The sequence below is a fragment of the Alistipes indistinctus YIT 12060 genome (assembly GCF_025144995.1).
Lineage (GTDB): Bacteria > Bacteroidota > Bacteroidia > Bacteroidales > Rikenellaceae > Alistipes_A > Alistipes_A indistinctus.
In genome coordinates, this window is record NZ_CP102250.1 from 284,326 (window position 1) to 515,011 (window position 230,686).

Here is a 230,686-nt window from a genome sequence, read left to right on the forward strand (position 1 = left end):
GGTCGGGTCCGCATCGGTGCTGAACTTGCCTCCGATCACCGCGCGGACACGGTTGTTGAAGAGGTTTTTCGAGACTTTGTACGAGTAGTCCGTGCGCTGCGTTCCTCCGTTGGCGGTCTGGTCGTATGTATCCACGCCGAAGCTCAGGTCTACGCCTTTGAGGTTGTTCTGCGCCCACTGGTTCAGCTCTTTGGCGATGAAAGTGTTCAGCGGGTTCGACGAATTGACCTTCGCGGTGGTGCCGGGTCCCGTGTAAGTGTTGTAGATTAGCAGGCTCATCGCCTGGCTGGCCCGTTGTTCGGCGGTCAGCGACGAGAGCTGGTTCTGCATGGTCAGGTCTTCGGGAGCCGAAAGGTCGAACGTGACAGCCAGATCGCTCAGCGTATTACGAAGGTTGATGCTGATGTCAAACGTAACGGGACGCCCACTGTCGCTGCCGTCGCTGGTGACGTTCGTCCGCACTTTGTCGACGGCGGTCAGGTTGAAGGCCGGGTCGAGCATCTCCCCGCTCCATTCGACGTAACTGCCCGCGACGATGTCGAACGATTTTTCAGAAATTACGGGCGGTTTATAGCGCACGAACCCGCCGGAGACTTCGTATTTACCTGAAAAACGGCTGTCTCCCAATTGGTTCATCGTATAGGTGAGGTTACCCCCTCCCTGCAACTGGACCCTGTTTTCTGCATCTTCCGACAGATCGACGCCCAGTTTGACAGAGTTGTTTACGTTGACATTTACCTGGATATCCAGCCCGTTGATCTTCATCGGGCGGATCGAATCGAACTGTTCGAACTCGGTGGTATCGTTGAACGAGACGAATGTAACGATATTCTGGTTCTGTTGTTTCACCTCCAACGGGGAGTCCTGCATGACGTAGTTCACCTCCGTGCCGCCCAGCAGCGAGACGTCTCCCCGGACGAACAGATTGTCGAGCCTGCCTTTGACTTTCGTATTCAGATCCATATAAGCTTGTCCGTACACCATCGACTTGCGGCTTTTAGCCACGTTGACCACCTGGAAATCGGATGCGGTGAGGAGCAGGTCGGCCGTGATGGCGCGAAAGTCCCGCAGGTTTATTTGTCCGTCGATCGTCAGCGGCTTCTTGTTTGGTGCGATAATCTGGAAGTTGCCGAACCGGACGAGACTGTTGTCGATCGAGATCGGGCTGGGCGACAATGTGAACGTAGTCCCGATCATACCCACTTCCACGGCTGTTTCCGCAAAGGCAAGGCTGCCGTCGACCGATAAATTCTGGAAGGAGCCTGTTGCGGCGATCTTCCCTTTCAGGGCGCCCGACAGCTGTGCCATGCCCGGTGTTAACAGTGCATTGACGGGGGTGAGCGGCAGTCCCGGCAATTCAACCTTCAATTCGAGCGGCCGCTCCGGCAGCGTGTCGGTATAGCTGCCTCGGGCGGATAACACCTCCGTGCTGTCCAGCGAGAGTTTTGCGGCGAACTGCTGACGGCTTCCCTTCTCCATCCGGTAATCGAAGCCGAGTCCGATGGTCCCGATACGCCGTTTGTCATATTGCAGGTCGGTGACGTTGACGTTGCCTCCGGCCTCCAGCGAAGTACCCGTCGTATCCTGCTGCTGCAAAACGATGTGCGTATCGAAGCGACCGTCTATGGGGGGAGGGGTCGGGAATAATGCCAGGGTCTTACCGATATCGATCCCGGCGATGTCCAGCGCCAGCGGGCCGTGCTCGGTGTGGTCAGTCGTGCGCAGTGAAACGCGTTGATTGTCGTGTGTGAGCAGGAAATCCGCATGGATGTCCTTGCCGATGTGATACACGATGTGGTTGTCCGGATTGACGCTCCATTGCCGGGAGCCGAATGTCGGATTTTCGGGGAACATGCTTACCGTAACCGTGCTGTCCGAGAGTACGCCTTGTAGTCCGAACCGGAAGCCTTCTTCGCCGGAACGGCTTTTTTGCAGGCAGTTCAGGATGGCCCGGTCGCCCGCAATATTGCCGTAGAGGGCGATCATACCCACATTATCCAGGTTACCCGGATGGTTTGCCAGCCGGAGCAGGTAGTTGAGTTGCTTGCGCTGTTGGTGCAGGCTGAAAGTCAACGTGTCGAGCCTGATACTGCCCGAGGTCAACTGGTAGACGACCATCCGGGCGGAAAACGGTGTCGAATCTTTGAGCAGCGCGTCAAACGAAAATGTTTTAAAGCTGATTCCCTGTAATTTTAGGTAGTTGTTCAGGATGTTTTTCCTCCCTGCCGTTGCCTGCAACCGGAATGGCGGTAGCTGGCTACTGATGGTATCCATGTTGAAATCTTCATTGCGCAGTTGTTCGGAGAACAGCTTTACGCCGCGGGCGAAACGGGCTCCAAGGGAATCGGCTCCGACGCGTGTTTCGAAGTCCAGCTGCAGGTCTCCCGAGCGGATTCCGGCTTCTACCCGTTCGGGAGCTGACAGCAATGTGAGCGACGTCGGCCGGATTGTATTGGTTTCCCATTTGTTCCAAAGAACGATTTTGTCGAGGGCCAGTGTCGCGGTGTAACTCTTATCCGCAGTTGCCGAAGCGGTCAGGTCGATTGTGAGGGTACCCCCGATCCGCTCCCGGGTCAGGTGCATGCGCTCCAGGTGGCAGCTGTCTACGACTCCCCGGATTTCGGCCTTTTGTATGGTTTCTGTCAGGTGGCCTTGTAATCCGAGATCGAGTTGCAGCGCTTCGTTTTGGCTGGTCAGCCGCCCGGACAGGTTTTGTTCCTTTAATACCGCTTCCAGTGCGATCCCGTTGTACGGGAAACCGAGGTAATCGAACCGGTCGATTTGCAGCTTCAGCTCGCTTTGTGTCTTTGCTACAAGCGGATCGAATCCTTTTCCCCGGGTTTCCAACTGCAACGTAATGCGCCCCAACGAATCGGCCGGCAGGAAATCCTTTGCCGGGAAACTATCGCAAGCGAGCGTCAGGTCGTATTGCTGGCTTTTGGGCGTTAGGTGTCCTTTCAGTGTAAGCGTGCCGGAATCTACAGCCAATGCGAGTACCGGTGCGAACGCTCCGTTGTGCATTTCGATGCGTCCGTGGAGTCCGATGTGGCCGGGAATGCGGAGCCGGTTGCGTAAGGTCGAATCGGGCAATAATTCCCTCAAGAAGTCCGTTCGGCTGAATACGCCTTTGATCCGGGCCTGGCCGTTGAGTTTTGCGGGGTCGGTTGCCGAAGCGAGAAGACCGTTCACGGAAAGATTGAGATGATGCGGAATCGCTAGGGCGATTTCGGAGGAGAACCTGCCGACGGTACCTGAAAAATTGCTGTTGAGCGTAACCGTTTTTCCATTCAGGGCTTTTCGTATGGCCGGGTCGTCCCTGAAGGGCGTCAGCGGCATGATCTCTTTCAGGTCGATGTCTGCCGCCAGATTCATTTGCAACGTACTGGCCGGATCGAGTTTAAGTGCCGAGGCGGCGGCTTGCAAGTCGATCCGGATCGAAGAGAACGGAGTCTGCACATTGAAATCCGACAAAAAAATCCGGCTGCTATCCATTCCGAAACTTCCGCTGAGCCGGTCGACCGCCAATCCGCTACGTTCTCTCAAAGAGAGGGAGGCAATTCGGCCGCGAATCTCACTGCCCCGGTTGTAGAGCGAGTCCGCTACGAAATTCAGGCCGGAAACCGCGATGTGCGATGGATCGAATCCCGGGGCGGGTATTCCGTCAATGCGGCCGTACTCGGCCGCATTGTTTTGGAGTTCAATGCGGTTTACGGCAATCGTCCACGGTTGTGAAGCAACATTTGAGGACGCATCTTGTACGGTTTCCGTGTCCGTTCTCTTTTGAGATGTGGTGTCCGTCAGGTAGGAGTAGTTGCCCTGTTTCAGCAGAATCCGATTGACACGGACCTCTTGCTTACCCAGATCGATTTCTGCATCTGCGATGTCACCCGCTGCCAGGCGTACAGCCAATCGCGTCACTTGCGGCCGGGTTTCCATCCTGAAATTGATCTGATTGAGCCGCAGTCGTTTGGCTTGAATGGTCCAGGGGATTGTTGCCGTATCTTTGGCGGTGGTGTCGGCCGGGCTCTCCCCGGTCGAAAGGCTTACGTCGCCTTGCGACAGTTCGACAGAGGTGATTCCGGCCACACGACGCTTCAGGTCGATGTCGTCGGCTTTGAGGATCAGCTTACCGATCCGGGCCCGCAGCCCGAACTGGGCCGCCGTGTCGAGGTAGTTCGCTGTGGTTTGGCTCAGCGTGAATTTCCGCACGGTGACTTGTTTGCGCAGTAACGGCAACAACGCCACATCAGCCTGCAACCTGCCGCAGTAGAGCAATGTATCGTTGCCCGATTGGCTGACCAGTGCCTGTTCAATCACGAGGTTTAACGGGAATGCCAGCCGGATGCGTCGCACGGACAGGTTGAATTCTGTCTGTGCGGAGACGTAATCTTCCGCTTTGGTGCGGATGAAGTTTTGGATGGCCGGGATATACAGCAATGCAGGCAGTACAATCAATACAGCCAGCGTGCAGAGCAGCCCCCGCAACAGGTATTTGACAATCTTTTTAGCCATCGATCTCGGACACGTCGATTAGTGCGGTGATCACCAGCCAATTTCGCGCCAAAGTTATAACCTCCGCCGGTTTTAAACAAAAAAAACAGGCCCTTTTGTAAGGGCCTGTCCTGTGACGCTGGAAGCGGGATTTTAGAATCTCCAACCTGCCGTTACGGCGAACACGCTGTTGCGTATTTTGCTGTCGTCGCTGTATTCAGCCTTGGCCACCTTGGTTACTCCAATGTTGTAGCGGGCATCGAGGATCAGGCCGCAGTTGAAGTCGTATGACACACCTACCGGAACTGCGAGGTCGAATGTTTTGAAGGCATCTTTCATGCCGTCGTTGGCGCCCAGCAGGAACCCGGGCTGTACGCCGGCTTTCACGGCCAGGCCTTTAACCAGGTAGAAGTTCGCGAGGATAGGAATGTTCAGGTTGTCCGTTTTAATTTTCGCATCATCGCCTTTTGCACCCTGACGCGAGTAGAGTACGTCTGCCGAAAGGGCGAACAGGTTGCTGAAACGGTAATCGGCGAAAATACCTCCGGTGAATCCGACTTTGTAATTGCCGTCGCTGTTGGTCAGATTGGCGATATTGATACCGGCTTTAACACCATAACCGAATCCGGTGTCTTGGGCCGAAGCTGTGAATGCGAAAGCGGCCACGGCGAGGATAGAGAACAAAATCTTTTTCATAGTTCTTTTAATGTTTTTTAGTTTGTAAAGCGCAATCAATTTTGTCTTTGAACCAGTTCGATCATATAACGCCGGGTCGGATGTTTTGTTACAGCTTTTTTTGCGTGCAAATATGTCTTATGTGGTTATGTGTTTTGTAATAAGTGTTTTGTGGTGTTGTGAATTACCGTTTTAGAACAGGAGAACTGTCACGGTAAAATAAAAACAGGCGCTAAAAGCGCCTGTTTTTATCAGATAAGCAGGTACCGACACTTAAAATCTCCATCCGGCCATAATCGAAAACACCCCGTTACGGTATTTATCCTGTTCCTTGAATACGTTGGAAAGCCCGATTTGATAACGTACGTCGAAAAGCAAACCGCATGAAAACGTATAGGACAGGCCGACAGGAACGGCGAAAGTGACCGTGTTACATCCGTCGGTTACCGGAGTATCGTCGATTTTGGCTCCCATTACGAATCCGGGCTGCAGGCCGGTTTTGAAAGCCAGTCCCTTCGCGAGGTATAAGTTTGCCAGAATCGGGATGTTCAAATTGTCTGTTTTAAGTTTTTCACGGGTATCGTCTCCTCCCTGTCCGGAATAAAGTATATCCGCAGACAGTGCAAAAACTTTGCTGAACCGGTAATCCACGAAGATACCTCCAGTAAAACCGACTTTTGAGTCGACACCCATGTTGGTCACTTTGGCGATGTTTACACCGGCTTTAATTCCGTAGCCAAATCCTCTTTCCTGTGCATATGCACTCGTTACGAAAAGTGTACAAACCACCACTAATAACAGATTCTTTTTCATAAATCAATTTTTGAGGTTTAGTATTGTCAGGTTAATAGTGTTCGGAAGATTAATATAGATGATCGTCGCTTTCGATTTCCTGGCGAGTGATCGGTTTGCGGTTCATCGCACGCCACGAATACCAGATATAAGCCACGACGAACGGAATGAAGATCGATACGATACTCATCGCTTCAAGCGTGAAGAGGCTCGAGGAGCTGTTGTAGATGGTCAGTGAGCTCTGCATGTCAGAGAGGGAAGGATAGTAAGCCGTATTGTTGAATCCGGCCAGCAGTAGGAGCGAAAGCACGGTCAGCACGGCCCCGCCGCCGCTGAACCAGATGCTTTTGCGCGAGCCTTTGAAGATGCCGGTGCCGATTCCCCATAATACAGCCAGGACACCGACTAACAACATTGCCGCTATCACAGGGATTGCCAGCAGATTGTGCAGGTACTTGAACGGTTCGACGGAGATAACCCCTGTCGTGGGATCGACGGCCCAACCGTTGGCGAAGAGCAGGCTGATGAGGAACGTCAGGAAGCAGGCCAGGAAAGGAATGGTATTGTATACCAGGTGTTTCCTTGAACGCGAAGCGATCGTGGTGTCATCGATGTCGTTCATGAAATATTGCAGGCCCAGGATTCGTGACAGGAAGAGCACCGAGAACCCCAATGCCCAGTTTCGGTAGTCTGCCAACGCATCCAGCCCGCGCCATGAGTTGGTCCATTGCGAAATAGTGTTCACTCCGTCGTAATTGCCCAGATTCATGCGGTCGACCGTAAAATTGGCGCCGGTAAAAAGCGTCCCTACGGCAGCGCCGAGCAGGAATGCGCCTGCTACTCCGTTGATGATCAGGAATGCGTTGTAGCTCTTTTCCCCGAGGAAATTATCCGGTTTCCGCCGAAATTCGTATGCGACCGCCTGAATAACGAATACGAACAGGATCAGCATCCATACGTAGAATGCACCGCCGAAACTGGTGCTGTAAAAAAGCGGGAACGAGGCGAAAAAAGCACCGCCGAACGTGACCAGCGTGGTGAACGTGAGTTCCCATTTCCGGCCGAGCGAGTTGACGATCATGTTACGTTCCTCTTCGGTCTTGCCGATCGTGTAGAGCAGCCCCTGCCCTCCCTGGACGAAGAGCAGGAAAACCAGCAGTGCGCCCAGCAGGCTGATCAGGAACCACCAATAGTGCTGTAACAGAATATATGTATCCATAGCCGTGCAGTCTTATTTATTCGGTTTGTCGGCCGGGGCCGTTTCGTCTTTCGGGCCGATCTTGATCTGTTTGGTGACGATCATCAGTTCGGCGATGAGCAGTGTCGTAAAGAGCGCAACGAAGATGAAGAAGGTAACCATCACCGACGAAGCATTGATGCGCGATACGGATGCGACCGTGGGGAGCAGGTCCTGGATTGTCCAGGGTTGGCGGCCCACTTCGGCTACGATCCAACCCGAAACGGATGCGATATACGCCAGCGGGATCGACCATACCAGTGCGAGCAGCAGCCAGCGGCGCTTGTCGATTGTATCCCGGTAAACCAGCGCCAATACCACTGCGAACAGGAGGATGAAGTAGCATCCCAGGGCAACCATGATCCGGAAGGTGTAGAATACCAGCGGGACGTTCGGGATCGTGTCGGTCGGGGCGTTCAGGTAGCCGTAGCCGAAATATTTGAAGTTTTCGGCCAGGAAGGCCTTGCCCTGCGGCGTGTCCGGGTTGAACAACGCCGTTACGCGCGCGATTTCGGCAGAATCTTTTTCTTTGAGCGCCTTGTGGTAGATGGCGAGTTGTTCGATGGCTACCCTGCCCCGTTCGATTTTCTCTTGCGTCGAAAGGATGCCTTCGGCCTCGTTGCCGTCGATCAGGTCGTTGATTCCGGCTACATAGGCTTTGCTGTCTTTGAAACTGAGGATCGAAAGCAATTTGGGAATGTCTATTTTGAAATAGTAGGCATTCTCGTTGTCGGTTCGTTCGTTTTCGGGCTTGAGTATGCCGATGACCGTCAGTCCCGCACCGCGGCTGCCGTCGTATAAGGCTTCCATCGCAGCCAGTTTCATCGGTTGGGTTTTGGCCACCTGCTCACCCGAGCCATCGCCGGAATAGAGCAAGGCCAGCGAACTGACCAGCCCGAAGATGCCGGCCACCTTGATACTGTCTTTGGCCATCTGCCCTTCCCGTTTGCGCAGCAGGAACCATGCGCTGATTCCCACGACTACCACAGCGGCCAGTACGTAGCCGGAAGTTACCGTGTGGAAGAATTTGTTCAGTGCGACGGGTGACAGGAGTACGTCCCAGAACGAGGTCATTTCGTTACGGGCTGTAGCGATGTTGAAGGTCATCCCTATCGGATACTGCATCCATGCGTTGGCCACCAGTATCCACAGGGCCGAAAGGTTCGCGCCGATGGCTGTCAGCCACGTCGCCGTGAGGTGGAATCCTTTGGAAACTTTGTTCCAGCCGAAGAACATTACGGCGATGAAGGTGCTTTCCAGAAAGAAAGCCATAATGCCCTCGATGGCCAGCGGGGCCCCGAAAATATCGCCTACGAAGTGCGAATAGTTCGACCAGTTGGTGCCGAATTCGAATTCGAGAATGATTCCCGTTGCTACGCCGATCGCGAAATTGATCCCGAAAATCCGCATCCAGAACTTCGTCGTCCGTTTCCAAAACTCGTTGCCGGTACGGTAATAGATGCTCTCCATGATCGCGCAGATGATGCCGAGACCGAGGGTCAGCGGCACGAACAGCCAATGGTAAATGGCTGTCATCGCAAATTGCGCGCGCGACCAGTCGACCACTTGCATCCAGTCGGTAGTAGATAGTATCATAAGCAGTCCGTTTTTAAATTGGTCATAATCAGGTTAAGTGTGTGAAATGAGCAAGGATTCCGACGACCGATCCAAGGATCAGTGCATTGGTCGCGATAATGGGTACAGGCTTGCGGTCGTCATGCCCGACCTGAATTAACATCGGAACGGTCAGGGCCAGTGCGACAATGCCCCCTTGAAGCCACCACGGTACTTGGGGCAGGTCGAGATGGATAATGACGATCGTAATGAAAAAATAGTGTATGAAAGCCGATACGGTAGAATATTTAGGTAGTTTTTGCACCATCATCGGGATGATGTCAATCAGGCCGATGAGTAGTCCCAATAATATGGAAAATAATAATTTATCCATTTTACGTTGAAGTTATGGTTTTACTTCGATAAAGCGTTCCCGGACATACTCCCCCTTCTGAATGTCGTTTTGGAACCGGCCGAGGATGTCGGGAAAAAAGAAAAGCCGCAGGATGGCGAACATGATGAACAGCTTGATCAGGATCACGGCCCAGAGCGTGCGCCCCAGCGTCATGCTGCGAAATCCGTCCGCATAGAAGCGGTAAACCCGGTATGCCCAGTTCGTATGTGCCATTAAAGTAAAACTTCTCTTAATCAAAGATAGAAAATCCGGGGGGAATCCCAAACAAAACCCTCTTCAAATTGGCGGATTGTTGTATATTTGTCCGGTAATCCCCTCCCCGCAATTATGACACCAATCCGGAATATAGTATTCGATTTGGGCGGAGTGCTGATCGATTATGATCTTCAGCGCTCCATCGACGCGTTTCGTGCATTAGGTTTTATGCAAATCGATCAGTACATTAACCCCTACCGCCAATCCGGCGTTTTCCTGCAACTCGAAGAGGGCAAGGTCGAACCTCGGGCCGTTTACGATCTGGTCGATCGCGAGGTCGGCCATCATGTCGATGAGCGGAAGATCGATGCCGCCTGGTGCAGTTTTCTGATCGACATTCCCGACTACAAACTCGATATGCTGCTTGATTTGCGCAGGAAAGGATACCGGGTTTTCATGCTGAGCAATACGAACACGATCATGTTCGAATGGATGAAAAAAAATGTTTTCACCAAACAGGGCTTGACGGTGGATGCCTATTTCGACCGCTTATTCCTCTCCTATGAGATGAAATTGGCCAAACCCGGGGAGGCCATCTTCCGGACCATGCTCGCCGATGGAGATATGCGACCCGGCGAAACCCTGTTGATCGATGACGGCGAAGCCAATGTGGAAGCGGCGTCCCGGTTGGGGCTACAGGCCTATTTGGCACGTCCGCGGGAGGATTTTCGTCCGATTTTTGCCGAATATCCCTTAGATCCACACTTTAAAAATATCGAGCTATGAGAATTACAACGAACCTGTTTGCAGCAGTTGGAGCCGTGCTGACGATGGCTTCCTGCGGGCAGAACCGGCCGGCGTCCGTTCCCCAAGTGGAGATTTTGACAAACGATAGCATAGCCTATTGCGAAAGCGTGTTGGCTGACGGAGACCGCTTATTGGTATGCAACTTCGGTACCGACGAACTCAATCCACTCAATACCGAAGGCAAAGGCTATGTGCTCGAATGGAAGGACGGTACTTTCCGTACGCTGATTCCTGCCGACGGTAATCTTTCAGGTCCCAAAGGGACGCTGATTAAAGATGCCCATCTGTTTATCGCCGATGTGGGTAAAATGGTGGTCTATAACCTGGACACCCTCTCTCAGGCACCCCAGGTCGTTCCGTTCCCGGAGGGCGAACTTTTCGTCAACGACATGGCGTTGGCCGGCGATACGCTTTATGTGACGGTGACCAATACGGGTAACATTTATTCTCTGGATGTATCCGCCCCTTCGAAGCTGGATCCGCAGGCGCTTACGCTGTATACGAATGTGCCGGGGGCGAACGGGATTGTCTTGCGTGACGATGTGATGTATGTAGCTTCTTACCCGCCCGACGGCGTGACGACCGATAAGAACGTAATTTATGAGATCGGGGATATTCGCATGCCTCACCCCGCTCCGCTGACCGACCGGGCCGGGCAGTACGACGGTCTGGCACTGAGCGGCGACGGCCAGCGGCTCTATTTTACCAGTTGGGTCAATGGCGAGGTCGGTTATTGGGATTTCCAGAACCGAAGCGTACAATTGCTTGATTTGGCCGATGTTGAATTGTCCGGTCCTGCGCGGATCGCGTTGCGTGACGGCGTACTCTATATTCCGGATCTTCCCGCCAGCCGAATCGTTATCGTGCGCTAAACTCGTTTTTTTGTTTGTAAATACAAAAAAATAGTTTACATTTGCGTCGTCTTTGGGGAACCGATAGACAGACGGGGTGTAGCGCAGTCCGGTTAGCGCACCTGCTTTGGGAGCAGGGGGTCCCAGGTTCGAATCCTGGTACCCCGACCAAAGACTTCAACCGGCATCCAAATCTATACGGGGTGTAGCGCAGTCCGGTTAGCGCGCCAGCTTCGGGAGTTGGAGGTCCCGGGTTCGAATCCCGGTACCCCGACAAATTAAAGTTTTGATTATAAGGTTCTTGCATCCCGAGCAAGAACCTTTTTTTTTGGCGATTTTAAAATTTGCCCCAAAATTTGCCCCAAAACCTGAAACAGCATAGACCTTCGCACTTTTCACACCAAAGATACTAATACTATACTATCCAAACAAATAGGATAAAATTGCCGATCATGATCGGCAATTTCATTTATATGCTCCATCATCAAGTTCCGGCCATTTGTGTATTATTTTATCGTCTAATGCAACGATATAAATTCCATTGCGATCCTCAAAATCCAGAATAATCGGGTATTTTTTCAGGACAGACTTATACTCGTCCCGGAATGAGAGTCGGATAATTCGTGCAAAGTCGATGATCGGCAACGGCATGGGTAACGGTCTGTCGTATTCTCGATAACAGTGCATGATCTCCAACCTGCATTTTTCTACCTCATCAGGTGTAAAAGCTTTGTTTTCTACTATCTTGATTGCGCGTACACACAAAGAACGCTCGTCGATAATCCGGCAAAGTTTTTCTCGATGTTTGTTGCGATAGCGGTAAGAAGATTTGGAAAGATTGCCCGCCGAGACAAAACAAATATTTCGGAACCGGCTATCGTTTACTGCCGACTCATATTCAGCGTCTAATCCGGTCTTTTTTATCCGTAGTCTTTCAATGGTTTTCATACTTGGAAGTTTAAAAATTTAAAAAAGGTCGCCATTCCCACAGTGAATGACGACCTTCTGAAACAGATTTTACTATCGGCTGTCAGTGATTTTCATCAAGTCTTTTTAGCTGATCTTTAATAACGTCAATTCTTTTCTGCAATTCGTCCTCTTTTTGGAAGGAAGGCGTGCATTTGACGCGGCGCATTCCGGTACCCCATCCCATGTCGTCAATCACTCGGTGCAGTCTCAGTTTTTCATTGTAAAGGCGCTCTTCCAATCTTTTCAGACGTTTTTGGAGCGTTTCTTTCGAAAATTTTCTCATCTCTGATATTTTTAGACATTCTCGAGTTTGTCAGAGAGTAATAGTTCTGCGAGGGCCGCGTTTTGAGGGATCACCACCGGAATATCCGTACTCCCGGGTTTATAAAGTTCCGTCGCCACGTTGTAGAGATCCCATGCCGTAAGTTGTTTTTTGTCGATGGCCAGTTTTAACAGTTTCTCGGTGAAGTCGGAGATTTGCGATTGGTTGAGAGGGTAAATATCAACCCGTGAAGAAAGGCGCTTGTCGGAACTGTCGTGCGAGACACGCAAGGTCGTGAGCAGACCGATGTAAGCGTAAACCTCCACTGGCGTGAGTATTTTTGCCTTGAGGCCGGCGATTCGTTTACGATCCTCCGCCAAATGGTTGTCGAAACTGCCCAACCATTCGTCCACCCGTTCGAAAAGTTGCTCTATCGATACTTTCTCTTTTCCGTAGTTCGATACGATGCGCTCCGGCGAGAGGATGCATTGGTTGTGGCATATTTTCACGCATGGGCCGATGGCCACCTGAATACCGCTTTGATGGAAGGCAACCACAAGCGAGGTCGTGAGTTCGTCCGTCTCCTGTTCCTTGATGCGGATTGTGGTGTAGATGCGACGCAGGATATGTGCCTCAACGGCACGTTCTCCGAATTTTTCCTCGACCTGCGGCAGTACCACCACCCCGGGCTCGTTCCGGTTCCGGTTCTGGGCGGCGAAAATTTCTTCGACCTCGTAGTTCAGATTGTTGTGGCGGCAGATTTCCTCCATTTGCTCGATGACCTGATAATGGTATATGCCTTTGAGCGGCGCGCCGTAAATGTCGTTTTCTTTGAAAGTTCGACGCAATGTGTCGAGTGTAACCACTTCGATGGAGTTGGTCGTAAAATCGAACTGTGCTTGTGCGGTCGTTGCTACTGAATTTTCCATAATAATTTGTTTTTAAGGTTATTAAAACACAAAAGCGACGAGCTGTTTGCTTGTCGCTTTCTATTGTCATGTTTAATAATGAAGTCCGTCGTGGTTCAGAGAGACAGCGACGGAGGTGATCGTTCGAATGTTATATCGTTTGCAGTCTTCATATTTCCCTGATTAACTTGACCAATCGACTCATATCGGGTTGTTGGCTGAATGTCGTCCGCTGGAACCGAGGTGTACGGATAATTTCGCTCCCGTCGATCAGCAGTCCCGGCAGAAAATATTCATCATGGACAACGATAAAGAACAGTTTGAGATCCCCTATTGCGGCCACATAGGAGACGCACTTTTCCGTAGTCCCGTTTCCCGAATCGATCTGGAATACTTGAGGGGACTCGAATACGATCTTGTGCAGGGATTGCAGCATTTTTCCGTCCAAGCCGATGTATTCGAGGCATTCCCTTGCGATCTTCACTTGACCGGCCGGTCCGGCAAGCTTTATTTCAGTCGGTATTGTCAATGGAATGGCTTGCATTGGGATATTTGATTGAAGTATAATGCGGAAATCATCAAATGAGAGGTAAATATTTGTGTCGAATCATCTCTGCGATCTCACAGCACATTTGATAGGAGGCTCTGTTGCGATCGTCGATTATGACGTTCCCGGGCGTGGACATAAATAGAATGCATTCCCTGATCATGCGGAAAAAGTTTTGCTGAAGCGTCCGGTGCATATTGGGAATGCAGGCAGCGAATCTTGCAGGATTGGAGCAGCTGTTAAGTATTTTTTCCAGTTCCTTGAGAGCGATGTACTCCTGCGATCGCTCCAACTCTTTCTGTGAAAATTGTTCAGACATAATTTTTACATTTTTAGAAATTAGGTTGGTAATTATGAGGATAATGTTTTCCCGTCGGAATACTATACCGAAATCGGATTGACCCGCAATGTATCGAGGTTCAGATAGAGTCCGTGATAGAGGATCAGGCCCTCGCGGAACAATTTCCACAAAAGGCTGCAACCGAGATGAGCGAGCGTCGAATTGACGAATAAGTCCTGCTTGTTAAGAGCCTCAGCCAACGAGCAGCTCGGCCCGGAATCTTCATCCTTGATCGTGCCGTAGCTTTTCACGTAATCGGTTACGCACGGCAGCCGTTGTATGGTCTGAAACTTTTTCGACTTTGGTTGTTCGATATTTTCCCGGATCGTTCCGAGTATGATTTGCCCCGTTTTCTGGGCATTCCCGAAATCACACCAGTACAGGGGGGTGGCATAGTCCGTATAACTGTTGCCTCGGCCTGTCGATTTGAGAAGCCGGGCAAGATTGACCCTCGATGATACACTGTCCGTACAAGTGATAAAAAGATTTGCGCTTGTGTTATCTTCCTCTTGTGGATAATGGGTTGTTTCGGCTTGCCAATCACTGCCGAAAAATCGGTTGATCCGCGTAATAATACACTGAGCTTTGTTGAGTCCGAGATCGGCTTCTCCGAAAAGCTGTCGTCCGATATTGGATTCGCTGACGAGATCTGGGTCGTACACCCTGACGGACAGACCGCAATGGCCGAGCGTTCGCAGGGCCTGATCCATTCGTGCGAGTGACGTAACGACCTGCGATCCCGTGCCTCCCGCGCCGATCACATTGATCGTGACGGGGTGCTGCGGGTTCAGCAAATACGAATCTGAAAAGTGTGCGCGTGTCATTTGAGTAGTTGGTTAAGGGTTTTACGGTAAGGTTTAAGTTCGTTCGGATCGAACGGCTGTTCTTTGGCCGCTTTCGTGACCAGCACCAAATTATGCTCGGTGGGATTGCCTTCGGAACTCAGGTGTGAGAATTCCGATTGCCAGAAGCGTTTTTCCCAGTAATCTGTCAGTTCGTCGTAAGTCGGGTTAAGGGGCTTATTCAGTCGCGCCGTACCGAGGCAGACATCGTTCGACGAGGTATTGAAAAACGGCGCAAGAAACAATTCTGCATTTTTGGCAGGACGCTTGCCTTTGTAGGCAAAAATTCGCAGCGTTTCGTTTGTGGCAATGTATATCACACCCGGCATATGGTATTCGGCATTTTCCATGCATAAGTCTTTTCGGAAATACATCATGCGTTTCGCCGGTGGGTTATACCATATATACTTTTCCCGTCCTTTTCTGACGTCGCAGTAGAGCATGGTTTCGGGTATGGGGCCGAACGGCGTACCCGAATGCGATTCGCAGTATGCGGACGTGAGGCGGTTCATGAATTCGCAGGATACGGGCTGTGCCGCTCCCATTTTTCCGTCGGGCGTGATCGGACGCGTTTCGAGATAGAACATTTTTTCCGGTTCTTCGCAATGGTAAACGATCAGTGCCGCCTCGGGCCGGAGCAGCATATTGATTTTTTCCGTAAGGCAATTCATTTTGTCAGGGATTATGGGTTGTTATGAATTCCACGAAACGCTCGATCCATTTGGAGAAACGCTCCGGATAATCGTCCATTGAAAACGGTTTTTTTAGATCGGGTGTAAGGTATAGTGTCGTCGCAGGAGTGATGATGTAATCGCAGTTTTGCAACTCCGTGTTAACCATTTCGGAAAGATTCTCGTTCAATACGTCATCCACGTCGTAAACCACCCGTATCATCCGGTCGGGATCGACCCTTATCATATCTGATTCTTGCGTTTCGTCATACGGATCGTAGAGATAATGCATAATGGATGGTTTGTCATGGCCGACGAACTGGAAACCCTCTTTGAATAACTTTGCCAGCAGTTCCTCGTATTCGTTGACGGGCTGATAACGATCGAGTACCTGCGGCAACCGTTTGTAGTAACATCGCCTTTCCACCCGCTCCAACAGATGTCGGGCGTGTCCGTTTATATAAGAGCGAATCGCGCCTCGGTATTCCCTGCGTTCTTTTTTATCGAATTCTCCGCTTGCAGCGTTTTCGGCCATCCAGTCAATCGTCCAGTCTAAATCGTCATTATCGGTCAGATAGGTCATCCCGTTATGGAGGGCGAATTCATGAATAAACGAAATGGCTATGCGCTTGAGTTTTCCCGTCAAGATGTCGATAAACGAGACGGGCAGCCAGTGAAACGTCCAGTCCGGCCACCTGTGGTATCGATATAAACAAAAGGTCAGCCTGTTCTGGTCGACCTCGAAATTGACTTCCTCGGCTGTCAATTTATCCAGTTCCTTATATAATTTGGCGATGCTTTCGCAAAGGGAATGTCCCGGAATATGCACCAATTTCCGGCCGATCAGTCCGGCATAGTTGCAGGCGCTGTCGAGCAGATAGCGGTAGTTTTCCTCGGTGATGAGATCGACGGTTCCTGCGCTCGTTTCCCACTCGATTTTTTTAGGAGCGATGGCATTTATTGTTGATTTCAAAAAATCATGACCGCAGCGCATGGCGGTAAGATCCGCTTCTTGTGTTCGGCTCCCCGTTCGAGATTGTGATTCCCCGCCTCCTCGATAATAAGGCGGGATAGTGTATCTATTTGTCGGTCGTCCAATAGCTGTTTGCATGGTCCCTTTAATTTTTTGGTTTTCATCTTCATGCTTTTATCCCTTTGTTCCGAGTGTCGTTTTAAAAGTATAAATGCTTTGGTCGTTTTTGATTTCGGGTCCTTGTGCCGTGGCCGTAGTTAACTCGGGATATGTATTCGAGTAGAAATTCATCACTTGATCTACCGTCATGGACGGATTGGGATCGGAAAGCGCGATCAGTTCGTTTCCTTTCTGGAAGGTAAAGGCCCTGTCGAGTCCGTTGATTGCGAGTGCCATTGTTATCGGTTTTTAGTTTTAGAATAATGTCTGATTCGTCATGTTCTGGCAAATGTCTTTTGCCCTGCATTCTTCTGGAAAATCGATGATTTCGTTGTACGGATCTTCTTCTTCATTCTCATCATCATCATCATCTTCATTGTTATCAGTATCATCGATTGAGGCTGGAGGCCGGACAGCCTGTTGTGTTACAGATGACCCAGTTGCGGTTTTGCCGAAAAGCGATCCCTGACACATTTTTGCTTGCACATCTTCGAGTAGCAAAGTGATCTTTTTCTTATTTAGGTCGTTTGCGTATAATCGTGCCTGACGAAGATTGACCATTGCGTCGCCCAGCTTCCCTGCGGCTATTTGTTCTTCTGCTTTTTTCTTGAATTTGTCGCTTTTTTCTTTCCGCTCTTTTTCCTCTTTTTCCTTTTTATCTTTTTCCGCTTTCGCCGCCTTACTGTTGGCTTCGGCTACTTCTAACTGGTGTTCGAACTGTTTCATGTTAGTCAGAAGCCCTTGCGCTTTGGGAACGGGCTGCGCCAATGCTGATGTGAAACCCTGATCCAGTTCTTCCGGAATGCCGGTTGCCGTAAAAGGAGTAATGTAGTGTTGCGCTTGATCCTGAAGTCCGTTCATTTTAGTAATGACAGCTACCGTCAGGACGTTTTCATCCGTTTTGCGAATGGTGAGGATCAGGTCCGTATCCTGTCCCATCATTTGATTGATTTGTTGGAAAAACATAGTGATTGGTTTTAGTGTACAACAATATGATTCGGCCTTAATAGGTCATTAACAAATAGATGATACCGCCTGTAATGCACAATGGCAAGAGTCGGTATAACAACCGAAGAATCCAACGAACGATCCAGAATGCGATAGCCAGCAGAATCAGGTTGTGCAGGATCAGCTTCCAATAAAATGCGATAACCGCGATTAGGGTAATAATTCCCACTGTCTTAAAAATTCTTTTCGTTTTCATTTTATTTCTTCATTACAAGTTTCTACTTTGGGGATAACCGTTTCCGGATGGATGTCGAAATTCCAGTCTGTCAGATCGTCCCCCAATGTAGAGTGAATAGTCCCTCCCATCACGAGTCCGCATTCTTCGAGAACGGCTCGCCGAGCCTCCCGTTCATTTTCGGCCACCACAAAATATTGACCTGTAAAGACGTACTGTACATGTACGGCATAATGTTCACTCATATGCTTCAAAATTAAAGGGATGGCCGATTGTAGGCCATCCCTGTTTATTGGCATCTGGCTTTAGCGCCGTATGCCTTCAATTTTTCCTTGTCAAGCTCGTAAATTTCCAATGGGAGCAGATAACTTTTGGATTTACTCTTTAGAGATGCCGCGCCTAAATAGTTGGCTTCAGGATATTCCTGCACAAATCGTTTGCAGATCCGGTTAGAGGGTTTCACGTTGAAAATGATACATTTCTCCATTTCGATGAGATTCAAAAAATCATCAGCGCCGGAAAACCATGTCGGTTTTCCGGCGCTGAAAGTTTAATTGTGAGTGATTATTTGTGGTCGTATTTATTGTCCGCCAAGCGGCAAAACGTTTCGTAATTTTTATTTTCCCATGTCAAGTTTAATCTTATTTCATTACTGATGCCGGTCTTTCGAATCTCGAAAGTGAAGCGAATACCGTTGCGGTCGATATAGCCTTCATTTGCGTTTTCCCAGATCGAATCAGGGTCCGAAAGAACGGTCTGTTTAAATGCCCTGATTTTTTCGTGGTTTTCGGCATTCTGCTTTTGGAGTTTTAAAAAGACGAGCGTACCGAAATTAATCCAGTCTTCGATTTTTTTCAGGGTAAAGACCCCAATGTTTTGCGGAGGTTCAATTCCTCTTTTGGCATGGTCGATCGCTGATCGATCGATATTTTCTAACAAGGAAAAATCGGGTGATATTTCGTAGTGACGTCTCGGATACCGATATTTCCAAACATGAAATACGATGTTGTTTCTGAATATGGCCACCAGTGCCCGTTCAATCGTCCAACTATTGTCATCATTGCACCAGACTTGATAAACGATCTCCGCATCAGGCACGAAAGTTTTGACGGCATCGTAAATGTGGGTGACTTCGCTATCGAACTGACATCGTGAGCTCAGGTTGTTGATTTTAATTTTTGCCAGTTCCTTTTTTCTAACCGTTTTCATAGGTACTGTATTAATTATTAAATTTTATTGATTTTTGTTTTATTAAATATTTAAGTGTCGGTTGACAAGGGCAAAAGCAAGCCGCCACAGGGGTTCCGGCCCAAAATTTCACGCAGGGAAATTTTGAGAGGAAGCCCGGCGGCTTAACTTGCCCGGCAACCGATATTAAAACAATGATTATATGCTTATAAAAACGCCCTGCATGCGATGCAAAGCGTTTAAATTGAGATTAAAAAGGCTACAATCCTCTGCCCCGTGATTGTCGTTTGGGATATTCGGGGATTATTTTCTCTTTCAGGACTTGACTGTTCTCGTATTCTGGGAAATCACGCCCGATAATATCGTTTGCGATTTTTCCGCGCTCCCTGTAAAGCGTTGCTTTTTGATTCATATCCCCACAACGGCTGATATTGCGATTGATCGTCTTGAATTGTTCGTCGTAGGAAAATCTCTGTTTTTCCGAGCATTGGAAAGACTCCATCGCATGAGACCCGGCCAAAGTGAGGGATGCATAGTCATATGCTCTGCGGGGCATATATATGGCCTCAGGTGCAAAACTCCTGACAAACGACTGAAGGCTGGCAGGATCGGCTTTTAGGATTTGCTCGTGAGACAAGATTCCATCGCTCTCCAGATTCCCTTTTGCAAGGTAACACCCCTTGTTTTTCAGATAGGTGAATTGATCCCAGCGATTGATCAGATTGGCCGGAATATCGAACACGCGTAAAGTCTGTCCCTCTCTGCTGCCGGAGAGCATGGAGGCCGCAATTTCTTGCAGGTAGTTCCGGTAGGCATTCTTCCCTTCGGGACTTTGGGTGAAAAGCAGTGCATCCGTTTCCGTTTTCACATGCTTATAAATAGGAAATCTGGGATTGTTACCGTAGCTGTCAGACAGGCTTCATGCTTCACCGTTCATCCCGGCACGGATATACTTGCGTTCCGCATCCGGGGACAGCAAGGGAATGCCGTGCTTCATACAATGGATGGCGTCTCTGAGCGAAACGATGTGGGTGGGATGAATATCCAATGGTTTCGTAACGGAAAGCAGCCTATTGAAATAGTCGCTGTTATTTTCTTTCGGAACGATCGGCGGCACTTTATCAACGTCCAACACATAACGGAACAGCATATTATCGCTCGCTTTTTCTAAGTCAGGGCCGGAATCGGCTATACACTCCATGATAAACATTTTAAATTTTTCTACGGAGCCTGCAAGCGGTGAGGCAACATATATCGTTTTCTGTTCGGGCGATACCATGACGTTTACCGCTCTTTTCGAGAAATCTACCATAATTTTTTAATAGATAAGTTACAACAATCCTTTGCGTTGTAATTGACATTTTGCTTCCAGTAGTCGTAGTGTCCGGTCACGTCGTCGCAGACGGACAGTTGGCTGAAACCGTTGATTCGAGCGACATAACCGATTTTCTTTTCGAGAGGCAACTGCCTGTACCCGCTTTGCTTAACGGTATACTCCGAGTAATCGAGCGGCAACCAACGCTCTATTCAAGCGTTGACCCTCAAGAATTCGATCAGGACTTTCTCGCACTGAATGTGGTTTATCCTGTCAGTGGCGGTACCAATAAGATTCGGTATGAAAGGCGACAATCGGACGCATACGTCGAAACCGAGGCGTTGCAACTTTTCGACGGCCTTGATGCGTTGGGATGGTGGGGAGGCCATTTCATATTGCGATGCAACATGGTCGTCGCAGGATGTTATGGATATTTGAATATGGGCAAGATCCGGATTCATAATTCCCACATATCGGTCGTCTGCGACTAATGAGGATTTGGTTACGATCAGATAATGAACGGAACGATCGTTGAGCGCCTTAATGGCTTCGTAAGTTTCTTTGTAGTCGAGTTCTGCCGGTTGTAAGCAGTCGGTCATCCCGCCGAGCCGGACTACGCTTCCCGGTAAAAGTTTGCCTATGGCGCGGGATACTTTCTCCCGGTCCGCAACAGCCGGGAAACCGGGGTTTCATAATCCCCGGAAACTCAGCAGGGATTTAGCATAACAGTATGAGCAGTCGTGGGCGCATCCGCGACCGTAAAGGTCCAGACGGGTCGGATAGTTACACTTGCTCCCTTCATTTCCTCCGACCGTTTTCAGAAAAGATTTAAATTCGTTATTCATTTTTTCAAAAATTATTTTCCGATAATCGGTAATTGAATCGCCCCATCGTCCCAGTCATTCACAGTGATGGTTATTCCGGTCGTCGTAACGTCGATGTCGATAGGAAGCACGACGTCTCGGTCGTTTCTCAGGTCGATGCCCAAATCGTGTCGGGCGATGTACTCTCCCAGATTGACCTGGCCGACCGTTTCCGACCCGGCTTGGACGATCATCCGCACGGGATCGGGCATGTCGAAACTATATACTGCGAATGTCGCTGAAAATCCTTGCTGGGTTTGCTGCAATCGCGGGCTGAATGCGGTCTGTGCGAATACCGGATCGCCTTTGTAGTCTGTTCCAGACGGAATTCCGGTAAAAAGTACAGCCATTTTATCGGGAGTTACAACCAGTTTTTCGGCTCCGTTTACGGTTAAATCGACCAGAAAATAATGCTTGTCCAAATCGACTGTTCTTACATGCGGTTCGCCCCGCCGCACCTCGAAGCGAGTGAGGCTGTGAAAAAGCCTGTCGGCATCCGGGCATGTATCGCCCTGTTTTTCTACTGCAAATAAGTCGGCTGTGGTCGATTCTCCCGGCACGAGTTTCGGTATCGTGATTCGCTTTACGTTCCCGAAACACACTACGGTATATTCTCCTGCGGGTACGCCGTCCAAAAGCCGCAGGCCGCTTGTGTCTTCGGCTGCCCGCCTATCGGCTTCCACCTTTTTGATAAAATGTCCCATCGGGTCGAAAATATATAGATCAAGAGAATGGATTTCATCTTGCGTAGCATCGATTCCGTCTTTATTCAGATAATGATAGCTAACTGTAAGTGAGGGTCTTGCATCAACCTCTATGTCAGTTGTTTCAGAAAGAGAGCAACCGCTCAGCAGCAGTCCACTCCATATCATATATACTATTTTTCTCATTTCATTCTGTTTTATCGTTTTTCACCGTTTCTGCGGTTGGCTTCAGATTATCATTTTTTAAAATGGATTATTAACGGTTTGGTTGGGGGCACGTTTACAAATTTTCGACCAGTCCGGACAGCTCCGGGTCCAGCTTAGCTCGGAATCGGTACCGGGGTTCGGTTTCAGCGGCGCGGCGGTAATACACGAGTGCTTCGTCTCGGGCTCCGAGCCGGGCGCAGACGATGGCGAGCATATAATCCCTTTCAGGGTCTTGGGGCAGCGGTTCGAGGACTTCACGGGCCAATGCGTCGTAACCGAGTGAAAGGAGTGCAAGGGCATAATTCCGGTCGTGATAGCTTTCGAGCAAGTACATCGCCGGAGCGTAGTCCCGATGCTTGAGCATCTCCACCGCACGGGAGTAGAGCGTGTCGGGTTCGGCTGTAACAACTGTATCCTGCACCATGTCCCGCCGCCGCAGGCTGTACCGGAAGTCGACCGCCCGAAGCCGGGGATAAAGTTTGCGGCGCAGGAGTGCATAATCTTCCGGATAGCACCGCCTGATCTCGCTCTCCAGCCCATCGTCGTGGGTTCGTTGTGCGATCAGCTTCAGTATTTCGCTGCGGTGCGCGATGCCTTCCTCGCCAGCGATCAGTTTTCGTAGTCCGTCCCAATCCTCACCCACCCAACGTACCGCGATCAGCGTGTCGATTTCCCGTCCGAAGCGATCCGTCAGATAGCCTTTCAGCGAACGTGCCCGGCGTTCGGCCAGCAGCGCATTGTGGGCATAGGAGCCTTCGGGTGACGATGATGCCGTGAGCGTTACTGAATCCACATAAAACTCGCTGTGATTAATCAGGCTGTCCATTGTCGCGGTGATCCGGGCCAACTGTGGTCCATTGTCGTCCAACGTGTCGATAATTGCCGTGCCGTTCACCGGAAAATTCAGGTAACTCCGGTCTCGTACTTCTGCGTATTTCTTGACGATGCGTTTTACGAACCGTTGCGTCGTATCCACGAAAGACAGCATCGACGAGACGGTGTAGCGCATCGTGTCCGAGGGTGGCAGGCCGTATATGCTCCCGTCGAGCGCCCGCACCCGGCCCTGTAAGGTCACGAACAACTGCCCGGAGTTTCCCGTAGCTGGCACATCTTGGGAATAGAAATAGTCGATTTGCCGGGGTCGCTCGGCCACCGAGTCGAGCCGTGCCGCGCCCGTCTGCGGAAAGCGGACGAGCAGCCTGCGGGCCCGGTCGAGACGTGCGGCGGTATCCTGTGCACCGAGACCCGTCAGCCAATGCCGGTACTTGTCGTAGCGCCATTCACTCCGGCACTGTACCCCAGCGAACAGCCCGCCCCGAATCACAAGCGGGGCAAGCGTGAGGGACGTGTCCTGCCGGTGCAATACCGGCATGAGCTCGATCCCGAAGCAGCGGCTTTGGAGCTCGCGCGGAACACTTACCCGGAATCCGATCATAACCCGGCCGAGCCGTTCGATAATCACTTTGCGTTTGGCAACCACTTCGACTGGCTGTAAACGGACAAGCATCCGGCGGTTTCCGGCGCTGTCGAATACGGCCTCGCCGAAATAGAGGGAATCGCCGCTGAACGGCTTTTTCACCTTTGTCCAATTTGGCTGATAGGGCTCCGTTTCCTGTTTCGCTTGCCGCTCGGTAACGAGCGCGAGCGAGGCTCCTACCTCCCGACGCTCCAGTCGGCGCGTCTGGACACAAGAGCAGAGCAACGCGCAAAGAACTGCTATCTGTATTGTTTTCATCTATATCCGGATTAGAACAGGTAGGAGAAGCTGATCTCGGCTTTCGAGGGTCCCAGTGCGAACCGGCGGCTGTGGCGGATCAGCTCGTCCTCGCTCCACGGCGTCCGGTAGTCGTACTTGTCGTCGCGGAGATAGTACAGGCCGAGGCCGATTTCGGCCACGAGGCTCCACCGCTTCGAGAGCAGTCAGCCGTAGCCGTATGAGGCTCCCGCTCCTACCGCGTGACCCTTGTAGTGATGGCGGCGTGTGCCCACGTCGAACGTTCCTCCGGCAGCGTAGATGCCCCAGAACGGTCCGGTATGGGGCTCGAAGCGCCACAGCCGGATACCCGCCTGAGCGATCAGGAGCTGAGTCCGCAGGCCCCGTGTCCGTATCGGGTTCCAGTACCCCGACACGTCGAGCGAGAGCTTGGGGGCGATCTGGAAGTCCATCCCCGCGTGGAGTGTCCCGGTGGCGAGGGCGAGCGCGTCGATCCGCACGGCATAGAACTGGGCCGAGGCCCGGTGGATTCCTGCCGGGTACAGCAGCAGGCCCAACAATGCGATTTTAAAGAAAGCTTTCATATCGGAAGCACGTTAATAAGTGATGTCGATATTGGGATCGGAACAGGAAGCCGATACGATTCTGGTCATATCCTCGCCCGACGCAGGCTCGATGCGGTCCCCCTCGATCACGAGCACATGGGGATAGCTCTCGTTGTCGATGTAGCAGTATTCGCAGTATTGCCGGGCGACGGCGCTCCCCGAACTTTGTCCGGCGGGAATCGACACGGATACCTTGTCTGTTACCTGTCGCGTGTAGGTGTCGCCGTAAAATCCCCGATGATCTACCGTGTAATGCAATTCTACGGTGACGGTGGTCGAGGCGCTCACCGATTTGGACAGTTCGGCGTAGACGTTCAAATAGCACGGGTCACGGTAGGTCGTGCGCTCGGTCGAATCGAGCATCGTATGTTGCTCGTAGCCGGTAATATCCCAGCTTGCATACGCGCGGACGGATTTTCCGGATATGCGGATAGTCTGCTCAACGGTCTTGCTTTGCCCGTTTTGCTCGCTGACGGTGAAACGCAGGCGAACCGCTCCTTTTTCGGATGCGAAAAATCCGAGTCTCACCTGTTCGCCCTTATCGAACACGACCGTCGTACCGCTCGACCAACGGCTGATTACGGTTGACGTGAGGCTGCCCGTTCCCTCCAGTAATTCGTACTTCACATTGAACGGTCCCGCATAATTCGGTTCTGAAAACGAAAGATAGAATACGCAGGGCACGCCGACGGTCGCCGTCCCCGGATCGGACAGGGATGCCTCGATGGGCTGATACGGTATCTTGTACGTTGTGCCTATTTCTTTATCTATCGTGAATCCGTAAGTATCGGTCAGGGAAAATGTGATCCGGGCCGGACCCTCGCCCTGCTGCGTGTAGGCTATTTGTGCGTTTTTCCCGCCGCCTTGTGCGAACAGAAACGGCACGCCCGGCGTATGCGCCGCGCCGTCGATCAGCAGCGTGCCCCCGCCCTGCGGAATCGAGTATGTGAGGTAAAACAATCCGTCGGGGTTGTGCGTCGAGCGGGTCGAGAGCGTGGAAAAGGCCGTTTCGCCGGGCGCATAGGACGTTGCCGGGAAAGGAGTCACGCTCAGTTCGGTGGTCGATACGCGCGTATCGACCTCGCTGATGCCGAGGATATTCACCTGAAGCGAGTATGTCGTATTGCGCCGGATATTGAAATCGCTCGTCGCATTCGCTCCGGGGTAAATGTAGTAATCGGCCTTGCGTCCGTCGTAACTCGCCTCAATATGCAGACAGGTCGCCGCCGCCGGAGCATTCACGCGGTTTTTCTGTTTTTGGTCGGCGATTGAACTGTTCACGCCCTGCATGTTTTCCCACAGGTAATAAGAGCCGTTGAACGAATCGCCGGACAGGGTTTGTTTCGGGTAGTCGAGCCGGTTTGTTTCGGACGGCGCGTTGTCGCTGAAAAACGAGCAGGAACGCGCGGCGCCGCACAACTGTACGGAATGCAGGAGCAGATGCCCCTTGAGGGCTTCGGTGACGTTGAGCGACAGTTCGAGCCGGGCCACGCAGCGGACGAGGCTGACCGGGAGCGAGGTATTTCCCGTGATGCGTACCTCCTGACGGGCGGACATCGGCAGGCGGTCGTTCCGGGTCAACTCCTGCTCCGTGCCGACCGTTGCGGAGTATGCCGCAACCTTCTCGCGCGAGATTTCCCCCATATCGCGCCCGGCATTGGCGATGACATAGAGATCGTAGTTCGTCGGGAACAGGCTGACCTTAACGCGCGAGGTGTTGCCGTCCGAGAAAACGTGCTCGGCAATGTCGTCGGGAAATTGCTTGCTGAAAAAGTACACATTCAGATCGTGCACCGCCTTTTCCTGCGACGGGTCGAGCGCGCGGGTGACTGGCTCCATGCCGGGACAGTCGATTTCGAGTGTGACGCTCGCCGGATCATAGGTCGCACCGTCGGGAGTTTCGGCTTCCGGAGTCCGGGACAGACAGGCATGGCTCAACGGTAGCAGCGCGGCCACAGCGAGCAAAACGATAAGATATTTTTTCATTGGTCGAAATTGGTTTAACGGATTAAATCTCTGTCACGTCGATTGTGCTCAGGGTTTTTGAAACGTAAATGCGGAAGCTACGGGAGTTGCCTTTCATGTCGGAAACCGTGAAATCTCCCGAGAAATCGCCGGACGGGGTAATGTTGACCGGACATTTGACTCCTAACGGGGCAGTATTGGCGGCCGTTGTCTTGCTGCCGCCGGAGACGATTTTCGAGCCGTCGATCGTCACCTCGCCCGAACCGGATACGGACCGGTAGGAAACCGTGAAGCGACCTGAATAGCCGGACTCGTTTATCGTAAAGGCAACGGTGGCTACCATGCCCACTTTGCTTGTCATGGTGAGCACGGAAACAGGATTGGCATCCCGGTAGGTCGTACTGGCGTCATTCGTAACGCAGTTCCCGTAAGCGTCCGTCAGCGTAAACAGAATCTCCACCTCGCCCGCATCGTCCTGAATATACCGGCAGGCGAGTTCCGTGTCGGAATAAACGCGCCGTTTTTCATTGGCAGATATGGGCATACCGTCGAGAGTGATAAAGCCCGTTCCTTTGTTGAGCGCGTAGGAGAACCAGAGCGGAGCTTCGGGATCGTTCGTGCAGACCGGCATCAGGGTGATTGTCGCGGGTTTCGAGAGGTCGTAAGCAGCATCCGGCCCCTGAGTGAGCATCAGCGTGGTCATCGAGACGCGCATATCGTCGTTGTTCACGCCGAGGATATTCACGTTGACCGTATAATGTCTGTTACGACGGAGATTGAAGTCGGTGGTCGTGTTGTCGCCCAAAAACACGAAGTAGCTGATGTTCATCCCGCAGAATGTGGCGTAGATATGGATGTAAGTAGCTCCGGCGGGAGCGTTGGCCACATTCCTGTACTGCTGATCGGTGATCGCAGGATTCTCCCCGCACAGATTTTCGGGAATATAGTATGTGCGTTGAATCCGGTTGTCCGTCACGCCGACAGTCGAATACGGCGAGATCATTTCGTCGGCGGGCGGGCGGTTGTCGCCGAACATGGCGATGCTTCCCGCCACATTGCGTAAGGAAACCGTATGAACCGTAAGATTCTCCGGACAGGACGGATCGACCGTTACGGTCAGATCGACCCGTGCGACGGTTCGCCTGAGCAGGATCGGAATTTCGGCATCGCCCCCGATCGTGACGGTCTGCCGTGCGGACATGGGGATGAGCCCGCCGTCGATCGGATCGTCCCCGGAGCCGAGCGTGCAGATATATTTCTCCACTTGGTCGCGGGTCATGTCGCCGGGATCCTCGCCGATGTTGGCAAGGGTGAACAATTCGTACCGGCCTTTGGGAAGAGTGACTTGAATGTTGCTCTCGGAATCAGCATAGACGTGCCGCAAGTCGCCGGGGATCGTTTCGGAAAAAAAGTAGAGGCTCGCGTCGCCCACTTGCGACTCTTGGGACGGCTTGGTGAGCTTCCCTGACATCACGGCGCTTTGTGTGGCGACAGGCGATGCGTGCAGTCGGAATATGACGCGGGCCCCGGCATCCGGACTGTCCGGCGCGGGCACGTCGTGTTTGGACAGGCAGCCGACCGATAGAAGCGTAAACAGCAGCATTACAAGCTGACATTTGCAGGTTTTCATAGCGTGTGGGGGTTAAGGCGGGGGCGCAAGGCCCCCGCCGGATGAAATGAACACAGATGATACATAGAAGGCGTTTACGCGCCGATGTTGATTGTTTGGGTTACGGGACTTTCCCAGTCGGCGACGGTGATTGTGGCCGACGCCTCGGCTCCGGTGAGGCCGTCGATTGTGACCTGAACACGGTAATAGCCGTTGCGGACGAATTGCCCTGCGCCGCCGCCGGTCAGCTCTATCGCGTATGTGACGGGAACCTGATCGGCGGTTGTGGCAAAGTTTCCGTCCCGGTCATACGTGGCGCTGAGCGTCAGCAGCAGGCGTGTCCCGGCAGCGAGATTGCCGTTCTCGAACGTATAGAACAGATTATTGAATTTGCCGGATGCGTCGGTGATCTGTTGGGTAAATGTATAGCTCATTGCTCCGGTGTTGGCAGAGCCTTGTGAGATTACATTGCCGCGAGACGCCGCCCGTGACAGTACGGCCGAATTGATACGCACCTTGCCCAGATACCGGTTGGCAAATTCCGCGCTCAGGGCCGTTTGTACGGCGATCTTGGCTACCGTGCGCTTCAACGTCAGCGCCACATCGGTGCGGGTTCCTGCCGCTGCAATGGTTTTAGTTGCCGATCCCGTCATTACGAAACCACCCGAACGTTTGGCCGAGGTAGATACCTGTGCGAAAGTCGAGTTGTATTCTCCCGGATCAGACTCAACAAGAGCGAGCAGTTCGGCTTTGGTCGATACGCCGGTTATGGGACGATTAGCGGCTGCATAAAACTCGCATGAGGTTCCGGCAGCAGTATTCGGCACGGCAAATGTCGCGGTTTTGGCCGAAAGCTCCGAGGCGTTGAATTTCCGCTGTACGATCAGGTTGCCGTCGGCGGAGAATACAAGCACGTCGATGGACGAGAGGGATTTTTCCCAGGTCTCTGCCGTTGCCGTCGGATCGAAAAACGATTTCGTCGTTTCGGCCTCGAAGCTCAGGCTTATGAGCGGTTCGGTCGCAGGAGTGTCCGGCACATCGGGAATCGAAGAGTCGATCTTGCCGCATGAACAGATAAGCGACAAGGCGAGGATCGGAACAAAAAATAATTTTCTCATAATGCTAAGTGATTGTTTATTATATTAAAATGTGATTTGTTTTTCGCCGAGATAGTGACGAATGGCTCCGATCAGTTCCACAATCAGATGATTGTAGGCCGATTCGTTGACGAGTTTGTCCGTGAGATCGTAGCGGGCGAAGATGTCCTCACAGAAATGCAGCAGCTCAAAAGTGAGAGTCCGGAGTCAGGTGGCAGGGATCGTTGGGAACTCCGTGGCGAGAATGCAGCGGACGGTATCGAATTTCGAGAAAATCAGTCCTTCGTACAGGACGGTATCCGCACGTTTTCTTGCTTCAGAGGCCGAATATCCGGCCTCTATCATTCGAAGGTAGGTAAACATGGCTTTCTCACTGCGGGTATGTATCAGCTTCTTCGCTCCGACAAGTCCCGGATGTCGGTCGGCCAGATAGGATTCGAGCCGGCGCATGTATGCCGATTGGGTCGGGATGCTTCGTTTCTTTTCCATGTGAAGAAATAATATTTAGAAACTCCTACCCCGTGAGCGACGGATGGTTTTTTCCCCCTCCGGTTGCGGTTCTTGTTCTTTCTGCTGTGTTTTCTCTTGCGATTTTTCATAAATGTAATGCTCCCGCTTCATCTTTTCGAGAGTGCCGTATGACGGCTTGTTTATATTGGGATCGATCCAGATATAGGAGCATGTCATTGGTGTTCCGTCCGATTTCATGAGTCCTGCGGCCGGTATTGCCTCGTAATTTTTCAGCGCTTCGAGTTGTTTCCCGTCGAGTTGTTTTTCGAGATGCGGGTAAATATAAATTTTCTCGTATTTGTCAACAATTTTCTTGGGAGCTTGACTCACGGCATCGTATTGCAGGACGCAGTCATATTTTTTACCGTCTAAATCCGTACAACCTTTCAATGAAATTCGACCGGCATGTTCGTAAATGTCTTTCTGCGTATAATCGAGTTTCACGTTATCCCAGTAGCCGGGCGCTTTGATACCGCTTGCCGGAGCGGTAACGAGTCTGCCGAGTTCTTTGCAATAGCTAACGGCACACCATTGGATTTCTCCTGTTTCCTTGTCCGGTATCGGGAACAGGCGCTCAGGCTGCATCCCCCGAAAAAACAGCGTTTTGTCCTCTTTGGTAAAAATCTGTTTATACTGCGGTTCCTCGAATTCGGGAACGGATTTTGGAGCGATCAGGTTTACTTTCACTTCCCCATCCTTATCTGTTTTCACTTCAAAGCCCATCGGGGTATTGATCGCAATGCCGTCCGGAGTTTTCACATCGACTAAATACAACTGGGGCAACTGGAGTCCCTGCATAACGTTCTCCATTTCGTTTTGCTTCAATTCGATACCGACCTTCCTGAGCCCATCCCACGGAATATTGTGCCGTTCGATCTTTCGTTTCTCCAGTTCTGCTGGTTTGATACGGAATGATTTAAGATAGTCGTTGATATCGGGATTCTCGTCCCCCTCGAATTTCCGTTGGATAGCCGTCGCAATGTTAGCTACCTCGCTTTTGGGAACTTCATAGAAAGAGTAGCGGTCCTGTTCGTCCTGTCTGCCCTGTGCTTTGGCCGCAGCTTTAAAAGCCGCTATAAAAGACTGCAGGATTTTTCCCAACTTCAGGCTGTCCGTTCAGTTGAGAAAGGCCGCCTTGTTTTCGGGTTTGGGAGCAACGTAAGAAAAGGGATTGTCCGGTTTTTTTTCGTCCATGCCGCTCACGACCCGGGCTTCTTTTTCAAGGTGATCGACCACGACGAGCGTTCGTGCTTCCTTCGACGCGATCAGTTCTCCAAGATTCTCAAAAGGTGTTTGCGCGTTTTGGGAATCGCTTTGATTTTTCTTTGCCATAACGGTTAATTTTAAGTGGTTGAAATAAGATTACGCTGCTAAAATAGCTTATGAATTAATAAAAAATACCGTTTTTCAAATGAGGCCGTTCCAGACCGTCCCAGACCGTCCATCCTCTCCAAAATCGGATAGGCAACAACCTCGGAAGGCTATTTTTTTTGTTTCGCCGCTTCTTCATCCTTAATGCGTTTTATTTCCATTCGAACCAGTTCTGCCGCCTCCGATTTGATACGGTCGTAATTGGCTTGTATGATTTGATCCATCCGGTCCTTGCCCGTAGCATCCCGAAAGTCGGCCATATCGGGCATGGGGACATAGTGCTCGGTTTCGGCTTTGACTTTCGCATGATCCACGACGATCTCCGCATGAAAGATTTTCTGTTGAATCTTATTGTCGTAGTTGTCGGCAACGGCACCGACGAACCAACCCTGAGAGAGTGTGCCGATTTTACTGGCCGGAATCAGTTCGTCCATCTGTGTATTTATCGATGTCGACCTGCTATCCGGATTGATGCTGACACTTTTGCGCTCTTGCAGGATTTTCCCGAACCGTTCGCTCAGTTCTTTGGCCGAAGGGCCCAAAACTTGTCCGGATATCATGTTGCCGACCGTGTTGCGGATCACTTGGCTTTCCTTCTCCCCGTAATCGCGGGTAAGCTGTGAAAAATCTTGGATGCCGAGGCATACGGCGACTTTGTTGCTGCGGGCTGTGGCGATCAGGCCGTCGAGGCCCTTTATATAAAGGGTCGGCAACTCGTCGAGAACGACGGAGCATTTTAACCTGTTTTTCCGGTTGATCAGCTTGATGATCCGTTGGCAGTAAAGACCGAGTGCACAGGAGTAAATATTCTGCCGGTTCGGATTACTGCCGATGCACAGTACGGTCGGATGATCCGGGTCGTTGATCGTCAACGGAAAATCGTTGCCGCTCATGACCCAGTACAGTTGCGGCGAAATAATACGCAGTAAGGGAATCTTCACGCTGCTCAATTGTCCCTGCAACTGGTCCTGTGCTCCGCTTTTCATCGCATCGATGAACGGTGACATATAACTGGCGAGTTCCGGATACGAGGCCAAAATCGTGAAAACATCGGTATACGGTTGGCAAAGCAGTTCGATGCAATGCGGGAACGTGCAATAGCGTCCACCTTTGTAAATTTTCAGAAACCAGATGATACTGCTCAGGAGTGTAAATGCGGATTCCGTAAAAAAATCCCCCTGCTTTTCCGCCCACGTCTTATTCAGGTTCAGCAGGATCACATAACTCGATTCATAGGCATCGCTGATGTCCTCCAGATATTGATGATATATGGGGTTGCACCGGTTGCTTTTGCGTGGGTCGTCGAAATCGAGCACATGAAATTTCGGGGGTTTATCGTAGCTGCCCAGATGAGTCCGCAGATGATTGTACGCTATCAGGCTCAGGTCCGGGTGCTTATAGTCGTAGAGCAGCATGGAAAATCCCTTTTCGATTTGTTGCTTGATGACGTTGTTGATGACGGCGAAAGATTTCCCGGAGCCGGGCACGCCGCAGACTATAACCGATCGGTATATTGCAGTGATATTCAGTCATCCGTCGTGCCATTTCTTCTGATAGTAGAAGCGCGTTGGCAGGTTGATCGAGTCCTCGTTTGTCACAAGACGGGTTTCCTGCTGAAAACTTTCGTTCTCCGTGTTATACCGGTCGTCCATCAGAGAAACAGACCATAACCGTCCGATCCAGATCCCGGCCAAGAGCAGCCACAGATATCCGAACAAAAGGCAAGCAGTGTACAGGAAATATTTGGTGAAAGAAGGAGAGGGTAACTCGAGAATTCAGCCGTTAGGCACGAACAGCACAAGGCCGACAGTCAAGGCCGCAAAAATATGTTTCCGATTGATCTTTTCGCTCGGTACGCTACGGGTTCCGATGCAGGAAAGCCCGAGCAACAGCAGGCAGAATATTTTAGTGACGTATCCGGATGAGAATAGCGAACATGTGCGCTGGAAGTTGGCGAGGATCTTATCGACGATGCCGATATTCCAACCGAGCGAGTGGATTCATGGGAAACAGTACCAATAGACATGGATAACGATCATCAGAATGCTGATCGACCGCATAAATTGCATGACTTTGGCCAGTCCGCGCAAATCATCTTCGTGTTGCATAGGGCGGGATTAATTCGGTTGCAAAAACAAAATTACTGTATTTCTCTTTACTCTGAACAGTCGGCCAGTGAAAAACGAACCATACGGAACCATACAAAATTTGCATAAATTATTGATATATATTGTTTTATACAAATTCATGGAAGTGCCATCTACAAGATTTTGAGCGTAATATTTTCATTCTTAATAAATTATGGTGTGGTCATAAATCGGTTCATCATGGAGCTCCGGGATATTTCCGAATTTTTATATGGCCGGGACCGGGTGAGCGGGTCCCGGCCATATCGGACAGCTTACGAATCACCCAAACTCATAGCTTTCCGTTTCCAACACCTATACATCCTTACCTATTCGATAAATGCGATTCGATAGATTATAAACATAAACTGTACTCAGCGTTGCAAAAAAAGGGCGCAGCGCGTTCGCTGATACGTAAGCGGCGTTTCATCGGTGCACGAACGCCTGCGCCCACCCCGGCGTCCTATGGGCCTCATGACGGGGTATTCCGTGGCATCGCCGACAAAGGCGACGGCAAAACAATATGTTCAAAGGATTCGACGTCGACGGTACGTCTCAGACAAAACGAGCGCGGGCGTTTGCAACTCATTTCACAGAGGTTCCGCTAAGACCCAGAAGTAATAAGCACAAACAGCCCACGCCGTTAGACATGGTATATAATATCCCCTTTGCCGCAGGCGTGAGCCTCGATCAACGGAGCGTTTGTGCTTTACTACTTCAACAAAAATTTAGCGGATTTCCGTGAAGTAAAGCGACAATTCGCCAATCCCGACGAATCTTGAACAAATGTATATACAAAATTCGGTAATCGGTGCGTGCCTGGATCGACTATTTTTTCGTCGGCCCGAAAATTTTTAACGTCCTGGTTTTTCAGAATATGACCTCGAAAAGTAATTTCCGGCTAAGGTAAAGAAAAATGGCGGTACCCGGTTAAAAAAATACGGAAAATCAGTTCAATTCTTCATCCGCATTGTCCGCAGCTATTTCCCGGACGATTCGCTCGTAATCGCCGTAGTCGAAAATGTTGATGTGCGACGAGTAGACCGCTGTGCCGTGCTCCCGGTCGTAACGGAGCGTTTGTAAGATAATTGGATTCGCTCAGCGGATATCCCAAACAATGTCGGCACAGGGCGGGACTGCTTGCCGTCTATATCTAACGTCCTTAAAATAAACAATAAATATTGTAAAATATACAAAGCTTCATGTGAAAGCTGATGAACTATACAATTTTTTATTATATCTATTTAAGACCATGGCGACAAAATCCTCAATCGATATTATACCATCGTACGTTGCAGGAATTTCTTTATACGTCTCTCTTGTACCGCGAATTGAAGGATGAATAGTAGGAAAATTCATAAGCTCTGGACTTATTGGAATTACTCGTAACATAGTTTGAGAATTATCTTTTCTCTCAATTACATGAATAATAAAATGACCTTTCCCAATTCCTTTCTCCATCTTTTTTAAAGCATTTTGTATTTTATCTGGTCGGATCCATAATGCATCAGAAGGATTAACTTTGATATTTGGGCCTGTTACTTCAATAAAAAAATCGGAATCTTCTATATGTAGATCAGCATCGCCTTTGGTGAAATTGTAATCAGAAGCTGACCCAGAAAGATAATCGTTAGAACCAGCACCCAGTCCACATAATTCTACTTTTTGGCCTGTTCTGCTTTCAATCAGTTCAATGACCATTTTTTCTTTCTTTGCAGCTTTATTCCAGCTGTCTTTGTATCTGTCTTTCCAAAAATTATAATCCATTGTTCAGATTATGCTTGAATTTTTATTTTCCTGATTTTCTCCTATTGTGGTCCTTACATAACATCTGGCAATTTATTTCTTCCGTTTTTCCCCCTTCATGCCAAGGTTTTATGTGGTCTCCCTCCATTTCATGAAATTCATAATGCCGATTATTACCACATCGCGGACAAATACCCTTTTGTCTTTCGTAAACTTTACGCTTGGTCTTATCATCGAATACGCGGAGATTCAAATATTTCTCTTCCCTAGTCAGGATATATGGATATATACCCTTTATATTTTGAATCTCATCGTCATCGATCAGTTTTAAAATCTCTTTCTCAATAGCATCAGTATCGTACACTTCATCTTTATAAGTGTTATATAACGGTCCCCATGGTACACCTTTCATTTCCTTTCTATAAACAGTAAATGTAGTTTTTACCCATGAAATGACATCTTGAAAATATCGCCATAAAGCACTTGCATTTGGATCATGTTGGTGAGCTGACATATAATCTTCTATTTTTCCACATGATATCCAATTAATAGCCGTCTCTAAATACTCTTGCCGTATTGCTGTTCCATTAAGATAATCGCCTCCTATTTTTACCGCTACACAGCCATTTTTACTGAAATACCGTTTGGCATCAGACACCCAACTACCAGAATAAACAGCATTTCTTAATTCTTGATCGGTAAGTTTTTCTCCTGCGATATTTATAGTTCTAAACCAATCAAGTTTTTCACTATCTGCACCCGAACAGAAATAAACCATCAATTCGTAATTTAATATCTGCTCCTTTTTATCATTGGGCAGATTATGGAAAGCCAACCCGTTCACAGAAAAATCACTATGCACATACTGACAAATTGAAATTGTTCGCTGTTGACCATCAATGATCTCAAAATTCCCATCCTCGCGAACTGCCCAATACATGACATTTAAAGGAAAACCTTTTGTTATGGTATCGATTACGGCATTGCGCTGTTTATCCTTATAAATAAATTCACGTTGATACGGTGGCCGAATATCAAGTTTACCATAATATCCCATAACGCCACATTCAGCATTGTCAATATAACCGTCAGATAATTCTCTAACAGGAATTTTCTTCAACTCAATTTTCATTCTTTTGAACCTTTTTATTACGAATGAATAATCGTTTAAATGTTTCTTTGCCATTTAAATATGAGCCGCGTCCGTATATTCCATTCGGATCTTGATCAATGCCCCTATTGCTCCCAACTATCTCAAACTGATCTGGATTGTATTTATCGAGAAAGGTGATAGGCACTCCCATTATACCCTCGTAATCCACTGGAATATCTGAAACCTTAGAAACATCGATCGCATCATAATTATCATATTTTGGATACTCTTTTTCCGAGTACCTTTTATATAATATCAAATCTTCATGGCGTTTTGCGGTTTCCATATTCGTGTACCACACTACACTACCCATACTAAAATATTTCTTCCCGTTTTCAATCTTTTTGCGTGATTCGGTAGTTATATCATAGTGATCTTTCACCTCAAACCACTTTGTTCCGCCATTGTTGATCCCCAACCAAATTTTATTATCTTTTATAAATTTGAATACTTCCTTGTATATGATTGCATTTTGATGCCCTAAAATGAGAAAACTTTTATTGTATTTCATTAATTGCGTGATGTACTCCCTAAATAATGAAAAAGGCGGGTTTGTTACAATAATATCGGCTTGTTTTAATAATTCGATACATTCTTGACTACGAAAATCGCCATCACCTTTTAATGAAATTACGCCAATTTCTTCGGGATTAGGAATGTTATCTCCATTCTTATCGCCCGTATACTCCAGATAAATTGCTTCCTCACATTGATTATCAGTGAATAGCTCTGCATTTTTATTCTTATAGCAGGTTGCAATCAATTTTTTTAGACCTAATTGTTCAAAATTATAGGAAAAATAATGAAAGAAATTGCTTATGCGGGGATCATCACAATTACATAAAACAACTTTATCTTTAAAATAAGGTTTATAATGCCTTACTTCTTTTTCGATGTCTGATAATTGAGTGTAAAATTCATCTTTTTTAGATGATTTAGCATTGTTTAAGTTTTGATTTAAAATTTTCCTTCCCATAAAATTAACAACAATTTTTTACAACTTTTGCATTATAATTTGAAAGTTACATCAAAGATATATAAATATTCCCTGAGACGGTATCGTGTATTGAGCCATTTTGAACTTATCTGCGATCTTCTCACTTAATACATCCATATCTTTGCCTATCTTGCCGTTGGTGATTTTGGCATATATCTGTGTAGTCGCAGCAGAATACGAAAATATCCCGCTCGATCGCAGTTTTGTAGTAGGGAGTTGTGCATTCATGACTGATCTCAGTTCCGATTCCGAAAGAAAACGGCACGCGGTACTTGCACGCTACCCAGAACCACGCAAATAGGTCGGATGATTACCATCCGTTCTTAAAAACCGTATTAATGTACATGCGCGTTTCGGAAACGGGTGGCCAGTTGTGTTCTGCCGTAAAGGGAATAAATGAATACGACGATCAGTTCGATTCTTCATCCGTATCGTCCTCAGCTATTTCCCTCACGATTCGCTCGTAATCGCCGTAGTCGAAAATGTCGATGTGCGACGAGTAGACCGCTGTGCCGTGCTCCCGGTCGTAACGGAGCGTTTGCAGGATAAACTGAAATTGCAGGTAGCGCCTCTCGGCCGACGGGTCGAGCCAGCGTTCCGGCCCGCGCTCCCGGTAGCTTTCGCTGCAATACCGGTCGTAGGTGTACACGAACACCTTGAGCGGGATCGATTGATCGTCGGGCGTTGCCGTGTAAATCCGGGTCGGGGACAACCGCGCGATTGCGATATGGCCCATGCTATCGTCCGCTTCCGGGTCGATCCACGCTTCGAGCAGCTCGTCGGGAAGATCGTCCGGATAGACGATCCGGTCGTGCGTCTGAATAAAAGCGAGGCTTCGGCAAAAGGTTTCGGTCGGTCGGAACATGGCGGTATCGGTTGAAGGAGTTATAAGACAGTATCGTAAATCAGTCGTTCATGCGGTGGAATGTCCCGCAGACGTGAAAGAGGGAGAGAATGTCCGTGCGGGCGATGACGAGCTCGCCGTATTCTTCGGGGTTCGTCGAAAGGAGCCGCAACCGGTCCGTCGCTTCGTCCTGCCGGACGATACGGCAAAGCTGATACGACCGGGTCGAAACGAAATAGATGCCGCCGTAGAGAATGTCGTCGCTTGCGACCCGGTGCAGCAGGATATACGCTCCGGGCAGGATGCGCGGGGCCAAAGCGTCGGTCCGGCACAGGGTCGCCAATTCCGCTTCCGGGCAAAGGCAAACGGGGAACGGCAGTATTCTGTCCGGCTCATCATCCCCGTCGGCGAGAAAGCGCAAGTCCGTATACAGCGGTATTTCGTTCCGCTCCGTCCGCATGCTCAGGCCCATGCACATATTCGGCTCGGACAGCGACGGGGGCAGCGGACTCCCGCAGCCCGATTTCAGCCAGCCGATACCGATGTCGGGAAACGCGCTGTTGATCCGAAATGCCAGATCGCCGCTGATTCCGTTGTTGCCCTTGAGTATCTGGTACAGGTTTTCAGCCCGCTTGAGGCCGAGTCGCTTCGCCAGCGCATTGTACGACGGTATGCCGGAATAGTCCAGCACGAACTGCAACCGCTCGCGGCAGGACTGCACACATTTTCGATGATCTGCAATGGCGTTGTCGTTCATACGTTCGATGTCGAAATTATTGCATCAATTAAAGAAAGGGAACAAGCCGGAAGTTTATTTCCTTTCGTCCAAACTTAATAAGTGGGAAAAGCACAGGGGACACCCCGGACTCGCCGCCTTTGACTGTACCGGTAGGTTCCGGCGAGCCGGGATGCCGCCCTGTGCGGGAGTGCGAAAGCTGCTGAGGCGGAAGACACGGAACGCCCGGCAACACAAACACTAACCCTGTTGCCACATGGATATCGCCGGGACGCTCCGGTCTTACAACTAACCTAAAATGATTATGAAAAAATTGCACGAAGTGCCGTAACAGAATCCGGTTGACCTGAGAAAAAAGGGGGCATCTCCTTTGAGCGCGTGACCGCTGCCCGGCTATCGCTTTGCGGGAAATGCCCCCGGCCATGAAAGAATCGGGACGTAATTTATAATTGGTATGATTCGGGAATTCGGTGAGGGAGCGCGACGGCAAAGGTTTCTCCGTCTGCAAGCCCTTACACGAACAAGCGGACGCCGCGCACTCCCTCGTGGGACGGGCTGAAACAGGATAAAGGGGCGCAGTCCGGGAGTTGTTCGTCTCGCCCGATGGGAGAAACGAATGACCGCACCCCTCTATATTTATATAGGGTAAAGATCGGTTTGGGATAAGATTGCCGCAAAGCGGAACGCGCCGCCGGACGAATCCCGCGACGGACGATAAGCTGAACAATAAGCGACAAGTGTGGGATTGGAACCGTAACATATCGACCGGGGTGAAGTGAGTGCTTCGTGAATGTTCCCGGCGTCCTCTGGCAGTGTGCTGCTCGACGGATCAGTCCGTTGCGGCAGGGTATAAAAAAGGGCGAGGACGCAGGTACAGTCCCGTTCAGTCGGCCTCGCGAGCCTTCTCTGGTAACTGCCCTTACGCCCAAGCCCGCCCCGGCAACACGTGCCGGGGCATAGCTCAGGTTTCGGACAAGATTTACACCAGAGAAAACCTGCTATCTTCGATAGCAGTCGCGAGTTTACTGAACGGCGTAAAGGTTGTCTTAACCTTTAACTGAATATGTTACGGCAATGCCGTGTCGTTACTCCGCAAAGATAGCATAACTTTTTATTTTAAGTTATGATCCGTCGGAAAATGAGAAAGCGTGGGCCGTTGTAACTTATATTGGTTAAGGTTCTGGTAAGACCCTGAAGCATAGAAGCACAAGAAGGCCCACGCCTGTGACGTGGAATGAGAATACCCCGCAAGGCGTGAGCCGATGCGTAAGGGCTTGTCTTGTGCTTTGCTGCTTCAAAATTTACCAGATTTTAACCATGCAAAGCTAACAACCGCCTTGTTCCGGCGAATCGTTGAATCAAATATACGAACTTAATCGCAATTCGCAACGCCGGGGTACTCGATTATTTCAGTTTTTGTCAAATTAAACCCGTTCCTGCTAAAACCCTGACCGATTGTATCAGGACGCGCCTGGCGGCTCTCCCTGAGAATGCAATTTTGTCCTGGCAAGCCGGGATCGTTCGTTTTTTATGTAAGCGGGTGAAAAGGCACGGAACAGAAAAGTCCATGCCGCGAGGGGGATGAACTATTTACCGTCCGCATGCCTGTCGGCACACCTGTCGCTGTCAGTAAATCGATCGTTCATAATCATTACTATAATCGTGTCGGGGGCGAATATAGGGATATTTTATATATCCGCAATAACAACGCTCGAAAATTACAGTTTGTTGTACGTGCGTTTTTTTGTCGCCATCCCCCTTTGGTTCTCAATTCAATGGATCGCAGGACCTGCGTTGCAGGAAGCACAGAGACAACATCGGGTATATTCCGGGCGTTTTATTGCAGGGTATAATTCCCGATAGAAATTATATAAGAGACTATACAAGATTATTATTTATCACCCATGTCAAAGGAAGAAGTGAAGATTACGCTCCTGCGGGCGCAAACAGATACCCATGTGGATTTGCCGTTGGTCGGCAGCGGCGTGTCGGCGGGCTTCCCGTCGCCTGCCGACGATTTTATCGAGGGCTCGATCGATCTGAACAAGCTGCTGATCCGCGATCCGGCCGCTACGTTTTTCGCGCGGGTGGCAGGAGACAGCATGCGCGACGACGGGATATACGACGGAAATCTCCTTGTCGTTGAAAAGAAAATGAAGCCTTGCGAGGGTGATATTGTCGTGTGTTATCTGAACGGCGAATTTACGCTGAAACGCTTGGAGCATCACGACGATAAAATTTTCCTGATGCCCGCCAATCCGAAATACCAGCCTATCGAGGTCAGCCCGGACGACGAGCTGATCGTCTGGGGAACGGTTATCGCGTCGATCAATCTTTTTTAGCGGAGGCTATTCGTGTACGGTTTAGCGGACTGCAACAATTTCTATGCAAGTTGCGAGCGGGTATTCGATCCGGCCCTGATCGGCCGCCCTGTCGTTGTGCTCAGTAACAACGACGGTTGTGTTATTGCCCGTTCCAACGAAGCGAAAGCCCTTGGGATCGGCATGGGCGATCCTTTCTACAAGCTCCGAGAGGTAGTTGAAAAGAACCGTGTCGCGGTGTTTTCGTCTAATTTCACATTATACGGCGACATGTCCGCGAGAGTGATGTCCGTGCTCCGGCGATTCGTTCCGGCCACGGAGGTTTATTCAATCGATGAAGCGTTTCTCGACCTCAGCGGCATGGACGAAACGAAGCTCGACGAACTCGGCCACACGATCAGCCGGACGGTTCGGCGGTTGACGGGCATTCCGGTCAGTCTCGGGATCGCTCCGACGAAAACGCTTGCAAAAATAGCGAGTAAGCTATGCAAGAAATACCCGAAGCTGCAAGGCTGCTGTCTGATGTACCGGCCCGATGATATTGAAAAAGTCCTGCGGAAATACCCGATCGGGGATGTTTGGGGAATCGGTCGGCGGTACGAAAAAATGCTGACCGCGCGGGGGATCAACACGGCTTATGATTTCACCCGACTACCTGCCGAATGGGTCCGCAAGTACATGACCGTCGTGGGACTACGCACGTGGAAAGAGTTGCGCGGCGAGCCGTGCATCGGATTCGAGGAAGTGCCGCCCAAGAAGAAGCAGATATGTACCTCTCGCAGTTTTCCGCATGATGTGACGGATTACGACGAGATCCGGCGCGACCTGAGCCTGTTCGCCTCGTCCTGTGCTGAGAAGCTCCGGCGGCAGAAAAGCGTCTGTGGCGAAATCATCGTGTTCCTGCTAACCAACCGATTCAAGCCGGATCAGCCGCAAAGCTATGAAAGCGTCCTGATGAAACTACCCGTCCCGACCGACAGCACGCTCGATCTGGTGAAATGTGCCGGGAAAATGTTGCGGCAGATTTACGCGAAAGGATATGCCTACAAAAAAGGCGGCGTGATTTTATCGGACATCCAACCCCGCGAGGGCGTGCAGCGGCATTTGTTTATTCCGGCCGACGAGCGGCACTCGCGGATCATGGACGCGCTCGACCGCATCAACACCCGCTATGGACGGTATACTCTCGGCGTGGCGGCTGAAGGACTGCAAGCATTCAGGATGAATCAGGAACACCTTTCCCAACGATATACGACCGATCTGCGCGATATTATCGTAGTGAAAACCGATTAGCAGCTTAATTACGAAAGAGCCGCCGAAATTAATATTTCGGCGGCTCTTTTATTCAATTCCAAATCAAAAATACCGCCAAATTACAAACCGGGATTCATCACATACACATATTCATCTACATAATCAGTATTCCCATAATCATTTTGTCCCCAATGCCACGACCGTCCTAAAGAATATTGTGTCGTTCCGGCAGGAATAATTATACCGTAATCACTGCTGTTAACGGAAACCTGCGGAGACCCTTGTTTTACATATCGGCTTTCTTGGATAGTCACCAAGCGAGACGAGGTAGTCGTGATTCGGTTTTTACGCTCCTGATCGGAGAAGAAATAAAGGGTGTTGGCGTCGTAATAATCCCAATAATCCGTATACTGGTATCCCTCGTCCAATTCTGTCTGAAGCGAAACATAGGGAGGACCGTATAGAAATTTCACTCCTGCGACGTCTCCTGCCGACAAAGAGGAATTGTCCAACAACCACGCGCCACCATCTTTTTTCGTCATGGTAAAATTATACAGCGGGTTTAATCCTTCTTTCAGAAAGGCAGATGAAGTATAGATCATCACTGATTCGAAGTCGAACGGTCCTACATCGTATCCTGCTAACCCGTGGTAAATATCGAAATTATATTCTTTCTTAGGTTCGATATTGTCCCAATGAATCGTTACATATTGATCCCTGTCCGAGCGGCATTGTTCATGGAAAAGCCCGATCGCGTGGCCTAATTCATGGACTACTGCACCCGCGCCGCTTCCCGGCCATATCAGCAAGTTCTGGACACCTCCTTTCATGCCCAAATACGACGAACTGGTGTATCGTTCGGTCGAATTTCCAAAAACGATATAGTCTTTGGTCGAACTCGTTTTGGGATAAAACCTGATCCCTGTTTTTGATTCCCACTCACGAAAGGCAGCCTGCGCGTCATTGACAGAAGAAAAACCGGGAGCAAACTCATAATAGACTTTCCCGGCATTCCAATACCGAACCCAGGCATTGACAACTGCCGAACGGGGCTGAGGTTGACTCAACAGGTCTATTTGTTCCTGACTGAGTAGCATATCCCCGCCCAGAATATACAGGCTGTCCCTTTTTTCGACAGTCATCCCGCAGGGCAGCGTGATAAACTCGGAATTCCCCGATACGGATCGTGTCACCGGCTGGCTAAGGGACTTTGTGAGTACAACGTCCGGCTGAACATCTTCATTGTTATTACAGCTTATCATGCCGCAATACAAACACACCACTAACAAAATCTTTTTCATAAGGCTATAATTTAAGTTATGAGGGTGCAATGTGACGGACGTATAGTTCGACCTCCTACGGATTTTCCCAACGAATCGGCGGTAAGTTCTCGGAATCTTTCAGCGTTTTGGAAATAATATACAACAAATGATATTCGATCGGGGAGGCATCTTGCATCGGTTCTTTGACATGTATTTTTGCGACTGCCACTCGATACTCATAGCCCCGTTCATAGTCGAAAAACCCCTGGATGTCATTCCTTAAGACTTTCCAGTCGTTGTCATTTTTCTCTTTAACGACATAGTACGGAACCTCGCCGAAAGCTCCGTAACGATAAACCTTTTCCGACGCTACCGTGTAAAATATGACCTTATCATTTTCGTCCTTTTTGCAAGAGCAAAAAAGAATTATCGCCCCGAAGATTAGGATTAGTTTTCTCGGATTCATAGCTTTAAGGGTGATTGGTGAAATAAAAGTTTTGTCGTTGACCGGCACTCCCCGAAAGAATACCCGGTTTATTCCGTTTCTAATCTAAATTATTTGTATATAATTGTTTATGCAATAAAGACAGTGATTGTCATAATCACATTTTTACGTTTTGCACGAGAGGCTTGGTCTGAAGAACGTGCTATATATATTCTATAAACAATATACCTAAAATATATTATAGTTTTTTGTGTAATATATTAAAAATTGCGAATAAACCTATTTGTTATATAAATAGATTCTTTGAGCGCACAATCGCAATTGAACATAGCAAAACAATATTTTACATCAGCTATAAACCAGACCATTAACTGAACAAGCAAGCTTTTCATGAACGTATGTTCAATTCCATGTCGAATTTTATGCACAAAAAAGGGCGTACAAATGTACGCCCCGATTGTTCCAGTATATTCCGCCTTATACTGCGTTCAGAAAGATTCAAAGGTCATTCCCCTTGCTCCCGACTGATTCTTCCGCAAATTTATCGAATTTCCTGAATTATGCAATGATCGTTTGGAAAGACACGGGTGAAATTACTCAGTGATTATTGTCGTCTATAAGAATGGCTACTGGTATCCTTTTGTAAAACGACATTACAGGGTTGGAAAGGGTACATTTGTCGAATGGCGGCTAAATCACTTTCTGACAAATAAGAGCGTTGGGCATTCCATGTACTGCCGTTCTTTTTTTTCATGGTCGGTTTCGACTCATCCACGGCAAATGAATTATAGGAGCCGTAGAGCATGACTGAATTAAAATCGAAATTGGAAGACACCTGATGTTTTTTGGATGATTTGTCGAAATTATGCTGTTTGTTTCCCTGTATATTATTGTATATAATATCAATGTAGTTGTCCCGATCCCACCTGCACTGTTCATGCAGTAGTCCGATCGCATGTCCCAACTCGTGAATAGCCGTCCCGACGGTAGCCCAACTGGGATCGAGACAGAGAGTTTGCACACCTCCCTGACAACCGAGCGCAGAATAAGACCCTTCGCCATCGATCAATTCTATTCGGTTCTGTTCCAAAATCCCCTGACCAACTCGTCCGAGTGAGACCTTTGTGCATAGACGGAACTGTACGCCAGTAAGTTTATGGTAATAGTTCATCGCTGCATATATCTTGTCAGTCTGCGTGAATGTATTGGTTGATACTATACCTCCTTGGGGATTCACAAAATTCGGCCAACAAAAATATACAATGCCATCGGGCCAACGATAATCGTTCAGATAGGCCCCTTTCGTATCAACTGCACCGAATTCTTCCGCTTGTTTCTGTGATAAAAGAATATCGCCCTCGATCACATACACGGAATCAATTTTTTCAATTACAGCTCCTTTCGTGTTGACAAATGATTCTCTGGGAACTCCTGGCCTATATTCCTCTAATCTTTGAATTTCCGGTGATTTTAGATCCTGACCCTCTTTTTCTTTTGCACATCCCATAATACAGGAAGCCAAAAGCAACATTAGCAGCTTTTTTTCCATAATCTAAGCGAGTTTGCCCGAACTACATAAGCGCCCGGTCACCATTCGGGATCTGGTGGCAGGTTCCCGGAGTCTTTCTTTTCTTTGGAGACGATTTCTTTTAGGATATATTCTCCTCTGTAATCTTCGGGGGGATTATTGATTTGTTTCCTTTGGACTTTGATAACATACTCGAATCCCGGTTCATACTCGAATCCATTTATATTATCGGTGATTTTCATCCAATCCGGGCTATTGCCGATCCGAACGATATAGCAGCTGAATTTCTCAACGACATAACAACTGCCTTTTCTGGATGCTACGGTCATCATAATGTCATCGTCGTTTTTTTTGCAATAACAAAAAACGACTGCACAAACAGCCATAATCACAAAAGATTTAATGGCTTTGGAATTTTGAAGATAACTTTTCATGGTTGGCTAATATTTTCATATCGAAGTTATGATAAAATTTACTATTGTATTATACAATATCCCACACAATGCAAAATAAATATATTTAATAATGAGGCATCTGGCGCATGGGTTTCACTGTTTATTCGGCATTCTGGAAAATAAGGTCTTTCCTATAATTTAACCTTTTGTTTCTTTTTGCGTTTCTTTCGATTCAGAATCTCGTTTTGAATATCATCCCATTCTTCAACAGGTATCGGTTGGTTTTCCAGACCTGTCGAAAGAATATTGACCGCTTCCGCTGCCGATTGCAGTAACTCGGGCAAAATGTGTTTTTCCCTGCCGCTGTGTTCCGGTATTCCGATAGCCTGCGAATGTATGCCAGCTTCCATATTTTCTAAGAGGGCTTTTTTGTCGGTCGCCGGATCGTTGAACAATTTTTCGAACACGTTGGATGAATATGCCTTGCCGAGCCGGGAGCCGTTCAATACGATTCCCGATTCGTTGTCAACAAAGGTGGTTCCGTAGATTCTGCACTTGTCCGTTTCTCTGAAAACGACACTGATATTTCGTTTCTTGAGTTGGACGATAAATTCATCCTTCGTTTCCGATGCCCGTGCCGCCTCGATGATACACTCTTTTATTCTGCGTGGAATAACCGGTTTTTCGTGGAGCATTCGTAGCCCCTCTGCGGCTTTATTTTGTAAGACCGCTCAGCCTACATCTTTGCCAATCTTGCTCGATTTGATTGGAATGCCTACCCTTTCTCCTTTGTCACTTATCGCTCCGTAAACAATGCCTTGATAGGATCTACCATCTTGTTCCCCCTTGATCTCGTCCACATATATGTTATAGGTGTTGAGTAGCGTATTGAACTCCTTTATCGACGGGAACCGGTACCTGCTTAAAGCCGCCCGAACAATCGAAGATACCTGCTGCTTGAGATTGCTTGCAGTATAGTCCAGCTTGCGGAGTTCGTGAAAATCTTTCACGGATTGCCCTTTTACTGCTGGATGCAAATGATATTTTTTTTCGATTTCACGCAGTATTTTCATCGAGCGCCGGGCTTCGAAGCCGGATTTGATTTTCTTCCCTTCGCGGTCCACACGAACCGAGACGATATGGATGTGGCTGCGCTTGATGTCGTCATGCCGGTAAACGATATAAGGCTGATCGGCATAGCCCATTTGTTCCATGTACTCGCGGGCGATTGCCGTCAATTCGTCCTCGGACAGCTTGTCGCGCGGATCGGGATTGAGTGAGACGTGGAAGATCGGTACCTTTGTCCGGCGGTTTGCCTCCAGATAAGGTTCGATTTCTTGCATGACTTGAGGTATTCCCAGCTTCGAAGGGTCGCCGCCGGGAAGCAGGATCTGGTTGCTGCCGATTATCCGTGCCTGGCCTTCGTCTATTTTCAGCTTATTGTAAGCCAATGCTCCGTAGAGCGAGGTACCGGAGGTTATTTTTGCGACCATTCGCGTAGGTATTTGTCGTTGAATCGACCGATCAGGACGCGTATCTGCTCGCTGACCGCTTTCAGTTCTCTTGTGTGCCGTACAAGTTCGGACAGGAATCGGGATGCGGAACGTTCGCTGAATCCCCGATGAATGGCATGAACGACCTGATTATAGTTGTTCGCTATGGCCCGGAACTGATAAAAAAGATCGTTCAAACGGTTGTAAAACTCTACGGCGGACCGATCGATTTTAACCACTTTCAGTTCCTTGCCGAGTAGTCTCGATACGATAAATCGGGATTTCGTGCCCGTTCATTCGGCTTCCTGAATCATTTTCAGGAGAAGGTTTTGCTGTTCGAAATCGAGTTTGAAATTGTAGCGGTAAATCTTGCGGTCGGTCATTTTCGGTCGCCCGGCTTTTCTTGTTCCCATAAATTATTTTTTAAGGTGAAACGACTATGGAGTTTCACACCGCCGCTGAGGCGGCGAACACGTTTGTATGCCAAAAATATTTTTGGCATACAAACGTACAGCTCGCTGTTGTCTGACGACAACAAAATCCGGTCTGCGACCGGATTTGCTCTTTGCCGGGGCGCTTTGCCCGGCGCATCGCGGAAGCGGTGCGCCTGACAGCGCAATGTTAGATATAATTTATGAAGCATCATAACCGTGTGGACGGTCTGGAACGGTCTGGGACGGACATCCCTGAAACAGAGGTTTAAGATACGGATTTTACTGCTTATTTTGTCTCTCGGCATGTGCAGTGAGTGTGTACAGTGAGTGTGTACAGTGAGTGTTGCAGTGAGTGTGTGCAGTGAGTGTATACAGTGAGTGTGTGCAGTGAGTGTGTGCAGTGAGTGTGTACAGTGAGTGTGTACAGTGAGTGTGTACAGTGAGTGTGTGCAGTGAGTGTACACGGCTAATTAATACGAAATTGTTTAACCTAATCCGGATAGACCAATGGAAAAAGAATCGTTATTTATCGCAGTCGGCAATCAAAAGGGCGGCGTAGGAAAAACCACCTATACCGTATTGCTATCGAGTTATCTGCATTATCAAATGGGCCTGCGCGTGCTTGTGGTGGATTGCGACGCCCCGCAATGAAGTATCCATCAGCAGCGGCAACGGGAAATAGAACTCGTTTCCCAGTCTGACGTTTTGAAAAGGCTGCTTGTACAGCAACACCGGCAAATAGGCCGGAAGGCCTATTCCGTTCTGAAAAGCGATCCTGAACGCGCCCACGCCGATACGCTCGGATTTCTCGAAAATGATCCGGAGGGAACCGATGTCGTCCTGTTCGATATGCCGGGCACGCTGAACACGCACGGAGTATTCCGGACGCTTTCCATGCTGGACTATTTGTTTGTCCCGATCCTCGCCGATCGGATGGTCGTCGAGAGTTCGATCATGTATTCTAAAATCCTTCAGGAACAGTTGATCGGGAAAAAAGGTTGTAACCTCAAAGGCATTTTCCACTTCTGGGCATCGGTCGACAAGCGGGTTCGCACCGATTTGTACGACCGTTACGACCATGTACTCGAAAAGCTCGGCTTGTCGAGCATGAAAACCCGTATTCCGGCTCGTAGTAAATTCAGCAAGGAGATTTCCCTGAATGGCGGTCCGATTTACCGTTCCACCCTTTTTGCCTCTGACAACCGATTCGTGCGGGACGCTCGTCTCGATGCGCTGGCATCTGAAATTTGCGCCGTCACCAAACTCGATCCGCCATGCCTCGAAAAATAATTCCGCCGGAAGATATAAATGAGGAATACCTGCGCGATTTGGTCGGCAACGTTTCGCCGGTACTGAGGAATCCGGATGCCGCACCTGTTTTGGAAACGAAACCTTTACCGGAAGCCGTACAGCTGCCCGGCGAATCCGGTGACCCGATTCCGGCAACGGCATCCAAACGCCGCAGAATCTCCTTGCCGGATTATACGGATACTTTTCTTCATAGAGTAACACACAAGCGGCGGGTCACGATCAACATCAGCGAACAAATGCGGGAAACATTAAAAACGATCCTTCAGCATATCGGTCCCTTCCACCTGACGCTGGGCGGTTATATTGAAAACATACTCCGGAACCATGTCGAGACGTACAGGGACGAGATCAATGAGTTGAATCGGAACGCCCGGGAACAAAAACTCTTATAAACATGATACGGATACTTACCTTGTGAATATCGGTTCTCGCATGGGGTCTCGTCACGTTTCTGCTGATCGATAAGGTCCTGTTCCGGGGCAAGCTGGGCAGGTTGTTTACCGGTGGCTGGCGGGAGCTTACGCGCTCTCGGTGGAACCGGGTTCGGCGGCTCATCTGTCGGATTTTCGGTACCGTACTGCTCGAGGAGAGCGGTCCTATGCTACCCGACGCATTGATGTTTCCCGAGCAGGACGAATCGCTGATCGTCCGCAAAAGTTACGTGGACGGTCTGGAGCGGTCTGGAGCGGACACCCCCTCCGAAGGGGAATCAGATGAGCAAAATGACGGTACCTTTACACCACGAATGAAACCCGAAGCGCAGGGGGAGGTCTCATGGAAAGCCCCCCGCAGCGTAGATTCAGGCGAGCAGAGTCCCCCGGCAAACCGAGAGAAGGCCGACACGGAAAGGGACTCGGAATGGGACAACCTCGATGGTCCGCCGAAAGAAAGTACGGATTGGACCTCGGAACAATTACGGGCTTTGTCCCTGAAAGACAAGCAGATGATTTCCTATCTGCTGAATCAGGTGGATGATGGGGAGCAAGAGTCTCCCCCATTTTTCGAAGAAGAGCAACGCGATCCGCGCGAACCGGATTTTTAGGTGGTTCCTGAAAATCCCCGCTCGCATATTGTCTAATCATAAAAATCGACGCCATGAGAAAGACGCTCTTTGATTCGGGCTGATTCTGACGCGGCCTTCGGGCCTTCGGATGAACCCGGCCCTGCTCGCAAGGCGAGCGGGGCTATTTTACAGAATTCTAATATTTTAAACAAATATCCGTATGAAGATTCGCAATTTATATCTTACGGCCGCATGAATTTCGGTTACGGCGACCACCGCATGGGCTCAGACCGGGAAAGGCCTGCAGGGCATCAACGATGCGACAAGCATGGTCACCAGTTACTTCGAGCCTGTGACACAGCTGATTTTTGCCGTCGGAGCGATCACCGGCTTGGTGGGCGGCATCAAGACTTTTCAAAAATTCAGCAGTGGCGACCCCGACGTCGGCAAGACCGCCGCAGCTTGGTTTGGAAGCTGTATTTTCTTGATTGTCAGCGCAACTGTGTTGCAGTCATTCTTTTTATAGACATGGAGTACGAAATTAACCGGGGCATAGGCCGCGATGTGGAGTTCCGGGGATTGACCGCTCAGTACCTTTTCATTTTCGCCGGAGGCTTGCTTGGAGCATTTTTTCTGCTTGTTATCCTTTACATTGCTGGGATTCCGCAGGGCGTCTGTATTTGCACGGGAATAACCGTAGCGACGACGGTCGTGTACTTGACTTTTCGGCTGAACAAGAAATACGGACGCTGGGGGCTAATGAAGCTCGTAGCTTCAAAGAGGCATCCACGCCGTATCGTACATCGCAAGAGAATAGGACGCATATTTCGTTGTCAAAAAAAATTATAAACTGAACTCTGATGAAAAGTATATTGAAAACAACGACGCTCGAGAGGCAGTTCCCGCTGTTCTCAGTTGAACATGGGTGTATCGTGAGCAAGGACGCCGACGTAACCTTAGCTTATCGGGTCACGCTGCCCGAACTGTTCACTGTGACATCCTGCGATTACGAGTCTATTCACGGGACCTGACTGAAAGCCTTGAAAGTGTTACCCGTCTTTACGGTGGTGCATAAGCAGGATTGGTTTATGACCTGCAAATACCGTCCCGACATGCAAAAATGTGGAGACAACTTCCTCGCACGTAGCTACGAGCGCCATTTCAACGAGCGGCCTTATCTCGACCACTGTTGTTATTTGTTCCTGACGAAAACCATCCGGACAAGGATGCGAATGCAAAGCTCGTTTTCCACCTTATGCAGAAACCGGATTGTTCCCAAAGAGGTCGAGGATCGGGATGCGATAGACCGGTTTCTGGATGCGGCAGGCCAGTTCGAGAGCATCGTTAACGAAAGCGGACTGATTCGCCTTGAGCGGTTGGATGCCGATCAGATCGTCGGTACAGAGAAACAAGCCGGACTGCTCGACCATTATTTTTCCCTGTCTCGGGAAGATCGGGCCTCGCTGGAGGATATACGTCTCGATCCGGGAGAGATGCGGGTCGGGGATAAGATTCTCTGCATGCACACGCTTTCCGATTTGGACGATCTGCCGCAGCAGGTCGCTACGGACAGCCGCTACGAAAGGCTCTCGACGGACCGCTCCGATTGCCGGTTGTCGTATGCCTCGCCGGTAGGATTGCTGTTGAGCTGCGATCATCTCTATAACCAGTTCGTTTTTATCGACGACCCGGACGAAACACTGCGGCGCTTCGAGCGGTCGGCCAAGAACATGAACTCGCTCTCGCGGTACAGCCGGGCCAATGCTATCAACAAGGAGTGGATCGACGAGTTTCTGAACGAAGCCCACTCGCAAGGACTCACCTGTGTCCGGTGCCATTGCAATGTGATGGCGTGGGCTGAGAATTACGACGATCTGAAGCGGATCAGGAACGAGGTCGGCAGCCAACTGGCGCTGATGGATTGCACGCCGCATCACAATACGGTCGACGTGCCGACGCTCTACTGAGGAGCCATACCTGGCAACGAGGGGGATTTTCCCGCCGAAGCTTCGTTCCATACTTTTATGGAGCAGGCCCTGTGTTTTTTCACGGCCGAAACAAATTATCGCAACAGTCCTTCTCCTTTCGGGATCAAGATGGCGGACCGGCTCAGCGGCATCCCGATTCATGTGGATATTTCCGACCTGCCGATGAAGCAGGGCCTGATTGCCAACACCAATAAATTCGTCTGCGGACCGTCGGGAACAGGTAAAAGTTTCTTTATGAATCACTTAATCCGCCAATACTATGAACAAGGCACGCATGTCTTTATCGTCGATATGGGTAACTCGTATAAGGGTTTGTGCGATCTGATTCACAGTCGCACGCGGGGGGAGGACGGAATTTATCTGACTTATGAGCAAGGTGAAAATGCCTCTTTCAATCCCTTCTACACGGAGGACGGACAGTACGACATGGATACGCGCGAGAGTATCAGAATGGTTCTTCTCACGTTGTGGAAATGCGAGAACGAACCGCCGACACGCGCCGAGGAAGTCGCCCTTTCCAATGCCGTGTCGTTGTATCTTTCCCAAATACAGAAGCGAGGCTCCAAACCCTCTTTCAACAGCTTTTATGAATTCATCCGGGGAGATTACCGCATCGTGCTCCGGCAAAAAAATGTCCGAGAAAAAGATTTCGACGTAGATAATTTTCTCCATGTGCTCGAACCCTATTATAAGGGAGGTGAATTCGACTATCTGCTGAACTCGGACCGCGAACTCGATTTGCTGAACAAGCGGTTTGTCGTTTTCGAACTCGACGCGATCCGCGAGCACAAGATTCTCTTACCCATCGTCACGCTGATGCTGATGACCGGCTTTATGCGAAAAATCCGGATTTTGAAAGGCATTCGCAAAATGCTGGTTCTGGAGGAGGCATGGGCCGCGCTGATGAATCAGGGGATGTCCAGTTTCGTCCGCTATGCTTACAAGACTTTCCGAAAGCATTTCGCCGAGATTTGCGTGGTCACTCAGGAACTGACGGATCTTCTTTCCAATCCCGTCGTCAAGGACAGCATTCTGGCCAATGCGGACACGCGGATTCTCTTGGATGTGAAAAAGTACGCCAACCGGTTCACCGAGATAGAGAATCTTTTAGGCCTAAGTGCAAAAGAAAAAGAACAAATTCTCACGATCAACCGGAACAACTGTCCGGACAGAAAGTACAAGGAAGTGTGGATCGGGCTGGGTGGCGCTTACTCGGCGGTTTACGCGACGGAGGTCTCACGACAGGAATATCTGTGCTACACGACCGTTCAAACCGAAAAGAAAGAAGTATTCGATCTGGCGGAACGCTTCGACGGAAATCTGGAGCTTGCCATTCGTCAACTCGCCGAAAAGAACGACGATCGTTAACCATTAACTGATAAAGCCATGAAACACAAACGAATTATTCTGTTTTCACTACTGACTGCCGTGCTCGTCGCCGCAGCGGGGGTTATGGTCTTTCGCACTCAGCCGACAGAGGATAAGCGGGAAATGATGACCGGAACCTGAATGTCCCGGGACGGCACGACGGCCGAGATCAGCCGCGAGGACGGTTATTGGGTGACTTTCACCCGGGCCAGAGGCGGGGACAGCATCGAAGTGGCGAGCTATCCGCTTTATCTGGAGGACTACGGGGGCGTTGGCTTCTACGCAGATTCGACTCAGGTCAGCATTTTCCACAAACCGGGGACGGATCGACTGGTGATCCTGCCCGGGTTCGGTAGTTATAAACGTATAAAAGCTTCAACCGAAAACACGACAAAAAATGGCAAATAGAAAAAACAAAGCGGCAAGCCTGCTGCGGAAGTTCGGGCAAGTTCAAAGCATTATCCGGGAATTCGATGCCTATTTACGGACCGTGCAGGCCGAAAACGAAGCGGACCGGATCTGCGGCAGTTGGGTCGGCTTGAATGGCAATTATTGTCTCACGATCCGCAAATGCGGGGAAGGTTATTCGGCCATGCTGTGCGACAATACGCGACTGTACAAGGTGATCGTCCGGGAGGTGGTGCTGCACGTATCCGGCGGAATGATTATCGTTCCCGGCCAAAGTGACGACGAGACCCCGCAAACGGTATTCTACCAGAGCCGTCAGAACCGGTTGCGGTTCGGAGAATACGGCGTATTCGAGTCCGAGGAGGCGGTATTACGTCGCACGGACAGCTACCGGTGCGGGGAATGGTACGACCCACAAGAAACCATGTAGCAGGAGCGAAAATGAAGTCGAAAATAATCATTACGTGCTGCCTGTTGATGATTGCGGGAACGGTACGGGCACAATGGGGCGTATTCGATTGGTCCAACCTGACGCAAGGCATCATTAACTCGTCTAATGAAATGGCACAGACGTCGATGACGGCTGAAAATGTGCTTGCCAACTGGAAAGAGACCGTCAAAATCTACGAGCAGTCGAAGGCGTATTACGACAAGCTCAGGGGTGTGACCGAGACGGTGAAAAGTGTCCGTAAGGTGAAGCAATGTATTTTGATGGTTGGAGAAATATCCGAAATTTATGTAAAAAATTATGATCGGATGCTTAGCGACCCTCATTTCACATCCGGTGAACTTTCATCCATTGCCTTCGGATATTCGCGTCTGTTGGAAGAAAGTACGGCTTCTCTGATCGACTTGCAGCAGATCGTCACACCCGGAGAAATGTCGATGACCGACAAAGACCGTCTGGACCTGATCGACCGGGTATATAGGGAACTTACCCGCTACCGCAGGCTGACGGATTACTACACGCGCAAAAACATCTCGGTGGCGATGCTCCGGGCCGAGGAGACGAACGACGTGCAGCGGGCTATTGCCCTGTACGGCACGGATGCCGACAGGTATTGGTAAATCATTCAAAAACATCAAGACCATGCAATGAGAGAATCTGCACGCGATATTGCGTGCGCTGTACGACCAGATGATGCCGTTGTGCGACAAACTGACGGGCATCGCCTCGGGAATTGCCGGCCTCGGAGCCCTGCTATACATATCTTACCGTGTCTGGCAGTCGCTCGCCCGGGCTGAACCGATCGATATGTTTCCTCTGTTAAGACCCTTTGCCATCGGTCTGTGCATCCTTTTTTTTCAGTCACTCGTGCTCGGCGGCATGAACGGAATACTCAGCCCCATTGTAACGGGAACCCATTTGATTTTAGAGGAACAAACCCTGAACATGAATCAGCTCCAACAGGACAAGGACCAACTCGAACGGGACAATTTGGCCCGCGACCCGAAAAAGGCATATCTCGTTTCGGACGAAGCGATGGATAAAGAGATCGACGCATTGGGCTGGTCGCCGGATCAGCTGACCACGATCGAGACCATGTACGAAAAGCGGGGGGCTTATCTTTTCAGGGGATTAATCGTCGATTTTTTCCGGTGGCTGCTTGAATTCGTGTTCAAAGTTGCAGCGCTGATCATCGATACGATTCGTGTGTTCTATCTGGTTGTTTTGTCGATTTTAGGACCTATCGTATTTGCAATTAGCGTATTCGACGGGTTTCAGAGTTCTTTGGTCACTTGGTTTGGACGCTACATCTCCGTCTACCTGTGGTTGCCGGTGGCCGACCTGTTCAGCTCGATGCTTGCCCGGATTCAGGTGTTGTCCCTGCAAAAGGATATTGAATTGATGAGTTCCGATCCTTTCTATTATTTTGACAGCAACAACATGGTCTATTTATTTTTCTTGGCGATCGGCATTGTCGGATTTTTTTCGGTTCCGTCGGTAGCCGGGTGGATCGTCCAGACGAGCGGCATGGGTGCCTACACGCGCAAGCTGAACCAGCACGGGGGCAAGATCGTGAATTTCGCTGCGGGGGTCACTGGGGCTGCTTTAGGAGCGGGCTACCGTAAAATTCGATCGGCTATGAAAAAGAAACAGTCAAAGAATAAGTAAAGAAAAATGAAAGAATTCAAGTGTTTGAGAAACATCGAGAGCAGTTTCCGTCAGATCCGGTTGTTCGGGATCGTCTTCCTGTGCCTTTGCGCCGTCGTGTCGGTTTTTGCGGTATGAAGGTCGTTCAGCTTCGCCGAGCGGCAGCGCGAGAAAATCTATGTGCTCGATCAGGGCAAGTCGCTGATCGTGGCCTTGTCTCAGGACCTTGCTCAGAATCGTCCTGTGGAGGCACGCGAGCATGTCCGGCGTTTTCACGAGCTTTTCTTCACGCTTGCTCCCGAGAAAAGCGCGATCGAGTCGAACATCATGCGGGCACTCGCTTTGGCCGATCGAAGCGCGATGACCTATTACAAGAATCTCGCTGAAAAAGGATATTTCAATCGGCTGATCGCGGCCAACATTCTGCAAACGGTCGAAGTGGACAGCATTCAGGTCGATTTCGCACGGTATCCTTACCGCGTGAAAACTTTTGCCCGGCAGGCTATACTCAGGGAGAGCACGATCACCGAGCGGAGTCTGGTGACGACCTGCGATTTGGTCAATACGGTCCGTAGCGATGACAATCCACAGGGTTTCATGCTGGAGAATCTGAACGTAATCGAAAATAAAGATTTGAAAAGTTATGAGAGATAATCATTTCTTCAAGGTATGCCGTGCGTTGCGCGACCATACGCTGAACAAAGTGCAAGCGTATTTCGAGCGATGGACTCCCCGTCAGCGCAAGTTCATTGTGATCGGCCTGCTGGGCCTTTTTGCGGCAGTCGATCTTTGGCTGATCGCCAAAGGATTCTCCGGAGGCGGTATCGTTATCGAACATATTGAAACTATTGAACCGTAGGACTATGCCGGAAATGACAGAAACCAAAGAGCGGACGATGCCGTCTTCCGATGGCGGCCAATCCCGGCAACCGCTGTCGAAAAAATCCCAGAAGCGCAGGACAGTCTATGCTATTGTTGTTATGCTGATTCCCTTTTCGGTGTTCATGTATATGATTTTCGGAGGTAAAAAGCAAGAACCCCAACCGGACAATGTGGACGGTTATAATGTAACGGTGCCCGATGGCCGTAGCAAACCGATCGTGGCCGACAAGCGACGGGCGTATGAAAAGGTACAGCAAGAATCCCGGCAGGACCAGCGGGTACAAACCGTTGCGAAGAACCCGTTTCTGTTGCTCGAGGGCGGAAAAAGCGAGCAGCCGAAACCGGATGATGAGACGAATAACTACGAGAAGTCGCAGGCTGCTTACCGGGAGGCTACGCGCCATGTGCATGACTTTTACAAGCAGCCCGATCAGGGACGGCAGATCGACTCGCTCAAGCGGCAAGTGGCCGATTTGACCGAACGACTTGAATCCCGGCAGGTCCCTGCGAAGATCGATCCGCTGGAAATGGTCGAGCGATCCTATGAGCTTGCTTCGAGGTATATGGGACGTGCGGCGGAAATTCCGCAGGGTTCCGGGACGAACGGTCAAGAGGCAGCTTCCGGGACGGCGGTCGTTTGCAAGGTTCCCGATCAGGTCGTATCAGCATTGCCTCAGCCTGTTGACGACTCAGAGGTGGTTGAACGGCTTGCGGTTCCGCGAAACTATTCATTTAACACTGCGGTCGGAAGTTCCCGTGAGGTGGTCCATAAGGGCATCCGTGCCTGTGTGGCGGAGGATCAGCAGATGGCGGGCGGAGGACGTATAAAATTACGGCTGCTCGAACCGATGTCGGCCGACGGCATACTGATTCCCGCGAATGCGGAGGTATTCGGCACGGCTGCGATCAACGGGCAACGCATGAGCATTATCGTAACGAGCATCGAGCGGGGGGGCAGCATCATTCCGGTCGAGCTCACGGTACATGATCTGGACGGCCAGCCGGGACTTTTCGTGCCGAACACGGCTGAACGGACCGCGATGAAGGAGGCGGCGGCCAGCGTCGGAAGCGGTCTCGGATCGAGCGTGTCCTTCACGCGGAGCGCCGGACAGCAGGTGGCAATGGATGTGGCGCGGGGCGTGATGACGGGCGGAACACAGTATTTGGCCGCGAAACTGCGTGAAACGAAAGTATTTGTTAAGGCGAATTATCAACTATTGCTGATTCCCAAAGATTAAACCGATGAAAAAATTATTGATTCTTGCGGCGGGGCTTGCCCTGTCGCTGCGGGGATTCTCCCAAAACGAACCCGTTAAATCTTTCCCTGACAAGCAGGTGGTCAGACCCTACCGCGTGGAGGTCACATTCACCAAGACCGTGCATATTCTCTTTCCCGCTGCGGTCACGTATGTGGATTTGGGCAGTACGGATCTGATCGCAGGCAAGGCCGACGGAGCCGAGAATGTCGTCCGTATCAAAGCGGCTGTCCGGAACTTTTCCGGCGAGACGAATTTCTCTGTCATCACGGCGGACGGATGCTTTTACAGTTTCAATGCGACTTATTCTGCCGAGCCGGGACAGCTCAACATCGAGATGGAGGACTGGCTTCACAAAGACCCGTACAGCGATTTTGCCAATGACCGCATGTATATCCGTCTCGACGAACTGGGCAATGAAACGCCGCTGGTGGTCAACCGTATCATGCATACGATCTATGAGCGGAACGCCCGTGAAATCCGCACCGTCGGCAGCAAGCATTTCGGTGTGCAAGCATGGCTCAAGGGTGTGTACATTCACAACGACCTGATGTTTTTGCATACGTCGTTTAGAAATTTCACCCGCGTACCGTTTGACATCGATTTTATCCGTTTTCGAATCGCGGACAAAAATGTGGCCAAGCGAACGGCCCTTCAGGAGACGTTCATTAAGCCGGTACGAGTATATAACGAACTGGCGCGCATCGGTGCGAAAAAAACCGTGCGGAGCGTGTATGCGTTCGGCAAAATCACCATACCGGACGACAAAGTGCTGGTAATGGAGATATATGAGAGCAACGGGGGACGCCACCAGTCCTTTCGCATCGAAAACCCGGAACTGGTGAATGCCCGTTTTGTGGACGAACTTAAAATCAAATAACCGATGAAAAGGATTGTCGTATTATCGCTGCTCGTTCTGCTCTCGGCAGCGGGAAACGCCAGCGCCCAGCGCTGTTTGCCGGGGCAATGGTCGATCGAGCTCGCCGGAGGTTCGGTGGACGGATTCATTCTCAGCGACGAGCACGCAGCGCACAGCATTTTCGGCCGGATAGTCCTGAACCGGTACAACCACAACCAGACACGCTGGGCGTTCGGATTGGGGTATCTTCAAAAGGACTATCCTTATAAGACGGTCAATTTGCCGATGGCCCAATTTACGGGTGAGGTCGGGTATGTCGTTCCGCTGTTCTCGAACAGAAAGCGCAGCTTGGTATGTTCCTCCGGACTCTCGGCGGCGGGAGGCTACGAAACGACCGGCTGAGGGAATAAGCTGCTTTTTGACGGCGCGACGATCCGCAATGAGGACGAATTCATTTACGGGCCGGTTCTTTCCGCCGAACTCGAAATGTTTCCTTGTGATCGGTTTGCTGTATCGTTGCAAATCCGGGAACGCTGTCTTTTCGGCAGCACGGTCGGAAAGTTCCACACCGAACTCGGCATAAGCATTAAAATACTAATCAACTAATATGGAAACAGTTATCAAGGCAGTAGCGATCTGCGGCTTAGTCGCGGGCGCATTATGGATGCTTTCGTCCTGCAACGATCGGATCGATGTTCAGAAAGATTATGAGTTCAGCTTGTCGACCTGGTATTTGCAAAAAACGATCAAACAGGACGAGCCGGTCGAGATTCGCTTCACTCTTGAGCGGGCCGGTAACTATGACGGTGCCGAGTATTCGGTCGGCTACATACAGATGGAAGGAAAAGGCGTTGTGTACGACGAGGCGGGGACCCTGCTTACCAACCGCGAAATGCACGCGCTCGACGATATGGCGAACGTGGATCATTCCCATCCGTTCAAAGATGTTTTCACGCTGTTTTACCGGAGCGTAAGCGACAAAAAATCCGAATTGAAATTTATCGTGATGGATAATTTCGGACAACACACGGATATAACCGTCAATTTTGAGATAGAGAAATAAGATGAGATTTTGGTCTTGCTGATTATAATTTTGCGCAAGATACATTGAGGTTCGCAACAGTTTGTTGTGAACCTCTTTCATTGTGATCTTGGATACAAGTATTTTATAAGCCCATTAGCTAATACAAAAACAAAATCTTTATGTCATCAAATATGTACAAATTTTGTTAAATTTACATTCGTTGAAAGAATCAGTAGTCATTCATTACATCCTTGTTTTATGCGCGAAAAGGTACGATCGCTCTTAACAAATGATTTTGAGAAACACTTATACGAGGCATGTCTTGCCAATCTGGATGATGTGAACAATGTTTTGCGATACAATAACTTTGCCTTCAGTATAAGAGAACTGTCGAGGCATTTTCTTAAAACGCTGGCACCGGATGAAAATGTAAAAAGGTGTAGTTGGTTTAAGGAAGAAACTCCGAATGGGAATCTATCGAGAGGCCAAAGGATAATTTATGCAGTTCAGCGAGGATTGACCGATAAAATCCTCGAGGACATGGGATATGATCTTGATGAACTCAACATTTTTAAGCGAGAAATGCTCGAAACAGTTAATTCCTTAAGCAAATATACTCACATAGAACCGGAAACATTTGGAATGGATGCGGTTGAGGTTGAGCGAAGAAGCAATAAGGTTCTTTCTGTTTTTGCCACAATGGTCAAAATGATGGACGGATGTCGCAAAAAGTTATATGATTTTTTAGATACTCGCATATCAAATCATGTGCTAAGCGATGCTATCACGCAATCGTTCGATAATATTGATTGTCTTGCTCCGCATTATTCATTGGAAGATATTTATGTAGAAGATTATAAAATAACGGATATTGACTATGAACACATTTCTGTTGACGTTACAGGAAAGATAGACGTTGTTTTAGAATACGGGTCAAGGTACGAACGGGAGAATGATGATGGCATGGATGTCAATAAATCGTTTCCCTTTGAAACAACAGTGACATACACGATCGGTTCTGATTTCCCGAATGACGACTACGAGGTAAAGCCGTTTGATGGGGACACCTCTGAGTGGTGGCAAGTTAGTGAACAGGATGAAGAAACCATGATATGGCAAATGAAAAGGGAAAGTTTAGAGGGAAATCCCGGATCAGATTTCCCTTCAGAATAGCGCAACAAGCTGATAATTCTACTTATTGCACTTTTTCATTATGGGATGATGTAACGATTAGGCAATGATTTGAATCGCAGTTTTATGCGTTGACATTCATATGGACAAATACAACACAAAAAAATTGTCACAATAAAACGCCTAAAAACCCTAAAGATTCAAAGTTTACGATAATAGTAAAAGTATCCTGTTTATCATTCTATCAAGGCTATTGCTATTCTGACGGGCTGCATTTATATCCCATTTAGAAGAAACAAAAGGAATAACAACAGGATTATATTCAGGTCCTTTAGCCGCTCCCTTCCTAGGCAAAAGTTGATTCTTTATAGTCGAATTTGAGCACGTTTGAAGAATTCTATGTGTAAAATCATAGCTAGACTTAATACCAAAATTCATTTCAGTACAATAATTTCTTCCTCCTTGTTTTGTTGGGAAAGGCATAGGTATTGCATCGATATCAACACAAAAGTAGTTTGCAAAACCGACTCTGTCTGCCATTAACCATGCTTCTGCTTCATCCACAGCAATGTTAATTACAAACTCACGATTAGGAGTTGTACCTTTCATTAGTTTCTTTAACAAGCAAGGTGCACATGAAGCGTCATCCAAATCAGTTAACAAAATCACAGGAAAAGTTAGTGATAATTTATTGTAAGAAATTATAGCATCCTTAATCTTCCCTCCTCTCACAGGAAATTCAGCAATTACATTTATATTAACATGCTTAATTTCTGCACAAAATCTTAATACTCTATGCAGTATTTCGATAGTAACAGCATCTTCTCCTACTAAATACACATTAAACATTTAGATGTCCAATTTAAGTTGAGACATTTCCTTGACAGTTTTAGGGGCAGTAAATGGGATTGCTGCTTCAGCAATCGTAAAACCTGCGTCAACCGCTGCTTTTATTTCTTGAATATCCGATATCCGTTTTATTGTTGTTCCCTCAGGAGTGTTATGGAGGACTAGTACTTCATCTGTTCCGATGCTGGAATTAGCTAACATATCATAACTATGTGTAGTTATGATTACTTGTCGGGATAGTTTTTTTATCCGCTGAATACGTGATATAAATTCAGGCAATTGCGTTATAATTCCTGCATGAAGATTGATTTCGGGTTCTTCTAGCAAAATAACACCATTAAAATCCAACAACGCAAATAGAAAACCAATTAAACGTAATGTTCCATCTGAGAATTGTGCTTCTTGCTGCTTGCTGCCCATGGCTCGCCAATGGACATATCGCGCTTCAAGATGAGGAACACCCATTTTATCTTTTACAAATTTCAATTCTTCTAATTGAGGGACTGCCAACTTCAAAAACTCATTTATTTTCCTAAAATAAGCATTCCTCTTAGTTTCATTATAAGTTGCTAATTTTTCCAAAAAATTACGCCCATAATAATCCTCTTTATGGCTAGATGAGATTGCAGAATATGATTCTCGAACAAATTGAGGTATTATATTTAGATATTCAATATTTTGAAAAAAATATTGAATATCTCGAAAATTTTTATTGGCAGTAACCTGTTCTAGATAGGTAAATTTTAAAGTTTCTTCGTCTTCAGAACCTTGGATAGGCCTATCCAAGATCCATTGACCTTTTTCCCGTGAATATACACGTTCTTCAAGTATTTTAACTTGATTCTTCCGAATGCCACCACCTGTATGAGCAAAACTCAATTTATATATCCATACTGGAGATTTATCACCCGGCTCACCCAAATGTACTTCGATTGAAATATTTGTTTTATTTCTCGCAGCTAAACAACGTATTTTTGTTATACCTCCACGGAGGTCGACAGCTTCTTGCAAACCGCCTGATTGTTTTGCAATATCCCTCAAAAAACGCAATGCATCAATGAAATTTGACTTTCCTGCGGCATTGGCACCTATGATAAAACAACGTTCTGTTAGATTGACATCAACATCATGAAAATTTTTCCAGTTGAATAATTGTATTCTTTGTATAATCATCTGTTGTGTGGTTTTATGAAGAATCATTGTAAAGTTAGAACTTTGTTATGAAAATCAAAAATTATACTAGTTAAACTTTTTTTTTAACATCGTTTGCCTAAGTCTAATTTATCATGTTTTGTCTAGTAGGATGATTAATAGATTCTTAATACAATATAGATTAAAGGTATACATTGTGCTTTAACTTTTATTATATGGAGGTTTTCTTCATTTTACCCTTATTATGGCTTGTTTCCACGATTATCCCGTAATCTATCCATTTTCACAATGCTTTGAGCATTTTCACCAGAGCCTAACAGGTGATGAAAATTACCGATTCCGAATTCCTGTTTTCCTCGAAAGTAAAAAAATAACTGTTGGGTTCTCGGACAAGTTGTCATCGCACTAATGTCACGCAGTGAGCATTGCGTTTTGTTAAAGCATGATTCCTCTGTCTTATGTGGTTGATTGAAAAAACAAGAGGACTGAGACAGTCCTCTTGTTGAATGCAGCTATTTTCAGGCTGCCGGTTGGTCCTTAATAGATGTTCCGGTTGCGAATCCGGTATCTTGAGGGGGTGTTGGCATTGATGTTTCGAACGGATCGTCATCCTCCGGTTCCATTTCGATCAGAATCTGTTGCCAGTCATCCAGTTCCTGCATCGGATCGGATTCGGGAATTTCATCCGGTATGTTTTCCGATGTCGTTTCGGCAGGGTTTTCTTCTGATTCTGGCGATGGTGTCGGTTCATTCGGAGCGGGTTGCTGTTCGTCTGATACAGGTGTTTCTGTATCCGTCCGGTCATTTCCCGATGCAGAATCCAACAACGATTCGGATACGTTTTCCGGACTGATTTCCGCCAGTTTCGCTTGGATCGTATCGTGCCGTTTTTCGTACATTTCCATGTATTTTTGTTTGATCTCGATAAATTGATCCGGATAAAACGTTTGGGCGAATTCTTCGAGTAGCGCATATCTCGGAGAATCGGGATCTGCCACGCTGAGAGCTGACATCAGAAAAACCCGTTTAATAAGTATTTTTCGCCGGGCATTCAGCTTGTTCATGACGGCTATCTTGTCCTCGTCTCCGGCTTTCTCGCTGAGACGTTTGAGACCGAGAGTCGGGATAAACTTTGTATGAATGCTGTCCAGCATGGCCAAGTAGAGGTATTTTTCCTCCGTTTCCGTAATGTCCGTTACGGGAACTTTTTGCTCTTGAAACAACTTGACCGTGTTTTTGATAATATTTCCGCGAGAAAGTTCCAGATTGTGTTCGTCTTGTTTTTTGAGGGTCGCTATCGGATTTTCGGTTTGTGTGCCGCTTTTTTCCATATTCTCGTACACATACATGAAATCCTTGTCACGGATCAACAGATAGCGTTTCAGCTTTCCGACCGACAACTTTTCCGCGATTTCAGCAGAATCGCTTTCGAAAGTCTGGAGAGCCGCCTGATGTTGGGCTTGTGCCGCGTCGTATTCTTCAGGAGTTCCGTACATATTTGGCAGTGGCACTTTCGGCTGCATCGGAGCATTGAAATACCGGTCGGAATAGTCGATTTTGTGTATTTCGACATCGCTCTTTCTGAGCCATTCGGCCACCTCCTTATTGAAAACGAGAGCCCGGGTGGCTACGGACAGCAGCGGATCGGCTTCGATCTCGGCCAAAATCGTTTCGAACAGGTGAATGTTGACTTTAGTCAATAGACATTCCCGATTGAGGCATCGGGCGCAGTTATCGGCGCAACCGAACAGGTCCATTTGACGCCCGGCGTTGTAATTGCAAGTGGCACATGCAGTTTTGTCGAATGCGTAGTTATCCAAGACCATCGAATAGGTCTCGATCATTTTTTTGGCAAATTCGGCTTTCTTGAGCGGTCGCCAACTACCCTTCGCGCAATTCGCTTTCAGATGATTTTCATACACATCCATCTGAATCGCTTCATCATACTTGCAAAGCTCGAGTGCCATCGAGATTGTAATGGCTTCGTCGTCGAACAAATCCCGTAGTTCTGTTATCAGGTCCAGCAGCAGAATACGGTTGCGGACGAATGTCACGCTGACTCCGAACTGATCGGCCACTATTGCAATCTCTTTGTTCTCGTCGTAAACCATTTTACGAAAAGCATCCGCAAGTTCGAATTCCGAAATATCGACCCGATGGAGATTTTCGAGCAGAGCGAGTGCTTCGATCTCATCGTCAGGCATTTCCCTGATGAATGCGGGTATCGTGCTTTTCCCGGCAATCATCGAAGCCCTCGTACGCCTCTCGCCATGGACGAGCATAAAACGTGTCTCTCCGGTCTCCCCGTTTTTGACCGGATGGACGAGCACGGGTTGAATCACACCGTGGCGTTCGATCGTTGCGGCCAGTTGGAGCAATTCCTCGTCGCCAAAATACTTGCGCGGATTGTTCGGATTCGGATCGATCAGTTCCAATGGAATTTCATAACAAGGGGTACTATCCATTCGTCTCTCGGTTTGGGGATTGACAGTCGTAATGGGTACAGGAAGCATAGCTACCGTTTCGTTCTGTTTTGCCTTCATTTTTTTCTTTTTAATTGGTTAATAATGGTTTCAGAGTTTTTTTGAATTATCTGCAAGAATTCGTCGTGCGATTCTCATTTTCAAATCGTGCTCGACCGACGTTAGTTTGTCACGGAAACAATCGTCCAAAGGGAGTTCAGCCTTCGTTTCACCGAGTGCTTTCAGCAGTTTTTCGAGTGTTTTAACATTATTTTCCATACGATTAAAAAAGATTAATGCCGTACCTCTTGTGGGGTACGGCAGTTATTGTGTTAAAAGGATTTATGGATATATAGAGTCTATATCAATAGAATTTCACATAGCCGATTGTCGATAATCAATTTATTACAAACGACTTACTAGATATTTCAAGGTCATTTTATATTCTGTAAAAGTTGTTGCAGGAACAACAACAGGTGCGGGGCCTCCGGCTTCAAAATCTTTTCGGGGAAAATCACCCGAGCGAAGCGAGCGGTTCGATTTTCCCTGAAAAGTTTTGAGAGGAGAAAAGCCCCGTGCCTAACTTGTTCCTGCAAAATAACTTTACGGTATTCCGAAAGATTTAATCGGATTACTCGCCTGATAAGGGCATATTCGGTATCTTACTCAATGTCCTTAACAGCTTACGCCGCTTGAGCCTTTCTGCCAGAACAGCCACATCATAAGCCTTGTACAGATAGTGACCGTTAACCTGTGCGGTGGCTTTCACCCATTTCCGTTTGCGACAGTCTGTCAGTTGTTCCGGTTTCATTCCCAGCAATTCGCAGACTTCGCCGGCTGAAAGCATCAGATAGACTTGTTTTAAGGTGCATACATACTCCAACACGAGTATCATGTAGTTGGCGCGATAGCATTTTTTTAGTAGTTGCGTGACCGATTCCCGTTTCATCAGCACATACTCATTGTTGTCTTGTTCCTGTTCCATATTTGAAATTTTAGTTAAGTGAGAGTGCCATTTTTTCTATTGGCAGGTGACATTCAGATTTTGTTTGCTTCTCCTGATTGTTTTTTAAGGAATTCCCGGACTTCCGCTTCCCAATACATGCGTCTGTTATCCAATAGAAACCCTTTGAGTGCACCGCGTTCCCGATAGCGACGGACTTGTCTTTCTCCCATTCGGAGCATGTCACAGACTTCGGCAAATTCTAATATCCGCTGGCCGTCGATTGTGTTGTGACCGGATTTAATATCACGCACATCCTGCTGGATGACGTGCAAAATGTCTATTATTTGGTTCAGGGTCTCCTGGGTATTGTCCGTGCTGGTTTCCATAAATTTTTGAGATTGACACAGCGCAAAGATGAGCGAGGGCAATAAAAAAAGCGGACCACTTGTCAGGCAAGTGGTCCGCTTTTTTTATGACCGGAAAGCTATCCATCCATTTCATCCATTTTCCCGATCAGCTTTTCATACAAATTCTTGATGAACGGTGCTCGCTCTTTTTTCCGCAGTCTGGCTTTGGAGAAAATATGGTATATACTGTTGATTTCGATGCCGAATGTTCGGCCTAAGAAAACGGCAAGATCATGAATTGTGACCTTGCCGTTGTCGAAACAGTTGCAGTAAAAGAGAGCATAGATCAGCTCGACTAAATCCCTGGCTGATGCTGTCCAATGAAACGGGAAAGAATTGTCGGTGTTATGGAATCCTATTTCCCCCAACGGAGGTGTGTAATGAGGGGAGTTTGCCAAAATGTCAATCTCAATATCCAACAGGGACAGCACATAGTCCGCATTGGGATAGGGCGTTTTTTTTTACGAAGTACCGAATGTGATTCTGTACTTGTCGGAGTAACCGCATTCTCTCCAGATAATCGGATTCCCGGTGGTAAAACGCCTGAATACGCATGTTGAACATTTCGTCGATGTTTGATAATCCACAACCTTTAAGGCACATTCCATACGCTGTTTGGTCATCACCCTGCTGAAACAAGTCAAATTTCGAATCCATAATTGAAAGCATTTAGGTTAATATTAAATATTGGGATTTAGATATACCGATGCTCTCGGAAAATATGTATATGGTTTATTGAGTAAGTAAGGTGATTTTAGTTAATAAAAATATTAAATGTTTCACAGTTTCAATATGTCAATGCAATATAATTAGATGTGTGAATACAAAAAGACGGATAGAATTTTTATCCGTCTTTTTGATTCCGTTGTTTTAAGATTTATTTCTCCGGCTTTGTTCTTCGATTGTTTTAATTTAACCTTTTTTTATCCAGTCATTTAATTCATCGGGATCAAAACGTAATGAATGACCTGCTTTATGATAAGGAATCCGGCCGGCAGATACCATGTTGTAAATGTGACCTTTACAGAAACCGGTAATTTCACACGCTGATTCGATTTTCACAAATTGTTGTCAACCAGTAGAATGTGGTAAATGATGGTTTTCTACGGTTTGGATTTTATCGTGTTCATCCAATACCTCCCGAATCCATTGCTTGAAATACGGGGCTAACAAATTCAATAATTCATTCATAGTTCTTTATTTTATGAGGTTCGCAAGCATTATTGCAGCATCCTTTTTTTGATCTGTGGTGAAATCGCCTAAATATTTCTCTGTAGTGGTAATAGAGGTGTGACCGAATCCCTTTTGGATAAAAGTCGTTGATAAACCTCTACGCATGAGAGTTGTTGCCCATGTATGCCGAGCAACCATCGTTGTGATCTGTGCTGTAATTCCTAACTTTTTTGCTATATCCTGCATCCTGTCATTTATTACACGGATATACCGTTTTCGCGTATCAAACTGTTCTTTGGGGGTTTGTTTCTGATTGAAAATGTCGAAAACATAGTTATCCGGTCTACGATCTTGATTTCCCCATTCATCCACGATATTCTGAATTGCGGATGAATGATAAATATGAATAGTCATCCGTTGTTTTGTAGTCGATGCGGTTTTTTGACGAACATAATCAAGAAATCCATTATTAAATTGTTCATATTTGAGATTGAACGCATCAACGGCATTCATGCCATTGCAAAAGAAACAGAATCGCCATAATGCAAAGGCTTTGGCCTCACTTTCCCATGTCGGTTGATAATTCAATATCTTTATGAGGTCTTTTTCATCCAATGCCCGCTTATTATCCTCTGGGGAAGGAATAATATACTTTTCTTCGTCGTCGTCACTTTTACCGAAAGGGAATTGCTTTTTTAGAATTAGCTTTGCTCTGATTGCCCTTTTGTATATGTGTCTTAAACACCGCATATAAAGCGCAACAGTAGATATTGAATATTTGTGAGAGAGCATAAAGTGCTCAAGTTCTTTAAGGAATTGATATGTTATATCTCCGTATTTTAGGATTTTATGTCTTTTTTTCAGGCAAATCATAGCATCTTTATAGATGCCTGCTGTTCCGAATTTTCCTAAATCATTGCTTTCATCAATTTTATTTTGAAATCCATTATAAACGTCTTGCTGGTTCTTGACTGATTCGGCTTTGTCTCCCAGATACAATTTCTCAAATTTATCGAACGAAAAATTGTCGCTTATTGTTTCGATTATTCTATCAGACTCATTTTCAATTTCTTTTAACTGGCTTTTCAGTAATTTAATTTTTGGAATTTTACTCTTTTTTAAAGACTGACTCAATTCCCATTCTTCTTTGGTTGCGCGGAAAGATGTTTTATACTTCCTTTTGACGTAATTGTGATAGACAACTAAAATGATAGGATAAGTATGGTCTTTCTGCCTCTCATATCTCAAATCCATACGGACATAAGATGTGGCTGTATATGTATTGTTGTCAGGCATGATCTTTCCAAATTAAAACGGTAAAGGATAATACACTGTCGCAACACAGATAAATAGTTAATAAATAACTATTTATTGTACATATACATAACGTATTAAGGGGCGAATTTGGTCTATTTTCCATATCTGAAAATGAACCAAAAATTTGCCCCAAAATTTGCCCCAAAATCTGATGAAATTGGCGATACTGGGGTGAGTTACCATGAAATAGTTGGCCTTTTGATTTTTTCATAACTGATTGATTTGTTAATATTTAACATCAATTATGAAAAGTGCTGAAGACTATTAATCTTTTTCGGGAGTTGGAGGTCCCGGGTTCGAATCCCGGTACCCCGACAGATTTACAATCAGATTTTAAGGCCCTTGCCTCCCGAGCAAGGGCCTTTTTATGCCTAAACAATAAATCCTGATCTGTTTTATCTGCAGAAATAAATGGATTTATTGGCAATAATCGGATTTTTATTAAAGAGGAGTTCACTTTTATTGAGGCTCGTACCTTTAATCAATGGATGCTGAAAGCCCCGTCCACCAGCAGTGCATGACCGTCAACGAAACTTGCCTGGGGGCCGCACAGCCAAAGTACCGCATTGGCAATTTCCTCAGGCTTGCCGAGGCGTCCGGCAGGAATGTCGCGCACCAGTTCTGCTTCCAGTTGGGGATTGCGGCTCATCAGTTCCTCGGCCATCGGGGTGCGGATAACGCCCGGACATACGGCATTAATACGGATATGCTTTGCTGCATAGTCGATGGCAGCGGTGCGTGTCAGCCCGATGACGGCATGCTTGCAGGCGATGTAAGCAGCCTGCCCCGGAAAGCCCGTCACGCCACCTTGTGAGGAGGTGTTGACGATGGCTCCGCCACCCTGGCGCAGCATCTGGAGGATTTCGTAACGCATACAGTTCCATACGCCTTTCAAGTCGACCGCTACCGTGCGGTCAAATTCGTCGTCGGTGATTTCCGCCATCGGACGTTGGGGCGTTTGGATGCCGGCATTGTTCAATGCGGCATCCAAATGTCCGTAAGTCGCTGCAATCCATTCTATCATTTCTTTCACGGTCCGCGTATTCGACACGTCGCAACCGTAAAACACGGCCTTGTATCCTTGGGCCACCAAACTTTCAATCTGGCTCCGCGGCTCTTTAATGTCCGCCAAGACTGTGATGTACCCGGCCTTTGCAAAGGCTTCGGCGCAGGCGAGGCCGATACCCATTGCGGAACCGGTCACTAATGCTACTTTTTCTGTACTTGTTGTCATGCTGATTTGGTTTAAACGATAACATAAAATCGTTTACAAAAGTAGCTGATTGGCTACAGCGGGGAGATACCTGAATTACGGAGATTTGTATCACATTTACGGATTTGCTGTTGACAATCGTTTATGAACGAACAGATACCGAGGTATTCGGAGGGTGCTTCGCTGTTCCGGGCAAAATACCGGATCGCATCAATGCGGTCTCACTTGGTGCGGTTGCCTTCTAATACATTTGCAAGCGAATTTCAGGGTGCGTTTCGAGTAAAAGAATTGAATTGTTATGGTCAACCACCCTTGATTCTTTAGACAGAAGTTTTTATTTTTATAGCACAAAAGGTAATACAGTATAGCACTTGAAGTACCTGGTGGTAAGCTATGCCTGTATATTTACCTGTATATTCAAGGGGGGTGTGGGGCGTCAGGCACGTTTGAAAAACCACCGACCTGATTTTAGTGATGCCTGTGTAATTATTGGGTTGCTTCAGATGTCCGATTTATAAAGTGTAACGCATGAAAATAAAACTGACTGCTTTTTTCTTTTTTTTGATGTTCGGGAGTAGCCTTTCGTCACAGGCCCAGAACGGGTCTGTGACCCTTTCGGGCCGAATTACCAACTCAGACGGGGTTGCTGTCGATTATGCGACTGTATTGTTGAAGTCGGCTTCCGATACGTTGAAGGTCTATGGCGGAATCTCCGACGAACAGGGACGTTTTATCTTGAAAGTTCCTGCAGGCGACTATTTATTTCAGACATCATTTCTGGGTTACAGTCCTTTGTTCAAGCAGATTACCTTGGTGTCTTCCCAAGATATGGGGAATCTTGTTATGACTCCTGTTTCGACGGAGCTGGATGCGGTGGTGGTACGTGCCCGAATGGTGAAACGTGAGGCGGACCGGTTTGTGGTCAACGTAGGTAATTCGCCTGTCGCGGCCGGGCAAACGGCAAAGGAGATGCTCGATCTTTCGCCCACGGTTTGGATCGATGAGGAAAGAGGAATTTCGCTCAATGGCAAAGAGAATGTCCAGGTCTATGTGAATGAACGGATCGTTCGGGAATCGGGCGAAGAACTGATCAAGTATCTTTATTCGATCCGTGCCGAAGATATCGTGCGTATCGAGGTAATCCCCGTCGGAGGCGTCGAACACGAAGCCAGCGCCCAAGGCGGAATTATCAAGCTCACCCTGCGTAAACAGCGTGATGACGGTCTCGAAGGTTCGCTAAGGATGCGTTACGGCACCCGGTTGAACGACAATCCCCAACAATACATCCAGCCTTCGCTCAGCATTAACTACCGTCTTGCCAAATTCAGCCTGTATACCGATATAACCGAAAATCGGAACAAATACTACGGGTACGGTATTGCCCGGCGGATTAACAAAAATGGATACAGTTTCGAATCTAACTGGCGGCAGTCCAGCCTGAAAGACAGCCCTACCCTGCGTGTGGGAACTATTTATGATATCAGTCCGCGGCACAGCATAGGGGTGGAGGCTAATTTAGCGGGGTATTTTCCCGAGAAGGAACGCAGCAGTGTTGTCGACACGGTGTTCTATAACGGGGTGTTGCAGGGAACCATCGAAAGTGACTATAACTACCTAAACAAGCATAAGAACTGGAATTTGTCGGCCAACTACATCGCCCGGTTCGACACGGTAGGCTCCACTTTCAAGTTGCTGTTTGACTATGTCCGCACCCATCCGCATACCGGAGGATATGTCGAGGTGGATCATATCATTCCGGGGGATGCATATACGTACCGTAGCAACAACGAATCGCAGAACGACCTCTACTCGGTGACAGGAGATTTCGATATCCGGGCCGGCGACAATGCTCGGGTGAAAACCGGATTCAAATACATATTCAGTCAGGTAGACAGTTGGATGAAGTACGAGGACCTTGTCGGGGATATTTGGGTGGTGCGTCCCGACCAGACTTACGACATGGTCTATGACGAGCATATCTCGGCGGCTTATGGCAGGTACACTTATACGTTCGGCAGCAAGATCAGTGTGGGTGTCGGACTACGGGTCGAACACACATATGCCATGCCTGCTGCTACAGGTGTCAACAATATCGAGCGGCAGAACTATTTTAGCTTTTTCCCGCAAGCGGATCTGATTCTGCCGTTGGGAGACTCCCACCAGTTGATTTTCAACTATGCCCGTAAGATACGTCGTCCGAGTTTCTGGTTGTTGATCCCTTTGCGCCGACCGATTAGCGAGACAGAGGTTGCGGTGGGAAATCCCAAACTCAAGCCGAGTTTTTCGCATGAATTCTCGCTCAATTGGGTGATCCGGCAAAAATATACGGTTACGGCCGGGGCTTATTTGATGAACGATGTATGGGTGTCAACTCCGCGTGTGGACCCCGATGACCCGATGAGTCTGATCCGTACGCCGGAAAACCAGAACAGCAGTAGCATGTGGTACGTGTCAGCGGCAGTTCCGGTACAGGTGACACCTTGGTGGAGTTTCAACGCTAATCTGGTCGGAACACTCGCTTGGTATCACATTGACCAGTACCGCAAGAGTAATCACCGACTTACAGGAAACCTGATCAATACGTTTACCCTTCGGGAAGGAACTTCGCTGATGCTGAGTGCTTACGGTCATACCCGCAACCGGTACGAATACACGCAGTATGCCGGAGCCTATTACATCAATGCGGGTATAACCCAGCAGTTATTGAAAGGGGCGATGACTCTTAGCGCGCAGGTGAACAATATTTTTGATACGCGCAACTCTTGGCGGAGCGTTTATAACCCCTATTTTTTCGAAGAGTCTTTCTTTTGGGGACAACGCCCCATGTTTGTGGCCTCGGTGCAGTATAAGTTCAAAAATGGAAAAGAGTTTCGTGCCCGGCGGGTAGAATCCGATACCGATACTTCGCGCATTTCCGGGAGAGAGAACTAATTAAACGAGGTAAAGGGTGTCATTGCCTGTCGAGTGATTCGGTATGGGCAGAACTATTTTTTGCCGTCCGTTTCCTGTCGAGGTATTCCCTTTTGAACATGTTGACACACAGAATGAAGATCGCCAGCATCAGCGGCCCGAAAATCACGCCCATAAAACCGAACAGGGACAGGCCGATCACCACGCCGAAAATCGTAATCAGCGGATGAGTGTCGGCCATCTTCTTTTGCAGGACGAAGCGGATCAGGTTGTCGGACTGTGAAACGACGATCGAAGCGTAAATCGCTAACCCGATCGCATTCCCCCAACTGCCGCTGAGTGCGAGGTAAATCACGATCGGCACCCAGATAAGCATCGTGCCGACGATCGGGATAATCGTAGCGAAGCAGGTCAGCAGGCCGAACAACACTGCACTGGGCACGCCGAAAATCCAATACCCCACCAGTGCGACGAAACCCTGTATCAGGGCCAATAGCGGGATACCGATGGCGTTCGATTGGACGATCATTTTGATCTCATGCAGCACTTCCTGGGTATGTGCTTTGTTGAACGGCAGGATGTCGTCGAGATATGCCTCCATTTTTCGGCCGCCGACCAGCATGAAGTAGAGTACGAAAATCAACACGAAAATATTGACCGCAAAACCGCTGATCCATTCCATCAACAGTTGTCCGATCTTCGGAATCCATGCGGCCAGTTTGACGAGGTTATCGGTTACCAGCAGGTCGTAGCCGGTTTTCTCTTCGACCAACTGGGCGATGTGCTTGGCCGGTTCGATGATCGATCCGGGATCCAGGTTGATGCCTTGCAGCTTGTTGACCACGAGCCATACGACCAGCGACATCGGGATCAGGAAACAGAGGATCGATTCGCACAATACGATGGCTGCGGCCAGACCGCGCCGTATGTGGCGTTTTTCAGTCAGTGAGAACATCTGTTTGCGGACCAGGATATAAATGGTCAGTGCGCCGAGCAGACCGCCCAGAAAAGGCAGCAGCTTGACGAAAATGATCGTCCCCAGTCCGAGTATGATCACGACCAGCGAATAGCGCCAATACTGTTCTTTAACGCTCATGGTTATGTAGTTTGTCGCCCGGTTGCCGGATGTTATCCTCGCAGCGGACGGTTGCTTCTACCCGGTTTGTTAACCGGAAGTTTCCGTTTCATCGTCGGTTGCCTCTTTGCGGCGGGCTGACGCTTCCTTGTACTTGCCGATTACGGACCGGACCATATTGTAAGCGGTCATCGCCCATTCGACGGCCGAATAAAACTTTCCGGCCCCGGTCGTTACGCGTTCGACGACGTAACCGACGCTGAACATGCCTGTAATCCGGCGGTAGTCGTCGTTCAGGCGTTCTTCGACCCCGTCCAGTTCCCCGGCGATTCGCAGCCTTTCAGCACGCACATCGGCCAGTGTTTTGATCTGCCGGTAATTGACTCTACTTTTCATAGTCCGAATGTTTTTGGCTCATGTCATGCACCATACCGCTGAGCATCCTGACCGTCTGGTTGATGATGAGCTTTCGGCGCAGTGCGTAGACGATGATCGCGAATACGACGAACAGGCAGCCCATCAGCACGATCGCCAGCAGCATCGACCCCAGGGCAATGCCCAGCACCCAAGTGAGCGCGATGGCGAAGAATGTGGTCGCGATACCCAGCAGGACGATCAGGATGAAGACGCCGAACAACGAATTGAAGAAGGAGGACAGGTTGTCGATCAGGCTGAGGCGGAAGCTATCCACGCGTAGGGCAGCGTACTCCTTCAAGTCCTGTGCAGTCTGTCCGATCCTTCCTGGAGAAGTGTGGTTGTCCATACTTTTCGCAATTACTCCTGAGGTTCCTCTATGGCATTGATGGCTGCCAGTTTGGCATTCTGTATTTTCTGCTCCACGAGGTTTTTCGCGTCTTTTATCTTTTTCTCACCGTGTTTGATCTTGTCTCCGATTTTGTGACGCGTGTTTTTACCCGAATCGGGAGCCAGCAGCAACGCTGCAATCGCACCGACGGTCAGGCCGCCGAGGAAGGAAAATAAATTCTGATTTTTCATGATATTAATTTTTTAAGGTTGAAGAATGTTTGTTTTTATACCTTCTTGAATTTCATCTCGCTGGTGCTTATGCAAAAAACAAACCATGATCGGCGAAGTGCCCTATAAATTTTCCGTTTATTGTCCGGGAGGGCGTCGGGGCTTTGGGGGTGCTTCTGAAAAATGTTATATTTGTAGTGTTTTGAACCTAACCGATTAAATGAATGAAAAAAATCTGGTATCTCTGTACGTTGCTCAGCTTGTCGGCTCCATTGGCCCAGGCACAGCTCAATGCCCACCCCGAAGCCTACAAGATCGACAAGAAGGACATCAAACGCGCCCATGAATTGATCTCGACTCCGGTCAAACAACCGTTGGTGCTTCCCAATCCGAATCCCGACGCTCAATGGTTTCCCGATGCAAGTCTCGGGCTGTTCATGCACTGGGGCATTCACAGCGTAGTCGGCGCACAGCCTTCATGGGACATGATCGCCAATTACGAATGGGGCGGCAGGGTCTCTCCGCCCGATAAATATTACGCGTTGGCCGAACGCTTCAACCCTCGGGATTACGATCCGAACAAATATCTGAAGGCCGCCAAAGATGCGGGATTTACCTATGCCGTCCTGACTACGAAACACCACGACGGCTATGCGTTGTGGCCGTCGAAATACGGCATCGGCACGAAACAGTATATGAACGGCCGCGATTTGCTGAAGGAGTATGTAGATGCCTGCCGTGCGAACGGACTCAAAGTTGGCTTTTACTTCTCTCCGCGCGACTGGCACTATCCGGGGCTGATGCATCCCAACGAATTCGATGCGAAAACGTGGCGGGACCTGCCGCCCATCACCGACTCCACAGCGAATCAGCAGGCATACGAGCAATTCCTGGCTTTCGTCATGGCACAAATGGAAGAGCTGCTGACCCGCTACGGGAAAATCGACATGCTGTGGTTAGACGGGATGAACTGGCGCGGCGTTGCGGATATGCACACTGAGCAGGTTTATGCGTGGATCCGTTCCCTGCAACCCGGCATCCTGGTCAACGACCGTTGGGCGAATATTGTCAATCCTGACAATCCGCAGGGGAACGGTGTCAGCTTCGGTGATTTTACCACGCAGTTCGAATGTACGTTGCCTACTTACATCCCGTCGCGGTGGTGGGATCATTGCGACATCTGGACTTCCACCCCGGGTCCCGGTTGGGGCTATGATCCCAACGGCGCATTCCGCCCCCTTTCGTGGTTCTTCCGCCATTTGGCCGCCAGCCGCTCGCTGGGAGGCAATTTCCTGATCAATGCAGGCCCCAGCGGAGACGGCGATATGCATCCGAACTTTTACAAGCAAACCGACTCGATTGCCCGTTGGATGCAGCATAGCAAGGAATCGGTGATCGGTGCGGGTCCCACGCCCGGCGTTCAGCTCAGTAATGTGATGATTACTACGCGCGGTAACGACTGGTATTTGCACCTGCTTCCGGATTTTAAGAAAAAAGTTTCGGCCCGTACCGGCAAGCAACCCTCGGAACTGATCCTGCTGCGTACGGGCGAGCGGATTCCGTTCGATTACAACGACGGTTTCGTAACGTTCGTGCTCGATCCCTCCAAGCGTACCACTACGGACGACGTCGTCAAAGTGGTGATGTAATCACTGACAGGCCTAATTCAAGAAACCAAACCTAAAAAAGCCCGCAATCGCGGGCTTTTTTGATGCTGCTGTCGGACAATCCGTTGGTCAGATAATACATATTACTATGAAATAGGGTTTGTCAACGGTGCGGCGACTCTACCCTTTATTTATCAGTTAGTGCTATTATTTATCAGTGTTATTATCCGATACGGAATTGATATCGGGTTTATTTGACGGCGACCGTTTCGATCTCGACCTTCACGCCCATCGGAAGTTTGGCAACCTGGTAACAAACCCGGGCTGGCATTTGTTCGGTATAAAAACGGGCATAAACGGCATTCATAGCGGCAAAGTCGTTCATGTCGGTCAGCAGGACGGTCGATTTGACCACGTCTTTATAGGTATACCCTGCCTCCATGAGAATTGCCCCGATGTTTTTGAGGGATTGTTCGGTTTGTGCTTCGATACTCTCGGGTACCGATCCGTCGGTCGGATTAACGGGCAGTTGCCCCGATACGTAGAGCGTACCGTTTGCTTCGATAGCCTGGCTGTAAGGGCCGACCGCTTTTGGCGCATTATTTGTTAAAATGATTTTCCGCATGGCAATCCGTTTTATATTGTTGATGCAAAATTAACAATGTTCGCGAAATATTGCTTATACTTGTAACCCGAAAAGGATAAAACATCATTTTATGAAAACTTGGAAAGTTATACTCTTGGTGGCGCTCGCCGTAGGTTTGGCCTCGTGCTGCGCCTGCCGTAAAGGCAAGAAAGTGGTCGACAAGCCGCTGATGGCAACCAAATGGACGTTGGTGGAACTCAACGGTCAGCAGGTTCAGACCGATGACAACTATTACATTATACTGAATGAACAGGAAGACCGCTTCAACGGACGCGGTGACTGCAATTCGCTGATGGGGTCGTATAAACTGGGCGAGAACGGTAAGATGCAGCTGACCGGAATCGCTTCCACCCGCGCTTTTTGTCCCGATCAGGCCGGCGAAGACAAATTTTTTAAAACACTCGGTGACGTGGCCGGCTACGACGTAGACGGAGATCTGCTGATGCTCTTCAACGGCAACAGCGAACTGATCGCCGTGATGGCCGCAAAATAGTCTGCGCCGGTAAAGATTTATTTCCGGCCGATTCGAATTTAACGTCGGTAAACAGTATAAAAAGCTCCGCAGAAAGCGGAGCTTTTTATTTGAATAATTGTAAGTTTACGGTAAATAACAACAGATGCCTCCGGAACGAATTTTTTCCCAGTCCCATGAAGAATAAGAAAGAGTAGCCCGTCCTACTCCAGAGGACGGCGGTTGTGCAATGCGTGGGCGATCGTCAGTTCGTCGGCGTAATCCAACTCGTCGCCGAATCCGATGCCGCGTGCGATCGATGTGAGCCGGATTCCGGTGCATTCGCTCAGGCGGCGCGACAGATAGAACGATGTGGTCTCGCCTTCGACCGAGGTGCTAAGGGCAAGAATCACCTCTTTGATCCCGCCCTGCGCGATATTGTCGAGCAACAGATCGATCTTCAGGTCCGACGGGCCGATTCCCTGCATCGGGGAAATGATGCCGCCCAGGACATGGTACAATCCCCGGTATTGGCGGGTATTCTCGATAGAGATAACGTCTTTGACCTGCTCGACGACGCAGACGATCGTCCGGTCGCGCGTTTCATCCGCGCAAATGTCACAAATGTCTCTGTCTGAAAGGTTGTTGCAATGCGAACAGTAGTGGATTTCTCTGCGGAAACGGGAGATCGCCCCGGCCATCAATTCGACATCCTGCACCTCCATGCGCAGCATATGCATGGCAAGCCTCAAGGCCGTCCTGCGCCCCACGCCCGGCAGGCGCGACAGCTCGCCCACTACATCATCCAATAATCTTGACATCCGCGCCTCCTTCTAATCGATCATTTCTATGGCCGAGGCTTCGATCCAACCTTTGTTGCCGTCCGAGATGATAATTTCGCGGAAATCACCCAGGGAGTCCTTGACCGTTACTTTCGTCCCTTCATGCAGGACGAAAATATCTTTGCTCGATCGGTCCGGGGAACTTTTGACCGGGGCTGCATTGCTCATGATGATCGCACCGTTCGGCCGCATCAGGATTTTGCGTTGTGCACCTGCAAAAATAGCCGTCATTATAAACAGTGCTATCATACCCAAGACTCCGTAAAACCCCGCTTTGCGCCACTTGACGCCTCCGCTCAGCAGGTAGATCAGCAACGCTGCGAGCATGGCGGAAAAACAGATCAGGCTCAGTCCCGCCCACGCGTTACTGGTCAGGCCCGAACGCAGTTCTGCCATCCAGCGGTGGACAAAGAAAGTCGGAACGACGTCGATTTTATCCTGCACATAGGTGTTCGCAATTCCCAGATTGTAAAGGACATCTTCATCCGAAGGAGAGAGTCTCAGTGCGCGGTTGTAATTGACGATGGCTTTGCCGGTCATCCCGCGTTTGAAATAGGCGTTTCCGAGGTTCAGGTAAAGTTGGTCGCTTTCGTAACCCTGTGCGCGAATCGACTCGTAATCTTTTACCGCCTCCTGGTAGTTTTCGTTGATGTATGCCGTGTTGGCCGACTCCCACAGTTGTTCCGGCGTCTGTGCCGTTGCATGCAAGCCTGTGGCGAGTAAAATGGCCGTAACAAATAAATACCTTTTCATCGACCTTACTTTTTAATCAGCGATTCGAATTTCGACAGCATCTTCACCGCACCGTTGTAGATTTCGGTCATCTGTCCAGACGACGAGGGCGAATATTGCGCGTACTCGCAGTCGGAAATGATCTCGATGAAGCGGTTGATATATTCGGCATCAACCGAACGCTTGAGCAACTCTTCCCGGATATTGTCTTTGGTGAGGTTGGCCACGGGAATGTTCAGCTTGTCGCTCATGTAGCCCCACAGTGCCTTGAGCATCTCTTCGTAGAAAGGCTTCTCTTCGTCGGCCGTCATGTATCCCAGTGCGGCTTTGAGGCGTTGGAGCGCTACTTTATTGGCCCTCTTATGGCGGACCAGAGAGGTGTTTTGCAACTCTTTCAAGTGCTTGCGCAGGTAGAAGTACAGGGCGGCTGTGATTGTTGTCAGCACGGCCAGTGCCAGCCAATAGGCCCAGCTGCCGAAGTAAAGGTGCCCCCGGCGGTGGAACTGAGATTCGCCGATGCGGATAAAACGGATGTCCTTGTCCAGTATCTTCAGGTCTTCCTTGCTGACGCCGCTGATAACCCCGGTTCCGGCCGATGTTCCGCCGGTCGAATCCGGCTTGATTTCGACGTTTTGCTGCGGAGCCGATAACGTCACGTATTTCGCCTGTTCCGGATCGAAATAGGAGAACTCGACGGGACCTACGCTGTAAGAGCCTTCGGCCCGGGGAATGAACGGATAGTCGAACTGCCGGTAACCGGTGATTCCGTTGCCGTTATGGGTCAGGCTCTCAGTGGTTTTCATGTTGTACTGCTCGAAGGACGAAGGCATCGTCACTTTCGGGGCCTGGATCAGCGGCAGGTTGCCGTTGCCCGAAATCTTGAGCTGGTAGACACCCGACGAGTTGGCGGCCAGCACATCGTGGTCGAGGTCGCCTTGCATCTGGAACCTGCCTACCGCACCGTTGAACGACGCGGGGGCCCCGGTCGGGAAATCCTTCACCGTTATTTGGATCGGGGCCGCGGTGAGGGTTTTACGCACCTCTTCGACACTCTGTCCGTTGCCGAAGAAGTTGTCGAACAGCGAACCGCCTTGCGGATTTTGTGTGACGATCTGCGCGATGACGGTCAGGCTGAATTGTTCGATGTAAAGTTTTCCGAGCTGTTGGGGATAGAGCAGTGTCTCCTTGATGACTCGCGCGTCGTATACCTTGCCTTTGTAGGTTTCACGCTGCCATTTGTAGCCGTCCACATTGAGCTCCTGGGCCCAGAAGCCGTTGAATGCGGGATAAGTGGCTTTTTCAATGCCGCTCATCGGCACGCGCGTATAGAGTTTAAAAGTCGCTTTGACCGGCTGGCCTTTGTACACCTCGTTGCGGTTCACACTGACACGCACCAACATGTCGTCGGCGGCGACTCCTGCTGCCGGACGCCGTGATGCGGCTCCCTCCCCTTTCGATACGGTTCCCCCGCCCTGCTGCGGCATTGCATCGGCCGCTACCACTTCGATGGTCTGGGGCTGTGACGAATACGCCTGGCCATCGACCCGGACTATGGCCGGGGAAATTGTATACTTTCCGGGCTTATGGGCTTGCAGGACATAAGTGTAAGTCACTGAAACGGATTGTGTCACTTTGCCGTTGACGATGGAAACGGATTGTCCCTGGGCTGTGCTCGGACCCGCCAGTACCTCAAACTCGCCGAACGAAGCGGGAGGAGTGAAATGGTCGGGTTTTGCGTTCAGCACGAATTCGATACGGAACGGTTCGTCCACCGAGACGATCGCGGGAGTAGCGGCCTCGAATGAAACTTTCTGCGCAAGGGCCGGAACCCACAGGCAGAACGAGAGAACAAGAACAAGTAGGTATTTCAGGCGGTGGGACATGATGCTTTTTTCTTGTTTTAACCGCAAATTTAACTGTTTTTCCACAATCTGGCACAACCGGCCGCGAATTTGTCGGACCGGTTTAATAAGCAACGCAAAGTTCTTTGTTTTTAGTATTGCCGGAAGTCGAAACGGTTCATTTTTTGTTATCTTTATCAGATCAATTAACAGAATAGAGATGAAGACATTAAATATACCCCAAACCGAACAAAAGCGGGTCGTAGTCGTCGGCGGCGGTTTTGCCGGACTGACCTTGGTACAGAAACTACGCAAGAGTAATTATCAGGTCGTACTGGTCGATCAGAATAATTTCCACCTGTTCAAGCCTCTGCTCTATCAAGTGGCGAGCGCCGGGCTCGACGAAAGCGACATCGCTTTCCCGTTCCGCCGGGTATTCCAGACGCGGCGCAACGTCAATTTCCGCTTGGGGCGCATGCTTCGCGTGAAACCCGAAGAGAACCTGCTCGAAACTTCGACCGGTTCAGTTACTTATGATTACCTGGTGATCGCAACGGGATGCGTGCCGAACTTTTTCGGCATGGATCACATCGAACAGCGTTCGTGGCCGATGTCCGATATTGGCGACGCATTGCGTATCCGCAATTCCGTACTGCGCAACCTGGAAAAGGCCGTGATCGCTACCTCGGAAGAGGAGCGGAATGCCCTGCTGAACATTGTAATCGTAGGCGGCGGAGCTTCCGGCGTCGAGATTGCCGGGGCATTGGCCGAAATGCGCAGCTATATCGTGCCGAGAGACTATCCGGGTGTCAATATATCGTCGATGCATATCTATCTGGTCGAAGGCCGGGATAAATTGTTGGCGACGATGTCGCCCGAAACGTCGAGCGACTGCCTTAAAGTGCTTGAAAAGAAAGGCGTCAACGTCATGTTGAATACCGCGGTCAAAGATTATCAGGACAACCGGGTGATTTTTGGCGACGGAACATCCATTCTGTCCGGCAACCTGATTTGGACCAGCGGTGTAAAAAGCGAGGCGGTCGAGGGGATCGGCAACAGCGAAAAGGAGCGTCGCGGCCGGATTCTGACAGACCGCTATAACCGGGTGCAGGGCTTCGATAATATTTTTGCCATCGGCGATATCGCCATTACCGACGATCCGCAATATCCCGCAGGTTATCCCCAATTGGCCCGCGTAGCCATTTCACAGGGCGAACGGATCGCAGCTAACCTGATAGCCGTATCCAAAGGCAAGCCGATGGAACCGTACGAATACCGTTCGATCGGTGTGCTGGCTACGGTCGGTCGCAACCGGGCTTTCGCCGAATGGGGGAAATTCCGGATCAAAGGCTTCATGGCGTGGTTGGCCTGGTGTTTCGTGCACATTCTTTTCCTACTCGGCGTGCAGAATAAAATCAAGGTGTTCAGCGGTTGGGTGTGGAACTATTTCGGCAAAGATTTGCCCGTCCGGCTGATTATCGGGTGCGGCGTTCCCTGCAAAGATGCCAAATAACCCGGGACTATCTTCAGAGCCAGGACGGTTGAAGGAACGTATTTTCCGTTTTCAATCGCATGGACCGTCTGGCGACTTACGCCGATCATGTCGGCCTATTCGTCTTCCGTTTTTTCTTTTGAAAAGGCCACGGACAGCAATCCTGCCATTGACAGTACCATCCGTAGCCTATCTGTTGTCACCGCAAAAGGCAAGTGTCACATTCCATTTTCTCTTGCCATGTGTTTATACTGATTTGTTGCGATTTGGTCTGCCTCGATTGTTTGAATTGAATACCTCATTGGCGGTTGCAAGAACGAAGCGGGCCGGATAAATACCCGGCCCGCTTCGTTCTTGCAATGTCGTTTATATGCCGATTTTTCCTTTACTCGGCGCCATCCGTTTCCGATTCTTTCATGTTGTGGAAAACGTTGGTGACGTCATCGTCTTCTTCGAATTTCTCGATCAGTTTCTCGATCGATGCGCGTTGTTCGTCGGTCACCTCTTTCGTGTCGAGCGGAATGCGTTCGAATTCACCGCTGATCAGTTCGTAGTTGTGATCCTCGATGTATTTCTGGATTTTGCCGTATGCTTCGAAGCTGCCATAGATGACGATTTCGTTCTCGTCTGCGAATACTTCGTCCACGCCGCAGTCGATCAGCTCCAGTTCCAGTTCGTCGAGGTCGATGCCTTCGACTTTCGTAATTTTGAAGACGCACTTGTGATCGAACATGAAATCCACGGAACCGGTGGTGCCCAGCGATCCGCCCGCCTTATTGAAATAACTGCGGACATTGGCTACGGTGCGGGTCGAATTGTCGGTAGCGGTTTCGATGATCATGGCGATGCCGAACGGAGCGTAGCCTTCGTAGACCATCTCCTTGTAGTCGGCAGTGTCTTTCGATACGGCGCGTTTGATAGCCCGCTCGACGTTCTCTTTGGGCATGTTCGCCGCCTTGGCATTCTGGATCAGCACACGCAGACGGGTGTTTCCCCCCGGGTCGGGTCCGGCCGCCTTGACGGCGATCTCAATTTCCTTGCCCAGCTTGGTGAAGGTGCGGGCCATGTTCCCCCAGCGTTTCAGCTTGCGTGCTTTGCGGTATTCGAATGCTCTTCCCATATGGTTGTTTGGTTTAATTTTTGATTTTTAAATATACAAAGCTATATCCTTTTAGCGAAAAAGGCAAAAAAATGTCTATTTTTGTCAGGTTTAACACGATGGCCATGACTTTGGACGAACAGATCAATCAAGCGCTGGAAGTGCTTCGCCGCGGGGGAATCATCCTCTATCCCACCGATACGGTTTGGGGTATCGGATGCGATGCGACGAATCCGGAAGCGGTCGGGAAAATATATGCACTGAAAAAGAGTGAAAACAAAAAGAGCATGCTGGTGCTGCTCGACCAGATCGAAAAGGTGTCGCTTTATATCCAGAAGGTACCGGACGTAGCGTGGCAGTTGTACGAAGTGGCGGACAAGCCGCTGACGCTGATTCTACCCGAGGCGCGCGGCGTAGCGGCTAACCTGATTCCCGAAGAAGGAACGCTCGGGATCCGCATTGCCGACCATGAGTTCTGCAAACGTTTGATCCGCAAATTGCGCAAACCGTTGGTTTCGACCTCGGCCAATATTACCGGCCAACCCACTCCGGCCACTTTCAGCGAAATTTCGAAAGAGATCGTCGACGGCGTCGATTTGGTCATTGATCCGCAGTTCGACGAGCATCCGACGCATAAAGCGTCGTCGATCCTGATGGTCGGCATAGATGGTGAAATCAAAATTATCCGGGCCTGACGATGACAACGACTCCGATCCAGATGCGTTTTGCCGATGTCGATATGCTGGGACATGTCAACAACGTCAACCAGCAGCACTATTTCGACGTGGGTAAAAGCGATTTCTTCGCGCAGGTGCTCGATCCTGCGCCCAATTGGAAACAAGAGGGACTGATTACCGTTTCGACCTATAACGACTATCTGGCCCAGATCCGTTACGGAGAGCCGATTGCCGTGCTGACCCGCATCGAGAAGGTCGGGAACAAAAGTTTTACGCTTTTCCAGCAGATTGTCAATACCGCGACACAAGAGGTGAAAACCCAGAGCCGTTCCGTGCTGGTCGCTTTTGATTTCGTGGCCCAAGTATCCATTCCGTTGTTAGAGCCGTGGCGGAAAAGTTTCGGAAAACAACTTTAAAACTTGTACCGTTAACCACGGGTGAATAATCTTCCTGTCAAAATAACAACCGGAGACTTACTTCTTTGCAGCAAAGTCTCCGGTTGTTATTTGTCTTTTTGTCAGGTAAACAGATTTTTACCACGCGAACAGCGGGTAGTTTTTCATCAGGGCATTGACCTCTTTGCGTACCTGGGCGATATTGTCCGGATTTTCGGGTTCGTTCAGGACACGGTCGATGAAATCGACGATCTGATCCATCTGTGTCTCTTTCAGTCCACGGGTCGTGATGGCCGGGGCACCCACACGGATACCGGAGGTCTGGAACGGGGAGCGCGAGTCGAAGGGCACCATATTTTTGTTGGTCGTAATATCGGCCTGTACCAGCACCTTTTCGGCTGCCTTGCCGGTCAATTCCGGGAATTTCGTGCGCAGGTCGATCAGCAGCAGGTGGTTGTCCGTGCCGCCCGAAACGATCTTATATCCCCGCTTGGCAAATGCTTCGGCCATGGCTGCGGCATTTTTCTTGACTTGAGTCTGGTATTCCTTGTAGGACGGTTCGAGTGCTTCGCCGAATGCGACGGCCTTGGCTGCAATCACATGTTCCAGCGGACCGCCCTGGATGCCGGGGAATACGGCAGAGTTGAGCATCGCCGACATTTTCTTGATTTCGCCCTTCGGGGTCTTAACGCCCCACGGATTGTCGAAGTCTTTCCCCATCAGGATAACGCCGCCGCGCGGCCCGCGCAGGGTTTTGTGCGTTGTCGAGGTGACGATGTGCGCATATTTGACCGGGTTGTCGAGCAGTCCGGCGGCGATCAGACCTGCCGTATGCGCCATGTCGATCATCAGCAAAGCCCCGACCTTGTCGGCGATTTCACGCATCCGCTTATAATCCCATTCGCGGCTGTAAGCCGATGCCCCGCCGATAATCATTTTGGGTTTGTGCTCCAGAGCGAGCCGTTCCATGGCATCGTAGTCGACCGTCCCGGTCTCTTCGGAGAGTTTGTAACCGATGGCTTTGTAGAGAAGGCCTGAGGTGTTGACGGGCGAACCGTGCGAAAGGTGGCCGCCGTGTGCGAGGTCGAGTCCCATGAAGGTGTCTCCCGGTTGGAGTACGGTGAAAAAGACGGCCATATTGGCTTGAGCTCCCGAGTGCGGCTGTACGTTGGCATACTCGGCGCCGAACAGTTTGCAGAGCCGATCTATAGCCAGTTGTTCCACCTGGTCTACGACCTGGCAGCCGCCGTAATAACGTGCGCCGGGATAGCCCTCGGCGTATTTGTTGGTCAGTACCGAGCCCATAGCCTGCATCACCTGGTCGCTCACGAAGTTCTCCGAAGCGATCAGCTCGATACCTTGCATCTGGCGCTGTTTTTCCTGTTCGATCAGATCGAAAAGTTTGGTGTCTTTAGTCATTGCCGGTGAGGATTATGAATTTTGCTGTTGAATGCACCAAAGGTAAGAAAAAAGAGGAGAACAAACGCTCCTCTTTTTCCATTTTCGTCTATTTGTCCGCAGGAAGTGTCCCCATGCCGGAAAAATGCCGTTGCTGTCAATTGGCGGCCAGGGGCGTCTTTTTGGTAAAAACCAGCGTCGGATCGAGCGGATAGCGCCCGAAATCCACGCCGTAGAGTGCCATTCCCCCGGTAATGCCGTCCGGTACCGCAAGGCGGAGTACGATCGGTTCACCTTCTTTCAAGGCATCCAGCGGTAGAGCGGCTTCGATCAGGTAGCCGTAAGAGCCTGCTTCGCGTAGGTAGTTGTCGTGCGGTTGCGCATGCCACGAGAGGATGCCGCGGTGGTCGGCCGGATCGTCCTCGAGCCAGTAACTGCCCGCTTTCTGGCCGTTCACGCTGACCGTCACCCACGATTCCCAGCGCAGTTGGTCGGTCATCGCGTATGAATTCGTACTTTTGCAGGGGTCGTGCGTGCCGCCGCCGCGCATAAAATCCAGATCCACGAGCGAATCTATGCCTTCCAGATCTTTGCCGAAGAGCTGTTTGGCAGAGGCTTCAAACACCAGCGAAGCGGCCGCGATATCCTCTTTTTTCAATCCGGCAGGCCACGGAATCGTGTATTCGAAATAGCCGCTGCCGGTGCCGTTGACTTTCAGTCCGTCCAGAACGTTCCACTGCTTGACCGACCAATCCCGGGCCGAGAACGATGCGGGAGCGAACGAAACGCATTGCAATCCGGTATCCTGAACCGGATCGCCGTCTTTGACCACGAAGGTGACGAAGTTGCGGTGCAGGACTTTTCCGGCCTGATCTGTCAGTTGCATCTGCAACAGGTAGAGTCCATTGCCCTTGGGCATGTCAACCGAAACTTCCCCTACTGCCCCGTTCAGGTAAGGCGTGAAGGGAATGTCCAATGCTTGCTGCCCGTACTCTGCTTTGCGTCCCAGTTGATCCCATCCGACCAACTTCGTGTGGAGGATGAGCGCGCCCGGATTCTTGTCGGTCATAAACGAAGCGACCAGCGGAACCGCTACTGTGGAGCCGCCTTTGACATCGCTGCAAAGGTCGATTTTCGGAACTATATAGTAAAGGCTGTGGAAGTCGGCCATCGTCATACCCGGTACCAGATCGCTGAGGCCGTCGATCTTCGGTGAACGGTCGTATTTCACATAACCGTTCCATTCGTTGATCACGTCGTGGTGTTCGGTATAGAGCCAGCCGCACACTTTCGGGTGTGAACGAAAACCGTTCATCATGATGTGATAGTCCCAGGTGAAATCCACATCGCCGGTACTTCCTTTGTAACCCCACACGTTGCCGCACTCGCTGTTGAACATCGGTTCGCCCCCTTGGCGGTTGCCTCCGATGTAGTTGTGGGTCGAACCGGGATACGTGTTGTCGTCGAATTGCGCGATCGTCTCCTCCCACTGATAACCCGGATGATAGCCGTGCCATGTGTTCAGGTCGGTCTGGACATGATCTTCGTTGCAGGGCGAATTGTCCTCGACCAACCGCGAAGGATCGAGCTTCTTCGTCTCGTGGTACATGCTGCGTACCCACTCCTGCGTTTCCGGCAGGAAAGCCCGTTTAGGTTTGCCTTTTTCGTCGGTTCCTCCGGTATTGGTGAACAGACCCCACGTTTCGTTGAAATTAACCCATGAGAAAATCGACGGGTGGTTGTAGTCTCGCTTGACCTGTGCACGCATGCAGTGTTCCCAATCCTTCTTTGCGGAATCGGTCGGTTCGCCCCAGAAATTCGGCGTGTCGGCCATGATCAGCAGGCCCAGTTTGTCGGCCCAGTAAAGTTTGCGGGGCACTTCGACTTTAATGTGGATACGGTTGCCGTTTAGTCCGAGGCGTTTCGACAGAAGAATCTCGTCGCGCATGAACTCGTCGCTCGGGAAGGTATAGTAGCCCTCGGGATGATAGCTTTGGTCCAGGCACAGTTGCAGGTAGACCGGCTTGTTGTTCAGCGCTACATAAGGATAATCCGAGCCGGGCAGCATCGTGGTGCTGATTTTTCGTTGGCCGAAATAGCTGTCTACCTGGTCCTGCGGTTGTCCGTTTGCATACAGGCTGACCGTAGTTTCGTACAGATACGGGTCGTCCAGCTCCCAGAGACGCTGGTCGGACAACGGGATTTCGAACTCTTGTACGGTCGATTTTTTTGCCTTTCCTTTCGGTTGGTAGGTGAAATCCGTTTGTTCCCCGTTTTTGAATTTGATCCGGATGGTCGCATCTTTGGCGGGAACGCCATTCAGCCCTACTTGTACTTTGACCGCTGAGCGGTCGATGTCGGGTGTGAAATGCACGTAATCGATGTAGTCGTTCCCACGCGCTTCGAGGTAAACCGTCTGCCAGATGCCGCGCGCGTTGCCGTAGCCCTGTTTGCCTGCGAGCCGGTCGTTGCCGCCTTTATCTTCCACGCCGATAACGAGGTTTTGCGGCATGCCGAATTGCAGGTTGGGCGTCAGTTCGAATTCGAACGGTGTATAGCCTCCTTCATGCGCTCCGAGGTAGCGACCGTTGAGCCACACTTTGGTTCCCCAGTCCGCTGCGCCGATTACCAGGAAAACACGTTTGCCCCGCCACGATTCGGGGATGGAGACCTGCCGCGCGTACCAGGCGGAATCCCCGAGATTGGCCACGCCCGAAAGCGGGGAACCCCATGGGAACGGGACGTTGATCGTATGGTCGAAAGTGCCGGTTTGTCCTGTCTGAAGTGCTTTCTGGGCCAGTGCTTCGTTAAATGTAAAAGCCCACGGGCCGTTGAGATTGATCCATTCGGACCGTTCGAAATCCGGACGCGGATGTTCAGGCAGCGGAATTTTTGCGACGGTGCGGCCCAGAGAGACCGTAGCCGCCAATGCCAACAGGCAACATAGGAATAGATTTCTTTTCATTGAGATAGCTTTAGGTGGAGAGTTGATCCTTCAGTTTGTTCAAGGAATCCAAAATTAAGCAAAAGAAGAGCAACGACAAAATTTTAAAATTGATAAATAAATCCTTACCTTTGGTCATCAGCAACAGGCTGAAAACGTTATAAATTTACTCACCTATTTAAGAGAAACGGATGAAACTACTTGAAGGAAAAGTTGCCGTGGTTACCGGTGCTGCACGCGGTATCGGCAAGGCGATTGCGATGAAGTTCGCTCAGGAAGGGGCTTCGGTAGCCTTTACCGACCTGAAGGCGGATGAGAATTTCCAGAACACAGAAAAAGAGCTGCAGGCGCTCGGCGTCAAAGCTAAGGGATATACCTCCAATGCCGCCGATTTCGAGGACACCGCCAAGGTGGTCTCCGAGATCGTCAAGGACTTCGGCCGGATTGACGTACTGGTCAACAATGCCGGCATTACCCGCGATGGCCTGATGATGCGCATGAGCGAGCAGCAGTGGGATATGGTGATCAATGTGAACCTGAAGTCCGCGTTTAACTTCATCCATGCGGTCACTCCCATCATGATGAAGCAGAAGAACGGCAGCATCATCAACATGGCTTCGGTTGTCGGTGTGTCGGGCAATGCCGGACAGGCTAACTATTCGGCATCGAAAGCGGGTCTGATCGGTCTGGCCAAATCTATTGCGAAAGAGCTCGGTTCACGCGGTATCCGTGCCAACGCGATTGCTCCTGGTTTCATCATCACCGACATGACTGCACAGCTTTCGCAGGAAGTGCGCGACGAATGGGCCCAGAAGATTCCGCTGCGCCGCGGCGGTACGCCTGAGGATGTGGCTAACGCCGCTCTGTTCCTCGCTTCCGACCTGTCGGGTTATGTCAGTGGACAGACCATTCACGTATGCGGTGGTATGAATACCTGATTTTGAGGACAAAGGATTTTTATCGCGATAACGCCGCTCCTTTAAGGAGCGGCGTTACTCGTTTGATTGCAAGCGGATTGTAGCTAAAGGTTGTACGGCCGGCCGGAAAAAACGGTTAAAAACCTAAAATAAAATGAGATTCCTATTGCTTTCCCGAACTTTTTGCTTTTCTTTGTGCTGAAACATTCTTTTAATTTTATTTTTTATGAAAGGTACAGTAAAATGGTTTGATTCGGCCAAAGGTTATGGCTTCATCAAAACCGAAGAAGGTAGCGACATTTTCGTTCACTACACAGGTATTAACAAAGATGGCTTCCGCGGTTTGGAAGAAGGCCAGAATGTCGAGTTCGAAGTGGGCGAAGGCAAGAAGGGCGAGCAGGCTGTTAACGTTAACGTAATAGAATAATTCGGTATTTTCAAGATACTTAATTTAGACTATTAGAAGTAAAAAAGAGAGGGTCCCGTGGAACCCTCTCTTTTTGTTTGCCTGCGGAAAGGCTATTTCTTGGCTGCCGGAGCGGGTGTGCCCTGAAGTTCCTGGGCGCATTGCTGCAGCATGACGATGATAATGTCGGTCGTCCCCGGATCGACACACATGTCCTGTGCGAAGGTTGCCGGCTGCGGATAGGCTTCTTTCACCTTGCCGGTGAAGCATGTGTAAAACGCGCTGATTTGATCCGGCGTCAGGTCTGCCGGCAGAATGCCGATCGACTGCAGCTGCGGGTAAGGGAATACCAGCGGGAGATTCTCGTAGTTGGCACCGAGCATCTCCGTCGTACAATTGATCATCACTGAGGTCAGCGTATCCGTTTTCCCCGTTAGCTTGTCGTACTTGTTGTAATCGGGATAGGTGCCTTCGACGGTGGTTACGACGCAATTTTCGATATTAGCAAAATTGTTGTCTTCCATGTGCTTGAGCATGGTTTTCTCTTTGTGGGCACGTACGACTTCTTTCACTTCGGTACGTTCCTTGTCGGTCCATTGTTTGGTTTGCGCGCAGGAAACCAGTACCAGAATAGCGGATAACGCCAGTACAATTTTTTTCATCTTGATTGGAATTAGATTAAACGTTTCAGTCGATTCGTTGTAAGTTATCATTATAAATGCGATACTGCGTTTTTAAACAAATTTAGTACCAAAATACAACGGCGGGCAGGGACGCACTGAAGGCTTTGCGGTTTTTTCCCGTTAAGGTGCAATTCGGATGGGTTTTCTTCCGTTTTTCAATTACATTTGTTCTGTCGCCGGACAGGTAAGCCGCCGGATGCTTCTCATGTACGGCTGATGCCTGTTTGAAAGAGAAACGATACTTATTCAAAGCTCTGTTTATGGACATCCTGGAATTACGTGAATATTGCCTGGCATTGCCGTTGGCTGAAGAGACCACACCGTTCGATGAAATGACGCTGGTGTACAAGGTCGCAGGCAAGATGTTCCTGTTGACGGATATGGCCGATTTTCGCTGGATCAACGTCAAATGCGATCCGGACCGTGCGGTCGAGTTGCGGGACCGTTATGCGGAGGTGAAAGAAGGGTATCACATGAACAAACGCCACTGGAATACAGTGGATATGGCCGGAAACTTACCCGAACCGCTGATTCGGGAGTGGATCCTCGATTCTTATCGGTTGGTGGTGAATTCCCTGCCGCGTGCCAAGCGGGAAACGCTGTTGCGGCTGTTGGAGGAGGACAAAACATAAATCCGGGGCTTCGTACAATTCAAAATCGACAATCGTAAAACTAAATAGGTATATACTTAACATGAACCTGACGGAGACGATATTGCCAATGCCGGACGATTACGAGGGGAAAGTGATCGCTACGCTCCTGCGAGCCGACAGCACCGCACCTTCTGACCGGGCGGTGCTCTACCTGCATGGTTATATCGATTATTTTTTTCAAACACACATGGCGGAACGGTTTGCCGGCGAAGAGTGGAACTTCTATGCCCTCGACCTGCGCAAATACGGCCGCTCCCTCCTGCCCCATCAACATGCCTATTATTGTCGGGACCTGCACGAATATTTTCCGGAAATCGATGCCGCATTAGAGCGGATTGCATCGGATGGCAATACGGATATCACGTTGTTGGGACATTCTACCGGGGGGCTGATCGCCGCTTTGTATGCCGCTCAGGGAAGAGAACGGATGAAGGTCAACCGATTGGTGCTTAACAGTCCGTTTTTCGCTTTCAATGTAGGTTGGTTTAAGCGGGCTGTGGCTGTTCCTGCGGCAGCGTGGCTGAGTCGGCTGATGCCTTACGCAGCAAAGCGCAATGAGCTTTCCCCGCTGTATTATGTCAGCGTTCACCGCTCGATGAAAGGCGAATGGGATTTTGATCCGCGTCTGAAACCCCGGCAGGGAGTTCCGCTCTATTTTGCATGGCTCGGCGCAATCCGCCGCGGGCAGCATCAGCTGCGCCGGGGATTGCACCTGGAGATACCGGTGTTGGTCATGCATTCTGCTCGTTCGTCGAGGCCCCGCATCTGGAATGACGGTTGCATGCGTACCGATATAGTGCTCAATGTAGCGGACATTCGCCGTTACGGTTGGAAACTGGGGGACGATGTGACGGATGTCGCTGTCGAAGGCGGGCTGCATGACCTGGTGCTCTCGCGTGCGGAGGTGCGTGAGCGGGTGTTTAAGGTAATGACCGAATGGATGAATGAACATACGAACCAAATAAACCATTAACAGATAGATGGAATCGATCAAACAGATATTCCGGATTGGCAACGGGCCGTCGAGCAGCCACACGATGGGGCCGAAACGGGCGGCTGAAATGTTTCTGGCACGTAACCGCGAGGTAGACAGCTTTCGGGTAACGCTTTACGGCAGTTTGGCCGCGACGGGTCGCGGCCACATGACCGATGTGGCGATTAAATCGGTATTGGAACCGGTAGCTCCGTTGGAGATCGCCTGGAAACCCGAAGTGTTCCTGGATTTTCATCCCAATGGCATGCTGTTCGAATCGCTGAAGGCCGACGGCTCGGTAATTCAGGCCTGGACGGTCTACAGTGTCGGCGGAGGGGCTTTGGCCAGTGATGACCTGAGCGACCCGCAACCGGAGCACGTATACGGCATGTCAACGGTTTCGGAGATACAGCAATGGTGCGACAAACAGGGCGGTAGCTACTGGGAGTATGTACAACAGTGCGAAGGCGATGAAATCTGGGATTATCTCGAAGAGGTTTGGCGGGTGATGGTGGATGCTGTTCACCACGGACTCGAGACCGAAGGAATCATTCCCGGAGGACTGGGTATCCGGCGCAAGGCTGGCAGCTACCTGATCCGGGCCAACAGCTATTCCGGGACGATGAAGAGCCGAGGACAGGTATATGCGTATGCATTGGCCGTGTCGGAAGAGAATGCTACAGGAGGCAAAATCGTTACGGCTCCGACCTGCGGTTCGTGCGGTGTATTGCCTGCAGTACTTTATCAAATCAAGGAAACGCGTAATTTCATCGACAAACGGATTCTCCGGGCTTTGGCGACGGCCGGCCTGTTCGGCAATGTCGTGCGGACGAATGCATCGATCTCAGGAGCCGAGGTGGGGTGTCAGGGAGAGATAGGCGTTGCTTGTGCAATGGCCGCTGCAGCGGCCTGTCAGTTGTTCGGCGGCTCTCCGGCCCAAATCGAATATGCGGCCGAAATGGGGTTGGAGCACCACCTTGGGCTCACCTGCGATCCCGTTTGCGGTTTGGTGCAGATTCCGTGTATCGAGCGCAACGCCTTTGCGGCGGCCCGGGCCATGGATGCCAACAGCTACTCGACTTTTTCCGACGGCAAACACCGCGTAAGCTTTGACAAAGTGGTCGAGGTGATGAAGCAAACCGGGCATGATTTGCCGAGTCTCTATAAGGAGACCGCTACGGGCGGTTTGGCCAAATACATGCAGGAGCAGGACGGTTCGTTTAAAACGTTCTAGGGGGATTCCTGATTATCATTTTTTGATGCACGCTTCTCCTGCGGTATAGTCGGGAATCGGAGGGTACGTGTAACCATTGCCGACCGGGATACATGATTCGGATAAACGATTGGAGGGGAGAGGCATCGCGCCTCTCCCCTCCTCTGTCTTCTATTGCGGCCCCCTCGCTTTAGTCCAGTTTCAGGTAGCGGGTGAGGGTCGATTTCAGCGATTCAACGCCTTGCGTCAGTTTCATTTTGACAAGTTGCTGGTAAAAGAGCTTCAGGTGCAGGCTCTCGTCGGCAATCAGTTTGTCAAGCATTTGCAGGATGGTTTTTGCACTTTTCGACTGAGAGGCGATCTTCTCTTGGACCGATTCGTAGAATTGGATGGTCAAAATTTCGTTTTTAATACTGATAACCAATGCTTCGCCGGCATTTTTACCCAGTTCGAGCTTTTTAGTATTCAGAGGCTGCGGGATTGTACCTTTCAGTTTGATTACTACGTCGCGCACGTTGGCGAAATGCTTCATTTCAACCAATCCTACGCCCAGTACGAGATCCCCGATCTCTTCGTCGTATAACCCGGCCATCTGGGTGTATTGCAGGATCGCCATTAGTTCCGATTCGCCTTCGCTCTGGAGGGCCGGATAAAACCATTCGGGCTTAATCGCTTCGTCATATTGCAGGTCGTCTATATCGGGCCATTCAACACTGGAATCGGAGTATTTAAGTACATCCACTAAGGCATCCGCCATCGCATCTACGTAGTTTTTCATCATGCATGAGTTGTAAGTTGGACAAAAGGTTGATTGGTGTATAATGAATCAAAAAATATACCATATCCGGTATTTACAATCATTTAACCTCTGCTTGTGGGATCAAGCTCCCATTGATTCCGCTTCGCCGTCCGGAAACGACAAGCCCCGCATTGGAAAATGCGGGGCTTGCGGCAAGGTTTTTTGTGATGGGAAACCGAAAGGAAGCTATTTACGTTTAGCTTTTGCGGCGGCCTGCTGCTGTTGCAGCTTTACCATCTCTTCGTAACGCTGCTGCCATTTGGATTTTTTCTGTGGTTTCTTGGCATTCTCCTTCATCCGCTGGTGCAACTTGTCCTCGTTCACGATGTAGCGGAAACCGTAGGTCTGCCCGATCGTAATGATATTGCTGAGCAGGTAGTAATAGCTCAGTCCGCTCGAGTAATTGTTGAACCAAAGCAACAGCATGATCGGCATCAGGTAAAGCATCATGAACTTCATCCCGGCCATTTGCGGGGCCGAACCTGCTGTCTGTGCGTAGTTGATCCGCGATGAGACGTACACGGATACGGCCATCAGCAGCGCGAACAGGCTGACGTGGCTGCCGTAGAACGGGATGTTGAACGGCAGCTGCAGGATGCTGTCGTATGACGAGAGGTCGTCTGCCCACAGGAAATGCTCACCGCGCAACTCGATCGACGCCGGGAAGAAGCGGAACATCGCGATCAGGATCGGGAACTGGATCAGCAACGGGATACATCCCCCCATCGGGTTGACGCCGGCGCTCTTGTACAACGCCATCATCGCCTGCTGTTTCTTCATGGCATCCGCCTGGTTGGGATACTTCTCGTTGAGTTTGTCCACTTCCGGCTTCAACAGCCGCATTTTGGCCGTCGAGAGATACGATTTATAGGTCAGCGGCGAAATCAGGATTTTGAGGATGATCGTCAGCAACAGAATGATGATTCCGTAGTTGGCGATGTGCTTGCCCAACGTATCGAAGGTCGGGATCACGAGCCAGCGGTTGATCCAGCCGACGATCCAGCCGCCCAGCGGGATCAGCCTTTCGAAATGCAGGTCGCCGTATTTTTTCAGTACCGAGAATTTGTTCGGGCCGAAATAGAAATTGAAGTTGTACTCCGTAAGCTGCGGGGAGAAAGGAACCGACAATTTGGCTTTGAAGGTCTTGATTTTACCCTCGCCCGGCTGGAACGTGGTATATTCGACCGTCCCGTTCTGGAAGTCATTCTGTGACACGAGGATCGACGAGAAGAACTGCTGTTTGAAAGCCACCCACTTCAACTTGCTGTTGATCGTTTCGCTCTTGGCCTCTTTGGACATGCCCAGTTGTTCGATCGATTCGTCGCCGGGGTATTTGTAGGCGATGGTCGTATAGTTGTTCTCGTTGTCGAACCCCTTTTCGTTTTGCATGCCGACATTCTGCCAGATGATTTCGAGGTCGCTCTGGTTCTGGGCGAGCAAACGCTCCATGCCCACGAACCGCACGTCGAAATCGATCATGTAGTTGTCTTTGTAAATTTTGTAGACAAAATCGACATGGGCTGCGGAATCGACATCGAGCCGCATCGTGAAGCTCTTCTCCGTTTCGTTCGCCCCGAAAACGAGGTCGGTGGTCGAATCGGCAACGAAATAGTAGTCGCCGGTATTGATCTGGATATTATTGAACTGTTGTTTGACGAAGAACGACAGGTCGAAGACCGCAGCCGAATCGGGAAAGAGTACCAGCGGGCTTCCGTTGTAGGTTTTGTAGTCTTTCAGCACGACCGAAGCCACCCGGCCCCCCTTGTTGGAAAAGGTGACCTTCATCAGGTCGTTCTCGATTTCATAATGCTTTTCGGTGCCTTCGGTCGCCTTGAACAGGCTCACGCCGATGTGTTGTTCGAGTTGAGCCGCGGCACTGCCCGAAGCGCTGTCCATCACGGTGACGGAAGCATCTGCGGCCGGCACTTCGACCGCTTCGGAAGCGGCTTGTTGGGTAGTCGTTTGTGGTTCTTGCGCAAGTTTTTCCTGAATCGAGGAGTTGTACCAGGTGAATCCGAAGAGGATCGCACCGATGACGATCAGTCCGATTAGTGTTCTTTTATCCATTGATCGGGACGATTATTTACTGTTATGGGTTTGACAATAATCCGTGGCCGCCTTGACAAAGGAGACGAACAGCGGATGCGGGTTCTGTACGGTACTCTTGTACTCGGGATGGTATTGTACGCCGATGAACCACGGGTGGTTTTCCAGTTCGACCACTTCGACCAGGTTCGTGTCGGGATTGATGCCGACCGGTTTGAGCCCGGCTTTGGTGAATTCGTCGAGATAGTCGTTGTTGAATTCATAACGGTGGCGGTGACGCTCGATAATTTGCGTCTTTCCATAAGCCTTCGCGGCTTTGGATCCTTTCGTCAGCGTGCAGGGATAGCCGCCCAGACGCATCGTACCGCCCTTTTCGGTCACACCTTTCTGCTCTTCCATCAGGTCGATTACCGGGTGCGTCGTATTCTCCATTTCCGTCGAATTGGCATCCGCATAACCGAGGGTATGGCGGGCGAACTCCACGACGGCGCACTGCATGCCGAGGCAGATGCCGAAGAACGGGATTCCGTTTTCCCGGGCGTATTTCACCGCCGTAATCTTGCCTTCGATGCCGCGGTGCCCGAATCCGGGCGCTACCAAAATACCGCACATGCCCTTGAGCTGTGCCGCGATATTTTCTGGCGTGATTTTTTCGGAGTTGACGTAGTGCAATTTGACTTTGGTGTGGTTTGCCGCACCCGCATGCACGAACGATTCGACAATCGACTTGTAAGCGTCGGGCAGTTCCGTGTATTTGCCTACCAGGGCGATGTGCACGAGGTTGTTCGGATGCTTGACCTTGTCGACGAATTCGATCCATTGCGCCAGATCGGGCTCGCCTTCGTGCGGCAGCTGCAACTTGTCGAGCGCCACGATGTCCAGTTTCTGGTTCAGCATCATCAATGGCACTTCGTAAATGGTCGGCACGTCGATCGATTCGACTACCGCACTCACGTCCACGTTACAGAACAGTGCAACTTTGCGGCGCACTTCGTTGGTCAGGTGCTTTTCGGTACGCAGGACCAGAATGTCCGGTTGCAATCCGTTTTCGAGCAATTGTTTCACCGAATGTTGGGTCGGCTTGGTTTTCAGTTCGCCGGAAGCCGCCATGTAAGGAATCAGCGTCAGGTGGACGATCAGCGTGTTGCCGTAGCCCAGCTCATAACGGAGCTGACGCACCGATTCGATGTAAGGCAGCGATTCGATATCGCCGACCGTACCGCCGATTTCGGTGATAATCACGTCATACATCTTCTTGGCGCCGAGCAGTTTGATACGGCGTTTGATCTCGTCGGTAATATGCGGGATCACCTGTACGGTTTTGCCGAGAAACTCTCCGCGGCGTTCCTTGTTGATAACGCTTTGGTAGATGCGCCCGGTGGTGACGTTGTTGGCTTTGGAAGTCGGAATATTCGTAAAGCGTTCGTAGTGGCCGAGGTCGAGGTCGGTTTCGGCGCCGTCTTCGGTTACGTAGCACTCGCCGTGTTCGTAAGGATTCAGCGTGCCGGGATCGACATTGATGTAAGGGTCGAGTTTTTGGATCGCTACCCGGTATCCGCGCGCCTGCAACAGGCGCGCCAGGGATGCTGAAATAATTCCCTTGCCCAGGGACGATGCCACACCTCCCGTAACGAAGATGTATTTGGTTTTTGTCGTGTTGCTTGCAGCCATGATAAATCTAATCTACTTCTATTCTGCCTGGTTATTCTGTTTGTCTATCAAATCGATCTTTTCGATCAGGGAAGCCATCTCCTCTTTGGCCTTCGTGATTTTGTTGTTCACTTCCCGGATCATCCCCTCCGCATTTTTGCTCTTCGAAAAGAAACCGATGTTGTTCTCGAGCAATGCGATGTCGGCTTCGAGCTGCTTCATTTTGTTGTAGAGACGCTCCCGTTCATAACGCAGCCGGCGGTCTCCCCCTTCGGCCAACGAAGAGATTTTACCTTTGAAGCGCTCCATGCGGTGTTCTTTTTCGTTGCCGCGCAACTTGGCGAAAATAGCGTTGACCGCTTTGCGGTACTCCTTCTGTATCGCCTCTTTCTGTTTGATGGGTACGAAACCGATTTCCGCCCAACGGCGCTGGAGCTCCTTGAGGGTTTCGAAACCGATCTCTTTACCTTCGGCAGCGAACGACTTCAACTCGTCGAGCAATTGCCGTTTTTTCGACAGGTTCTCTTCATACTGGCTGTCCAGCGAGGAGAAAAATGCGGTTTTGCGTTCGAAGAATTTGTCACATGCGCTGCGGAAACGTTTCCACACGGCGTCTGAGTAGCGGCGCGATACGGGGCCGATCTCCTTCCAACGCTTCTGTAGGGCGATCAGTTCGTCGGTCACCTTTTTCCACTCGCTGCTCTCTTGCAGGGCTTCGGCGGCCGCACAAATGTCGTTCTTGAGGTGAAGGTTGTTCTCCATCTCGGCTTTGATCTGCAGGTAGAAATTGCGCTTGTTTTCGAAAAATTTATCGCAGGCGTTGCGGAAACGTTCGTATACTTTCGTATTGTCCTTCTTCGGGGCGAAACCGATCGTCTTCCATACCTTCTGGATTTCGATCAGTTGGTCCGAAGCCTTGTTCCACTCCTTACGCGTCGAGAGCGGTGCGGCGAGCAGTTCTTCGGTCTTTACGCACAACTCGGTTTTCAACTCCAGGTTCCGTTTCTGTTCCTCTTTGATGGAGTTGAAGTACTCTTGATGGCGTTTGTTGACCTTTGCGCTCGCTTCGCGGAAACGCTCCCAGAGCTGCTCCTTGTATTCGTTGGCTACGGGGCCGGTTTCGCGCCACTGGTCGTGCAGTTTTTGCAGTTTGTGGAACGCATTGATAACCGAAGGTTCCAAAACGAGGGCCTCGGCCTCTTCACAAAGTTGCAATTTGGCTTCGTAGTTCTTCTTCAGGTCTAAATCACGAAGTTCTTTATTGATCTTGATGAAGTTGTAGAAGTTTTCGACATGCAGGTTGTATGTCTCCCACAGATCTTTGACATAAGTCAGCGGCACGGGGCCGGTCTCTTTCCAACGTTGTTGCAGCTCCCGGAAAGTATTGAAGGTGTGGTTGAGCGTTTCGTTGCTGTCGATCAGCTCTTTGAGCTCATCGATGATTTTCAGTTTGACCTTATAGTTGTTTTCCTTCTCTTCTTCGAGTTTGGCGATGAAGTCGTTGCGCTTTGAGCGGTATTCGGCGAACAGTTCTTTCAGTCGTTGTTCCGCATCGTCGGGCGTAGGTACGAACTCCTCGATTTTGCCCCCGGTTTCGGCGAAGGCGCGCCGGGCCCGTTCGACTTCGGCCCGGTAAGCTTTGTAGAAGGCGATTTTGATCGCTTCGACGTCGCGGCGGATAGTTTGTACGGGCTTGTTTGCCAACAGATCGGACAAAAGTGCCAGCAGTTCGGATTTGGATTTGCCGCTGTAATCGGTTGCAGCGGAACCCTCCTCTTTGGACGATTCGTCGGTATTGCCGCTCTCGTCCTCTTCGCCCAGGTCAAACTCGGGTGCATCGGCGGCCAGTTCGGCCTCTTCGTCGGTGAAATCGACAGCGGCCGGAGCCTCTTCTCCGTCGGTCTCTTGGGTTGCCGGTTCATCCGCCTGAGCGGCGACCGGGGTGGTTTCTTGCGTATCCGCGGTGCTCTCGGGAGCTCCGGATTGTTCCTCGGGAACAAGGATTTTGTCGGTTTCAGTAGTCATCGTGCACGGTGTTTTGTTAGCCCGCTACAGCAGGATTTAAAGAACAAATGTACAGGTTTTTTCTTTAAAATCACAGCGGTATCCCAAAAAGTTCCCCTGAGGTTTTCCGCAGGGTAAATATTTTTGCTAATTAACAATTAGTTAATATTATTTGACGTATTTTGCAGTCAAACTTAAACCTGTTTTAATATTATGGAGCAACGGATTTTGCTGGTCGACGACGAAGCGGATATTTTGGAATTCATCAGTTACAACCTGATCCGGGAGGGCTATCAGGTCTATACGGCCACGAACGGGAAAGAGGCTGTGGCCAAAGCCCGGGAAGTAGTTCCCCATCTGATCCTGCTCGATGTGATGATGCCGGAGATGGACGGGATCGAAACCTGTCAGGAGATCCGCAAACAGGACGAGTTGAAAAATACGCTGATTGCCTTCCTGACGGCGCGGGGCGAGGATTATTCGCAGATTGCCGGTTTCGAGGCGGGCGCGGACGACTACATTGCCAAGCCGATTCGTGTCAAGGTGCTCGTCAGCCGCATCAAGGCGTTGCTGAAACGGTTCGACACCGTCCCGAACGAGGCTCCGGCGGCCGACCGGCCGATCGTGATCGACCGCGAACGCTACCTTGTACTCAAGGAGGGCAAGGAGATCGTACTTCCACGCAAGGAGTTCGAATTGCTCGCGTTGCTCTACTCCAAACCCCAGAAGGTCTTTTCACGTGAAGAGATATTCTCGAATGTTTGGGGCAACGATGTAATCGTCGGCGACAGGACGATCGACGTACACGTCCGCAAGCTGCGGGAGAAGCTCGGAGACCATCATATCGTCACGATCAAAGGGGTCGGTTATAAGTACGAGGATTGAAAATTTAAATCGGATTTCCCTTTTTCAAATAATTTGCATTCCCTATCTTTGTAAGATATTAAGCACAACGAAGGGATGAAGGATATTTTAATGGTCGGAATCGGCGGTTTTGCCGGCAGCGCACTGCGCTACGCGATTTCCCGGGCCATGCTGCCGCTTGCGGCCATGTCTCATTTTCCGTGGCACAGCCTGCTGGTCAACGTCGTCGGCTCGCTGTTGATCGGGGCATTGGTGGCCTGCCGTCTGACGGGACACTGGTATTACCTGGCTGTGATCGGATTTTGCGGCGGATTCGCCACTTTCTCGATGTTTTCGCTTGAAATGTTTAAGATGATCCGCTTGGGGTATACCTCGGGGGCGATCCTTTATCTGGTGGTCAGCATTGCGCTGTCCCTGCTGGCCGTGGCCGGCGGTTTTTTCCTGATTACGAAATACAACTGAATATAATACAGAGTCATGGAATTTGTTGAAAGAATCAAGGCGAAAGCCGCAGAAGAGATCAAAACCATCGTCTTGCCCGAAGCTGCCGAAGAGCGGAACATCAAGGCGGCCAACCAAATCATCAAAGAGGGCTTCGCCAAGCTGGTATTGATCGGCAACCCGGACCAGATCCACCATCTGGCCTCTGAATATTACCTCGACGAGATCGGTAAGGCTACGATCGTCGATCCCGAGAACAATCCTAAAAAAGAGGAGTACGTCGAATTGATGCTGAAGCTGCGTGCCAGCAAAGGACTGACCCGCGAACAGGCTGAAAAACTGATCGTCGATCCGCTCTACCTGGCTGCGCTGATGGTCAAAAACGGCGATGTGGACGGCGAGGTGGCCGGTGCGAACAACGCCACGGGCGACGTATTGCGCCCTGCATTCCAGTATGTGAAGACGCTTCCGGGCATCAGCGTTGTATCGGGAGCCTTCATTATGCTGATTCCCGACACGATGTTCGGCGAGCATGGCATGATGGTCTTTGCCGATTGTGCCGTGCATCCCAATCCGACTGCCGAGGAGTTGGCGCAGATCGCGGTTATGACCGGGCGGACGGCCCGCGTGATCGCTGGCATCGAACCGCGCATCGCGATGCTGAGCTTCTCGACGAAAGGCTCGGCCAAAAATGAAATGGTCGACAAGGTGGTTTCCGCGACGCTGCTGGCCCAGCAGATGGACCCTACGCTGATGATCGACGGCGAATTGCAGGCCGATGCGGCGATCGTGCCGGGTATCGGTGCAAAGAAGGCTCCGGGAAGCAAAATCGCCGGCAAGGCCAATGTGCTGGTCTTCCCCACCCTCGAAGTGGGCAACATTGCCTACAAACTGGTACAGCGCATGGCGCACGCCGAAGCTATCGGCCCTATCCTGCAGGGGATGGCCGCACCGATCAACGACCTTTCGCGCGGCTGTTCGGTCGAAGATATCGTCAATCTGGTCGCAATCACTGCCTGCCAGGCCGGCGGCATGAAATAAATACGAATCCTAAATTTCATCATTTACACTCGTAATAATGACTATTCTCGTTTTAAACTGCGGCAGTTCGTCGATCAAATACCAGGTAATCAAAATGTCCTGCGCGAATGAATATTCGCTGCTGGTGAAAGGACAGATCGAACGGATCGGCCTGTCGGACGGGCTGCTGGTACATAAACCGGTAGACAAACCTAAGTTCGAACTGACCAAAAGCATCCCCGACCATACTTCAGGCATCAACCTGATCCTCGAAGCACTGGTGGATCCCGATCACGGCGTACTGAACAGCATTACCGAACTGTCGGCCGTCGGACACCGCGTGGCGCATGGCGGCGAATATTTCAAGGACAGCGCGGTCGTCAACAAAACCGTCAAACAGCAGATCGAGGCTTGCTTCGAACTGGCCCCCCTGCACAATCCGGCCAATCTGAAAGGTATCCTTTCGATGGAGAATATCCTGCCGAACACGCCTCAGGTCGCCGTGTTCGACACCTCGTTCCACCAGACCATTCCGGCCAAAAACTTCATGTATGCCCTTCCCTATAAATATTACGAAGAGTATCGCGTGCGCCGTTACGGTTTCCATGGGACGAGCCATAAGTATGTTGCACAGGTGGGTTGCAAGATGACCGGTATCGATTTCGACCATTCGAAAATCATCACCTGCCATATTGGCAACGGTGCATCGATTACCGCTATTCTGGACGGTAAGTCGTACGACACGTCGATGGGCTTCACTCCGGTGGACGGCCTGATTATGGGTACCCGCTGCGGCAGCACCGATCCCGGCGCGCTGATCTACATTGCTGAGAAAGAGGGGCTTAACCTCGATCGTCTCTCCGGTATGATCAACAAGGAGTCTGGCCTTTACGGCATTACCGGTGTTTCGTCGGATATGCGCGACATCCATGCCGCTGCAAACCGCGGGGATGAACGGGCTAAACTGGCGTTGGCGATGTTCGTCGCCCGGATCAAGAAATTTATCGGACAGTACGCCGCACTGATGGGCGGAGCCGACCTGATCGTCTTTACGGGCGGTGTCGGCGAGAACGACTACCTCGTCCGCGAGTGGGTGTGCGAAGGAATGGAATACATGGGCATCCTGTTCGACAAAGAGGCCAATGACGGCGTCCGTGCGAGGGACATCATTATCTCCACCCCCGACTCGAAAGTCAAGGTGGCAGCCGTTACGACCAACGAAGAGTTGGTGATCGCGTCGGATACGTTCCGTTTGCTAAAAAAACGTTCGGAATAATTCGCCGAAAAGCTGGTATAAAAAGTGCGGAAAGTTCTCCTGCGTTGGCAGGGGAACTTTTTTATTCGTACTTTTAACACCCGAAAACTGAAATCTAAGCTATGATTACGAAACTGGAAGAGCTGATCACCGCCGTAAAGGGGCGGCCTAAGAAAAGAATAGTTGTTGCCTATGCGCAGGATGCTCATACGATCGAGGCGGTCAATGCAGCTGTCGACATGGGGATCGTCGATGCGACACTGGTAGGTGATCCCGAGGAGATTCAGCGCGTGTGTATGGCGCTGGAGATAAATCCGGCCAAATTCACCCTCGTCGCAGGTGGAAGCGATGTGGCCTGCGTGAGCCTGGCGGTGAAAATGGTCAATGACGGTGAAGCCGACGTACTGATGAAGGGATTGGTTTCGACCGATAAATATATGCGGGGCATTCTGAATAAGGAGTACGGACTGCTGCCGCCCAAAGGGGTGCTGAGCCATGTAACGGTGTTCGAACTGCCGATGTATCACAAATTGCTGGTCGTGTCGGATGTGGCGGTTATTCCCTACCCCGACCTGAGTCAGAAGACGGCTATCGTCCGTTACCTGACGGCGACGGCTAAAGTATTGGGTGTCGAGTGCCCCAAGATTGCCGCGATTGCCCCGAGCGAGCAGTTGCTTGCCAGCGTGCAGTCGTCTGTCGAAGCGGCCGTGCTGGCCAAAATGGCCGACCGGGGACAGTTGGGCGACGTGGTTTTGGATGGTCCCCTGGCGTTGGATGTGGCGTTGTTCGAAGAGGTGGCCCGTACGAAACACCTCTCCAGCCCGGTGGCCGGAGATGCCGATTGCCTGCTGATGCCTAACCTCGATGCTGCGAACGTTTTCTTCAAATCGGCCAACCACCTTTGCAATGCTTCGCTGGCGGCGATGGTGGCCGGAACCAAGGCGCCTTGCGTACTTACTTCGCGCGGGGATTCGGCCGAGTCGAAACTCTATTCGATCGCACTGGCCGCGCTGAGTGCAAAATAGTTTTGAGGCCTCACGGGCCGGAAATCAACAATAATCATGGAGAAAATTTACAGGATACTGGTCATCAATCCCGGTTCGACCTCGACCAAAATCGCCGTATTCGACAACGAAAAGGAAGTTTTTTCACGGACGCTGCGCCATTCGACCGAGGAGCTGCAACCGTATAAACAGGTGGCGGACCAGTTCGGATTCCGGAAGCAGTTGATCGTCGATGCACTTTTGGAGGCGAATATCGATATTCAGTCGCTTTCGGCAGTGATTGGCCGGGGTGGCTTGGTCAAACCGATTCCATCGGGCGTTTACGAGGTAAACGAAACGTTGAAGCACGACCTGATCCATGCCCCGCAAGGCGAGCATGCGTCCAATTTGGGCGGATTGCTGGCGGCCGATATTGCTGCGATGGTTCCCGGGGCAAAGGCTTATATCGCCGATCCGGTGGTGGTTGACGAACTGCAGGATATCGCGCGGATCGCCGGGCATGAATTGTTCAAGCGGGTTTCGATTTTCCACGCCCTGAACCAAAAAGCCGTCGCACGCGCTTATGCCCGCAGTGTCGGCAAACAGTACGACGACCTGAATCTGATCGTGGCCCATCTGGGCGGTGGTATTTCGGTCGGGGCACACCGGCACGGCCGTGTGATCGATGTCAGCAACGCATTGGACGGTGAAGGTCCCTTTTCACCCGAGCGTTCCGGGGCGCTGCCGGCCAAACAACTGGTTGACCTCTGTTTCAGCGGTCGCTATACCGAACGGGAGGTCGACCGGATGATCAGCGGCCGGGGCGGTTTGGTGTCGCTGACAGGGTCGAACAATGTGAAAGAGCTGGTAGAACGCGGTCTGAACGGCGACCAGAAGACACTGCGCATTATCGAAGCGATGGCCTATAATGTCGGCAAAGAGGTGGGCTGTATGGCGGCTGTCCTGCACGGTAATGTCAATGCGATCCTGATCACCGGCGGTATAGCTTACAGCGCTTTCATCTGCGACTACATCAAAGCGATGGTGGAGTTCGTTGCCCCGGTCGTGGTAATCCCTGGGGAGGATGAAATGCAGGCCCTGGCTGACAACGCCCTTGAGGTTTTGCGCGGCGAGCGGCAGCCCGAAGTATATAAATAATCGAACTTGTATTAAATAGGTGCCTTCCGGGAATGTGGATACGGCCTTGCAGAAGTTGTGGTAAGGCTTGCCTGTACAGGTGAAGATAACAGCCGAATGTAAAAGATAAGGGGTGAACATGGCGTTCACCCCTTATCTTTTTGTAGTGTCTTGCTTCTTTTTCGTTTGGATGCAGAAGGTTACGGCAGGCTACTTTGCATTGGTCAGTGCCTTGTGTTCCAGGTTCAGTACATTGCCGATCTCCATGAACGAGGCGCCTTTGGCTGCGCCGAAACTGCCGCCCAGTACGACGATCAGGTCCTCTTTCGAGAGCCATTTCTTCTCCTCGAGGTAGTAGAGGATGCTGAGCAGGAAGCCTTCGTGGTTGATGGACGGCTCGCTGTAAATCGCATGGATGCCGTAAGAGATAGCCAAGTGGCGCATGACGCTTTTGCGGTAGCAAACGGCGAAGACGGGTTTTTGGCTGCGGAAAGCGGCCAGGTAGCGCCCGGTGCGCCCCGACAGCGTGTCGATCACGATCGCTTTGACGGGCAGGTTCAGCGTGGCACGCACGGCCGACCGGCACAATTGCGCCGTAATTTCGTTGTTGATGCGCACGAGGTTCATCTCGATGTTCGGGTTGCTGTGGTCCTTTTCCACTTCGGCGGCAACGCGCGCCATCGTTTCGACCGCTTCGACCGGATAGTCGCCGTTGGCCGTCTCGCCACTGAGCATAACTGCGTCGACTCGCTGGTAAATCGCGTTGGCCACGTCGCTGATCTCGGCCCGGGTGGGGCGCGGATTGCTGATCATCGTGTGGAGCATCTGTGTGGCGATGATGACAGGGATTTTGCTTTCGATACATTTGTTGACCAGAAAGCGCTGTGTGCCGGGAATCCTTTCGGCCGGGATTTCCACCCCCAGGTCACCGCGGGCCACCATGATGCCGTAGGTTTCGTCCAGGATTTCGTCGATGTTGTTCACGCCTTCCTGGTTCTCGATCTTCGAAATGATTTTGATCGTACTGTTGCGTTCCTCGATGATCTTTTTTACCGCAAGCACATCCTCTTTTTTGCGGACGAACGAATGGGCGATAAAGTCGATATCCATGTCGATGGCCCAGTTGATGAATTCGAAGTCACGCTCGGTCACCGACGGCAGGTTGATGGGGACATTGGGTATGTTCACGCTTTTACGCGGCTTGATGACCCCGTTGTTCTTGACGCGGCAAATCAGCTCATCGTCTTTTTTTTCAGTCACTTCCATTTCCAGTTCGCCATCGTCGATCAGGATGGCGGCCCCTACCGGAACATCTTTGTAAATCGAAGAGTCGTTGACGTACACCACTTCGTTGTTGGAAGGTTCGTTCGTTTCGGAGCCTTTGATCCGGATCATGTCCCCGCGCGACACCTTAATGCCGGTTTCGAAGCCGGGCGCCATACCGGTTACACGGATTTCGGGGCCTTTGGTGTCTATGATAATGGCAATGCGGTCCGATACTTTGCGGACGTTCTCCACCACCTTGGCGGCGCTTTCGGTCGTTACATGCGCCGAATTGATACGTGCGGCGTTCATGCCCGCTTCATACAGCGACCGGATAAACTCGACGTCGCATCGTTGGTCCGAGATCGTCGCGATAATTTTAGTCCTCTTCTTCATCTTGTGTTTCTGTTAACCGGAAGCCAGGCAGCTTCCGTTTTTATCTTAATCTTCAATCGTGTGTTGTTTCGAATATTCTCGCTGACCGTGCCAATATACCTCGCCCGAGAGGTAAATACGTTCAGGAATGTTAAAGAAAACTCAGGATGGCCAGCCGGTACGAATCGAGTCCGAATCCCATCACCGATCCTTTGCATTTGGGCGCGATCAGCGAGATGTGGCGGAACTCCTCCCGGGCCAGTATGCACGAGATGTGCACCTCCACAACCGGCACCAGTTCCTGCACGCCGCCGATCGCATCAGCCAGCGCGACGGAAGTGTGTGTATAGCCACCGGCATTCAGGATAACGCCGTTGTATACGCCGCGCGCCTCGTGAATGCGATTGATCAGTTCGCCTTCGACATTGGATTGGAAGTAGTCCAATTCTACCTCGGGAAACATGCCTTTGAGCTCCTGCAGGTAGGAGTCGAAAGAGCGCTCCCCGTAAATGTCTTTTTCGCGCTGGCCCAGCAAGTTCAGGTTGGGCCCGTTCATAATCAATAATTTCATCGCATTCGTCAATTTGCCTGATTATCCAAATTCGCCACAAAAATACAGCACCGAATCGAATATTTCGCATATTTTTGCAGTTAAATTGCAGGAATAGTTTGTTTCCGAAAGGTTTTTATACATATTGCAATGGATTTAAGTGGTTTAGGTGAATTCGGACTGATCGAGCTGATCCGGGAACGGTTCGCGTCAATTCCCTCGCATGGATGTGAAGGAATCGGTGACGACTGTGCGGTTCTGCCGCTCAATACGACGGAATCGATGGTCGTAACGACCGATCTGCTCGTGGAGGATATTCATTTCCTGCGTGATCGGATCACTCCTGAACAGTTGGGACGCAAATCCCTTGCCGTAAACCTGAGCGATGTCGCGGCTATGGGGGCTGCCCCGGTCGCATCGTTTCTCTCTTTGTCATTGCCGCCGGGTGTGACCGGAGTGTGGATCGACGCGTTTTTAGCCGGTTATCACGCCCTCTCGACCCAGTTCGGCGTGCCGCTGTTGGGGGGCGATACCACATCGGCCAGGGACCGACTCACCGTCAGCGTAACGGCTATCGGCCGCGCAGAAAACACACATCTCAAACGGCGCGGAGACGCCAAACCGGGAGACAGGATATTCGTAACCGGATACCTGGGCGATTCCGCCCAAGGACTGCAGGATATGCTCTCCGGCCGGGATACGCCCTTCATTGCTTTACATAATAAGCCAGAACCATTTGTAAATGAAGGTATCTGGCTAGGAGGGCGGAATGAGGTGCATGCGATGATGGATATATCGGACGGTATTGCATCGGATCTGCTGCACATTTTACAAATGTCGGGGGTTGGTGCAGAAGTCTCGCTCGATATGATTCCGACGAACACCCCTATCGAACTGGCTGTTGCGGGCGGGGAAGACTATAAGCTTTTGCTGACGGCGGATGTGGGTGCAGCGGCACGGCTGGCCGAAGATTATAAGGCAAAATTCGGTGAACCGCTTTATGAAATCGGCCGGATTGTAGCAGGAGAAGAGATTCGCTGGTTGGATCGCGGCAATCCTGTTTTGCTTGAATGTGAGGGTTTTGCCCATTTTTAACCGAAGCATTGCTTTTTAAAGAGATGTCCATGAAACACTATAAAAAAGTTCTGACGATCGCAGGTTCCGACAGCGGAGGAGGTGCCGGCATACAGGCCGACATTAAAACTATGTCTGCCTGCGGCTGTTATGCGATGAGTGCGATTACGGCTATTACCGCCCAGAATACGGTTGGGGTGAGCAGGATTCACAATGTTCCGGCCGATATGGTGGCGGCGCAAATTGCCGCGGTATTGGAGGATATCGGGGTCGACGCGGTGAAGTTGGGAATGTTGCCGACTGAGGCGTCTGTCGTTGCGATTGCCGGGTTGTTAAAGAAATACGAAGTAACCAATGTGGTGCTCGACCCGGTGATGGTTTCCACTTCGGGTAGCCGATTGATCGATGAACCGGCTGCTGAGGCGATCCGGACCCACCTGTTTCCGTTGGCAACGGTTGTAACACCGAATATTCCCGAAACAGAATACCTGACTGGGTTGGAAATTGGGTCGGAAGCGGATTTCGCTGGTGCTGCCGTTGCCATGTCGCAGCAGCGGGTGCGGGCGGTTTTGTTCAAGGCGGGGCATTTGGATGGAGAGACGTTGACCGACTATCTGTTTGATAGCGAAAAACTTATTCGCCATTACCGTTACGAGCGCATTAATACGCTGAATACACATGGAACGGGATGTTCGTTATCCTCGGCCATCGCTTCATATCTGGCATTGGCATATCCTCTGGCAGAGGCTGTCCAGCTGGCGGAAAATTATCTGCACAAGGCGATTCTCAACGGCTGCGAGTACCGGCTCGGCCACGGTCACGGCCCGGTGCATCACTTTTATAAATGGTGGGCGGAATAGGCCCGGTAGATATTAATTGCTATCTTTACGAAAAATCGGGACAGTGAATTTCTCCGTAAACAAATTCCTGAAAGACCGCAGGCTGTGGATGATCTCGATCATTATCTTTATCCTGTTGATAACGGTTTTCGACAAAAATAACTTGATCGAGGTATGGAAGCTCAACCAGCAACTGAATGAACTGGAGAGCCAGCGCGACTATTACCAGCAGAAGATCACGCAGGACAGTACGATTCTTGAAAATCTCAAAGACGATACCTTCCTGGAGCGTTATGCCCGCGAACATTACCTGATGAAACGTCAGGGAGAGACAATTTATATTATCAAAGAGTAGAGGTAAGGCTACGGAATTCTCATATACTTATGTGTTTGCACTGAGATATTCCATTGCGGATTGCCTTTCGCATACTCCACGATCGCTTCGATCATCCCATCGTAGCGGCTCCATTCGGGTTGCAGGTAAAGGCGGCACCGCTCCCCTACTTTAGCAGCGTTCTCTTCCGCCCAAGCGAAATCGCCGGGTGTTTCGATAATCACTTTCAGTTCATCGGCTTTCGGAAAAACCGAAGGAACGGGCGGTTGCTGTTTTTTCGGAGAGAGGCAAATCCAGTCGAAGTGCCCGCTCAATTCATGAGCACCGGAGGTTTCGAGAAAAATCTGCAATCCTTTTTTGGCTAAAGCATCGGTCAGATAGTCCAGCGGATAGAGCGACGGTTCTCCCCCGGTGATGACGATGGCTTGTGCGGGGTAGGAACAGGCCCGTTCCACGATTGTGTCTACCTCGGTCGGCGGGAAAAGTTTGGGATTCCACGTCATTTTGGCGTCACACCAACGGCATCCTACGTCACAACCGCCCAAGCGGATGAAATAAGCGGGTTTACCGGTGTGGAATCCTTCGCCTTGTATCGTGTAAAAATCCTCGACCAGCGGCAGGCGGCGGCCGCCGTCGAGCAGATCCTCGTTATTCTGCTGCAAGTTCATAAATGTCTTTCAGGTTGCGACCCAGCTGATCGTAGTCCAATCCGTAGCCTACGATGAATTTATCGGGGATCGCCATCGCGTAGTAATCGATCTTGTGCTCTTTTTTGTAAGCTTCGGGTTTGAACAGTAATGTGGATACCGATATGCTGGCGGGGTTGTGCCCGATGAGCGAACGGATCAGGTGTTCTATGCTGCCGCCCGTGTCGACGATGTCCTCGACGATAATGATATGGCGTCCCCGGAGGTTGTTGGTCAACCCGATCAGCTCCTGCACCGCCCCCGTGGACGAGGTGCCGTTGTAAGAGGCCAGCTTGACGAAAGAGACCTCACAGGTGAAATCGATATGCTGGAGCAGCTCGGCCATATACATAAACGAACCGTTGAGCACTCCCAGAAACAAGGGGCACTCCCGCCGGGCATAATCGCGGTTGATCCTTTGGGCGACTTCCCCGATCGCTCCGACCAGTCGGTCGTGCGGAATGGAGAGCCGGAATGTTTTGTTGTGCAGGCGGATGGTCTGGGTCGCAGCCATATTCGTGAAATTTTATCGCGGACGGCCTGTGTGAAATCGGCCGTTTGTGCTTATCTTTGCGCAAAATTAGCAATTAATCGCCAATAATAAAACCGCACCGCACATGACACCCAAAGTGAGCATTATCATGGGCAGTACCTCGGACCTGAAGATCATGGAGGAGGCCGCCAAATTTTTCGATGAAATGGAAATTCCGTACGAAATTAACGCGCTTTCGGCACACCGTGTGCCCGAATTGGTGATGGATTTCGCGAAAAACGCCCACAAAAGGGGCATTAAGGTGGTTATTGCCGGTGCCGGCGGCGCGGCTCACCTGCCCGGTGTCATCGCTGCGCTCACCCCGCTGCCTGTAATCGGCATTCCGATCAAATCGTCGAACTCGATCGACGGGTGGGACAGCATCCTGTCAATTTTGCAGATGCCTGCGGGTATCCCCGTGGCCACGATGGCGCTCGACGGTGCCCGCAACGGAGCGATTCTTGCCGCACAAATCATGGCCACCGGCGATGAAGCGCTGATGGGCAAGGTGCTGGAATTTAAGGCGACGCTCGCCAAGAAAATCGAAAAAGCCAATGCGGAACTGGCGCAGGTCAAAATGAAATTTAAGACTAACTAATCCCCCTTATGGACGATCAAACGCCCGTAAAACCCAATAAGACAACAGTAAGGATGATGATCATACTCATCATCCTGCTGTTGATCGGGATTGCGACCCGATGGAAGTATATCGAAAAGGAGATTGTCGACGTCACCCGGGGGATGTTCAATAAGGAGGCTCCTGCCGCGGACTCATTGCAAAGAAAGTAATTCGCAGTAACCGTCATCTCGTGCGATCTTACGCATGCCATTGTACATATCCGAGAGACGACAGCGGTTACAATTTGTGGAGGTGTAAGATTAAAGGCCTTTCATGGTTACAAATAATCGATCGGCGCGGCTTTGACGGGGATATACCGGATCGGATTATTGCGGTCGCGGTTCGACAGGTCGAAGTAATGAGAATCCATGAATCCGTTTTTATTCAGGGCTACGCCCAAACGGATGCTGATCGTATTGAAAATCAAGTGTTCGTTCTTGATCCGAATCCCCAGCCCTACCGTCGCATAAAAATTATTCTTGAAAATATTGCCGTTGTCGCCGATCAGGCCGAAATCGGCGAAACCGAACATCGCCATTTTGAACTGGGCGATATGCCACGGCGTGAACACGACAGTTTCCGTATTCAGGACCATGCGGTTGGTGCCGTATACCTCTTCTTTCATGCCCCGTAAATCGGCCACGGAGTTGAACTCCAGTGTTTCACGGAATCCGTCCAGGCGATTCCAGCCCCTTGTCGCATTCAGGGTCAGGAATTGGCGGACCGGATATCGTCCGCTTCCCATCAGGTTGGTAAAATAGGTAATCCGGGCCGAAAGCGTCGTGCGGTAGAACTGGCCGCCGGATTGGTTCAGGTAACTGCCCAAACCTGCCCCGATCCCAAAATAACCGATCCGCGTAAAATATCCGGCACTGAACTCCCCGCCGAAATACCACCGGTTTCCGAATTCTCCCCAGGAGTATCCCGTCAGGAAAGCCGTGCGGTAGCCGTAAGCTATATCCTCCGGTACGCCGTAGCCATAGATCAGGCTGGCCAGCTGAAAGCGCTCCTTGTAAAAACCGATACTGCCGATCACCATCGAATTGCTGTGAAAATATGGGTTTAGCGTGCTCGATACTTCGGGGCGGTCGGTGTAATGGAGGTTGAAAAAGCGAGCCGTGAAATAGAGGCTGTTCCGCAAGGCCGGTATCGCAAAAGCCCGTCCCCCCCAAAGGTCGAGTATCGTCCAACGGGCATGAATGGACGTGTCGGGCGGGAAAATATCGATCAGGTCGCGCTTGTACATGAACGAAGCCCCGGCACCATAGTCCGTGGGGCGGATAAACTCTTTCTTGAGTTCGATCCCGTATGCCGAATTGTCGAAGCCCTGCCCCGCTACCACCCTGCCGTCCCAGAAAGTCCCGCCGATATTGGGCATGGAATACTCCACGAGGTTGCCGCCGTACCGGAAGGCGTGCTTCCAGTCCAGATAAGTCCGGATGCTGAACCGGTCGCCGAGGCCGAGGAAGTTATCGTCGTAGATTTCGACCGACGAAGGGCCGTCGCTGTCGATATCGAGGTCCGCGCTGATCGTCCATTTGTCTTTCGTCAGGACGTACATATCTACGATCGTGGTATCATCCGGACGCGGAACGGCGAGGATATTGACATCGGTAATGTAATCGCGCGACCGCAGCAGGCGGCGGTTGTTGCGTATTTCCACCGGATCGAGCGTATCGCCCGTATGGAACAGCAGGTCGTTGCGAATCTGCTTCTCCCGGGTCGGATAGTGCATGGAATTGAGAGTCCGGTCGACCCACCGGTTGCTTCCCTCGAAAACATTGTTGCGGTAGACGTGTATCTCTCCGATCGTGCGTCCGGCAAAACGGGACATGTAGTCGTTCTCGCGCCGGAGCGCACGTTGTTCTTCTTCCGGGTTGCGCGGACGGGCCTTGATCGAGTTGTAAATAAAAGAGGTGAAACGTCGCGGGCCTTCCTTGTCTTTCTTTTGCTGTCTGTCCGGCAGCTCCTTGAGTTCGCGTTCCTTCCCTTTACGGTCGAGCGAATCTTTCTTCCGGTCGGAATCCATAGAAAACCCCTTGGGGATGCAAAGCATCGCCAAAATAACGGGCAGGACTATGTGAAGGCGTAAGGACACTTTATCGGATCGGTTGTCGGATCGGACGGCACGACACACAAAGATAAATATAGAATTATTTTTGGATTTAACGTAAAATCGGTGAAAAACGATACAAAATGGGGCGACTTTTTGCCGCCCCTCCTGTGATTTCCATGTTATGGATAGTTACGGATTCTTTTTTGCTTCTTCTTGTCAGCGCACCAATCCGGAAAATCCCATAAAGGCCATCGCCAGAATGCCGGCTGTAATCAATGCGATGGGGACACCCCGCAATGCTTTTGGAACATTCTCCAGTTCCAACCGTTCCCGCAGGCCGGCAAAGAGGACCAGCGCCAACGTGAATCCGACCGCTACGGCTACGGCATATACCACCGCTTCGCCCAAGTTGTACTCTTTTTGCACCAAGAGGATGGCCACTCCCAGGACGGCGCAGTTCGTAGTAATCAGCGGCAGGAAAATACCGAGCGCCTGATAAAGCGCAGGACTTACTTTCTTGAGCATGATCTCGACCATCTGCACGAGTGCCGCGATCACCAGGATGAATACGATCGTTTGCATATACTCGATATGCAGCGGCACGAGGATATGATATTGGATCAGGTAAGCGGCGATCGAGGCGATGGCAAGCACGAACGTCACGGCGGCCCCCATCCCCAGCGATGTCGAGACTTTACCCGATACGCCCAGAAACGGGCAGATGCCCAGAAACTGTGACAGGACGATATTGTTGACAAAGATCGAGCTGATGATAATAACGAAATACTCCATCCCTATTTGAGTTTAGCCATTAATTTATTGAACAGCACCAGCAGGTAGCCCAGTACGATGAATGCTCCCGGAGCCAGGATAAACAACAGCATTCCGTCGCCATGGATGAATTTCATGCCGAATATCGCTCCGCTGCCGAGCATCTCCCGTACTGCGCCGATCACCGTCAGAGAAAGCGTGAACCCCAATCCGATGCCCAGTCCGTCCATAGCCGAGTCGAGCACGTTGTTCTTTGAGGCGAATGCCTCGGCCCGGCCGAGTATGATACAGTTCACGACGATCAGCGGAATGTAGACGCCCAGCGTGTTGTACAGGTCCGGTGTGTAGGCCTCCATACAGAGCTGTACGACAGTAACGAAAGCGGCGATCACTACGATGAACGACGGGATGCGGACCTGTGCCGGGATCAGGTTTTTGACCAGCGAAATCACCACGTTCGACAGTGTCAGCACGAAGAGCGTGGCTAACCCCATACCCATGCCGTTGACGGCAGAGGTGGTGGTACCGAGCGTGGGGCACATGCCCAACAGCAAAACGAACGTCGGATTCTCGCGAATGATGCCTTTGGTCAGCAGTTGCAGTTTACTCATGATTCGCCTCCTTTCCTGTTTTATCGGTTGTGCCGGTTATCTGCCCGAATACCTTATAGGCCCTTGCCACGGCATCGGTGTAGGCGCGCGACGAGATGGTGGCGGCGGTAATCGCATCCACATCGCCTCCATCTTTTTTGACCGACAGCCGGAAGGTCCCGGGGTTTTTATTGTCGAACTGCAAAGCGAAGTCCGATTTCGTCTTCTCCATTTTGTCGCCGAGTCCGGGTGTCTCGCTTTGCGACAATGTTTCGACCCGGTAGATCGTGCCGTCGGGAAGAAAACCTGCCATCAGACGGATTATTCCCCCGAAACCGTTGTTCGAGAACGTTTCGATGGCGTAGCCGACCGTTTGTCCCTGTCGGGTACCCTGATAGATCTTTATTTCCCCGCCGTCAATCGCCAAGGCCTGTACTGAATCTCCGGGCCGGTTGTCGAACGGAGGGAGCACTTTTGCGATTGCCTGTGTAATTTTGGCCGCTTTGGCTTCGGCGATCGGCCCGGCCGTAACGCGGTAAACCACCCCGACGGCCAGCGATGCGACCAGGGTAATTGTCAACAGCGTCAGGATCATATTTTTCAGCGAACTTTCCATATCCGTCATTTTATCGCCCGGGCCACTGCGCCGAATCGTTTGGGTTTGATATATTTGTTAATCAACGGAACCACGGCATTCATAATCAGGATCGCGAACGACATACCTTCCGGATAGGCGCCCCATACGCGGATCAGGATGGTGATAACCCCGATGCCGATCCCATAAACGGCCATTCCGCGCGGTGTCATCGGGGAGGTTACATAGTCCGTCGCCATAAAAATAGCGCCCAGCAATGCGCCGCCGGTCAGGACTTGGAACAGCGGATTCATGTAGTGCAACGGGTCTATTCCCCATAAAATGCCGCTGAACACGGCCATCGAACCGATTACGGAAACGGGAATATGCCAGGTAATGACTTTGCGGTATAGCAGGTAGATAAATCCCAACAGCAACGCCAGTGCCGCGATTTCCCCGAGCGAACCGGCCTTGAAGCCGAGCAGCATGTCCCCGTAGGAGATTTTATGCGCGATGTCGGCCGTGGTTTGGCCGCTGCTCAGAGCTGTTTTGACATACCCCAACAGCGTCGGGCCTGATATCGCATCCACGGCCGGACCTACTTCAGTGAGCATTTCATCTGCCATGGCCGATGCTCCCGAAAGGGAATCGACTCCTTCCGGCGTGGCGAATACGGTCATTTGTACGGGGAAAGAGATCAGCAGGAAGACACGGCCGACCAGTGCAGGATTAAACGGGTTGCAGCCCAGGCCGCCGAATGTCATTTTCCCTACCCCGATAGCCACCAGCGCACCCAGTATAATCATCCACACCGGCAACGACGGAGGCAGGTTGAAACCGAGCAGGACGCCCGTCACAACAGCCGAGCAATCCCCCACCGTCGGCCGTCCGTTCAACAGGTAACGCTGGATCAGGTATTCGAACAGTACACAAGAGAGGACTGCGACACCCGTTACCAGCAACGCTGAACCGCCGTAAACGATCACCGAAACGACCAGCGCGGGAAAAAGCGCGATGAGCACGTCGATCATCAGCCTCGTCGTCGAGACGGGGGTATGTATATGGGGTGAAGGCGATACGACTAATTTCTTCTCCATTGGGCTCAATCGGAATATGCGGGTAGTGTTCTTCTTTGTCGTTTATTCAGGATTTACGGGCTCGTATCCTTTTGATCGTTTCGCTTTTACCGAGCCTGATATAATCCAATAGCGGAAGTGCTGCCGGACAGGTATAGGCGCAGGAACCGCATTCGATGCAATCGGTGATTTTCAGCGGTTCGAGTTCATCGTACCGGCCGCGCTGGGACAGTTTGCTCATCAGGTACGGTTCCAGTGCCATCGGGCAGACGCTGACGCACTTGGCGCATTTGATGCAACTGCCGGATGCGGGTCTGAGGGCTTCGCAGTTACGCATAATCACTACGCCCGACGTCCCTTTCGTGACCGGAGCGTCGATATTGGACACCGCCCGTCCCATCATCGGACCGCCGTTGATTACTTTCAGCGAATCTTGAGGCATGCCGCCGCAAAGCTCTATCAATGAGCGGATCGGAGTTCCGATTCGCACCAGCAGGTTAGCCGGATGGGCCAACGTTTTACCGGTAACGGTTACGACCCGTTCGACCAAGGGCTTGTTCTTTTGCACAGCCTCGTACACGGCAAACGCGGTTCCTATATTCTGCACGACAGCGCCGACGTCGATAGGCAGCCCGCCCGAAGGCACTTCACGCCCCAGAAGAGCCTGGATCAACTGCTTCTCGCCTCCTTGCGGGTATTTCGTGCGCAACGGCACGATTTCGATTTGCGGGTAGCCGATGGCGAGCGCAGTCAGGTGTGAAACGGCGTCCGGTTTATTATTTTCGATACCGATGAACGCTTTCGTTACCCCGAGCGCTCTGCATAAAATATCTATGCCGACCAACACTTCGGCTCCCCGTTCCAGCATTGTACGGTAATCGGCCGTCAGGTAAGGTTCGCACTCGGCTCCGTTTACGATCAGGTATTCGGCCCGTTTGCCGGGCGGCACGCTCAGTTTGACCTGCGTGGGGAAAGTAGCTCCCCCCATGCCGACGATACCCGCCGCCGTTATCCTGGCAATAATCTCTTCATCGGTTAGATAGCACTCTTTGATGAGTGTGTCGCCGCAGTCGATCCCATCGGCCCATTCGTCTCCTTCCCGCCTGATGGTGACCGCTATTCTACGAATGCCTCCTGCGTCCGGCACGGAATCGACGGCTGTCACCTGGCCCGAAACAGGGCTGTGCACATTGGCCGACACGAATCCCGCAGCCTGTCCGATCAGTTGCCCGGCTTTCACATAATCGCCTTTGCCTACACAGGGTTCGGCCGGGGCCCCGATATGCTGGGAAAGCGGTACGGTCACCGAATCCGGCAACGGAACCGTCGTAATGGGTGCATCCTTGCTGATCTTGTTACCGGGAGGATGAATACCTCCTATCCTGAAACTTTTCAACATTTCGTCCGGCTAAAATAGTGTGGGTTCGCTTGGGTTTTGCGGTTTGGTATTCGGATGCGGCGTAACCGCAGGAGTATCGGAACCGCTGTTATTCGGCACTGTAACAGTAGCTAAAGCCGGAATACGATCGGCCGGCGGTGTAGCTGCCGTAACCGGCTCTTTTTTGCGGGGCGGAAAGTTCACTTCGAGTATCGCGCCCGTAGGGCATTCCACGACGCATTTACGGCAAAGTTTACACAATTCGGCATCGATATAAGCCAAATGGTTGTCGAGCGAAATCGCTCCGAACGGACAGGTTTTGACACATTTCCCGCAGCCGATGCAGGCCGCGGAGCAAGCTTTGCGGGCCAGCGCTCCCTTTTCCTTACTTGAGCAGGCCACGTAGATGCGACGCCCTTTGACACCTTTTTTGCGTAATTCGATAATGGATTTGGGGCAAGCCTTGACGCATGCGCCACAGGCCGTGCATTTGTCCTCGTCCACCTCCGGCAGTCCGGAAATGGGATTCATGCTCAGGGCTCCGAACGAACAGACCGTTACGCAATCGCCTTGCCCCAGGCATCCGAATGTGCAGGAAGTTTCACCGGCATACAGGGCTGCTTCCACGGCACAGGACGAGGCTCCGTTGAAAATATTGGTCCGGGGACGTTTGTCGCAATTTCCGGCGCAGCGGATTACCGCTACTTCGGGACCTTTATCGGCAACGGCTTTCCCCAGGTAAGACGCTATTCCCTGCATGGTGCCGGCGCCGCCTACCGGACAGTAAAGCGCGGAGAGGTCATCGTTTTTCACCAAGGCATCCGCCATGCCCTTGCAGCCCGGAAATCCGCAGCCGCCGCAGTTGGCACCGGGAAGCATGCCTTCGACGACTCCGATACGGGGGTCTTCCACCACCTTGAACTTCTGCGCGACGAAATAGAGGATCACAGCAGATAGTACACCCAAAATGCAAAGCACTAAAACGGTAAACAGCAATGTTTCGTTCATTCGATTCTTCCGACCTCTTTATTCCTCTATTCCGTTATCTTGTTCTATTTTACTGATGCTGAACTGAATCTCTTTGGCGATACGGTTCCGGAACCGATACAGCACCACATAATAGGCGCCCAGGACACCGAGTCCCGAAAGGCCAGCGACGAGTTCGCTGATGCCGCTTTGCAGCAGGGCGATCAACAGGACGAAGACCAGCAGGAACGGATAAGCATAGGCTATCAACGCCGCTTTGATCCCCATTCCTTCCGAAATAGAGACGTTCACCTCTTCTCCTTCCCGGTATGTGTGCGCATTGATCGTGACGACGTTGAGTATCCTCTCCTCACCCTCTTCCATCCCGCATACTTTACGGGCATGGCAGGCTCCGCAGGCGCTCTCGGGCCGCATCAGTACGTCTACCGTACCCCTGCCGCTCTGAACGACGGTACCTTTGTGTGTGATTGTGTCTTTCACCGCAGTAGTTTCCTTGGATTAACAACCGTAGCGGCTGGTGAGCGGCATGATCCGGTTCTTGCCCAGCACGCAGCTCGACAGGCGCAGTACCGGGCAGAACTGGTAGCGTTTGTGCTCGTTGCGGATGACCATGCCGTAAACGTGGTACACATCCTCTTCATCGAAACCGGCGTTGATAATCTCTTCGCGGCTCTGTCCCTCTTCCAGCATGCGGTACAGGATCGCATCGAGAATGTCATACGGCAGGAGGGTATCGGAATCCTTTTGGTTGGGCCTCAGTTCTGCCGAAGGCGCTTTCAGGATCGTATTGGACGGTATAATTTCACCGTTGCGGTTGATGTAGCGGGCCAGGTCGTAAACTTCCGACTTGTAGAGATCCCCGATAATGCTGATCGCCCCGACACTGTCGCCGTACAGCGTTCCGTAACCGACCGCGCTTTCGCTCTTGTTGGAGGTGTTCAGCAGGATATGCCCGAATTTATTAGAGAGGGCCATCAGCATCATGCCCCGCAAACGGGCCTGCATATTCTCTTCAGTCACGTCGAACGGCAGTTCACCAAAAATAGGGCCGAGGGTCTGGGTCAGCGTTGCAAATGTTTGTGTGATCGGGACGATCTGGTACCGCGCTCCGAGGTTTTCCGCCAAAATACGGGCATCATCGACCGAATGGTCGGAAGAGAACTGCGAAGGCATCAGCAGGACGTGTACATTTTCCGGCCCCAATACTTCGGCAGCCAGGGCGGCCACAACCGCGGAGTCGATCCCGCCCGACAGTCCGATGCAGGCCGAGAGAAAGCCGTTTTTTCGGAAAAAGTCCCCGAGCCCCAGCTTGATGGCGCGGTATACGTTGATGGTTTTATTTTGTTCGGGAATTTTGCAGGGGGGGACGTCCGCATTCAGATCGATTACATGGAAATCCTCCTCGAAACTTTTCAGCAACGCGAGCGCTTCGCCCCGGCTGTTAAAGACAGCGGACGAACCGTCGTAAATCACATCGGTCTGCCCGCCCACGTTGTTGACGTACACGACGGTCTTACCCGTCATGAATGCGAGTCTGCGGTAAAAATCGTACCGGTTTTCGATGCAGCCCCGCATATAATGACTGTTGCACAGATTGACGATAATGTCGGCATAGTCGCCGTACTCCTGTTCGGTCTTGATGTCGCTGCCTACGACCACGGCGACTTTCGTGCCGCGTATTTTGATATACTCGCAACCTTTCGACGGGGAGAGATGAAAGAGTTCGTCGCGCGAATCGATCGTTTTTTTACCGACATACCGTTTGATCTTCCGGTCCTCGATCAGGGCGGCTACGCTGATTGTTTTGTTGTTCGTGCTTTGGGCGGGCATGCCGACCAGCACGGAAATATTGTCGCAATAGGAGGCGATCTCTACAAGCGAATCTTCGCACAGGTCCAAAAACGAGACTTTGTTGAGCAGGTCGTAGGCAGGAGCGCCGCTGACGGCTTGCTCGCTGAATACCAGCAGGTCCACGCCCTGGGCTTTAGCCTGGTTGACACAACCGATAATCTTCATCTTATTCGCCTCGAAGTCACCGATCGTGTAGTTCATCTGTGCTAACGCTATTTTCATTGCCGCCGACGTTATAGATTAGTAATCCCTGCAAAGATACAATTTTTGTTTATACGTGCCACCTTTTTCCGTGTTCATCCTATAATAAATGGATCGAAGTTACGTTACTCCGAAAAGCCCGCAGCCACTAATCTTTATAAAAATCACACGGGCTATTGTTTAATTAAAATTTATCCCTATCTTTGCACCGTCAAACAAAAAACATGGTGCCATAGCTCAGTTGGTAGAGCAACGGACTGAAAATCCGTGTGTCCCTAGTTCGATTCTTGGTGGCACCACTAATGAAACCGCAAATTCCCTGGACTTGATCTAAGTTCGGGGAATCTTGCTTTTATCCCCGTTGCATGGATGCAGCAGCAAAACCGATAAAGGTTTCTCGCAAATCGTTTATCGGAAATTCCTGTACTGCTTTCAATTTTAGTATGGCCATGGCTAACACATTTGCGGATAGGATCGTTGAATTCAACCGGAATTTACATTATACCGGCGAGCTGCCCGAGGGTTTTCAGGTCATGAATCCTTATCTGGATAATCCGGAGACGCTACAAGTGATGGAGCAATTCTACCGGAAATATTACAACGATTCGGAACCGCGCAGGTTTATCGTCGGAATCAACCCCAGCAGGCACGGTGCGGGAGTGACCGGCGTGCCGTTTACCGATACGAAGCGTTTGGAAGAGGTTTGCGGCATTCGGATGACTTCGGCGCATACGCATGAGGTTTCTTCCGTTTTCATGTACGAAATGATCCGCGAGTATGGCGGGGCCGGAAAGTTTTACCGGCAGTTTTACATCAACTCACCGTTCCCGCTGGCCATCGTCCGTCAGACAAAAGAGGGCAAATGGTTAAATGCCAACTATTATGACGACCCCACCCTATTTCGGATGACGGAAAATTTCATGATCGACTCGCTAAAGAAACACATCGGCCTCGGATTGGATACTTCCGAAGTTTTTATCCTGGGAAAGAAAAATGCCGATTATATCGAAAAACTCAACAGGAAAGCCAAACTGTTCGGCCGGTTGACCGTACTCGAACATCCGAGATACATCCAGCAATACAAATCCAAAGATCAGCGTTCGTATATCGACAAATATATTTTGACGTTGGAACGCTCCTGACACATGTCTACCGTGCAGTCGGTCATTGCAAACAGAACCTATGAACTACCTTGCCCATATTTTTCTATCCGGACCGGACCGGCAAATCCGACTCGGCAATTTCATCGGCGACGCGGTAAAAGGCAACTCTTACAACGATTATCCGTCGGCGATCCGGAAAGGCATCTTGCTCCATCGTGCAATAGACGACTATACGGACCACCATCCTGCGTTCATCGAATGTGTGCGGCGGCTCAAGCCCTGTTTCGGACGATATTCGTCCATTCTGGCCGACATTTACTTCGACTATCTGCTGGCGTCGCGGTTCCAGGAATTCTCCGAGGTGCCGTTAAAAAGATTCACCAGAAACTTTTACTGGACGATGATCCTTTATCGTCATCGTTTGCCGGCACGGATCAAACGGTTCATGTGGCATTTTATCGGCACCGGCCGCCTGGACAAATATGCTTCGGTAGGCGGTATCCGCAATTCACTGGAGATTATGGTCCGCGTCGGCCGGATCGAACTTCCGGTAGAGAGGGCCGTGGATTACCTGGCGACGCACGAGGAGGAACTTTGGGTGGATTTCAAGCCATTTTTCGGTTCACTGCAACTCTATTGTGCCGATTGGATAGCGACACACCAATCCGCTAAAGGCAAATAAGGCAGCATATCCGAAAGAAAGCCGCACGTTCTTTGGCATCCGCGGCTTTCGTATGCGAAGAGAGATGCAATTACTGGACGTGACAAAGAAGATAGCAAGGTTTCTACATACCCCAAGGAGTATCGAATATTCCCGATATGTATCTAAATAATTGCTATTTCGAAACGGTAGCGGGTTGTGGTGCCGTGAAAGCGGCCTTGCGGATGTTGTGGCGGTATGCGAGGCAGGCCAATGGGAAATAGACGGCGCTCTGTATCCACAGGGTTATGTATTCGGGGCGGATATCGGACACGGAAGCACCCATGGAGTTGGCTTTTACGAATGCCAGCGTGCCCGGGGCGGCCGGGAATATGTAATGCGCGGCGCGCCAGTACCACGGCATCAGCTCCAGCGGATAAGAGACGCCCGACAGGAAGATGAGGCCTACCGAGAAGAAAGCGATCATCAGCAACGGAGCGTCCGAATCGGTAAAAAAGACAGAAGCGGCCAGCCCGAAAAAAGATGTGGCCAACAGGTACGGAATCATCAGCATGACGATTTCATAACGCAGTCCGATGTCGGGGAGACTGAATATGACCGGCATCAGGCCCAGCAGGAAAAGGGCGAATACCGCATACAGCATGCAATAGACGAAGGTCTTGCCGATCACGATGCGGGCCATGTGCCCCATGGACAACCCTTGCGGGGCAAACCAACGGATCGTTCCCTGATGGCGTTCGCCGCCGCTGATCATGGCGATGACCATCAGCAGGGTTTGGAAAATAATCACCATAAGAACCGCCGGAATCAGGTAACTGCCGTATCCTTCGGTGTGATTGTACAGGGCGGTGCCCACGACGGATATGGCTTTGGCCTGCGTAATCTGCTGGACGTCCTGCTGCGGCAGAAAAACCAGCATCTCGGGACGATACCGGCCGTTGAGCTCCATCATGGCCCCGGCCGATGCTTCCTGCATTGCCAGATAATAGAGGAATGCATCGGTAGTCCCGTACATGATGAAGACCGCCTCCCCGCCCCGGTTGACACGCGTCTCGAAGTCGTCGGGGATGTAGATGATTCCGATTACTTCGCCCTTTTTCAGCAACTCTTTGGCGCCGGGAAAATCCGGTTCGGTCGTGTAGACGCTCACCTGCGGCGCAGCATCGATCAGTCGGGTGTATTGGCGGCTCAGCGCGCTGTGCGACCGATCGACCACCGCGACGGGTGCATTGCGGATCAGGTTCGGTTCATACATGTAATTGTAAAGGAAGCCGTAGATGAAGATTCCTCCGATCAGCACCAGCAGGATGGCGTAGCTCGTGGAGATGATCCGGAATTCCCGGGCCACGATCGCCGCGATATCCGACAATCCGTTTTTTATTTTAATCGATGTTTTCATAGCGATGGCTCAAAACGGCCCGTTTAAGGCGCGGTAACAGCAGCAGTGCCGCCGGAATGAACAGGAACAGCGCGGCCACGTTTTGCCAGGTATACGCAAAGCCGTAATCCCCGTACAGCAGGTTCTGGTTGATTTCGACGAAATGGCGCACCGGAAAGAGGAACGAGGCATAATAAACGGCCGGGAACATGAACGGGGCCGGGAAGGTCACTCCGGAAAGCGTGGCTCCGAGCGATCCCACCATCGAAGCGATACTGATGATGATGCTGATCGCCGGGAAAATCGAGAAGATGAAGACACCCAGCGCTTGCGTGGCTATCACGAACAGTACGGCGGTTAGGTTCAACGGCCAGAAACCGCATGAAAAAGGGATGTGCAGCACGCCGAACATGACGTAATTGGCAAAAATCGCCATCACGATAAAAATCACGGTATACGGGAGCAGTTTGGCAACCACGGCCGTAAAGATATTGCCGTCGGCGCTTTCCAGCCATGCATCTCCGGTGCGAAACTTGATCTCGCTGCCCAGGGCATAAACCGTCACCAGCAATATGAGTACCTGGAACAGAATGAAGAAAAAAGGATGACTCAGGTAAACCGAATAGTCAAGATCGGGATTGTACAGCGGATGGCTCTGCACGTTCACCGGCACCAGAAAATTCATTACTGTACTTTCACTCACGCCCAGCGCAGTAGCCTCGCTGACGATCGGTCCCATCGAAAGCGGCTGCAACACCGTTTCGAATGCCCCCCGCACCTCGCTGCCCACACTCAGCAGTGCATAGTGGTAATAATAGGACAACGTGGCCGGCCGGCCGGCAAGCACGTCCGATTCAAAATTGGGAGGAATGACCAGATACCCGTAGATTTTTTTCTGCTGCGTGGCTTTGCGGGCCGACTCCTGATCGGAGAAATGTGCGGTCACCGCAAAAGTCGGCACAGTTTCCACCGTACGCGAGATGTCGCGCGAGGTGGCGCTCCAGTCCAGATCGACGATTCCTATCGGAATGCGCTCCATCTGTCCTGAGCCGAATATCGTCGCCATAAAAAAGATGCAGAACAGCGGCAATACGACACACGCTCCGAAGTAGAGCCTTCGGGATGTCATCCTGCCCCACTCCCTGCGGAGCACGGAAACAAACGGACTGTTTTGCTGCGGCATTCGCATCGGGTACGGATTATTGTTCGTCCATATTCACCAGTACCGACATGCCGGGACGCAATCCCTCCAGCTGTGGTTCGGGTAATGCGTGCAACTCGAAAGTACGCAGGTCGTAACTTCCTGTCTGTTTCGTCGACCTCCAGGTAGCATAGCTTCCCAACGGACTGATGTAGTTGATCCGGAAGACGACTCCTTTTTGGGAGAGCGCAGGAACATCGGCCCGGAAGGTTTCGCCCATTTTGAAATGCGGCAGCAGATCTTCGCGGATATTCAATACGGCATGGGCGTCTTCGAGTACCACGAGGCTCATAATGGGAGTGCCGGCGCCGACCAACTCACCGCGTTTGGGATAAATCGCGGCGATCTGGCCCGTTTCCGGGGCTACCAGCCGTGCATCCTGCAACAGGACGCTCACCTCTCCCACTACACCGCGGGCCGCATTGACCAGCGACCGGGCGCTTTCACGATCCTGTTTCTGCGCTCCGTCGAGCGCCATCTGGTACTGTTCGTAGACGGCCCGTTCTCCGGCTTGTGCCGCTTTATAAAGCGCCTCTACTTCATCTTTGCGCTGCGACGTGACGACGCTGTCCCGGTAAAGGGCCGAAATCCTGTCGTAGGTCACTTTGGCCAGGCTTAGGTCAGATTTGGATTTATTCCAGAGCTGGCGGGCCGATTCGACGATCTGTTTGCGCGTGCCGTCGTCGATCTTCTGGTTTTGGTAAACGGCGATGTTTTCCATGGCGTTCACCTGTTCGTATTTGGCCAGCGCCTCGGGACTGTTGATCACCACCAGCGTATCGCCCTTCCGCACGTTTTGCCCCTCTTCGACCAAAAAAGTATCGATCCGGCCGGGAAGCTTGCCTGAAATGCGGATTTCTGTCGCTTCGATTTGCCCCTGCAGGATGACGGGCTTGCGGCCGAGCATCCAGATGCCCAACGCGGAGACAATCACGACGACGACGAGAATGACTACAAATGCGATGCTCAGGTATTTTTTAGAGTTATCCATGGTTAATCTGTTAAAAATCACATTATCAATTTTGTGTCCGGGCCGGGGATTGCTTGTTCATTACATAGGTTATCAAATAGCCTCCGGATTATTTTCTGGTCTCGGCATGGTGTTAAGGTGCGAAAACGAAGTGTTCACTCCGGCCTGTTTCACTGTAATTCCGGAAAGTGTCGGGAATCCCGCAGGCTGAAAGCAGGTTGATCAACGCTACGTCGTATTGGTAAAAAGCCAGCAGCGAGGCGATTTCCACTTTGGAGAGCATCACTTCGGCATCGACAACTTCGGTCGACGTGGCCATTCCTTCGGTGAAAGCCTTTTTGCGCATCCGGACTAATTCCCGGCTCAGTTCGATGGTCGTATTGAGCGCGTTTACACTGCTGAGCGCATTTTGCATCTGACTGTAAAACTTGTCGATGCCTACGCTTATATCATCTATGGCTTTATCCCGGGTGATTCCAACGGTTTGCTTCGTAATTTTCGCTTGCCGGATCTTCTGCTCGCGATCGAGGCCGTCGAACAGGTTCCAGGTAAATCCCACCCCGACAAATGTGCGCGGTATCAGGTTTTTCTGGATGCCGTTTGAATAGAGCGTCTGCTTGCCCATCAGCGCAATCGTGGGCACATACCCGGCCCGGCCGATCCGAAGCTGGTTATCGGCGATATCGTCCTGCAGTTTAAGCTGATTGACCACATAGTTGTTGTCGCCGACCTCTCCTTTGAAGTAGGCCACCGGCGGCAACGTATCGTTGATGAAAAGCGGCGAGACAGGATGTATTTCGGCGGAATCGACCCGGATAATCGCCTTGAGCGCGCTTTGTGCCACACCCAGATCGCTGCGGGCCGATTCCAGTTCACGCCTGGCCTCGTCCATATTCACCTGCACGAACAGGCGTTCAGCTTTGTCGATCATGCCGTTGGCTTCCAGCTTCAGTGCATTTTGGTAATGCTTCTCGAGCGACCGGAGCGTCTGTTCCCGTACATCGACCACCCGCTGTCCCAACCGGACTGCGAAATAACTCTCCACCAGCATGGCTTGCACGGTGGCATCGACCTGCCCCCGGTTCTCTTCGGCGATCGAGACCATCGACCGGGTGATTCGTCCGGCATAGATACGCTTGCCGCCCGCGAAAATGGGCCACGTCAGATTGGCGTCGATGGTCGAAACATTCTGCGGTGCGAGCGGGAAACGTAGCGAATAACTGCCTATTTTATCGAGGATCGATGAGATCAGTTGGTCGTCGGGCAAAACCGAATGGATAAAATCCTTGGCCGGATCGGTGAATTGGTTCAGCGGCTGCTTCACCTCGACCGGATTGGACATGTGGACATAAGCTCCGGTTACGTTAAGCATCGGATACCAAAAGGAACTCGTCCGGCGATGTTCGCTTTCGGCCATCTCGACCTCTTTACCGGCAATTTGCAGGCTCCGGTTGCCTTCATGCAGCATCTTCAGCGATTGCTCCAGGCTCAATTCCAGCGGCCTCTCCTGCGCGACTGCAGGCAGGCAGGAGAGCCCCAGTCCCAGCAGGCCGAAACCGGTTACGCGCCGAATGATCGGGTAAGTTTTATACAACATGGTCATCGTTTGGTTGTTCGCCCTGACCCAATCGCAAGAATTGCGCCATTTCCCCTGCGCAAAGAAAAGCCCCGGCTCACAAAAGGAGCCGGGGCTTCGGGGAACTGTCCGCCGGTGTCGTCACGGCGACTTTATACTCTCAGACGTTCAGCATATTGGTGCCTTTGCCGCAGAAAGATTCGAAATCCCGGATAAATACATCCACCGCATGCGTTACGGCATCAATGGCAACAAGGCCTTCGATCACATCGGGCGAGATCGTGGCGGCTCCTACCCCGTGTTTGGCCAGTTCGAGCGCCTGCTGCGAGTTCTTGAAACTGGCGGCCAGCACCTCCGTCGCCATATTGTTGTTGCGGAAAATATCGTGGATCTCTTTTGCTTCGCGAATCCCGTCGACACCCAGGTTGTCGATACGGTTCACATACGGGGCTGCGTAATCGGCCCCGGCTTTCCCGGCCAGAAAAGCCTGCATGTGCGTATAAATGGCCGTGGCCGTGACGGGAAATCCGTTCTTTTTGAGAACCTTGATCGCTTTCAGCCCCTCGCGCGTAACCGGAACCTTGATAAACGTATTATTACCCAGCCTTTTGCGGATCATATGAGCCTCTTCGTAAATCAGGTCGGCATTTTTCCCGACGACCTGTACGTGCAACTCTGCATCGGGACCGATAAATTCGCGGATGGCCATCAGCACCTCGTACGGATTTTTGCCCTCTTTGGCCAAAATGGTCGGGTTGGTCGTCACTCCGTCTACCGGAAAATACTCATACAGACCTTTGATCGTGTCCAGGTTTGCATCGTCAATAATCAGTTTCATAACTCTTTACCTGTTTAAACCTCCAATATCATCTTTTAATTCGGCTGCAAAGCTACAAAATTAATGCTTATCTTAGCTACCGGAACAATCAATTCGACATGGCCCGAAACAGGATCGCATACGAAAAGAAGGTGGTCGCACAGATGATCCGCCTGTATTGCCGCTGCAAAGAGGGTAACCGGGCTGTGTGTGATAGCTGCCGTCAGCTGCAGGAGTACGCTTTTGCCCGGTTGGACCGTTGCCGGTTCGGTGAACGAAAACCGGCCTGCCGCAACTGTAAAGTACATTGCTACAAGCCGGAAATGCGGGAACGGATGCGTCGGGTCATGCGTTATGCCGGGCCCCGTATGCTGTGGCATTATCCCTGGGATGCCATCCGTCACCTTTTCGGGTGATTTTTACGCCTCTTTCTCCGGGGCCGGAGACGGAATCAGGTGCACATCCATCTGTGGGAACGGTATGTTGATGCCCTTCTGGGTGAATACTTTGTACACCTTCTCGTTCAGGTCGAAATAGACGCTCCAGTAATCGGCGGTGGAGACCCAGGCCCGTACCACGATATTGACCGAACTGTCGCCGAGACTCTGCAAAGCGATGAAATAGGCCGGATCTTTCATCACGCGGCTATCCGCATCGAGCAACTCCGCGAGCGTCGCCTTCGCAAAATCGTAATCGTCCCCGTAACCGATGCCGAATGTCCAGTCGACCCGGCGGCGCGCTTCCCGTGAATAGTTGTTGATAATGCCGGTCGACAGGCTCCCGTTCGGAACGAGAATGGTCTTGTTGTCGGCCGTATTGAGCACGGTGTTGAACAGCTGTATCTCCTTGACGGTGCCCGACTGGCCCTGTGCCTCGATGAAATCACCGACCCGGTACGGTTTGAAGAGCAGTACCATCACTCCACCGGCGAAATTCTGCAACGTGCCGCTGAGGGCCATACCGATAGCCAGACCTGCCGATGCGAATAACGCGACGAACGAGGTGGTATCGATTCCCAGGATGCCGATGATAACCGTGATCAGGAAAAATGTCAGCGCGATCTTAACCAGATTTTGCAGGAACGTGCGCAGGGACGGATCGACCTGACGCCGTTCCATCATTCGTCCCATGATGCGGCGGATGTAACGGATCAGCCACCGGCCGATGAAATAGACCGCTACGGCGATGCAAATCTTGATCGCGATGGAGATCACGCCACCGGTGACATGCTCGACCATCTGCCGCAGGGACATATCCGAAAAGGATTCGAGCTTCTGTGCGAAATCGATCTTGTGTGTGGTGTCGGCTGCATTCTTTGCGGCCGAAAGCAAAAGCGGCAACAACATTGACGTATATCAGGTTAAATTAAACATTCGTGCGGTTTCAAAACATTCCGGCCGGTCCAGGTTTGGCGATTCGCGGCAGGCGGGGCGGCGGCTTATTCTCCGATAGGCACTTCCGTCCATACGCCGCGCTCCAGCTGCCAAACGGCACCGATACCGGATGCCTTCAATAGCCGGAGCGCCTCGGGGCGTCCGCTGTTGATCAATTCGGGCAGATGAGCGTCGGAATTGACCACCACCGGGATGCCCAGTGTCCGGATCAGTCCGAAGTGTTCTTTGTTCGGATAGAGGAAGCCGTTCCGGTGTAGCGTTTTCGTATTCACCTCAATCATCGCGCCCTTTTCGGCGATAAAGGTAAAGTATTCCGAAATTTTGTCTTTGTACCACTGCTGGCCGAGAATGTCGGGCTCACAACAGGAAACGTTGTACGAGATTTTATCCGCATGGCCGATGAAATCGAATCCGCCCCGCCCGATCATCCGCATCAACTTGTCGAAATAGGCCAGCACGACCCGCTTCAGGTCGCCGCCCAAATGCAGGCGTACATGCTCGCGGAAAACTTCCGGCCTAGTGTCTATATCGACAATCTCGCCTTGCGTCGAGTGCAGCAGGTGCACCGATCCGATCCGGTAGTCCAGCGGTAAACTTTGAAAATAATCGTTTGCAGGTTGCTGATCCTCATCCATGTAGTCGATCTCCAGACCTACGTACAGCTCTATCCGGTCGCCGTAGAGCCGTTTGAGCCGGGCGAACTCCTGCAGGTATAACCCGGTCTGTTCCCGGTCGTCGATCGTCCAGCGCGTGCGAAACGGCAGCGGCGCATGGGACGAAACGCCGTAGCTGGTAAAACCTTGCCGGACAGCCTCGGCGATGAATGCTTCCATCGGGGCTTTGCCGTCGCAGAACGAAGTATGGCTATGGTAGTTGGTCAGGTTGTTCATGGCTGACAAAGATAATAATATTTCCGCCGCGAGGCAATGGAGCCTGCACCGGAGAGGCACATGGTCCCGGTATAAAAAAAGAAACATAACCGGGACATGTCGGCTTTACGCCCGGCCGGCCCGTTGTGGCATAACTATTGGAGTAACTGATATACAACTTAAAACCTCCAATTATGTATTTTCTTTGGTATATGCTCATCGGGCTCGTGGCCGGGTATGTCGCCAGCCTGATCGTCAAAGGCAACGGATCGGGATTCTGGCTGAACCTGATCGTCGGTATTATCGGCGGCGTTCTGGGCGGTTGGCTTTTCAGTCTGTTCGGACTCATTGCCGTCGGCACGCTCGGCAGCTTGATTACCTCGGTCGCCGGTGCGATCGTACTGTTGCTGATCGCTTCGGGCCTGACCCGTCGGAAACGGGAACATTATTGATTGACGTATAAACGCATCCTAATCGGTATTTACGAAACACCGATAATAAGTTATAGGATATACGGACGAGCTGCCGGGTAATTAATTTATCCGGCGGCTCGTGTTTTTGTGATTCGGCATTGACCGTCCGTGTCCATGGAGAATCAGACCGCACGAAACAGCCTTGCCCTTCCGGAGTACGGTTTTCCGACAATTCCCGCCACTTCCAATTAAGGAATCGATCTTGACACAGCATAAACCGTAATCCGGGTAATATTCCCTGTAATTCGTTTACAAATACAAATAGGGTGCGCTCCTACCTTTGCAATACAACCAATAACCCTATCCGATGAAACGACTTTTTTTGTTAACAGCGATGGCGGCAAGCCTTTCTGCAGCGGCCCAGGTTTGGGACAAAACTTTCCCGCAGAGCGATCAGGTAAGCGTGGAAAAGGTATCGTTCAAAAACCGGTACGACATTACAGTCGTAGCAGATATGTACCTGCCCAAAAATTTGAACCGGTCGCAGGAACATGCTGCTATTGTTATCGGACATCCTTTCGGCGGAGTCAAGGAGCAGTCGAGCGGACTCTATGCCCAGCAACTGGCCGAACGCGGATTCGTCACCCTCGCTTTCGATCTTTCGTATGGCGGAGAGAGCGGCGGTACGCCGCGTCATCTGGCATCGCCCGAAACTTATGTGGATGATTTCAGCGCCGCCGTAGATTTTGCAGGAAAGCAACCGTTCGTCGACCGGAACCGGATCGGAGCCATCGGTATTTGCGGAAGCGGCGGATTCGGTGTCGCTGCCGCAGCCATCGATCCGCGGATCAGGGCGGTTGCGACGGTCAGCATGTACGATATGGGGCGGGAGCGCCGCCAGGGGTATCTGGATGTGATGGGTGTCGCCGAACGCAAAAAATACCTCGAGGAAATTGCGGCACAACGGTGGAGTGAAGTCGACGGTGCTCCCGTACGGATGCTGATGGGTACACCCGACTCCATCGACGAACACTCCCCGGAGGTAGCCAAAGAGTTTTTCGATTATTACCGCACACCTCGCGGACAGCATCCGCGCTGTACGACCGGCATTACCTACACGAGCAGCGCACCGATGATGAACTTTTTCCCATTCGCGAATATCGAACTGATTTCTCCGCGTCCTGTACTGTTCATCGCCGGCGAGCGGGCCCATTCCCGTTATTTCAGTGAAGACGCCTACCAATTGGCTTCGGAGCCGAAAGAACTCTATATCGTCCCGGGAGCGGGCCATGTGGATCTTTACGACCGGGTAGCGCTGATTCCGTTCGACAAACTGAATGAATTCTTCACCCAAAACCTGCAATAACAATATTATGAAACGTATATTACTGGCAACTTGCCTCTTGATGACAGTCGCCTGCAACAGTAAAACCTCTACCGCGATGCAAACGACAACAGAACCTGTATTCGGACTGGGTGTACCCGTATCCGACAATTTTACCGGCGCAGCATGGCTTCGTACGCTGTCGGCCGAACCCGGATACGACTGCCAAATCTACAATGTCACTTTCGCCCCTTCGACCCGCAACTATTGGCATCGGCATGCCGTGGGACAAATCTTGCTCTGCACCGAAGGAATCGGATTTTATCAGGAACAAGGCGCTCCGGCACGCCGTTTAATCCCCGGAGACGTGGTAAATATCCCGGCAGGGACGATTCATTGGCACGGTGCGGCGCCGGACAGCCGTTTCACACATATTGGGATTACTCCGGAAGCGAGTCGAAACCAAGTCGAATGGCTCGGTGAAGTAACCGATGAAGAATACAACCGGGCAACCGAATAAAGATTAAACGACATGAAAAAGACACTCATCCTCTCCTCATCTCCCCGCCGCGGCGGCAACTCAGATACGCTTTGCAACGAATTCCTGCGCGGAGCCCGGGAGGCGGGGTTCCCGGCGGAAAAGATTTTCCTCGGCGACAAGGCCATTCGTTATTGTACGGGTTGCAGCGTTTGCAGCCTGTATGGCAAACCCTGTCCGCAAAAAGACGACATGTCCGAAATTCTCGATAAAATGCTAGCCGCCGACGTGATCGTGATGGCGACACCCGTATACTTTTATACGATGAGCGCACAGATGAAGACGTTGATCGATCGTTGCTGCGGCCTCTATACACAAATGCAGAACAAGGAATTTTACTTTATCGTTACGGCGGCCGAAGACGACCAAAAGAAAATGGAGCGAACGATCGATACGTTCCAAGGATTTCTCGATTGTCTCGACGGAGCAACGATCAAAGGTGTAGTGTACGGCTTGGGGGTATGGCATGCCGGGGAGATCAAAGGCAATCCGGCGATGCAGGAGGCTTATGACCTGGGACATAAAGTCGGAGAAGCATAGGTTGTAAAAACCGTTATGTCCGCCATATCCGCCTATGCCATACTGTTGTCCGCCTGTTTGTGCGGCTGCAACGATGGGCGAACTGAACGACAATGAAAAATATCATTATCTCCCCTGCGCTTTGCCGGCAACTCCTTCCGATATAGGGACGATCCATAGCGGCGATATCATGCTCTACGGCTTCAACAGCCTGGTGCTGTTTTACAAAACGTTCCCATTCCCGTACCGATACACACCGATCGGGAGCATCGATAATCCTTCTGCCCTGGAAATGTTTCTCTGCAGTGGCCAGATTTTCCTAAAATTTGAACTGATAAATAATCAATTATGGAACTATATGATTTTTTGAAGCACCTGAACAGCGGTGCCCCCGTTTACAGCGATTCCGAAGCATTCGAATATATGCACGAACTGAGTAATGAAGCGATGCGCATCACGTTCCGCCTGAACGGCTCCTACCATACTCCGGAAGAGATACGGGCCCTGTTTTCACAATTGACCGGAAAACCGGTCGATGAATCGTTCCGTATGTTTCCGCCCTTCTACACCGACTGTGGCAAAAATACGACGATCGGGAAAAATGTTTTCATCAATTCCTGCTGTCATTTTCAGGATCAAGGCGGCATCGTTATCGGGGACGGTTCGCTAATCGGCCACAACGTGACGCTCGCAACGCTCAATCACGGCATGGCGCCGCAACAGCGGCAGTCCCTCTATCCGGCACCGATCGTAATCGGCCGTAATGTCTGGATCGGTGCGGGGGTAACGGTCGTTCCGGGAATCACTATCGGAAATAATGCCGTTGTCGGTGCCGGTTCGGTCGTTACAAAAAACGTCCCCGCCAATACGGTCGTAGCGGGAATTCCGGCAAAACGGATTAAAACCATCGAACCGAATCTGTAAACCTCGGACCGCTCCGCATGCACAAAAAAAGAGCCTGTCTCAGGGCTCTTTTTGTAATTACAGAATCTATCCGGAGCGGAAAACGGGATTCGAACCCGCGACCCTCAGCTTGGGAAGCTGATGCTCTACCGACTGAGCTATTTCCGCAAATATGTAGATCACTCCCTACATAGTGGTGCAAATATCCGTTTTTTCCCTAAAAAATGCAAGGATGCAGCATTTTATTTGTAAATGGAATTCAAGATATCAGCCAAACGCAGACCGGCCCGGAGCAACTGCTGTTCAACGACAGGATAATTGTCGAACATGTATTGGTAGGACAATTCGCTGTCTTCCGGCGTATCCTCGTATATCTTTTCGCAGACCGCATGCGTTTCGGTCAGCCAATCCGCCGGCGTACCTGTTGCAAGCTGCTGTTTCCGCTTTCTATCCAAGATGTCGATATTGTCCACCCATTCGGTATAGCTCCATTTTTTCGCCGATTCGACCAGCATGTCATCCCATACCGCATGCAGGTTGGTCGGTTTTCCAAACCAGGTAACCGATATTTTATTGGCACCCAGATCGCTTAAATGCCCGGTGTGCATCGGACAGTGGATGTCGCCGACCAGATGGATCAAGAACTTGACATACAGGGTCTGCATGCTGTCGGACAATGTGCCCGAGCGCAATTTAGATATGATTTCATTCAAAGCCGTCAGGACATCGCCGGTCGGATTTTTCGGCATCGACTCATACGTTTCACCCGCGTCGATATTTGCATAATGCCACGTTGCCGTGTATTGGTAAGGTTCGTCCTTCCGGATAAAATCCATCCACGACGAGTAATACATCAGGGTATGTCCGTCCAGAATCCGATTCAATTTTTTCGCTACTCCGGGTTTCAGATTATTGGCGGCGATGGCGGCGACAATATCATGGCCTTTCATTCCCCAGCCGAATGCAGTACTGCAACACGAAGACAGGCAAATAGATACCAGCAAGCACCTGAATAGATTTTTCATACGACAGATTTACTCCATTTTTAAGACCGCCAGGAATGCTTCCTGCGGAACCTCCACATTGCCTACCTGGCGCATGCGTTTCTTGCCTTTCTTCTGTTTTTCGAGCAGCTTGCGTTTACGGCTGATATCGCCTCCGTAACATTTGGCCGTCACATCCTTACGTACTGCTTTGACCGTTTCACGGGCAATGATCTTAGCTCCGATAGCTGCCTGAATCGCGATATCGAACTGCTGTCGCGGGATCAATTCCTTGAGTTTTTCGCACATCTTGCGACCAAAATCGTAAGCATGTTCGTGATAGATCAGCGACGAAAGAGCATCGACAGGCTCACCGTTGAGCAGGATATCGAGTTTTGCCAGTTTGCTCGGTTTGTAGCCCGTCTGGTGGTAATCGAACGACGCGTAACCCCGGGAGATACTTTTGAGTTTATCGTAAAAGTCGAACACGATTTCGGCCAGCGGCATCTCGAAATTGACTTCTACACGATCCTGTGTAATGAAAACCTGATTTTTCAGCGTACCCCGTTTGTCAATACACAGCTTCATGACGGTGCCCAGGTAATCGGACTGTGTAATGATCTGAGCCATAATGTAAGGCTCCTCAATGACGTCGATCATCGTAGGTTCGGGGAGCCCCGACGGGTTATGCACGTCAATGACTTCGCCTTTGCTCGTATGGACTTTATAAGAGACGTTCGGCACCGTCGTGATGACATCCATATCGAACTCGCGGTAAAGGCGCTCCTGGATAATCTCCATATGCAACAGCCCGAGGAAACCGCACCGGAAGCCGAACCCGAGTGCCAGCGACGATTCGGGTTCATAGGTCAGCGACGCGTCGTTGAGCTGCAGTTTCTCGAGCGATGCCCGCAAATCCTCGTACTGATCGCTCTCGACAGGATAGAGTCCGGCGAAAACCATCGGCTTCACATCCTCGAAACCTGCGATCGCCTCTTTGCAGGGATTGTCCACATGGGTGATCGTATCGCCGACTTTCACGTCGAAAGACGTTTTAATGCCCGAAATGATATAGCCCACATCTCCTGTTTTCAGTTCATTGCGGGGGCTCATCTTCAGTTTCAATACACCTATTTCGTCTGCGTCGTATTCACTGCCGGTATTGAAGAATTTCACTTTATCTCCCTTGCGGATAGAGCCGTTGAAAATGCGGAAATAGGCGATAATGCCCCGGAATGAATTGAAAACGGAGTCGAAAATCAGCGCCTGCAGAGGCTCGTCTTCTTTGCCGGTCGGAGCCGGGATACGTTCGACGATGGCCTGCAAAATCTCTTCGACACCCACACCCGTTTTCCCGGATGCCGCAAGTATCTCTTCTGGTTTACAGCCGAGCAGATCGACTATCTGATCCTTTACTTCATCGACCATGGCTGCTTCCATATCAATCTTGTTGATCACGGGAATAATCTCCAGATCATGACCCAAAGCCAGATAGAGGTTCGAGATGGTCTGCGCCTGAATACCCTGCGTCGCATCGACGATCAGCAACGCCCCTTCGCATGAAGCAATGGCGCGCGACACTTCATACGAAAAATCGACGTGCCCCGGGGTGTCGATCAGGTTCAGCACATATTTTTCGCCCTGGTAGAGGTACTCCATCTGAATCGCGTGACTCTTGATGGTGATCCCTTTTTCGCGTTCGAGGTCCATATTGTCGAGCACCTGTGCCTGCAGCTCCCGCTGCGAAAGGGTATTCGTAGCTTCGAGCAACCGGTCGGCAAGCGTGCTTTTACCGTGGTCGATATGGGCGATGATGCAGAAATTGCGGATATTCTTCATAGATATTTTTTCGATGCGGCAAAGTTAAGTAAATTTGCGTGTTTTAAAAACAGCCTTTCCGATGAAAACAGTCGCCCGGTACGCCTCCCTGGTCACATTCAGCCACACGGTTTTCGCGATGCCTTTCGCACTGATCGCTTACTTTTACGCGCTGTGGAGCACGGACACCCCGTTCGAATGGCTGCTGCTGGTAAAAGTACTGTTAGCCATGGTCTTTGCCCGCAATACGGCGATGGGTTTCAACCGCTATGCCGATCGGAGCATCGATGCGATGAATCCGCGTACCGCCCAGCGGGACATTCCTGCCGGGCGCATTTCAGCACGGAACGCCTTGTGGTTTATTATTGTCAATGCCCTGCTGTTCGCCGCCACGGCCGCATGGATCAATTTCCTGGCATTCTGCCTCTCCCCCCTTGCACTGACCGTGCTGTTGGGATACAGCCTGACCAAACGCTTCACCGCCTGGTGCCACATCGTACTCGGCATTGCGCTGGGGATCGCTCCGGTGGGGGCATACCTTGCGGTTACGGGACAATTCGCCGTGTTGCCGATCCTGCTGACCGGACTCGTCATCACATGGGTCAGCGGTTTCGACGTGATTTATGCGCTGCAGGATGCGGAATTCGACCGGCAGCATGCGCTGCACTCGATCCCGGCCCGCTTCGGCATTCGGGGTGCCATCGGTATCAGCATTTTACTGCATCTCATTACGGTTTATGCGATCGCCCTGATCGGATCGTACTACGGGGCGGGGACCTTCTATTGGATCGGGGCGGCGATCTTCGTCGCTCTGCTCATTTTCCAGCACACAATCGTCACTCCACGCCATCTCGACCGTATCGGTCCGACTTTCGGCCTGCTGAACGGGATCACCAGCGTTTGCTTCGCGACCTGCGTGATTATCGATCTCTACCTGCGTTATTGAGCCATCGCTTAAAGCCCGGCTGTACGTTTGGCTTCCATCAGGATCGTAAAGGCTCGGTGGATATCGTCGTCGCTGATGACGACGGTAAATTCGTTGGTCGTGCTGATCACTTCGGCGATATTGATATTATCCCAAGCCAACTCTTTAAAGATGTAATAGTAAACCCCGGGGCAAATCGCATTCTCGGCCGGAAGTTTTACCGTGATCGACGAGAGGTGTTGCGTTTGTGAAATTTTATGTTCGTCCCTGAAAATTTCATCGACCAGCGGCACGATACTGCTGCTGACAACGAGCGTCGTCTCGTAGATTCCCTGCGAGAAGGTGCAGAACACGTCTTTCATGTTGCGCACGCGGTCGAGCAGGATCGCCTGCTTTTCGTACAGCGTCGCAGAGTTCGTAAAGGCAAAATCGGCCAGGTTAGAACGCACGATGATGTCGCCGATATTCTCGACCACCTTCTTGAATTTCATCGCGGACATCAGCTCGAGACGGGGCACCAACCTGTTCAGCGCCATGATCACGGCGCTGTCATTGACCGCCTTACCCACCTGTTTTTCGATCTCGGGTTTAAGTTGGCGGGCGAGCGCCGAAAGGTTGATCAGTCCTTCGACCAAAGCGCCTTCGAGAAACGGCTTTTTCTTGATTACCTCTTCTACTGCGTTGGGAATTGTCAGCATAACAGTTCGGTTTTAACGGATTGCATTATGTTTGCACCCGCTGCGCACAACATTGTTAAACATCGCCGGGAAGTGTATAAAATTGCACCCGGTTTGAAATTGTTGCAAAAAAAATAAAAACCAGCCAGAAAAACAAACATTTTAATATACTTTTGCCCAAAATTCAAATTTAATGTTTGATTTTAAATAGTCTGATGAAATTTGCAGCCTGTATTTGCGGGCTCCATCGGGGAGGCAAATCCGGTCGGCATTCATCGCACTCAAATGTGTATTCAAGCGAAACAATAAGTATGATCAAAGTTCTTAAATTCGGGGGAACATCCGTAGGCTCGGCCCAGAACATGAAGCGGGTAGCCGAAATCGTACGCCGCGAACAGGCGACCGTCACCGTACTTTCTGCCATGTCGGGCACAACGGACGCATTGGTACAGATCTCCAAACTGGCAGCCGACGGTGACCTGGCCGCCATCGGAAAAGTACTCGATATGCTGCGGGACAAATACTCGACCTGCATCGACGGCCTGCTGACCGCCACCCGGCAAAAAGCGTTCGACCGCATGGAAGCGGCATGGACGACAATCCTGGCTGCAGCAACCGATTTCCAGCCTTACACTTCGGAACGTACCATTATCGCACAGGGGGAATTGCTGACTTCGGCGATCTTCACGCAATATCTGGTTGAAAGCGGCAGCGATGCCGTCTGCCTGAACGCTCCGGATTTCATGATTACGGATGCGGACACGAAAGTGAACGCCAAGCTATTGCACGAACGACTGTCCGCATTGACGGCCGACAAGAAAAAATTTTACGTCACGCAGGGATTTATCTGCACGAATTATCGCGGCGAGATCGACAACCTCGGACGCGGCGGCAGCGATTACAGTGCCGCCCTGATGGGCGCTGCCATCGACGCAGGACAGGTGCAGATTTGGACCGACATCGACGGCATGCATAATAACGACCCGCGTTTTGTCGACCACACCTACCCCATTCGCACGATGAGTTTCTGCGAGGCAGCCGAACTGGCCTATTTCGGGGCGAAAATTCTGCACCCGTCCACGATCCAACCCTGTCAGGACCACGGGATTCCCGTCCTGTTGAAAAACACGATGGACCCCGATGCTCCGGGCACCACGATTTCGGATGCCGACGAGAGCACGCAGTCGTTCCACGCCGTGGCCGCCAAAGACGGCATTACGGTAATACGCATCTACTCCGCCCGCATGTTGATGGCTTACGGTTTCCTGCGCAAGGTGTTCGAGGTGTTCGAACAGTACCGCACTCCGATCGACATGATCACCACCTCGGAAGTCGCCGTTTCGCTGACCATCGACAACGACGCGCACATCGACCGCATTGTCGAGGAGCTCGCCCCGTTGGGCAAGATCGAAATCGAACGCGACAATTCGATCGTCTGCGTAGTGGGCCGCATCGAACATACCGATACCGGACTCGCCGCACGGGTGTTCGACGGGTTAAAGCAGGTCCCGATCAAAATGATCTCCTACGGAGCGAGCCACCACAGCATCACGATGCTGATCAACACGCAGGACAAGAAGCAAACGCTGCAATACCTGAACGACTACCTTTTCAACCAGCAATAATTCATTTTAGGACTATTCTTCCGCCGCAAAACAGAGTATAGTATATGAGTGCAAGACAATATACCGACCAATTGCAAAAACTGGACACACCGTTCTATTTCTACGACATGCAACTGCTTGCCGACACGCTGGCGAAGGCAGTCGCCGAAGCCGGAAAATACGGTTACAAAGTGCATTATGCGCTGAAGGCGAATTTCGACCCGCGTATCGTTGCCGCGATCCGCAAAGCCGGATTGGGAGTCGACTGTGTGAGTGGAAACGAAGTACGGCTGGCCATCGAGAGCGGCTGCCTCGCTTCGGAAATCGTTTTTGCCGGTGTGGCCAAAAGCGACAAAGAGATCAGGTATGCGCTTGGGCAGGATATTTTTTCCTTCAATTGTGAATCGCTCCAGGAGTTGGAAGTCATTAACGCGCTGGCAGCCGAAACCGGACGCACCGCCCGGATAGCGCTGCGGATCAACCCGGATGTCGACCCTCGCACGCATAAACACATCTCTACCGGACAGGCCGACAGCAAATTCGGAATTTCGTACACCGAAATCAACGAAGCTATCCGTTCGTTGAACCGTCTGCCGAATATCCGCATCGTCGGCATTCACTTCCACATCGGGTCACAGATAACGGATATGGAAGTATTCGGCAATTTCTGCGTGAAAGTCAACAAAATCCAACAATGGTTCGTGGAACAGGGCATCGAATTGAAGCACCTGAATCTCGGCGGGGGACTGGGAGTCGGCTATAACGATCCGGACGGCAAACCCATACCGGATTTCGCGGGCTATTTCGGCATTGTGAACCGGACGCTGGAAACGAAACCGGGGCAGACGGTGCATTTTGAACTCGGGCGTTCGCTCGTCGCGCAGAGCGGCGAGTTGGTAACCCGGGTACTCTACACCAAACAGAACGCCGCCGGGCGGCAGATCGCACTGGTCGATGCGGGCATGACCGACCTGATTCGCCCGGCTCTCTACCAAGCGCACCACAAGATCGAAAGTTTGACCGGCCAGGGGCCCCTGCAGCCCTATATGGTGGCAGGTCCCGTGTGCGAATCGTCCGACGTGTTCGCCAAAGAAGCCCTGCTACCTGAGGTCAAACGCGGAGACCTGCTTACGATCCGCACGGCAGGCGCTTACGGTTCCGCGATGGCTTCGCGCTACAACCTGCGCGACCTGCCTCGGAGTGTATACAGCGACGAGCTCTAAAGGCATCCATAAAAAAGATTCCTGCCGATCGGTTCCTCTGTACAAACACGGTTCGATGCGGATAAACCGGATTTACGGACCACCGGAATCCGGTTCTTACGACACATTTTACAAAGGCCGCACGTTCCAATGCGGTCTTTGGTTATTTTCCGGATGTGCGGTTTTTGTTGATAAAGAGCCCCCGTCGCGTTGGCCGGGTGGCAACTTTTTCGTACCTTTCGCACGTCAAAATCGAAATTTGCCATGAAAATATCGCTGAACTGGCTGAAAAGTTATATCGAAACCTCTTTACCGGCGGAAGAGATCGCCAAAATCCTGACGGATATAGGCCTCGAAGTGGAAGGACTGGAACAGATCGAGACCGTGCGCGGCGGCCTGTCAGGGTTGGTCGTGGGTGAAGTCCTCACCTGCGAGAAGCATCCCGACGCCGACAAGCTGCACGTAACGACCGTCGATCTGGGCGACGGTGCCCCGACCCAGATCGTCTGCGGTGCGCCGAATGTAGCCGCCGGACAGAAAGTAGTCGTTGCAACGATCAATACGATGCTGTATCCGACCGGCGAGGCGGAAGGCTTCAAAATAAAAAAGAGCAAAATCCGCGGCGTGGAGTCGTTGGGAATGCTCTGTGCCGAGGATGAAATCGGCATCGGGACCAGCCACGACGGGATTATCGTGTTGCCGAACGATGTGCCGGCAGGCACTCCGGCCCGGGACTACTACCAGATCGAAGACGACTACCTGCTCGAAATCGGATTGACGCCCAACCGCGCCGATGCGATGTCGCATTATGGCGTGGCGCGCGACCTGGCCGTATACCTGCAGGCGAACGGCATTCCCCACCGACTCGTACTTCCCGATGTCTCGGCATTCCGCGAAGGGATTTCCGACAAAGAAGTTGCGGTAGAGGTGCTCAACACGGAAGCCGCTCCCCGATATATGGGTATCACCGTTACCGGCGTCAAAGTGGCCGAATCGCCCGAATGGCTCCAGAACCGGCTCCGTTCAATCGGGCTGAATCCGCACAACAACATCGTCGACATTACAAATTTCATCCTGCACGAGGTTGGCCAGCCGTTGCACGCATTCGATGCCGGCAAGATCAAAGGCGGCAAAGTGATCGTCCGCACGTGCCCCGAGGGTACTCCGTTCGTCACTTTGGACGGTGTGGAGCGTAAACTCTCGGACAAAGACCTGATGATCTGCGATACGGAGAAACCTATGTGTATCGCCGGCGTATTCGGGGGGCTCGATTCGGGCGTGACCGAAACCACGACGGACGTATTCATCGAGAGCGCTTATTTCAATCCGGTTTGGATTCGCAAAAGCGCCAAACGCCACGGGTTGAGCACCGATGCCTCGTTCCGTTTCGAACGCGGAATCGATCCGGAGATAGCGCCTTATGCGTTGAAACGGGCAGCCCTGCTGATGGTGGAATTGGCGGGAGGAAAGGTCAGCTCCCCGGTAACGGACCTTTATCCCGTTCCGGTGCGACCTTTCCGGTTCGACATTTCGCTCAGCCGCGTCAAACGACTGATGGGCAAAGATGTGCCAGATGAAACGATCCGGAGGATTATCCTGGCGTTGGACATAAAAATCGAAAAAGAGGACGGTGACACATTGGGCGTAGCCGTTCCTCCTTACCGTGTCGATGTGCAGCGTGAAGCCGACCTGGTCGAGGACATCCTGCGCATCTACGGCTACAACAATATCGAGATTCCGCAGCAGGTTCACTCTACCCTCTCTTATGCACCCAACCCTGACCGCGACAAGGTCACCAATGTTGTCGCGGACCTGCTGACCGCCAACGGTTTCAACGAGATCATGAGCAATTCGCTCACCAAAGCGGCTTATTACGAAGGATTGGAGGCCTATAAAGCCGAAAACAGCGTCGCTATTCTCAATCCGTTGAGCAATGACCTGAACGTGATGCGCCAGACGCTGCTGTTCAATGCCTTGGAGGCGGTTGAACTGAACACGAACCGCAAAAACGGCGACCTGAAACTCTATGAGTTCGGCAATTGCTACTCCTACGACCGGGACAAAGCGTCCGAAGGAGGCTTGGCTCCGTACAGCGAACAGAACCGACTGTCGATCCTCATAACCGGCGCCGATCACGTTCCTTCGTGGAACGTATCGAGCCAGCCGACCAGCTTCTACACGCTGAAAACCGTGGCCGAAAAGATTTTCGCCAGAATCGGTATCGACCTGAACGGAGCTATGATGGAAACACTCTCAAGCGATCTGTACCGCGAGGCGGTTACCTATAAAATCAACGGCAAACGGATGGTCGAAATGGGAATCGTGTCGAAGAAAATCCGCTCGATGTTCGACATCAAGGCCGAAGTCTATTACTTGGAGATGAATTTCGATGCATTCCTCAAACTGACCAGGAATCACAAAGTGACGGTACAGGAACTTTCGAAATTCCCCGAAGTGCGCCGCGACCTGGCCCTGCTGGTCGATTCGCAGACGACCTTCTCCCAGTTGCGTGAAATCGCTTTCGCCACTGAAAAGAAACTGCTCAAGAATGTTACGCTGTTCGACGTTTACGAAGGGGATAAACTGCCTGCAGGAAAGAAATCCTACGCGTTGAATTTCGTGCTCGAAGATACGACCAAAACACTGGTGGATCAGGTCATCGACAAAACGATGGCCAATTTGGTCCGCGAGTTCGAACGTCGTGCCGGAGCACAGGTGCGTTCGTAATTAACCCGGGCGGCAATCCGTAATATACGGAACAGCCGTTTTTGCCAAACTGCCAATAACATAACCCCACAAATATGCAGGAGAAAATATTGATTCTCGACTTCGGCTCCCAGTACACGCAGCTCATTGCGCGGCGTGTACGCGAGCTGAACGTATATTGCGAGATCCACCCCTACAACCACTACCCGGCCCCGGACAGCTCGGTCAAGGGCGTGATCCTCTCGGGCAGTCCTTCGTCGGTGCGCGATGCGAATGCCCCCCAGGTAGACCTTTCCCCGATCAAAGGCGCTTTTCCCCTATTGGGCGTCTGCTATGGTGCACAGTACCTCGCGCAAAATTACGGAGGAGAGGTGAAACCGTCCGCTACCCGGGAATACGGCCGGGCCATGCTTTCCAAGGTGGAAGCGGCAAATCCGCTGATCTGCGGCCTTTCACAGACTACCCAGGTGTGGATGTCGCACGGCGATACGATCGCGCGCATTCCGGACAATTATAGAATTATCGCCAGCACCGAAGATGTCCCGGTAGCGGCTTTCCAAATCGACGGGGAAAAGACGTGGGGTATCCAGTTCCACCCCGAGGTATACCACTCGACCGAAGGTTCCCAGTTGCTGAAACACTTTGTCGTGGATATTTGCGGATGCAAACAGGACTGGACGCCGGATTCGTTTATCGAATCGACCGTCAGGGAATTGCAGGACAAACTTGGCAACGACAAAGTGGTATTGGGCCTCTCCGGCGGTGTCGATTCGTCCGTAGCCGCCATGCTGCTGCACAAGGCGATCGGGAAGAACCTGGTCTGCATCTTTGTGGATATGGGCCTGTTGCGCAAAAACGAATTCGAAGACGTCCTTCGCTCGTATGAATCGATGGGACTCAACGTCATCGGTGTCCGGGCCGGCGATAAATTCCTCTCCGACCTGAAAGGCGTAACCGAACCGGAGAATAAACGCAAGATCATCGGCCGCGACTTTATCGAAGTATTCGACGCAGAGGCGCAAAAGCTGACCGACGTGAAGTGGCTGGCGCAGGGCACGATCTATCCCGACGTAATCGAATCGGTGTCGGTCAACGGTCCGTCGGCCACGATCAAGTCGCACCACAACGTAGGCGGCCTGCCGGAGAAGATGCACCTGAAGATCGTCGAACCGCTGCGCCTGCTGTTCAAGGACGAAGTACGCCGCGTAGGGCGCCAGTTGAACATTCCGATGGAGATTCTGGGCCGCCACCCGTTCCCGGGTCCGGGTCTGGGTATCCGTATCCTGGGCGAAGTGACCGCAGAGAAGGTGCGCGTACTGCAGGAAGCCGACAAAATTTTCATCGACAACCTTAAAGAAGCCGGTTTGTACGACAAAGTTTGGCAAGCCGGCGTCATGCTGCTGCCCGTACAATCTGTCGGTGTGATGGGTGACGAGCGCACTTATGAGAACTGTGTAGCCCTGCGTGCGGTTACCTCTACCGACGGTATGACCGCCGACTGGGTACACCTTCCCTATGAATTCCTCGCGAAAGTTTCCAATGAGATCATTAACCGCGTCAAGGGAATCAACCGCGTCGTGTACGACATCAGCTCCAAACCGCCCGCAACGATCGAGTGGGAATAAGGAGATAAAGAACCGATGTGATGTTAAAGAATAACTAAGGGGGAAGCAGACTTCCCCCTTAGTTATTCCAACTATTTGTTACTCCCGATTTTATTCCCGGCACATTCGAACTGAGTCAAATCCGGGCTATTCGCCGCCTTTTTTTAGCGTGATTTCCATAATGCCGCCGGCACCCCGCATGCCATACATCGCATCGGCTTTTTTGATAACCAGGCTTTTCAGTTCCGAAGGACGGACTACATCGTTCACCGTTCCAAAATTCTGCCGGGGGCTCCCGTCGACAACGATCAGCATGGGCGGAGAAGATTGTTGTTCTCCGGTTGCGAGAGTTCCGCTCGAAGGCCTTCCCGCTGACGAGGAGAGCAAATAGGCCTCTCCGTCCTTGATCCTGACGGCCGGGTAGCGAACCGTGACAAACGACTTCAAATCGGGATAGGCATGCAGGTTCGGCATCGTGGTGAGGTCGTACTGGTTGAAAGGCGGTAATGTCAGTACGGTGTAGGCCGTCGAAGTGGGCTTCCCGTTTTCGGCTTTAAACATTTGGCCTTTGGCTACGGCCACCGCCACATCGGAAGAGGCATCTACCGGAATACTGCCGATATAACGGTCAAGCGTAACAAAAATCGTATCGTTAGGCAGGGCTTGCACGGTCAGGGAGCCGTCTTTACCGGGAGTCCGGTAATGCGGCGCGCTTTTCAGGGAAATCAGCGCTTTGTTCAGGGGTTTTCCTTTGGTGTTGGTCACGGTTATTTTGACCGGCTGCGTTTGTGCAGCAGCGACCAAAAATCCAACCGACAGAAGCACGAAACAGAGGAGAGCTTGCTTTTTCATGACTTGAAGGTTTTAAGTTAGTATGAGTAGAACTTGGTGTGGCTTCTTAAAGGTAGCAAATTTCAAATAAAACGGTTCATTTTTTTAATTTTTTATTTGCGTTTAGTAAAAAGATGAGCGGATTTTGCCGTATCTTTGCAACCCTTTCCCCTTCCCTTTTCAGATTTAATCTCTTATTTTATCTATGATTCAAAAACAGGAGACAGCCACCGCCAAACTGGAACGAGACAAGATCGGCAGCCTGCTGCTGCACTATTCCGTACCCGCGATCGTCGGGATGGTAGTCGCGTCACTGTACAACATCGTAGACCGCGTGTTTATCGGGCAGGGAGTGGGCCCCTTAGCCATCTCCGGGCTGGCGCTGACCTTCCCGCTGATGACGCTGATCGCCGCGATCGGCACGCTCGTCGGCGTAGGAGCATCCGCTCGGCTGTCGATCGTACTGGGGATGAAAGATATCAAATGGGCCCGTAACATTCTGGGCAACGCTTTCATTCTGACATTTGTCCTCTCGGCCGTATTCATCACCATCGCGATGATCTACCTGCCCGAAATCCTGGTCGCTTTCGGAGGCAGCGAACAGACCATCCCCTATGCGATCGACTACCTGAAAATCGTCATTCCGGGCAGTGTACTGACCAACGTAAGCTACAGTTTCAGCGGCATGATGCGCGCTTCGGGATACCCGCAAAAATCGATGTATACGATCCTGATCGGTGTCGTACTGAACGTGATCCTCGATCCGATTTTCATTTTCGGATTCGGTTTGGGCATCCAGGGAGCGGCTATCGCGACCGTGATCTCGATGTTCGTAAGCGCCGTATTCGTGATGAGCCATTTCTTCAATCCGAAGCATGTCGTGCATTTCGAAAAAGGCTGTATGCACCTGCGGGGATACATCATCCGCAACATCACCTCGATCGGGATGGCTCCATTTCTGATGAACGTCGCGGCGTGCGGTGTCAACATCATCATGAACCATCAGTTGGTGCGCCAGGGCGGTGACCTGGCGATCGGAGCCTACGGTATCCTGAACAGCTATGCAATCCTGATCGTGATGAGCGTTATGGGGTTATGCCAGGGCATGCAGCCGATCGTCGGCTACAATTACGGCGCTCAGAAGTACAAACGCATGAAAGACACGCTTCTGCTGACACTGCGGGTCGGCACTCTGATTATGGTAATCGGGTTTGTGGTCTGCGAATTGTTCCCCGGGCTGCTGGTGAGCGCATTTACGTCCGATCCGGGTCTCAAATCAATGGCTGTGAAAGGCATTCGGCTGGCATTCATCATGCTGCCGGTGGTCGGTTTCCAGATCATCATTTCCAATTTTTTCCAGTCGATCAGCAAAGCTCCCAAGGCCATTTTTATGAGTTTGTCGCGCCAGGTAATTTTTCTAATTCCTTCGTTGTATCTCTTCTCCAAGTGGTTCGGGCTGACAGGGGTGTGGTTGTCCATTCCGTTTTCCGATCTGCTGGCCGCCTTAGTGGCTTTGATATTGATTTTAAGGGAAAAACGTTTTTTTTATCCTTCGCAGCAACAGCGGGCATAGTTTTTGACCCTCGGTTTCATAGCGATAGTCCTTAAAACCAACAAGCTTATGAAACCTCAAGTCGAACCGGGAACTACGGTCGCTCCCGAAAAATACCGCATCGTCATCGCAGACGGCGGTCCTTATCTGGTTTATGGCCAGCCGCCGCTGGTACAACAATTTATCATGCCCAACGGCGAAGGCGAAATCTGGTATTTCAAGGAGGGAGCGCACTACTCCACCAAAGACGAACCCACAGCACTGTGTCGCTGCGGATATTCCCAAAACAAGCCTTATTGCGACGGTTCGCACGAACACGCCGACTGGGACCCGGCCCTCACGGCCTCTACCCGTCCGCTTCTCGAGGATGCGGAACAGATCGACGGACCCGAAATCACGCTGACCGATAATGAGAAATATTGTGCGTTCGCCCGCTTCTGCGACGCAAAGGGCCGCGTCTGGAATCTGGCCGAAGAGGAGGGACAGGAGGCTGCCGAACTGACTATCCGGGAAGCCAACCACTGTCCGGCAGGACGCCTTTCCGCATGGAAAGACGACAAAGCCCCTGTCGAGCCGCATTTCGATCCGGGCCTCGGTTTGCTCGAAGATCCTCTGCTGCGCATAAGCAGTGCATTGTGGGTAAGAGGAGGTATCCCGGTACAGCGTCCGGACGGTTTCACGTATGAAATCCGCAACCGCGTTACCTTATGCCGTTGCGGACACTCCTCGAATAAACCTTTCTGCGACGGGACGCATGCATCGTTTAAATTCCGCGACGGGCTCCCCAACCGTCCCGATCCGAATGGCGAAGAGTATTGACCTTCCTTTTGCCGGCCCGTGGACCGGACATTTTCGAAAACCGCACAGGGTGGCAGAAAATTCACTACCTTTAAGGCTGTCTAACGGATATAGCTTATTCAAATTTTCATACGATGAATCTGGAAACCCAAATCAACGATGGCATCAAACAGGCCATGTTGTCCAAAGAAAAAGTGCGGCTCGCAGCATTGCGGGCTATCAAAGCCGAGATCCTTTTGGCTAAAACCGCTGACGGTTCGGATGAAATCAGCGATGCCGCTGTATTGAAAATCATTCAGAAATTGGTTAAACAACGCAAAGAGTCCGCAACTGTCTATGCCGAAAACAACCGGCCTGAATTAGCCGAGAACGAACTAGCCGAAGCCACTTGCCTGGAAGTTTTCCTTCCCAAGCAGATCGAAGGCGCGGAGTTGGAGACTGTTCTGCAGGAGATCATCACCCAGGCAGGGGCGAAGTCTGCGGCCGACCTGGGCAAAGTAATGGGTTTGGCCACGAAAAAACTGGCCGGACAAGCCGACGGACGACAGATTGCAGAGACTGTAAAGAGACTGCTACGATAAAGCCGACGATTTAGAGGCGTCCATACCTTTGCCGATTAGTTGTGCATGCCTATATTCTTTGCGTTCCATCTTTATTCAATGTCTCAACTTCAAAAATCAAACATCGCACTAAACCTCGAAGCCATGAAAATAAAATCAGTCGTAGCGATCGTATGTATATGGATGTGCGGAACCCTGAGCCTATCGGCCGCTAAACCTTCCGCAGCCGAGCGACAGCAAGCTGCGGCAACCATGAAAGCATTGGCCGAGAGCCGGGATTACACCGTGCGGATAGCCCAGGCTTTCCCGCTGAAAGGGGCCAGCGTGGCTACTCCTTTGGCTATCCTCAGGATCAACGGGAATGAGGCCTATTCAACACTACCCTATTGGGGCGGAGGTTACAACACTTTCGGCAACAGCGACGGGATGCGTTTCACCGGCATCGTTTCGGATTACACCGTAACGATCGATAAAAAGAATAAAGTACAAGTTGCATTTAAAGCAACTGCGAACACCGGCCGGATCTACCAATTCAAGATGGAGATTTTCTATAACGGTTCTACTTTCATCAGTGCCCTTTGCTCTAGTATGGACCCCATGCGTTATGACGGCAAAATCGGCCCGAGCGATAAAACCGAATAGGAAAGAGCTGTCTTTGTCCGTGTCATTCCAGGTAGCCTTCTCAGTTGGGAAGGCTTTTTATTAATTTTATTCTGCAATTTGGTTGTAATTCGTTAAAAAATCCTTAGCTTTATTGTAGCCCTCCCAGAGTCCAAAAGCATTTTCAAGTACTAACCTTAATTTATTGAGTCATGAAAAGAAAATTGATTCTGGCGGCTGTTGCTTTGCTTATGGCCGGGAGTGCGGGTCTGTTTGCCGCAAAACCCTCTGTCGAACAACAACAACAACTTGCCGCTGCAATGAAAACCTTGGTCGAAAACCGCAATTATTCCGTCCGGGTACAACAAGCATCGGGAGTGAAAGGCGGCGGAATAGCCACCAACTCGTTACTGAAAGTCAATGGAGAAACGGCCTATTCGTCCATGCCGTATTGGGGCGGCGGATACAACAATTTCGGCAATAACGACGGGATGCGCTTTAATGGCACCATCTCGGACTATACCGTAACGGTCGACAAAAAAAATAAAGTACGGGTAGCGTTCAAAGTAACCACCGACACGAAACGCGTGTATCAAATTCGGATGGAAATTTTCTACAACCGTAAAACGTTGATCAGTGCAAGTTGTCCGAGCTTGGATCCCATGCGTTATGACGGTGTGATCGGTATAAGCGACGGGGTAGACAACGAGGCCCATTAATAGGGTTCGACTGCACGTTTCGCATGAAAAATTCCGTTTCCCCAGCGCCTTTACACCGTATTTTTGGTCGTTTTGACAAATGTTTGCTATTTTTATAACAAAAGACTCTCCCAACAAACCAAAATAAACACGAACCTAAAACTTTTATGTTATGAAAAGCAAATTGATTTTAGCGGCAATTTGTCTGTTGCTGGGTGGAAATGTACATGCATTTGCGGCAAAGCCACCGGCATTAAGCCAGGTAAAAGCGGCCGTAGCGATGAAAGCTTTGGCGGAAAGCCAAAATTACACGGTAAATGTATCGCAAGCCTATCCCATGGCAGGCTCAGGAGTAGCCGTCCCCAGTATGGTCAAGATTGAAGGAAACCAGATATATTCTACCTTGCCTTATATAGGCGGCGGATACAACACCTTCGGGAACAACGATGGGATGCGTTTTACCGGGACCATCTCCGACTACAAAGTGGAAGCGGGCAAAAAGAACAAGGTGTACGTAAGTTTTACGGCCACTGCGACCACAGGCAGGGTATACCGCTTCAAAATAACCATATTTTATAACGGAGTCTCATACATCAGTACCTCCTGTAACAACCTGCAGGCAATGAGATATGACGGGACGATCGGCTTCAATGAGGCTGTCGACACAGAAGGAGCCCGTTAGACCTCTTTCGGCCTGTTAAACAGAAAAAGCCGCCGCTTTCGCGGCGGCTTTTTTTGCATATACTTTGTGTATTCTTTCTACATATATCAAGCGCGACACACGATAAGTTTAATCTATTTCGATATAAATATTATCAATTTGACTTATATTGATTTTTAATGTACATTTGTATCAAAGAAAAGATCAAACAAAGTTTAACCAATAAAACACAGAGATTATGAAAACCTTAGATTATCTCCAACTGAATGCATCCGCAACGGATAACGTAGTAAAATCGCTGCAACAACTTCTGGCTGACTTCCAGGTATATTATACAAACCTGCGCGGTTTCCACTGGAACATTCAAGGACCGGACTTCTTCGTACTGCACAGCAAATTCGAAGACCTATACAACGATGCGGCGGACAAGATCGACGAAATAGCGGAACGCATTCTTACCCTCGGCGGTGTGCCTGCCAACAAGTTCAGCGATTATTTGAAAATCTCCAAGATCAAAGAGGTCGGTGAGGTCAATTGCGGCAGCGAGGCACTGAAGAACATCCTGGACAGCTACAAATACCTGATCGGCGAAGAGCGGACGATCCTGTCTCTGGCATCTGAAGCAGGCGATGAAGTGACCGTGGCGCTGTTAAGCGATTACCTCAAGGAACAAGAAAAACTGGTCTGGATGCTTTGCGCTTATTCGACCAAATAGGAATCCACCTTCAATGAAAAAGAGGCCGCAATTGCAGCCTCTTTTTCATTGAATATCGGTTATTACAACCATTTGACGATTTTTGCCGCATCCCTTGCATTTCGGGACGAAAGCAGTGTAACATCGATTATTCCCCTTTAACCGGAGCCGTACTCAATGTCGAAAGTTGCTGCGTGATGGCTTTTACTAACGCGACATTCTCTTCAACTGCGAGTTTAATGGCATTTTTTGTCGAGGCAATCGCTTTGGTAATTGCTATCGCTTTCAAGCCCAAGGGCACACTTTTCGCTGCTTTCTCAGCCAAAGCAGGCAGAGTCGCGGCAGCCTGTTGTTGTGCTTCAACCCTCTCGAACAGAGCTTTATACTCCGCTATTTTATGATTGATGGTCTCGTCGTTATTTTGCGCAATTTCAAGAGCCTCACCCACATTTAATGTCAAGGTGTCGATCGCTTCATACTGCTTGCGAATGTCCATAGCCTCCTGATACATATCCGCGCAGGCATCGATGTATTGATCCACGTCTGCTATACCGGTAGCGGCGGGACGATTCCATTCACCCAGTTTGGTGGGTTCGAGTGAGGTTTGGCTGAAGCCCTGAAAAGCAATTACCATAAAAGCTGCCAAAAGAATTAATTTCTTCATTTTTAATGTTTGTTAGATTGAACTTGGGATAGTAAACTAGTAATTAGTCATGCCGGATTTTCTCTTTCCAACTCATCGGCCGGAGATCGGTCGGCACCCAAAGGATGCCCCAGCATCCCGAACCTTCTTCTGCTTAACTCCACGGGGACAAAGGTAGATTGCCTTCACTTTACGACACGTCATCAAAAGTGTCTTTTTAATCACTTTTTGTATCATATTAATCTTATTGACAGTAAATTACATATTAAAAGGCAGGATCGCGGCTTGGGGATATTCGAAAACGGCCACGAACGATCGGACGTTTCGGCATGCACCCAAACTCCGTTTTATTTCCTATCTTTAATGCTTAAATAAAAATTGGAATTATGCGTTGGAGAGTAAGCAGGCGGACCTTATTGCTGATTGCAGGCCTAGTATGGATCATCGCCGGAGCTAATATCCTGCGTATCGGCATTATTACATGGGTGGATGACCAACGGGAATGGTTGTTCAAAACAGGTGAAGCCATTGTCGTCTTCCTGCTTTTCTTCAGTTTGATTTTCAGGAGGCTATACAACAAGCACACCGAAAGGATCGGACAGAAGGCAGACCGCAACTGCCCATTTTCATTCTTCGACGTAAAGGGCTGGCTCATCATGGGTTTCATGATTACACTGGGGATTCTGGTACGCAAATTGCACCTTTTACCCACGTCATTCATTGCGGTCTTCTACACCGGGTTATCGTCCGCGCTGATCCTGACAGGTATCCTGTTTCTGGTTCAGTGGCAGAAAACCAAATAATTCCCGGCGATCCGACAGCTGCACATGAGGACTCTCCCATCGCGGTATCTTTACCAAGGGGGGATATTCTAACCTTAAAATTTTCAAATTATGGAAAATTCATTTGCTGCTTTGATCGAAAACTCGAAACAAGCCGTTAAATACTGGTGGCTGCTGTTGCTGACCGGCATCGCACTACTGGTAATCGGCATCGTCGTATTTGCTTTTCCTGCCCAAAGTTATATCGGCATGTCACTGATGTTCGGATGGTTGATCCTACTCTCGGGCATCTTCCAGGTCATCCTTTCTACTGCCAACAAACACTACATTACAGGACGCGGCTGGATGTTGGCCGGCGGCATTATTGAAATCGTGCTCGGGGCGATCCTCGTTTGGAATGTAGCGCTTTCTGCTGCCACCCTGCCGATCTTCCTCGGCTTCTGGCTGATGTTCCGTGGATTCAGCGCCATCGGTCTGGGAGGAGACATGAGTTCGATGAACGTTCCCGGATCGGCATGGACCATCATCAGCGGCATCCTGCTATTGCTCTGTTCGCTGTGGGTTTTAATCCAACCGCTGGTATTCGGCACTACGATGGTCGTTGTGTGGGTTGGTATCTCCCTGCTCTTCGCAGGCATTGCCGCCATTTCGTTGGCCATGCAGTTGAAATCTGCACACAAACATCTGCAAAAACTAGCATAATCCGGTGAAGATCAAAGGACATATTCCTTGAAACCGGAAACTTAAATTACTATACAAAAAGAGAGGCGATTGCCTCTCTTTTCCGTTTATATATCTATATATCCTGATTTACTCGATATTCGCCGAGCCGACGCGTGCAGGGCAACTACTCCCGGTCGTACACATTGATTTGCAGTTTGGCATAGGAACGACCGGTCTTTTCGCGTGCTTCGGAAATATCTTTGCCCCGGGCAAGCAGTACGGCCATGCGGCGATGTCCTTTGACCTCCGGCTTACCGAAAATGCGCATCTGCGTATCGGGTTCGGAGAGCACATTTTCGAGGTTGGCAAATTCGACACGGTCCGTATCCCCTTCCACTACAATGGCCCGTGAAGCCGACGGGCCGTGAAAAGCGACGTTGGGAATAGGCAATCCGAGAATCGCCCGGACATGCAGGGCAAATTGCGACAGGTCCTGGGAAATCATCGTCACCATACCCGTATCGTGCGGCCGTGGCGACACCTCGCTGAAAATCACCTGATCTCCCCGGATAAATAACTCCACGCCGAAAATTCCCCAACCGCCCAAAGCATCGGTTACCTTCCCGGCTATGAACTGTGCCTGTTCTTTCAATGCCGGAGTCATCGGCTGCGGCTGCCACGATTCGCGGTAGTCCCCGTCTTCCTGATAATGGCCGATCGGCTCCAGAAACGATGTTCCACCGGCATGCCGGACGGTCAGTTGGGTTATTTCATAATCGAACGGGACAAAACCTTCCACGATCACACGGCCGCTGCCGGTACGTCCTTCATGCTGAGAAACATACCATGCCCGCTCGACATCTTCCTCCGTGCGGATCACGCTTTGTCCGTGTCCCGAAGAGCTCATCACCGGTTTCACTACGCACGGAATGCCCACTTCGCGCACGGCTTCCGTAAATTCCGCACGGGTCGAGGCGAAACGATACGGCGAGGTCGGCAATCCCAACTCTTCCGCAGCCAGACGGCGGATACCTTCGCGGTTCATGGTCAATTTGGTTGCTTTGGCGGTAGGTACGACATGATAACCTTCAGCTTCCAGCTCTAACAGCGTATCGGTTGCAATAGCCTCGATCTCGGGAATAATGTAATCCGGTTTTTCCGCCTCGATAATCTCACGCAGCCGTTTACCGTCCAGCATCGACACTTCGTATGAGCGGTGTGCGACTTGCATGGCCGGAGCATCGCGATAGCGGTCCAATGCGACCACCTCGACCCCGTAACGTTGCAACTCAATGGCAATCTCCTTGCCCAGCTCTCCGGAACCGCACAGCAAAGCCTTCTTGCCGATCGGAGAAAATACAGTTCCTATTTTGACCATAATTCTGTTTGTTGGAAAACTTGATAAGGAGACAAAGATAGCCGAATCCGGCCGATTTTCTCTGCCGGGCCCTTAAAATTTTGATTCTGGTTTTGTAGCAGGATTGCCTATTGATCCATATATTGTATATTTGCAGAATAATCAGCACTTCTAAACCGGCTTCGATGAAAAATCTAGCGAAACTCCTGTTGCTTCTGGCATTGCTCGTGTGCGGCGCCCGGCAGACCCAGGCCCAAACCTATGCCAAGTTGAACGGCCTTTATGCACTGGTCGGAGTCATCAATCCGGCGTTCGAATTCACGCTCTCGCCCAAATCCACCTTCCAGACCGAACTGGTCATCTCACCGTGGAAAGAGGTCGGAAGCAACGGCAAACACATGTTGTTCGGGATTTTTATGAACGAATACCGCCGCTATTTCAGACAGCATAACGACGGTTGGTATCTGGCCGGGAACGTCGGCATGATGGCGTTTGATATGTCGAAACCCGAATTCCGGAGTGGCAAACTGAGGCTCGAAGACCGCTATTGCAAAGGCTACGGCATGATGTTCGGCCTGGCGTTCGGCTATGAATACAAATTCAAAGAGCGCTGGTTGCTGGACGCCTACCTCGGTTGGGCCTATATGGCAAGCTGGTATAACGGATACAGCTTGGACGGACAAATCGACATGAATCCGCACAGGCCGGTACCGCCCGAGCATCCCGATCCCTGGAACGGTTCAGCTGAGTGGCTGCCCAACAAGATCGGGCTGTCGATCGGATTGCTGATCTGCGATCCGCACCGTAAAAAGAAATAATAATTGCTATATTTAATGTAATTAATGCCTCTAACATATGTCTGAAACACCTGTCAAGCCTGAAACCGAAGAGATCGACCTGCTGGAACTGGCCAAAAAAATCTGGGCGAAACGCCGTTTTATAATCAAATATGCGTTGATCGGCGCCGTTGCCGGCCTGGTGATCGGCTTCAGCCTCCCAAAAGAATACACTTCATCGGTGAAAATGGCACCCGAAGAGGGAAAATCCAATAAGACCAGCAATATGGCCGGCCCTGCCGCATTGGCCGGATTCGACCTCAGTGGTGCGGGAGGAGTAGACGGAATCAATCTGATGCTGTACCCTGACGTTGTTCAAAGTACGCCTTTCATCGTCGAATTGAGCCAGATTCCGGTTCAACCGAAAAAGAGCGGAAAACTGTCGCTTTACGATTACATCGGCACCGAACTCTCTTCCCCGTGGTGGGGTTATATAATCAGCGCACCTGCAAAGGTAATCGGTTGGGTAATGTCTATCGGGCAAGAGAAGGAAGCAGTCGGCTCCGGGATCAACCCCAAAGCGCTGACCCACGAACAGGCCCAGGTGCTGGAAAGTTTATCGAAACGCATCAACATTAGCGTGGACAAAAAGACAAGTGTGATTACCGCCTCGTCCACGATGCAGGATCCCGTGGTTGCAGCCGCTGTCACGGATTCGATGGTTCGTAAACTGGAAGAGTATATGGGTGATTACCGGACTGAAAAAGCAAAACGCGACCTGGCTTTCACCCAGGAGTCCTACCAGTCGGCCCGCGAGAGTTACCACGAAACCCAACGCCGCTATGCATCCTATATGGATGCTACCCAGAATGTAGCCCGCCAATCGGTAAGGGCCGAGCAGGAGCGGCTTCGCAACGAGCAGACCCTTGCTTACGGCGTATACAGCCAACTGGCCCAACAGCTCGAAATGGCCAAACTCAAAGTGCAGGAACAAACCCCGTGCGTCACGATCATCGAACCGGCCGGAGTGCCGACCCGCAAATCGAACACCAGCAAAGCCGTTATTTTAATCGCGTTTACATTTTTGGGAGCTTTTGCCGCTTCCGGCATTGTGGTCGTAAAAGACCTGTTTTTCAAAAAGGAAAATCCGGATGAGGGAACAGGAATCGGCGATAATCCAAGCTTGTCTTAGTAGGTAATCTCGAAACAACTACTGTAAATTTCACCATCGACAAAAAGGTTGTTGTTAATAAAAAAGGACTGGCATACATAGTATGCCAGTCCTTTTTCTGCCTTATAACATTACCGGATAAACAGCAATTCCCTGTATTTGGGCAGCGGCCACTGTTCGTTGTCCACCACCTGCTCGAGTTTGTCGACATGGTAGCGAATTTCATCGAGGAGTCCGACGACCGTATCGTGATAAGCCACGGCTTTGGTTCGTTCGCAGTCGATTTTATTAGCCACCTTGCGTGCATCGACCATCCGGATCGTCAGGTTCTGGATCTCGGCGATATGGCCCGAAATATTCTCTACCAAAGCGATGTCCCGCGCCGATAGTTTTTTCCACTGATCGTCGGTAAAGAGCGATTGCAGTTTAAAAATTTTATCCAGCAACACGCTTTCGTAACCCGAAGCCACCGGCAGGATATGGTTCATCGCCATATCGCCCAGCACCCTCGCTTCGATCTGTATCTTCTTGGTGTAGGTCTCCCACATGACTTCCACACGCGCCTCCAGCTCTTTTTTGCTCAGCACATGTGTCCGCTCGAACATCTCCACGCTTTCCGAAGCCAGGTAACGGTCGAACATCTCCGGTGCGGATACCGTGCAATCCAGTCCGCGCCGAGCCGCCTCCGCCTTCCACTCCTCGGTGTACCCGTTTCCATCGAAATGAATCGCTTTGCATTCACGCACATACCCTTTGAGTACGGTATAAATGGCTTTCATCGCATCTTCGCCATTCCGGATACGCGCATCGACAGCTGTTTTGAACTCGGTCAACTGATCGGCCACCGCCGCATTCAGCACGGTCATCGCTCCTGCACAGTTGGCCGACGACCCGACGGCGCGAAATTCAAAGCGGTTGCCGGTAAAGGCAAACGGAGAGGTACGGTTGCGGTCGGTATTGTCCAGCAACAATTCAGGAATATGTGGAATCCCTTCCATCTTGAAGCCGCTTTCGCCGTTAAACACAATCTCATCCTGACCCGTACAACTGGACATTTTGTCGAGCGCCTCCGAGAGCTGACGCCCCAGGAAAACCGAAATAATGGCAGGCGGTGCCTCGTTGGCCCCAAGGCGGTGCGCATTGGTCGCATTGACGATGCTCGCTTTCAGCAATCCGTTGTATTTATAAACCGCCATCATCACATTCACCAAAAATGTAATGAACTGCAAATTGTTTTTCGGGGTCTTGCCGGGCGAGAGCAGGTTCACTCCGGTATCCGTCCCCAACGACCAGTTGCAGTGCTTGCCGGAGCCATTGATTCCCTTGAAGGGTTTCTCATGCAGCAGCGCCCGGAAACAGTGTTTGCGGCAGATGCGTTTGATTGTCGACATCAACAGCAGGTTGTGGTCGTTGGCAAGGTTCGCTTCTTCATATACCGGCGCCAATTCGAACTGGTTAGGCGCCACTTCGTTATGACGTGTCTTAACCGGAATCCCCAGCTTCCAGCATTCATATTCGAGCTCTTTCATGAAAGCCATCACTCGGGTCGGAATCGCCCCGAAATAATGATCTTCCAACTGCTGGTTTTTCGCACTCTCATGCCCGATCAGCGTGCGGCCGGTCAGCATCAGGTCGGGCCGGGCCGCCCACAGTCCTTCGTCCACCAAGAAATACTCCTGCTCCCAGCCTAAGTACGAATGCACCTTCCCTACGGTCGCATCGAAATATTGGCAGACCGCAACAGAGGCTTTGTCGACTGCCTCGAGGGAACGGAGCAACGGAACCTTGAAATCGAGCGCTTCGCCTGTATAGGCGATAAAAATCGTCGGAACGCAAAGTGTCGTCCCCACGATAAATGCCGGAGAAGTGGCGTCCCAAGCCGAATATCCGCGCGCTTCAAACGTATTGCGAATCCCTCCGTTCGGGAAACTCGACGCATCAGGCTCTTGCTGGATTAGCAATTTGCCCGAAAATTCTTCGATTACCCCACCCTGTCCATCGGGTTCGATGAACGCATCGTGTTTCTCGGCCGTACCTCCGGTCAACGGCTGAAACCAATGAGTATAATGGGTCGCACCCATATCCATCGCCCATTGCCTCATTCCCGAAGCGACGCTGTCGGCCAGATCACGGGCCAGTGCCTTACCGTGCTTCATCGTCTCCAGCAAAGCCTCGTAGGTTTTCTGGGGCAGGTATTTGCGCATTTTCTCCTCATTGAATACGTACATGCCGTAATACTCTGAAGGACGTTTTTCCGGTGCCGGAACATCCAGCGCCTTGCGTTTGATTGCATCTTCCACCACTTTGAATCTCAGTGTTGCCATATTCGGACAGGTTTAAGAATTATTTGGTATACTGGAATCGGATCCTAATCCGCCACAAATATCAAAATATTTTTCATTTCATGCAATTTTTCAGGGGCTATATTCAAAAAATATGTATTTTATCAACATGACACCCCTAAAATAAGCATATATAAAACCGAAAATAATACTTCTTTCCCGAGCAACCCCCATTATTTATCCGGCACAAGAAAGAAAAAAAATAGAGGGACTGTTCCATCCCTCTATTCCATAATTTTCAGTCATCGTCCACTCCTGTACATCCTAAAACAATTTGCGTATCATGCGAAATCCCTTATAAGGGGGATATTTCATCGCAAAATCCGACTTGCGCGGAGCTGTCAGCACGGAACGGGGACGGGAAAAGGTCTCAAAACTATATCGACCGTGATACTGCCCCATCCCGCTCCCTCCTGCTCCGCCGAACGGCAGTGCAGGATTGGCCAGATGCAATACCACGTCGTTGACGCAGCCGCCGCCGGAATCGACCCGACCGAAAAGAGCTTCACCGGTACGCCGCTCTCCGAAATAATAAAGTGCCAACGGCTTTTCCCGTTCTGAAATAAAAGGAACCACCTCTGCCTCTAAATCATCGAATTCGAGGACGGGCAACAGAGGACCGAAAATTTCCTGTTGCATCAACGGACTGTCCGGCGCCACGTCCCGCAGCAGTGTCGGGGCGACATAGCGGGCTGCCGCATCGGTTTCGCCCCCGAAAACCACCTCTCCCGACTCCATCAATCGCCGCATCCGCTCAACTTCTTCATTTCCGACCAGACGTCCGTAATAAGGACTTTGCCGAGGGTCTGCGCCGAACATCCGACTGACCGACAACTTTATTTCGGCAGTCAATTCCGGCACGATCTCCCGATGCACCAACAGATAATCCGGCGCCACACACGTCTGTCCCGCATTGAGAAATTTTCCCCAGGCGATACGGCGTGCGGCAATTTTAACATCGGCCGTCCGGTCCACTACGCACGGACTTTTCCCTCCGAGCTCCAATGTCAACGGGATTAACCGAGCGACCGCGGCAGTCATCACTTCGCGTCCCAGGGCCGGACTACCGGTAAAAAAGATATAATCCAACCGTTGCTGCAGTAACGCACGGGCCGTCTCGGCACCTCCTTCCAAAAACGACACGTATTCCGGGGCAAAAACTTCCGAAATCAGCTTGCGCATCACTTCGTTTACCGCAGGCGTACGGGGCGAGGGTTTCAGTACCGCGCAATTTCCGGCAGCCAATGCGCCGGCAAGCGGTGCAAACAACAATTGAAACGGATAATTCCACGGGGAAAGGATCGCGACCACTCCGTATGGTTCCTGCCGGATACGGCTGCACGAACCGAACATAAACAGCGGCGTTGCCGCACGCCTGGTCGCACTCCAATGTTTCAGGTGCCGGATCAATCCTTTCGTTTCCGCCTTTACAAGAGCGATTTCGGTCAGGAACGCCTCCTCCCGGGACTTATGCAAATCCCGCCACAACGCTTCGCACAATTCAGCTTCATAACGCCCGATCGCTTTCAACAACAGCCGTAATTGCGTCCGGCGAAACTGCCAGATACGGGTTTGCCCGCTTTGGTAATATTCCCGGTGTGCCTGTACAATCCGCGCTGTCCTATCTTGTTGTGACTCCATTGCCATTCCAATTATATTTATATTTAGATTTACATGCAATCAAATATAGAGAGAATCCCGCAAAAACCGGGCAATCCGTTATCTTTGCACGTTTTTTGTACCTATCGTTTAAATACTAATCCTAACCACTCTTTAGGTCGATGCTTATCACCCTGATCATTCTGGTTCTTGCCGCTATTTTCTTCATGAACGGAAAAATCCGTTCAGACCTGGTCGCGCTTTGTGCGCTGATCCTGCTGCTCGTATTCCAAATTCTTACACCCGAAGAGGCTCTGTCCGGATTTTCGAATCCGATCGTAATTATGATGATCGGGCTGTTTGTGGTCGGCGGTGCAATCTTCCAGACCGGGCTGGCCAAAATGATCAGCAACAAAATGCTTAAATTGGCGGGAAAAAGCGAATTGCGGCTCTTCATCCTGCTTATGGCCGTCACCTCGGCTATCGGGGCATTCGTCAGCAACACCGGCACCGTCGCACTGCTGCTGCCCATCGCAGTCAGCCTTGCCGCAAGTTTCCACATGAATCCGAGCCGCCTGCTGATGCCGATCGCTTTCGCCAGCAGCATGGGCGGCATGATGACATTAATCGGCACACCCCCCAACCTCGTTATACAAAATACGCTGACCGAAGCCGGATTTCAACCGCTCGAATTCTTCTCCTTTCTTCCGGTAGGTTTAATTTGTGTCGGGGTCGGAACCCTCGTACTGATTCCTCTGAGCAAATATTTTCTTTCGAAAACAGGGACAAAAGAGAAACAACGCGGTTACAAAAACAAATCGCTGAACGATCTGGCTGCGGAATATCAGTTGGGCGACCATCTTTTCCGGATGCACGTAGCACCCCATTCCCCGCTGATTGGCAAAACAGCCGCAGAAGCCGACATCCGCAACCGCTACGACCTGAACATCCTCGAAATAAGAAGGATTACCGTTCCCCAGAGCCGTTTTTTCAAAACGATCAGCCAGCGAACAGCTCCGAATACTGTTTTACTGCCGGATGACCTCCTTTATGTGATGGGGGATTTCGACAAAGTGCAACATTTCGCTGAAACCTACCGTTTGGAACTGCTGGACACACACATGCCCGAAGAGAGGTCCGCAATAAACCGCAATTCACTGGACTTTTACGACATCGGTATCGCAGAGATCGTCCTGATGCCTACTTCGGGCCTGATCAACCGTACCATAGGGGAATCGGGGTTCCGAGACAAATACCACGTCAACATCCTCGGCATTCGGCGTAAACGCGAATACATCCTCAATAACCTGAAAGGCGAGAAGATGCACAGCGGAGATGTGCTGCTGGTCCAGGGCAGCTGGAATGCCATCGGCCATTTGAGCCAGGAAAACTCGGACTGGGTCGTATTGGGACAACCGCTAAATGAAGCGGCCAAAGTCACCCTCGACTACAAAGCTCCATTAGCAGGTGTCATCATGCTCCTGATGATTATGGCGATGGTGTTCGACTTCATCCCGATCGCCCCGGTTACGGCGATTATGATCGCTGCGGTATTGATGGTACTGACGGGTTGTTTCCGCAACGTGGAAGCTGCATACAAAACCATCAACTGGGAGAGTATCGTACTGATTGCGGCCATGCTGCCGATGTCGATGGCCCTGGAAAAGACCGGCGTATCCGAATACATATCCAACAGTTTGGTCAGCGGCCTGGGCGTTTACGGCCCGATAGTCCTGTTGGCCGGCATCTATTTCACCACATCTTTACTGACCATGTTTATCAGCAATACCGCCACGGCCGTACTTCTGGCTCCCATAGCCCTGCAATCGGCAATACAAATCGGAACCAGCCCATATCCGTTCCTTTTTGCGGTAACCGTCGGAGCCAGCATGTGTTTTGCCTCGCCGTTCTCCACGCCGCCCAATGCACTGGTCATGCCGGCCGGACAATACACTTTCATGGATTACATCAAAGTCGGATTGCCATTGCAAATTCTGATCGGCATAGTGATGATACTGACACTTCCCCTGCTCTTCCCCTTTTAACCGGCCCGGGCCGGTCATCCCTTGTCCGCTCCGAACAACCGGCTTCGCTGCAAAGGATCGCTTTTATTACATACTGAAGCTTTCCACAAGAAACACAGCAAACGAAATACCCGGCAGAGATACTGCCGGGTATTTCGTTGAGGTTCACTTCGTCCACAAGAACTATGCACGTTTGGCGTTAAATTCGTCCAGCGCCTCGTAGAAAGCATCAATATTAGCCGCCGGAACTTCGGGGGGTGTATCGCATCCCGATGAAAGGATGAAGTTTTTGTAATCTTTTGTCCGTTCGAGCAGATCGGACACAGCCGTTTTCATCTCCTGTGCCGTGGCTACTTTGAACATGGCTACGGGATCGATATTCCCCATCGCCAACACGCCTTCCGGCGTATCCTCGAGAGCCTTGACCATATCGATCTTGTTACCGAAATGGAGTGCCCAGGCACCGGCAGCCGCCATCGACTGTGTACAGTGACCGGTATTACCGCAATTGTGCAGGACGACGATGAAATTTTCATCCTGAACCGCATCCACGATCTCTTTCAGGTACGGAGTCGCAAACTTCAGGCAGTCGTCATTCGACAACAGTCCTGCCGCCGGCTCGGCGAGCACTACACCGTTCGCTCCGACTTTCTTCAGCTCGAGGCAGTAGTTCTTGATGAATGCGGTACATTTCTTCAGCAACAACTCGATCGTATCCGGCTCTACGTAGCAGGCCATCATAATCTCGGTCATGTCGAACAGGCGGCCCGCCAGCGAAAAAGGACCGATGCATCCGGCCAGAGTCGGCTTATCCGTGATGTTTTCGGCAGCCAGTTTATTGGCCAGGAGATATTGCTGTACACGTCCTTTGGTCAGATCGGGCACCTGCAACTTCTCCACGGAAGCGTAATCCGACACGAGACGGCCGATCACACTGGGCACTTCGTTTTTCGGGAACGAAATTTCGCTGCCGAAAGCTTCGGCTTCGACCGTCAGGTCCATGATTACCGTCGCCGCAGCACTCTGCGGATAGGCTTCATTTACCGCCTTGATAGCCTCGTAATGCACCCGGCCATCGGTCACCGCATCGTATACCTCACGGCCGATCATCTCGATACCGGGATGGGTCATAATAGGCAAAACGCCCCGTTTTTTGCTATCCATCAGGCCTTTGGCCCAATCCTGCATATTTCTCATAAAGGTTATCTGTTAAAGTAAGTTAGTTCGTTGTGATTCACCTGCCGAGGTGTGCCGTTTGAAACAGTTGACCATCGGGCACACATCACAGTTGTTCGCGATCTGCCGGACCCGCTCCCCAATACCGATAATTCCGCTTAGGGACTTGACCGGATACATCAGGAAACTATCCGAAAGCGTCACACCGCAAGGATTCTCCCCCATCAAGTGAAACAACTTCTGCTGATCGGCCACAGGCCAATTGCAATGTCCGGGACTCAAATGGTGTGAAAACCTGACATGTCCCAACTTCCTTTCAAGTTGGGCCTCGACATACTCACCCATCCTGACCGCAATCGCCGAACCGATGGCATCCAGCGCATATTCGCTGAGTATGTCTCCCTCGGCCTTCAATGCATCGCGGCGCTGTTCATAATCTTTTCCGGCAGTTGCAACGAAAACCGCAAAACGCTCGGCACCCCGCATTACTGCGGCTACCGTCGTTCCCGTATCGAACGTTTGTCCTCCCACTTCGATTGTTCTCTTGTCCGTTTTGCCATCGAACATACGAAAACAATACAAATGTTCAGCGCTTTCGAAGCTGGGAATCAGCCGCGCGATCAACCGTTCCGTTTCCGCATCGGGCCGATTTTGCCCGTACCCCATCGCCTCGAATACATCGGCAGGAGTAATCCCCAATGCGGCAAAAGGAACCGAACAACTTTCCATTCCTTCCCGGAATAAAAATCGTTAAGCGGAAACCAGTTTACGAGCCACGGCAACTGCTTCACTCGCATCCTCGCTGTAACCATCGGCGCCGACCTGCTGTGCAAAAGCATTGGTCACAGGAGCCCCGCCGACCATCACTTTCACTTCGTCACGCATACCTGCGGCCTGCAAAGCGTCGATCACCTCTTTCATATAGTTCATCGTGGTGGTCAGCAGCGCCGAGAGACAGAGGATATCGGCCTTGTTTTCCTTGACGGCTTCGATAAATTTCTCGCTCCCCACATCGACACCCAAATTAATCACCTCGAACCCGCAGCCTTCGAGCATCGAAGCGACCAGATTTTTGCCGATATCATGCAGGTCGCCCTTTACGGTACCGATCACAACCTTACCCAAAGAGGTAGACGCATCGCCCTTCATGAGCGGTTTTAGAATATCCAGCGACCCTTTCATCGCACGGGCTGCCATCAGCAGGTTCGGCACGAAAGCCTCGCCGCGCTGGAAGCGCTGCCCGACCTCTTCCATGGCCTTAATCATATATCCGTTAATAATCGCCTGCGGTTCAACACCCTCGGCAATCGCCTGATTGGTTACCTCTACGGACTGTTCCAGTTTACCGCCCAGGATCGCCTCATAAAGCAAATTCAAATCAACCATAATAAATAAAAGTTCAAGTTTGGTGGTTATAAAAAGTCAATGGGATAAAGGTAGTAATTATTTTGAATATCCAGAGGGAAAAACCGCTCATTTCCTTGCCTGGAGTACAATTTCAACCGTTTTTATCATTTTCGCCGGACCTGCACGCCAGACCTAAAACGGCAAAGGGCCGAAGTCGGAAGTTTTACAGAAACGGTATGTTTTTTGACTGCTTGCAAAACCAAACACTTGACTCTATGAAAACACTTCGACTCCACATGCTGTTGATTACAGCCCTCGGCGGAACTTTGTTTTACGGATGCCGTTCATCACAAAAACCGGCTGCAGGTCCCGTCAGGCTTCCGGTCGCAGAAGTGGCCGTGCAGGATGTTCCGGTACGCAAGAGTTTCGTCGGTCAGATCAACGGTTACCGTGACATCACAATCCAACCCCGCGCGGACGGGTACCTGAGAAGCATTCATTTCCGGGAAGGAAGTTTCGTAAAGAAAGGCACGCTCCTGTATACGATCGAAACAGCGCCTTATGCGGCGCAAACGGCACAAAGCGAGGCATCGGTCAGCCGTGCCGAAGCCCAGTTGGCCGATGCTCGCCAGACCTATGAACGCACCAAGGCTATGGCTGCGATCAATGCGGCCAGCCGGAGCGACCTGGACAACGCCACCGCCCAATTGCTGGCGGCACAGGCTTCCTTGCGGGCTGCAAAAGCTGCCCTCACTTCAGCCCGGATCGAACAGGGTTATACGCGCATCACTTCGCCCGTGGACGGTATCATCGGCCGGACGCTGGCCCAGGTGGGCGATTTTGTCGGGTTAAATTCCAAATACAACTCCCTGAATACCGTTTCGCAGGTGGACAGCGTCAAGGTGCTCTTTTTTATTCCGGAACAAAGCTATGCCGTATTGATGCAGCAGGGCGGCCAACTATATGACCTGACGCTGTCACTTTCAGACAATTCGGTTTACCCCGAACGGGGCCGTTTCGATTTCATCGGCCGGGCCGTCGAACAATCGACCGGATCGCTCGATGCCCAGGCGACGTTCGCCAATCCGGACACGTTGTTGCGCCCGGGCCAGTTCGCACAGGTCAGCGCCGTTACCGACACGCTCCGCAACGCATTGTTAATCCCTCAGGTCGCCGTCAATCAGACACAAGGCGTTTACAGTGTTTATGTCCTCGGACCCGATAACAGAGCCGAGCAGCGGATCGTTACGCTAGGCCAGACTGTCGGGCCGATGTGGGTGGTCGATTCCGGCCTCCAACCCGGTGAGCAGGTTATTACCGACGGCTTCCACAAACTGCGCGCCGGCGTGAGTGTCGAACCGCAAACCAACGAACCGAGCGCAAAAAAGTAAAACGTTATGGGAAATATCTTCATTCGGCGCCCGATCTTCGCCATGGTGATCGCCATCATGATCGTAGTATTGGGACTCATCGGCATACAGAACACTCCGATCGAACAATATCCCGACATCACTCCGCCCATGGTACAGGTCTCGGCCGATTACCAGGGCGCGGATGCGCTGACGGTCGAGCAGAGCATCGCCACACCGATCGAGGAGAGTGTCAACGGTGTGAGTGACATGCTCTATATGCAGTCGACAAATTCGAACGACGGCAGTATGAGCCTACAGGTAACCTTCGGCGTAGGTTCGAACCCCGACATGAACACCATATATACACAAAACCGTGTAGCGTCGGCTACCCCCCAGCTTCCTGCGGCAGTCATCACACAGGGGGTAACGACGCAGAAGACCACGACCAGTTACATCATGGTACTGTCGCTTTTTTCCGCCGACGGCCGCTACGATGAAACGTTCCTGTCTAACTACGCGATGCTCAACATCAAAGACCGTATCGCCCGGATTAACGGCGTGGGCCAGGTACAGGTACTCGGCAGCGGCGCGTACGCGATGCGGGTATGGATCAAACCCGACAAGATGGATTATCTGGGCCTGACGGTCGCCGATATCGCCGGGGCGATTACCTCGCAGAGCGAAGTCGTTCCCGGCGGCCAGCTCGGCGCCGAACCGACCGCAGAAAAACCGGATTTCACCTATACGGTCCGGATGCCTTCGCCCTACAATACGGCCGAACAATTCGGCAACGTAATTGTACGTGCCAATCCGGACGGCTCGCTGGTGCGGCTTCACGACGTGGCGACCATCGAATTAGGAACGCAGAGTTATTCGGTCAGCTCGACCTACCAAGGGCACGATGCGGTCCTGATGATTATCAACCAATCCCCGGGAAGCAACGCGGTACAGGTGGGCAAGGAGGTAAAAGCGCTGCTCAGCGAAATGTCGCAATCGTTTCCGGAAGGAATCACCTACGACACGCTGGTCGACTCGACCAAAACCATCACCTCGGGGATTCAAGATATCGTCACGACCCTGCTGATCGCACTGCTGTTGGTCATTGCGGTCATCTACCTCTTCCTGCAGGATTTCCGGGCGACTTTCGTTCCATTGATCGTGATTCCTGTGGCATTGATCGGCGCTTTCATGCTTTTCCCGCTGTTCGGATTTTCTGTCAATGTGTTCTCCCTGCTGGGTCTTGTGTTGGCCATCGGACTGGTCGTCGACGATGCCATCGTCGTCGTGGAAGCGGTACAGGTCAACCTGGAACAAGGCATGAAAGCCAAAGAGGCGACACAGGCGGCGATGAAAAGCGTATCGTCGTCGATCGTCGCGATGACTACCGTCCTGATGGCCGTCTTCCTACCCGTCGGACTGATGCCGGGAGCCGCCGGAAAACTGTACCAGCAATTCGCGATCACGATTGCCATTACGGTTTGCATCTCCGGGATCAACGCACTGTCGTTGACACCGGCCCTCTGTTCCCTGTTGCTCCGTCCGAAACGGCAAGCCGAGCGAAAAGGCTTTCTCGGCTGGTTCAACCGGACTTTTAAAAAGAGTGTCGACGATTACCTGAAAACCAGCAACGTCATTATCCGGCACAGCGCCCGTACGCTGGTCTTGATCGGCATCGTCGTCGCGGTCGTCCTGCTGTTCGTCAAAACAGTGCCGACAGGATTTCTCCCCGATGAAGACCAGGGTTACCTGATGGCCGATATCCAACTGCCGAACGCCGCTTCGCTGGGACGCACGCAGGAAGTGATCGACCAGCTTCAGGAGGTGCTCAGCAAAAACGACAACATCCAGTCGGTGACGGCGGCGGCCGGTTTCAGCCTCCTGTCCGGAACCGAAGCACCCAACAGCGGATTGGTTTTCATCCGGCTCAAAGATTACAAACAGCGTAAAATGACAGCTGACGAAATTTCGGACATGCTGAACGGGGAACTGTACGAAGCGATCAATTCTGCGGAAGTGTTCACCTTCGGACCTCCTTCGATTCCCGGATTGGGTCCCGGTTCCGGCTTTACGATCATGATCCAGGATAAAGGCGGCAACACGCCCCAATACCTGGCGCAATACACCGATAAATTTATCGAAGAAGCCCGGAAACGCCCGGAAATCGCATCCATCAGCACGCTTTACCAGGCCGATATTCCGCAAAAGGCTATCCGGATCAACAACGAAAAAGTGCTCAAAGCCGGCGTATCGCTACAAGACCTGCACGAGAAAATATCGGCCTACCTGGGCGGAAGCTATGTCAACAACTTCAACCGCTTCGGACGCATGTACCAAACCTATATACAGGCTGCCAGCGAGTACCGGCTCACGCAGTCCGACCTGGATCTGTTCTACATCACGAACAACCGGGGAGAGAGCCTGCCCATCGCCTCGTTCATTACCGTCAAAGACACTACCGGCCCCCAATACACCAACCGCTTCAACCTGTACCGAGCCGCTTCGGTGACCGGGCAGCCCGCCAAAGGCTATTCGACCGGCGAAACGATGCAGGCCCTCGAAGAGGTAGCCGCCCGGGTACTTCCCTCCGACATGGGGTACGCATGGAGCAACATGTCCTACCAGGACGCGCACACCACCGGCGAAGCCACGGTTTTCCTCTACGCCATAATTTTCATCTTCCTGATTCTGGCCGCGCTTTACGAAAGCTGGTCGCTGCCGCTGAGCATTATTCTCGGCATTCCGTTCGCGGTTTTCGGCGCCATGTTGTTCATCTTCCTCGGCCATTTGCTGAATCCGAAGTACATCAACGACATCTTCCTGCAGGTATCGCTGATCATGCTGATCGGGTTGGCCGCCAAGAATGCGATCCTGATCGTCGAATATGCCAAAGCAAAATTCAACGAGGGTCTTTCGCTCAGGGATGCGGCGATCGAAGGCGCCCGTTTGCGGGTGCGCCCCGTCATTATGACGGCATTCGCCTTCCTGATGGGCGTAATTCCGCTGATCTTCGCTACGGGCAGCAATGCCGTCGCACGCAACGTCATGGGTCTCGGACTCTTCGGCGGTATGCTGATCGCCACGCTGATCGGCATATTCGCTTACCCGGCCCTGTTCGTATGGATCGGCAAGATCGGCAAATACGAACAGAAGCGAACGGCCAAACAACAAGAAATGACAAACAGCGAACACCATGAATAACAAACATATCCTTACATGGGCCGCAACCATCCTGTTCTTTGGAGGTTGCGCGGTCGGACCGAAATTTAAGGCTCCGGTCGTCGAAACACCCCCGGAATATCTCGGGTCGGTCAACGATTCAACCGAAGACCTGCTCTGGTGGAAAATTTTTAACGACACCACGCTTTCGCGGCTCATCGACCGGGCCGTGCAGAACAACCGCAACGTCGGCATGGCCCTTTCGCGCGTAAAGCAGGCCCGGCTGAACCTGAAGGCCACCCAGAGCCAATATTGGCCATCGTTGCAGTATTCACTGCAAGCACAGTACGGCAACGAAACTTACATCGGAACAAAGAGCGACAAGCTGGAGCAATCTTATATTTTCCGTCCGACGCTTACCTGGGAATTGGGCCTATTCGGCAAAGTCCGCCGGATGGCCGAAGCCGACCGCAACCAGCTTCTGGCCACGACGGAAGCCGCCCGCGGGGTCAAACTCGCCCTGATCGCCGAAGTAGCCACCACCTATTTCACGTACCTGCAATACGAATACGCGTTGCAAATTGCAGAATCGACCTATGCTTCGCGCAAAAGTTCCTATGAACTGACCCGCCAGAGTTATGGGATCGGCACGGTTTCCGACCTGGATATGAAACAGGCCGAAAGTGCGCTGGCAGCCGCAGAAGCAGCCGTTCCGCAATACCGCCGGGGTAAACAGGAGGCCATGTATGCGCTCAGTTTGCTGATGGGTGAAAACCCCTCGAATCTATCCGGCACGCATGCTTCATTGATGCAGCAACACCTGCCGGGGGATATTCCTGCGGGATTGCCGTCCGACCTGCTGACCCGGCGGCCTGATATTATGGAGGCCTACTATCAGGTGGCCGCTTCGAATGCACAGATCGGCGTCGCGCAGGCGATGCGTTTTCCGTCCATTGCCATCACGGGAGCCGGCGGCCTGCTGAGCGAAGAGTTCAAAAAATTATTCGACAGCAAAGCCTGGATGTGGTCCGCAGCAGGTTCCCTCACCGGTCCGATTTTCAGTTTCGGAGCCAACAAGAGGCGGGTACAGGTGGCCCGTGAGAAGAACAAAGAGACGATCCTCAATTATGAGCAGAGTTATCTGCAGGCCATGAACGACGTGGAAACCGCGTTGAGCGATGTGCAGAACTACCGTCAGCAAACCGTTGCGCTGAAGGCGACGATCGACGCGGTGCAGCACAGCTACGATCTCTCGCAACAGCTTTACCGCCTGGGACAGGTAAGCTACCTGAACGTGCTGGACGCCGAGCGTACGCTGTTCGACGCACAAATGAACTATGCCGCGACGCTGGGCGCCTATCTGGGCAGTTATGCGACACTATACAAAGCACTCGGGGGCGGCTGGACTACCCCCGAAGAGTTGTTACAGGCCGAGCAGGCCCGGAATTCCGAGTAATCGAACCCGGCTAAATCGTATAAGAATGTATTTGGATCAAATCATCCCGCATTACTGGACAAGTCCTACTGCCTGAGCCCAAGCGGTTTGCAGGTGAGCAACGTTATAGCCCGGGAAATTCGTACGTGGAATATAGGTGGAGAGCCCGCAAAAACGGGTACACGGGAAGGCGTGAGTGCCGTTATACAAGCCAAATGCGCTGTAAATCCTGTCCGTATGATCCGTATAGACCACCGTTTGGGCCAATTGCCGCTGGAACGCTTCAAACTGTGAAGTGCCGGATGCAAACTGCGAAAGGTAATCCTCGAGATCGTAAAAAACGTGATTCGGCAGCAATTCCAGATATTGCACGCTACCGGCGTCGACCACAGGGGCCGGATTCAGCGCGAACACATCCCTGGCCGCGGAAGCCAGCGCATCCATTTCTGAGGTTTTAATCAGCGCGATCGATGCCGATCCGCCATTTTCCGGCGTCGTCAGGTTTCGGTAGTGATCGACAAAGGCGGAGCAGATCGCCTGCGGGTCGAGAGTTTCCCTGAAAAAGAGCGGGGCCACAGTACCGTAAGGGAATCCGTCCCCCATAATTTCGGTGGGCGATGCAATGATGTACTGGGCTGCATGTCTCAAATCATAGGCGACTTCGACGCAGGACATGAAACATGCATCGAATATCAGGAAATCCAGTTTACGATCCTTGGGCAGTATAGCCGCCATATCGGGAATTTCCATTTCGGACGAGCCGTCGGCTCCGAATGTTTTGGTCACCAAGGCATCTTCCATCGGCCGCCACAACTCCTTTTCCGAGCCGCTCACGGCCGTCCCGGACACATCCCCGCTTTCCGGCCGGCTGCGCATTCCTTGTATATTCAGGTCCGAGGGCACCCACCCTTTGCCGTGCGACCACAGCACCAATCCGTACGATTTCGCCGGATACTTTTGCATGGAAGTATTCAACACGCGCTGCAACACTTCGGTAGAAGCGGAGTTTTCCACTCCGTACTTTTCGACAACGGTTTTCGTCTTTCCGTCTCCTTCGATCTTGTAGAGGGTAGCACCTTCGCTCGGAAGGTCGATATAGACAAGCATATTGCCCTTCAAACCGTCCATCGCACGTACGATCTGGCCCAGGTTTTTATTTCCGAAGTCGCCATTCCAGGTCAGGGAATTGTCAGCAGCCATATAGACCAACACCGTACGGTCGGCTGTTTGGGGGGGATCGGGCGTAGGATCGTTTTTACACGAGGCGAATCCCCCCAGCGACACGACGACCAAACACCAGTATATTAATCTCTGCTTCATCTCTGTTCATTTTCAATTCGATGATTCCGGAGACATTTCCAATCATTTCTCCGCCACGGAATCCATCGCAAAATTCTTACCAGGAACGGCCGCCGCCGCCCCCGCCGGACATTCCTCCGCCAAAGCCGCCGAAACCACCACCTCCACTGAAACCGCCTCCACCGCGGCCGCCGATAATCACGGGCGGTATCCACATGCCCCGACGGCCGCCGCTATTGCCGGTGCCGTCGCCACCTTTACCCCGGCCGCCGCGCGAAAGCAGGGCAAATACGATAAAGACGATGAACAGAATCAACCCACCGGTCAGGCCGGCCGGATCTCCCTGTTTGCCGTAGGCATCGGCCGTGAATTCGCCTTCGGTCAGTTTCATCAGCACGGTTGCGGCCCGGTCGATACCTGCATAATAATCTCCCTTGCGGAATTCGGGCAGCATCTCCGTGTCGATAATCCGTCCGGCGGTAATGTCGGGAACCACACCCTCCAGACCGTATCCGACCGAAATGAACACCTGACCGTTCGAAGCGGCCGTCTTAGGCTTGACCAAAATTAAGATTCCGTTATCCTTACCCTTCCGGCCGATCCCCCATTTGTCATAAAGGCGCTGCGCATAGTCCCCCGGTGCATATCCGTCGAGGTCGTCCACCGCAACCACAGCAATCTGCGTGGATGTCTTGCGGTCGAATGCCTCCAACTTTTGTTCCAATGCATTTTGTTGCTCCGGAGTCAAAAGCCCGACAAAATCATTGACCAGCCGGGGCGGGGACATCGGTTCGGGCAGGTTTTGCCCGGCCGCCCCGACCACACCCAGCAGGCTCGCACATAGCAGTATGAAAAGCCGTTTCAGCATAACGGTCCGCTGTCGTGTCATGTTATTCGTTCGTCCGATCACCGTTCTCCCTGCCTTACTCAAAACTTACCGCCGGAGCATTCTGTGCGCCTTCCTGGGCTTCGAAATAACCCATCGGAGCGAAACCGAACATTCCGGAAAGCAGGTTACGCGGGAACATTTTAATATAAGTATTGAAATCACGGGCCGATTCGTTGTACTTGCGGCGCTCGACCGCGATCCGGTTCTCCGTCCCTTCGAGCTGCGTCTGCAAGTCGAGGAAATTCTGGTTCGCTTTCAGGTCGGGATAATTTTCGCTGATCGCCATCAGGCGGCTCAGTGCGGAAGAGAGTTCCCCCTGGGCCTGCACATACTTGGCCATAGCCGCGGCATCGTCGATATTGAGCTGTGTCTGTGTCGCCTTGGCACGTGCCTCCACCACCTGCGTAAAGGTCGACTCCTCATGCTTGGCATACCCTTTTACCGTATTGACCAAATTGGGGATCAGGTCGGCACGGCGCTGATACTGGTTCTCGATATTGCCCAACTGAGCCTGTACCGCCTCGCTGCGGGTTACCATATCGTTGTAGGTGCCTTTGAACCATGAAAACAGCATCAGTACGACGACGACCACAACGGCCAGTATAATCCATCCTTTCTTTTTCATTTCGCTTTCTATCGTTTAATTTTTATGATTATCGATTCTCATTATGTATGCAAGTATTCCATCAATGTACAGGGGTGATCCGTTTTTTAATCGGAATCCCGTTGAATTCCCATCCGGTCGGCTTTTTCTGCGGCATTTTTTCGGGCCGGCGCCAGTACATCCGTTCAAAATTGAAGTAATAGCCCTTCACGCCGCCCGGCTGCCGGACCAGCAACGGGACATACTCGGTCGTTCGGCTGACTACGCGCCGCGTACCGTAATCCTGTCCCAGGTAAGCCATCATGTCGGTGGCATGCGCGAAGGTCAGTACATGCCACGGCGAGGTCTCTTTGAGGCCAGTACCCGACGACATAATCGTCTTGGCGATCATCTGCAAGCGGTGGTAATTGATCTGTTCCTGCACCTTGTTGCCGATCGCGCCGTACCCGTAAATCAGGAAATTGAGGTTGCCCGGACTGAACGGATCGAAGCGCATCACCTCGTTGGCATAATCGACGATCTGTTCGGCATTCTCGAGCGTCAGGCTATCTTTGGTCTGGGCGACCAACAACAACAGTTTATCCTTTACCTCCGGTTTATCGAAAGGTTCGTATTCGGGCTGCCAGGCATAGCCGTAATAGAGATGCCGGTATTCGTCGAGCGTCAGCGTGGTATCGCCGGCCATGTAGCGCATAAACAACGACGGATAGTAATTCGACGACTGGCCGTTCATGATATCTTTCAGGATAGCATCGTTATCGGGCGCCTGAGGTTCCGTCTCCTGGGCGGAAAGGGTTGCGGCGGAGCCTATCAGCAAAGAGGCCGCAAACAGGGCAAAAAGGTGGATTCTTCTGATCATATGCAATATTTGTCCATACCGCTGTTATAACGGTAAAAGTATAAATTTATTTGCAAACTCCTGCAAAAACCGGGCAATCCGTCTCCCGGGACGCAACACGGGCGGAGAAAACCGTTTCTCCGCCCGCCTGCCGCCGGATGGCAGCCAAATTCTGTGTAATTATCTAATGCAAAAATTCACAATCCGAACTAATTCCTAATCTGCCACTGAGAACTGGTAGATACACCGGCTCTGGTAAGGTTGTCCGGGATTGAGCAGCACGGACGGCCATGAGGGATGGTTCGGTGAATCGGGCGCATGCTGAGATTCGAGGCAGATCGCTCCGCGGTAGGGATAGGTAATGCCTTTCTTCCCGACGTGAGTTCCATCCTGGTAATTACCCGAATAGACCTGCAGGCCGGGCTCCGTCGTGAATACCTCCAACACGATCCCCGTAGCGGGAGATATCAATCGGGCGGCAGGCTTAGTGATGTCACCTCCCGTGTTCAGCACCCAGTTGTGGTCGTAACCGATGCCGTTCCGGATTTGTACGCAATCGGTACTGTCGAGCGCCTGCCCTACCGGTTTGGGCGACGTGAAATCGAACGGCGAGCCTTTCACCGCTATCGGATCGCCGATCGGAATAGCGAGCGAATCGATCGGAGTGATCGAATCGGCTGCGATCCACAAGGTATGGTCGGTAATCTTCGTCGACGGATCACCCGAAAGATTGAAATAGGAATGGTTCGTCAGGTTGATAATGGTCTTCTGGTCCGTTGTAGCGGTATAACTGATATCCAGTGCATTGTCATCGGTTAATTTATACGTCACCTGGGCTTGGACAGTCCCCGGGAAGCAGGATTCCCCGTCCGGAGAGACATAGGTCAGCACGAGGGTCGAAGAATCCGGCTGGACCGCATCGAATACCCGGTCGGCCCATCCACGCAGGCCTCCGTGCAGCGTGTTGCCGTGATCGTTGAGTTCGAGTTGAATCGTATCGTTATCGATTGCAAAGCGACCTTTCGCGATCCGGTTGGCATAACGCCCGATCGTCGCTCCATAATTGCTCGGGTGCTTCAGGTAATCGGCAATGCTGTCGAAACCGAGTACGACATCGTACATCGCACCGCCTTTGCCGGGTGCCAGTACCGAAACCACACGCCCTCCGTAATTGGTCACGCAGACCTCCATACCGGAAGCGTTCGCCAACCGGTACAGATCGGTTTTCTTTCCGTCCACCTCGGCTTGGAAATCGCTTCGTTTCAGTCCGGATGCCGTTATCTCATCCTTCGGTTGCGGCGTGCAGGCCAACAAGCCGGCCACAGCCGCAAACAACATGATTCGCTTCATAATATAGGTTTAAAGGTTAGGTGCAGATCACTCCGGCTATAAAACGTTATTTCAAATCATACCGCCCGATCAGTTCTTTAAGCCTTTCGTTCAGCACAGCACTCGACCGCACCAGCGGCAAACGCAGGTTATTGCGAATCAGGCCGTAATAAGCCAAAGCGGCTTTGACACCGACGGGATTGCCTTCGGCAAACAGGGCGTCGGTCGCCTCCATCATCTCCAGGTGCAAACCCGCAGCGGCAGCCGTGTCGCCCTGCTGCAACAGGTGTACCATGCGGCAGAATTTTCCGGGATAGGCATTCACGGCGACCGAAATCACGCCGTCCCCACCCATAGCCATCAGAGGCAGCGTTAAGTTGTCATCCCCCGAGATCACCAGAAAACCTTCGGGCCGGTCACGCAGAATATACGCCATTTGCGAAAGGTTACCCGATGCCTCTTTTACGGCAATGATATTTTTGCATTCGCGGGCCAGGCGCAACGTCGTCTCGGCAGTCATGTTCACGCCGGTGCGGCCCGGAATATTGTACATGACCACCGGACGTGGCGACACCCCGGCAATCGCCTTGTAATGCTGGTAAATTCCCTCCTGCGAAGGCTTGTTGTAGTATGGTGCAACGGATAAAACGGCATCGATACCGGTAAAATCGAAATGGCGGATATGGTCGACCACTTCGGCCGTACAGTTACCGCCGATCCCGATCACAACCGGCATCCGGCCTCCGTTTTTGCTTACGATGAATTTCGTTACAGCCTCTTTTTCTGCCGCGGAAAGCGTCGGAGTTTCGGCTGTCGTACCGAGCACGACCAAATAATCCGCACCTCCTGCCGCCACCCGGTCCAGCAAGCGCTCCAGCGCTTCGAAATCCACGTCGCCGTTATCGTTGAACGGGGTGATCAATGCAACCCCTACCCCTTTAATGTTCGTTTTCATCGCAAATTGTTAATTTTTATGCAAATTTAACGTTTTTTTTAGAACAATGTTCCCTGCACCGAAACATTTCCGGTTTCCGTAGTCGGATTTTCATCCAACATACGCATAAAATCATCTTCACCGATCTGTTTTATACCCAATTTGCTCGCTTTTGCCAGCTTGGCCGGCCCGATATTTTGCCCGGCCAGCAGATAATCTACATTAGCCGATACTCCGCTGAGATTTTTACCCCCGTGACGCTCGATCAATTCTTTCAGCTGGTCACGGGAATGTTTTGCAAAAGTTCCGGAAATGACGAAATTCAATCCGGCCAACCGATCGGTCTCCCCTTCCTGTGCCTGAGCCCTGAACTGCAGGCCATTCGCCCGGAGCCGGTCTATAATGCGCATATTTTCGTCATCGGCAAAATACTCCTGAATACTTTGCGCGATTTTCTCCCCGACCTCCTCGGCATCGATCAACGCTTCGGGTGCTGCATCGATCAAGGTATCTATGTCTTTAAACTGCCGGGCCAGGTTTTTAGCCGTTGTTTCACCGACAAACCGGATTCCGACTGCGAACAGCACCCGGTGAAACGGCACCTGTTTCGAAAGCTCGATATTGCGCAGAATGTTGTCCGCCGACTTTTCCCCCAACCGCGGCAGGCCGACCAAATCTTCCTTGCGAAGTTCATACAGGTCCGCGACATTATGCACCAAGCCGTTATCATAGAGCAACTGAACCGTTTCATCACCAAGTCCTTCGATATCCATCGCCTTGCGCGAAATGAAATGGACGATCCGTCCGACGATTTGCGGTGGGCAATGGCTCTGATTCGGACAGTAATGGCGTGCCTCTCCTTCGTATTTGACCAACTCGGTACCGCATTCGGGACAGCGCGAAATGAATTCGAACGGACGGCTGCCGGCCGGGCGCTCGCTCAGTTCCACCCCCGTAATTTTCGGAATGATCTCGCCTCCTTTCTCCACATAAACCATGTCCTGCAGGCGGATATCGAGCAGGGCGATTTGCTCGGCATTGTGCAGCGAAGCCCGTTTGACGACCGTTCCGGCCAACTGCACGGGATCGAGATTGGCCACCGGCGTGATCGCTCCGGTGCGGCCTACCTGAAAATCGACCGACTGCAAACGGGTCAGCGCCTGCTCGGCTTTAAATTTATAAGCCACTGCCCAACGGGGAGCCTTGGCCGTCGCCCCGAGCCGATTTTGCAGTGCATACTCGTTCACCTTGATGACCACTCCGTCGGTATCATAAGGCAGCGCTTCGCGTGTTTTGTCCCAACGATAGATGAATGCCATCACCTCCTCCAAGTTGCGGCAGAGGGTCATCTGTTCCGACACCTTGAACCCCCACTCCCGGGCTGCCGTCAAGCTCGCGTAATGGGTAGCGAAAGGGAGGTCATCCCCTACCAGCGTATAGAGGAACGCATCCAAATCGCGACTCGCAGTCACAGCCGAACTTTGCTGTTTGAGCGAGCCGGCCGCAGCATTGCGCGGATTGGCGAAAGGCGTTTCGCCGATATCCTCGCGTTCGCGGTTCAACCGTTCGAACGAGCTGTGCGGCATCAGTATCTCACCCCGTATCTCGAACAGGCCGGGATATCCGTTGCCACGGAGTTGCAGGGGAATACTGCGGATCGTACGGGCGTTTTCCGTCACATCGTCCCCCATGAGACCGTCGCCGCGCGTGGCGGCGCGTACCAGTCGTCCATGCTCATAAAGCAGGCTGATCGCCGTACCGTCGTATTTCAATTCGCACACGTATTCCGCCTCACCCACCTCTTTGCGCACGCGCGCATCGAAATCGACCACCTCTTCTTCGGAATAGGTATTGGCAAGCGACAGCATCGGGAAACGGTGCGTTACGCTCTCGAACAGGTTGGCCCGGTCGCTCCCGACCCGGTGGGTCGGTGAATTGGGATCGTCGTATTGGGGGTGAGCTGTTTCCAGTTCCTGTAATTCGCGCATCAACTTATCGTACTCGAAATCGCTCATCAGCGGATCATTGAGTACATAATAGCGGTAATTCAGTTCATTGAGCTGCTGCCGAAGCTGCTCGATCGTCTCTTTCGGTTGCATGGTATTGTGATAGGAGATGTAAAAATAATAAAATTGTCCGTATCCTGATCCTTAAAATAACAGAACCTTGTACCGCCATTCCAACTCAAAAGTAATGCCTCTGTAACTGCCTGAACAGCCGTCCGAGATTGGTTTAAACTATTTTCAAAAAAAAATATAGCGAACTTTTTGTATTACCAAATTTTGCTTATACTTGCAGAAAATTTTCGCAACCCTATGACACAAGATAAGAAACAAAAGAAAAGAGTCGTCGTCAGTTACAAGAATCTTTCTCCCGAATTGCAGGAAGAGATCAAAAAGCAATATCCCAACGGGTATACGGACCGTATGCTGCGCATCGACAAGGGACCGGGAGATTTTTTCTATGCGATTATGCTTGAGACCGAAGATATCAGTTATCTGGTCAAAGTAGACGTCAAAGTGGACGAGCAGGTCGAGGAAGAGGAAGAGAAGGATTACTACAACGACGAGATCAAAGATTCTGACGAACAGCTGATTGAAGATACAGCTGACGACGAAGACGAGTAAACGGCTGGCGTTATGCCGGACACTGTCTTTAGTCGGCAAACGCACAACACAACATCCATTCAATAACACAGCAGAAAAACAAAAGGGCAGCTTTCGGGCTGCCCTTCTCGTGATCGGTTGCGACTGTTACCAGTTCAGGATTTTCTTGAAATCGTATTCCGCCGGATCGGCCACATATTTCTTGGCTGCCTCGTAATCGGCCGGAGTGATGTAATTCAGGATATTTTCAACCACCTGCGTGAATTTATCCGATTTGATATCCACCAGACGGGGCGGAATCTTTCCGGTAGTGGGGTCTTGCAAATCCTTGAGGTAAAGCGGGGAAATCTGTCCTGCCGGGTCGACATACACCATGCAGCCGGTTTTGCCCTCGCTGAAGAGCTTATAGGTCCCCATGCCCAGCATCGAGCAGTAAACCAAGTCGAAAGCCACCGGAGTCTGGCAGCGTACCTCGTAACCGATCTCTACCGGACGAGACTTCACCTTCTGGCCGATCTCCTTGAGCTTCTTCTCAAGCATTTCATTGAAAATATGAGCCTTGGAAACCTTGCCCAATTCGGGATGGCCGTGATCGTCATACGAGAAGTGGATACCCGATTTCTGGATCTCTTCGTCGCTGAGCGAGTGGAAAACGCCCTCTGAAATCATCGCCACTCCGTAATCGATGCCCATGATCTTGCGTTTGACGATTGACGAAACCACCAGGTTCACGATCTTGTCGACGGTGATCGTAGTCTTGTTGAACATCTCCGGGATCACGATCATCGGATAGTGGCACGCAGTACCGATACCGAACGCCAGGTGTCCGGCCGAACGGCCCATAGCCGCCACGACGAACCAGTTTCCGCTGGTCTTGGCATCCGTGGCAACGGTGCGGCCGATAATCGAGCCCATGTCCTTCGCAGACTGGTAGCCGAAGGTCGGCGAACCGGCCGGCAGCGGCAGGTCGTTGTCGATCGTTTTCGGAACATGAATGTTCGCGATCGGGTATTTCTTCTCTTCGAGGAATTTCGCGATCCGGTTGGCCGTAGAGGCGGTATCGTCGCCACCCACGGTCACGAGCAGTTTCACGTTATTTTTGACAAAGAAATCGAGGTTAAAATCCTCTTCGAAATTCTTGTCGGTCGGTTTGAAACGACTCATCGTCAGGTACGAGCCGCCGCGGTTGAAAATATCGTCGGCCAGCAGGAAATCGATGTCAGTCGTTTTAGGATTCTTGTTGAACAGGCCCGAATAACCGCCGTGCAGGCCGATCACGCGAAAGCCTTTCTGCAGAAAAGTTTTGGCAACACTGCCCACTACGGTATTCATTCCGGGAGCGGGACCGCCGCCGGTCAAAATTGCAATTGATTCCATTTCTTCGTAAATTATTATAAGTTTCGGTTAAATGCTTCGTTTTCGGTATTCCGACTTCTTTGTCCGCGGGATTGCACCCGGTCGTCCCTCGCTTTTCAAAGCAACGATGAACAACGAACCCGATCGGTTCATTGCTCATCGCAGTGCTGTTTCAGTTTACAATACATCGATAGCGTTCAGGTTATCGAATGCGACCTTCAGCCGCTCGATGATCGACAATTCACCCTTGCGCAACCAGGCACGCGGATCGTAGTATTTCTTGTTCGGTTTGTCCTCACCCTGCGGATTGCCGAGCTGGCCCTGCAGGTAAGCCTCGTTGGCCTTGTAATAATTCTTCACTCCGTCCCAGAAAGCCCATTGGATATCGGTGTCGAGATTCATCTTCACGACACCGTAGCGAATCGCCTCCTGAATCTTCTCGGGCTCCGACCCCGAACCACCGTGGAAGACAAAATTCACAGGCCGTTCGCCGGTACCCAGCTTTTTCTGGATATATTTTTGCGAAGCGTCGAGAATCTCGGGACTCAGCACCACATTACCCGGTTTGTAAACGCCGTGGACGTTGCCGAACGATGCAGCGATCGTAAAATTCGGGCTGATCTTGCTCAGTTCCTCGTAGGCATAGCAAACATCCTCGGGTTCGGTATATAGTTTCGACGTGTGCACGTGCGTATTGTCCACCCCGTCCTCCTCTCCGCCGGTGATGCCGAGTTCGATTTCGAGCGTCATATCGATCTTGCTCATCCGCTTGAGGTATTTCTTGCAGATTTCGATATTCTCCTTAAGCGGTTCGACCGACAGGTCGATCATGTGCGAACTGAACAACGGTTTGCCGTGTTCCTTGTAATATTTTTCTCCGGCATCGAGCAGGCCGTCGATCCACGGCAGCAGTTTTTTGGCTGCATGGTCTGTATGCATAACGACCGGAACCCCATACATCCCGGCCAGCAAATGAACATGCTGCGCAGCCGAAACGGCGCCTAAGACGGCCGCTTTCTCATTTTCGTTGGAAAGGCCTTTGCCGGCAAAAAAGATCGCTCCGCCGTTAGAGACCTGAATCATCACCGGCGCGTTGAAATCGCGCGCCGCCTCCATCACGGCATTCGTGTTATCGGTACAGGTAACGTTGATCGCAGGAATGGCAAATCCTTTTTGTTTGGCATACGCCAGCAACTTTTGCAACTGGTCGCCGGAGAGTACTCCGGCAGGAAATTTTGCACTCATAATTTTGACAATTAAATCCGTCGTTCGACCGGATTCTCCTGCAGCGGTCTCAAAAATACGATTTATTTTTAATATTTTTAAGAAAAACCGCTTTATTTTCCGCTGCGAAGTTCCGTGAACCGACTTCAGTGCTGCAATTTGCCTGCCATTCCAGCCGCAAGCGCATCGCATGCGGCATACTTGTCGCATGCCGGACGCCCCATGATTTCAGCGGGCTCGGCCACCTGCTCCCAACCGATCTCATCGGCAAAGAGTTTCAGGTTTTTCACGCCGCCGCCGTTCCAGCTATAAGATCCGAACAGTCCCAGATAACGGTTCTTAACGCCTATGTGTACCAACTCGCGGGTCAGCGACTCCATCAACGGGAACATTTGCGTATTGTAGGCGCAACTGCCCAGGACGACCCCCTTGAAGCGCCATATATCATTGATCAGGTAAGAGATATGCGTTTTCGACACATCGTGGACCCGGATTTGTTTCACTCCGGCATCCGCGATTTTATGGGCAATATAGTCGGCCATCTTCGCGGTATTGCCGTACATCGAGGCATACACCACCACGACACCGTCCTCGGCTTCATAGCTGCTCCACCGCTGGTAGAGTTCGATAGCCTTGCCCGGATTGCTGCGCCACACCAAACCGTGCAGCGGGCAGATCGTCCGGATATTTTCACCGGAGAGTTTCGCGAGCGCTTTCTGCACCATATTGCTGTACTTGCCGACGATATTCGAGTAATAGCGGCGCATCTCCGCCTCAAGATGCTCCGAGAAAACCACCTGATCGTCGAATACGCCGCCGTCGAGCGCGCCGAAACTGCCGAAAGCATCGCCGGTAAACAGGATTCCATCGGTCTGGTCGTAGGTCATCATCGTTTCGGGCCAGTGCACCCACGGAGTGAAAATAAATTTCAGCCGATGATGTCCCAAGTCGAGCGTATCGCCATCCTTCACCTCGACCAGGTTAGGCAACTGGCCGAGATACCCACACAACACCTTGAAAGTTTTGATATTACCGACAATCTTCACATCGGGATAGCGCTGCAGCAGATTCTCTATTTCGCCGCTGTGATCGAGCTCCATGTGGTGAATAATCAGGTAATCGAGAGGCCTGTCTCCCAACACCGATCCGATCCAGTCGAGATAACCGCGGTCACTGCCCGCCTCCACCGTATCCATCAGCGCGCACTTTTGGTCACGAATCAAAAAAGAGTTATAAGAGACTCCGCCGGGTAACGGCCAGAGGTTTTCGAAAAGTTGTTTGCGGCGATCATTGACCCCCGTCCAAAAAAGCGTGTCGGTAATCTGTTGATTGCAATACATATCTTTATCGTCTTTATTCTATATTATCCTATTTATGTACATTTACCGGAGCTGCGTAACAAATCGTCGGCCAGAATCGTTTTAATTCCATATGAGAAGTAGCGACATACACCCTTTGTCACTACCTTTGCAAAGGTAGGAATTATTTGGAAAATTCAGCATGAAGCCACTTTTGGTCATTCTCTTTGCCTTGTCGTTGTCCGCCCCGGCATTACATGCCCAGGAGCGGGGTATTTATACGCGCATCACGCAAGAGGTCATCCACGGGGACACCGTCACGGTGGCCGAGCTGATGCCTGTTTTCGTCTTCCCGCGCAAGATCGATACCCGCCGATTCGCCAAGTTGGTCGAAAACCTCAAGAAAGTCTACCCCATTGCCAAAGAGGCCAATCGGTTGCTGCAGGAGATGGAGAAACACATGGGCACGCTCAAGACCAAACGTGAGCAACAACTCTTCACCAAAGCGATGGAGCGCAAACTCAAGGAGCAATACGCGCCGGTACTGCGCCGCATGACCTTCTCACAGGGCAAACTGCTGATCAAACTGATCGACCGTGAGACCGGGCAAACCTCCTATGCGCTGGTCAAGGAGCTCCGCAACGGATTCAGCGCATTCCTCTGGCAGGGAGTGGGCCGGTTGTTCGGCATGAACCTCAAGGACACCTACGACCCCACCGGAGACGATGAATTTATCGAAATCCTGATCCGGCTCTACGAAGCGGGATATCTTTAGACGCGGGTTATTTTTCGGACTACTCTTAAGGGACGCCCGCATCGGTTCACATGACTACTCCCATCCGACCGCATTAAACCGCTCCACTATCCCTGTGAATTTCGGGGCTTCAGATTTCAGGATATCCGGCATTCGCGGCGGCACTCAAATTGCAAAATCGGCGGAATACGATCTGTAAAATCAGTGGAAAAGGTTATACAATCCGGAATGCAGATAAGTACATCCGGGTCTTTCCCATTACCTTTGTCCCTGTAACCGGCAACAGACAAACCAGCTGCATAAGAACCATGAACAAGAACCGACGACGTATGGCTCTATATATTATTACAGGAATTATCATAATAGCGGGTACAGCCGTGATGCTGTTCCTGCGCCAACCGGGTTTCGGCCGGCTGCCCAGCGGAGAACGCCTGGAGCGAATCAAACAGTCGCCCCACTACCACGACGGAGCATTCCGGAATTTGCAACCTACGGAACTGATGACCTCGGAGAAGGGACGTTTGCGGGTCATGTGGGATTTTCTGTTCAACAAACCGGAAGGCATATATCCGGACAATCCGGTTCCCGCGATAAAAACGGATTTGCGGGAATTGCCCGCCAATTCGGACTGGATGGTCTGGTTCGGACATTCGTCCTACCTGCTCCAACTCTCCGGAAAACGTATTCTCGTTGATCCGGTATTTTGCACTGCGGCCCCGGTCTCTTTCATCAACAAGCCGTTCAAGGGAACCGACCTCTACAAGCCGGAAGATATGCCCGGCATCGACCTACTCATCATCACGCACGACCATTGGGACCATCTGGATTATCAAACTGTAAAACGACTGAAAGGACGTATCGGCAAAGTAATTTGCCCTTTGGGAGTCGGAGAGCATTTTGAATCGTGGGGGTTCGGGAAAGAGGATATTACCGAACTGGACTGGCAGGAAAATACCATAACAAGCGAAGGTCTTACCGTCCATTGCCTGCCCGCCCGCCATTTTTCCGGACGGGGAGTGACGTCCAATCAAACGTTGTGGGCCTCCTTCCTGCTGGAAACGCTTTCCGGGAATATTTATCTCGGAGGGGACGGCGGTTACGACAAACATTTCCTGAAAATCGGGGAAGACTATCCCCGGATAGACTTGGCAATACTGGAAAACGGACAATACAGCGAAAACTGGAAACATATCCACACGATGCCCCAGGAACTGGGAAGCGTCGCCAAGGACTTGAAAGCCAAACGGGTCATTACCGTCCACCACTCCAAATACGCGCTTTCCAAACACCCCTGGGACGAGCCGCTAAAAAACGAATCCGAAGCCGCCGCCAGGGATTCTCTGAACCTGATCGTTCCGGTTATTGGACAGGTGATCGAGCTGGATTTCTAAACGTACATACGAGACGGAATCATAAAAGGAGGGCTTTTAGTCCTCCTTTTATGATTCAACGACCTTCTTTTCCCGACCTGCAAGCCATGCCTCGAAATCAAATTGAACCGCCCTCTTATTTACCGCTGAAAAACTTCGGGATACTTATTGATAAAATAGACCGGCGTACAACTCCATGCGTGACAGTAGCTGTTGATCGGGAAAAAACCGTAAGGCGATTTGAAATCGTCTTCCGGATCGTAAACCTCCCAAAACGTATCGGCCCCTTTGTGAACCATACCGCCCCAATAGTCGATCAGCGCGGTACGGGCCTGCTCTTCGAGGCCGCACTGAATCAACGCCTCGATAAAATAGTGATAGGCATACGGAGAGCCGATCCGGCAGGCATCGGGGCTCTCCATGATCGCACTCAGCGCCCGGGCGCCCTCTTTAACCGACAGCGTTCCGGAGAGTACCATCCAAACCTGCGAGAGATAAGACGCCTGTTTGTCCGGTCCGGAAAGCACCAGCCCCGATTTACGGTCGTAATAAGCATTACGGGCGGCCGATTTCATTCGTGCCGTCAGTTTGGGCCAGTCGCTCACCTCTTTCTCCGTTCCGAGCATCCGGGCCAGTTCATAACTCCGGTCGACGGCAAAGGTCATCAGGCCCTGAATCGAAGCGTCACGGTTCAGGTCGCTTTTCCAATCGAAAACCAGCCAACTCGGTTTCAATGCATTGTCGTAAATGCCAGCAGGATCGAGGGCTTCGCGGGCCACTTCCACCTGCCGTTTGACGACAGGCCACAGATCGCGCCCGGTCGCGGTATCCCCGCTGTACTTTACATAGTCTGCCAGCGCCACACCGTAAAGCAGGCTGTAATCCATACAATGGGTTCCCTTACCCTGAATTTTCCATTCGGGCCTCTCGTACACCGTCGCGCTGACCCATCCGGTCGAATCGGCGAGCGACGCCAGCAGGTAGAGGCAACGTTTGGTCAGGTCGTGATTCTTGAACGAATAGGAATTGGCAAGCGCTTCGAGATAGAGGTCGCCGATCCAAAGGCGCAAATCCCGTTTCGGCCCGTCTTCATAAACGGTCTGCATACATTCGCCCAGCGTGGCAAGCCCGACAGCATTGATGCGACGAATCATTTCGGGCGTACCGGCGGCGAGCTCCATCGGAGTTCCGGACGCAGACGAAACGGCACGTACACGCATTCCGGTGAAATCGAATTGAAAGCTGCCCGACACACCCAGCAATTCGATTTTGACATAGCGGAAAGCCATGCGCCGGTCGATCGGCACGGTAATGTGTTCCGGACAAGTCATCACCGTCACGATCTCGTCCTGCAGCCACCCCCGGCTCAATCCTCCGGGATACGGATCGAACGGAGTGGTGAGTTCGGCAGGCACCTCGCCGAAAGTGAACCGGAAACGGGTCGGGGCGTCCGACCAACCGTCGGTATGCAGCGAAAAAGAGAAATACCCCGTGACATGCCGGCCGAAATCGACGATTACCGACGGAGTACCCCGTTTGTAGGTCATGTCATAAAACTGCTGCATATCTCCGGCAGGTTCCATCCGCCACCCCTGAAAGGCCGACGAATCGCGCACCGGACGGACGAGCCCCACGGGTTCAACGACCGTCTGCTGCAACACGGGTTGAACCTCTTGCGCAATACAGAACCACCGGGCACGCTCCGGACCGAATGCGATAGACGTATCTTGTGCCGAAACGGCATACGCCAGCAAAGAGAATAAACAAAAACAGGCGAAAGCACGATAAAGTCGCGTCATAACAGTATGGTGTGTTTCGGATTATGCACTAACGAGTATAGCTCCTCGTCCGGACACCGGCAGGAAAACGCGCAAAACGCCTGCACGACGATTAATAACCGATAGAACGGATGAACTCCAGCGCCTCGGAACTGAGCGGATCGTTACGGTCGAACCAGACATTCTCTTTGACCAGCTGCTCCCGCGCCAGGTTGATTTTTTGCGTGATCGGAAATTCGGGCCGGGGCAATTTGTCGTACTCATTCCGCTCCGAAGGCCGGAAAATGCGGTTGAAAACCTGCTCTTTCGACGGGCGGCGCTTACCCTCCCACACAAAACCGGGTAACGTCAACGGCTGGCTATCCGGAATTTTGTCCATCGGATAGATCGAGTAGACCGGCTTGCCCCGCCAAACGATTTCGTCGACAGCCTGATCTTTGAAATAAAACGATATGTCGGCGCACTCCACGGTCATGAAACCGGAAATGTAGTTTCCCGTACTATCCTCCTCCACCATAAAATAGTAGGTCTGTCCATTCCCGTTTACATCCGTGCGGTAAATGGCCCCATCGCGGAAGAATGACTCGATTACCTTGCCTTTGATCTGGTTGTAATGCGACGTATCGACCTCTTGGCTCATAATCGGCTCACCGGTAAAAACGGCACGGTCGATCTTCTGGTTGAGCGTATAGATATCGACCACTTTCGAGGTTACCTGATTGTTATCGTTCCATAACACCGGATCGACATACATATGCAGTGTGGAATCGAGCGAAAAACCGGTCATTGAATCGCATACCGCCTGAAAATCGTCCCGGAAAATCCGAACGTTGTGATAAGCGAACATCTTACGCACGAGCGAATCCTGTTCGCCCCCCACGCTATCAGCCGGAGCGGGCAACAGTGTATCCGCCTCTTGTTGCGCCAGCTTCGCAAGCGAATCCCGCTGTGCCTGCAGCAATTGAGCATGCGCAAGCGAGTCGGCGCGTGCGGCGGAATCGGCCTCAGCCCCAACCCGAGCTCCCTTACGCCGGGACTCTCGCAACAACAGTCTCTCCTGCCGGGCTTTTTCTTTGGCCCGGCGCTGCTCATCCTTGGCTTTTCGCTCCAGTTCTTTGGCTTCACGCCTCTTTTCAGCGGCAAGCCGTTTCTGCTCTTTTTCCGACAAAACGGGTCCGGCCACCTCTTCCTCCGTCACCGCCTTTTCGGCCGCTTCAACATCCTCCGGTGACATCGGCGTCTCTGCAGGGGCAACCGGTTGCGGTTCACCTTCCGGAGACTGCGAAGCTGTGCCCGCCGTCGTTTCCCCTCCGTCGGCAGGTGTAAACTCATCGGATGCTGCCGATTCGAGAGCAGCCAAAGAGTCGCGCCGCAGGGAGTCCCTCAGCAATGAATCCCGGTTATAGGTAAAGACAAACATCGAATCGGCCCGCATATACAGCGTATCCCGTTTGCTGCTGTCGCTTTCCTGGAACGAGGCCACGACCGGATCGCGGGTCAGCAGCGCTTTGCGTTCCTTGCCCCAATACTGGATCAGGTCACCGAAAGCCACTGCCTGCTGTTCGTCGTCGGCCACCTGCACGTTATTCACCAGCAGAGCGTCCTGCACGTTTTGTTTGTAAAGGATCGTATCTGCCCAAACCTCGCGGGTTTTGGTCAGGATATAGGACTGGTCGGTAAACGTATAGAGATCCGCCTTGCGGTCATAGGAACCCTTCAGCGCGGTCAGGAATTCGTCATCCTTGTTCCAGATGTAGGAGCGGGTGTAGAATCGTGCGATCTCACTGTCTAAATTGTAGCTGACCGAATCCGATTTAAGCTGGTAATCGGGATTTTTCATCTCCACGTCGTGCACCCCGATCAATTCACGGTTATCGGCATAATAATACCCGTCTCGCGATTCCAGCCGGTTCTCCTTTTGCAACATGGTCCCGCCGCCGGTATAATGGCCGATATTGTCGAGCGTATTGAACGAAAAGTTATAAGTGTACAGCGTCGCATCCTTGTCCACGATCTTGACCAAGGGGGAAAAGACACGGGCCGTATTGAAATTCCCGTTATACTCGGCCCTGTCGCCGTAGATGAAGGTACTGTCCTTGTTGATAATGACATTGTTGTAACAATCCATCATCCGGTCGTTAAAACGAATCGCGCTGTCGCAGGTAATCACCGCTCCGTTGTGATAGAATACGACATGTCCCACCAGGCTGAGCGCCGACGAGTCGGCTATTTTCACCGGCCGCATGACATCGGCCGAAAAGTCGACCACTTTGGGAGCCGGTTCGGCTGCCAAAGCGACACCTGCGACGCCGGTTCCGCAGCACAACGTCCAACAAAGGAGATTCAGGAAACGCTTCACGATCGGAACAGGTTAAAACTATTTGAGCAGATAAGGCCTTTCGAACTGACAGCTACGAAATTCGGAATCTACCCGGATAAACATGCCGGCCACTTTGTTTTTGAGCCACGTTTCAAAATCGGCATCCTGCTTCTTCTTCAACGCAATCTCCTCGATTTTCAGGAAATCCTCCGAGAGGCTCGCCGTATGCGTGGGAATAATCTCGTCGAGACGTACGATTTTACCGAGGATATTACCCCGCATATCCTGCGACGCGAATGCATCCGAAATATCGCCAGGTTTCATATCTTTGAGCGCGTTATACACCTCCGGCGTCTGGCTCAGTTCCTCTTTCAGGAATTTGGTCGTAGCCGCGCGCGCATCGCCCTGATTCATCGCTTCGAGCAGTTCGATATTGGTCGCTACGCCGCCGTTGCGGTTGGAATACTTGTCTTCGGAATATTTCGCCACCGCATCGGCAAACGTCAATTTACCGGCCAAAATCTCTTGTTTGAGGCTGTCGAGCGTCGTAAAAGCCGCTTTGATTTCTGAATCGGTGAACTGCGGCTTAAGCAGGATATGACGGCAGTGATAGAGGTTTCCCACCTGGTCGAGCAGCAGGATCAGGTGGTATCCGAATTCGGTTTCCACCACCTCTGAAATTTGACCCGGTTTAAGCTTGGCCAATGCGTCGGCAAACGGTTGCACGAAACTCTCCTTGGGCATCGGGTCCATCTCTCCTCCGCGGATGGCCGAGCCCGGATCTTCGGAATACATGCGGGCAAGCACCTCGAACTTCGTTCCGTTCATGATGCGCTCGCGCAGCTCCAGCATACGCTCGCGGGTGCGGAACTTGGCGTCCTCGGTGGACGGCGGATAGCGCACGATTTGGGAATAAACGTACTGCTCGGGAATAATCGGCAGCGAATCTTTCGGCAGGTGCTTGAAGAAACGCTCTACCTCCCCCGAGGTAACTGAAGATTTGCTGCGGATCTCCTGCCGCATGCGACCGGCATAGCGCATCTCTTCATAACGCTCCTGAAGGTCGCTGCGGATATCGAAAATCGGTTTGTGGTAATACAATTCGACGGCCGCCTGGGACCCTTTCTCCGCAATCTCCTGCGAGAGCGTGTTTTCGACCATAATAGCGATATCGCCCGTATCGATATTGAGCGAATCTATCTGCGCCTGGTTATAGAGAATTTTCTGCTCGATCAGCGTCTCGAGCGCTTCGCACAACGGATCGCGGTCCGACGTATACCCCTGTTGGCGGCGCTGCTCGATCAGGCTTTTGCTCGTCTGCACCAGATCCGAATAGAGGATCATCGAATTGCCGACTACAGCGGCGACTTTGTCGGCCATCACCTGAGACTGTGCGGCAGCGCTGCCTGCAACCAGGCACAACAGGGCCGGAAGGGCGGAAAGCAAAAGTCCGGGTTTCATAGTAAAGCGTTTAATTGACATTGACAACGATTTTTTTCTCGGTAACGGCCTGCCGGTAAAGGCTGTCTTCATGGGCCTTGATAATATCCTGCTTGCGCTGGTTGAAAATCACACGCCGGATCACATCCGATACGCTTTCGACAGGGGCATAATCCCCCACCCCGCGATGGTCTGTAACCCGGACGTAATAAGTATAACCTTGATCCTTGAATTCAAATATTTTCCCTTCGTTGAGCAAGTAACCGTAATCGGTGTTTTTCTTGGTCGGCAACAGCGACAAGAGCACGGGAAATTCCGTCCAGTTATTGACCTCGATCAGTTCGAAGCCGTTTTTCGTACAAATATCGACAAAATCCTGATAGGCGTCATTCCCTGACGAAAGCATCACCTCCTTGAGTTTCGCGATTTGCCGGTAGCTGTCCGGCACCTTTACGACACGCGCTTTGAGTAAGTTCTTGTCCAGAATGAAATCGGGTTTATGCTCGAGATAATAGTCGGCAATCTGTTTATCGGTAAAGAGCGTATCCATCCGCTTGTCGACATAATACTGATCTACTTTATGGGTCATCAGCGAATTACGGTACTCTTCCACCATGCGGTCGATATCCTCCTGGCTGCTGCGGAACATCTCCTCGGCCTCCTGTATTTTCAACTGCTTCTTCACCCACTGATCGACATAGGATTTTTGGATTTTGATACTGTCCTCAGCCGTCATGTCCGGTGTGAAAATCGGGGCGATATCGTGCAGGTAGAGTTTCTCCCCGCCTACTTCGGCCAGTACTTTCTGATTGGCAAACGGATTGGGAAAGCGTTTACACGAGACGAAGCCCGCGACAACGGCCAGCGAAAATATCAAAAAGAGTCGATTCATAGGCAACATGCGATTCGCTTTTCGTACTCAACGGCTAATCGGGCTGATTAGTATGGGCTTCGTCCGAAATTTTATCTCCCGAAGCGGTTTCTCCGTCCGGTTGCGACGTTGCAGCTTCCAACCGGGCCCGCTTCTCTTCCCGGCTGATCCGCAAGCCGATCGACACGAAACCGGCGATGAACAGTACGCAAGCCACCCCGTACACAATATAATAAAGCGTTTCATTTCCCAACTGTTCGCGTGTGGAAAGAATTTTTCCGCCGCCCAACATCCATGAGAAATAAGAGATGGCATTATTGATACAATGGATCAGAATCACCGGAAGCAACGATCCGGTACGGTAGTAGATATACCCCAACACCAATCCCACCATAAATGCGTTGATCACCTGCTGCGGGATGAGGTGTACGATACCGAACACAGCCGCAGCGATCACCGCGCCGCGTAGTGCACCGTACTTCCGTGTCAGGGCGTCCTGTACGATTCCGCGGAATAGCATCTCTTCCATCACCGGGGCTATCACGATAGCCGTCAGCATCATCCATCCTCCGGTGCCCATCAGGGCATTGAGCCGGTCCATATACATATCCGGCAGTAACCCCAGCAAAGGCTCGATGACGATCCCGGTAGCCAACACCATGATAACCCCCCAGAGGATGATGGTGAAATCTAGTTTTTTGAAACCGAATTTCAACAGGGTCGTTCCTTTCGGTGAACGGATTTTACGTTGGTACAGCCCGAAACCGATCGTCAGCGAGAACTGGATCAAATACCCGAGAAAAGTGCCGAACCCCGGCGACACGTTGCCGATCTTCTGTAGGATACCTACGATAATCGATCCCAGTACGGTAGCCACGATAAACACCCCCAACAGGGTCAGCAGATCGCCCCACGACGGATACCCCTGCTTGAGCAGCGCCCTACGTAACGCCTTTTCTGTCTGCATTTTTGTATCGGTTTAGGCTTTTTGCAAGCATTAATACAAATCGTCGCCGAGCGTAGCGACCATAACAGCCTTGATCGTATGCATACGGTTCTCGGCCTCGTCGAATACGATCGACGCCTCGGACTGGAATACCTCATCGGTCACCTCCATCTCGGAGATCGCGAATCTCTCGTAAATATCATTGCCCACCACCGTTTCCAGATCATGGAATGCCGGCAGGCAATGCATGAACTTGCAGTCGGGATTCCCGGTAGCCTTCATCACCGCACGGTTGACCTGATAGGGTTGCAGCAATTTGATCCGTTCACCCCACACCTCGTCAGGTTCTCCCATCGACACCCAGACGTCGGTATAAACGAAATCGCAGCCGGCAACGCCTTCCGCAACATCTTCGGTCACCAGAATCTTCGCTCCGCTCTGCATCGACAACTGGCGGCACTGGTTGACCAGCGCTGCATCCGGAGCGCAAGCCCGGGGCGAAATCGCACGGTAATCCATGCCCATCTTCGCAGCCATCACCATCAACGAGTTCGCCACATTGTTATGTGCGTCACCCAGGAAACAAAACTTGACTTCGGATAACGGTTTGGGGCAGTGTTCACGCATGGTCAGCATATCAGCCAACGCCTGCGTCGGATGAAATTCCGTGGTGAGGCCGTTCCAGACCGGAACGCCCGAAAACTCGGCCAACAGCCGTACAATCCGTTGCCCGTAACCTCGATACTCGATTCCGTCATACATTCGTCCCAGCACACGGGCGGTATCCTTGACGGACTCTTTTTTGCCCATCTGCGAACCGGTCGGACCTAAGTAGGTCACCTGTGCGCCCTGATCATGGGCCGCCACCTCGAAAGCGCAACGGGTACGGGTCGAATCCTTCTCGAACAGCAGCACGATATTCTTACCTGTCAGCAGTTTCTTTTCCTTACCGAGATACTTGTCGGCCTTGAGCCGCGCGGCCAAATCCAGCATGTAGGTAATTTCATCGGCAGAGAAGTCGAGCAGCGTCAACAGGTTTCTTTTTCTCAAATCAATCATGGGGTCGTTGCAATCTGATTAAACTGCACCAAAGATATGGATTTTAATCGAGAAACCAACACGCTCCCGCGGCTTCGGACACACGGTTGCGGCCGGTTTGGTACGAGCATAACTGTTATCTCGAGAATTTTGATTAATATTGCATGATTATTCAACCGAAAAAGTATGGGCAAGATAGTGGCGCTGGCCAACCAAAAAGGCGGTGTGGGCAAAACCACCACCGCGATCAATCTAGCTGCCAGCCTGGCGGTTATCGGCAAGAAAATCCTGCTGGTCGACGCCGATCCGCAGGCGAATGCGACCTCGGGGCTGGGACTGGATATCAATCAGGTCAACATATACGACTGCATCACCGGGAACGCCTCGGCGGCAGACATCATACAGCAGTGTCCCGAGATCAAAAAACTCGACGTGCTGCCTTCCAGCATCAACCTGGTGGGCGCCGAAACCGAGTTGCTCGAAATCGAGGACGGACAGAAACGGATGAAAGCCATTCTTGAACCGCTCAAACCCAGCTACGATTTTATCCTGATCGATTGTTCGCCGTCGCTGGGCCTCGTGACACTCAATGCCCTGGTCGCCGCCGACAGCGTACTGATTCCGGTCCAATGCGAATATTTCGCACTGGAAGGACTCGGCAAGCTGCTCAATACGATTAAAATGACCAAGTCGAAACTCAATCCTGAACTGGAAATAGAAGGATTCCTGCTGACCATGTACGATTCCCGGCTTCGGCTGGCCAACCAGGTGGCCACGGAAGTACGCGAGCATTTCGGCGCGCTGGCGTTCGACACGATCATTCAGCGCAACACCCGCCTGAGCGAGGCACCCAGCTACGGCAAGCCGGCACTGTTGTACGACGCCGCCTCGACGGGCAGCGTAAATTACCTGAACCTGGCTAAAGAGTTCATCAAGAAAAACAAAAAAACGGCATAAGCGATATGAACCCGAAAAACAAAGGCTTGGGGCGTGGGTTGGGCGCCATATTCGAAATCGAAGGGAAAGACCTTCCGGCAAAAAAAAGCAACCATGCGTTCGAAGAGGTCGAGATCGCTTCGGTCGTCCCGAATCCGAAACAACCCCGCACGCATTTCGACGAACAGGCCCTCGGCGAGCTGGCCGAGTCGATCCGTACGCTGGGCGTGATCCAACCGCTGACGGTTAAGAAAGAGGACGACGGCAAATACACCATCATCAGCGGCGAACGCCGCTGGAGAGCTTCCCAATTGGCAGGTCTGGAGACCGTGCCGGTCTATATCCGCGAAGCGGACGACCAGCACGTGCTCGAAATGTCGATCGTGGAAAACATCCAACGCCAGGACCTCAATGCGATCGAGGTGGCGCTAAGCCTGCAGAGACTGGTTGACGAATGCAGCCTGACACAAGATTCGCTCGGTGAAAGGATAGGCAAAAAGCGCTCGACGGTAGCCAATTACATGCGCCTGCTTAAACTTCCGGTCGAGATTCAGCTTGCAATCCGTGAAGAGCTGATTTCCATGGGTCATGCCCGGGCATTGATCACGGTCGAATCACCCGAATTGCAGGTGGCCCTGCTTAAAAAGATAATAAAAAAAGGGCTCTCCGTCCGTCAGGTCGAAGAGATGGTCAAAATGCTGAACACTCCAAAACCGACCAAGGAAGAGATCGAAGAGGAGTACCCGGAAGAGTACGTAAAACTGGTCGAGCAGCTCGAGAAGGTTTTCACACAGGAGATCAGCATCAAAAAAAACAATAAGGGCGGCGGCAAAATCGTTATCGGTTTTGAATCCGACGAAGACATCCGCGAATTTATCCGCAAATTCGACCGAGCTATCCGATAATGCCAGCTTTGCGCCCATACCTCCGCACGCTGACTGTTGCCCTCGCCTCGGCGCTGGCAGCAGTCGCCGTTTCTGCGCAAACGCCTCAGACCACTACTGCGGAACACCCCCAAACCCAATCCTCCGCGTCACGATCGGCTCAATCGATGGTCGTACCCGCAGATACGGTGCAAAAGAAAAAGGGCAAGACATCTAAAGAGAGCCGCAGTAACGACAAGAAAAAAAACGACACCACCGCCCAATCCCCGGCAGGAGGGGCACAGGAACCGGGATTGACCCCGCAGAAACGCTTTAAAGTAGAAGGCGGGGTGCTCAAAGAAATCGTGCCTACGGCAGTTGAAAAAATCCTGACGGACGACAGTTCAAAATTGCATCAAACAGCCGTTTCCCCTGCTGACACCTCCCTCAAGCCGTTGAAAGGCGAATTGGCGGAAACGGTCGCGGCGGATTCCACGAAAGCAGGTAAACACAAACGCAGGGACGACACCTCTACCGTTCGTTACAGTGCGCTGTTCCGCGACACGATCCCGCTCTCGCGGATGACCGCCATCTCGCTGATTGCACCGGGGTTCTCACAACTTTACAACAAACAGGCGTGGAAAATCCCGATCCTTTACGGGGTAACCGGAGGTTTGGCCTATCTGGGTTTTCAGCAAAGCAGCAAATACAAGGAGATCAAAAAAGAGTACAACTCACTGGTCAGCCAAAACGCCGCACAGGAGCAGCTCGACCCTGTCCAGTGCGAAATGATCCGGTACAACACCCGGCGAACGGTATTTTTCGTCGGGGCGATCGCCTCTTACCTCTACTTCCTCTGTGACGGTGTGCTGAATTACAACGGTCCCGAAAATTCCGTCAAAAAGGCCACCACCCTATCGACGCTCTGCCCCGGAGCCGGACAACTTTACAACAGGAGTTACTGGAAAGTACCGATCGTCGTAGGTGCATTCGCTACGATGGGTTATGTGATCGACTGGAACGCCCGCGGCTACAACCGGTACCGCAAAGCATACAACCAGGTCGTGAACGGCGAACCCGACGAATTCGAAGGACGTTATTCGGCGGATTACCTCAAAAACATGAAGGATAACTTCCGCCGCAACCGCGACCTCTGCATTATCCTTACCGGAGCTCTCTACCTGCTCAATATCGTGGACGCGCATGTCGACGCACACCTGAAAGATTACGACATCAGCGACGATTTGTCAGTACGGCTCGAACCGACCGTTTTTCAAAACTACACGATGACCCGTAGCACCTACGGTGTCGGCATGTCCCTGAAAGTCGCATTTTAACCGCATAAATCTCCCGGAGATGAAAGGACTGTTATACTCCATGCTCTCTCTGACCGGCTTGCTGATGCTGCCGGGCCCTCTCTCAGCGGGAGCCCCGTCGGACTCAATTCCCGCCGACGAGCGATTGAACATCCGGCACGATTGCACCATTTACGATTCGATCATCGCTTCGTGGCGCGAAACCAACATGAACGATGCTTTCGAAAATTTCACGCAGGATTATATCAATCTCGACACGGCCAACTACATCGAAGCCGTCACTCCGTTTACAGACGCAGAATACCAGGCCCGGCTGCGGGGTATCGTATCCCCCATCCGCCTACCGTACAACCAGATCGTCCGCAAACATCTGGTCGCTTACGTCACCACGCACCGCGCACTGACACGCCGGATGCTGGGACAATCACAGTATTACTTTCCGCTGGTCGAGCGCGAGCTCGAGAAAGCCGGGCTACCGCTCGAGCTCAAATTCCTTCCCGTTATCGAATCGGCATTGCAACCCACCGCAACCTCGCCTTCCGGAGCGGTCGGCCTTTGGCAGTTCATGCTCAATACAGGCCGCCAGTACGGTTTGGAAATTTCATCGATGATAGATCAACGGCGCGATCCGGTTGCCTCCACCCGGGCCGCCTGCGCCTACCTGAAAGACCTGTACAAAATATACGGGGATTGGACCCTGGCCATCGCCTCTTACAATTATGGTCCGGGAAATGTGAACAAAGCGCTTAAACGGGCCGGCAGCAATGCCACTACCTATTGGGACATCTACCCTTACCTGCCGACCGCCACGCGGGATTACATTCCGGCTTTCGTCGGCCTGACCTATGCCTACCATTATTACAAAGACCATCATATCCAACCCTACACCCCGTCGTTGCCACTGGCGACCGATACCGTTACCATCAAGCACAACCTGCATCTCGAGCAGGTAGCTGCAACGCTCGGCATCCCGATGGAGTTGTTGCAAGCCCTGAACCCGCAATACAAGCAGGATATCATCCCGGCCGCAGTACGCACCTATCCGCTGGTTTTACCCCAGCGGGAGATTTCACGCTTTCTGGAACAGGAGCAGGCGATTTACGACAAAGACTCGATTTACCTGACCGACCACCTGAGCACAGCGGGCGAATCCAAACAACCCGTACCTGCGGTAGCGCAAACCACTTCGTACAAAGTCCGCAAGGGCGATACACTTGGGGCAATTGCTGCGAAACACAGAGTCACGACGGCTCAGTTGATGAAATGGAACGGGCTGAAAAGTGCAAACCGCCTTCAAATCGGCCAAACATTAAAAATCACCCGACCATGACCGGAAAGCGGGATACTATCATCGCCGTCGCCTCCGGCACCGGAGGCGCGATTGCGCTGATCCGCCTGAGCGGTCCGACAGCCATCGCCATCGGCGACCGGATTTTCACCAGCGTGTCCGGCTCTCCTCTCAGCAGATCTAAAGGTTTTACCGTCCACTTCGGCCATATCCGCAACGAAGCGGATGAGATCATCGACGACGTTCTGGTGTCGCTCTTTCGCGCCCCCCGCTCCTATACCGGTGAGGACATGCTCGAAATCTCCTGCCACGGTTCGACCTTCATCCAACGAGAGATTTTACGTCTTTGCATCCGGGAAGGAGCCCGCATGGCGCAGGGAGGGGAATTCACACTCAAAGCCTTTTTAGCCGGGAAGATGGATTTATCCCAGGCAGAGGCGGTGGCCGATATCATCGCATCAGACAGTCGGGCCGCATTGACGCTGGCCACCCGCCAGATCCGCGGCGGTTATTCGAAAGAGTTTACAGACCTTCGCCAACAATTACTCGAATTGACCTCCCTGCTGGAGCTCGAGTTGGATTTCAGCGAAGAAGACGTGGAGTTCGCTGACCGGACTCGTTTATCGGCGATGCTCACAGAAATAGAACACCGGATCAGCTCACTGAGCGACTCTTTCCGGTTGGGCAACATCCTGAAAAACGGCGTTCCCGTCGCCATTGTCGGCAGCCCGAACGTCGGCAAATCCACGCTGCTCAACGCCCTGCTCAATGAAGAACGGGCACTCGTATCGGATATCGCAGGCACTACACGAGACCTGATCGAGGAGACGATCAACATCCAGGGTGTCACTTTCCGGTTTATCGATACGGCGGGCATCCGGGATACGGCCGACCCGTTGGAGCATATGGGCATCGAACGAACATTGCAGCGCGTACGACAGGCTGCAATTATCCTGCTGATGGTCGACGCCAACGATCCATCCGAGCAAATTGAAGCGCAACTACAATCTATACCGGTCGGGGAGGGGCAGCAAATCGCACTCATCCTGAATAAATCCGACAAAGCAACTGAGGAACAGATCGCGTTATCAAAGAAAACCTTACAGCAAAAAAACGCCATTCCTGTTTTGTCTATTTCAGCCAAGCAAAAAGGCAACTTACAAGCACTAACGTCATTGCTGTACGATTCCGTTCATGCCGATGAGTCGCTCCGTTCCGGACAACTGATTGTTTCGAACGCCCGGCACCACGAAGCATTAGAAGCCGCACGCGGAGCCACGCACCGGGCTCAGAATGGACTTGCAGGAGGCATTTCCGGAGACCTGCTCGCTCAGGACATCCGCGAAGTTCTGCACCATTTGGGCACCATTACCGGTGAAATCACGTCGCAGGACATACTGAATTCCATCTTTTCCAAATTCTGCATCGGCAAATAGGAGCCGGTAAACAACGATCAACAACACTCAGTAACGATTACTTAGGCGCTCATTCAGAGCGCCTAACAGCGTTTGCACTTTATCGCCGCTGCGATTGCATATGCAATCTTGCGTACTTTTTTCACCCCCGTTTCTCCCCCGAGCCCCAATGTCTGCAGGGGTACTCGGTTCCGTCTCCAAGGTTCTGGAAAATTGAGACGAGCCGATACGAGGTGCGACGTAGAGGTCGGAGCAGCAACACAATCGGGAACCTTTATCGGAGCCATTATGAGTAGTAACCTACGAATCGAGCGCATTTGCGAGTTCTGCGGCCGACGGTTTATCGCAAAGACCACTGTAACAAGATTTTGCTCCCACACATGTTCTCAGCGCCATTACAAGAGAGATCACCGCCGACGAGATATTGGGCAAAATCTCCCGGAGTTTGCCACCTCTCCGGCTCCCATACAACCTATTCTAATGTCAAAAGAGTATATGGGCTGTCAGGAGGTCGCGAATATGATGGGAATAAGCCGAGCAACGGTTCATCGCTATTGCGCGACCGGAAAGTTCCGGTGTGTGCGGCTCAACCGGAAAATCTTTATCCGCAAAAAGGATATCGATGCCCTGTTCGACAATGCAGAACCATACGAAGTAATGCCTGCAAACAGAGCCCCGATCACCGAATTTTATACGATGCAAGAAATTACGGAAAAATTCGAAGTATCCGAATCCACTGTATATAATATGGCAATTGCAAAACAAATTCCCAAGGTACTCAGCCAGGGAAAAACCATTTACAGCAAAAAGCATATCGACCGCCATTTTGCCCGCAAACTCCCCGATCCGCAGGTTGCCGAATGGTACACCGTGGAAGAGATTCGGGAGAAATACAACATGAGCGTCTCAGCGGTCTACTCCTTCACCTCGGAGTACGGCATTCCCCGTAAGAAGAGCCGCGGCAAGACCTACTACTCGAAATCACATACGGATCAGCACCTCAAAATGCGCCGTCCCGATCCCAAGATCAAAGAGTGGTACAGCATGAACGACATCGTGGCACTCTACAACTTCGCACCGGGTTATGTGTCGAATCTAATCTATAAAAATCCGATCCCGAAAATCCGGCGCGGCAACAAAGGCTATTACTCCAAGGAACATTTCGACCGGCTTGTCCGCGAGAAGCAGCTCGTGCCGGAGTACTACACCGTCGAGGAAGCCATGGCAAAATACAACCTGACGCGGGACACACTCTACCATCACATCCGGTATAACAACGTACCGAAGATCAAAGATGGGCGCTACATCAAAATATCAAAGCCGGAACTGGACGCCATTTTCGAACAACCAATCACAATTTAATACATAAAAACGATGGGAACAAAAGTAACCTTACGTCACAAGCCGATCACCAACGGACGCGAATCGCTCTACCTCGATTTCTACCCGCCGATCCGCTGCAAAGCGACCATGAAACTCGTTCACAAGGAGTATTTAGGGATTTACATCTACCAGAATCCACAGAACGAAATTCAGCGCGACTACAACCGGGAAATGCTCTACAAAGCCGAAGCGATCCGATCGGTGAGGGTGCAGTCGTGCATCAACGAAGAGTACGGTTTTCTGGACAAGCACAAACTCAAAGCCGACTTTCTCGATTTCTTCCGAAGCATCGCCCTAAAGAAAGACCCCAAATGGCGGATGGTCTACAAACATTTCGAAAAATTCTGTGGCGGCAAGTGTTCGTTCGGGGAGGTGACGGTCGATCTGTGCCGCCGCTTTCGCGACTACCTGATGACCACGCGCCAACTCAAATTCACCAACAAGAAGATGAAGTGCAATTCCGCCGCAGGATACTTCTCGACCTTTCGCGCCCTGCTGAAGATCGCCTACCGCGACAAGCTGATCCGCGAGAACGTCAACGATTTTCTTGAAAAAATCGAGTACGAGGACACCCGACGCGAGTTCCTGACACTGGACGAACTGAAGCGGCTGGCCGATACGCCCTGCAACATTCCGGTTCTCCGACACGCGGCGATCTTCTCCTGCTTCACAGGGCTTCGGATCAGCGATATACTCCAACTCGAATGGAAACATATCTCTCAAGCTTCTGACGGCGGTTGGTGGATGCGCATCCGCACCGAAAAGACAGAAACCGAGGCGACGCTGCCCATCAGCGACGAAGCGTTGGAATACTGCGGCCAACCAGGTACGGGCAAAGTATTTAAAGGGCTGGAACGTTCGATGACCCAACATCCACTACAGAAATGGATTCGCACAGCAGGGATAGAACGCAACATCACCTTCCATTGCTTCCGCCACACGTTCGCCACACTTCAGATAGCATTAGGCACGGACATCTTTACCGTCAGCAAAATGCTCACCCATAAAAATGTCTCGACGACGCAGATTTATGCAGAGCTGGTCAACGAAAAGAAGCGCGAGTCGGCGAATCGGATTTCACTGAAGTAATTTGTTATTATACGAATTTTTGCATCGTTATAACACAATTGTATAACGATGCAAAAATCGAATAAATGATTTTTGTAAACATTTCTGTAGCCGCCCTCTATTTGATTATAAAGGGTTTTCTATGGAACAGACGGTACTCACATTCGAAAAATTGCCCGAAGCGGTGGCTTATCTGGTTACTGAAGTTAACAACATTCGCAGGCTGTTAGAGCAGCAGCGACAGCCATTGCCATCCAAACGCCTCCCGGTCGGAATCGAAGATGCCTGCCGCGTGGTTATGAAAGCCCGGTCGACGGTTTACACCCTGGTTCGAAAAGGGCTAATCCCGTGCTGTAAAAATGGTAATCGACTCTATTTTTATGAAGATGAGCTGCTCGCATGGATCGCCAATGGCAAGAAGAAAAGTATCGCCGAGACCAAAGCCGAGATCGAAGCACAAATGCAACAGTCGGTCCGGCATAAACCTGCTGGACGAAATTTTTGATTTTTTCCGATTCCATCACCCTTTTCTTGAAAAACGCCCTATTACTAATAAAGGTCTCTTTTCAAGAGGTCGAAAAGAGTACTCAAACATATAAACTTATTCCGTATGAATAAAAATGCACTGCGGGAGATCGGCGAAGAAGCCGCTCCCGTAAATTTCGGGGATCCGTACACATTAATACCTTATTCCTGGATTATCCGCATCCGTGAAATGAACCGGAGCGAACTCTCAAGCAAAGAACAACTATATCTCGACCTGTTCCTCTTCAGTACCTATACCGGAGGTACGACTATGACCGAAATGGCATTTCTGAAAAAAGATGCTATCTCGAACAGGACGCTTATCTGTGACAGAATCATTACTTCAAAAACTGCAATTATTCCGCTGGTGGACCGAACGAAGGCAATTATTAAAAAATACCAAATGAAATGTTTCGGGGAATATTTGCTTCCCGTTTTCACCCACAAGCACCAAACACCGGATCAGCAGGCCGGCAGGATCAAAAGGATATCAGAACAAACAAACCGTACGCTTCGGAAAGTTTGCGCTCAATTGGGAATCGAAGCCGAAATTACACTGGGTTCCACTCGGAAGATTTTCATCACACACATGATTGATTCTCGTATTCCATATGAACATATTGCCGAGTATGTGGGATGCACTATCGACACCGTCATTCGCCATCATGAACAATTCTACCAAGCAGTACAAGAAGCATGGATACAATATTCTCCAGATAAGAAATGAAACTTTGATCGCATTCATTAATAATGAAATAGATAACATAAAAAAGAGGGTAGCCCGCGGAAAGGCTACCCTCTTTTATCTGTATGTCGCTGCCGGTCAGATTGCATTGAAAATCCATCTTAAGCCAGTGACAATCAATTCCTTTAAAAAAGCTACCGCTTCCTGTACACATATATTTGTCCAATCCGACTAAAGATATTTATCAGTCGTATTAAGTATCAAGAACATATATAATAATATGATATAATTATAACAGTCAATTTCTATACAACCTGTCAAAGCGATCTCTGAAGCCCTGACAGAACTCCCGTGCGGCGTACCTTGATTCGGGAAGGGGCACGGTCTGTTTCCTGATCTGGAGAGCATAGCGTATTTTAAGCTAAAAAAACTTAAAGTACCAGTTATGTTTACAGTCAACATCAAAGGACGGAGGGATCCGAGAAACATCGACCTCGTCAAACTCGATCTGATCTTTTACAAGCGCGGTTATGCACGCGTTTCGAAAGTGCTCCACATTACAGGCCTATACCGGGAGTGGGACTCTAAGAGCCAATCTTTCACCGGCGCGGATACTTCCGAAAAGAACATGTTGCTCCGTCATGAGCGATTGAAATATCTGAAGGTCGCCGAAAAGTGGGAATATCAAGGTAAGGACTGGATTCCCGTCGAGTTGTCCCACTATTACGACGACGATCCGAGGATTCGCAATCGTTATATCACCGTCGCGGAGATGCTCGACGCCCTAACGGAAAAGACCGCCACACGGGAGCGGTACAAAAACGGGCTGATACTTACCAGCGAACCGACTGCGAAGAAATACCGTTACCTGAAGAGTTCGCTCGAACGGTTTGTCCGGAGCAAGTATCGTCGGGATTTCTCGAAATATCGTTTCCGGGACATCACCGAACAGTTCCTGTTAGACTATACGCTATGGACGCAGCTTTGCGGAGGGAAGCAGGGAAACGAAGGCGGTATCCGGGAGAAACTGCGCAAACTGCGAGCGGTCTGTCTTTATGCCAAAGAGAACGGAGTCTACAACGTTAACCTGAACGCTTTCCGCCCCCTGCGCGAGAAACTCAAATCGCGGCTGGTCACGCCCAAAGGAGTATCGCCCGAAATCATCCGCATCATTGAGACCGTCGACCGGACGCTACTCGGCAAAAAAGAGTCGTTCTACCTCGACCTATTTCTGTTCAGTTATTACGCCGGCGGAATGTCGGCCATCGACGTCTGCCTGCTGACACGCGATCGTATTAAAGGAGATATGATTATCTACGACCGAACAAAGTTCGACAAGCAGGCACGGGTGATCCTGACAGACAAAGCAATCGAGATTATTGAGCGCTACCGTAACGAGGCCTATATGAATTATGTATTTCCAACGATCAAGCGCTGCAATCCGCCCCAGGCAAAACTCTACGGACGCATCAAGCGGATCAACGAGAAAGTCAACCAAACCCTGAAGAAGATTTGTAAACTCTCCGACATCGACCAGCGAATTACCTGGAGTACAGCCCGCAGCAGTTACATCTCCCGCATGATCGACGAAGGATTCCATCCACTCCAAGTAGCTGAACTCGCTGGTAATTCACCTCAAACAATTTACAGGCATTATTACACAATCTCCAATAAAGAGAAAATGAAAGAGAAGATGAATCAGGCGTTCAACTGTAATGGGTAATTATGCAATACACATTATTCGTATAGTATAATTTACAGTATGTGTTAAAAACTTGGTCACATCACATTTATATAGCAAAATATTTCATATCTTTACAATACGAAAGGTTCCATCACAATGCACAAAACCATGAACAGAATAAAGGAAGTGCTCGAAGAAAAAGGAATAAAACAGACGTGGCTCGCCGAAAAACTGGGAAAAAGCTTCAGTCAAACTAATGCCTATGTCTGCAATCGGCGCCAACCCAGCCTCGAATTACTATTCGAAATAGCCAAGATCCTTCAAGTAGATCCTAAAGAATTAATTGACAGCGAAGAGAAAAAATAGATATGAGTCAAGAACAACATAACCAACTAGTTTCTTTCATCTGGAATATCGCAAACGACGTATTGGTCAATGATTATAACAAAGGCGAATACCGCAAAGTCATTCTACCAATGATGGTTATCCGGCGTTTGGATGCAGTGCTTGAGCCGACAAAGGAGGTGGTGATGGCAACAAAAGCTACATTGGACAAATCAGGAGTATTAGATCAAGATGTTGCTTTATGCAGTGCTGCTGGACAGGCATTTTGCAACAAATCCCCTTTCACCCTAAAACAATTGAAGGCTCGCACGAATCGCCAACAGCTTAAGCTGGATTTTACGGCTTATCTGGACGGATTCAGTAGTAATGTTCTTAAAATTATCGAACATTTTGAACTGCGTCCACAAATCGAAAAGCTTTCAAATCAAGGATTATTGGGTATGCTTATCGAGAAATTTGTTGACCCGAGAATCAACTTGAGCAACCAACCGATTTTGGATGATGAAGGCAATGTAAAACTCCCGGCTCTTGATAATCATTCGATGGGTACGGTCTTCGAAGAATTACTTCGAAGATTTAATGAGGAAAATAATGTTACAGAGGCTGGAGAACACTTTACGCCTCGTGATATTGTGGAACTGATGGCAGACATAGCTTTCATCCCCGTTGCAGATAAAATCACTGATAACACATACTTAATTTATGACGGAGCTTGTGGTACCGGTGGTATTTTAACGAAATCGGAAGAGAGAATTAATCAGTTGGCAAAGAAAGCCAATAAGAAAATCAATACCCATATTTACGGACAAGAAAAGCAACCGGAAACCTTCGCAACCTGCCAGGCAGACCTTTTGATAAAAGGTGATGGCGAAGAAGCGCCACACATTGCTCTTGGCTCTACGATTTCCGAAGATGGGCATTCTTCTATGACTTTCGACTTTCTTATCTCCAATCCGCCATTTGGTACTCCATGGAAGAAAGACTTGGAGAATTGGGGATATAAAGACAAAAAAGAGATTACCGATACACGCTTTATTACGACCTATAAGGAAGATACGGAATATTCCATGGTGCCTAATATCGGTGATCCGCAAATGCTGTTCCTAGCTAATAGCGTTAGCAAGATGAAGCATACTACTGAGTTCGGCAGTCGCATCGTCGAGGTGCATAACGGCTCTTCTCTTTTTACCGGAAATGCCGGAGGTGGAGAAAGCAACATTCGCCGATATATCATTGAGAACGATTTATTGGAAGCTATCGTTGCAATGCCTGAAAAGATGTTTTACAATACGGGAATTGCAACTTTCCTGTGGATTGTAACGAATCGCAAAAGCAAAGAACGCGAAGGCAAAGTTCAGCTTATCGATGCTACAAAACTGAAATCTCCGCTTCGCAAGAACTTGGGCGAGAAAAACTGCGAATTCACAAAAGATATCCGCAAGCAAATTCTTAAAATCTACATGGATTTTAAGCCCTGCGAAGAGTGTAAGATATTTGATAATGAGGAATTCGGCTATTGGGAGGTTGTTGTTGACAGGCCTTTACGCAATGAAGATGGAGATATTATAACGGATAAAAAAGGAAAACCGAAAACCGATAGTAAATTACGCGATAAGGAGCAGATTCCATTGACCTACGAGGGTGGTATCGAAGCTTTTCTCCAGAAAGAGGTTTACCCCTATGTCCCGGATGCGATTATCGACATAGATAGCGCGGTCGTTGGGTATGAATTGAGCTTTACAAAATATTTCTACAGGCCAATCGAATTGCGTTCGATTGCGGAAATAAAAGCCGATATCGCTGCGATCGAGAGGGATACGGATGGACTATTGAACCTAATCCTTGGAGATTAATTATGGAAGTGACAAATATTATAATCAGTATATCGATTTCGCTTGTAGTAGGCGGCGGAACCGGCATTTGTGTGTTCAAATGGTTCGGTAAGAGGTGGATTGGACATTGGTTTGACAAAGATCTGGAAAGATATAAACAGCAGCTTGATCTGCTAAAAATGCAGAATTATCTGCAATTCAGTAAAGTTTACACGAAGCAAGCCGAGTACATTGAGGGGATTTACGAACGGCTGGCAAAAATAGACTTAGCCAATAATCTAATGAAGGCTGGGAAGTTCGCCGATAACGAAAAGCGGGAGGAAACTCTTCGAGAATATTCAGTGATGATTGGGGAATGCTCTATTTATGTATCTCTGCATGGTATTTTCCTCAGTGATTCCATGCGCAGCAAATTAGATATGCTGATTAATACATTGGCTAAAGAGGTTTGGCCTCAACTCTCTGAATTGGAACAATTGGCTAACGATGAGTTTTTGCGTCGAGTAAAAGAGCTGCCCGAATACGATGCAAGGGCAATAATGGATGATTTACGCAAAGAATTCGAACTGGTGCTTGGAATCAACAAGCCTAATAAGTTAATCAATGAAACAATACGATAAATATAAAGAAGCTGATATTGTATGGCTTGGGCGGATTCCAGACCATTGGTTTACATTACGGGCAAAGACAATGTTTGATAAGCAAAATAGAGATATTAAAGCTGATTATGATGTTGTTACTTGCTTCCGTGATGGAGTAGTTACGCTTCGAAAAAACAGAAGAACAACAGGCTTTACAGAGTCATTGAAAGAGTCCGGATATCAAGGTATTGCTAAAGGAGATTTGGTCATACATGTGATGGATGCCTTTGCAGGAGCTGTCGGCGTTTCTGATTCAGAGGGGAAAGGAACCCCTGTATACAGTGTGTGCACAGCAAAAGGCGAATATAACCATTATTACTATGCCCATATAATTCGAATAATGGCCCAAACAGGTTTTATTCAATCTTTGTATAGAGGCATACGAGAGCGGTCTTCGGATTTTAGGTTTGATGTATTTGGGAAACAATACTTACCTATACCATCAAAGGATGAACAAGATCAGATTGTGCGATATCTGGATTGGAAGGTGTCGCTCATCAACAAGTTTGTTAAGGCGAAGAAGCGCGAAGTCGCGTTATTGAAAGAGCTTAAAAATGCTGAAATCAATCATGCTGTAACCCGAGGGTTGAATCCTGAAGTTCCGCTCAATGATAGCGGTATTGAATGGATTGGGCAAGTGCCAGAAGATTGGGAGATAAAGAATTTCAGTCAATACTTTACGTTTGGGAAAGGGCTTCCAATAACTAAAGAAGATTTAAGGGAGAATGGTGTAGAGGTAATTAGCTATGGGCAAATCCACTCAAAACTTAATAATTCTATTGGACTAAATGAATCTCTGATAAAATATGTTAGTCCATTTTATTTAGACACACATGCACAATCATTGCTTAACAGGGGGGATTTTGTCTTTGCAGACACATCTGAAGATATTGATGGTTCTGGTAATAACATTTTTATAAATACGACACATCCTGTTTTTGCTGGTTATCATACATTAATTATCAGAGCGCAGAATCTTGAATGTCCTGAATATTATGCTTATCTTTTTTTATCAATCAGGTGGAAGCGCCAGGTGCAAAGCCTTGTTAATGGGGTGAAAGTTTTTAGTATAAATAAAAGCATTCTTAAGAAAACAAAACTTCTCACTCCCCCTCTCTTTGAGCAAAGGGAAATCGTCAACTACATAGTTGATAAAGAACAAAAAATCAATAAAGCGATAAGCGATATCGAGCGTGAAATTGATCTTGTAAAGGAATATAAAGCACGACTTATCAGCGACGTTGTGACGGGCAAAGTGGATGTACGAGGGATCGTGGTCCCTGATTTCCAATCAGAATCAGAAGTCATCGAAGCGACTGAAGAGGAGGCAGACGATCAAACAGAAATAAATTAAAACAAGAAATATGGCTCCGGTTACCAATACCAAAGAAAATGGATTCGAGAAGTTGATCGTCGACTATCTCGTAGCTCATAATGGATTTGAACAGGGCTCGAATGAGGACTATTCAAAAGAGTATGCCATCGACGAAGTGCGATTATTTCGTTTTCTGCAAGCTACCCAGCAAGAGAAACTCGATGCACTGCACATTACGGAGTCACTCCTTGAAAGAAAAAAATTCCTCAAAAAATTATGCGAGGAACTGGGCTCTACAGTCAAAGGTTCGGGAGGTGTTGTGAAATTAATGCGGGATGGCTTCCGATATCTCCACCTTACATTTGAACTTTATCATGCGCTGCCTACAGTCCAAAACAATAAAGCCAGTGAGATGTATGCACAAAACATCTTCAGTGTGACCCGGCAATTGAGGTATAGCCGGGAGTATCCTAACATGGCTTTGGATTTCGTTGTCTTTATCAATGGGTTACCCGTTGCTACATTTGAGTTGAAGAATCAACTTACCAAACAGAATGTTGATGATGCTGTACATCAATACCGCACAGACCGAGATCCGAAAGAGTTAATTTTTCATTTCAAACGATGCCTGGTCCATTTCGCTGTCGATGATGATCAGGTAAAGATGTGTACACGGTTAACTGGCAGGAGTTCATGGTTTTTACCGTTCAACAAAGGCAATAATGACGGTGCGGGAAATCCCGTAAATCCGGACGGTATCAAAACCGACTACTTATGGAAAAACATACTGACGAAACATGAGTTGTCAAATATTATCGAAAACTTTGCCCAAGTAGTTGTAGAACGCGATGAAAAGACGCGGAAAATAATTAAAGAGACGCAAGTATTTCCGCGCTATCATCAACTTTCCGTTGTAAAAAAATTGTTGGCCGACACGTTAGCTTCCGGAGTGGGTAAACGTTACCTAATTCAGCACAGTGCCGGAAGTGGTAAATCGAACTCTATTGCTTGGCTTGCACATCAATTAGTAGTTTTACAAAACAACGGGAATGCGATTTTCGATTCAATCATTGTCGTTACAGACCGAATTAACCTCGATAAGCAAATTCGCAATACAATCCGTCAATTCATGCAGGAGAAAAGCACCGTAGGATGGGCGGAACATGCTGGCGATCTTAAAAAGCTAATAGCTTCTGGTAAAAAAATAATTATCACAACGGTTCATAAATTTCCGTTTATTCTCGACGACATTAGTACCGAAAACCGCAATCGCAATTTTGCGATCATTATCGATGAAGCGCATTCCAGCCAGAACGGCAGTATGTCGGCCAAGATGAATATCATTTTGTCAGGCAATATTAGTGAAGAAAACGAATTGCTCGAAGATAAGATCAATGCCATTATCGAAGGTCGAAAGATGTTACCGAATGCTAACTACTACGCATTTACGGCAACTCCGAAAAACAAGACGCTTCAAATGTTTGGCGTGCCATTCTCGAAGCCGGATGGCGAAATTGGGCATCGTCCATTTCACAACTATTCGATGAAGCAAGCAATAGAGGAAGAGTTTATTTTGGATGTTTTGAAGTATTACACGCCCATATCGAGTTATTACCAGCTTGCCAAAAAAATTGAAGATGACCCTAAATTCGACAAGAAACGCTCGGAGAAAAGGTTAAGAACATTTGTGGAATCAAGCGAATACACAATTCGCAGAAAATCCGAAATAATTGTTGAACACTTCTATTCACAAATTATCTCAAAAGGGAAAATAGGAGGTCAGGCGCGAGTTATGGTAGTAACGGCAGGTATCGAACGGGCGATTGACTACTATTATGCCATAACAAAATTATTGGAGGAACGCAGAAGTCAATATCGGGCAATTGTGGCATTTTCGGGAGAGAAAGAGTACAAAGGGCATGCCGGTAATAAAGTATCAGAAAGCTCTATCAATGGTTTTCCCAGTAACATGATCGAGAGCAATTTTAAGCAAGATCCATACAGAATATTAATTGTGGCCAATAAGTTTCAAACAGGATTTGACGAGCCGTTGCTCCATACGATGTATGTAGACAAGGTGTTATCAGATATAAAGGCCGTACAGACGTTGTCTCGATTGAACCGAGCTCATCCTCTGAAACGAGATACGTTTGTACTGGATTTTGCGAATGACGCAGAAATGATCCGAGCGGCATTTCAGCCCTATTACAAGACAACGATATTATCAGCTGAGACGGATCCGAATAAGCTGAATGATCTTATCAATAGGATGGAGAAATACCAAGTTTACGCCGCTGAAGACGTAGATACTGTCGTTGAAAGATTATTCAATGGAACCGAACGTTGTTCATTGGATCCAATTCTCGATTCTTGTGCCGAAGCATATAATGAACTCGGTGAAGATGGACAGGTCGAATTCAAAAGCAGTGCGAAAACATTTGTGCGTACCTATACGTTCCTTGCTGCTATATTGCCCTTTGGAAGTATCGAGTGGGAAAAACTCTCGCAATTTTTGACATTATTGCTCCCGAAATTACCCTCTCCCGAAAGCGAAGATTTATCGAAAGGCATACTGGAAAGTATTGATTTCGATAGTTATAAGAATACAATACTTTCAGAACGGTCCATTGCTCTGGAAGATGAGAATATGGAGATTGATCCTGTGCCTGTTAATAGCGTCAAAGGGACTTCAGAACCAGAATTAGAGTATCTTAGCCAGATACTTAATTCATTTAACACTCGTTTTGGCGATATTCCATGGAGCGATAAAGATAAAGTTGAAAAGGTGTTGACAGCACTTCCGGACGAGGTAGCAAAGAGTGAGGTGTATCAAAATGCAATAAAAAACTCAGATGAGGCTACAGCAAAGATAGAAAGTGATGCAGCCTTGTCTAAGGTCATATTGGCCTATATGACATCAAATATGGAACTTTTCAGGAATTTCCAAGATAACCCTTCTTTTAAAAAATGGTTGCAAGATTATGTATTCCAAACGACATATAGCCAACAATCACAGAGAAAATAATCGACTAAAACACCATTAACAAATATGACAAGACAGCAAAATTATGGTATTGTATATGTGCTGACTAACCCGGCAATGCCGGATCTAGTCAAGATAGGCATGACAAATCGCAATAGTGTAGATGCTCGGCTCAAAGAACTTTTTAACACAAGTGTCCCGGTACCTTTCGAGTGTGCATACGCATGTAAAGTTGAGAACTGCGGGGTGGTTGAGAAAACTCTACACCTTGCATTTCATCCATACCGAATTCATTCACAACGAGAATTCTTTAAAATCAATCCAGAGCAGGCAATTGTTATTTTGAAATTGTTGGACAAAAGCAGCGATATCACGCATGAAATACAAGAAGAAATAAGCAATGATCTTTCGGATGTCGACAAAGCAGCTGGAGCAAAATTAAAGATTACACGTAGGCCTCCATTAAATTTCAAGGAAATGTGTATTCCTTATGGTGCAAAACTACTTTATACAAAAGGAGGAGAGCACAGCATCGAAGTAGAAGTTTGCACTGACAGGAAAGTCTTATTCCAGGGGCGTGAAGCATCATTAACAGCAGTTACCCAAGAATTACTAGGATTAGAGTATTCTATCCAACCGACACCTTACTGGAGTTATAATGGCAAAAGTTTAACAGACATTTATAACGAAACATATAGCCTTATAGAATAAGTTAACTGACTAATTTTAAATAACTAAGACCATTAACAATAGAAGGTAGATGAGAAAAAACGCCTGCTTTCATCTTCTATATGGCTTAACCATACAGGCAAAACGCCAAGGCATAGCTATCAAATAACTACATTGGGCTATGCCAGACGAATTTTCAGGAAATTCTATTGCCGTTTCGAGGATTTTTATTCTACCTTTGTATCAAGAAGTAAATCAGGACTTTGGAAAATATAACCCATTGATTTGCAACCGCTTCTCCCCTATGGCACTAAAAGGGTAAGAATAACGAGCTCAAGGAGTGGAAGTTATAATTCCGGAGTCCCACATATAAAAGCAATTCACTCTATTTTAGCGGATTAAACCATTACTTTCCAGATGATGAAAACAGTAGATTTTCTGCATCGGAAAGTAACTACATCAAACAATATCCAAGAAAAAGTCAATTAATATACAGATTAACAGTTATTTATTAATCATTCTTCAGCTGACTTATTTGAGGTTATTTTGCCATTTTGGTGTAAATATTTACAACTAAATTACACCTTTCGATTTGTTTTGGTGTAAATAAAGTGTAAATTCGCAGTAACCATTAAACTACTGCGTTATGGAAATCAAGATCAGAAAACGGGAATCCGCGACCACAGGCAAAACGAGCCTGTCGTTGGAATATTATTTGGGCTATACCAAAGACGAAAACGGGAAGATCAAGCACAAGCGCAAATTCGAGACGCTCGAATATTTCCTTTACACCCACCCCAAGACAGCCGTAGAAAAAGACCACAACAAAACCAACCTTCAAATGGCTGAAGCGGTCAAAGCCAAACGCCTGCTCGCTTTTCAGAATAAGCAATATGGCTTTACGGTCGATTTCAAAATCCGAACGAACCTCGTTGAGTATATCCGGGGACTGATTGAGCAGCGCAAAGAATCGCCCGGTAACTGGGGCAATTGGGACAGTGCATTAAAACACCTGATCGCCTATGCAGGAGAAGATACGACCTTTGAAACGGTCGATAAAGAATTTGTGACCGGGTTTAAGAAATACCTGGAGAAAGACGCCCGAACAAAAAGTAATACCCGACTCTCGGCAAGCAGTCAAAGCAGCTATTTTCTCAAACTGAAAGCCGCCCTTAACCAAGCCGTAGAGGATGGTATCATTCCCCATAGTCCGGCAGTCCATGTAAAGCCTGCCAAGATCGAGGACATTCACCGGGAATACCTGACATTCGAAGAATTGCAACGTTTATCCAAAGTCGATTGCAAATTCCCGGTTCTGAAACAGGCATTCCTATTCTCCTGCCTGACGGGATTACGATGGAGCGATATTCAAAAACTCACGTGGGACGAAGTGCAGGAACTGGATGGCATGACACGGATTGTGTTCCGGCAGAAAAAAACCAAAGGCTTTGAATACCTCGATATTTCCGATCAGGCGGTTAAATACCTCGGGAAACGGGGCAAGCCCGACGAGCGGGTTTTTATCGCCTTGAAATATTCAGCCTGGCATAACATGGCTTTGCAGCGTTGGTGCATGGACGCAGGGATCAACAAGACGATCACCTTCCATTGTGGACGGCATACATTCGCTGTCTTACAATTGTCACTCGGAACAGAGATATACACAGTGTCCAAGCTGCTCGGCCACAAGGAACTCAAAACGACACAGGTGTACGCCCGTATCCTCGATGAAAAGAAACGTGAGGCGGTCAATAAAATCCCGGAATTATAAGCCTGATAAAATATGCTTAACTTAGGATTCAATAGCCGATTCACGATCAAGCAAACCAAGATGCTCTCCGATCTGTTCAATAACTTCGGTGTTTTTCAGCCTGCGGTCAATCCTACCATCCTCGCTGCCTTGTTTTCCGGCAAACTTAAAAAGCCGCTGATCGTCCGCAATGCCCGGCTGCTCTGCTATATTATGGATTGTCTGAGCCAAGCGTTGCTTATCACGAATATCTGGCAATCCGTGGCCGACCGCACCGAATGCTTCGTGTCGGTCAAGGGGAAGCCCATCACCCGCAACACTCTTTCAAGCGCAAAATATTGCGCGGTGAAATTCGACACCATCCCGGAGAAAGCCACGATCCGGCAATACATCGGCATACTGAAGGGTCTCAAGTAATATTGAGAAACAGCATATTACGCATTATTTTCTCTTTCAATGAGTGAGAGAGAATGAGCAGTTGTAGCACCACTGCCAAGGAACCGGTATATATTTGCCCTTGCTATTCACTGAAGTCTTACCAAAAACCAAATTATGGACAATGAAATCAGCATGGAACAGCGGTTGAGCCGTATCGAACAACTGCTTGCAGGGCAAAAGAACGTCCTCACCTTCGACGAAGCTTGTACTTTCACGGGAATCTCCCGGACGTATATGTACAAGCTGACCTGCGGGAGCCGCATACCGCATTACAAGCCCGGCGGCAAAAACATCTATTTCGACCGCGCCGAACTGGAGCGCTGACTTCTCCGCAACCGGATCAAGACCGCCGATGAAATGGAACAGGAGGCGGCAAATTACGTGATAAATCCACGTTCATCATCTTAACGCGCACTTCCGCGCGCAGACCTGCGTACCCTTAATCCTTACCGGAACGAGTGTTCCCCGCCGTTGTGCTCTGCGAGATTTTTGGAGATCTCTCCGGGACAATGGCGGGGAACACTCGCCCGGATTCTGCCGGGCCTGAAAACACACTGAAAAAGAACAGGCAAGTTTGTGTTTTCGTAAACGAAAACCGCCTTTCTCCCGTCGGTCGGCGCGTGATCCCGTTGGTCTTATCCTAAAAACTATCCACGATGAAAAGAGAATTTAACCGGGGTGGGCGCCCGGCATTGAGCGCCGCCCAAAGACAGAAATACATCGTCAGTACCCGGCTCGATACGCCGCTGTATCTTCAACTGAAATCCCTCGCCCGGCAGTCGGGCAAGCAGCCCGCCCAGATCATCCGCGAACTGATCGAACTCGGCTGAGTGAAAGAACGGATGCGGCGGGAGCATCTGGACTACATGGCACAACTCAAAGGAATCGCGCGGAACCTGAACCAACTGACCAAGCTAGCCAACATCGGAGGTTTCGCCTCGGTCGTTCTTTCGCACGGCCCTATCGTTTCCGAGATCGAGGATTTTCTAAAACGCCTGCGCGATGATCGGTAAAATCATATCGTGCTCCTCTTTTGCCGGGACGGTCGGTTATGTAATGAAAGAGCAATCACACATTCTAGCCGCCGAAGGCGTTACGCCGCCCGAAGTCCGGGATATGGTCAGGGACTTCAAAGACCAGACATTACTGAATCCACGGATTAAAAATGCGGTCGGCCATATCTCGCTGTCGTTCTCGCCCAAGGATGCTGACAAGCTGACCGATGCCAGAATGACGCAAATCGCCAGAGAGTATATGGAACGCATGGGCATCCGGGACACTCAGTTTCTGTTGGTGCGGCATCTCGACCAGGCGCACCCGCATTGCCACCTCGTTTATAACCGTGTCGGTAACAACGGCCAAACTATTTCGGACAAAAACATGAAAATCCGCAACGGAAAAGTCTGCAAGGAACTGACCGCCAAACACGGCCTTTACTATGCCAAAGGCAAGGAGGAGGTAAACCGCGACCGACTGCGGGAACCGGACAAAACCAAGTATCAGATATACGATGCGATCCGGGCCTGTTTGCCGGAGAGCAAATCGTGGGGCGATCTGGAAAATCGGTTGCAGGAGCGAGGAATTACGACTAGCTACAAATACTGCGGCCAAACCGACCGCAAGCAGGGCGTGCTGTTCGGCAAGAACGGCTTTACTTTCTCCGGCTCGAAAATAGACCGGGCATTCAGTTATACGAATCTGAACCGCCATTTTGAACAATTGCAACGGATGCGCCCACCTATCGAACAGCCCCGGTATACCGCGCAGTCGGTCGATAAACTTAGAGCCGCCGCCGACAGCTACCGTTCGGCGTTCTCCGGTTTGTTTAAAAGCGGCAACGTCCCGGAAGAATCAGTTAATCTGGGCGCGTTCGGTCTAAAAGGAGGCTTACTGCTTCCACCGTCCGACTTCAGCGGCGGTATCGCCCCGGAGCTGATGCAAAGGCGCATCGGAGAATCCCACGAGGAATATATCAACCGAATCACCGCGCTTATTCGGGCCGCAACCGAAGCGATGCTGGTAGCCGCCGCAGAGCGCAAACGGAAACTTAAAGAACGCAAAGCCAACAAACCTAAAATCGGTTTCTAACGATGAAAGACGAGAAAAACAATATTCCTGCTGAACAGGTCTACGGTATGTTCGAGGAGATCAAAGAGATGATCGAAAAGCGCCCCGCGCCGGAAACGTCCGGCGGCACGACTGAGAACAGCGATACGGTTATCTGAAAGCTGGAAGAAAACAAAACCGCTATTGATCGTAGCGCAGAACAGATCGCTGGCCTGACCAACCGGATCGGGCAAATTGACTTTCAGCCCGTCATAAAGGTACAGCCGCCGGATTTTTCCGGCCTAAAAGAAGTCTTTCAATATATTGACTCACGACAAGAGCAATTAAATAACAGACAGCAAAGAATTGAAGAAAAAATCGACGGATTGGGAACACAGGTCGCCCAGATGAAAACCGAGGTCGATACGACGGAGTTTAAACGGTTGTCGGATCATACGATCTATGAAATGACGCAACAGATACGTTACCTGAAACAGCTGCCCATCGTGCTGAAGATCATTATCGGAATGGCCGTTGTGGCATTGCTTGCCACCCTCGCAGCCGGGTATTATATCCGCGACAGTCGGGAATGGAAAGATTCCTCACAATACTGGTATGAGCAAAGCCAGCAACAAGCACAACCGAAAACCACTAAGAAAGCCAAGTAACCCACAAGAAAAAGGGGACTTCCGAGATTTGGATAGTCTCAGAAGCCCCCTTTTTCGTGCGGGTTACAGGCGGTTATTCTCTACGCTCTTCGTAAAGCTCTAACCGCATTTCACATAGCCTCTGGATAATATCGCCCATCTTCTCGACACGCGCCATATGCATCTCCAACTCTTTCGGGGCGACGTCGAAATTCAGGTTGTAGGCCGCTTTCTGCATAAACCCTTTCAAGCAGGGCAGCGTAAAATTATAGTCGATGTGGTTATCGTCGAGAACGAGCATCAATTCCGCTGAGAGCGTCCGCATCCGTTCGTGCATAACGACCGGATCGTGGATGTCGAACTCGTAGCCGTGATAGACATAATAAAGCGTGTGGTAGAAATAGATCGCCGCCTGCGCCGTGAATAGCGCCGCCGGGCGCAGTTTGCGGCCCTCGACATACTCGCTATACGCCTTCTCCAGATAGAGCATGCCCAACTCCGAAAAGGTGTCGAAATGGAATTTGGCATCGCAGTAGGCCGCCGCGAAGTTGCATAACTTTTTCGGGTGGAAATAATGGCGATCCTTGCAGTAGATCAGTTTGCCCTCATTATGCGTGAAGTAAAGGAACGGAGAGTTGTTCCCCTCCACATAATTCAGCGGCAGGATATAGATGTTGATGTAGGTGATTTCCCGGTGTCGGAGCGGCATTTGGTAACGCAGATAGCGTTTGGCCTGAATCCAATCGTACGAGGGCGTTTCGCGCACGACCATCAGCAGGTCGTAGGCCATAGGGTCGCTGAAGCGCGTACCGCCGACGAGCTTCCCGAACAGCAAGATGTATTCGGGGTCGAAGATACCGCTGGTCAGGTGTCCTACGATCTGTTCCACTTCGGCAGGATTGTATAATGGCTTTGCGGGTTCGGGGCTGGCTTGTTGCGGTTGTTGCTCAGGCGTGGATGATGGGGCTTGGATTGACGCGCTCCCTTGTTCCGGCTCCGGGACAGGTTGTTCCGATTGATTGTTTACTGAAATTTCTGCGGGTATGAGTTGTGCGGGTTGCTCCCGCAATGATGGTTGAGTCGTTTCCATTTTCTTGATTCTTAAAGATTCGACAATAAAGGTTCAGTCCTTATCGCACACAGAGCGCGACAAAGAGAATAACAATTTGACAGACAAAGGAATCGTCAGTCGGGAGGATGAAAATGGAAACGGATCAAGAAATTGCACGGCGGGAACCGCCTGCGGCTGGCCTTTCGGCGTGTCTGCACCGGAGTGCTGACGATTGATTGTGTTCGCATAATATAAAAATATGCGCAGCTGCGAACACAATCAATCACTTTTGCAAGTTCAAGAAGGGTGCCGTTCGCGGGATTGCTCCCCAACGGCTCTGCGCATACTTCTAGTATGATTCCCTTTCCTGAGACCATTTACAAAAGTTATGACTAACTGTGTTCGCAGGGGCAAAGATAGAAATAATTAATTTATTTTGTGATATTTAGTTTTCGAATCTCTTCAGAATCCTTTATTGAGACGCCACTAGATCAAAATCAGGTATCTCTCTTTAATTTTTCAACAATAAACTATTGATATTGAAAAATAATTATTATTTTTGCAATAAGTTCTTTGTATAGAATCTTGGATGCGACGGAAGGGCGGCTCAACGCTCCAACGTCAGGATTGCCCAAGAACTCGTCAAGACATTCATCGGGGTTTGGACATCAGTCCTGTTGCTTTCGATTAGCTTGCACGGTTCTGCGTCGATCTCAGTTGAAACCACTGTGCATTACAGCACTACAAGGTATTCGGAAGCAGTGGAATCAGCCTTTTATAAAGGTAGAGGGGCCAGGCAGTTAGCGAATTTTCAAAAAAACTGAAAAAACTTGCAAAAGTCAAAAAAGTGCTTACCTTTGAGTGAGAGGACTTTTGCCGAAATTTCAAAAGAAAGGAAAATGCGGACATCCAAAAAATTGTAATCCATCAAGCCATTGAGAAGTTGTTTAAGTTTCGACTTAAACTTGCTTGCGACGGAAGGGCGGCTCAACGCTCCAACGTCAGGATTGCCCAAGAACTCGTCAAGACATTCATCGGGGTTTGGACATCAGTCCTGTTGCTTTCGATTAGCTTGCACGGTTCTGCGTCTAACTTGTAAAGTGCTGTAATCAGGCATAACGTTGTCTTTCCGAGACTTTGCAAATACGACCTTCAATTATGACCCAATCAATATCTCTTCTTAATAAAATATCTTCAATAGAATCCCTTACAAAAGCTTGGGGAAAGCTTAATAAGTCTAATGAAGACTCTCACGGATTATCTGACGAATCCATCAAAACATTTGAAAAGGATCGGGATGACAGAATCCAATCTATCTCTAGGAAACTACGGGAGGGCAAATATAAGTTTTCACCATATCGTCCGGTATTAATTCCTAAAAGAGATGGGACAGGTCGCCCTCTGCAAATTCCAGAAATTCAGGATCGCTTGGTATTTAAGGCTATTGCCCTAGAACTCGAAAGTATCTTTCATGAAAAATTAAAAGCAAGTGAAGGTATTAGCTTTGCATACCAAAAAGATATAGGTATCCGGCAAGCCATTGAAAAAATCGAATCTCATTATAAAAATGGCAACCCGTATATATTTGAATCTGATTTGATGGACTTTTTTACATCTGTCGATAAAAATACACTTCTTAATGAACATATTTTACCATATCTTCCTGACGAATCTATAAATGACCTCTTAAAAGATGGACTTAATCAAGGTATTGGTCAATTAGAGAGATTTATTCCTGAATCAAAAAGGCATTATTTCGATAAATGTGGGGGTGGCATACCGCAAGGAAACCCCTTATCGCCTTTATTTTCTAATATATATCTTTTGCCCTTTGATTCGTCTCTTAAAGAAAAAGGATATAACCTTGTCCGCTATGCAGATGATTTTGTAGTTTTAGCTGACTCTCGAAAAAAATGTGAACAGGCGTATGAAGATTGCCGCTCCATTTTGTCTAGCGATCAACTAAAGCTAAGTATCCATCCTCTTAACGAGAAGAATGCCAAAGGTAAAATTAAAACCAAGATCTTTGACATCAAAGAGGAACCACTCCATTTTTTATCAATAACCTTTGATGGCAAGAATTATTATCCCACTAGAGAAAATGTAGATGGGTTAAAAGATAAAATTAAGAGCTTGTGCTTTGAGGATGGACTTACAGTTGATAAACTCCTGACAAGACAGGCAAACAAAATAGACGGGTGGGTTTCTGCATTTTTCTATACCGATATGGATAGATATTCACATGAAATAGACTGTTATATAAATCGTCAAGTATATCTCGCTTTACGCAATCTCGAATGGCGATTTAACCTTAGACGTCTAGGAAAAGTTCCGGCTCGATTCAAAGAAAAGGGCGGAAGTAGTGAGTGCCTTTCTCCTAAACAACGGAAAAACTCCGGTATTCCCTACTGTAAGGATTTGATGAAAAAGAAAAGAGCAGATGAGAAACGTAAACAAGCCATGTTAAGTGAGAGGCCTAAGAACAAATAAACCTTTATCCCCAAAAATAATTTAGTGATTGCTTTTACAGCATATTTACACTACATTCATCGCATCAACAACTCAATTAAATGATTATTAATTATTTAAATTAATACAATTACTTTCTGCATCGGTAAGTAAATCTTCTGCATTGGATAAATAGGACATACGATCCCAAGACCGACTCTCTCAATTGTGATCTACTCTTCCTCTTTAGCAGCTGCGTGTGACTTTCCGCGCAAAGCGAATCGTACCATAAAGTAATTGACCGGGAAAGCGACCACAAAGACACACAGCGGGGCATAGAGCTTCGGCACCCCTACCCAAAGCCATATCTCGAGCAGCACCAACTCGTTGAAAAGATTGATCAGATGCGCCGTCAGGAATTTGACCGCCCGGGCCCGGGTCGGTTTGACCCCGAATGTAAAATAACTCGACAGGACAAAATTACAGGAGATGCTGACGCAAAAGGCCAGCACATACGCAATCGCCGGATAAAGATTGTCAAAATTGTGGATCAGGATCACATAGGTCCCGTAATTGACGGCCGTTGCCACTCCCCCCACTGCGGCAAAACGCACGAATGAATGCCCATATAGCTTTCGGACAAGGACGCACAGTCTATTCATCATCAATTCCCAGATATTCGCGGGTGGTAACAAAACGACACCCCCGGTTTTTGAGCCAGATTAACAATTGTTCAAGTTTACCCTGGAGACGCCTTCCCGAACATTGTGTAAGATACCGGGGAATGCCGAAGGCTGGGTCCCCCAACCGGTCGGAAAATTCCCACGGATGAAAATAGAGGTTCAAATGACCGTCATGCCGTAAAGCACTACGGCAAAGCATCTTGTAAACCGGCAACGGCATTACATGCAGTGAGAGCCAAAAAAGCGGTATACGGAACGGATAAGAAACCGATGTGGGATAAATCACCAGTCCCGCCTCTCTCGTGACGGTGCGGGAAACGCGAAGATTGTTATATCGCCCCGGAATCCAGGTGGGATTGATCGATGAATTATATCGATACCCAGCCGCAGCAAGCACCGCGGACGAAGCTGTGGCAAGGCGCGGAGCGCGATACCCCACGATCCGGGTTCCGGTCAATGCTTCCAGATAATGCTTACTCCCGCCAGGATCGGATTGTGCAGACTGGGCGTGATAATAGTCGTGCGAAGCTATTTCATGACCCGCTGCGACCATGCGCCGGATCGTTTCGGGACGATGCGCGGCGAAATTCGCCGTAGTATAGAAAGTTACCCGCAGATTGAGCCTGTCAAGCATCTGCAACAAGGCTTCCAACCCTGCGGAAGAAACCGCCAGTTGGGTTTGCAGATCGATCTCACGGCCTCTTTCGAGCGGAAAATCGAATTCTTCGACATCGAAACCGAGTGTTACTGTCATACGCCAAAAGCTATACGAAAAAAGTTTTTCAGCTCCCGGACCAATACATCCCCGGACATCTTCGACATGACAACACCCTCCCGCAACGTCGTTTCGACCTCCTCGATCCGCAACCCTTTGCTGCGTTCGGCAAGCATGATAAATTCTGTATCGAACAAGAAATCAGGGATGCGCGTGCGCCGCATCACATTCCGGGCTGCCGGGGAAAGCCCTTTCAGGCCTCCCTGGGTATCGGTATAACGGGTATTCAGGAAAAACCGGTTCAGCATCCTGGAGCCATGAGACATCAACTTGCGCATGGGCGGCAATTTGGAATGATAGCTCGCATTACGTACGGCAATCACCACATCGCAACCGTCAAAGACCCGGTCGATCACTTGCCGCATCGATTCCTTGGCGTAAGGCATATCGATATCGGTATAAATCGCGAAAGGCGCCTGTGAACGGGCTAACCCAGCCCGGATGGCCGCCCCTTTACCGCCGTGAGGAATGTCTACGATTTCCGCATCGGGAATCGTCCGCAACAGTTGGTCATGCTCCTCTTTGCCGAAATTGCGGGACGAACCGTCATTGGCTACGATCAAGTGCAGCCGTTTGTCAGGGTAAAAACCACGCAATTCCGCCAACGAACAGGCCAGATGAGAAATAAAATCAGCATTCGGATTGTAACAAGGACAGACGATATCGAGCGTATCGCCGGGTTGAGCCGGACGCGACGAATCAGCAGTTTCGGCCCCGGCTGCGGAGCTATCCGGAAACTCAGCGACGGGACAAAAAAACGTGAGCCACACCATGCGCAACCAGGTAAAACAGAAGAACCACACATGGAGCCACAGTGTCTGGGTGATGCACCTCATCACGGGGACGGGACAAATCAGGTCGATCGGTACAAGACCCAACAATACGAAGTTACCCCAAAACAGCGCTTTATCCGTACGGGTACGAACCGGACGGCTCCAATACCACAGCATGAAGCCCGCCAATGCAATGATGTAAGTGTGTTTTTCGGACGAATCACTGAACAGTACCACCCATCCCATCAGGATGCCGAGAGCCTGGGCCCGGAAAGCCGCAGTGTCCCATTTACGCCGTGAAACCAGAAACAGCAGCGCCAGTACAGCAAGCGAACCGATCTGCAAAACTCGGAAATTGGGGAGCAGCCATTCGGCCAACGGTTGCGCATAGAACAACGACTCATAGGTCTGATCGGATTGATGGACTGCCAGGGCATTCAACCACTCTCCGTAATAAGGTATCAAGCCGGACAGCGGCAACTTCAACGCCGGGAGTAAAAACAACACGCCGCCGGTCAAAACGACATAACCCGCATTCCGCCAGAACCGCGGGTAGCAGACCAACAGTGCCAATGAAAAAATACCATAAATCTTTGTCAATCCTGAAACCATGATCAGCAACACGGCCCAGAACCCTTTATTCCGTTCGAGCAGGGAATAAGAGAAAAGGAAAATGTAGGCTACCGGAATGTTATACTGGAACGACAGCAGGCTCTGGGCAAGAATCGGCAACGTATAGAGAAAAATACGGCACTTTTGGTCGTGGGTAAACCGTGCGGGCAGAGTGAATACCGCCGCGAAAAACATCGTATAATTAAGCAGGTTCCAGACAAACGGCCCGAGCCATGCGGGCAATACGGCGAATGGCGTGAAAAGCACCGAAAAGACCGGGGTATAGAGGAAGAAGCGCATATGGCTGGAAACGAACTCCGGCGTGTAAGGACTCACCCCACGCCAAAAATCGATCGTCGAATCGGCAAAGGCAAGAAAATTGAGGTGACGACCGCGGGAAACCTCCATAAAAGTAACCACGAAAGCGAGCAGAAAGCCCAGAATATACAGGTTGCGCTTATTGTAAAAGAACGACAGGTCGAATTTCGCCATAGCTCGATAAAAAATAAACTGTTAAAGCGCAAATGTAATGAAAATCGACCAAAAGCTGAATTACACCGGCCTAAATCAAGTTCTCTCCGACCAATATTCCCAAAACTCCATACAAATAGCGTATCTTTTTATGTGAACAGACGGTGCACGCGCATTCTCCGAATTATACCTATCTTTGCATCCCGTCACCCAATGCCTATGGAACAATATATCGAACGGATCGCAGTCCACAGCGTCGGCAACAAGGCCAACGGCGATGCGATATTGCTATCCTCGTCGGAACTGATGCCGGACGAAAGTATCCGCAACCTGCTGGCAACCTACTTTCTCTCGCCGTTTAAATCCGAAGAGTACTACAACCTCTACCACGAATCGTCACTAGAATTGAACGAAGCATACAATTTCGTCTCCCGCATTTTCGACGATCCGCAGGCCCTGCATGAACAATCCGTCCAGCTCGCCAAGCACCTCTACGAACAGAGCAACCACCCCAAAATCAAAGGGGGAGAATTCTACGTGGTCTATTTCACCGATTGCCCGTTGCACGGCGAAACGGTCGACGCCGTCGGATTGTTCAAATCCGAAAACAAAGATACTTTCCTGAAGATTTCCGCATCGGCGGCCGGATTCGAAATCGAAAGCCAGCAGGGCATTAACATCAACCGACTGGACAAGGGATGCCTGATTTACGACACCGACCGGGAGAACGGTTACGTCGTGGCCGTCGTGGACAATACGAATAAAGGGACAGAGGCCCGTTACTGGCTCGACGATTTCCTGCACGTCCGCCAACGGCAGGACAATTACCACCACACGGAAAACGCGATCTCAATGTGCAAAAGTTTCGTCACACAGCAACTGCCGCAACAATTCGATGTAACGAAAGCCGATCAGGCGGACCTGCTGAACCGCTCTGCCAAGTTTTTCAAAGAGAAAGAGACTTTCGACATGCAGGAATTCGCCAACGAAGTGATGGCACAGCCTGAAGTGATCGACAGTTTCAACTCCTTTTGTTCGGACTACCAGCAGGAACGCGATATCCGCATCGAGGATAATTTCGAAATTTCAAATACGGCCGTAAAAAAACAATCCCGTTTCATGAAGAGCGTCATCAAACTGGACCGCAACTTCCACATTTACGTGCACGGCAACAACCAGTACATCCGCAAAGGTTACGACGAAGAGACCGGCATGAACTATTATCAGCTGCTCTTCAACGAAGAGCAATAACTATCCGGGGAAGAAAACCGAATACAAAACCGATCGTTACCGGTCACGCCAAACCGGATGCTCCCGCATCCGGTTTTGTTTTATATTCCCGGTCGGGCTTGCGGTCCGAAGCTAACAGCAGGCGCCCCAACCATACAATCATTCCGGGTTTAATCAGCCCAACCAATTCCGATATCAGCAAATTCATACTTGAATTTCATAAAAAAGGTACCATATGGCGCTCCCCGGCATCACTCTTGCGGGATATTTTTTATCTTGACGAAAGATATTCAAACCAGTACATCAAGTTTCGCATATGGAAAAATCAGACATCGGAATCATCGGACTGGCAGTCATGGGCGAAAACCTGGCCCGCAACATGGAACGCCACGGCTTCAGGGTCTCGGTATACAACCGCACGGCACCCGGCGAAGAGCATGTGGTAGAGCGGTTCATCGAACATTACGGCACCTGGCGCCGCTTTACTCCTACCCGCTCGATCGCCGAACTGGCCGAATCGGTCGCACGGCCGCGTAAAATCATGATGATGGTCAAAGCCGGATCGGCCGTCGACGAACTGATCGGACAACTGCTCCCCCACCTCAACCGGGGCGATGTCATCATCGACGGAGGAAATTCATCGTTCATCGACACGGACCGTCGCGTAAAAGAGCTGGCTGATAAAGGGATATATTTTGTCGGCACCGGCATTTCCGGCGGCGAAGAGGGAGCACTCAACGGCCCGTCGATCATGCCCGGCGGTGCACCGCAAGCATGGCCGCTGGTCAAAGATATCCTACAATCCATTGCGGCCAAACTGCCCGACGGCACACCGTGCTGCGCATGGATCGGACCGGGCGGAGCGGGACATTTCGTCAAAACCGTACACAACGGCATCGAGTATGGCGACATGCAGCTTATCTCGGAAGCCTATTCATTGCTCAAACGGCAGGAAAGGCTCAGCAGCGAGGCCATACACCGGACGTTCAACGACTGGAACCGTGGCGAACTGAACAGTTTCCTGATCGAAATTACGGCCCGGATCGTCAATTTCAAGGAGAAAGACGGCGGCTACCTGCTCGACCGCATCCTCGACGTAGCCGGGCAGAAAGGAACCGGAAAATGGAGCGCCATCGCCGCAATGGACGAAAACGACCCGCTGACGCTGATTACCGAAGCCGTTTACGCCCGAATGCTCTCGGCGCTCAAATCACAGCGCGAACAGGCTTCATCCCTGTTTCCGCCGTCTCCCGTAGGTATCCACAAAACGGGCAACGAAGCGATTCGCGACGCACTTTATGCAGCCAAGCTGGTCTCGTACGCACAGGGGTTTTCGCTGCTGCGCCAAGCATCGCTGCGATACGGCTGGCAACTCGATTACGGCACTATCGCCCAAATCTGGCGGGAAGGATGCATCATCCGCTCGGCATTCCTCAGTAAAATCACCGAAGCTTACCGACAGAATCCCGAATTGGAAAATTTGTTGTTCGATGATTTTTTCAGGAATAAGATCACAGAATCGGCAACCGCATGGCGCAGCGTAGTGGCAAACGGCATGCTCAGCGGCATCCCGCTGCCCTGCATGAGCGCTGCACTGAGCTATTTCGACGGACTACGGACCGGCGATTCGGCAGCAAACCTGATCCAGGCGCAACGCGACTATTTCGGGGCGCACACGTTCGAACGTACGGACGCCCCCCGGGGACAGTTCTTCCACAACGATTGGACAGGCAAAGGCGGCGACACCACCTCGGGCAGCTATAACGTTTAAAAACGGCATGATGAAAAAAGCAGATAATCAACTACTGGTCATATTCGGGGCTTCGGGGGACCTGACCAAACGCAAGTTGCTCCCCTCGCTTTTCGAACTCTATGTCCGCAACCTGCTCCCGGAGAAGTTCCGGGTATTGGGAGCCTCGCGGACGGCTTTCACGGACGAAGAGTTCCGCGAAGAACAGCGCAAAGCGATCCTCGACAGCCCGGAAGCAAAGCCTTACGATCCGGAACAGGTCGGACGCTTCCTGCAGCTGGTCCATT

Annotated in this window: 220 protein-coding genes, 4 tRNA genes and 6 pseudogenes (2 of these 230 running past the window's edge); 108 read left to right on the top strand and 122 right to left on the bottom strand. The window is 50.7% G+C overall.

Going from position 1 to position 230,686, the window contains the following annotated elements:
• The 7 genes from NQ495_RS01315 to NQ495_RS01345 all read right to left on the bottom strand — a co-directional run.
• A protein-coding gene (locus NQ495_RS01315) for a translocation/assembly module TamB domain-containing protein (RefSeq protein ID WP_009134791.1) crosses the window boundary here: on the bottom strand, window positions 1-4,512 show its 5' portion. Its footprint begins 249 nt before the window's first position; the window shows 4,512 of its 4,761 coding nt (coding positions 1-4,512); its start codon is at window positions 4,510-4,512; its stop codon lies beyond the left edge, outside the window.
• A gap of 132 nt (window positions 4,513-4,644) precedes the next feature.
• Window positions 4,645-5,187 carry a porin family protein gene (locus NQ495_RS01320; RefSeq protein ID WP_009134790.1) on the bottom strand — a complete coding sequence of 181 codons (543 nt, stop codon included), beginning with the start codon at window positions 5,185-5,187 and terminating at the stop codon, window positions 4,645-4,647.
• Between the two features lie 252 nt (window positions 5,188-5,439).
• Entirely contained in the window at window positions 5,440-5,979 is a 540-nt protein-coding gene (locus NQ495_RS01325; RefSeq protein ID WP_009134789.1) for a porin family protein, read from the bottom strand.
• 49 nt (window positions 5,980-6,028) lie between these two features.
• The gene (locus tag NQ495_RS01330) at window positions 6,029-7,177 is read right to left on the bottom strand and encodes a cytochrome d ubiquinol oxidase subunit II (RefSeq protein WP_009134788.1); all 1,149 of its coding nucleotides are present in this window, start codon (window positions 7,175-7,177) and stop codon (window positions 6,029-6,031) included.
• Window positions 7,178-7,189: 12 nt separating this feature from the next.
• Entirely contained in the window at window positions 7,190-8,791 is a 1,602-nt protein-coding gene (locus NQ495_RS01335; protein WP_009134787.1) for a cytochrome ubiquinol oxidase subunit I, read from the bottom strand.
• Window positions 8,792-8,819: 28 nt separating this feature from the next.
• Window positions 8,820-9,116 (bottom strand): hypothetical protein, encoded by a 297-nt coding sequence (locus NQ495_RS01340; protein ID WP_232208923.1) that lies wholly within the window; start codon window positions 9,114-9,116, stop codon window positions 8,820-8,822.
• A 39-nt stretch (window positions 9,117-9,155) separates the two neighbouring features.
• Entirely contained in the window at window positions 9,156-9,377 is a 222-nt protein-coding gene (locus NQ495_RS01345) for a DUF4492 domain-containing protein (RefSeq protein WP_009134785.1), read from the bottom strand.
• A 114-nt stretch (window positions 9,378-9,491) separates the two neighbouring features.
• Between NQ495_RS01345 and NQ495_RS01350 the strand changes: the two genes are divergently transcribed.
• From NQ495_RS01350 to NQ495_RS01365, 4 genes are all read left to right on the top strand, one after another.
• A complete protein-coding gene (locus NQ495_RS01350) occupies window positions 9,492-10,145 on the top strand; it encodes an HAD family hydrolase (RefSeq protein WP_009134784.1) in 654 nt (217 codons plus the stop codon).
• Window positions 10,142-11,038, top strand: coding sequence for an LVIVD repeat-containing protein (locus NQ495_RS01355; protein WP_009134783.1), 897 nt, complete (start codon window positions 10,142-10,144; stop codon window positions 11,036-11,038). Before NQ495_RS01350 ends, NQ495_RS01355 begins: the two co-directional genes overlap by 4 nt.
• 72 nt (window positions 11,039-11,110) lie before the next feature.
• Window positions 11,111-11,188, top strand: a tRNA-Pro gene (locus NQ495_RS01360).
• A 28-nt stretch (window positions 11,189-11,216) separates the two neighbouring features.
• Window positions 11,217-11,291, top strand: a tRNA-Pro gene (locus tag NQ495_RS01365).
• 191 nt (window positions 11,292-11,482) lie between these two features.
• On the opposite strand, the gene NQ495_RS01370 is transcribed toward NQ495_RS01365, so the two are convergent.
• From NQ495_RS01370 to NQ495_RS01505, 28 genes and pseudogenes are all read right to left on the bottom strand, one after another.
• Entirely contained in the window at window positions 11,483-11,965 is a 483-nt protein-coding gene (locus NQ495_RS01370) for a hypothetical protein (protein ID WP_009134782.1), read from the bottom strand.
• 82 nt (window positions 11,966-12,047) lie between these two features.
• Window positions 12,048-12,269: a hypothetical protein gene (locus NQ495_RS01375; RefSeq protein WP_009134781.1), complete on the bottom strand. Its 222-nt coding sequence runs from the start codon at window positions 12,267-12,269 to the stop codon at window positions 12,048-12,050.
• 11 nt (window positions 12,270-12,280) lie between these two features.
• Complete coding sequence (locus NQ495_RS01380) at window positions 12,281-13,177, bottom strand: hypothetical protein (protein ID WP_009134780.1); 897 nt, start codon at window positions 13,175-13,177, stop codon at window positions 12,281-12,283.
• A gap of 148 nt (window positions 13,178-13,325) precedes the next feature.
• Window positions 13,326-13,640, bottom strand: a complete 315-nt coding sequence (locus tag NQ495_RS01385) for a hypothetical protein (RefSeq protein WP_147513082.1) — start codon at window positions 13,638-13,640, stop codon at window positions 13,326-13,328.
• A gap of 444 nt (window positions 13,641-14,084) precedes the next feature.
• Window positions 14,085-14,867 (bottom strand): PRTRC system ThiF family protein, encoded by a 783-nt coding sequence (locus tag NQ495_RS01390; RefSeq protein ID WP_009134777.1) that lies wholly within the window; start codon window positions 14,865-14,867, stop codon window positions 14,085-14,087.
• Window positions 14,864-15,556 carry a prokaryotic E2 ligase family D protein gene (locus NQ495_RS01395; RefSeq protein ID WP_040294607.1) on the bottom strand — a complete coding sequence of 231 codons (693 nt, stop codon included), beginning with the start codon at window positions 15,554-15,556 and terminating at the stop codon, window positions 14,864-14,866. Before NQ495_RS01395 ends, NQ495_RS01390 begins: the two co-directional genes overlap by 4 nt.
• A gap of 4 nt (window positions 15,557-15,560) precedes the next feature.
• Window positions 15,561-16,667 carry a hypothetical protein gene (locus NQ495_RS01400; protein WP_147513081.1) on the bottom strand — a complete coding sequence of 369 codons (1,107 nt, stop codon included), beginning with the start codon at window positions 16,665-16,667 and terminating at the stop codon, window positions 15,561-15,563.
• Between the two features lie 36 nt (window positions 16,668-16,703).
• On the bottom strand, window positions 16,704-16,925 hold the full coding sequence (locus NQ495_RS01405; protein WP_009134773.1) for a PRTRC system protein C: 222 nt from the start codon (window positions 16,923-16,925) through the stop codon (window positions 16,704-16,706).
• An 18-nt stretch (window positions 16,926-16,943) separates the two neighbouring features.
• Window positions 16,944-17,654: a PRTRC system protein E gene (locus tag NQ495_RS01410; protein ID WP_009134772.1), complete on the bottom strand. Its 711-nt coding sequence runs from the start codon at window positions 17,652-17,654 to the stop codon at window positions 16,944-16,946.
• A 234-nt stretch (window positions 17,655-17,888) separates the two neighbouring features.
• Window positions 17,889-18,116, bottom strand: coding sequence for a hypothetical protein (locus NQ495_RS01415; protein ID WP_040294753.1), 228 nt, complete (start codon window positions 18,114-18,116; stop codon window positions 17,889-17,891).
• Window positions 18,117-18,435: 319 nt separating this feature from the next.
• Window positions 18,436-19,080, bottom strand: coding sequence for a hypothetical protein (locus tag NQ495_RS01420; protein WP_009134769.1), 645 nt, complete (start codon window positions 19,078-19,080; stop codon window positions 18,436-18,438).
• 238 nt (window positions 19,081-19,318) lie between these two features.
• Complete coding sequence (locus NQ495_RS01425; protein ID WP_040294604.1) at window positions 19,319-19,927, bottom strand: DUF6047 family protein; 609 nt, start codon at window positions 19,925-19,927, stop codon at window positions 19,319-19,321.
• A 51-nt stretch (window positions 19,928-19,978) separates the two neighbouring features.
• On the bottom strand, window positions 19,979-20,371 hold the full coding sequence (locus NQ495_RS01430; protein WP_009134767.1) for a hypothetical protein: 393 nt from the start codon (window positions 20,369-20,371) through the stop codon (window positions 19,979-19,981).
• 859 nt (window positions 20,372-21,230) lie between these two features.
• Complete coding sequence (locus NQ495_RS01435; protein ID WP_083818349.1) at window positions 21,231-22,127, bottom strand: FimB/Mfa2 family fimbrial subunit; 897 nt, start codon at window positions 22,125-22,127, stop codon at window positions 21,231-21,233.
• Between the two features lie 94 nt (window positions 22,128-22,221).
• Entirely contained in the window at window positions 22,222-23,883 is a 1,662-nt protein-coding gene (locus NQ495_RS01440; RefSeq protein ID WP_009134763.1) for a tetratricopeptide repeat protein, read from the bottom strand.
• An 11-nt stretch (window positions 23,884-23,894) separates the two neighbouring features.
• Window positions 23,895-24,446 (bottom strand): annotated as a pseudogene (locus NQ495_RS01445) (DUF3575 domain-containing protein).
• 12 nt (window positions 24,447-24,458) lie between these two features.
• Window positions 24,459-26,453 (bottom strand): DUF4906 domain-containing protein, encoded by a 1,995-nt coding sequence (locus NQ495_RS01450; RefSeq protein ID WP_009134761.1) that lies wholly within the window; start codon window positions 26,451-26,453, stop codon window positions 24,459-24,461.
• Window positions 26,454-26,475: 22 nt separating this feature from the next.
• A complete protein-coding gene (locus NQ495_RS01455; RefSeq protein WP_232208922.1) occupies window positions 26,476-28,062 on the bottom strand; it encodes a DUF4906 domain-containing protein in 1,587 nt (528 codons plus the stop codon).
• A gap of 74 nt (window positions 28,063-28,136) precedes the next feature.
• Entirely contained in the window at window positions 28,137-29,159 is a 1,023-nt protein-coding gene (locus NQ495_RS01460) for a FimB/Mfa2 family fimbrial subunit (RefSeq protein WP_009134759.1), read from the bottom strand.
• 24 nt (window positions 29,160-29,183) lie between these two features.
• Window positions 29,184-29,627: pseudogene (locus NQ495_RS01465) on the bottom strand (DUF1896 family protein).
• Between the two features lie 15 nt (window positions 29,628-29,642).
• Window positions 29,643-30,749, bottom strand: a complete 1,107-nt coding sequence (locus NQ495_RS01470; protein ID WP_009134757.1) for a DUF4099 domain-containing protein — start codon at window positions 30,747-30,749, stop codon at window positions 29,643-29,645.
• Between the two features lie 15 nt (window positions 30,750-30,764).
• Window positions 30,765-30,980: a hypothetical protein gene (locus tag NQ495_RS01475; RefSeq protein WP_009134756.1), complete on the bottom strand. Its 216-nt coding sequence runs from the start codon at window positions 30,978-30,980 to the stop codon at window positions 30,765-30,767.
• Window positions 30,981-31,129: 149 nt separating this feature from the next.
• A pseudogene (gene mobC / locus NQ495_RS01480) lies at window positions 31,130-33,127 on the bottom strand (conjugal transfer protein MobC).
• Window positions 33,128-34,345: 1,218 nt separating this feature from the next.
• Complete coding sequence (locus NQ495_RS01485; RefSeq protein ID WP_009134754.1) at window positions 34,346-34,912, bottom strand: hypothetical protein; 567 nt, start codon at window positions 34,910-34,912, stop codon at window positions 34,346-34,348.
• A gap of 22 nt (window positions 34,913-34,934) precedes the next feature.
• The gene (locus NQ495_RS01490; RefSeq protein WP_009134753.1) at window positions 34,935-36,023 is read right to left on the bottom strand and encodes an HNH endonuclease family protein; all 1,089 of its coding nucleotides are present in this window, start codon (window positions 36,021-36,023) and stop codon (window positions 34,935-34,937) included.
• Window positions 36,013-37,020, bottom strand: coding sequence for an adenine-specific methyltransferase EcoRI family protein (locus NQ495_RS01495; protein ID WP_009134752.1), 1,008 nt, complete (start codon window positions 37,018-37,020; stop codon window positions 36,013-36,015). The genes NQ495_RS01490 and NQ495_RS01495 overlap by 11 nt, the downstream gene beginning before the upstream one ends.
• A 430-nt stretch (window positions 37,021-37,450) precedes the next feature.
• On the bottom strand, window positions 37,451-37,906 hold the full coding sequence (locus tag NQ495_RS01500; protein WP_009134751.1) for a hypothetical protein: 456 nt from the start codon (window positions 37,904-37,906) through the stop codon (window positions 37,451-37,453).
• Window positions 37,907-37,946: 40 nt separating this feature from the next.
• Complete coding sequence (locus NQ495_RS01505; RefSeq protein WP_009134750.1) at window positions 37,947-38,642, bottom strand: hypothetical protein; 696 nt, start codon at window positions 38,640-38,642, stop codon at window positions 37,947-37,949.
• A 1,883-nt stretch (window positions 38,643-40,525) separates the two neighbouring features.
• On the opposite strand from NQ495_RS01505, the gene NQ495_RS01510 reads away from it, so the two are divergent.
• Window positions 40,526-40,963 carry a LexA family protein gene (locus NQ495_RS01510; protein WP_009134748.1) on the top strand — a complete coding sequence of 146 codons (438 nt, stop codon included), beginning with the start codon at window positions 40,526-40,528 and terminating at the stop codon, window positions 40,961-40,963.
• 12 nt (window positions 40,964-40,975) lie between these two features.
• Window positions 40,976-42,235, top strand: a complete 1,260-nt coding sequence (locus NQ495_RS01515; RefSeq protein ID WP_009134747.1) for a Y-family DNA polymerase — start codon at window positions 40,976-40,978, stop codon at window positions 42,233-42,235.
• Window positions 42,236-42,315: 80 nt separating this feature from the next.
• Here NQ495_RS01515 and NQ495_RS01520 read toward each other — a convergent pair whose 3' ends face one another.
• From NQ495_RS01520 to NQ495_RS01550, 7 genes are all read right to left on the bottom strand, one after another.
• On the bottom strand, window positions 42,316-43,497 hold the full coding sequence (locus NQ495_RS01520) for a M12 family metallopeptidase (protein ID WP_009134746.1): 1,182 nt from the start codon (window positions 43,495-43,497) through the stop codon (window positions 42,316-42,318).
• A 55-nt stretch (window positions 43,498-43,552) separates the two neighbouring features.
• Window positions 43,553-43,924, bottom strand: coding sequence for a DUF4377 domain-containing protein (locus tag NQ495_RS01525; RefSeq protein ID WP_009134745.1), 372 nt, complete (start codon window positions 43,922-43,924; stop codon window positions 43,553-43,555).
• Between the two features lie 583 nt (window positions 43,925-44,507).
• Window positions 44,508-45,452, bottom strand: coding sequence for a M12 family metallopeptidase (locus NQ495_RS01530; protein WP_050808011.1), 945 nt, complete (start codon window positions 45,450-45,452; stop codon window positions 44,508-44,510).
• A gap of 38 nt (window positions 45,453-45,490) precedes the next feature.
• A complete protein-coding gene (locus NQ495_RS01535) occupies window positions 45,491-45,865 on the bottom strand; it encodes a DUF4377 domain-containing protein (RefSeq protein ID WP_009134743.1) in 375 nt (124 codons plus the stop codon).
• A gap of 152 nt (window positions 45,866-46,017) precedes the next feature.
• Window positions 46,018-46,521, bottom strand: a complete 504-nt coding sequence (locus tag NQ495_RS01540) for a hypothetical protein (RefSeq protein WP_009134742.1) — start codon at window positions 46,519-46,521, stop codon at window positions 46,018-46,020.
• A 36-nt stretch (window positions 46,522-46,557) separates the two neighbouring features.
• On the bottom strand, window positions 46,558-47,319 hold the full coding sequence (locus NQ495_RS01545) for a relaxase/mobilization nuclease domain-containing protein (protein ID WP_009134741.1): 762 nt from the start codon (window positions 47,317-47,319) through the stop codon (window positions 46,558-46,560).
• Window positions 47,304-47,558 carry a plasmid mobilization protein gene (locus tag NQ495_RS01550; protein WP_232208921.1) on the bottom strand — a complete coding sequence of 85 codons (255 nt, stop codon included), beginning with the start codon at window positions 47,556-47,558 and terminating at the stop codon, window positions 47,304-47,306. The genes NQ495_RS01545 and NQ495_RS01550 overlap by 16 nt, the downstream gene beginning before the upstream one ends.
• A gap of 702 nt (window positions 47,559-48,260) precedes the next feature.
• On the opposite strand from NQ495_RS01550, the gene NQ495_RS01555 reads away from it, so the two are divergent.
• From NQ495_RS01555 to NQ495_RS01645, 19 genes and pseudogenes are all read left to right on the top strand, one after another.
• Window positions 48,261-48,404, top strand: coding sequence for a ParA family protein (locus tag NQ495_RS01555; RefSeq protein ID WP_009134739.1), 144 nt, complete (start codon window positions 48,261-48,263; stop codon window positions 48,402-48,404).
• Between the two features lie 54 nt (window positions 48,405-48,458).
• Window positions 48,459-49,043, top strand: coding sequence for a ParA family protein (locus NQ495_RS01560; protein WP_009134738.1), 585 nt, complete (start codon window positions 48,459-48,461; stop codon window positions 49,041-49,043).
• Window positions 49,028-49,456 (top strand): DUF3408 domain-containing protein, encoded by a 429-nt coding sequence (locus NQ495_RS01565; RefSeq protein ID WP_009134737.1) that lies wholly within the window; start codon window positions 49,028-49,030, stop codon window positions 49,454-49,456. The genes NQ495_RS01560 and NQ495_RS01565 overlap by 16 nt, the downstream gene beginning before the upstream one ends.
• A 206-nt stretch (window positions 49,457-49,662) precedes the next feature.
• Window positions 49,663-50,106: a hypothetical protein gene (locus tag NQ495_RS01570; protein WP_009134736.1), complete on the top strand. Its 444-nt coding sequence runs from the start codon at window positions 49,663-49,665 to the stop codon at window positions 50,104-50,106.
• Window positions 50,107-50,323: 217 nt separating this feature from the next.
• Complete coding sequence (locus NQ495_RS01575) at window positions 50,324-50,593, top strand: DUF4134 domain-containing protein (protein ID WP_083818347.1); 270 nt, start codon at window positions 50,324-50,326, stop codon at window positions 50,591-50,593.
• Between the two features lie 2 nt (window positions 50,594-50,595).
• Entirely contained in the window at window positions 50,596-50,916 is a 321-nt protein-coding gene (locus NQ495_RS01580; protein WP_040294598.1) for a DUF4133 domain-containing protein, read from the top strand.
• 11 nt (window positions 50,917-50,927) lie between these two features.
• Window positions 50,928-53,423: pseudogene (locus NQ495_RS01585) on the top strand (TraG family conjugative transposon ATPase).
• 18 nt (window positions 53,424-53,441) lie between these two features.
• Window positions 53,442-53,564, top strand: coding sequence for a hypothetical protein (locus NQ495_RS01590; protein WP_009134731.1), 123 nt, complete (start codon window positions 53,442-53,444; stop codon window positions 53,562-53,564).
• Window positions 53,565-53,831, top strand: coding sequence for a hypothetical protein (locus NQ495_RS01595; RefSeq protein WP_009134730.1), 267 nt, complete (start codon window positions 53,565-53,567; stop codon window positions 53,829-53,831).
• Complete coding sequence (locus tag NQ495_RS01600) at window positions 53,821-54,261, top strand: hypothetical protein (RefSeq protein ID WP_009134729.1); 441 nt, start codon at window positions 53,821-53,823, stop codon at window positions 54,259-54,261. The genes NQ495_RS01595 and NQ495_RS01600 overlap by 11 nt, the downstream gene beginning before the upstream one ends.
• Before the next feature lie 11 nt (window positions 54,262-54,272).
• The gene (locus NQ495_RS01605; protein ID WP_040294597.1) at window positions 54,273-54,899 is read left to right on the top strand and encodes a DUF4141 domain-containing protein; all 627 of its coding nucleotides are present in this window, start codon (window positions 54,273-54,275) and stop codon (window positions 54,897-54,899) included.
• 70 nt (window positions 54,900-54,969) lie between these two features.
• Window positions 54,970-55,947 carry a conjugative transposon protein TraJ gene (gene traJ / locus NQ495_RS01610; RefSeq protein WP_009134727.1) on the top strand — a complete coding sequence of 326 codons (978 nt, stop codon included), beginning with the start codon at window positions 54,970-54,972 and terminating at the stop codon, window positions 55,945-55,947.
• Window positions 55,948-55,953: 6 nt separating this feature from the next.
• Window positions 55,954-56,580 (top strand): annotated as a pseudogene (gene traK, locus NQ495_RS01615) (conjugative transposon protein TraK).
• On the top strand, window positions 56,570-56,785 hold the full coding sequence (locus tag NQ495_RS01620) for a hypothetical protein (RefSeq protein WP_009134724.1): 216 nt from the start codon (window positions 56,570-56,572) through the stop codon (window positions 56,783-56,785). The pseudogene traK and the gene NQ495_RS01620 overlap by 11 nt, the downstream one beginning before the upstream one ends.
• Window positions 56,786-56,789: 4 nt before the next feature.
• The gene (gene traM, locus NQ495_RS01625) at window positions 56,790-58,046 is read left to right on the top strand and encodes a conjugative transposon protein TraM (protein WP_009134723.1); all 1,257 of its coding nucleotides are present in this window, start codon (window positions 56,790-56,792) and stop codon (window positions 58,044-58,046) included.
• Window positions 58,047-58,050: 4 nt separating this feature from the next.
• Window positions 58,051-58,944 (top strand): conjugative transposon protein TraN, encoded by an 894-nt coding sequence (gene traN, locus NQ495_RS01630; RefSeq protein WP_009134722.1) that lies wholly within the window; start codon window positions 58,051-58,053, stop codon window positions 58,942-58,944.
• A gap of 3 nt (window positions 58,945-58,947) precedes the next feature.
• Window positions 58,948-59,529 (top strand): annotated as a pseudogene (locus tag NQ495_RS01635) (conjugal transfer protein TraO).
• Between the two features lies 1 nt (window position 59,530).
• Window positions 59,531-59,986 carry a TraQ conjugal transfer family protein gene (locus NQ495_RS01640; RefSeq protein WP_009134720.1) on the top strand — a complete coding sequence of 152 codons (456 nt, stop codon included), beginning with the start codon at window positions 59,531-59,533 and terminating at the stop codon, window positions 59,984-59,986.
• A gap of 219 nt (window positions 59,987-60,205) precedes the next feature.
• Window positions 60,206-61,120, top strand: a complete 915-nt coding sequence (locus NQ495_RS01645) for a pPIWI-associating nuclease domain-containing protein (protein WP_009134719.1) — start codon at window positions 60,206-60,208, stop codon at window positions 61,118-61,120.
• Window positions 61,121-61,285: 165 nt separating this feature from the next.
• Here the strand turns inward: NQ495_RS01645 and NQ495_RS01650 are convergent, their stop codons facing one another.
• From NQ495_RS01650 to NQ495_RS01695, 11 genes are all read right to left on the bottom strand, one after another.
• Window positions 61,286-61,918: a hypothetical protein gene (locus tag NQ495_RS01650; protein WP_147513078.1), complete on the bottom strand. Its 633-nt coding sequence runs from the start codon at window positions 61,916-61,918 to the stop codon at window positions 61,286-61,288.
• Window positions 61,919-61,927: 9 nt separating this feature from the next.
• Window positions 61,928-63,100 carry an AAA family ATPase gene (locus NQ495_RS01655; RefSeq protein WP_040294743.1) on the bottom strand — a complete coding sequence of 391 codons (1,173 nt, stop codon included), beginning with the start codon at window positions 63,098-63,100 and terminating at the stop codon, window positions 61,928-61,930.
• Window positions 63,101-63,597: 497 nt separating this feature from the next.
• Window positions 63,598-65,622 (bottom strand): ParB/RepB/Spo0J family partition protein, encoded by a 2,025-nt coding sequence (locus NQ495_RS01660; RefSeq protein ID WP_009134716.1) that lies wholly within the window; start codon window positions 65,620-65,622, stop codon window positions 63,598-63,600.
• Window positions 65,623-65,652: 30 nt separating this feature from the next.
• Window positions 65,653-65,820 carry a hypothetical protein gene (locus NQ495_RS01665; protein WP_157366544.1) on the bottom strand — a complete coding sequence of 56 codons (168 nt, stop codon included), beginning with the start codon at window positions 65,818-65,820 and terminating at the stop codon, window positions 65,653-65,655.
• A 352-nt stretch (window positions 65,821-66,172) separates the two neighbouring features.
• On the bottom strand, window positions 66,173-66,526 hold the full coding sequence (locus NQ495_RS01670) for a MerR family transcriptional regulator (protein ID WP_009134715.1): 354 nt from the start codon (window positions 66,524-66,526) through the stop codon (window positions 66,173-66,175).
• A gap of 53 nt (window positions 66,527-66,579) precedes the next feature.
• Window positions 66,580-66,873, bottom strand: a complete 294-nt coding sequence (locus NQ495_RS01675) for a helix-turn-helix domain-containing protein (protein WP_009134714.1) — start codon at window positions 66,871-66,873, stop codon at window positions 66,580-66,582.
• A gap of 98 nt (window positions 66,874-66,971) precedes the next feature.
• Window positions 66,972-67,325, bottom strand: a complete 354-nt coding sequence (locus NQ495_RS01680; protein WP_083818345.1) for an RteC domain-containing protein — start codon at window positions 67,323-67,325, stop codon at window positions 66,972-66,974.
• Between the two features lie 481 nt (window positions 67,326-67,806).
• Window positions 67,807-67,899 carry a helix-turn-helix domain-containing protein gene (locus NQ495_RS11795; RefSeq protein WP_407650870.1) on the bottom strand — a complete coding sequence of 31 codons (93 nt, stop codon included), beginning with the start codon at window positions 67,897-67,899 and terminating at the stop codon, window positions 67,807-67,809.
• Window positions 67,900-68,091: 192 nt separating this feature from the next.
• On the bottom strand, window positions 68,092-69,363 hold the full coding sequence (locus NQ495_RS01685; RefSeq protein ID WP_009134712.1) for a tyrosine-type recombinase/integrase: 1,272 nt from the start codon (window positions 69,361-69,363) through the stop codon (window positions 68,092-68,094).
• The gene (locus tag NQ495_RS01690) at window positions 69,356-69,595 is read right to left on the bottom strand and encodes a hypothetical protein (protein ID WP_147513077.1); all 240 of its coding nucleotides are present in this window, start codon (window positions 69,593-69,595) and stop codon (window positions 69,356-69,358) included. The genes NQ495_RS01685 and NQ495_RS01690 overlap by 8 nt, the downstream gene beginning before the upstream one ends.
• A gap of 270 nt (window positions 69,596-69,865) precedes the next feature.
• Window positions 69,866-70,618, bottom strand: coding sequence for an SDR family NAD(P)-dependent oxidoreductase (locus NQ495_RS01695; RefSeq protein ID WP_040294591.1), 753 nt, complete (start codon window positions 70,616-70,618; stop codon window positions 69,866-69,868).
• A gap of 507 nt (window positions 70,619-71,125) precedes the next feature.
• Between NQ495_RS01695 and NQ495_RS01700 the strand changes: the two genes are divergently transcribed.
• Entirely contained in the window at window positions 71,126-73,528 is a 2,403-nt protein-coding gene (locus NQ495_RS01700) for an outer membrane beta-barrel family protein (protein WP_259801760.1), read from the top strand.
• 19 nt (window positions 73,529-73,547) lie between these two features.
• Here NQ495_RS01700 and NQ495_RS01705 read toward each other — a convergent pair whose 3' ends face one another.
• The 4 genes from NQ495_RS01705 to NQ495_RS01720 all read right to left on the bottom strand — a co-directional run bounded on the left by NQ495_RS01705 (window position 73,548) and on the right by NQ495_RS01720 (window position 75,578).
• Complete coding sequence (locus NQ495_RS01705) at window positions 73,548-74,603, bottom strand: AI-2E family transporter (RefSeq protein ID WP_009134708.1); 1,056 nt, start codon at window positions 74,601-74,603, stop codon at window positions 73,548-73,550.
• Window positions 74,604-74,672: 69 nt separating this feature from the next.
• The gene (locus NQ495_RS01710; protein ID WP_009134707.1) at window positions 74,673-74,978 is read right to left on the bottom strand and encodes a hypothetical protein; all 306 of its coding nucleotides are present in this window, start codon (window positions 74,976-74,978) and stop codon (window positions 74,673-74,675) included.
• Window positions 74,968-75,345, bottom strand: a complete 378-nt coding sequence (locus NQ495_RS01715) for a hypothetical protein (RefSeq protein WP_009134706.1) — start codon at window positions 75,343-75,345, stop codon at window positions 74,968-74,970. Before NQ495_RS01715 ends, NQ495_RS01710 begins: the two co-directional genes overlap by 11 nt.
• Before the next feature lie 11 nt (window positions 75,346-75,356).
• Window positions 75,357-75,578 carry a YtxH domain-containing protein gene (locus NQ495_RS01720; RefSeq protein WP_009134705.1) on the bottom strand — a complete coding sequence of 74 codons (222 nt, stop codon included), beginning with the start codon at window positions 75,576-75,578 and terminating at the stop codon, window positions 75,357-75,359.
• A 203-nt stretch (window positions 75,579-75,781) separates the two neighbouring features.
• Here NQ495_RS01720 and NQ495_RS01725 point away from each other — a divergent pair, with 203 nt between their 5' ends.
• Window positions 75,782-77,206: an alpha-L-fucosidase gene (locus tag NQ495_RS01725; RefSeq protein ID WP_009134704.1), complete on the top strand. Its 1,425-nt coding sequence runs from the start codon at window positions 75,782-75,784 to the stop codon at window positions 77,204-77,206.
• Between the two features lie 208 nt (window positions 77,207-77,414).
• Here the strand turns inward: NQ495_RS01725 and NQ495_RS01730 are convergent, their stop codons facing one another.
• Complete coding sequence (locus NQ495_RS01730) at window positions 77,415-77,789, bottom strand: RidA family protein (protein WP_009134703.1); 375 nt, start codon at window positions 77,787-77,789, stop codon at window positions 77,415-77,417.
• A gap of 91 nt (window positions 77,790-77,880) precedes the next feature.
• Between NQ495_RS01730 and NQ495_RS01735 the strand changes: the two genes are divergently transcribed.
• A complete protein-coding gene (locus NQ495_RS01735; protein ID WP_009134702.1) occupies window positions 77,881-78,303 on the top strand; it encodes an META domain-containing protein in 423 nt (140 codons plus the stop codon).
• A 182-nt stretch (window positions 78,304-78,485) separates the two neighbouring features.
• On the opposite strand, the gene recR is transcribed toward NQ495_RS01735, so the two are convergent.
• Genes recR through NQ495_RS01750 form a run of 3 tightly spaced genes read right to left on the bottom strand, consistent with a single transcriptional unit; the run spans window position 78,486 to window position 81,718 of the window.
• The gene (gene recR / locus NQ495_RS01740; protein WP_009134701.1) at window positions 78,486-79,082 is read right to left on the bottom strand and encodes a recombination mediator RecR; all 597 of its coding nucleotides are present in this window, start codon (window positions 79,080-79,082) and stop codon (window positions 78,486-78,488) included.
• A gap of 12 nt (window positions 79,083-79,094) precedes the next feature.
• Window positions 79,095-79,856, bottom strand: a complete 762-nt coding sequence (locus tag NQ495_RS01745; RefSeq protein ID WP_009134700.1) for a tetratricopeptide repeat protein — start codon at window positions 79,854-79,856, stop codon at window positions 79,095-79,097.
• 5 nt (window positions 79,857-79,861) lie between these two features.
• Window positions 79,862-81,718, bottom strand: a complete 1,857-nt coding sequence (locus NQ495_RS01750) for a BatD family protein (RefSeq protein WP_009134699.1) — start codon at window positions 81,716-81,718, stop codon at window positions 79,862-79,864.
• Window positions 81,719-81,896: 178 nt separating this feature from the next.
• On the opposite strand from NQ495_RS01750, the gene NQ495_RS01755 reads away from it, so the two are divergent.
• Window positions 81,897-83,189 carry an NAD(P)/FAD-dependent oxidoreductase gene (locus NQ495_RS01755; protein WP_009134698.1) on the top strand — a complete coding sequence of 431 codons (1,293 nt, stop codon included), beginning with the start codon at window positions 81,897-81,899 and terminating at the stop codon, window positions 83,187-83,189.
• Here NQ495_RS01755 and NQ495_RS11800 read toward each other — a convergent pair.
• Complete coding sequence (locus NQ495_RS11800) at window positions 83,120-83,278, bottom strand: helix-turn-helix transcriptional regulator (protein ID WP_288707790.1); 159 nt, start codon at window positions 83,276-83,278, stop codon at window positions 83,120-83,122. The two genes, NQ495_RS01755 and NQ495_RS11800, sit on opposite strands and share 70 nt — an antisense overlap.
• A gap of 275 nt (window positions 83,279-83,553) precedes the next feature.
• On the bottom strand, window positions 83,554-84,288 hold the full coding sequence (locus NQ495_RS01760; RefSeq protein ID WP_009134697.1) for a YebC/PmpR family DNA-binding transcriptional regulator: 735 nt from the start codon (window positions 84,286-84,288) through the stop codon (window positions 83,554-83,556).
• Window positions 84,289-84,392: 104 nt separating this feature from the next.
• Here NQ495_RS01760 and NQ495_RS01765 point away from each other — a divergent pair, with 104 nt between their 5' ends.
• A complete protein-coding gene (locus tag NQ495_RS01765; RefSeq protein ID WP_118060758.1) occupies window positions 84,393-84,962 on the top strand; it encodes an L-threonylcarbamoyladenylate synthase in 570 nt (189 codons plus the stop codon).
• 2 nt (window positions 84,963-84,964) lie between these two features.
• A complete protein-coding gene (locus tag NQ495_RS01770; RefSeq protein WP_009134695.1) occupies window positions 84,965-85,360 on the top strand; it encodes an acyl-CoA thioesterase in 396 nt (131 codons plus the stop codon).
• A gap of 117 nt (window positions 85,361-85,477) precedes the next feature.
• Here the strand turns inward: NQ495_RS01770 and glyA are convergent, their stop codons facing one another.
• Both glyA and NQ495_RS01780 read right to left on the bottom strand, forming a co-directional pair.
• A complete protein-coding gene (glyA, locus tag NQ495_RS01775; protein ID WP_009134694.1) occupies window positions 85,478-86,758 on the bottom strand; it encodes a serine hydroxymethyltransferase in 1,281 nt (426 codons plus the stop codon).
• 136 nt (window positions 86,759-86,894) lie between these two features.
• On the bottom strand, window positions 86,895-89,702 hold the full coding sequence (locus NQ495_RS01780; RefSeq protein WP_009134693.1) for a glycoside hydrolase family 2 protein: 2,808 nt from the start codon (window positions 89,700-89,702) through the stop codon (window positions 86,895-86,897).
• 170 nt (window positions 89,703-89,872) lie between these two features.
• Here NQ495_RS01780 and fabG point away from each other — a divergent pair, with 170 nt between their 5' ends.
• Together fabG and NQ495_RS01790 are read left to right on the top strand one after the other, a co-directional pair.
• Window positions 89,873-90,619: a 3-oxoacyl-[acyl-carrier-protein] reductase gene (fabG, locus tag NQ495_RS01785; protein ID WP_009134692.1), complete on the top strand. Its 747-nt coding sequence runs from the start codon at window positions 89,873-89,875 to the stop codon at window positions 90,617-90,619.
• A 205-nt stretch (window positions 90,620-90,824) separates the two neighbouring features.
• The gene (locus NQ495_RS01790) at window positions 90,825-91,025 is read left to right on the top strand and encodes a cold-shock protein (RefSeq protein WP_009134691.1); all 201 of its coding nucleotides are present in this window, start codon (window positions 90,825-90,827) and stop codon (window positions 91,023-91,025) included.
• Between the two features lie 92 nt (window positions 91,026-91,117).
• Here the strand turns inward: NQ495_RS01790 and NQ495_RS01795 are convergent, their stop codons facing one another.
• Entirely contained in the window at window positions 91,118-91,666 is a 549-nt protein-coding gene (locus tag NQ495_RS01795) for a hypothetical protein (protein WP_040294589.1), read from the bottom strand.
• Between the two features lie 281 nt (window positions 91,667-91,947).
• Between NQ495_RS01795 and NQ495_RS01800 the strand changes: the two genes are divergently transcribed.
• From NQ495_RS01800 to NQ495_RS01810, 3 genes are all read left to right on the top strand, one after another.
• Entirely contained in the window at window positions 91,948-92,319 is a 372-nt protein-coding gene (locus NQ495_RS01800; RefSeq protein ID WP_009134689.1) for an MmcQ/YjbR family DNA-binding protein, read from the top strand.
• A gap of 61 nt (window positions 92,320-92,380) precedes the next feature.
• Complete coding sequence (locus NQ495_RS01805) at window positions 92,381-93,313, top strand: alpha/beta hydrolase (RefSeq protein ID WP_009134688.1); 933 nt, start codon at window positions 92,381-92,383, stop codon at window positions 93,311-93,313.
• Window positions 93,314-93,320: 7 nt separating this feature from the next.
• Window positions 93,321-94,547: an L-serine ammonia-lyase, iron-sulfur-dependent, subunit alpha gene (locus NQ495_RS01810; protein WP_009134687.1), complete on the top strand. Its 1,227-nt coding sequence runs from the start codon at window positions 93,321-93,323 to the stop codon at window positions 94,545-94,547.
• A 169-nt stretch (window positions 94,548-94,716) separates the two neighbouring features.
• On the opposite strand, the gene NQ495_RS01815 is transcribed toward NQ495_RS01810, so the two are convergent.
• From NQ495_RS01815 to NQ495_RS01830, 4 genes are all read right to left on the bottom strand, one after another.
• Entirely contained in the window at window positions 94,717-95,307 is a 591-nt protein-coding gene (locus NQ495_RS01815; RefSeq protein WP_009134686.1) for a ferritin family protein, read from the bottom strand.
• A 204-nt stretch (window positions 95,308-95,511) separates the two neighbouring features.
• Window positions 95,512-97,392 carry a membrane protein insertase YidC gene (gene yidC, locus NQ495_RS01820; RefSeq protein ID WP_009134685.1) on the bottom strand — a complete coding sequence of 627 codons (1,881 nt, stop codon included), beginning with the start codon at window positions 97,390-97,392 and terminating at the stop codon, window positions 95,512-95,514.
• A gap of 12 nt (window positions 97,393-97,404) precedes the next feature.
• Window positions 97,405-99,042 (bottom strand): CTP synthase, encoded by a 1,638-nt coding sequence (locus tag NQ495_RS01825; RefSeq protein WP_009134684.1) that lies wholly within the window; start codon window positions 99,040-99,042, stop codon window positions 97,405-97,407.
• 18 nt (window positions 99,043-99,060) lie between these two features.
• A complete protein-coding gene (locus NQ495_RS01830) occupies window positions 99,061-101,046 on the bottom strand; it encodes a DUF349 domain-containing protein (protein ID WP_009134683.1) in 1,986 nt (661 codons plus the stop codon).
• Window positions 101,047-101,238: 192 nt separating this feature from the next.
• Here NQ495_RS01830 and NQ495_RS01835 point away from each other — a divergent pair, with 192 nt between their 5' ends.
• From NQ495_RS01835 to buk, 6 genes are all read left to right on the top strand, one after another.
• A complete protein-coding gene (locus NQ495_RS01835; protein ID WP_009134682.1) occupies window positions 101,239-101,910 on the top strand; it encodes a response regulator transcription factor in 672 nt (223 codons plus the stop codon).
• A gap of 75 nt (window positions 101,911-101,985) precedes the next feature.
• Complete coding sequence (locus tag NQ495_RS01840) at window positions 101,986-102,351, top strand: fluoride efflux transporter FluC (RefSeq protein ID WP_009134681.1); 366 nt, start codon at window positions 101,986-101,988, stop codon at window positions 102,349-102,351.
• A 15-nt stretch (window positions 102,352-102,366) separates the two neighbouring features.
• Window positions 102,367-103,371: a phosphate acetyltransferase gene (gene pta, locus NQ495_RS01845; protein ID WP_009134680.1), complete on the top strand. Its 1,005-nt coding sequence runs from the start codon at window positions 102,367-102,369 to the stop codon at window positions 103,369-103,371.
• 37 nt (window positions 103,372-103,408) lie between these two features.
• Window positions 103,409-104,626 carry an acetate/propionate family kinase gene (locus NQ495_RS01850; protein ID WP_009134679.1) on the top strand — a complete coding sequence of 406 codons (1,218 nt, stop codon included), beginning with the start codon at window positions 103,409-103,411 and terminating at the stop codon, window positions 104,624-104,626.
• A 101-nt stretch (window positions 104,627-104,727) separates the two neighbouring features.
• Window positions 104,728-105,630 carry a phosphate acyltransferase gene (locus tag NQ495_RS01855; protein ID WP_009134678.1) on the top strand — a complete coding sequence of 301 codons (903 nt, stop codon included), beginning with the start codon at window positions 104,728-104,730 and terminating at the stop codon, window positions 105,628-105,630.
• 36 nt (window positions 105,631-105,666) lie between these two features.
• On the top strand, window positions 105,667-106,746 hold the full coding sequence (gene buk / locus NQ495_RS01860) for a butyrate kinase (RefSeq protein ID WP_009134677.1): 1,080 nt from the start codon (window positions 105,667-105,669) through the stop codon (window positions 106,744-106,746).
• 189 nt (window positions 106,747-106,935) lie between these two features.
• Here buk and pyk read toward each other — a convergent pair whose 3' ends face one another.
• A complete protein-coding gene (gene pyk, locus NQ495_RS01865) occupies window positions 106,936-108,384 on the bottom strand; it encodes a pyruvate kinase (RefSeq protein ID WP_009134676.1) in 1,449 nt (482 codons plus the stop codon).
• 130 nt (window positions 108,385-108,514) lie between these two features.
• On the bottom strand, window positions 108,515-108,934 hold the full coding sequence (locus NQ495_RS01870; RefSeq protein WP_009134675.1) for a type II 3-dehydroquinate dehydratase: 420 nt from the start codon (window positions 108,932-108,934) through the stop codon (window positions 108,515-108,517).
• Window positions 108,935-109,063: 129 nt separating this feature from the next.
• Between NQ495_RS01870 and thiL the strand changes: the two genes are divergently transcribed.
• The 3 genes from thiL to NQ495_RS01885 are packed head-to-tail and all read left to right on the top strand — an operon-like array spanning window position 109,064 to window position 111,181.
• The gene (thiL, locus tag NQ495_RS01875; protein ID WP_009134674.1) at window positions 109,064-110,008 is read left to right on the top strand and encodes a thiamine-phosphate kinase; all 945 of its coding nucleotides are present in this window, start codon (window positions 109,064-109,066) and stop codon (window positions 110,006-110,008) included.
• A gap of 29 nt (window positions 110,009-110,037) precedes the next feature.
• A complete protein-coding gene (gene thiD, locus NQ495_RS01880; RefSeq protein ID WP_009134673.1) occupies window positions 110,038-110,847 on the top strand; it encodes a bifunctional hydroxymethylpyrimidine kinase/phosphomethylpyrimidine kinase in 810 nt (269 codons plus the stop codon).
• A 43-nt stretch (window positions 110,848-110,890) separates the two neighbouring features.
• Entirely contained in the window at window positions 110,891-111,181 is a 291-nt protein-coding gene (locus NQ495_RS01885) for an FtsB family cell division protein (protein ID WP_009134672.1), read from the top strand.
• A gap of 8 nt (window positions 111,182-111,189) precedes the next feature.
• Here the strand turns inward: NQ495_RS01885 and NQ495_RS01890 are convergent, their stop codons facing one another.
• Together NQ495_RS01890 and hpt are read right to left on the bottom strand one after the other, a co-directional pair.
• Window positions 111,190-111,828 carry a 7-carboxy-7-deazaguanine synthase QueE gene (locus tag NQ495_RS01890; protein ID WP_009134671.1) on the bottom strand — a complete coding sequence of 213 codons (639 nt, stop codon included), beginning with the start codon at window positions 111,826-111,828 and terminating at the stop codon, window positions 111,190-111,192.
• Window positions 111,809-112,360: a hypoxanthine phosphoribosyltransferase gene (gene hpt / locus NQ495_RS01895; RefSeq protein ID WP_009134670.1), complete on the bottom strand. Its 552-nt coding sequence runs from the start codon at window positions 112,358-112,360 to the stop codon at window positions 111,809-111,811. The genes NQ495_RS01890 and hpt overlap by 20 nt, the downstream gene beginning before the upstream one ends.
• A gap of 103 nt (window positions 112,361-112,463) precedes the next feature.
• On the opposite strand from hpt, the gene purE reads away from it, so the two are divergent.
• Both purE and NQ495_RS01905 read left to right on the top strand, forming a co-directional pair.
• Window positions 112,464-112,976: a 5-(carboxyamino)imidazole ribonucleotide mutase gene (gene purE / locus NQ495_RS01900; RefSeq protein ID WP_009134669.1), complete on the top strand. Its 513-nt coding sequence runs from the start codon at window positions 112,464-112,466 to the stop codon at window positions 112,974-112,976.
• A gap of 53 nt (window positions 112,977-113,029) precedes the next feature.
• The gene (locus tag NQ495_RS01905) at window positions 113,030-113,167 is read left to right on the top strand and encodes a hypothetical protein (protein ID WP_009134668.1); all 138 of its coding nucleotides are present in this window, start codon (window positions 113,030-113,032) and stop codon (window positions 113,165-113,167) included.
• A gap of 107 nt (window positions 113,168-113,274) precedes the next feature.
• Here the strand turns inward: NQ495_RS01905 and NQ495_RS01910 are convergent, their stop codons facing one another.
• The 9 genes from NQ495_RS01910 to NQ495_RS01950 form a co-directional block, all read right to left on the bottom strand.
• Window positions 113,275-115,026, bottom strand: coding sequence for a BamA/TamA family outer membrane protein (locus NQ495_RS01910; RefSeq protein ID WP_009134667.1), 1,752 nt, complete (start codon window positions 115,024-115,026; stop codon window positions 113,275-113,277).
• Window positions 115,027-115,269: 243 nt separating this feature from the next.
• Complete coding sequence (rsxA, locus tag NQ495_RS01915; RefSeq protein ID WP_009134666.1) at window positions 115,270-115,845, bottom strand: electron transport complex subunit RsxA; 576 nt, start codon at window positions 115,843-115,845, stop codon at window positions 115,270-115,272.
• A gap of 2 nt (window positions 115,846-115,847) precedes the next feature.
• Window positions 115,848-116,435 (bottom strand): RnfABCDGE type electron transport complex subunit E, encoded by a 588-nt coding sequence (locus NQ495_RS01920; RefSeq protein WP_009134665.1) that lies wholly within the window; start codon window positions 116,433-116,435, stop codon window positions 115,848-115,850.
• Window positions 116,428-117,030, bottom strand: a complete 603-nt coding sequence (locus tag NQ495_RS01925) for an RnfABCDGE type electron transport complex subunit G (RefSeq protein ID WP_009134664.1) — start codon at window positions 117,028-117,030, stop codon at window positions 116,428-116,430. The genes NQ495_RS01920 and NQ495_RS01925 overlap by 8 nt, the downstream gene beginning before the upstream one ends.
• Before the next feature lie 5 nt (window positions 117,031-117,035).
• Window positions 117,036-118,085, bottom strand: a complete 1,050-nt coding sequence (locus NQ495_RS01930; RefSeq protein ID WP_009134663.1) for an RnfABCDGE type electron transport complex subunit D — start codon at window positions 118,083-118,085, stop codon at window positions 117,036-117,038.
• Window positions 118,086-118,131: 46 nt separating this feature from the next.
• The gene (gene rsxC / locus NQ495_RS01935; protein ID WP_009134662.1) at window positions 118,132-119,463 is read right to left on the bottom strand and encodes an electron transport complex subunit RsxC; all 1,332 of its coding nucleotides are present in this window, start codon (window positions 119,461-119,463) and stop codon (window positions 118,132-118,134) included.
• 9 nt (window positions 119,464-119,472) lie between these two features.
• Window positions 119,473-120,450: an RnfABCDGE type electron transport complex subunit B gene (locus NQ495_RS01940; protein WP_009134661.1), complete on the bottom strand. Its 978-nt coding sequence runs from the start codon at window positions 120,448-120,450 to the stop codon at window positions 119,473-119,475.
• 18 nt (window positions 120,451-120,468) lie between these two features.
• Window positions 120,469-120,909 carry a SoxR reducing system RseC family protein gene (locus NQ495_RS01945; protein WP_009134660.1) on the bottom strand — a complete coding sequence of 147 codons (441 nt, stop codon included), beginning with the start codon at window positions 120,907-120,909 and terminating at the stop codon, window positions 120,469-120,471.
• 18 nt (window positions 120,910-120,927) lie between these two features.
• A complete protein-coding gene (locus NQ495_RS01950; RefSeq protein ID WP_040294587.1) occupies window positions 120,928-122,502 on the bottom strand; it encodes an NAD+ synthase in 1,575 nt (524 codons plus the stop codon).
• A gap of 205 nt (window positions 122,503-122,707) precedes the next feature.
• Here NQ495_RS01950 and NQ495_RS01955 point away from each other — a divergent pair.
• The 3 genes from NQ495_RS01955 to NQ495_RS01965 all read left to right on the top strand — a co-directional run bounded on the left by NQ495_RS01955 (window position 122,708) and on the right by NQ495_RS01965 (window position 124,266).
• Window positions 122,708-122,780 (top strand) — tRNA-Phe (locus NQ495_RS01955).
• 150 nt (window positions 122,781-122,930) lie between these two features.
• Window positions 122,931-123,623 (top strand): SMUG2 DNA glycosylase family protein, encoded by a 693-nt coding sequence (locus tag NQ495_RS01960; protein WP_040294733.1) that lies wholly within the window; start codon window positions 122,931-122,933, stop codon window positions 123,621-123,623.
• 40 nt (window positions 123,624-123,663) lie between these two features.
• Window positions 123,664-124,266: an acyl carrier protein phosphodiesterase gene (locus tag NQ495_RS01965; protein ID WP_009134657.1), complete on the top strand. Its 603-nt coding sequence runs from the start codon at window positions 123,664-123,666 to the stop codon at window positions 124,264-124,266.
• A 154-nt stretch (window positions 124,267-124,420) separates the two neighbouring features.
• Here NQ495_RS01965 and NQ495_RS01970 read toward each other — a convergent pair whose 3' ends face one another.
• The 5 genes from NQ495_RS01970 to NQ495_RS01990 form a co-directional block, all read right to left on the bottom strand.
• Window positions 124,421-125,644, bottom strand: coding sequence for an ABC transporter permease (locus tag NQ495_RS01970; protein WP_009134656.1), 1,224 nt, complete (start codon window positions 125,642-125,644; stop codon window positions 124,421-124,423).
• Complete coding sequence (locus tag NQ495_RS01975; RefSeq protein WP_009134655.1) at window positions 125,628-126,812, bottom strand: ABC transporter permease; 1,185 nt, start codon at window positions 126,810-126,812, stop codon at window positions 125,628-125,630. Before NQ495_RS01975 ends, NQ495_RS01970 begins: the two co-directional genes overlap by 17 nt.
• 10 nt (window positions 126,813-126,822) lie before the next feature.
• Complete coding sequence (locus NQ495_RS01980) at window positions 126,823-127,815, bottom strand: HlyD family secretion protein (protein WP_009134654.1); 993 nt, start codon at window positions 127,813-127,815, stop codon at window positions 126,823-126,825.
• A gap of 112 nt (window positions 127,816-127,927) precedes the next feature.
• Complete coding sequence (locus NQ495_RS01985; RefSeq protein WP_040294731.1) at window positions 127,928-129,370, bottom strand: TolC family protein; 1,443 nt, start codon at window positions 129,368-129,370, stop codon at window positions 127,928-127,930.
• Between the two features lie 160 nt (window positions 129,371-129,530).
• Entirely contained in the window at window positions 129,531-130,208 is a 678-nt protein-coding gene (locus tag NQ495_RS01990; protein ID WP_009134652.1) for a fructose-6-phosphate aldolase, read from the bottom strand.
• Window positions 130,209-130,306: 98 nt separating this feature from the next.
• Here NQ495_RS01990 and NQ495_RS01995 point away from each other — a divergent pair, with 98 nt between their 5' ends.
• Window positions 130,307-130,603 carry a nitrous oxide-stimulated promoter family protein gene (locus NQ495_RS01995; RefSeq protein WP_009134651.1) on the top strand — a complete coding sequence of 99 codons (297 nt, stop codon included), beginning with the start codon at window positions 130,307-130,309 and terminating at the stop codon, window positions 130,601-130,603.
• Between the two features lie 3 nt (window positions 130,604-130,606).
• On the opposite strand, the gene NQ495_RS02000 is transcribed toward NQ495_RS01995, so the two are convergent.
• Together NQ495_RS02000 and NQ495_RS02005 are read right to left on the bottom strand one after the other, a co-directional pair.
• Window positions 130,607-131,533: a mechanosensitive ion channel family protein gene (locus NQ495_RS02000; RefSeq protein WP_009134650.1), complete on the bottom strand. Its 927-nt coding sequence runs from the start codon at window positions 131,531-131,533 to the stop codon at window positions 130,607-130,609.
• Window positions 131,534-131,625: 92 nt separating this feature from the next.
• The gene (locus NQ495_RS02005; protein ID WP_009134649.1) at window positions 131,626-132,471 is read right to left on the bottom strand and encodes a histidinol-phosphatase; all 846 of its coding nucleotides are present in this window, start codon (window positions 132,469-132,471) and stop codon (window positions 131,626-131,628) included.
• A 173-nt stretch (window positions 132,472-132,644) separates the two neighbouring features.
• Here NQ495_RS02005 and NQ495_RS02010 point away from each other — a divergent pair, with 173 nt between their 5' ends.
• The 6 genes from NQ495_RS02010 (at window position 132,645) to NQ495_RS02035 (ending at window position 136,168) form a co-directional block, all read left to right on the top strand.
• Complete coding sequence (locus tag NQ495_RS02010) at window positions 132,645-132,902, top strand: GlsB/YeaQ/YmgE family stress response membrane protein (RefSeq protein ID WP_009134648.1); 258 nt, start codon at window positions 132,645-132,647, stop codon at window positions 132,900-132,902.
• A 328-nt stretch (window positions 132,903-133,230) separates the two neighbouring features.
• Window positions 133,231-134,229 (top strand): alpha/beta hydrolase, encoded by a 999-nt coding sequence (locus NQ495_RS02015; protein WP_009134647.1) that lies wholly within the window; start codon window positions 133,231-133,233, stop codon window positions 134,227-134,229.
• A 76-nt stretch (window positions 134,230-134,305) separates the two neighbouring features.
• Window positions 134,306-134,707: a cupin domain-containing protein gene (locus NQ495_RS02020; RefSeq protein WP_040294730.1), complete on the top strand. Its 402-nt coding sequence runs from the start codon at window positions 134,306-134,308 to the stop codon at window positions 134,705-134,707.
• 12 nt (window positions 134,708-134,719) lie between these two features.
• Window positions 134,720-135,265, top strand: coding sequence for a flavodoxin family protein (locus NQ495_RS02025; protein ID WP_009134645.1), 546 nt, complete (start codon window positions 134,720-134,722; stop codon window positions 135,263-135,265).
• Window positions 135,266-135,338: 73 nt separating this feature from the next.
• On the top strand, window positions 135,339-135,614 hold the full coding sequence (locus NQ495_RS02030; protein WP_009134644.1) for a cyclophilin-like fold protein: 276 nt from the start codon (window positions 135,339-135,341) through the stop codon (window positions 135,612-135,614).
• A complete protein-coding gene (locus NQ495_RS02035) occupies window positions 135,593-136,168 on the top strand; it encodes a DapH/DapD/GlmU-related protein (protein ID WP_009134643.1) in 576 nt (191 codons plus the stop codon). Before NQ495_RS02030 ends, NQ495_RS02035 begins: the two co-directional genes overlap by 22 nt.
• 74 nt (window positions 136,169-136,242) lie before the next feature.
• Here the strand turns inward: NQ495_RS02035 and NQ495_RS02040 are convergent.
• The 3 genes from NQ495_RS02040 to lepA all read right to left on the bottom strand — a co-directional run bounded on the left by NQ495_RS02040 (window position 136,243) and on the right by lepA (window position 138,969).
• A tRNA-Gly gene (locus tag NQ495_RS02040) sits at window positions 136,243-136,315 on the bottom strand.
• Between the two features lie 74 nt (window positions 136,316-136,389).
• Entirely contained in the window at window positions 136,390-137,097 is a 708-nt protein-coding gene (locus NQ495_RS02045) for a S1/P1 nuclease (protein WP_232208920.1), read from the bottom strand.
• A gap of 84 nt (window positions 137,098-137,181) precedes the next feature.
• On the bottom strand, window positions 137,182-138,969 hold the full coding sequence (lepA, locus tag NQ495_RS02050; protein ID WP_009134641.1) for a translation elongation factor 4: 1,788 nt from the start codon (window positions 138,967-138,969) through the stop codon (window positions 137,182-137,184).
• A gap of 61 nt (window positions 138,970-139,030) precedes the next feature.
• Here lepA and NQ495_RS02055 point away from each other — a divergent pair, with 61 nt between their 5' ends.
• On the top strand, window positions 139,031-139,894 hold the full coding sequence (locus NQ495_RS02055; protein ID WP_009134640.1) for a 4-hydroxybenzoate octaprenyltransferase: 864 nt from the start codon (window positions 139,031-139,033) through the stop codon (window positions 139,892-139,894).
• Window positions 139,895-139,902: 8 nt separating this feature from the next.
• Here NQ495_RS02055 and NQ495_RS02060 read toward each other — a convergent pair whose 3' ends face one another.
• A complete protein-coding gene (locus NQ495_RS02060) occupies window positions 139,903-140,571 on the bottom strand; it encodes a hypothetical protein (RefSeq protein ID WP_009134639.1) in 669 nt (222 codons plus the stop codon).
• 293 nt (window positions 140,572-140,864) lie between these two features.
• On the opposite strand from NQ495_RS02060, the gene NQ495_RS02065 reads away from it, so the two are divergent.
• The 4 genes from NQ495_RS02065 (at window position 140,865) to guaA (ending at window position 147,687) form a co-directional block, all read left to right on the top strand.
• A complete protein-coding gene (locus NQ495_RS02065) occupies window positions 140,865-142,175 on the top strand; it encodes an aspartate kinase (RefSeq protein WP_040294729.1) in 1,311 nt (436 codons plus the stop codon).
• A gap of 44 nt (window positions 142,176-142,219) precedes the next feature.
• The gene (gene lysA / locus NQ495_RS02070) at window positions 142,220-143,377 is read left to right on the top strand and encodes a diaminopimelate decarboxylase (protein WP_009134637.1); all 1,158 of its coding nucleotides are present in this window, start codon (window positions 142,220-142,222) and stop codon (window positions 143,375-143,377) included.
• A 243-nt stretch (window positions 143,378-143,620) separates the two neighbouring features.
• Window positions 143,621-146,083: a phenylalanine--tRNA ligase subunit beta gene (gene pheT / locus NQ495_RS02075; RefSeq protein ID WP_009134636.1), complete on the top strand. Its 2,463-nt coding sequence runs from the start codon at window positions 143,621-143,623 to the stop codon at window positions 146,081-146,083.
• Window positions 146,084-146,157: 74 nt separating this feature from the next.
• Window positions 146,158-147,687, top strand: coding sequence for a glutamine-hydrolyzing GMP synthase (gene guaA / locus NQ495_RS02080; RefSeq protein ID WP_009134635.1), 1,530 nt, complete (start codon window positions 146,158-146,160; stop codon window positions 147,685-147,687).
• Between the two features lie 126 nt (window positions 147,688-147,813).
• On the opposite strand, the gene NQ495_RS02085 is transcribed toward guaA, so the two are convergent.
• A complete protein-coding gene (locus NQ495_RS02085; protein ID WP_009134634.1) occupies window positions 147,814-148,518 on the bottom strand; it encodes a hypothetical protein in 705 nt (234 codons plus the stop codon).
• A 184-nt stretch (window positions 148,519-148,702) separates the two neighbouring features.
• Here NQ495_RS02085 and NQ495_RS02090 point away from each other — a divergent pair, with 184 nt between their 5' ends.
• From NQ495_RS02090 to NQ495_RS02120, 7 genes are all read left to right on the top strand, one after another.
• Window positions 148,703-150,070, top strand: coding sequence for an MATE family efflux transporter (locus NQ495_RS02090; protein WP_009134633.1), 1,368 nt, complete (start codon window positions 148,703-148,705; stop codon window positions 150,068-150,070).
• Between the two features lie 48 nt (window positions 150,071-150,118).
• Complete coding sequence (locus NQ495_RS02095) at window positions 150,119-150,868, top strand: CDGSH iron-sulfur domain-containing protein (RefSeq protein WP_009134632.1); 750 nt, start codon at window positions 150,119-150,121, stop codon at window positions 150,866-150,868.
• A 113-nt stretch (window positions 150,869-150,981) separates the two neighbouring features.
• Window positions 150,982-151,428, top strand: a complete 447-nt coding sequence (locus tag NQ495_RS02100; protein ID WP_009134631.1) for a GatB/YqeY domain-containing protein — start codon at window positions 150,982-150,984, stop codon at window positions 151,426-151,428.
• A gap of 123 nt (window positions 151,429-151,551) precedes the next feature.
• Entirely contained in the window at window positions 151,552-152,049 is a 498-nt protein-coding gene (locus NQ495_RS02105; protein ID WP_009134630.1) for a DUF4251 domain-containing protein, read from the top strand.
• Between the two features lie 170 nt (window positions 152,050-152,219).
• Complete coding sequence (locus NQ495_RS02110) at window positions 152,220-152,726, top strand: DUF4251 domain-containing protein (RefSeq protein ID WP_118060413.1); 507 nt, start codon at window positions 152,220-152,222, stop codon at window positions 152,724-152,726.
• Between the two features lie 151 nt (window positions 152,727-152,877).
• The gene (locus NQ495_RS02115; RefSeq protein WP_009134627.1) at window positions 152,878-153,387 is read left to right on the top strand and encodes a DUF4251 domain-containing protein; all 510 of its coding nucleotides are present in this window, start codon (window positions 152,878-152,880) and stop codon (window positions 153,385-153,387) included.
• 217 nt (window positions 153,388-153,604) lie between these two features.
• Entirely contained in the window at window positions 153,605-154,081 is a 477-nt protein-coding gene (locus NQ495_RS02120) for a Dps family protein (protein WP_009134626.1), read from the top strand.
• A gap of 127 nt (window positions 154,082-154,208) precedes the next feature.
• Here the strand turns inward: NQ495_RS02120 and NQ495_RS02125 are convergent, their stop codons facing one another.
• Window positions 154,209-154,724 carry a hypothetical protein gene (locus tag NQ495_RS02125; RefSeq protein ID WP_009134625.1) on the bottom strand — a complete coding sequence of 172 codons (516 nt, stop codon included), beginning with the start codon at window positions 154,722-154,724 and terminating at the stop codon, window positions 154,209-154,211.
• A 365-nt stretch (window positions 154,725-155,089) separates the two neighbouring features.
• Here NQ495_RS02125 and NQ495_RS02130 point away from each other — a divergent pair, with 365 nt between their 5' ends.
• Together NQ495_RS02130 and NQ495_RS02135 are read left to right on the top strand one after the other, a co-directional pair.
• Window positions 155,090-155,506: a hypothetical protein gene (locus NQ495_RS02130; RefSeq protein ID WP_009134624.1), complete on the top strand. Its 417-nt coding sequence runs from the start codon at window positions 155,090-155,092 to the stop codon at window positions 155,504-155,506.
• A gap of 90 nt (window positions 155,507-155,596) precedes the next feature.
• Complete coding sequence (locus tag NQ495_RS02135) at window positions 155,597-156,187, top strand: HdeD family acid-resistance protein (RefSeq protein ID WP_009134623.1); 591 nt, start codon at window positions 155,597-155,599, stop codon at window positions 156,185-156,187.
• 145 nt (window positions 156,188-156,332) lie between these two features.
• Here the strand turns inward: NQ495_RS02135 and purT are convergent, their stop codons facing one another.
• A complete protein-coding gene (gene purT / locus NQ495_RS02140) occupies window positions 156,333-157,526 on the bottom strand; it encodes a formate-dependent phosphoribosylglycinamide formyltransferase (protein WP_009134622.1) in 1,194 nt (397 codons plus the stop codon).
• 164 nt (window positions 157,527-157,690) lie between these two features.
• On the opposite strand from purT, the gene NQ495_RS02145 reads away from it, so the two are divergent.
• The gene (locus NQ495_RS02145; RefSeq protein ID WP_009134621.1) at window positions 157,691-158,323 is read left to right on the top strand and encodes a DUF3575 domain-containing protein; all 633 of its coding nucleotides are present in this window, start codon (window positions 157,691-157,693) and stop codon (window positions 158,321-158,323) included.
• 37 nt (window positions 158,324-158,360) lie between these two features.
• Window positions 158,361-159,473 carry a Wzz/FepE/Etk N-terminal domain-containing protein gene (locus NQ495_RS02150; RefSeq protein ID WP_009134620.1) on the top strand — a complete coding sequence of 371 codons (1,113 nt, stop codon included), beginning with the start codon at window positions 158,361-158,363 and terminating at the stop codon, window positions 159,471-159,473.
• Between the two features lie 110 nt (window positions 159,474-159,583).
• Here the strand turns inward: NQ495_RS02150 and NQ495_RS02155 are convergent, their stop codons facing one another.
• Together NQ495_RS02155 and NQ495_RS02160 are read right to left on the bottom strand one after the other, a co-directional pair.
• Complete coding sequence (locus tag NQ495_RS02155; RefSeq protein ID WP_009134619.1) at window positions 159,584-161,776, bottom strand: glutamine synthetase III family protein; 2,193 nt, start codon at window positions 161,774-161,776, stop codon at window positions 159,584-159,586.
• A 282-nt stretch (window positions 161,777-162,058) separates the two neighbouring features.
• Window positions 162,059-163,435 carry an aldehyde dehydrogenase family protein gene (locus tag NQ495_RS02160; protein ID WP_040294582.1) on the bottom strand — a complete coding sequence of 459 codons (1,377 nt, stop codon included), beginning with the start codon at window positions 163,433-163,435 and terminating at the stop codon, window positions 162,059-162,061.
• Between the two features lie 140 nt (window positions 163,436-163,575).
• On the opposite strand from NQ495_RS02160, the gene NQ495_RS02165 reads away from it, so the two are divergent.
• Window positions 163,576-165,438, top strand: a complete 1,863-nt coding sequence (locus NQ495_RS02165) for an SLC13 family permease (RefSeq protein ID WP_009134617.1) — start codon at window positions 163,576-163,578, stop codon at window positions 165,436-165,438.
• Between the two features lie 162 nt (window positions 165,439-165,600).
• Here NQ495_RS02165 and NQ495_RS02170 read toward each other — a convergent pair whose 3' ends face one another.
• From NQ495_RS02170 to NQ495_RS02180, 3 genes are read right to left on the bottom strand one after another with little or no spacing between them, the layout of a single operon-like run.
• The gene (locus tag NQ495_RS02170) at window positions 165,601-166,614 is read right to left on the bottom strand and encodes a methylcobamide--CoM methyltransferase (protein ID WP_040294581.1); all 1,014 of its coding nucleotides are present in this window, start codon (window positions 166,612-166,614) and stop codon (window positions 165,601-165,603) included.
• Between the two features lie 12 nt (window positions 166,615-166,626).
• Entirely contained in the window at window positions 166,627-167,322 is a 696-nt protein-coding gene (locus tag NQ495_RS02175) for a vitamin B12 dependent-methionine synthase activation domain-containing protein (protein WP_009134615.1), read from the bottom strand.
• Between the two features lie 21 nt (window positions 167,323-167,343).
• A complete protein-coding gene (locus NQ495_RS02180; protein WP_009134614.1) occupies window positions 167,344-167,979 on the bottom strand; it encodes a corrinoid protein in 636 nt (211 codons plus the stop codon).
• A gap of 236 nt (window positions 167,980-168,215) precedes the next feature.
• Between NQ495_RS02180 and NQ495_RS02185 the strand changes: the two genes are divergently transcribed.
• The 3 genes from NQ495_RS02185 to NQ495_RS02195 are packed head-to-tail and all read left to right on the top strand — an operon-like array spanning window position 168,216 to window position 173,904.
• A complete protein-coding gene (locus tag NQ495_RS02185; protein WP_009134613.1) occupies window positions 168,216-169,331 on the top strand; it encodes an efflux RND transporter periplasmic adaptor subunit in 1,116 nt (371 codons plus the stop codon).
• A gap of 6 nt (window positions 169,332-169,337) precedes the next feature.
• Complete coding sequence (locus NQ495_RS02190; protein ID WP_009134612.1) at window positions 169,338-172,490, top strand: efflux RND transporter permease subunit; 3,153 nt, start codon at window positions 169,338-169,340, stop codon at window positions 172,488-172,490.
• The gene (locus NQ495_RS02195; RefSeq protein ID WP_009134611.1) at window positions 172,483-173,904 is read left to right on the top strand and encodes an efflux transporter outer membrane subunit; all 1,422 of its coding nucleotides are present in this window, start codon (window positions 172,483-172,485) and stop codon (window positions 173,902-173,904) included. The genes NQ495_RS02190 and NQ495_RS02195 overlap by 8 nt, the downstream gene beginning before the upstream one ends.
• A 51-nt stretch (window positions 173,905-173,955) precedes the next feature.
• Here NQ495_RS02195 and NQ495_RS02200 read toward each other — a convergent pair whose 3' ends face one another.
• The 7 genes from NQ495_RS02200 to ligA form a co-directional block, all read right to left on the bottom strand.
• A complete protein-coding gene (locus NQ495_RS02200) occupies window positions 173,956-175,203 on the bottom strand; it encodes a clostripain-related cysteine peptidase (RefSeq protein ID WP_009134610.1) in 1,248 nt (415 codons plus the stop codon).
• A gap of 76 nt (window positions 175,204-175,279) precedes the next feature.
• Entirely contained in the window at window positions 175,280-176,050 is a 771-nt protein-coding gene (locus NQ495_RS02205) for a TPM domain-containing protein (protein WP_009134609.1), read from the bottom strand.
• A gap of 55 nt (window positions 176,051-176,105) precedes the next feature.
• Window positions 176,106-176,696: a LemA family protein gene (locus NQ495_RS02210; protein WP_009134608.1), complete on the bottom strand. Its 591-nt coding sequence runs from the start codon at window positions 176,694-176,696 to the stop codon at window positions 176,106-176,108.
• 61 nt (window positions 176,697-176,757) lie between these two features.
• Entirely contained in the window at window positions 176,758-177,534 is a 777-nt protein-coding gene (locus NQ495_RS02215) for a DUF4919 domain-containing protein (RefSeq protein ID WP_009134607.1), read from the bottom strand.
• A 195-nt stretch (window positions 177,535-177,729) separates the two neighbouring features.
• The gene (locus NQ495_RS02220) at window positions 177,730-178,863 is read right to left on the bottom strand and encodes an aldose epimerase family protein (protein WP_009134606.1); all 1,134 of its coding nucleotides are present in this window, start codon (window positions 178,861-178,863) and stop codon (window positions 177,730-177,732) included.
• Window positions 178,864-178,909: 46 nt separating this feature from the next.
• Window positions 178,910-179,797: a 4-hydroxy-tetrahydrodipicolinate synthase gene (gene dapA / locus NQ495_RS02225; RefSeq protein WP_009134605.1), complete on the bottom strand. Its 888-nt coding sequence runs from the start codon at window positions 179,795-179,797 to the stop codon at window positions 178,910-178,912.
• Between the two features lie 38 nt (window positions 179,798-179,835).
• Window positions 179,836-181,875, bottom strand: a complete 2,040-nt coding sequence (ligA, locus tag NQ495_RS02230; RefSeq protein WP_009134604.1) for an NAD-dependent DNA ligase LigA — start codon at window positions 181,873-181,875, stop codon at window positions 179,836-179,838.
• Between the two features lie 216 nt (window positions 181,876-182,091).
• Here ligA and NQ495_RS02235 point away from each other — a divergent pair, with 216 nt between their 5' ends.
• Window positions 182,092-182,403, top strand: coding sequence for a hypothetical protein (locus NQ495_RS02235; protein ID WP_040294579.1), 312 nt, complete (start codon window positions 182,092-182,094; stop codon window positions 182,401-182,403).
• Window positions 182,404-182,529: 126 nt separating this feature from the next.
• Here the strand turns inward: NQ495_RS02235 and NQ495_RS02240 are convergent, their stop codons facing one another.
• The 3 genes from NQ495_RS02240 to NQ495_RS02250 form a co-directional block, all read right to left on the bottom strand.
• Complete coding sequence (locus NQ495_RS02240) at window positions 182,530-183,759, bottom strand: 6-phosphofructokinase (protein WP_009134602.1); 1,230 nt, start codon at window positions 183,757-183,759, stop codon at window positions 182,530-182,532.
• A gap of 156 nt (window positions 183,760-183,915) precedes the next feature.
• Window positions 183,916-184,983, bottom strand: coding sequence for a class II fructose-bisphosphate aldolase (gene fbaA, locus NQ495_RS02245; RefSeq protein WP_009134601.1), 1,068 nt, complete (start codon window positions 184,981-184,983; stop codon window positions 183,916-183,918).
• A 125-nt stretch (window positions 184,984-185,108) separates the two neighbouring features.
• A complete protein-coding gene (locus tag NQ495_RS02250; protein WP_009134600.1) occupies window positions 185,109-186,302 on the bottom strand; it encodes an FprA family A-type flavoprotein in 1,194 nt (397 codons plus the stop codon).
• Window positions 186,303-186,462: 160 nt separating this feature from the next.
• Between NQ495_RS02250 and NQ495_RS02255 the strand changes: the two genes are divergently transcribed.
• Window positions 186,463-187,035, top strand: coding sequence for a DUF4294 domain-containing protein (locus NQ495_RS02255; protein ID WP_009134599.1), 573 nt, complete (start codon window positions 186,463-186,465; stop codon window positions 187,033-187,035).
• Window positions 187,036-187,343: 308 nt separating this feature from the next.
• Window positions 187,344-188,405, top strand: coding sequence for an MBL fold metallo-hydrolase (locus NQ495_RS02260; RefSeq protein ID WP_009134598.1), 1,062 nt, complete (start codon window positions 187,344-187,346; stop codon window positions 188,403-188,405).
• Window positions 188,406-188,524: 119 nt separating this feature from the next.
• On the opposite strand, the gene NQ495_RS02265 is transcribed toward NQ495_RS02260, so the two are convergent.
• The 6 genes from NQ495_RS02265 to argF form a co-directional block, all read right to left on the bottom strand.
• A complete protein-coding gene (locus tag NQ495_RS02265) occupies window positions 188,525-190,183 on the bottom strand; it encodes an alpha-L-rhamnosidase-related protein (RefSeq protein WP_009134597.1) in 1,659 nt (552 codons plus the stop codon).
• Window positions 190,184-190,274: 91 nt separating this feature from the next.
• Window positions 190,275-192,521 carry an OstA-like protein gene (locus NQ495_RS02270; protein ID WP_009134596.1) on the bottom strand — a complete coding sequence of 749 codons (2,247 nt, stop codon included), beginning with the start codon at window positions 192,519-192,521 and terminating at the stop codon, window positions 190,275-190,277.
• 18 nt (window positions 192,522-192,539) lie between these two features.
• Window positions 192,540-193,943, bottom strand: a complete 1,404-nt coding sequence (locus tag NQ495_RS02275) for a peptidylprolyl isomerase (protein WP_009134595.1) — start codon at window positions 193,941-193,943, stop codon at window positions 192,540-192,542.
• 10 nt (window positions 193,944-193,953) lie between these two features.
• The gene (locus tag NQ495_RS02280) at window positions 193,954-194,814 is read right to left on the bottom strand and encodes a hypothetical protein (RefSeq protein ID WP_040294578.1); all 861 of its coding nucleotides are present in this window, start codon (window positions 194,812-194,814) and stop codon (window positions 193,954-193,956) included.
• A gap of 34 nt (window positions 194,815-194,848) precedes the next feature.
• Window positions 194,849-195,760 (bottom strand): CPBP family intramembrane glutamic endopeptidase, encoded by a 912-nt coding sequence (locus NQ495_RS02285; RefSeq protein ID WP_009134593.1) that lies wholly within the window; start codon window positions 195,758-195,760, stop codon window positions 194,849-194,851.
• Between the two features lie 30 nt (window positions 195,761-195,790).
• On the bottom strand, window positions 195,791-196,798 hold the full coding sequence (argF, locus tag NQ495_RS02290) for an ornithine carbamoyltransferase (protein WP_009134592.1): 1,008 nt from the start codon (window positions 196,796-196,798) through the stop codon (window positions 195,791-195,793).
• A gap of 165 nt (window positions 196,799-196,963) precedes the next feature.
• Here argF and NQ495_RS02295 point away from each other — a divergent pair, with 165 nt between their 5' ends.
• The 24 genes from NQ495_RS02295 (at window position 196,964) to NQ495_RS02410 (ending at window position 220,627) form a co-directional block, all read left to right on the top strand.
• On the top strand, window positions 196,964-197,734 hold the full coding sequence (locus tag NQ495_RS02295; RefSeq protein WP_009134591.1) for a ParA family protein: 771 nt from the start codon (window positions 196,964-196,966) through the stop codon (window positions 197,732-197,734).
• A 5-nt stretch (window positions 197,735-197,739) separates the two neighbouring features.
• A complete protein-coding gene (locus NQ495_RS02300; protein WP_009134590.1) occupies window positions 197,740-198,618 on the top strand; it encodes a ParB/RepB/Spo0J family partition protein in 879 nt (292 codons plus the stop codon).
• 146 nt (window positions 198,619-198,764) lie between these two features.
• Window positions 198,765-199,913, top strand: a complete 1,149-nt coding sequence (locus NQ495_RS02305) for a DUF5683 domain-containing protein (protein WP_259801865.1) — start codon at window positions 198,765-198,767, stop codon at window positions 199,911-199,913.
• 19 nt (window positions 199,914-199,932) lie between these two features.
• Window positions 199,933-201,222, top strand: coding sequence for a lytic transglycosylase domain-containing protein (locus NQ495_RS02310; RefSeq protein ID WP_009134588.1), 1,290 nt, complete (start codon window positions 199,933-199,935; stop codon window positions 201,220-201,222).
• Complete coding sequence (gene mnmE / locus NQ495_RS02315; RefSeq protein WP_009134587.1) at window positions 201,219-202,616, top strand: tRNA uridine-5-carboxymethylaminomethyl(34) synthesis GTPase MnmE; 1,398 nt, start codon at window positions 201,219-201,221, stop codon at window positions 202,614-202,616. The genes NQ495_RS02310 and mnmE overlap by 4 nt, the downstream gene beginning before the upstream one ends.
• A gap of 459 nt (window positions 202,617-203,075) precedes the next feature.
• Window positions 203,076-203,957: a helix-turn-helix domain-containing protein gene (locus tag NQ495_RS02320; protein WP_187118327.1), complete on the top strand. Its 882-nt coding sequence runs from the start codon at window positions 203,076-203,078 to the stop codon at window positions 203,955-203,957.
• 12 nt (window positions 203,958-203,969) lie between these two features.
• Window positions 203,970-205,067 (top strand): tyrosine-type recombinase/integrase, encoded by a 1,098-nt coding sequence (locus tag NQ495_RS02325; RefSeq protein WP_009134585.1) that lies wholly within the window; start codon window positions 203,970-203,972, stop codon window positions 205,065-205,067.
• A 121-nt stretch (window positions 205,068-205,188) separates the two neighbouring features.
• Complete coding sequence (locus tag NQ495_RS02330; RefSeq protein ID WP_009134584.1) at window positions 205,189-205,551, top strand: helix-turn-helix domain-containing protein; 363 nt, start codon at window positions 205,189-205,191, stop codon at window positions 205,549-205,551.
• A 105-nt stretch (window positions 205,552-205,656) separates the two neighbouring features.
• Window positions 205,657-206,298 (top strand): tyrosine-type recombinase/integrase, encoded by a 642-nt coding sequence (locus tag NQ495_RS02335; protein WP_009134583.1) that lies wholly within the window; start codon window positions 205,657-205,659, stop codon window positions 206,296-206,298.
• A 403-nt stretch (window positions 206,299-206,701) separates the two neighbouring features.
• Window positions 206,702-207,979 (top strand): tyrosine-type recombinase/integrase, encoded by a 1,278-nt coding sequence (locus NQ495_RS02340; protein ID WP_009134582.1) that lies wholly within the window; start codon window positions 206,702-206,704, stop codon window positions 207,977-207,979.
• Window positions 207,980-208,096: 117 nt separating this feature from the next.
• Window positions 208,097-208,306, top strand: coding sequence for a helix-turn-helix transcriptional regulator (locus tag NQ495_RS02345; protein ID WP_009134581.1), 210 nt, complete (start codon window positions 208,097-208,099; stop codon window positions 208,304-208,306).
• A gap of 2 nt (window positions 208,307-208,308) precedes the next feature.
• Window positions 208,309-210,138 carry a type I restriction-modification system subunit M gene (locus NQ495_RS02350; protein WP_009134580.1) on the top strand — a complete coding sequence of 610 codons (1,830 nt, stop codon included), beginning with the start codon at window positions 208,309-208,311 and terminating at the stop codon, window positions 210,136-210,138.
• 2 nt (window positions 210,139-210,140) lie between these two features.
• Window positions 210,141-210,737 (top strand): hypothetical protein, encoded by a 597-nt coding sequence (locus NQ495_RS02355; RefSeq protein ID WP_009134579.1) that lies wholly within the window; start codon window positions 210,141-210,143, stop codon window positions 210,735-210,737.
• Entirely contained in the window at window positions 210,721-212,112 is a 1,392-nt protein-coding gene (locus NQ495_RS02360) for a restriction endonuclease subunit S (RefSeq protein ID WP_009134578.1), read from the top strand. The genes NQ495_RS02355 and NQ495_RS02360 overlap by 17 nt, the downstream gene beginning before the upstream one ends.
• A gap of 10 nt (window positions 212,113-212,122) precedes the next feature.
• Window positions 212,123-215,098 (top strand): type I restriction endonuclease subunit R, encoded by a 2,976-nt coding sequence (locus tag NQ495_RS02365; protein WP_009134577.1) that lies wholly within the window; start codon window positions 212,123-212,125, stop codon window positions 215,096-215,098.
• Between the two features lie 24 nt (window positions 215,099-215,122).
• A complete protein-coding gene (locus NQ495_RS02370; protein WP_009134576.1) occupies window positions 215,123-215,767 on the top strand; it encodes a GIY-YIG nuclease family protein in 645 nt (214 codons plus the stop codon).
• 604 nt (window positions 215,768-216,371) lie between these two features.
• Complete coding sequence (locus tag NQ495_RS02375) at window positions 216,372-217,496, top strand: tyrosine-type recombinase/integrase (RefSeq protein ID WP_009134575.1); 1,125 nt, start codon at window positions 216,372-216,374, stop codon at window positions 217,494-217,496.
• Between the two features lie 12 nt (window positions 217,497-217,508).
• The gene (locus NQ495_RS02380) at window positions 217,509-217,892 is read left to right on the top strand and encodes a hypothetical protein (RefSeq protein WP_009134574.1); all 384 of its coding nucleotides are present in this window, start codon (window positions 217,509-217,511) and stop codon (window positions 217,890-217,892) included.
• Window positions 217,893-218,027: 135 nt separating this feature from the next.
• Window positions 218,028-218,237 (top strand): helix-turn-helix domain-containing protein, encoded by a 210-nt coding sequence (locus tag NQ495_RS02385; protein WP_009134573.1) that lies wholly within the window; start codon window positions 218,028-218,030, stop codon window positions 218,235-218,237.
• A 332-nt stretch (window positions 218,238-218,569) separates the two neighbouring features.
• On the top strand, window positions 218,570-218,743 hold the full coding sequence (locus tag NQ495_RS02390; protein ID WP_009134572.1) for a hypothetical protein: 174 nt from the start codon (window positions 218,570-218,572) through the stop codon (window positions 218,741-218,743).
• Window positions 218,744-218,926 (top strand): plasmid mobilization relaxosome protein MobC, encoded by a 183-nt coding sequence (mobC, locus tag NQ495_RS02395; protein WP_232208919.1) that lies wholly within the window; start codon window positions 218,744-218,746, stop codon window positions 218,924-218,926. It begins immediately after the preceding gene.
• Window positions 218,916-220,001, top strand: coding sequence for a relaxase/mobilization nuclease domain-containing protein (locus tag NQ495_RS02400; RefSeq protein ID WP_009134570.1), 1,086 nt, complete (start codon window positions 218,916-218,918; stop codon window positions 219,999-220,001). Before mobC (NQ495_RS02395) ends, NQ495_RS02400 begins: the two co-directional genes overlap by 11 nt.
• 2 nt (window positions 220,002-220,003) lie before the next feature.
• Complete coding sequence (locus NQ495_RS02405; RefSeq protein ID WP_009134569.1) at window positions 220,004-220,138, top strand: hypothetical protein; 135 nt, start codon at window positions 220,004-220,006, stop codon at window positions 220,136-220,138.
• Between the two features lie 207 nt (window positions 220,139-220,345).
• Window positions 220,346-220,627 (top strand): hypothetical protein, encoded by a 282-nt coding sequence (locus NQ495_RS02410; RefSeq protein WP_009134568.1) that lies wholly within the window; start codon window positions 220,346-220,348, stop codon window positions 220,625-220,627.
• 73 nt (window positions 220,628-220,700) lie between these two features.
• Here NQ495_RS02410 and NQ495_RS02415 read toward each other — a convergent pair whose 3' ends face one another.
• Window positions 220,701-221,495 (bottom strand): nucleotidyltransferase domain-containing protein, encoded by a 795-nt coding sequence (locus NQ495_RS02415; protein WP_232208918.1) that lies wholly within the window; start codon window positions 221,493-221,495, stop codon window positions 220,701-220,703.
• 1,320 nt (window positions 221,496-222,815) lie between these two features.
• Between NQ495_RS02415 and NQ495_RS02420 the strand changes: the two genes are divergently transcribed.
• A complete protein-coding gene (locus tag NQ495_RS02420; protein WP_009134565.1) occupies window positions 222,816-224,147 on the top strand; it encodes a reverse transcriptase domain-containing protein in 1,332 nt (443 codons plus the stop codon).
• A gap of 191 nt (window positions 224,148-224,338) precedes the next feature.
• Here NQ495_RS02420 and NQ495_RS02425 read toward each other — a convergent pair whose 3' ends face one another.
• Genes NQ495_RS02425 through NQ495_RS02435 form a run of 3 tightly spaced genes read right to left on the bottom strand, consistent with a single transcriptional unit; the run spans window position 224,339 to window position 227,440 of the window.
• Window positions 224,339-224,770, bottom strand: coding sequence for a GtrA family protein (locus NQ495_RS02425; RefSeq protein WP_232208917.1), 432 nt, complete (start codon window positions 224,768-224,770; stop codon window positions 224,339-224,341).
• Window positions 224,760-225,542, bottom strand: a complete 783-nt coding sequence (locus NQ495_RS02430; RefSeq protein WP_009134563.1) for a polysaccharide deacetylase family protein — start codon at window positions 225,540-225,542, stop codon at window positions 224,760-224,762. The genes NQ495_RS02425 and NQ495_RS02430 overlap by 11 nt, the downstream gene beginning before the upstream one ends.
• Entirely contained in the window at window positions 225,539-227,440 is a 1,902-nt protein-coding gene (locus NQ495_RS02435; protein ID WP_009134562.1) for a glycosyltransferase 87 family protein, read from the bottom strand. Before NQ495_RS02435 ends, NQ495_RS02430 begins: the two co-directional genes overlap by 4 nt.
• A gap of 198 nt (window positions 227,441-227,638) precedes the next feature.
• Between NQ495_RS02435 and NQ495_RS02440 the strand changes: the two genes are divergently transcribed.
• The 3 genes from NQ495_RS02440 to zwf all read left to right on the top strand — a co-directional run.
• Complete coding sequence (locus NQ495_RS02440; protein ID WP_009134560.1) at window positions 227,639-228,670, top strand: nucleoid-associated protein; 1,032 nt, start codon at window positions 227,639-227,641, stop codon at window positions 228,668-228,670.
• A gap of 295 nt (window positions 228,671-228,965) precedes the next feature.
• Window positions 228,966-230,420, top strand: a complete 1,455-nt coding sequence (gene gnd, locus NQ495_RS02445; protein ID WP_009134558.1) for a decarboxylating NADP(+)-dependent phosphogluconate dehydrogenase — start codon at window positions 228,966-228,968, stop codon at window positions 230,418-230,420.
• A 10-nt stretch (window positions 230,421-230,430) separates the two neighbouring features.
• Window positions 230,431-230,686, top strand: partial view of a glucose-6-phosphate dehydrogenase gene (gene zwf, locus NQ495_RS02450; protein WP_050808027.1) — the beginning only. It continues 1,268 nt past the right edge of the window; 256 of the gene's 1,524 nt are visible here — the first part of the coding sequence; its start codon is at window positions 230,431-230,433; the stop codon falls past the right edge of the window.

Bases quoted from the DNA above. Each gene is read 5' to 3' on its own strand.
- NQ495_RS01320 (WP_009134790.1), bottom strand. From the start codon at position 5,187: ATGAAAAAGATTTTGTTCTCTATCCTCGCCGTGGCCGCTTTCGCATTC.
- NQ495_RS01325 (WP_009134789.1), bottom strand. From the start codon at position 5,979: ATGAAAAAGAATCTGTTATTAGTGGTGGTTTGTACACTTTTCGTAACG.
- NQ495_RS01330 (WP_009134788.1), bottom strand. From the start codon at position 7,177: ATGGATACATATATTCTGTTACAGCACTATTGGTGGTTCCTGATCAGC.
- NQ495_RS01335 (WP_009134787.1), bottom strand. From the start codon at position 8,791: ATGATACTATCTACTACCGACTGGATGCAAGTGGTCGACTGGTCGCGC.
- NQ495_RS01345 (WP_009134785.1), bottom strand. From the start codon at position 9,377: ATGGCACATACGAACTGGGCATACCGGGTTTACCGCTTCTATGCGGAC.
- NQ495_RS01350 (WP_009134784.1), top strand. From the start codon at position 9,492: ATGACACCAATCCGGAATATAGTATTCGATTTGGGCGGAGTGCTGATC.
- NQ495_RS01355 (WP_009134783.1), top strand. From the start codon at position 10,142: ATGAGAATTACAACGAACCTGTTTGCAGCAGTTGGAGCCGTGCTGACG.
- NQ495_RS01370 (WP_009134782.1), bottom strand. From the start codon at position 11,965: ATGAAAACCATTGAAAGACTACGGATAAAAAAGACCGGATTAGACGCT.
- NQ495_RS01375 (WP_009134781.1), bottom strand. From the start codon at position 12,269: ATGAGAAAATTTTCGAAAGAAACGCTCCAAAAACGTCTGAAAAGATTG.
- NQ495_RS01380 (WP_009134780.1), bottom strand. From the start codon at position 13,177: ATGGAAAATTCAGTAGCAACGACCGCACAAGCACAGTTCGATTTTACG.
- NQ495_RS01390 (WP_009134777.1), bottom strand. From the start codon at position 14,867: ATGACACGCGCACACTTTTCAGATTCGTATTTGCTGAACCCGCAGCAC.
- NQ495_RS01395 (WP_040294607.1), bottom strand. From the start codon at position 15,556: ATGAATTGCCTTACGGAAAAAATCAATATGCTGCTCCGGCCCGAGGCG.
- NQ495_RS01400 (WP_147513081.1), bottom strand. From the start codon at position 16,667: ATGCAAACAGCTATTGGACGACCGACAAATAGATACACTATCCCGCCT.
- NQ495_RS01405 (WP_009134773.1), bottom strand. From the start codon at position 16,925: ATGGCACTCGCAATCAACGGACTCGACAGGGCCTTTACCTTCCAGAAA.
- NQ495_RS01410 (WP_009134772.1), bottom strand. From the start codon at position 17,654: ATGTTTTTCCAACAAATCAATCAAATGATGGGACAGGATACGGACCTG.
- NQ495_RS01415 (WP_040294753.1), bottom strand. From the start codon at position 18,116: ATGAGTGAACATTATGCCGTACATGTACAGTACGTCTTTACAGGTCAA.
- NQ495_RS01420 (WP_009134769.1), bottom strand. From the start codon at position 19,080: ATGAAAACGGTTAGAAAAAAGGAACTGGCAAAAATTAAAATCAACAAC.
- NQ495_RS01430 (WP_009134767.1), bottom strand. From the start codon at position 20,371: ATGGTAGATTTCTCGAAAAGAGCGGTAAACGTCATGGTATCGCCCGAA.
- NQ495_RS01435 (WP_083818349.1), bottom strand. From the start codon at position 22,127: ATGAGAAAAATAGTATATATGATATGGAGTGGACTGCTGCTGAGCGGT.
- NQ495_RS01440 (WP_009134763.1), bottom strand. From the start codon at position 23,883: ATGAAAACAATACAGATAGCAGTTCTTTGCGCGTTGCTCTGCTCTTGT.
- NQ495_RS01450 (WP_009134761.1), bottom strand. From the start codon at position 26,453: ATGAAAAAATATCTTATCGTTTTGCTCGCTGTGGCCGCGCTGCTACCG.
- NQ495_RS01455 (WP_232208922.1), bottom strand. From the start codon at position 28,062: ATGAAAACCTGCAAATGTCAGCTTGTAATGCTGCTGTTTACGCTTCTA.
- NQ495_RS01460 (WP_009134759.1), bottom strand. From the start codon at position 29,159: ATGAGAAAATTATTTTTTGTTCCGATCCTCGCCTTGTCGCTTATCTGT.
- NQ495_RS01475 (WP_009134756.1), bottom strand. From the start codon at position 30,980: ATGGCAAAGAAAAATCAAAGCGATTCCCAAAACGCGCAAACACCTTTT.
- NQ495_RS01485 (WP_009134754.1), bottom strand. From the start codon at position 34,912: ATGGATTATAATTTTTGGAAAGACAGATACAAAGACAGCTGGAATAAA.
- NQ495_RS01490 (WP_009134753.1), bottom strand. From the start codon at position 36,023: ATGAAAATTGAGTTGAAGAAAATTCCTGTTAGAGAATTATCTGACGGT.
- NQ495_RS01495 (WP_009134752.1), bottom strand. From the start codon at position 37,020: ATGGGAAGGAAAATTTTAAATCAAAACTTAAACAATGCTAAATCATCT.
- NQ495_RS01500 (WP_009134751.1), bottom strand. From the start codon at position 37,906: ATGTTCCGACCGACCGAAACCTTTTGCCGAAGCCTCGCTTTTATTCAG.
- NQ495_RS01505 (WP_009134750.1), bottom strand. From the start codon at position 38,642: ATGAACGACAACGCCATTGCAGATCATCGAAAATGTGTGCAGTCCTGC.
- NQ495_RS01510 (WP_009134748.1), top strand. From the start codon at position 40,526: ATGTCAAAGGAAGAAGTGAAGATTACGCTCCTGCGGGCGCAAACAGAT.
- NQ495_RS01520 (WP_009134746.1), bottom strand. From the start codon at position 43,497: ATGAAAAAGATTTTGTTAGTGGTGTGTTTGTATTGCGGCATGATAAGC.
- NQ495_RS01525 (WP_009134745.1), bottom strand. From the start codon at position 43,924: ATGAATCCGAGAAAACTAATCCTAATCTTCGGGGCGATAATTCTTTTT.
- NQ495_RS01530 (WP_050808011.1), bottom strand. From the start codon at position 45,452: ATGGAAAAAAAGCTGCTAATGTTGCTTTTGGCTTCCTGTATTATGGGA.
- NQ495_RS01535 (WP_009134743.1), bottom strand. From the start codon at position 45,865: ATGAAAAGTTATCTTCAAAATTCCAAAGCCATTAAATCTTTTGTGATT.
- NQ495_RS01540 (WP_009134742.1), bottom strand. From the start codon at position 46,521: ATGCTCCACGAAAAACCGGTTATTCCACGCAGAATAAAAGAGTGTATC.
- NQ495_RS01545 (WP_009134741.1), bottom strand. From the start codon at position 47,319: ATGGTCGCAAAAATAACCTCCGGTACCTCGCTCTACGGAGCATTGGCT.
- NQ495_RS01555 (WP_009134739.1), top strand. From the start codon at position 48,261: ATGGAAAAAGAATCGTTATTTATCGCAGTCGGCAATCAAAAGGGCGGC.
- NQ495_RS01565 (WP_009134737.1), top strand. From the start codon at position 49,028: ATGCCTCGAAAAATAATTCCGCCGGAAGATATAAATGAGGAATACCTG.
- NQ495_RS01570 (WP_009134736.1), top strand. From the start codon at position 49,663: ATGCTACCCGACGCATTGATGTTTCCCGAGCAGGACGAATCGCTGATC.
- NQ495_RS01580 (WP_040294598.1), top strand. From the start codon at position 50,596: ATGGAGTACGAAATTAACCGGGGCATAGGCCGCGATGTGGAGTTCCGG.
- NQ495_RS01590 (WP_009134731.1), top strand. From the start codon at position 53,442: ATGAAACACAAACGAATTATTCTGTTTTCACTACTGACTGCCGTGCTC.
- NQ495_RS01595 (WP_009134730.1), top strand. From the start codon at position 53,565: ATGTCCCGGGACGGCACGACGGCCGAGATCAGCCGCGAGGACGGTTAT.
- NQ495_RS01600 (WP_009134729.1), top strand. From the start codon at position 53,821: ATGGCAAATAGAAAAAACAAAGCGGCAAGCCTGCTGCGGAAGTTCGGG.
- NQ495_RS01605 (WP_040294597.1), top strand. From the start codon at position 54,273: ATGAAGTCGAAAATAATCATTACGTGCTGCCTGTTGATGATTGCGGGA.
- traJ (WP_009134727.1), top strand. From the start codon at position 54,970: ATGATGCCGTTGTGCGACAAACTGACGGGCATCGCCTCGGGAATTGCC.
- NQ495_RS01620 (WP_009134724.1), top strand. From the start codon at position 56,570: ATGAGAGATAATCATTTCTTCAAGGTATGCCGTGCGTTGCGCGACCAT.
- traM (WP_009134723.1), top strand. From the start codon at position 56,790: ATGCCGGAAATGACAGAAACCAAAGAGCGGACGATGCCGTCTTCCGAT.
- traN (WP_009134722.1), top strand. From the start codon at position 58,051: ATGAAAAAATTATTGATTCTTGCGGCGGGGCTTGCCCTGTCGCTGCGG.
- NQ495_RS01640 (WP_009134720.1), top strand. From the start codon at position 59,531: ATGGAAACAGTTATCAAGGCAGTAGCGATCTGCGGCTTAGTCGCGGGC.
- NQ495_RS01645 (WP_009134719.1), top strand. From the start codon at position 60,206: ATGCGCGAAAAGGTACGATCGCTCTTAACAAATGATTTTGAGAAACAC.
- NQ495_RS01655 (WP_040294743.1), bottom strand. From the start codon at position 63,100: ATGATTATACAAAGAATACAATTATTCAACTGGAAAAATTTTCATGAT.
- NQ495_RS01660 (WP_009134716.1), bottom strand. From the start codon at position 65,622: ATGAAGGCAAAACAGAACGAAACGGTAGCTATGCTTCCTGTACCCATT.
- NQ495_RS01665 (WP_157366544.1), bottom strand. From the start codon at position 65,820: ATGGAAAATAATGTTAAAACACTCGAAAAACTGCTGAAAGCACTCGGT.
- NQ495_RS01670 (WP_009134715.1), bottom strand. From the start codon at position 66,526: ATGGAACAGGAACAAGACAACAATGAGTATGTGCTGATGAAACGGGAA.
- NQ495_RS01675 (WP_009134714.1), bottom strand. From the start codon at position 66,873: ATGGAAACCAGCACGGACAATACCCAGGAGACCCTGAACCAAATAATA.
- NQ495_RS11795 (WP_407650870.1), bottom strand. From the start codon at position 67,899: ATGGTATCTGCCGGCCGGATTCCTTATCATAAAGCAGGTCATTCATTA.
- NQ495_RS01685 (WP_009134712.1), bottom strand. From the start codon at position 69,363: ATGCCTGACAACAATACATATACAGCCACATCTTATGTCCGTATGGAT.
- NQ495_RS01690 (WP_147513077.1), bottom strand. From the start codon at position 69,595: ATGAAAAAATCAAAAGGCCAACTATTTCATGGTAACTCACCCCAGTAT.
- NQ495_RS01695 (WP_040294591.1), bottom strand. From the start codon at position 70,618: ATGACAACAAGTACAGAAAAAGTAGCATTAGTGACCGGTTCCGCAATG.
- NQ495_RS01700 (WP_259801760.1), top strand. From the start codon at position 71,126: ATGAAAATAAAACTGACTGCTTTTTTCTTTTTTTTGATGTTCGGGAGT.
- NQ495_RS01705 (WP_009134708.1), bottom strand. From the start codon at position 74,603: ATGAGCGTTAAAGAACAGTATTGGCGCTATTCGCTGGTCGTGATCATA.
- NQ495_RS01710 (WP_009134707.1), bottom strand. From the start codon at position 74,978: ATGAAAAGTAGAGTCAATTACCGGCAGATCAAAACACTGGCCGATGTG.
- NQ495_RS01715 (WP_009134706.1), bottom strand. From the start codon at position 75,345: ATGGACAACCACACTTCTCCAGGAAGGATCGGACAGACTGCACAGGAC.
- NQ495_RS01720 (WP_009134705.1), bottom strand. From the start codon at position 75,578: ATGAAAAATCAGAATTTATTTTCCTTCCTCGGCGGCCTGACCGTCGGT.
- NQ495_RS01725 (WP_009134704.1), top strand. From the start codon at position 75,782: ATGAAAAAAATCTGGTATCTCTGTACGTTGCTCAGCTTGTCGGCTCCA.
- NQ495_RS01730 (WP_009134703.1), bottom strand. From the start codon at position 77,789: ATGCGGAAAATCATTTTAACAAATAATGCGCCAAAAGCGGTCGGCCCT.
- NQ495_RS01735 (WP_009134702.1), top strand. From the start codon at position 77,881: ATGAAAACTTGGAAAGTTATACTCTTGGTGGCGCTCGCCGTAGGTTTG.
- recR (WP_009134701.1), bottom strand. From the start codon at position 79,082: ATGTCAAGATTATTGGATGATGTAGTGGGCGAGCTGTCGCGCCTGCCG.
- NQ495_RS01745 (WP_009134700.1), bottom strand. From the start codon at position 79,856: ATGAAAAGGTATTTATTTGTTACGGCCATTTTACTCGCCACAGGCTTG.
- NQ495_RS01750 (WP_009134699.1), bottom strand. From the start codon at position 81,718: ATGTCCCACCGCCTGAAATACCTACTTGTTCTTGTTCTCTCGTTCTGC.
- NQ495_RS01755 (WP_009134698.1), top strand. From the start codon at position 81,897: ATGAAGACATTAAATATACCCCAAACCGAACAAAAGCGGGTCGTAGTC.
- NQ495_RS11800 (WP_288707790.1), bottom strand. From the start codon at position 83,278: ATGATCGGCGTAAGTCGCCAGACGGTCCATGCGATTGAAAACGGAAAA.
- NQ495_RS01760 (WP_009134697.1), bottom strand. From the start codon at position 84,288: ATGGGAAGAGCATTCGAATACCGCAAAGCACGCAAGCTGAAACGCTGG.
- NQ495_RS01765 (WP_118060758.1), top strand. From the start codon at position 84,393: ATGACTTTGGACGAACAGATCAATCAAGCGCTGGAAGTGCTTCGCCGC.
- NQ495_RS01770 (WP_009134695.1), top strand. From the start codon at position 84,965: ATGACAACGACTCCGATCCAGATGCGTTTTGCCGATGTCGATATGCTG.
- glyA (WP_009134694.1), bottom strand. From the start codon at position 86,758: ATGACTAAAGACACCAAACTTTTCGATCTGATCGAACAGGAAAAACAG.
- NQ495_RS01780 (WP_009134693.1), bottom strand. From the start codon at position 89,702: ATGAAAAGAAATCTATTCCTATGTTGCCTGTTGGCATTGGCGGCTACG.
- fabG (WP_009134692.1), top strand. From the start codon at position 89,873: ATGAAACTACTTGAAGGAAAAGTTGCCGTGGTTACCGGTGCTGCACGC.
- NQ495_RS01790 (WP_009134691.1), top strand. From the start codon at position 90,825: ATGAAAGGTACAGTAAAATGGTTTGATTCGGCCAAAGGTTATGGCTTC.
- NQ495_RS01795 (WP_040294589.1), bottom strand. From the start codon at position 91,666: ATGAAAAAAATTGTACTGGCGTTATCCGCTATTCTGGTACTGGTTTCC.
- NQ495_RS01800 (WP_009134689.1), top strand. From the start codon at position 91,948: ATGGACATCCTGGAATTACGTGAATATTGCCTGGCATTGCCGTTGGCT.
- NQ495_RS01805 (WP_009134688.1), top strand. From the start codon at position 92,381: ATGAACCTGACGGAGACGATATTGCCAATGCCGGACGATTACGAGGGG.
- NQ495_RS01810 (WP_009134687.1), top strand. From the start codon at position 93,321: ATGGAATCGATCAAACAGATATTCCGGATTGGCAACGGGCCGTCGAGC.
- NQ495_RS01815 (WP_009134686.1), bottom strand. From the start codon at position 95,307: ATGATGAAAAACTACGTAGATGCGATGGCGGATGCCTTAGTGGATGTA.
- yidC (WP_009134685.1), bottom strand. From the start codon at position 97,392: ATGGATAAAAGAACACTAATCGGACTGATCGTCATCGGTGCGATCCTC.
- NQ495_RS01825 (WP_009134684.1), bottom strand. From the start codon at position 99,042: ATGGCTGCAAGCAACACGACAAAAACCAAATACATCTTCGTTACGGGA.
- NQ495_RS01830 (WP_009134683.1), bottom strand. From the start codon at position 101,046: ATGACTACTGAAACCGACAAAATCCTTGTTCCCGAGGAACAATCCGGA.
- NQ495_RS01835 (WP_009134682.1), top strand. From the start codon at position 101,239: ATGGAGCAACGGATTTTGCTGGTCGACGACGAAGCGGATATTTTGGAA.
- NQ495_RS01840 (WP_009134681.1), top strand. From the start codon at position 101,986: ATGAAGGATATTTTAATGGTCGGAATCGGCGGTTTTGCCGGCAGCGCA.
- pta (WP_009134680.1), top strand. From the start codon at position 102,367: ATGGAATTTGTTGAAAGAATCAAGGCGAAAGCCGCAGAAGAGATCAAA.
- NQ495_RS01850 (WP_009134679.1), top strand. From the start codon at position 103,409: ATGACTATTCTCGTTTTAAACTGCGGCAGTTCGTCGATCAAATACCAG.
- NQ495_RS01855 (WP_009134678.1), top strand. From the start codon at position 104,728: ATGATTACGAAACTGGAAGAGCTGATCACCGCCGTAAAGGGGCGGCCT.
- buk (WP_009134677.1), top strand. From the start codon at position 105,667: ATGGAGAAAATTTACAGGATACTGGTCATCAATCCCGGTTCGACCTCG.
- pyk (WP_009134676.1), bottom strand. From the start codon at position 108,384: ATGAAGAAGAGGACTAAAATTATCGCGACGATCTCGGACCAACGATGC.
- NQ495_RS01870 (WP_009134675.1), bottom strand. From the start codon at position 108,934: ATGAAATTATTGATTATGAACGGGCCCAACCTGAACTTGCTGGGCCAG.
- thiL (WP_009134674.1), top strand. From the start codon at position 109,064: ATGGATTTAAGTGGTTTAGGTGAATTCGGACTGATCGAGCTGATCCGG.
- thiD (WP_009134673.1), top strand. From the start codon at position 110,038: ATGAAACACTATAAAAAAGTTCTGACGATCGCAGGTTCCGACAGCGGA.
- NQ495_RS01890 (WP_009134671.1), bottom strand. From the start codon at position 111,828: ATGAACTTGCAGCAGAATAACGAGGATCTGCTCGACGGCGGCCGCCGC.
- hpt (WP_009134670.1), bottom strand. From the start codon at position 112,360: ATGGCTGCGACCCAGACCATCCGCCTGCACAACAAAACATTCCGGCTC.
- purE (WP_009134669.1), top strand. From the start codon at position 112,464: ATGACACCCAAAGTGAGCATTATCATGGGCAGTACCTCGGACCTGAAG.
- NQ495_RS01905 (WP_009134668.1), top strand. From the start codon at position 113,030: ATGATGATCATACTCATCATCCTGCTGTTGATCGGGATTGCGACCCGA.
- NQ495_RS01910 (WP_009134667.1), bottom strand. From the start codon at position 115,026: ATGGATTCCGACCGGAAGAAAGATTCGCTCGACCGTAAAGGGAAGGAA.
- rsxA (WP_009134666.1), bottom strand. From the start codon at position 115,845: ATGGAGTATTTCGTTATTATCATCAGCTCGATCTTTGTCAACAATATC.
- NQ495_RS01920 (WP_009134665.1), bottom strand. From the start codon at position 116,435: ATGAGTAAACTGCAACTGCTGACCAAAGGCATCATTCGCGAGAATCCG.
- NQ495_RS01925 (WP_009134664.1), bottom strand. From the start codon at position 117,030: ATGGAAAGTTCGCTGAAAAATATGATCCTGACGCTGTTGACAATTACC.
- NQ495_RS01930 (WP_009134663.1), bottom strand. From the start codon at position 118,085: ATGGAGAAGAAATTAGTCGTATCGCCTTCACCCCATATACATACCCCC.
- rsxC (WP_009134662.1), bottom strand. From the start codon at position 119,463: ATGTTGAAAAGTTTCAGGATAGGAGGTATTCATCCTCCCGGTAACAAG.
- NQ495_RS01940 (WP_009134661.1), bottom strand. From the start codon at position 120,450: ATGAACGAAACATTGCTGTTTACCGTTTTAGTGCTTTGCATTTTGGGT.
- NQ495_RS01950 (WP_040294587.1), bottom strand. From the start codon at position 122,502: ATGAAAATAGCGTTAGCACAGATGAACTACACGATCGGTGACTTCGAG.
- NQ495_RS01960 (WP_040294733.1), top strand. From the start codon at position 122,931: ATGGCTAACACATTTGCGGATAGGATCGTTGAATTCAACCGGAATTTA.
- NQ495_RS01965 (WP_009134657.1), top strand. From the start codon at position 123,664: ATGAACTACCTTGCCCATATTTTTCTATCCGGACCGGACCGGCAAATC.
- NQ495_RS01970 (WP_009134656.1), bottom strand. From the start codon at position 125,644: ATGAAAACATCGATTAAAATAAAAAACGGATTGTCGGATATCGCGGCG.
- NQ495_RS01975 (WP_009134655.1), bottom strand. From the start codon at position 126,812: ATGCGAATGCCGCAGCAAAACAGTCCGTTTGTTTCCGTGCTCCGCAGG.
- NQ495_RS01980 (WP_009134654.1), bottom strand. From the start codon at position 127,815: ATGGATAACTCTAAAAAATACCTGAGCATCGCATTTGTAGTCATTCTC.
- NQ495_RS01990 (WP_009134652.1), bottom strand. From the start codon at position 130,208: ATGAAACTGATTATTGACGATGCAAACCTGGACACGATCAAAGGTCTG.
- NQ495_RS01995 (WP_009134651.1), top strand. From the start codon at position 130,307: ATGGCCCGAAACAGGATCGCATACGAAAAGAAGGTGGTCGCACAGATG.
- NQ495_RS02000 (WP_009134650.1), bottom strand. From the start codon at position 131,533: ATGTTGTTGCCGCTTTTGCTTTCGGCCGCAAAGAATGCAGCCGACACC.
- NQ495_RS02005 (WP_009134649.1), bottom strand. From the start codon at position 132,471: ATGAACAACCTGACCAACTACCATAGCCATACTTCGTTCTGCGACGGC.
- NQ495_RS02010 (WP_009134648.1), top strand. From the start codon at position 132,645: ATGTATTTTCTTTGGTATATGCTCATCGGGCTCGTGGCCGGGTATGTC.
- NQ495_RS02015 (WP_009134647.1), top strand. From the start codon at position 133,231: ATGAAACGACTTTTTTTGTTAACAGCGATGGCGGCAAGCCTTTCTGCA.
- NQ495_RS02020 (WP_040294730.1), top strand. From the start codon at position 134,306: ATGCAAACGACAACAGAACCTGTATTCGGACTGGGTGTACCCGTATCC.
- NQ495_RS02025 (WP_009134645.1), top strand. From the start codon at position 134,720: ATGAAAAAGACACTCATCCTCTCCTCATCTCCCCGCCGCGGCGGCAAC.
- NQ495_RS02030 (WP_009134644.1), top strand. From the start codon at position 135,339: ATGGGCGAACTGAACGACAATGAAAAATATCATTATCTCCCCTGCGCT.
- NQ495_RS02035 (WP_009134643.1), top strand. From the start codon at position 135,593: ATGGAACTATATGATTTTTTGAAGCACCTGAACAGCGGTGCCCCCGTT.
- NQ495_RS02045 (WP_232208920.1), bottom strand. From the start codon at position 137,097: ATGAAAGGCCATGATATTGTCGCCGCCATCGCCGCCAATAATCTGAAA.
- lepA (WP_009134641.1), bottom strand. From the start codon at position 138,969: ATGAAGAATATCCGCAATTTCTGCATCATCGCCCATATCGACCACGGT.
- NQ495_RS02055 (WP_009134640.1), top strand. From the start codon at position 139,031: ATGAAAACAGTCGCCCGGTACGCCTCCCTGGTCACATTCAGCCACACG.
- NQ495_RS02060 (WP_009134639.1), bottom strand. From the start codon at position 140,571: ATGCTGACAATTCCCAACGCAGTAGAAGAGGTAATCAAGAAAAAGCCG.
- lysA (WP_009134637.1), top strand. From the start codon at position 142,220: ATGAGTGCAAGACAATATACCGACCAATTGCAAAAACTGGACACACCG.
- pheT (WP_009134636.1), top strand. From the start codon at position 143,621: ATGAAAATATCGCTGAACTGGCTGAAAAGTTATATCGAAACCTCTTTA.
- guaA (WP_009134635.1), top strand. From the start codon at position 146,158: ATGCAGGAGAAAATATTGATTCTCGACTTCGGCTCCCAGTACACGCAG.
- NQ495_RS02085 (WP_009134634.1), bottom strand. From the start codon at position 148,518: ATGAAAAAGCAAGCTCTCCTCTGTTTCGTGCTTCTGTCGGTTGGATTT.
- NQ495_RS02090 (WP_009134633.1), top strand. From the start codon at position 148,703: ATGATTCAAAAACAGGAGACAGCCACCGCCAAACTGGAACGAGACAAG.
- NQ495_RS02095 (WP_009134632.1), top strand. From the start codon at position 150,119: ATGAAACCTCAAGTCGAACCGGGAACTACGGTCGCTCCCGAAAAATAC.
- NQ495_RS02100 (WP_009134631.1), top strand. From the start codon at position 150,982: ATGAATCTGGAAACCCAAATCAACGATGGCATCAAACAGGCCATGTTG.
- NQ495_RS02105 (WP_009134630.1), top strand. From the start codon at position 151,552: ATGAAAATAAAATCAGTCGTAGCGATCGTATGTATATGGATGTGCGGA.
- NQ495_RS02110 (WP_118060413.1), top strand. From the start codon at position 152,220: ATGAAAAGAAAATTGATTCTGGCGGCTGTTGCTTTGCTTATGGCCGGG.
- NQ495_RS02115 (WP_009134627.1), top strand. From the start codon at position 152,878: ATGAAAAGCAAATTGATTTTAGCGGCAATTTGTCTGTTGCTGGGTGGA.
- NQ495_RS02120 (WP_009134626.1), top strand. From the start codon at position 153,605: ATGAAAACCTTAGATTATCTCCAACTGAATGCATCCGCAACGGATAAC.
- NQ495_RS02125 (WP_009134625.1), bottom strand. From the start codon at position 154,724: ATGAAGAAATTAATTCTTTTGGCAGCTTTTATGGTAATTGCTTTTCAG.
- NQ495_RS02130 (WP_009134624.1), top strand. From the start codon at position 155,090: ATGCGTTGGAGAGTAAGCAGGCGGACCTTATTGCTGATTGCAGGCCTA.
- NQ495_RS02135 (WP_009134623.1), top strand. From the start codon at position 155,597: ATGGAAAATTCATTTGCTGCTTTGATCGAAAACTCGAAACAAGCCGTT.
- purT (WP_009134622.1), bottom strand. From the start codon at position 157,526: ATGGTCAAAATAGGAACTGTATTTTCTCCGATCGGCAAGAAGGCTTTG.
- NQ495_RS02145 (WP_009134621.1), top strand. From the start codon at position 157,691: ATGAAAAATCTAGCGAAACTCCTGTTGCTTCTGGCATTGCTCGTGTGC.
- NQ495_RS02150 (WP_009134620.1), top strand. From the start codon at position 158,361: ATGTCTGAAACACCTGTCAAGCCTGAAACCGAAGAGATCGACCTGCTG.
- NQ495_RS02155 (WP_009134619.1), bottom strand. From the start codon at position 161,776: ATGGCAACACTGAGATTCAAAGTGGTGGAAGATGCAATCAAACGCAAG.
- NQ495_RS02160 (WP_040294582.1), bottom strand. From the start codon at position 163,435: ATGGAGTCACAACAAGATAGGACAGCGCGGATTGTACAGGCACACCGG.
- NQ495_RS02165 (WP_009134617.1), top strand. From the start codon at position 163,576: ATGCTTATCACCCTGATCATTCTGGTTCTTGCCGCTATTTTCTTCATG.
- NQ495_RS02170 (WP_040294581.1), bottom strand. From the start codon at position 166,614: ATGAGAAATATGCAGGATTGGGCCAAAGGCCTGATGGATAGCAAAAAA.
- NQ495_RS02175 (WP_009134615.1), bottom strand. From the start codon at position 167,322: ATGGAAAGTTGTTCGGTTCCTTTTGCCGCATTGGGGATTACTCCTGCC.
- NQ495_RS02180 (WP_009134614.1), bottom strand. From the start codon at position 167,979: ATGGTTGATTTGAATTTGCTTTATGAGGCGATCCTGGGCGGTAAACTG.
- NQ495_RS02185 (WP_009134613.1), top strand. From the start codon at position 168,216: ATGAAAACACTTCGACTCCACATGCTGTTGATTACAGCCCTCGGCGGA.
- NQ495_RS02190 (WP_009134612.1), top strand. From the start codon at position 169,338: ATGGGAAATATCTTCATTCGGCGCCCGATCTTCGCCATGGTGATCGCC.
- NQ495_RS02195 (WP_009134611.1), top strand. From the start codon at position 172,483: ATGAATAACAAACATATCCTTACATGGGCCGCAACCATCCTGTTCTTT.
- NQ495_RS02200 (WP_009134610.1), bottom strand. From the start codon at position 175,203: ATGAAGCAGAGATTAATATACTGGTGTTTGGTCGTCGTGTCGCTGGGG.
- NQ495_RS02205 (WP_009134609.1), bottom strand. From the start codon at position 176,050: ATGCTGAAACGGCTTTTCATACTGCTATGTGCGAGCCTGCTGGGTGTG.
- NQ495_RS02210 (WP_009134608.1), bottom strand. From the start codon at position 176,696: ATGAAAAAGAAAGGATGGATTATACTGGCCGTTGTGGTCGTCGTCGTA.
- NQ495_RS02215 (WP_009134607.1), bottom strand. From the start codon at position 177,534: ATGATCAGAAGAATCCACCTTTTTGCCCTGTTTGCGGCCTCTTTGCTG.
- NQ495_RS02220 (WP_009134606.1), bottom strand. From the start codon at position 178,863: ATGAAGCGAATCATGTTGTTTGCGGCTGTGGCCGGCTTGTTGGCCTGC.
- dapA (WP_009134605.1), bottom strand. From the start codon at position 179,797: ATGAAAACGAACATTAAAGGGGTAGGGGTTGCATTGATCACCCCGTTC.
- ligA (WP_009134604.1), bottom strand. From the start codon at position 181,875: ATGCAACCGAAAGAGACGATCGAGCAGCTTCGGCAGCAGCTCAATGAA.
- NQ495_RS02235 (WP_040294579.1), top strand. From the start codon at position 182,092: ATGACACAAGATAAGAAACAAAAGAAAAGAGTCGTCGTCAGTTACAAG.
- NQ495_RS02240 (WP_009134602.1), bottom strand. From the start codon at position 183,759: ATGGAATCAATTGCAATTTTGACCGGCGGCGGTCCCGCTCCCGGAATG.
- fbaA (WP_009134601.1), bottom strand. From the start codon at position 184,983: ATGAGTGCAAAATTTCCTGCCGGAGTACTCTCCGGCGACCAGTTGCAA.
- NQ495_RS02250 (WP_009134600.1), bottom strand. From the start codon at position 186,302: ATGTATTGCAATCAACAGATTACCGACACGCTTTTTTGGACGGGGGTC.
- NQ495_RS02255 (WP_009134599.1), top strand. From the start codon at position 186,463: ATGAAGCCACTTTTGGTCATTCTCTTTGCCTTGTCGTTGTCCGCCCCG.
- NQ495_RS02260 (WP_009134598.1), top strand. From the start codon at position 187,344: ATGGCTCTATATATTATTACAGGAATTATCATAATAGCGGGTACAGCC.
- NQ495_RS02265 (WP_009134597.1), bottom strand. From the start codon at position 190,183: ATGACGCGACTTTATCGTGCTTTCGCCTGTTTTTGTTTATTCTCTTTG.
- NQ495_RS02275 (WP_009134595.1), bottom strand. From the start codon at position 193,943: ATGAAACCCGGACTTTTGCTTTCCGCCCTTCCGGCCCTGTTGTGCCTG.
- NQ495_RS02280 (WP_040294578.1), bottom strand. From the start codon at position 194,814: ATGAATCGACTCTTTTTGATATTTTCGCTGGCCGTTGTCGCGGGCTTC.
- NQ495_RS02285 (WP_009134593.1), bottom strand. From the start codon at position 195,760: ATGCAGACAGAAAAGGCGTTACGTAGGGCGCTGCTCAAGCAGGGGTAT.
- argF (WP_009134592.1), bottom strand. From the start codon at position 196,798: ATGATTGATTTGAGAAAAAGAAACCTGTTGACGCTGCTCGACTTCTCT.
- NQ495_RS02295 (WP_009134591.1), top strand. From the start codon at position 196,964: ATGGGCAAGATAGTGGCGCTGGCCAACCAAAAAGGCGGTGTGGGCAAA.
- NQ495_RS02300 (WP_009134590.1), top strand. From the start codon at position 197,740: ATGAACCCGAAAAACAAAGGCTTGGGGCGTGGGTTGGGCGCCATATTC.
- NQ495_RS02305 (WP_259801865.1), top strand. From the start codon at position 198,765: ATGGTCGTACCCGCAGATACGGTGCAAAAGAAAAAGGGCAAGACATCT.
- NQ495_RS02310 (WP_009134588.1), top strand. From the start codon at position 199,933: ATGAAAGGACTGTTATACTCCATGCTCTCTCTGACCGGCTTGCTGATG.
- mnmE (WP_009134587.1), top strand. From the start codon at position 201,219: ATGACCGGAAAGCGGGATACTATCATCGCCGTCGCCTCCGGCACCGGA.
- NQ495_RS02320 (WP_187118327.1), top strand. From the start codon at position 203,076: ATGTCAAAAGAGTATATGGGCTGTCAGGAGGTCGCGAATATGATGGGA.
- NQ495_RS02325 (WP_009134585.1), top strand. From the start codon at position 203,970: ATGGGAACAAAAGTAACCTTACGTCACAAGCCGATCACCAACGGACGC.
- NQ495_RS02330 (WP_009134584.1), top strand. From the start codon at position 205,189: ATGGAACAGACGGTACTCACATTCGAAAAATTGCCCGAAGCGGTGGCT.
- NQ495_RS02335 (WP_009134583.1), top strand. From the start codon at position 205,657: ATGAATAAAAATGCACTGCGGGAGATCGGCGAAGAAGCCGCTCCCGTA.
- NQ495_RS02340 (WP_009134582.1), top strand. From the start codon at position 206,702: ATGTTTACAGTCAACATCAAAGGACGGAGGGATCCGAGAAACATCGAC.
- NQ495_RS02345 (WP_009134581.1), top strand. From the start codon at position 208,097: ATGCACAAAACCATGAACAGAATAAAGGAAGTGCTCGAAGAAAAAGGA.
- NQ495_RS02350 (WP_009134580.1), top strand. From the start codon at position 208,309: ATGAGTCAAGAACAACATAACCAACTAGTTTCTTTCATCTGGAATATC.
- NQ495_RS02355 (WP_009134579.1), top strand. From the start codon at position 210,141: ATGGAAGTGACAAATATTATAATCAGTATATCGATTTCGCTTGTAGTA.
- NQ495_RS02360 (WP_009134578.1), top strand. From the start codon at position 210,721: ATGAAACAATACGATAAATATAAAGAAGCTGATATTGTATGGCTTGGG.
- NQ495_RS02365 (WP_009134577.1), top strand. From the start codon at position 212,123: ATGGCTCCGGTTACCAATACCAAAGAAAATGGATTCGAGAAGTTGATC.
- NQ495_RS02370 (WP_009134576.1), top strand. From the start codon at position 215,123: ATGACAAGACAGCAAAATTATGGTATTGTATATGTGCTGACTAACCCG.
- NQ495_RS02375 (WP_009134575.1), top strand. From the start codon at position 216,372: ATGGAAATCAAGATCAGAAAACGGGAATCCGCGACCACAGGCAAAACG.
- NQ495_RS02380 (WP_009134574.1), top strand. From the start codon at position 217,509: ATGCTTAACTTAGGATTCAATAGCCGATTCACGATCAAGCAAACCAAG.
- NQ495_RS02385 (WP_009134573.1), top strand. From the start codon at position 218,028: ATGGACAATGAAATCAGCATGGAACAGCGGTTGAGCCGTATCGAACAA.
- NQ495_RS02390 (WP_009134572.1), top strand. From the start codon at position 218,570: ATGAAAAGAGAATTTAACCGGGGTGGGCGCCCGGCATTGAGCGCCGCC.
- NQ495_RS02400 (WP_009134570.1), top strand. From the start codon at position 218,916: ATGATCGGTAAAATCATATCGTGCTCCTCTTTTGCCGGGACGGTCGGT.
- NQ495_RS02405 (WP_009134569.1), top strand. From the start codon at position 220,004: ATGAAAGACGAGAAAAACAATATTCCTGCTGAACAGGTCTACGGTATG.
- NQ495_RS02420 (WP_009134565.1), top strand. From the start codon at position 222,816: ATGACCCAATCAATATCTCTTCTTAATAAAATATCTTCAATAGAATCC.
- NQ495_RS02425 (WP_232208917.1), bottom strand. From the start codon at position 224,770: ATGATGAATAGACTGTGCGTCCTTGTCCGAAAGCTATATGGGCATTCA.
- NQ495_RS02430 (WP_009134563.1), bottom strand. From the start codon at position 225,542: ATGACAGTAACACTCGGTTTCGATGTCGAAGAATTCGATTTTCCGCTC.
- NQ495_RS02435 (WP_009134562.1), bottom strand. From the start codon at position 227,440: ATGGCGAAATTCGACCTGTCGTTCTTTTACAATAAGCGCAACCTGTAT.
- NQ495_RS02440 (WP_009134560.1), top strand. From the start codon at position 227,639: ATGGAACAATATATCGAACGGATCGCAGTCCACAGCGTCGGCAACAAG.
- gnd (WP_009134558.1), top strand. From the start codon at position 228,966: ATGGAAAAATCAGACATCGGAATCATCGGACTGGCAGTCATGGGCGAA.